Origin of the sequence: Wolbachia endosymbiont (group A) of Cydia splendana, assembly GCF_947179475.1 — a bacterium.
Classification (GTDB): domain Bacteria; phylum Pseudomonadota; class Alphaproteobacteria; order Rickettsiales; family Anaplasmataceae; genus Wolbachia; species Wolbachia pipientis.
Map to the genome: position 1 here is coordinate 1 of NZ_CAMXBP010000002.1, position 230,686 is coordinate 230,686.

Sequence of the window (230,686 nt, forward strand, 5' to 3'; positions counted from 1 at the left end):
TTTATAACTAATGTTCCAGAAAATAAAATTAGTGCTGAGCAAGTATTAACGATTTACAGAGTAAGGTGGCAAATTGAGTTATTATTTAAATTGTATAAAAGCCATATCAGGCTTGATAAGCTAAAAGGAAAGCCATGCAGAGTATTATGTGAACTATATGCTAAATTGTGCGCAATTCTTATATTTCACGGCATAGTTGGTTGCACAGAAGTGAAAAAGAATACAGAACTTAGCTTAACAAAGGCATTTATTGAGCTAAAAAGGCGGGTTAGAGAGTTATTTTTAGTATTAACCAAAATTAATAGTTTAAAAGCATTTCTTAAAAAACTCACTATAACTTGGTCGCGATTTTCATTAAAAGACAAACGTAGAAGGGCTAGAGTATCCACTTTAACCTCTCTAAATTTGCTCACAATCTCTTAACTTGACGCGTATGGGACAATCAAAAAGTGATAGAGAAATTCTGCATAGAAGTGTTAAATATATAACTATCTTTACTTATATCTTAATATAATATTTCTCAGTACCGTCTTTAACACAATTCAATTTTCACACTCATCAGCAGTTAGGCCACTTGCTCGCAAAATAACATCAGTAGAAACACCTGCCTTTGCTAGATTTTTCGCAACTTTGATTTTTTCTATTTTTTTAACCTTTTCTTTACTATCCTTCATACTCCTAGATAAAAATTTTACTAATCCATTCACTAATTCCTGCTCTTCAGTTTTTCTTAGTAAAGTGAGTAGTTCACTATCTTCATTTGTTTTAGGTAGCAGAACTTTAATATTCACTGATAATTGTTCTGCTATTTGATATAATTTGTCAAATGATATGGCAGTGTATCCTATTTCATACTCGTGTATTTCCTTGAGCGTTAAATCAACTTTATTCGCCAAATCTTTCTGAGTATACCTTTTTATCAATCTCCATTCTCTTATTCTTTGCCCTATTCTGTAGTATATAGAATCAGTGCAGACTTCTTTCTCTGTATTATCATACTCGTAAATAGATAAGCCGGTTGCTTGGGAAATTATGTCAACTGAAACCCCTTCTTTCACTAGATTTTTTGCTATTTCCAACCTTGCCTCTTCTTGATTAATTTTTTCGCTAATATGAACAAACCTGACTAATGAAGGTACTATTTTGCCTAACTTTTGATTCTCGTATATTTTCGTTAGATAGAGTATTTCCTCGTCTTCATAGCTGTCTTCCCTTACTATTACTGGTTCAGGTAATAAATCTACAACGTCAACTGATAATACTCTTGCTATTATATATAGTACTTCAATTGGAATAGGAATATACCCATCTTCATAGCTGTTTACTTCTTGGTATGTTAAACCTATTTGACTTGCTAATCCTATTTGAGTATGCCCTCGCATTAACCTACAATTTTCTATTCTTTGCCCTATTCCGTAACTAACATTGCTTGCAGAAACAAACATTTATCCTCCATTTAAGAAAAAAACTTTATTGCTATAATTTTTTTACGAGCTATCCATCTAAAACCATATCAATAGATAAACCTACCGCTTGCAAAATAGTATCAATAGAAATTCCCCCTTTTACTAGATCCTTTGCAACTTTAATCCTTTCTATCTCTCTCACTTTCTCCTCACAAATACGTATCCCTTCAAACAAAGATTTTATTAGTGCATGACGTAGTTCTTGGCTCTCAATTTCTTTGTATTCTTTAATCAAATTCGGTAGCTCATTTTCCACTGTACTACCTTCATCTTTCTCTATTAGTAGATCTGTAATATTAATCGATAACGCTTCTGCCATTTCATATAATTTATCAAGTGGAACAGCAGTCCTTCCTTGTTCATAGTTGCTTATTTCGTCACGTGTTGTATTCATTTTCTCTGCTAAATCCTTTTGAGTATACTCTCTCACGAGCCTCCATTCTTTTATCTTTTTTCCTATTTGGCAGTATATAGAACCAACTTTTTCTTCAATACATTCATCAGCAGGCAGACCAATTGTTTTTGCAACAATATCAACAGAAACTCCTGCTTTAACCAAACCCTTTGCAATTTTTATTTTTTCTGATTTTTTACTACTTTTTTCACTAACTTTGACAAATTTAGTTAATAAACAAAACATCTTACGTAACTCCTGATCATTAATCTTTTTATATTCTCTTACTAGATTTAATATTTCTCCTTCCTCATTTTTAAAGCCGATTTTCTCCTTTGATGCAGTAATGAGATCGGTAATACTTACTGACAATGCACCTGCTATAGCGTACAACCTTTCGATTGAAATTCTACGGTTCCCTTTTTCATATTGAAGTATTACCCAGTACTTTACACCAAGTTTCTCTGCTAAATCTTTCTGAGTGTACCCTCGCTCTAACCTCCAATTTTTTACTTTTTGCCCTACTTCATAGTCTAAACTTCTTTCCACAAAAAGAACCTTGCATATAATATTTTCTATTATAGCTCAAAGGCTCCAGATATAATAGCTAGACTCTGGAACCTTTAAATTGATGAATTAAAGTGCCCTACAAGTTTCTTTACTATTTTCACGTACTTTGTCTGCCCATGAAAACAATTTTTCACTTACTTCCTTCTGCTTTTCACTCCATATGCCACATCTAGTGAAACTACCTTTCTCTACTGCTTCTTTAAGTTTTACTCCCCCGAAAAGGCAATTTTTTCCAATTTCTTCCCCTATTTGTTGTAATTCAGCCCACATTTCCTTGTTTTCTACTCTGACTTGTACTTGATCATATTTTTTTACATCGTGGTACAATATAACATTTAGCTTACCAATGCTTGTAGGAAATTCTAACACAACAGAGCTACCATCTGATACATCAACGTAATTTCTTGCACCTCCTTGCTCCCTTCTAACCCTTACTATTACCCACAAATATAAATGTTTGTTGCATAGCTCTTAATGGCATAACTTTTGCTTGAAATAACTGTTTATATGGTGCAATTTACAGCTTTTAGTTGCTAAAATTATAACTCTTAGTTTAATAATTTTAATCTAATAAGCTTTCAGGTTAATAAAATTAAATTATTTGAGTAAATACAATATTATGTTTTTATTTGTGGGTAATAGTAAGCTTCTAACCTCAACTGCATCATTGCCAATTTTTAAAATATTACTTCCTAACTTTCTGTTTGCTTCCAGTATTTTGGCTACCTCTACCTTACTATTCCCAGAAAATTCTATATACGATGTTGTATTATCTATCTCAACATCTATTAATTCTCCTTCTTGCACAGCATTTTCGCCAGCTTCCTCTAGCTCTTCTAGTTGCTTATCTATCTGTGGCTGAACTTCTGGCTGTAGCTCATTATAGATTTCACCTATCAGTTTATTCTGCAGTAGAGTATCATGAAACTCTGCACCACTTAGCATTAATTTACGTATTAGCTTTTTACGATCAGCCTTATCAAATTTATGAAAATGTGTGCCCAGTATCACATATTCCGCGAAGCTCCATTCTCCATCATTACATGCATTTAGCCTTGCTCCAGAAGCTAGTACTTTGTCTATAACTTTGTGCAATTCATTTACGTTTTTTGCCTCTACTATAGAACTCTTAAACCAGCTCAGCTTCTCTGTATTTGGCTTTATTTTTTGCAAAGCTGAGGCAAATAGATTTTTATCTTCTTGATCACTTACAGGTTTTGTGCCATATATAATCAAGTCCTTTTCCATAGTTGATTTTGTTTTCGCGAACGTTTCTGCTAGGGAAAGGCATTGTATCTTCCAGTTTTATCTCCTTCTGGCTATTAATTTTACTCACAAATTTAGACTGCTCTATATCAACGCTTTCAAGAGCACCAAATATTTTCTTGTGATTAACATTAGTCTTTTTATTCTGATCTTTACTAGTCATATAAACCTCATATTAAAAATACTTTTTAAGTGTACAATAAACTTTGTTATTATACATTATATTACTCATTATAAATTAATATGAGTAGATTTGCAAATACTTTCTGCTATAACAATCCGTTTTCTCTAAAGCTAAAATAACCCCCACTTGTAATGATAATATGATCAAATAATCTAACGCTTACAGTACTACATGCTGCTGCTAAGCTCTTTGTTACTTCTTGATCTTCTTCTGAAGGTTCTAAACTTCCCCCAGGGTGGTTGTGTGACATTATTACTAATGTTGCATTCTTTATTAATGCTTTTCTTGTAATTTCCTTTATGTATACTGGTGCTTTTTCCATTTCACCAATATAGGATTCTTCTCCAATTAGTTGACGCCTTTTATTCAAGTACAGTATTTTTACACATTCCCTTTCTGAGTGGCCTATACTTACGTTTAAGTACTCTACTAGCCCTTGTAAGTCCATTATTGGCTCACTTTTGAGCTTTTCTCTCAGTACCCTTTCTAGTGTTTCCTTAACACACATAATCATTGCTACTGCAGAATCAGTTACTCCTTCTATAACTTTCAGGTCATCCATTTCTCTACCTAAAATCCTTCCTACTCCTGCATAAGTATTCACCAGATTTTTAGCAATTTCTTGAGCTTGCGGCCTTTCATGTACTGCACTTAAAAATGTTTCCATTATTTCACGATCAAGTAGTGCTTTGCCTTTGCTTTCTAATATTCTGAATTCTATTTCTTCTTTATTCTTATTATTATTCATATAATTTACCCTTCACTAACAACAAACTTTTTTTAGATATTTACTGCTGTCTTTTTATCAGCATTGGCATAAAGCCATAGCTTTCGAGTGAAGTCAAATCAATTTTTCAATCTTTTTTGCTTATTTTTTCATTAAGAAGTGAATATATTAATATATGATGATTTTTTTATTTTAAACTTGTTGAATTTCGTCTAAAGAGATTCCTACAGTTTGCAAAATAATGTTGATTGGAATTACTCCTTTCACTAAATCTTTTGCAATTTTCATCTTTTCTGCTCTTTTCACTTTCTCTTCGCAAATTTGTATGCTTTCAAACAGAGATTTTATTAGCGCATAGCGTAATTCTTGACTCCCAATTTTTTTGTATTCTTTTATTAAATCAGGTAGCTCATCTTCTACTATCTCATCAACTATGTTTTTTAAAAAATTTTTTATTGTGTAATTTTGCAACTTGATCCAATCATGTAGGTAATAAAAATCCATTCGTCATAGGAATAGAATTTTATGTCAAACAGCTATTGCCTGCTTAAGCCAATGAATATGTGAATAAGTACTTTAAGTTTGTGTGGACGTACTTATTCACAATATTCATTGTCAGTTGCTACTGTGTGAAGTAATTGCTGCTTTAAGTCTTGCATTAGCAATTACTATAATTTTACGCATAAGAGCTGTTATAGCCACCATCTTCTTCTTACCACTTTCAACAAGCTTAGAATAAAAGGCACCAAGTACAGATTTTGACTTTGTAACAGCTATGGCTGATATGAAGAGCTTTGAACGAACATTACTTCTACCGCCCATAATCCTTCGGTAACCAACAGCTTTACCACTTTCCTTAGGATGAGGTGCTACTCCGGCAAGACTTGCTACTTCTTTTCTACTTAAGTAGCCAAGCTCTGGCATTAAACACAAAAAATCTTGTGATAACTTTTTGCCTATTCCAGGAACTGTTTTAAGGATTTTTTGACGTTGTTGTAGCTCATGGCTTTCATCAATAATTTTTTGTATAGTGTCATTGAGTTCGTTTATTTGATTATTGAAAAATTCAATGGTCTTCTGGCAACTTTCCTTTATATGGTCATTTTCAGGAGCTTCCAGTCTACACTTTTCCTGAGTTCTCATTTGCGTAATGTCATCACGACGTTGACACAGTGCAGCTAGAGTTGATTGTTCTTTTGAAGTAGGTACAAATAGAGAGAGAGTTTTATGGCGTTCACATCCGTATTGAGCAAGAGCCATCGCATCTGATTTATCAGACTTTGCTAAAGTTCCGTGAGACAAGATAAAACTTTTTACTTTTCGAGTATTTGCTTGATGTACTGCAATATTCTTGCCAACAAGAAAATGTGATAAACCAAGCTCATATTTGCCCGTATTTTCTAAAGTTACCAAAGAATTAGGTAAGATATCTGAAAACTTTTTAAACAACAGTTGCCAACCATCAGCATTATTGTCGAACTTGATAATGTTATTTTGGTTGTAAACTGCAGCAACATTTTTAAATTTTCCGATGTCAATGCCAATAAAATTTTGATAAGATGTAACCATAATAAACCTCGATAGTTTTAGTTAATTTAAGATTGTAAACGGGCGTATATATATTTCCCAAACAACTATTCAAACGTATCGAGAGATAGGGCTAGTGTACCTTGATACAAACGGTTGTAATACCAATTGGTTTTCGGTCGCACACGCCCGTGATAACTCTATTCCTATAGTGAGTAGAGTTATCTTCCCTCTTACTTCATTTATATCATGTTTTTAACTTACAATCTTCCTCTATGAGCAGATCTGTAATGCTAATTGATAATGTTTCTGCTATTGCATATAATTTTTCCAGTGGAATGGCCACACGTCCTTGCTCATAGTTGCTTATTTCGTCACGTGTTGTATCCATTTTCTCAGCCAAATCCTTTTGAGTATACTCTCTTCCATTCTTTTATCTTCTTTCCTATTTGGCAGTAAATAGAACCTCCTTTTTCTTCAACACATTCATCAGCAGAGAGACCAATTGTTTTTGCAACAATATCAACAGAAACTCCTCCTTTAACCAGACCCTTTGCAATTTTTATTTTCTCTGCTTTTTTACTACTTTTCTCACTAATTTGAACAAACTTGGTTAGTAAACAAAATATCTTACGTAACTCTTGATCATTAATCTTTTTATATTCTCTTACTAGATTTAGTATTTCTTCTCCCTCATCTTCAAGACAGATTTTTTCATTTGATACAGGAATTAGGTCTACAATACCAATCGACAATATCTCTGCTATAGCATACAACTTTTCAATCGAAATTTTACGTGTTCCTTTTTCATATTGTAGTACTACTTGATACGTTACACTGACTTTCTTCGCTAAATCTTTTTGAGTATATCCTCGCTTTAACCTCCAGTTCCTTACTTTTTGTGCTATCTGATACCTTATTGAGATGTTTGCCATAAATATTATACATGTTAATACTACCAAACAAAGATATACAAAAACTTCTATGTTTGCATTTTAGTTGAATATTTCTTCACAATTGTGTATAATTATTAATGCTTTTTATCTTACTTTCTCATGGCTCTTTCTAAGTTTCTCGATCCAAAGCTGGACCTGACCTTTAAGAAAATTTTTGGTACTGAAAAAAATAAGAATATCCTTATCCATTTTTTGAATGATATTTTGGGATTTACTGAAATAAATACTATACAAGATGTCGAATTCCTTAGCACCATTATGGATCATGAAATTGCCTCTGATAAGCAGAGTATTGTTGATGTCCTGTGCAGAGATTCCACTGGGGCCAGATACGTGATTGAGATGCAACTCGCTCGTGATAGAGGCTTTGAAAAACGCGCTCAACTTTATGCTGCTAAGGCTTACTCGAGGCAAGCTGATAAAGGTGGTAAGTATATTGATTTAAAGAAGGTTTTCTTTATTGCTATTTCTAATTGTAATTTATTTCCTGATAAGCTTGATTATATATCTAGCCATACCATAAGAGATGAAAAAACTAACGAGCATGACTTAAAAGATTTTCAATTTATCTTCATTGAGCTGCCAAAGTTTCCTAAAAGCAGGGAAGAGCAGCTAGAAAATGTAATAGACCGTTGGCTATTTTTCTTTAAATATGCAGAAGAAACAACTGATGAAGATTTGAGAAGAATAGCAGAAAAATCACCAATAATAAAATTAGCATATGATGAGTTAGATAAGTTTCATTGGAATGAGAAGGATCTCCTAGCTTATGAAGAAAGGGTAATGGATTTACAGAAAGAAGCTGCTATCTTGGAACAAAAACTCGATGATGCTACTCACAAAGGTAGACAAGAAGGCATCCAAATCGGCCATGAAAAAGGCAGAGTGGAAGGTCGCAAAGAAAGGGATATTGAAGTAGCCAAAAACTCACTCAAGGCCAGTGTCCCTATAGATGTTATAGCTCAAATTACCGGTCTCTCTCATTCTGAAATTTTACAACTCAGGGAAAAAACATAAATACTACAACTTATTCACTTCAACATTTATGAAAATCTTTCCTCAGTTAAACATATCCTATAATTAAGAGTCTAATGAACTGTCTAAAACAGCTATAAAGATTGCACATAGAATTATATAAATTACTATCATAACGTTACCCAAACTTCTATATCAAAGCTATGTGCTATAAGTTCAATATGGAAAACACATTAACCACTTAGCATTTAATGTCTACTTCATCCATTTTAGTATTAGGACCATCAAACTTGGTCTGGTATCCCTAATTATTTTGGCTACCTTCACTTTAAATTTTCCACTACTTGGCATTTTATAGCTGCACCTCTTATATTATAACCTACCTATTGATATTACCTCCAAGCTTAGTTACTCCTATCTCAGAAAGACAAGTTGATACTTTTGAATGGCTGTGAACTGAAGCATTACTTAAATAACTTTGAGGCTCTAAACTCATTTGCTTTGCACCATCAACTTCTAATGTACCATCTCCATTGTGTAATATCTGCTGTATTGATTGATTTAGTACAACATTTAGCCTGCTATTAAACTCTACCATAAACTTGTCAAGCTTCTTCGAACTTAACTTACCAGGACATCCTGCTTCTCTACCAGGACATGCTTTCTCTAAATACGAACTTAAAACTCCTGAGATCTCATCAAATTTACCACTCATGATTTTCCCTGTAACTTCTTTCTGTATTTCCACAAAATCAATATTCAATCGATGCATTGATACACCACTTTTTAATCCAGCTTGCTCTACTACTTTCTCAAATTCCTTTGTAATATTGAGTGTATATCCCTGTGCCTCTAGTGGGGATATAGACTGACCTACTGTAGAAATATACTTTTGACCTGTAACTTTTCTAATTAATAAATCAAGTAACATTATTGTACCATTTACATCAATTGGTGCACTAATTTGTGAGATTGAACTTTGAGTGAATGTTTTCTCAGGTAAAGCAGCTCTAGAACCTAATAACCCACCTATAGAGCTCTTTACCCAACCAAATAAATCATTTATCCATGAAGATGGCTTATTCCCTACACTTGTAGCTTTTTCCTTGTTATAGCCTGTATCATCACCCTGCAATGAATTCTTTGACACATCTTGCCTAGCTACTATCTCAGGTTGATTACTTAAATCTATAGCAAGAGGTTTATGTGATAAGTGACTATGATGACGATCGTGATCCCCATGATGATGACGGCGTTTACGTTGTACAGGTTTTCCTCTTTCTCTTTCGATCCCTTCTAAATATTGCACAACACTATCATGTCCTTTATCTCTAGCAATATCTAGTGGTGTTCTGCCATATCTATTCTTAATACTAATGTGTGCTCCATTCTCCATGAACTTTTTTACTGTACTCAAGTAGCCTTCCTCAGCAGCCTTATATAGAGGGGTGCTACCATAGTCATTCCGAATATTAATATCAGCATTGTTCTCTATGAGCTTCCCTACTACATCTAAGCGACCTTCTTTAGCAGCCAAATGCAGAGGAGTACGATAAAAATTGCCATCTCGGGCAGCAATATTAGCCCCTCTCCTTATGAGCTCTTTTACTACATCTGAAAAACCTTCTCCAGCAGCGCAGTGTAGAGGAGTTTCATCAAAGCGGTTCTTAACATCAACTCTAGCACCGTTCTCTATGAGCTCTTTTACCATACACAAGTAACCCTTTTTAGCTGCTAGGTGCAGAGGAGTATTACGATCATTATTTCTGATGTTAATATTAGCACCTCGACTTACAAGACTTTTAATTTTACCAGAACAGCTATCTTGTGTCGCATTTGACAATTCTCTATCTAAATCCAATTGTGCTTGTCTTAAAAACTCTACTATGTCTCTACAATTCCTTCGAATAGCCAAGCTTAAAGGCGTTTGGCCATACATATCTGTAGCGTTGACATTAGCACCTTTATTAAAAAGAAGCTTTATTATATCCAAACTGCCTGCTTTAACAGCAAGATGCAAGGGTCTTTCATTGTATGCGTTTCGAGACTCAATATCAGCGCCTTGATCAATAAGAAACTTAGCTATGTCTAATTTACCCTCCTGAATAGCCCAGCGCAGAACATGAATGTCTTTATCTCTGATGCTAAAATACCCTCTATTAAAAAGAGTTATGACTGAGTGCAGTCTACACATTTGAATAGCAATGATAGTTAAGTATAAATACCTTAATTCATCCCCACCTTCAAAATTAGTACTTTTAATTAAATGTTTAGCTTTATTAAAATTATCTTTCGCTATAACATTGAGCACCAGTTTTTTTAATAAAATTACTTTTTCCTTATTAAACTCCACTATAACATCTTCTGGATTACAAATAGAAGTTATACATTTTGAGTTAGAAACCACTGCATCATTAAAAGCAAACATTATTTCTTTTGCTGGCTGATAAGTATTCCAATTTTCTACTTTTACAAGAGTGTTATTTTTATGTGATAGCAATAAGATATCATTCATAACTTTCATATCGAAATTTAATATAGACTTATCTTTTAAATCAACTAAACCAATATCATTTTTGTTAACAGGTTGGTTATGATAAATCTGTAACCCTTGCTCATCTGGTTTATAATATCTGAAAGAACTAAATTTATCAGCTCTTTCTCCAAATTCTCCTGGTTCCACAATTCTATTATTTAGCCTTATGGATAAATCCCAATTTTTATGAACAAAAGAATAATAATTCGATATTGATAATGCCCCTCTATCTGATAACAATAGCAAATCATTATTTAGCTTCAAAAAAAGCACTTTATCTGAATCAAACGTGAAACAATTATGATGATTTAACAGGTCAGTACCATTAACACTGAATCTTCCATCTACTTTAAAGCTATGAGAACAATAATCACGCTCTAGTTCCCCATTTTGAAATTTGTAATATTCTTTTCCGTCAAATGTAACTGTAACATCTTTATAATCTGGTAGCAAAGTTACATGTAAATCATTTTTGTTAACCTTTATTTCTCCTTTATCATTTCCTATAAATTGTATATCGCTTAATGTACAATTTAATTGGCTAAAATCTAGTATACCATTTGCTTGAGCAATCGTAATATTAGCGTTTCTGTTATCGAAGAGATAAAGATGACTTATATTACTTGGAGCTTCCCAGTAAAAATTATGATGCTCTTTATCAGGATAAAAAATATGATTGCTAGAGCCACCTATAGTGCTATGATAATTGGCGCTTGATAATTGCTTTGTAATACTAAAGTTTGAATTGTCTATTTTTCTTAAATTATCCAATTCATCATCTAACACAACGTCATTACCTACGCTTTTTGTTACATGTAAGTTTGTTACTACACCAGTTTTATTGTCTACTTTTGTCGGAGTTACAAACGAACCATCTGCTGTTTTTACCAATATCTGTTTATCTATACTTATAAAAGCTCCACTTTTATTATAGATGGTTGTTATATTATTAGTATGAGTGATATTACCTATATCACTAAGATTTATTGGTAATAATACTAAACCCTTTCCATAAATAGAATCACCAAAATAACCCTTTATTGTAGTAAAGTTCTTTGCTGTTATTACATCATTGCCACCTTTACCGTCTGTATAATCTGCATAAGAAACTTTTATATGATTAGCTTTGTTGCTGCCAACAATAGAATGTATGTTTATTGAATCTGTAGTAAGATTACCTTGTGTTATGACTATGTTCTTTTGCCCATCTGCCCCTAAATCACAAGAAAACTTTCCTGCTATGTAAAAGAAATTTCTACCTGGATTATGTACCTTACAGCTATCCAGCGACTTTTCAAAATAGTACCTATTTTCTATCTTATCTCTCCTATCTCGATCACCATTTAAAATATCCTTTTCTTGAAAAACAACATTAATATTAGCATCTTGAGATAGTATATGATACATGCTCCCATACCCACGGGAATTTGTATTTCTATATATAACCGCATTATAACAGTCGCTAGGATACTCTTGTAAAAACCACTTTTCAAATGTTCTATTCAATAATACGTTGCTATGATCATATAAACTATCACATCCTGAACCAATTCCATTTACAACACAGTCAGTACATGAAGGATTATCAACTTGTACTTTAACATCACTATCACGTGGTCCGCAAACGACACTATAACTCTCAATGTTTGTAGGAACCACCCTAGAATTAATATCACTGATATGAAATGGATGTGTAACATTTGTATTGAATCCAAAACCAAACTTAGTATCAACTATTTTTGTGTTAGTACGACAGTAAACTCTGAAGAGTTGTATTTCCGCATCACCACGCTCCTCCTTTGTAGCCAATATATAAGGCAATGACATAACTATTTTATCATAATTATTTTTATATTGGCTTATAAGCTTTGATACATATTGTTTATATATACTTTCTGCTTCTATGTCATCTTTTATATAATCTGGTACTTTTTTACCAAGAAAGAAATCCCAATAAAGATCATGTCTCTCCTGATCTGTAAGATTCATTTGTTCTGTTAATTTTTCTACTTCAAGTCCTGCTTCTACAAACTGTGCTATAATGATTACAGCAACTGAAACAGCGGCACCAACTGGACCAGCAAATTCTCCTATTATTCCAGCTTCCATACCTATAGCTGACATTGTCTCAGTAACAACCGCAGGTACATCTGCAGCTATAAAAATGGAATTAGTTGCAATGTTTAGGTCAGCAATCTTTATATCTACTGGATCTGTTGCACTCTGATGAGCCTTTATTGACTCCGCTAACCCTAAAAATGCTGCAAAATTACCTATAGCACGTCCCATAACTGGCGCAAACCCCTTTAGCATCTGAGAATCAAGCTTTGTTCCTAACTCTAATATCTTTCCAGAGATTTTTTCGCCAATCTTTGGCATTACCCAGAGATTTAATGCATCATAGCCTAATCCTTCTATGTCTCCATTTACTATATGTTTACCAACTAAAAACATTGTAAAGGCAAAACCTGCACCTTCTGCTACTTTTCCTATTTTTTCTGCTACTCCATATCTTCTCAGGATATTTTCTATTTCTTCTTTATTTTCTACATTGTTCTTCATTTCCTTCACAATATCTCTAATCTCTGGATCTATTGAATTTAGATCTATATTTTTGAGCTTTACTATAAGAGCTTCTTTGATACTTGGATCTATAGTTCCTTCTTTGAACATCTGATCAGATACCTTAAAAAGTTGATCATAAAACTCAATGCTTTTTGCTCTTTCCCTCATCTTATCAGTATTGAATAGTTCTTTCATAAACTCTTCTTTTCTCTCTTTCTCTTCAATGCTCTCTTCATCATTCGAGTCTATGCATAATACATCCACATTTCTCACTCTCCTTCTCTTGGGGCATCCAGCAAGTGGAGATCCTGGTCTTTTCTTTTCAGGAGAGCTACTGGAAGTATGGTCAACTTTAACATCCTGCGCGCTTACCTTGATTACATTATTCTTGTCTCTGGCTCTAATATTGAAAACCATAGCTACATGCTTAGCTGTCTTTTTATCAGTGAAGGACCTGAGAACTTTATATTTCTCACTCAGCTGTTCTTTTGCTTGCTTTAGTTTACTATTTGCATCGTTATCACTATTAGCAAGTTTTAACTCTATGATAATTGGATCATCTTCTATGAAAGAGTCATCATTTTCTGATAGTTGTGTAAAAGATAACGCTAGGTCTATCCTCCCTTGTGGAGATGCATTAGATTCCATATACACTCTAATCTCTTTACCATCTTCAGTTTCTTCATTTATAAATAAGCCTTGTATTATTGCTTGAAAGTCTATTTCTTTTTTGATTAATCCCTTGAAAGGAAACAAGACTTCCGCTAAAGGAGACAATGATTCTCCTAGTTTCCTATCACTTCTTTTTTTGTCACCACTTGTTCTTTCTATGTCAATACTTTTCCGTAGACCTTTAACTAAATTACCAACCTTAACATTCTCTATCTTTTCGAATTGACCCTGAAACTTACCTTGAGAACTACCAGAGACTTTTTCTATATTTATACCCTGATAATAAGATTTATCTTCTTCCCCTTCTACTTCAAATCCATCTGGTTTATGCTGTACTCCCGTGTTTATTGTTACATCAATTTTAACTGCAGAATTGATTCTCAGCCCATCAATTGGGGGAGTCCTTTTACTATCAGATTCCTTTTTCCCCCTAAGTGCTCTCTGCTCACCACTACGTTCTATAATATTTAATATTACTGCCTCACTCTTGGCCTGGTTTGATAGCACAAGTGTGGTAGCTTCTCTTCCTATACTTTCATCTTGATTCGTATAAGTAAAAATATATTTATCTAATTCATCATCGTCTACAGCTAAAACCTGCCCAAATACTAATTTACTCAAATAATGGCGATTATGGCTCTGAATTGAATGATATAAATTCTTCAATTCACCCTTTAAAACATTTTTAATTTCACTTATACGATTCTGATTGAACCTTTTCATCTCTTCTAATAATCGCTGCAGGAAGCCTTGCGATTGAAAAATCTTAGCTTGTTCTGTCTTTACTTCAGCACAACTCATCCCTAATATAACCGCCTCTTCTGCTTTAGTTCTAACGCTTAGGTTATATAGGTAGCCTTTGTTCTTGATCTGTGCTATGGCTTCATCAGCAGTATGACCTTCTCCTTTAAACTCAACAACTACTGGAATAGGTTTTGGGTTCATCCTGTCATTTGTACCTTTTCTCGTACGTGACATAAATATCAGATCTGCACGTCCATTACCTGCGGTACGTTCAGCGTAACAGTTAAGATCATAGCGATATTTAAAGTTTAATGCTAAAGCTCCATAGTGAAACCCATGATACGCTGCTTCTGAATTGCTTAGCGAAAATTTTTCTTGATTATCTCGATATACGCTAGCAAATTCTTTGAAAATTTTTTCCGTACTACCTATTACTTCCTTTATATCTCCATTAGAAAGCTCTTTAAATGAATCTTCTAAGTTTATAGACTGAGCTACACTAATCTCTTTAAATTCGTTATTAACCTGAGATTGAGAAGATGCTGCTATCTTAAATTTTTCTTTTACTCTACCTATCTGCCATTTATGTAGTCTGAATGATTTATTGCCTGGTTCTCCTTCAGTACAAATACGGAACACATGTTCATCTACGTTATCTATATCAGAAATACCCAATTTTCCCGCTATTTCCTTAAGTTCATCGTCACTATAACGATACTTATCTTCTGGATTTCTACCACCTGTAATTCCATCATTCGTAAAAACTCTAAGGGCTACTTGCTTCTTTCCATCTTTTTTAAGAGAAAAACATAGCTTTACAACATTAGCTTTACCTTTTTTTCTACTATCTTGTACACCAACCTCAGTATGCTTAACATATACCTTATCGATACCAAGCTTTTCTACTAGCCCACTTTCAGGAAGTATTAAAACTGAACCTAAAATACCATGAATAAAAAACTCTGGATCAGACGTCGAGCCAATATCTGGAGTCTCACTAAGAAATAAACTAAACTTTTCAGCAAACCCTACGGGCTTTTCTTTATCCACCGCAAGAATTGGATTACCTTTATCGTTACCTAAGTTAATTGGTTCTGTAAGTAACAATTCTATTAATTCAGGCTTATGTTTAATGTGTTTTGTTTTAGCTGTTGCTTTTGGCACTTTTCCACCTATTTTTTCATACTACGTGCTACTTCTTTAAATTCTATACTATGAAGCCTTTTAGCTGGACTACTATCACTTTCTTCCATACTTCTCTTTTTGTTACCTTTGTGAATAAGGTCATCCAGCAACTGAAAAGCCTTATTCCACATATCCTTTTCTTTCTCTAACTTTTCTTCCGAGCGACGGCATATGATACGTTCCTTGAACTTTTCTTTAAACTTAATTATTACTTCTTTGGACAATATACACTCCTGAATAAAGAATTTTAGTAAATCCCATTTATTGTTATAAATTAAACTCTCACAGATATCCTTACCTTCACGGTAAAAAATGATTTTTTCTTTTTCAATAAGAGTTGCATCTTTTAAAATTAGCTTAACATTCTCTTTATCTTCAATCTTAAGTAACTTTGACAATAGAGACCCACTAGAACATTCATCTATAACATACCTTTTATGAGCATCTGGGCTTTGCTGCCAAAATTTCCCAAAAAGCTTTTGATAGTCATAATCTTTGTGGCCCTCTATCACTTTATCGACCATTTCCCTCAAAAAATAATTACAATCCTTTCCAGAAAGAAAATCCCACATACGACTCACCGTTTTCATAAAGAAACTTTGCCAAGGCCAATCTAACAAGCATTTTAACACTTCATAAGGGTAGCTTTTAAATACTTCTGTTTGTTGCTCTTCATTCATTTGTGAGAGTAAAAAACATAAAACATCAGCATAGTGTTCTTTAGGAAGGTCAGTACGATTGCGAGCAGAGTCACAACGTCTATCTGCTACATATCCTGCAGATCTTACTAACGACTCTTCTTTTTCCTTGGAAGTTAGTTTTTGCAAAAAATACTCAGTTGCCGCTTTATTACCACCAACTGCTGCATATTCAAATGCATATTGATAAGGAGAACACTTACTTTGCCATCTTCTTTCAATCATATTATCCAGCTTATTCACTTCTCCTTTTGTATAATATGTCCAAAGAACCACTAATTCCTGCTGCCTAACTTTTCTTGGATCTTCTTCGCTATAAAAAGACTTTCTGCGATTTTCAGGCATCTTGCTCCATAGTTCCCGAATATCATCCTCTAAACAGTAAATACATGCCAGTCTATAGCGTCTGGTAATATCTAAATTCTCATCTTTAATTAACACCACTGCTGTTTCCTTTTTATCTACTGTCCCTTGTGGTGTCCAACAAAGCTCATTTGGCAGATCTATACCAAGATAGGAGTTTTGATCATGATACTCCCTCCACTTTAATATCTCCAGGCCTATTGGTTTGATAAAGTTCAATACTTTCTTTTTTAGGGGTTCTGGTAACAGGAGCTCTGGTATTTTTTCTATTACCTTATCTTCTACTACTTGCCACTCTTTCCGTCTTTCACTGAGAATTAACGATCGAAAATAGAACCTTGCCGTCAAGGCCCTAATGTCGTCCTGGTTCCACAATGTGATAGCTATCTTAACTAGAGTTATATGCTCAAGCGATGGCGTTAAAGTGTAATTCATTATTTGCCTCACTAAAATGCTTAATATATCATGATTTTCTATTTATTAAAGAAAAAAATTATACCAACCTTCGTTACTGAAAAGACAAATAGGACATATTATAAATTCGCCTTAGTTTTTACTCTCAAATGAATTGCTATTAATTTAGTATTGTATTTTGCTAAGAAATTAAGTGATATAACCATTTCCAGCATTAAAAACCAAGGGCCGTGAGAACACTTTTCTTTGGGATGGCATGGTCTTCCAAACGATACATACGAACTTTTTTATATGGTGATTTTATTATACGCTGAAATCACCTATATTGGCTTACTTTCGCTAAATCTACATATGAACTGTTTTGCCTAACTTTGTTGTAAAAATTCCAAGCTTTTACTTTTAAAACGCCGCTTTTGTTTAAATTGTTCTCACAACAGTACGTACTTTTTTATGCTTTTGAGACACAAACAGTAAACAAAAGAATTTGCTTCCACACTGGTTGCCATGGTATTTCTATAGAATATCTAATTTGCTAATAGCTCAAGATTAACCGTATGCAAAACTCTTGAGAAAAGAAAACGCACTAATTATAAGCTGTGGACCTTTTACTATTACAATAAGAGCAAATAATATTCCACACAAGGATACCAACACTCCAAGTATCGAGACAAGCCCGTCTTTATTCATAATACCAAGTGAAATAAGAGTCGTACCGATTGCTGGAATGAAGTGAGTCAACGGAAGCGGATTGGCTATCACCAATACGCAAACCAGCATTATAAATGCCAAAATCTTTTCACCTGGCCCACAGAAGATAAAAGACATTCTCGGTTTCATGAACTTTTCTATTTTTTTTAATGCAGGTAAAGTTTTTTTAACCACAAGGGCTAATGTTGAACGTTTAAAGGATTTCCTTTCCAACCAACGTGGCATCCAGGGAGAATGAAACCCAAGCAGAAGTTGTAATGAAAACAAGATTAAAGGTATAGAAAGAATAGTTGTATAACCAGGTGGAACCGGTATAGGCACCGATAGCGGCAAGGAGAAGATGATTATTAAAATACCAAAACCACGTTCTTGTAAAGCTGTTTTAATGTCAAACAATGTCACTTTATCACTATCAGCAGTACCAGTACCTGCAACCTCTTTTAGAATGTCAGATGCTAATTTTTTATCTTCAGTCAAATTCTTACCCCTTTTCACAATTACCTTTTAACCAAACGACCCAATAATTAGCATAATCACTACTATAACACAACATCTATTCTTGATTTAACTGATTCATTCCTCTTTGAATTTCATACTTATGGTCTTATCTGTTTCGATACAAATTTTCGTTATTAGAAGATAAATGAGGTATATTATGAATTTGCTTAAACTCTTCAATTATAGGCAAAAAGGCCCTTTATACTGTACTAATAATGGTATTAGCTACGTGCTTTAACGTTATTATAATATTTTGCATATAAACCTATTTTATAAAAATTCACAATATGAATTAGTAAATAAATTATGTTTAAATCAGTTGCGTATATAGTAAATATAATGCATTGTGTGCCTTTGTTAATAGAAAGGTATAAGTATGCCTAGTTCAAGGCCTTACTATTACCCACAAATATAAATGTTTGTTGCATAGCTCTTAATGGCATAACTTTTGCTTGAAATAACTGTTTATATGGTGCAATTTACAGCTTTTAGTTGCTAAAATTATAACTCTTAGTTTAATAATTTTAATCTAATAAGCTTTCAGGTTAATAAAATTAAATTATTTGAGTAAATACAATACTATGTTTTTATTTGTGGGTAATAGTAAGGTTCAAGGCAGGTAGTACAATATAACTCATTTGATAGTAATAACCTTGAAGACACTACTTTGCCTTGCGTATTTAAAGATTTTACGATTACTTCTGAAGCTTACTATTACCCACAAATATAAATGTTTGTTGCATAGCTCTTAATGGCATAACTTTTGCTTGAAATAACTGTTTATATGGTGCAATTTACAGCTTTTAGTTGCTAAAATTATAACTCTTAGTTTAATAATTTTAATCTAATAAGCTTTCAGGTTAATAAAATTAAATTATTTGAGTAAATACAATATTATGTTTTTATTTGTGGGTAATAGTAAGCTTCTGAAGAGATATTTGAGATTGGTAGTGAGGGTAACCAAGTAATAGATAATTCAGATGGTGAAATAGAAAGGCTGCAACAAGAAAACTTTGATCTCAAGAAAAATGAAAAGCTCTTGGAATGCTATAAAGGTATAGCGGAAGAGTATGATCAAGAAGTGAGTGAGCTCAGCAAGAAAAATCAGATCCTAGAAAAGAAAATTAAAGAGCTTGAAGCTCAATTACAAAGAAAAACAAGAGAATTAACTAAAAATGGCCAAGAAATTGAACAGCTAAAACAAGAAATAGAAAAAGTATTATTGGACGTGAAGAATAAAAATGACATAATAGGGAACTTGGACAGCAAATTAGAAGATATGAAGAGTGAAATACAGATGATAGACAAAAAAAATGAAGAGTTACAGCAAAGGTTAAATTTGGTTGAATCTAACTCAAGTAGACTAAGAAAAGAAAGTGTAGTGCTGGTAGACAGTATAGAGGATTTGAAGAGTAATTATGAAAACCAGATATTAGAAAAAGATAAGGAACTTAATGATGTAATAGGCCAGCTCTATGTTTATTTATCAGAGCGTGAAGAACTGTTTGCAGAATTTAGTTCATTGCAGAATGAAAATGAGAGTTTAAAACAGAAAAACTTCTATATTAGTAATGAAGTGTCTCTTGAAGATGAATTAAACAAAGAAAACGTAAGAAAAGAAATAGTAAGACCTCAGTCTACAACAAAAGTGGAAATGAGGCGTATCAATGATAATGATGACCAGGAATCAATATGGCTATATAGAGAAGCAGAAGATTATCAAACAGGTGAAGATAAAAAACCTAAAAATACTAACTACGACATTGGAGTATGGAATGAAGATGACGATGAAAGTAGCGATGATCAAAAATCAACCTGGCTGTACGAAAAAGTAGAAAACAATCAAGATTATCGAACAAGTGAAGACAAAAACCTTGAAAACACTGATTACGATATTGAAGTATGGAATAAAGATGACGATGAAAGTAGCAATGATCAGGAATCAACTAGTGAAAGTGACTATAATGTTAGCTATTGCTTTGATTATGATGAAATTGTTGGTAGGACCTACGGTCAACTAGTCTACAATGCAAACATAATACGTAAAAAAGATTCTTTTTCCTTAGCAAAAGTAAAATTAAGAGAAAGAGAAAGAGAAAAATATGAAAGTATTTGGCAAAAAATAGATAATATTCATGATGAATTGGATGCTTTGGGTAACTATGGTAATGAAGAGGATTATGAAGAGTGCAATAAAAGACTTGATAAAATTGTAAGCGAGGCGCTGAAACAAAGAGTAATGTTCACTCTTCCGTATAAAGCTAATATATCTTTAGTGGATCGCATAATTGATACATTGCAAAAGCTATATTTTTCTTACGATACTACCCGAATTTATGGATTTTTAGATGAGAAAAAGATATTGCAAATAGTATCAAGAGGTGCGTCTTTAAATAGATTTAGCGATGAAGAACATGGCGATTTCGTGAACATAATTTGCTCAGATAGATACGCTCTAGATCAACGAGAAAAAATACTTTTAGAACTTAAGGACTTGGTGTACAAAAGTATCGTAGACGTAAGTGTAAAAACTGATGATCATGATTTTGAGTTAGAGATGGACAATGGACACTTTTGTATAAAATATCCAAAAGATAGTGTTGTCGAAGTTGCAAGAATATTCAACAATAAAAAAGCTAAAAATTTAGGTCTGGAAATTGGTATGCTTCAAGTTGGAGAAAGTATAGTTAGAGTTGAAAATGAAGAAGGAGTTAGGAATTACACCGACATTTCGGAGGGTAGAATTGAAATGTCTTTTACTACTTACTTTGGGAAGGTCAGTGTTTATTTATCTCCTAGTGATAGAGATAATAATAAAATAGAAGTAAAGCTCGCCAACGAAGAAAGCATAGCACGTTTTAGTAAGTTGGAGGATAAATCAAGTTTAGGGGGGAGCTGTCTTTTAGGAGGAAAAAATGTTTCTATAGGCATAGAAGATGGTTATTTTGAAATAAACAGTGACGTTTCTGAAGAGTTAGCTAAAACTATGAAACAGTCAGATTGTACAATAGAAAAATCATATGTTCCATCTAGCTTTATGAAAGAAGCTTATTGCAATCAGTTAGTAAATGAAAGGGGAATTTAAAAATCAGGCTCAAATATTTCAAAAATAACCATTCAAAGCAGCATTTTTTATACAACTTCGTTTTCAATCTATCTGGAAAGAAGATATCAAGTATTCAAAGTCCAATTCGACAAATCCATAGTCCATTCTTCCTCTAGCTTTTTTATCACTAATCCAAAATTTAGGTATAATACCAAATATCATAAATAAGTAGGCAAATAACTCACAGAACAAATAGTTTTGATCGAACTTTCCGTAATATTACGAATGAATGCACATATAGTATCCTCCAATAAACTAACAGAGTCATATATTCTATTTTTAATGAGATTGTCTTTCAAATATTGCCATAAATGCTCTACTGGATTTAACTCTGGTGAATATGGAGGTAAGTAGATTAAGGTAATATTTTGTGGTATTTTTAAACCTTTGGATCTATGCCATCCTGCACAATCCACAATAAGAAATGCCTCCCTTGTTCCTAAATATTGTGACATCTGCTCAAGGAATATATTCATACAATCAGTATTGACGTTTGGTGCGAATAAACTAGAAGTCTCTCCATTTCTAGGATTAACTGCACTATAGAGATAAAAGTTTTGCCTACCTAATTTCACCTTAACCTGTGTCCTAATGCCTTTTTTAAACCTTACTATTACCCACAAATAAAAACATAGTATTGTATTTACTCAAATAATTTAATTTTATTAACCTGAAAGCTTATTAGATTAAAATTATTAAACTAAGAGTTATAATTTTAGCAACTAAAAGCTGTAAATTGCACCATATAAACAGTTATTTCAAGCAAAAGTTATGCCATTAAGAGCTATGCAACAAACATTTATATTTGTGGGTAATAGTAAGTTTTTAAACCACCCGTGTCCAATCTTTGAATGTGTGCCAAACCGCGATTCATCGAAGAAAAATAGCTCTTTTTCGGGATACGTGACAATAGTTTCATTAAGATTTTTTTTTAAACTTTTCTTGTTTATTTTTATCCTGTTTATTGTGCACAGGCCTTGGAGTAATATACGAAAAACCTAACTTTTGCATCAGTCCATGTGCTGTAGACTTACTTACCTCAATAGAAAACATTTTCTCAATTATGATTTTTAATTTCTTAGCCGTTAGGTTGGCTCCTTCTTCTGCTATGACATTTTTAATTTCTTCTTGCTGCTTGTAGCTCAACTTCGGCTTTACTCCACGTCCTGGTTGTATTTTAAACGCATCGACTCCTCCTTCCTTAAATCTTGTAATCCACTTCATCAATGTAGTTCTAGTAATTCGGTATATTTGAGCAACTTTTGTTATTCCATATTCTTTTCCAGATATTATTGCCTGTAATCTTCTTCCTATCTCTCCTCTTATTCCGTGCTTCTTTAATTCCAGGTTACACTTATTATATCATTCTTCTCCTATTGCTTTACTTTTTCCTGCCATAACTCCTCACTAATTCTTAAATTGTTCTATTTTAGAAATTTTTCTTTATTTGTCTATTTATTTTTAGGAATTGGTATTAGTTTATTGGAGGATACTATATGTGCATTCATTCGTAATATTACGGAAAGTTCGATCAAAACTATTTGTTCTGTGAGTTATTTGCCTACTTATTTATGATATTTGGTATAAGGTATTGAAACTAACAAGTGGAATGATTACATAATGCACATATTAGTGAAAGGAGGTACAACATGAGTAATATAGTTCATTCAAATAAAAACAATAACCGTGATAACTTTAGTGTAAGAGGGTTACAAAGGGCCGTTGATGACATATTTGATAGCTTCTTTACAGGATGGAATCCAGAGCTTTCCAGAAGAAGCAACAGTCTATTACCAGCTTGTGACTTTTATGAAACAAAGGAAAGCTATTGCCTCTCATTAGAGTTACCAGGTATTTCCAAAGAAAGCATAGATATTAGTATATCTGGCGATAGCTTAATAGTGAAGGGTGAAAAGACATGTGATAACGAGTCAAAAGATAAGCAGTTTTATCATCGAGAAAGGTACTATGGCTCTTTCTATAGGTCTATTCAGCTTCCAGTAAATGTGGAGCGAGATAAAGTATCTGCTAGTTTTTCAGATGGAGTATTACATGTAACCATACCTAAGTCAGAGAAACACATCAAGAAGATTGATGTAAAGTAACCAGTAAGTGGTAGCAGGCTTCTAGTTTGAGGCTTGCTATTTTGAATCATTATAGATAGAATATAATAAAGTTCTATTGTCTTTGCGTATTTGTTGTACAGATGGTGTAAGGCCTTTGTTGCGTTTAGGTGTTGTTAATAATCTATTAATGGTTCTTATGTTATAATCAAGTTTAGGGGCTTTAATAAGTACGGACTATGACAGAAGCAAATCCAATAGTTACGTTGAAGGTTAAAATTAAAGAATTTAGCTTTAGTAAATTAAAGGCTGGCGAGAGCAATAAATCAGCACACTCTGGTGAAACAATGTATTTCGATCTTCCAAGAATGAACTTTGTTATTAATGGAAAGATTATAGATACAGTTTTAACCTCTGTGTTAATGGAAGGAGCGAAATATCGCAAAAGCAACCTTTTTAATAGTTATGATATATATAGCGCTGAAGCCGCAAGCAAAAAACAAAGAGAAATAGATAAAGATCATGGCAGGGCTTTTGTTAATTCAGTCCTTAAGGATCTTGAAAAAGAACTTGCATATAACGCGTTAAGTGAATTGTGGGAAAGTCATTGTGAAAATCCTGAAATTCCTGATTATCAGAAAACCAATTCGTACGGTAGAGATTTTGAGAGATTTTACAATGCTGGAAGAGAGCATATGCATCTATTACTCAAAGTAGGAGATGAGAATAAGAACTACCGACCATTTGTAAAGGAAGTTTTTAAGGAAATGTTTAAATATGCTGAAGCAGAAGTTCCTAGTGCCCCTATCTTAGAAGAACTAGTTACTAATTGTAATCAAGCAGGATACTTAGCAGGTATATTTATTGAATATCACTCTGCACTTAGCAATTATCGATTAACAACGCAAGACCCTGACAAAGTAATGAATATTGATTACACTGACCATAATAACATAAGAGTAAAGTCTGATATGGAAATACCTGTAATCAAATTTGATAATCCAGGGGAAAAAATATGTGGTCTATCCACCTCACTGGAATTTACACTTGAGTCTCAAGATGGAAAAGATGGTGTAACCTATAAAGACGGTAAATTATCACTCACTGTTCCCAAGGAATTAAAAAATTATAAAGAAGGAGATAGAAACTTGCTCTCTATTATTAGAGAATACTTTCAAAAATTCTGTGAAAAATTGGGATTTAAATTTGAGATGGAAACACAAAAAATAGAGCATGATTTAGACGATTTGCCGAAAGTAAACAGTCATCTTCAAGGCCTAAGAACGCCTATTTCCAGCAACGACCATATCATCGGTCATTAAAAGTAAGTATGTGTTGTCAGAACGAATGAAAGTTCAGTTAAGCTTTTTCTAAAGTATAGCATTTCTCCTAATAGTCCGAATAGGGTAAGATATGTGGGTAAGGTTATGTTTGACTTGTGTTGTTTTTTTGCTATTGGTTAATTTAATGTAAGTTAAAGATAAATTAAGTGGATAAGAAAAAGAAAGTATACTTATTTAAAGTTTCTCTAGACAAAAAAATCTACCGTGAGATGGAATTGAAAGCTGTCTTTATAAATTTGCAGAAACTATCATAAAGGTCTTTAGTTTTGAGTTAGATCATTAATTTGGTTTTTATAGTAACATAAACGATATTTATGAAAGTAATGAAGTATACACTTTATTTTATAATACTGATTATAGTTTATGCCTAATGAAAAAAGCGTCAAAAATTCTTATATCTACAAGGTTTTTGAGCCAGATAAAAAAATGATTTTTCTTTTTGATTATGGCGATAATTGGGAATTTTTAGTAGAATGTTGTGGCATTATTGAAGCAGAAGCTGGAACAAGATATCCAAAAGTTACTAAAAAGCAAGGAGAGGCTCCTCCACAATATCCTGACTACGAAGATGAGTAGTGTAAACAATATACCTATTAAGTTGATGGATTGCCTTGAGGAAAATAGCAGCAGGTTTAGTACTTGGTTAGTAAATTAGAAGTATTTCTTAGGAAATTATTTTAATATCTGTGTTTTTTAGGAATGTTCTCTTGCGTTGGATCGGAAGAGCTCTTCTACCTTCTCTAGCTTTGTACTCGGTTCTAGGGTACTGTACAACGCAAAGCTTATGCATGCCAATCCAGCAATCACTCCAACTGTTCCTATAGTAGGCATTTTCATAATATGTGATACAATACCACTTACCAGTAGCACCACCCCAACGGCACCAGTCAGAATCGCTCTCCGTTGCATTGCTTTTGTTGATGATTCTTCATCTGCAATTTTGAAAGATTTATCGTTAACACAAGGGTTAGAAGAAAAGATTCTTAAAGCATTCAGCTCTTTTACCACCGTTCTTCCTGAGTTAGCGAAATTCCCTTGATTTTCTTCATTCCTTTCATAATCTTCACCATTATTAATCTTCTTGCACGGCTGAGTGCCAGTTTCTGCGGTTTCTTCTTGTTGTTCTCCATAAAAATTTTCTTTATTCTTATCCGAAACTTCTTCAATATCTTCTGAAATATTATAAGCCACTGATCCTTCCATAATAGTTTCTATTAACGAGTTTTTTTCTTCTTTGTCACTTGTCATATTTGGATTCATCACTTCCTTATCATCCCAAGGCTCAAAACCTTCTACCCTTACTACACCATCTTTAACAGTACTATATGTACGTATTAATTCTCCATGACTTCCTAAGTAGTCCGAGACTATTTTCGTACGATTAAACTCCTTAAAAAGCCCATGTTTTTTAGCTTCTTCTAAAAGATCATTCTCAGCTTGCTTATTCTTGCAAAATCTAGCATAATGTAATAGTGTGAATACGTCTCTTCTACGTTCATATATATCAACTATTAGTATCCACGGAATCTTTCGTGTATCATGAAAGGATTTACTAATTTTTTCACTGATACTTTTACCCTCTTGTATCCTTTTTAATAGCTTAAAAAGCTCCTTTTTATCTTTGCTTGTTAACTGATCTTGATCAAATGGCAACTCATAGGTTATATCTGCTTCATTAGTTTTTCTGGTAATTAGTTTTCTCATATTATTTTTTTCTTTGTATCTCTTATGTAGCTAATTTGTATTAGTAAAGTATTAATCGTGTGATTTTTAAATCGCTAATTTGCAAAATTTCTTCATCTGCTCACTCCACAGCATTGGTATTTCCCTCAATTCAACTAACTTCAAACCCTTTGGCTGCCTCCCATTTACTATGTCTTCTTTGATCTTTGGTGCTAAATAATTTAACCTTAAAATTTGTTGTATACGTCTTGTACCTATATTAATTTTGGCACTTAGCTCTCCTACGCTTGCATATTTTCCCTCTTCTAGCTGACGTTTCCATAGGTGGGCTCTTACCACTGCTTTCAGTAACGCATTGTTTGTTTTACCTTCCATACGCGTCAAGTTAAGAGATTGTGAGCAAATTTAGAGAGGTTAAAGTGGATACTCTAGCCCTTCTACGTTTGTCTTTTAATGAAAATCGCGACCAAGTTATAGTGAGTTTTTTAAGAAATGCTTTTAAACTATTAATTTTGGTTAATACTAAAAATAACTCTCTAACCCGCCTTTTTAGCTCAATAAATGCCTTTGTTAAGCTAAGTTCTGTATTCTTTTTCACTTCTGTGCAACCAACTATGCCGTGAAATATAAGAATTGCGCACAATTTAGCATATAGTTCACATAATACTCTGCATGGCTTTCCTTTTAGCTTATCAAGCCTGATATGGCTTTTATACAATTTAAATAATAACTCAATTTGCCACCTTACTCTGTAAATCGTTAATACTTGCTCAGCACTAATTTTATTTTCTGGAACATTAGTTATAAATATTGACCAGTTCAACAATTTTTGATTTCTTTTAGAGGATGTATATCCCTGCGATCTTGCTAATCTATTAGCTTTCCTTCTTCTGGCCATAGACTGTTCTTCAGTTAGTTTCTGACATATAATTCTTACTCTAATTTTTGCTTCTTTTCCTAACAATACCTCGTTTTCTAAAAATAACTTATCCTCTAAACATTCTAATAACTCCATTTTTTGATTTGTTTCTACATCATATATGTTGGTATCGGATTTATAACGACTTATGAAATAAGCTCCTATTTCATTGATTTGTTTAAAAGAACTTGGCACAAAATAACCGAGATCAGATATTAGCAAATCATTGCTTAATATATTACTTAAATGTTTCCTATATCCCTGGTCTGATCTTACCCCCTCCGTTAAATTAAGTTGGTCTATTATCTGATTCATGTAGTCGAAAACTAATTGTAACTTTATTCCAGACTTAGTATTGCTTTCATAGCCACTGTAGCTAGTACCATAACCTTTATACATCTCTTCCATACTGTTAGGTAGAGTAATATAGCTACTGTCCAATAATTTAACACTATTAAATTGCTGTAAGATTTTGCAATCAACTTGCAAGATATTTTTAAAGAGAATCACAGATTCATTATACATCCTTTTCATAAATTCCACTGCTTCTTCAGTAAATCTAAAATCCAAACCTTGTTTTGTTATATCTATCGAGTCCTCGTTTAGTAATTGACACATTGTTTCTACGCTACAATTATCAACTCCTATATTACCCAAGACCATGGCTTTTACGAATGATGAACCTTTTAGCTTTCTCTTTCTTTTTATAAACCTTGTTGTAATTGAGATTTTCTCTGCTTTTTCATTAAAAAATTCTTTGAGCTTTTTTGATAAGCAAGTTATTTTATTCATTGGTTCTCTCACTAAAAGTATATCTGGGAGAACTTATACCTTATTATTCTATCTCTTTCATACCTTTATTTCCTTAACTTGACGCGTATGGCTTACTGAACAGGGAAAATCGCAATTAAAAGCCCATCCATTACTGAAATTACTTTATTCTCCTAATCCAATGACATCAAAATCGGAATTTATTGAGGGGATTGTAACTTATCGGTTAGTTAACGGCAATTCTTATATATTGATGATTGAGTCACAGAATAGTAGAAAACCACCAACAGAGCTTTATCTTCTGCGCCCAGATAGGGTTGAAATTGTTCCAGGGAGAAATAACGTTCCTTATATCTATCGTTATACCATAAATAACAACAGTTATGACTTTAAAGTTGATAAACTAACTGGATGTTCAGCAGTGTTGCACTTAAAGACCTTTAATCCTTTGAATGATTGGTATGGGTTATCACCAATTGAGGCAGCTGCATATAGCATAGATCAACATAATCAGGCGGGTGCTTGGAATCAAGCGATGTTGCAAAATGGGGCAAGACCAAGTGGTGCAATAGTTGTAAAATCAGCAAAAGATGGAAGTGGTGGAAGTTTAAGTCAAGAGCAGTACCAACGCTTAAAGGTGCAGATAAATGATCATTATTCAGGTTCTATAAACGCTGGGAGACCGATATTGCTTGAAGGAGGCTTGGAGTGGAAGGAGATGAGTCTTTCGCCGAGGGATATGGATTTCATTGAGTCCAAACACAGTTCAGCTCGTGATATTGCCCTGGCTTTTGGCGTTCCGCCGCAGTTGCTTGGCATACCAGGTGATAACACTTATAGTAATTTAGTCGAAGCACGCTTATCCCTCTGGGAGCAGACGGTTTTACCAACGCTAGAAAATATTATCTGTCACCTGAATTCTTGGCTAACACCAAAATTTGGTGAAGATCTGTGCTTGTCGTATGACAAAGATGCAATAGAAATTCTCATGGAAAAAAGACAAAAGTTGTGGAAATACGTAGAAAACGCAAGCTTCATGACGCTCAACGAAAAGAGAGAAGCATTTGGCTTGCCACCACTGCCAGGTGGTGATGAGTTAGGTTAAGTTTGTATCCGTTCAGATGAGTTCATTGTCCCCTAAACCGTACGCCTAAGTAAATCAACTATTTTTCTTGCCAACCAGAGCGGTGAAGATTTGGTCTACATCAAAACTCATCTTAGGACGCCAAATAGGGCCATCCAAATGCATATCGATATAGATTGGATTACTATAACCTGGTGATATGAAAAAGAACCTGAATATAGAATTTAAAGTGAAGTTAGATAAGGTTAAATTAGAAGAGATTGATCCTGATGCTTGATCAATCCCGAACTGTAAACTAGTTGAACATATACCACTCTTAATACTTGCTTTTCCGCTAATATTTTCAAAAAATGTTTTACCATTATATATATCAATATAAGCAAGTGTGGAAATTTCAGACTTATTCTTACTGCTTAACAAATTAGTGATAAATGAATTAAAATCCACATTAGTAAATTCTATTCCCTGTGCTTGTAAATTTATATCTCCTGATAAGTTACTAGCCCAATCATGAAAACTTTTTCCTTGAGTTTTGATTTCACCATTTAAGCTTACCTGACCATTTACATTGTCAATTCCTATAACCTTACCAATCTTTTTAGTGTCCAAATTTACAATAGAAAACCTTGTATTTATTGAGTCTGATCTTAAATAACCCTGAAAAAACACTTGCCCGCGTTCTAATACGTAACTTGCCTGCCTGATAGTGATAGTGTTGTTTCTCATTACCGCATCCAAATTAAAATCTTTCAAAACATTATGCTCGGTTTTAAATTCTGCAGTATTGATTTGCACATTTGCATCAAAGCCTTCTTTGTCATCCAAAAAATCAAGCTGCTTTGTTGACCATTGAATTTGATCTATCTCATTTCTTGAATTTCTTTTCGTCTCTACTAAATTTGGTAATGTAATAATTTTTCCATTAAATTTACTGCCCGTAAGGTTAACATCTAATAAAGGTTTGGCGTATTTTTGATCTGCTAATATTTTTGCATTACCGGTAATATCGAAATCTTCTCCAGATAGTTTTATTTTATCTGCAACTAGCTTACCTTTTTCCATTTTCAGCAAAAAATCCAAATTTTTAATTTTCGTATCATTCAATGTAAGGTTATTAACACGGGCCTTTATATTTGCATCATACTGAAAATTTTTCAGCCATTGCATTTTAGGTAAACTGCTAAATAATGAATGATCATATTTATCTGCATCAAGATTATGCATGCTAAATTCACCATTGACCACATTGTGTTTTTTTGTATGGCTTACTCTAATTGACCCTTGCAAGGATTCCTTATTATTTAGCAGTCTAATGTCTGAGATAGATAATATTCTTGGTGCAAGGTGCAGTTTAGAACTTAGTGTAAATTGATTTTTCTGGTTTTCTTTCATCTTTATAGAAGGGAAAAAACATGAAATGAATGACCCAAAATCATTTCCTTCGACTAATAAATCGCCGTTGAATTCAGATAGGACATTATTGTTTGAGATCTCTCCTGATAAGTAAGATATATTATTGATTCCAGGAAATTTAAGAAGCGTATTAACTTTTACTTTGCCATCAGTGGATTTTAGTACAGCACGGAAATTGTCCAATATTTTGTTTTGATATTGAATGTTAGAAGCTTCCATATTAAAATTTAAGCTCAAGTTCTTTGGCACAACTGCTCTAAAACATTCCAGAAGATCCTTCATATTCATTGTTCTTTGTGAATCATTTTGTATGGAATCTAAATCAACTTTACTGAAGCTAATATTGAAATTAGTGTGATTGCCTTTTCTATCATTTTGTATTGTACCGCTGGCTTGCATGCTTTTGGAATCAATTTTTAAGTCAGTTGCCGTAAACTCACTTTCATTAAGACTTATATTGGATGATATCTTGATATTTTCGCTAGGAATAAGACAAGAGAGAAAGCTAAGATTAATGATTTTTGCTAAATCACTCACAGAACCGGAACTGTTATTAATTGTTAATGTTAAATTACCCTGGAGTTCTTCTTGATTTCTATTACCTGTAAATAGCAAATTTACAAAATTTGATTCAACACTAATGTGTACATTCCTTTTTGTGATATTAACCTTTCCTGAAAAATCGTAATTATTATCACCTACCTTTACTTTACCAAAAAACTGCTTATTTTTTTTTACAGCAACTTCCTTTATGTTAACAATATCAGCGAAATCATTCTTGAAACTTACTTGGCTGTCTTTTATTACTATATTGACTGTGTTACCACTGGCGTTTGTATTTATAATATTAAGTAAATTTTCTTTGTTGCTTTTCATGCCAAACAATGTGATTGACTTTGGTTGCAACGAAAATAAAAACAACGATAGGAACGATGGCCTTATTTCAATTTTTCTTACACTAATTAAATCTGACAACTTTTGCTCTTTATTTTCGTTGTATTGTACGTATACATTATAAATAGTGAGCTTTGGGGTAATCAACGAAACTTTAATTTTTCCCCCAATATGCACTTTAGCATCATACGTCTTCTCTAACTCTTTTATGATATATTTCCTGTAGCCACTCCAATCCTTAAAAGTTGCAGCAACATGCATGAGAATTAATAGCAGTGAGATTGATAATATAGCATATAAAGAAAGTCTCATAATTTACACATGCTTAAAGTTTCCCTTAAATATTAAATAGAGAATACCAAAATAAACAATAACACTCAAAGCTATTAAAGTCGTTAAATAAACAATACGAGCCAACATTTTATCAAAAAATAATCCTGCCAACAAAGAATTAAAAATATAAAGGGCTATTGACATGACTGCCGTTGCTACAAAAATTTTCATGACATTTAACAATAACGCTTGGCTAACCTTATACATTTTATTTATTGTTAAATAACTAATTAATAGAATAGAGTTTATCCAAGTGGAAACGGAAGTAGCAATAGCAATCCCCGTATGCTGATACTCGTTCATTAACAAAAGGTTTAGCACTACATTAATTCCAAGACACATTAGCGAAAATATGGTTGGTATTTTCAGATTGCCTTTAGCAAAAAATGTAGGTAGCAATACTTTATTTATAATAAATGCAGGTAAAGAAAGAGAAAATGCTATTAAAGTAGGAACAGTTTGCTGCACTGCATAATGATCAAACCGGCCGTAAGAAAAAAGCGTAAGTAAAATTATGTCGGGAATAATGATAAAGGCAGCAGTTGTTGGCATAATTAACATTAATCCTATGTTGAGAGCCTTGTTCTGTATTTTGACTATATTTTCAGTATTATCCACCTGTTTTGAAATTAAAGGAAGAAGCACTGTACCAATTGCAGTACCGATTATTCCCTGCGGTAGTTGATTTAGTCTATCGGCATAATATATATAGGACACCGCATTTGGTATAAAACTCGCCATGATTGTATCAATCCATAAGCTTATTTGAGTTACACAATTGTTGATAATTGCAGGTACCACACGCTTAAAAAACAACCTTACTTCATTGCTTAATTCAAGGCTAAAAGAAAAAGCTGCCTTTAACTTGTATGCACTAAATAGTATCAAAAGTAGCTGGAAAATTCCTCCTATAAGGACAGCTATAGAAAGGTTGTGCGCTGGAGTTTTTACGTAAGGCACAAACAAACTGATGATTAAACAGAGATTCAAAACGATTGGTGCAATAGCTGTTGAAGCAAAATGCTGCTTTACTTGCAGCATTCCACCAATAAGTGATGCAATTGAAACAAAGATTATGTAGGGCATCATAATTCTTGATAAAGTAACAGTAAGGGTAAACTTACTTTGGTCAAATCCAGGAGCAAAAATTTGAATCATATAAGGGGAGAAAGTTTGCATGATAAGGCAAAAAATTACTAAGATGATAAACGTAATGGATATTACACTACTTGCAAAATTAAATGCCTTTTTATTATCATATGATTCTGTCGAATATAACGGTATGAATGAGGTAGTGAACGCTCCTTCTGCAAAAAATGCTCGAAATAGATTGGCAAAGCGAAACGAAGAAAAAAATATGTCTGCAAGAGAGTTTGCACCAATAACCGTAGCAATCAATACATCTCTTATTAACCCTGAGATCCTTGAAATAGCCGTAAAAAAACTAAATGTGAAAATACTTTTAAACATACCACTACTTCATTAGTGTCAATACAATTAACTATAATGGTAAAAGTATCAATGAAAATATTTATTGGCTAAACTTAAAACCCTCTGCAAAAGGAGAGTTAAATAATCAATTGACTATTTGCGCTCTTATGTTAGAAATTTTATACCTTGGCGGGCGTAGCTCAGTTGGTAGAGCGTCAGTTTGTGGTACTGAATGTCGCCAGTTCGATCCTGGTCGCTCGCCCCACTAAAGTTTTCTACTTTACAGAAATATGAACAAATGGTAATATATCAATTTATTATGGAGGTTGTATGGATAAAGGAGATTTAATACTTTTAGGTGCAGTATCAGTAATAGGAGCATTGACAGGTTTGGGATTGAGTTTTACAGCTTTGTCACCTTTGGTTATAGGTGGAATTGTTGCTGCCGTTCCTTCAATATTATTCGCTGCATATTTGATATACAATGATGTAAAAATAGGAGAATTCTCCAAAACAGATCTTTTCATGCTTGCTTGTTTCTGCGTTGCAAGTGCTGCAATTGGAGTTGGCCTTGCTGCAGCCGCAACTGCTATTTTTCCTGGCGCAATGCTTGGAATGGGCTCTGCAGCTTTAGCAGGTGCTGTAATAGGAGCCATAGCACCAATTGCAGGGGTCTTTGCAGCCATAGCTACACTATCTGCTGCTGAAAAAGTAAATGAATACATCATCTCTCCTATAGTTGAGTGTTTTTCTTCAAAAAAGCAGGACGTTTAAGCTAACCAAAAAGGTTTCTGTTATTCCAGTGTGCAACATTGGAATAACAAGATTTGACATTAACCGCTAATAGTTAGAATATTAGTAGAGTAAGAACTACTCAAGAAGGCATGCATAAATATGATGTAGTAGTAGTAGGTGGTGGTCATGCAGGGTGCGAAGCTGCTGCTGCTGCAGCTCGCCTTGGTGCAAACACGCTGCTTATAACTCATAAAATTTCAACTATAGGGGAAATGTCCTGCAATCCAGCAATCGGAGGAGTTGCAAAGGGCGTTGTAGTCAGGGAAGTTGACGCTCTTGATGGAATAATGGGAAGAGCAATCGATCAAGCAAGTATACACTCAGTCATTTTAAATAGCAGCAGAGGTGCGGCGGTGTGGGGACCACGTGCACAGGCAGACCGAAAATTGTACAAGCAAGCAATACAGGAAATTATTCTAAATTACAACAATTTGACGGTAAAAGAAGAGTCGGTTGACGATTTCCTTATAGAGAGTAATAACAATGGAGAATTGTGCATTAAAGCTGTAATAACAAGCTCAGGGGAACATATACTAACAGGTAAAGTTGTTTTAACTACGGGAACTTTCCTGCAAGGTGTAATTCATATAGGAGAGCAGGTAACTCCTTCAGGGAGAATGGGAGATAAGCCTGCAGTAGAACTTGCAAATACGTTGAAGAAATATAATTTTAAATTAGGTAGATTGCGCACCGGAACTCCGCCAAGGCTTGATCGTGGCACTATAAACTGGTCAATATTGCAAGAACAAGTGGGTGATAATCCACCTGTGCCGTTTTCTTATCTCACAGAAAAAATTAACCAACCTCAGGTATCATGCTTTATTACCCATACTAATGAAAACACGCATAAAATAATTAGAGAGAATCTGCACAGGTCAGCTTCTTCGTATTTGGATGATATTATAGCACCAAGATACTGCCCATCCATTGAAACTAAGGTTAAAAAATTCGCAGAAAAAAGTAGTCATCAAATATTTTTAGAACCAGAGGGCTTGAATGATGATACTATATACCCGAACGGAATTTCAAATTCATTGCCTATTGAAGTGCAGTGTGAAATGATAAAGAGTATCAAGGGACTTGAAAATGCAGAAATACTAAGACCTGGATATGCAGTTGAGTATGACTATATTGATCCACGAGAACTAAGCCATACTCTTGAAACTAAGAAAATTAAAGGCCTATATTTTGCTGGCCAAATTAATGGCACTACTGGATATGAAGAAGCAGCAGGGCAAGGAATTATTGCCGGAATTAATGCAGCACTCTCTGCATCTGAAAAAAAAGAAAGCTTTGTTCTTCATCGCACAGACTCATATATCGGCGTAATGATAGATGATCTAGTCACCAAAGGGGTGATCGAACCTTATAGATTATTTACCTCACGTGCAGAATATAGGCTAGCTATCAGGTCAGACAATGCAGATAGAAGATTAACACAAAAAGGTTATGATATTTCCCTTGTTTCGCATGAGAGATACTCTGTTTTACAGAATAAACTTGAATCCATTAAGCAGCTTGAAGAGAAGTTAGGGAGTCTGACGATTACTCCTGAGCAGCTTAGGTCTTATGGTATCAAAATATCTTATGATGGGATAAGAAAAACGGCACTAGATTTACTTAGCTATCCAAACATCGACTGGAATAAATTACAAGAAATATGGCCGGAGTTAAGCAGCATCACGCGCTGGGATGGCACCGCAATGGGTAGCATAACTAAGAATGAAATATGTGAAGCGGTTGAAATTGAAGCAAAATACAAACCTTATCTAATAAGACAAGAAGCGGATATGAAGTTTTTACGAGAGGAAATTAACACTCAAATTCCAATTGATTTTAACTATTCACAAGTTAAAGGCCTGTCAAGTGAAGTAATAGAAAAGTTGCAGACGATAAAACCAGCGACGATTGGCATTGCAAAGCAAATACAAGGCATTACTCCTGCAGCAATAGTGAGCATATTAGTGTATTTGAGAAACAGGAAAACGAAAGTGGCTGCTAATTTTGTATGAGGTGTTCTATGTCAAAAATCGAAGAATTTCGTTCTTTTATGCACGAGATAAACGTTGATGCATTTATGTTGCATACTAAAGATGAATATTTAAATGAGTATTCAGAGGAGCTAACAAAGCTGTGTGGCTTTACAGGAACAAATGGGCTACTTATCGTTACAAAAGACAACAAGTGCCCATTTTTTACGGATGGACGCTATATTACACAAGCTCGCAATCAGCTCGATCGGGGCAATTTTCAAGTATATAATATACAAGAAGAGGATCCACGCGAATGGATAAAAGCAAACTTAACATCGACTGCCTCACTAGGTTATTATTTGCAATATTTTACCATCGAAGATATAAGAAAGTATGAGAATATCTGTAAATTAATACCCTGTTTAGCTGGAAAAAAAAGTGACTATCGAAAACAAGCAGTGGTTTTACATTCTATTAAATATGCTGGTAAAAGTAGTAAGGACAAATGTGAAAAAGTCGCTAAAAGTATAGATAAAGAAGCTGAAGCAGTGCTTTTAACTGATCCAAATTCAATTTCGTGGTTATTAAATTTAAGAAATGAAAATGCTAAATATACTCCATGTATATTGGGCCGTGCTATATTGTATAAAAGCGGTAATGTTGATTTGTTTATTCAAGATAAAGAACATTCAACTATAGAAGCAAATTTAGGCAACCATATAAATATTTTTGATATTAGTGAGCTAGAAAATTCGCTGCACAAGCTAAATTCAATAGTTATAGATCCAAACACAACTCCAATGAGTATCATGGCTGTAATAAAAGATAAACAGGTAGCTGAGAGAGAAGATCCTTGTCTAATTTATAAAGCAGCAAAAAACCAAACTGAAATAGCTGGGGCTATAAATGCGCATATCAGAGATGGAGTGGCAGTTACAAATTTTCTATATTGGCTTGAAAATAATGTTGGTACAGAACTTGAAGCTGAAGAAAAGATTTTAGAATACAGAAAAGAGCAGAATTTGTTTAAACAATTGAGCTTTCCAACAATTTCCGCATTTAATGAAAATGGTGCAATAATTCACTATCGTGCAAGCAGTAAGACGAATAAGGTAATTCAGAAAAATGGACTATATTTGATTGACTCTGGTGGCCAGTACCTTGACGGCACAACTGATGTGACAAGAACTGTAGTAGTTGGTAATCCAACTGATGAACAAATAACCCACTATACAATAGTACTCAAAGCTCACATTGCTATAGCAAGTGTCGTCTTTCCCCCCGGCACTACTGGTGGAGAATTGGATATATTGGCACGTACGCATTTATGGAAATTTGGAATGGACTATATGCATGGTACAGGGCATGGAGTAGGAAGTTACCTATCAGTACACGAAGGACCACAAGCAATATCAAAAAGTAATAAAGTAAAATTAGTACCAGGTATGATACTATCCAACGAACCTGGCTATTACATTCCGGGAGAGTATGGAATAAGAATTGAAAATCTGATGTATGTTGACAGGCAAGAGAATGGCTTCTTAAACTTTAAACAACTGACCTCTATTCCATATGATAGAAGACTAATAAATGTGCAAATGCTTACTAAGGATAAAATTGAATGGATAAATGGCTACCATCAATTTGTCTATAAAAACTTAGAAAATAGCGTAAAAGATAAGGAATGGTTAAAGAAGGTATGTGACCCTTTATAAGCAAAGGAGCATTTTTTATTATTTAAAAAGTATTAATGCAATTGTGACAGGTATTTTGTATTGTTTTTAATTTTAAAATAATATATAATAAAGAACACGTATTTTTAGGTAGGTTATAATTATGATAGACAAAGGGCAAGAAGATGAATTTATGAAGCAGTATATGGATACTTGCAAAGAGCAAATAGAAAAATTAGCCAAGGATCCTGAATTGCTTAATCAGACTTTAAAACCATTTATGCAAATGTCTCAGCAGCTTATGGCTGGCGGTATGTTAGAAGGGGCTATGCCTGGCATGATACCTGATTTGGGCAGTATGGATGTTAACAAGATGATTGCTCAGATGAAGGAAATGATTGACTACATAAGAGGTAACTATAAGGAACTAATGAAAGAGCACAGCTCGCAGATTCAAGAGCTTGATGAATCCAGTAAAAAGCTAAGAGGCTTAGTTAAAAAATTGATAGAAAAGATCGAAAGTAAGTAAATAACATCTGGATTTCTGTCATTCTATATACAACTTTCTAGTTGGACGGTAAGTCGAGGTCAATTATTGATGCCATGCAAGTGGTGTAGCTACTTGCATAGCATTTATACCAGTTTTCGTAAATAAATAAGGTACGTTGCTTAAGGCTGCAGTTATAGTGAGGTATTTTTTCTAGTTTGTTTTCTTATTTCTGAGGTTTATAGCTAAGGTTTTCCCTACGTCATACCGCGATTCATTCGCGGTATCTCAGCCGCTAACGAGTAGCGGAATGACGGTTTTTCAAATCGTCGATGAACCTAAGTTACTTTATCTGTAGTATCGGGAACGTAATTGCACATTGGTTTTACAAATGTGAAAATTAGTGTTAAATAAAAATATAAACGCAAAAGGAAAAGAAATGATTGAACTTAAAGGCCCAGAAATTTGTGCAGGCGGAAATAAGAAAAATTTGATTATTTTTTTACATGGTTGGGGCTCAAGTGGCGATAATTTTATTCACCTTGCCAAAGTTATGAGCAAGTTTTTACTGGGTTCATATTTTGCAGTACCCAATGCTCCGTTTGAGAGAGAAATAGGTGATGGTTATCAGTGGTTCAGTTTGGAAGATCGTAGTGAGGAAGCGCTATATAATGGAGTAAAAAATGCTACATCAATTGTAAATCATTTCATTGATACAAAATTAAAGGAGCTTAATTTAAAAGATACGCAACTTTCTTTAGTTGGATTTTCTCAAGGAGCAATGCTTGCAATACATACAGCTCTCACCCGCTCTCAATCCTGTGCATCAGTTGTTGCATACTCTGGTAGGTTTCTTTTACCTTCAAAAACTGCACCAGAGATCAAATCAAAACCTAACATATGTGTTATCCATGGTGATGCTGACGACGTGGTACCTTTTTCGTCCCTCGACTTAGCGGTTAAAGCTCTGAAAGAAAATGGAGTAAATGTTGAAGGGCACCCAATTCATGGATTAGGGCATATTATCAATGAAGAGGGAATAAAATTAGGAGTAGAATTTATCAAGAAGAACTTTAAAAATTAATTTTCATGCACTTGTTTTGCTTTGGTTATGGATATGTAGCTAAATTTTTATCGAAAAAACTACTGAACTTAGGTTGGAAAGTTAGTGGCACATCAAGAAGTAAAAATATACAAAATGTAATCCTCTGTAATTATGAGAAAGTTAGCCAAGGTCTGCTTAAAAGTGCAACGCACGTTTTAATTTCTATTCCTCCAGATGGCGATGATGTTGTGGAGAGATACGGTGATTGCCTGCAAAATGTTAAATGGCTTGGTTATTTGTCTGCAACTAGCGTCTATGGTGATCACTCTGGTAATTGGGTTGATGAGGAATGTAAAACAAAACCTATAGAAATCAGAGGAGAAAAGCGCCTTAAATCTGAAAGGAAGTGGCTAAATAGCAGATTGCCTGTACATATTTTTCGTTTAGCTGGAATATACGGTCCTGGTAGGAACGTGTTAATTGACTTGCAGCTTGGCAAAGCAAGAAATGTGAAAAAAGAAGGGCATTTTTTTTCTCGTATTCACGTTGAAGATATATCGAATATTTTATTTTCTTCCATGCAAAACATAAAACCTGGTGAAATATACAATTGTGCAGACGATTTACCCACTACACGATCTGAAGTGATAATGTATGCGGCCAAACTTCTCAATGTTAGCCCTCCAGAGCCAATTGAGTTACCAGATTATGCACAGAGTTTTTATTTAGGATCAAAAAAAGTAAGTAATGTTAAAATTAAAAAAGATCTTAATGTCTCTCTAATTTATCCTAACTACAAGGTGGGATTAGAGAGTTTGCACGTAAACAAAACTGAAATCACATCAGAATGATAGATAGGCTTATTGTCACTGCCATTAAGTTAAGGAAAGAATGGTTAAAAACTGAACTAAAAAGTCAGAAATAATTAAGGATTTATGACAAATGCTGAAACAGAATAGAGTAAACTTTAAAGTAGATAAACTCTGAAGTGTAAATTACTTAAGAAATAGTGACCTTACCCAGAAAAAGTGGAGAGAAAGAAAAGAGTTTTTTTGGGTAAAATAAAATTTTGGAGGATTAGAAATGGTAAGAGAATATACAGCAGAATTCAAATTGGAAGCTGTTAAACTGGCAAATGAACAAAGAAAGGTAGGTCAACCAGTTGCAAAAGTAGCAAGAGATCTAGGAATAAGGGATAGTGTATTAGGAAAATGGATGAAGAAATATAACGAAAAAAAGTCAGCGGCAAATGCATTTCCAGATGTAGCACCTTATGACAAAGAGAGGTTTGATTTACAAAGCAAGAGTAACAAGGGAAAGAGACATTTAAAAAAAAGCCCTGGCCAGTCAAAAAGAGTAAAATATTTTTTTATATAGTAACTGCTATAAAGTACAGGAATTATGTAGGATTTTCTGCTAGTGGCTACTATAAGTGGACCACAAGAAAAATAAGCAGTAGAGAATCAGCAAATAAAGAGCTACTCGAAGCTATTCAAAAAATATATCAAGTTTCTAAATGTAGATATGGAGCTCCTAAAATTCATGCTGAATTGAAGGCTTTGGGTAAAAGTTGCAATTTGAAAACGGTGCAAAGTATTATGCAGAAAAATGACATCAGGGCTATACTGAGAAGAAAGTTTAAAATTAAAAAACAACAAACAGATAATAGAGCTGTAGCTCCCAATATATTAGACCAAAACTTTATTGTTGATCAACCAAATAAAGTATGGGATTACTTACATCAAAACCAAGGAGGGATGGCTATATTTGGCAGCAATAATTCTCACGTATGGTAGTTAATCTTACTATTACCCACAAATATAAATGTTTGTTGCATAGCTCTTAATGGCATAACTTTTGCTTGAAATAACTGTTTATATGGTGCAATTTACAGCTTTTAGTTGCTAAAATTATAACTCTTAGTTTAATAATTTTAATCTAATAAGCTTTCAGGTTAATAAAATTAAATTATTTGAGTAAATACAATACTATGTTTTTATTTGTGGGTAATAGTAAGGTAGTTAATGAGTAGTGCAATAAATAAACAATTGGTTATGAACTCTTTATTAATGGCCATTAATAGGCGTAAACCTGTTAAAAATCTACTGCTGCACAGTGACCAAGGTTCACAATATACTGCGCAAGGGTATCAATATCTCTTAGCTGTAAAGAATATAGATGAGTAATAAAGGCTGTTGTTACGACAATTCTGTTGCAGAAAGCTTCTTTAGCTCATTGAAAAGAGAAATACTTATTGATACTTCACAACACTCTGCTCAACAAACTAGAACTGCAATATTTGAATACATAGAAATTTTTTATAACAAACAACGTCACTATTAACTATTGCATTCCTGAGCATTTTGATTCATCATTCTCTTTGTGAAAAACATTCCACACTTTCTCTCCACTTTTTCTGGGTAAGGTCATATGTGTACATCCCCATCATAAATGCTATTTTCGGTAAAATCTCTTACAACGCTCAAAAGCAGAAAAACAAAAACTTGATTTTCTCAGCTAAATAGTGGACCATCAAAAGCACGCATAAATATCTACAATGAAAGAAAAAACTTTCACAATCATCGATGGCTATGGTTTTCTTTTCAGAGCTTACTATGTACTACCTCACTTAATTACCACAACAGGAATGCCAATAGGTGGTGTATATGGCTTTCTGAATATGGTTCTTAAGTACATTGCCCATTCGGACTACTTAACTATAGCACTTGATGCAGGGAAAAAGAATTTTAGGCACAATTTATATCCTGAGTACAAAGCGAACAGAGTAACGCCTCCTGAGGATCTAACTCCACAGTTCACCATACTGAGGGAAGCGGTAGAAGCTTTTAACCTCAGCTATGAAGAGATTGAAGGTTATGAAGCAGATGATATAATCGCAACACTAGCTGCAAAATACGCCAACCACCAAGACTTTAAAGTGGTAGTCGTTTCATCAGATAAAGATTTGTTCCAGCTTTTGAATTACAACATTCTAATATTTGATCCTATTAAAAATATATACATAGATGAAAAACAAGTAATAGAAAAATTTGGTGTAAACTCACACAAGCTTCTTGATTTATTTTCTCTAACTGGTGATGCATCTGACAACATTCCAGGCGTTCCGGGAATAGGTCCGAAGACTGCAGCTAAATTACTGGATGAATTTGATTCATTGAATAATATTATAGAGAACATTGATAATATCGAGCAAACGAGGATTCGTAATATTCTCACCGAACATAAGGAAAAAGCTCTAATTTCAAGAGAACTTTTATCACTATGCAAAAAAGTAGACCTTCAACATGATATTGCAAAATATGAAGTCCATTCTCCAAATATGGAAAAACTATTATCCTTTTTAAAGAAGTATGAATTCAATTCCTTAATAGGGAAAGTGGAAAAGCTTTTTTCCTATAATGGGTCTAGCACAAAAGAGAAAATAGAATATAGTAGTGAAGAGTTAGAGAAATTTTTGGAGCATTGTAGATATGAAGGCAGAATTGCAATTCATTGCCACTTTGAAGACAACTTATTAAATAAAATTTCCTTATCTTATAGCGAAAGTAATATTTTTTATATAGAGCAAGACAGCATACAAGATGCACTCATTATAATTAACTCAACTTTACTCTCAAATGGGGCGCTTAAAATAATACATAACATTAAAGAAATCAGGAAAATCTTCCCTACAGTAGAGAAGATGCTAGATTCAGTTGATGATTTGATGATAATGTCGTATAGCTTGGATACAGGAAAGCATGATCACAGTATTCCAAACATAGTTGCGCATAATTTGAGTGAAAATGCAGAAATTTTCTCGGCAAAAACTTTAATAGCAATTCATGAAAAGCTAAAGCAAAGGTTATTTCAGGAAAAATTGCTCACAATTTACGAGCGCTTCGATAAGCCACTTATGAAAGTAATATTTGATATGGAGAAAAATGGGATATTACTGAACATACAAAAATTACAGGAGCTGTCCGATAAATTTCAGCAGGTAATTGCCGTGCTTGAAGATGAGATATATAATTTGGCAGGAGAAAGATTTAATATTGCTTCGCCAAAACAATTAAGTGATGTTTTGTTTAACAAAATGGGGCTTAATAAAAAGAAAAAGTCAAAAAAATCTGGATCGTATAGCACCAATTATGAAGTTCTAGAGGCACTCGAAGAAGAAGGGGTAGAAATCGCAAGTAAAATCTTAAATTGGCGACATTTAAGTAAATTAAAAGGCACCTACACTGATGCATTAATAAAGCAAGTTGATCCACTTGATGGTAGAATACACACAAGCTTTTCAACGACTGCAACTGCAACTGGAAGGCTGAGCTCCAGCAATCCTAATTTACAGAATATTCCTATCAGAAGCGAAGAGGGAAATCTTATCAGACAAGCATTTATTGCGCCAAAAGGGCATAAGATAATTTCTGCTGACTATTCACAAATAGAGTTAAGACTCCTGGCACACGTTGCAAACGTTGCAGCATTTAAAGAAGCTTTTGCAAACGGACAAGATATTCATGAGATCACCGCTAGGCAAGTTTTTGGAGTGCAAGAAATAGATGAGCAATTAAGACGCAAAGCAAAATCCATCAATTTTGGAATTATATATGGCATTAGCCCATTTGGTCTTGCAAAGCGGCTTGGAATTACCATTGCGGAAGCTGCTGAATACATTAATTACTATTTTTCCTGTTACCCAGAAATAAAGGCCTATATGGAAAAAGCAGCGTCTATCGCAAGATTGCATGGTTATGTAGAAACTTTGTTTGGCAGGAGATGCTTTGTAAGAGACATAAACAATACAATTCCTTATATAAGACAATTTGCAGAAAGGGCAGCAATAAACGCACCACTGCAAGGAACCGCTGCTGATATAATAAAACGTGCGACAATTCAGCTTTTTGACCAATTGAAAGTAGGTAAAATAATCCTCCAGGTTCACGATGAACTACTGGTTGAAGTAGAGGACGAAAAGGTACAAGAAACAGCAAAACTTATGAAAGATATAATGGAAAATGCAATAGAAATTTCTGTACCACTTGAAGTAGAAATAAAAGTTGGCGACAACTGGGGTCTAAATTCCCTTAATTATGACTTAAACATCGTGAATTCTAGGAGTATAAATCATTTGAACTAATACGAAAAATATGTTAGAATAGGGCATAGCAAATGCAAATAGGTCAGCCATGATAGGCCCACAAGTAAAAAGTTCAAAACCTCCAAAGTTACCTACTCAGGTAACTAACAAAGATGAGAAAGTTTTTAAATTTGAAAAAGAGAAACATCAGTTAATCTATCGTACTTTCCTAGATATTTTTAAAAATCCAGAAAAACTAGAAGAGCAAACGAAACAGGAAATAGAAAAGAAGGAACAGGAAATAGAAAAGAAGAAACAGAAATTGAAAGAAAAACAAAAATTACAGAGTGATCTGAAGTCATTAAAGGAACGGTTACCTCGATTACAGGATGAAAATGAAAAGAAAATTTTTACTTTTGTATTTGAGAATAGTGGAAAGATATTCAACAATGTCAATCCAGAAGATATAAAATCACTCAGTGAAGAGAATTTTTCTCAGTTTTTACTTTCCGTATTTGAGAAAATTAGAGAGAAAAAATTAGCTAATGAGGAGAATCTCAAGAATGGTAAAATAAAAGAAGTAGTAGATGACTGTGTAGCTGATATACGCGGTACAGAAGCTAAAGATTCATCCATAAAGTTCGTATTGGAAATGCCGCTGCTGCTAATTGGAGGGATCAAAATAGACCCGAAAAATATTTCTGGCTCCTTTATGGATGGGGTGAAAGAAAAAATACCATTCTTAGGTAAAGACAAAAAAGAGGAAGATGAACCACCACTTAGTGATGAAGAGATGGTAACAACGTTCTTAAGCAAGATCTTTTTTCCTGTCCTTCTTTCCACTATTCCAATGTTAATTTTTGGTCCTACTACACTCGGAGTAGTTGTTGCTGCTATTGGTGCAATATTCGTCATAAAAGGAGGAGTGGAGGTTCTTTTTTCAAATGACAAAAAAGGTACTTTATATAACCCTCATTCGCAAGATGAAAAGAAAAAAGAAGGATGGGATGGGAAAGTTCTTGATGGTATCAATACAATTTTAAAAACTTCAGTCAAAGGAGCTGAGAAATGCACCTCTGTTTCTGAACAAATTTCCCAAGGAAAAGAAAAGAGTGAACAACAGCATGTTCCTGAGAAAGTTTCCCAGAAAAATGAAAAGAGTGAACAACAACCTAACCCTATGCTTGAAAAAATTAGTGTTGGTCAGCAAGCTAAAAACACAGTGCGGCAGACAAGTAAGACTCCTTAGGTTTGCCAAAAAGTGAGTTGTGTAAGAGGTCTACTATTATTCTATAGCACATACAACAGGAGTATGGTCAGACGGATTTTCTAGCTTACGCAATCTATCATCTATGTAGCATGTTTCCAATTTATCTACAGCTTGTGGTGATAACAGCATATAATCTATTCGCATTCCTTGATTATTTCTGAGTGAATTGCCTTGATAATGCCACCAAGTGAATTGTTGCAAATTTGGGTGAGATATTCTAAACGCATCTTTAAACCCAAGATTCAAGATCGCTCTTAACTTCTCACGTTCTCTTATATGAAAGCACACTTGGCCATTCAATAAGTTTGAATCAAAGACATCAATTTCATCCGGTGCAACATTATAATCGCCAGCTACAATAGTTAACTCTTCATTCTTTAACAAAGTGCTCATCCTTTCATATAGATTATCAAAAAACTTGAGTTTATATTCAAATGCTTGAGAGTCCGGGCTTTGACCGTTTGGAACGTATACACTTCCCACCCTTACCTTCTGATTATTGTGCTTTATTATGCACTCTATATAACGCGCTTCTTGATAACCTTCTACGATATCAATCTTAAACTTCTCCAGTATCGGATATTTAGATAAAACACAAACGCCATTTCTTGCAACTTGTCCATAGATAGCATATTCATATCCTAACTTTTCTATCTCCGCATAAGGAAATTGCTCTTCCGTACATTTTATCTCTTGCAGCAAAACTATATCTATCTGACTATCAACTATAAAACTACAAAGTTGGTTAACTCTTTTACGTATGGAGTTTACATTCCAAGTTGCAATCTTTAGCATCAGCAATCCTTATTAATTATATCAATTAAACTCTCCCCAGTAGGCAACCTCGATGTTATAATTTTTTTCCACTTGATTAACTTTAAACTATCAGCAATGTTTTTACTCATGGTATATGCAACTGTATTATTCATCACATGAGATAGCCCACTTTTTAGAACTAATGAACAAAATACCCTTGCTGTCTGTGAGGAAAAAAAAGCAACACTACCAATTTTACCATCCAACAGTAAATTTTTACACCTATTAGTTAGACTCCTTTTAATGATTGTTTTATAGAGTACAACTTCTCTTACGTTAAAATCTTCTTCAGATAATCTCTTTTTTAGGTCACATGATACTTCTTGTCCTCTTATATATAAGAACTTTATTGCACTTGAATAGTGAGCTTTTATGAATGATATCAGACCATCAACGTTGCTGTCTGCTGAGATTATATCAGAAAATCCCAAATTTTTTGCAGCCTGCATGGTTGAATTACCAACTGTAATAATCGGAAAGTCATCCACTTTGCATATTTGACTAAAAGCCTTTACACTGTTTTTACTTGTGGATATTACAACGTCAAATTCGTGTGCAGATATATCAGGATTTAAGTACTTTATTGTGAATACTGGTTCTATATAAACTTTGTATCCATACTTTCTCAATATATTTCTTGTATTGAACGAATCCAATAAAGGCCTCGTTAATAAAATAGACTTCATTCTGATTTATTTTACTACCAGTAAAATAGTACCCTTTATACACAAATTACTGAATAAAAACTTTTATTTTGATAGCTTGAGCAATTATTCAAGTAATTGATGTGGAAGTAGGAGTACTAAGCGCTCCTACCCCAATAAGCCCACAATTTCTGCTTACACTTTTTTGACGCTAATTACATCGAACTCTTTTGAATGGCTTCCTTCAGTGGAATTATATAGCTAATATTCCTGTATAAGTTAAATAAGTTAATACTTAAGCTTGTACTCTTGCAGTATTTGAAGAGAGATTCTCAAGGACGTTTTTTGTCTGTGGTTCACTAATCATAGTTTGAACGATATTAGCTGCCATAATAACACAGCCTAGAATAAAAAAAGGCGTAGAAACAAAATAAATAACAGAAGACTCAAAAAGCGACATAGATGCAATACCTCCTATTAGAAATGAAGCACTGGATGCTATATCAAGATAGATCTTTGTTAACTTTTTTTGTCCTGGAGTGTTTTTTATGCCAGATTTCTTATTAAGATTCTGTTGTCGGGAATGATCATTTAGTGACCATATATTTAAAGCAAACGAAAGTGCACTGAATATAGTGCCGGCAATACTAAAATACAGACTTAAGACAGGAATATTCAAGACCAATGCCGCTATGTATCCAATGAAAGAGATAGTAGATAGTGTAGTAACTAAGCGTTTCGAGTAAGTTCGTACCTTCTTTCTGTAGGCTAACTTATCTTTTTCACCATACATAGCATAAATATTACCTAATATGTTATATTATAACATTAATTAATTCAATAAGCAATATGGAAGCTAAGAGTGCCCGAGAGAAGACTTGAACTTCCACAACTTAAAAAGTTACTAGCACCTGAAGCTAGCGCGTCTACCAATTCCGCCACCCGGGCTTTTTATAGTTTACTATGTTAAAGTTAAATAATATACTTAAACAATTTTTAGTTCAAAGGTAATGCCAAATCTAGATCAAATATTTTTTGCTCAAAACAATGTTAATATTAATAACGTATATAAAATAGTCAATAACGCTTTGAGCAATAGCGATGGTGGTGAGCTGTTTCTAGAATTTTGCCAGTCGGAGTCCCTGGTTTTTGAGGATAACATATTAAAACACATGGACTTGAATACTAGAAGGGGATTTGGTTTAAGGTCTTTTTGTGAAGATAGTACATCTTTCGTTTGTTCTTCTGAGATCAGCGAAAAAGAAATTAGTAATGCTGCTTCTATGGTAAAAAGCTCAGTGTCTTTAAACAAGACAAATTCAATAAATTTAAACGAAGAGACAAAAAGCCTATATTCGAGGATTAACCCTATAAATGAAATGGATCTGAATTCAAAGATTAAGCTACTCAATGAGGTTAATGAGTATGTAAGGTCCAAAAATAACTGCGTGAAGCAAGTAAAAATAACTCTAAGTGGAGAATGGCAAGTTGTACAAATAATAAAGGGTGATCACAGATTAAGCGATATCAGGCCTCTGGTACGTTTTAATGTGCTAGTCATTGTAGAAAAAGATGGCCGTACCGAAAGAGGTTCTGCAGGGCATGGTGGAAGGGACTCTTATAGTAAGTTTATTTCTGAGAAAAAGTGGAAAGAAGTTGCAAACCAAGCGTTAGAACAAGCACTGGTAAATCTTGAAGCAATTCCAACTCCAGCCGGAGAAATGACAGTCGTTTTAGGTCCAGGCTGGCCAGGAATATTGTTACACGAAGCCGTGGGTCATGGACTTGAGGGCGACTTCAATCGCAAAAAAGTCTCAGCATTTTCAAATTCTGTGGGTAAACAAGTAGCAGCTAGTGACATCACAGTAGTTGATGACGGAACTCTGCCCAATTTGCGCGGCTCTATCAGCGTAGACGATGAAGGCACTCCACCCAGTTATAATATATTGATAGAGGATGGGATCCTAAAAGGATACATGCAGGATCATATGAACGCTAAACTCATGGGTGTAAGCCCAACTGGTAATGGTAGAAGAGAAAGTTATAAAGAAGTTATTATGCCGCGCATGACAAACACCTATATGTTGCCCGGAAAGTATACACCGAAGGAAATAATATCTAGCGTAAAGAAAGGTCTATATGCAGTAAATTTCGGTGGTGGGCAGGTTGATATAACGTCAGGAAAATTTGTTTTTTCATCTTCGGAAGCTTACCTAATAGAAAATGGCAAAATTACACAGCCAGTAAAAGGAGCAACACTAATTGGTGACGGTCCAACAGTGTTGAAAAAAGTATCTATGGTTGGTAATGACTTAAAGTTAGATCCTGGTGTTGGCACATGCTCGAAAGATGGACAAAATGTGCCCGTTGGAGTTGGTCAGCCGACACTCAAAGTCGACGCAATAACTGTTGGTGGAACTGAGATATAGATAAGGGCTAAAACGGATTCCAGCGCACGGCGCACAGCTGTACAAACATTATGATTTGGAAGCAATTGCCACCAATAGGGTGTCATCCCAGTGTCTGGGCACTGCCTTTGTGTTTGAGGCAAAACTGGCTATAACATTTAACACACTGCTTTCGCAAATAAATGTTCGTACAGTTATGTGTCAGCTACTTGGATGACACTTTTGTACTTGATGCAAGATTATATCTTGAAAAAATTAAGTTTTAATGCTATAAAATAATTGTAAATTTTGTCTCCGTGGTAGCTTTATGAATGTTGAAAGTAAAAAAATACACGATGCTAAAATAAAATTACCAATATTTCTTGATTATCAATCTACTACTAAAGTAGATCCCCGTGTTTTAGAGGTGATGATACCTTACTTTGGTGAGTTCAGCAATGCACACTCTCGCAGCCATTCATTTGGTTGGACTGCTGAAGAAGCAGTGGAAAAAGCAAGGAAACACATCGCTGATCTGGTGAACGCAGATAGCAAAGAAATTATCTTTACCTCAGGTGCAACTGAGTCAAATAATACAGCAATCAAGGGCGTTGCTCACTTTTATAAAAATAAAGGAAATCATATAATCACTGTCTGCACGGAGCATAAGTGTGTTCTGGATTCTTGTCGGCATCTGGAAAATGAAGGCTTTAAAGTTACATATTTGCCTGTTAAGCAAAACGGAATTATAGATTTATCAAAGCTTGAGGAAGCAATTACTGATCAAACAATCCTGGTTTCAGTGATGATGGTAAATAATGAAATCGGAGTAATTCAGCCTGTAAAGGAGATTGGTAAAATATGCAGAAAGCATAATATATTTTTCCATACAGATGCAGCTCAAAGCTTTGGAAAAGTTCCAATTGATGTTAATGAGATGTGCATTGATCTTATGAGTCTCTCTAGCCACAAAATTTATGGACCTATGGGAATAGGCGCATTATATGTACGTAGAAAGAATCCTCGTGTTAGGCTGATACCACTAATTAGTGGTGGTGGACAGGAAAGAGGCATGCGTTCTGGAACAGTTCCAACACCTCTTGCAGTTGGTTTTGGTGAAGCGGCACGTATTGCTAAAGAAGAAATGAAAAAAGAAACAACTAGAGTGGAAGAATTAAGGGATATTTTGTATAATAAGATAAAAGAAGCGTTTCCTGATATCGTTTTAAATGGTGATTATGAAAATAGAATTCCTGGCAACCTAAACTTGAGCTTTCCCTATGTTGAGGGTGAGTCTCTCATCATGGCAATCAAGGATTTAGCAGTAAGTTCTGGTTCTGCGTGCACGTCTGCGTCTCTTGAGCCTTCCTATGTCGTACGGTCGCTAAATAATGGCCATGACCTTGAGCATTCATCAATTAGATTCGGCCTAGGCCGATTTACAACTAAAGAAGAAGTTTTGTACGCAGCAGATCTTGTTGCTAAAAATATTGGCCGACTGAGAGAAATGAGCCCACTTTGGGAGATGGTACAAGAAGGAGTAGATTTGAACACCGTGAAATGGGACTCTCATTAAATGTATCCATTCCAATTGCAAATGCACTTTGAAATTACTCTGTAACCGTTCACACTTAATTCTTCAATCTCACTAATAGAAAGGCCAGTAAACTTGACAATAGTGTTGACATCAACATTATTAGCCAGCATTGCTTTTGCGACTTCAATTTTCCCTTCCTCTTTACCAATTTTGATGCCTCTTTCTTCGCCAATTTGGATGCCTTTTTCAGTAGCAAGGTCAAGTCTGTATTCAAGAATTGCTTCTTCTTTGCGTAGATCCATTATTCTTTCTTCGTAAGCTACTAAATCTTTTTCATTCCAGCTAAACCTGTCTAATTCATCGTAGGCTAACTTTATTATTGGTGCTTTTTCTGCTATTTTCCTTAAGTCTTCTTCCGTAGTTTCATCTGCATATTTGAAGAAAAATAACCAACGATCCACTATGCTTTCTAGCTGTTCTTCCTTATTCTTAGGAAATTTAGGTAGTTCAATAAATACAAATTGAAAATCTTTTAAGTCATGCTCATTGGTTTTCTCATCTCTTATAGTGTGGCTGGATATATAATCAAGCTTATCAGGAAATAAATTACAATTAGAGATAGCAATAAAGAAAACCTTCTTTAAATCAATGTACTTACCAGATTTATCAGCTTGCCTTGAGTAAGCCTTAGCAGCATATAATTGAGCTCGTTTTTCGAAGCCTTTATCGCGAGTAAGCTGCATTTCAATCACATACCTGGCCCCACTAGAATCCCTGCAAAGAACATCAACTATACTTTGTTTATCAGATGCAATTTCAGGATCCATTATAGTACTGAGGAATTCCACTTCTTGTATAGTATTTATCTCGGTAAACCCTAAAATATCATTCAAAAAATGTATGAGAATATTCTTATTTTTTTCAGTGCCAAAGATTCTTTTAAAGGTTAAATCCAGCTTAGGGTCGAGAAACTTAGATAAAGCCATAGCCAAAGTGCTTAAAAATATTAATAATTATACACTATTATTAACAATTATTCAACCATATTTTTGAAGATAGCTATGCCGCCGCGAACCGTCATACCGCCGCGGTATCTTAGCATAGATCCCGCTAACAAGTAGCGGAATGACGATTGTGTATCGTGTTTTGCTAAAAATCACAGAATGCAGTCTGGTTACATTACTCTAGCTATACGCAACAACTTTACTTTCAACAATTTTGTGAGCAATAATACGACTTTCACAATCAATATTTATTATATCAGATAGTGAATTAATATCGGTATAACTACCAAAACTTTCCATTGTTGATTCCACTACCTCTACTATTTTTAAAAAGCCGATTCGTGACTTCAAAAATTCATTAACAGCTATTTCATTTGCAGCATTGAGCACAATACTGTTTGTTTGTGGAGCAGAAGAGTTTAACACTGCCATGCTAAGCTTTAGCGCAGGAAAACGCTTATGGTCTGGCTCTTGAAAGGTCAATTTTCCTTGCTTTGTTAAATCTAATTTATAATTTAAAACTAATCTTTCTGGCCAAGATAGAGCATACGAAATGGGGATTGCCATGTCAGTTTCTGCAAGCACAGCAAAGTTGAACCCATCTTTATAAGTTACAATTCCATGTACTATTGACTCAGGATGCACTACTGCTTCAATTTTATCCGGGCTGATGTTAAACAAGTTATGTGCTTCTATTATCTCTAGTGCCTTATTCATCATTGTTGCGCTATCAACCGAGATTTTCTTTCCCATATTCCAAGTGGGGTGACTAAGCGCCTTATCTACCATAACATTTTTTAATTGCTCAAGGCTATAATTTAAGAATGGTCCACCAGAAGCAGTAAGTATGATCTTTTCTACGCATTTGTCGTCATTTTGCAAAATTTGAAAAATTGCATTGTGCTCAGAGTCAATAGGGATTATTTGTACATTTTTTTCTTTAGCTTTTTTGAGTAATAACTTTCCACCGCAAACAATGCTTTCTTTGTTTGCCAATGCAATGACTTTGGTACCGCTTTCTATAACTTCCATAACTGGCCCAAGGCCTGCAATGCCAACTATTGCAACAACTGAGAGATCAACAGGTATAGCAGCAACATTTGTAGCACCAATTGCTATTTTTACATCTGTACCAAGTAGACTTTCTTTCAAATCTTTGTAAAGTCTTTCATCGGAGATAGCAACATATTTTGCATTCAGCAGTTTTGCTTGGTGTGCCAGTAGAGCAAAGTTCGAATGGGCACTTAGTGCTTCCACTTGGTATTCTTCTTTTCTCTTTGAGAGCAAATCTACAGTCTTTTTTCCAACACTTCCTGTTGATCCTAAAACTGAAACCTTTTTCACTAAGACAAACTCATAACAATAGCAACTTTTCTTATTAGGCCTTCTTCCAACTATTCAATAGTTTTTAAGCGTTTAACCAAGTTCATGTCCGTGGTCATCGCCAACAGATGGTGAAGGACCAGGTGAAAAAGATTGACCATGGTGATCACCTGCATCATGCATGTCTTGCAAACCATCAGCATTATGAGCTATTTCGTTATTGGCATGAGGGTAATCATCTGAGTGATGTCCATCATCACCATGAGCCATGTCCATTCCTTCTGATGGCATATCTTCCCCACCTCCACCTGAAAAATATTCTGCAAGGCCTTCAAGAAGTTTTATGCCAAACATATTACCTGACTTTCCAAACAGTGTTACTAAACTACTGCCACTCACCAAACCTTCAAACACATTATTATAAGCAGCAATTGCTCCTTCATGAAAGTTGAACAACCATTTCATTCCATCGACAACTGTTGAAACAGAGTCACTGTGACCAAGACCAAAACCACTTTTCTCACCAGCAGCCTCTTGGTGTTGCTGCTGCGCTTGCCATTCTGCAATATTTGGACCTTGAGCTTCACTCATAAATTTTTACTCTCAACCTTAAGCTATTATTTTATCACAAATATTGCAAAATATCAATAGAGCTTTTGAATATAGCTAATACAAACAATTTCTGTCATCCTATATATAGCTAAACTGACTTACGACAATTTGAAAAACGACAAATTCGTCATTCCGCTACTAGTTAGCGGAATCTATGCCGAGATACCGCGAATGAATCGCGGTATGACGTGTTAGCTATAGGATCCAGTTTGAAAAAAATCTGAATTCCAATGTCCACTACCTTTTACAAAGTTAAAACTTAAAAATATGACTGTTAGCAATAGTGTATATATCTTTAGCTATATATAATGAATGAATTTTTTTATATATTCGTTATTGGTATTTTGTATTTCCTGAACAGTTCCATGGGAAATGATCTCCCCTTCATATAATACTGCTATTTTATCAGCTATTTTAAATGCACTATGAATATCATGTGTAATCGTGATAATTGTAGGGTTAAGATCTCTAGATAATTTTATTATTATCTCGTTTACTATATCTGACATAATTGGGTCCAATCCTGAAGTTGGTTCATCCAAAATAATGATTTCTGGATTGTGTGCAATCGCCCTTGCAAGTGCCACTCTTTTTTTCATTCCACCTGATAGCTCTATTGGAAACATATCTGCTATGCTTTCCTCCAGTCCAACATCATTTAACTTCTCGATTGCTAGCTGTTTTGCCTCTTTTTTGCTGATATTAAAGCGCTTTTTATAATTAAAAGATATATTTTCCCACACTGTAACGTAGTCAAATAAAGCGGAATTTTGAAATAAAACCCCAAATTTATTTTTGCTTTTACTATTTATTTTAACAGAGCCTGAGTCTGGAGCAAGCAAGCCGATAATTGTTTTTGTTAATACAGATTTGCCGCTTCCTGAGCCACCAAGTATGACTAATGATTCCCCTTTTAATATATCAAAATTTAGATCTTTTAGTACTGTCCTATCATCAAAAGATAAGCTTAAGTTCAATATTGATATTATGGGGTTACGCATGTATCAAAGTAATCATGTAGTTTGCTAAAATGATCAGTATGGACGATAAAACAACAGTTGATGTTGTAGCAACACCTACTCCTCGTGCACCTTCTTTGCAATGGTAACCGTAATAGCAGCTTGAGACAGAAATTATGGCGCCAAATACAGTTGCTTTTATTAGCCCAGTTATAAAATCATACGTATTAAAGAACTGAGCTGTGTGTTTAATGTATATATTTAAATTGTGGTTAAATTCGAAGACTGCAGTGATACATCCTCCAAATATTCCTATTAAATCTGCACATACTGTAAGTATGGGAAATACTATGATTGACGCTAAAATCCTTGGTGCAATTAAATATTTAAAAGGGTTGATGTTCAAGGTTGTAAGTGCATCTATTTGCTCGGTGATGCGCATTGTACCAATTTCTGCTGCAACTGATGATCCAACCTTTCCTACCATTATTAAGCTGATCAAAACTGGTCCTAACTCTTTAATGATAGTGATCGTAACAAGTTTGGGTATTATCTGTTCTTGGTTAATTAATGGGTCACTCAAGCTACTTTGTAAAACTATTGCCGCTCCTATAAAAACTCCAGTGAGCCCAACAATTGGCAGAGAGAAAAAGCCTATCTCTATAATTTGTCTTGCTATGTTGCTAAAATAATATGGTGGCACAAGGAAGTGGTATAGAGATTGAATAAAAAATATGAATGCACTACCAAGCCTTAACAAAAAATTGATAAAGTACCTACCAATTATTCTAACACTATTTATATCAAAAAAGCTCACTTTGTATTCATTTTAGCTAGAGGTTAGTCTTACTGATTTTATTAAAATTTTTATTAACTTTATCGCAAAGTATAGCTGAGATATGTTTTAAGTTCAACATACTTGATGTTTTAATTTAAAGCTCATATAGCTAACCCAAGAAAGGTTTCCCTACGTCATACCGCCACGGTATCCACAACTGTACGAACGTTGTAGTTTGGGAGCAATTCCCACCAGTGGGCCAGTGCCCAGACACTGGGATGTCTTTGTTGCATCGCTAGCTATGATGGATTAAAGATAAAAAAGATAGGGAATATCAGTAGCTTATTATTCTGGTATTTATAACAAGAACGGTCAGTGAATACCTAAATTTGAGTAAAAGAAATTTCACTACCACTCACCAATCTGGCTAAAATTCAAGAATTTCAATGCTTTAGCTATTTTCAATAGAATTAAATTTATTAATATAAATAACAAATTACTATTCTTAAATTTGATCAGATTGATTGCAAAAAAACAAGATTTTCAATAGGTCGCTTATAATCCTAACTATAGTTAGCCTTTCATAAGTAGCGATGCAACAAAGCCCACTGGGATCCAGCTTCTATGCAACTTAATTAAAAACGTTTGTTTTAGCATAAGACAACTACCTTTAGCTCATCAGCTCAGTTATAAGCAAAATTTCTGGATTCCAGACTGGAATGACATCATCTGTTGTGCAATTTACCTTCAAAAATGAATGTTCGTACAGCTATGGATTCATTCGCGGTATAGATTCCGCTAACGAGTAGTGGAATGACGGTTTTTCAAATTGTAGAGCCACTTTAGCTATAGAACTCAATTACATAAGCAAACCTTACTTATTTTACTATCCCTGTTTACTTCCTGTAAAAAACATGTTACTAATGTATTGTATTTTGTAGTAGAATGGAGGAAATTTTGGCAGTTCCAAAAAGAAAAAAGTCAAAGTCAAGGCGTAATATGCATCGTTCTCATCATGCTATTGAGCCTAAGAATATTGTGGTGTGTTCAACAACTGGGGAATTCATGTTGCCTCATAACGTAGCAGTTGATGGCAGTTACAAAGGAAAACGGGTTTTCATCAAGCAACAGGCGGAGTGACTATTATGATATGTTACCTACGGTCAATAATAATATAGTTATTGCACTTGACGCTATGGGGGGCGATTTTGCGCCTCTTTCCGTAATTCAGGGTGCTGGTTTTTTTTTAGACAACCTTGTTGACCCAGGCATTAAAGTTTTTTTTCATATTTATGGAGATAAGGAAGAAGTATCTCCTTTGCTTTTGAAATATAAAAAAGTAAGTAACAATTCTGAATTTACTCATTGTTCTGACAATGTCCTTGCAAATGATAAGCCATCTTTTGCGCTGAGACATCGTAAAGACTCAAGTATGAAAGCTGCAACTGTTGCAGTGAAAGAAGGTAAAGCTTTCGGAGTGGTATCTTCAGGCAACACCGGAGCGTTGATGGCAATTTCCAGATTTATTTTAGGAACATTACCAAACATTTATCGTCCTGCTATTGCCTCTATCTGTCCAACTAAGACAAAAAGCTTCGCTTTGCTTGACCTTGGTGCAAATGTTGATTGTAATGCCGACTCATTATTTCAATTTGCGTTAATGGGTAGTATATTTGCAAAAATAGCATTAAAAATTGACAATCCTGAAGTTGCTTTGCTAAATATCGGCACAGAAGAAGTTAAAGGTAATGACTCAGTGCGCGGCGCTTTTGAGTTGCTTAAAAACGCTCCAGGCATTAATTTCAAAGGGTATATAGAGGCAAGTGAATTTTTAGAGGGTAATATAGATGTGATTGTTGCTGATGGTTTTGTTGGCAATGTAATGCTCAAAACGGCTGAGGCAACCGCTAGTACCTTTATCAATCTAATAAAGCAGGAAGTATTCAATTCGTGGATAGCGAAAATGCTTGTTGGTATATTGTTAAAATCCAAACTAAATAAAGCTTTAACGCGTTTTAATCCCAAAATTAGAAGTGGAGCTATGTTTTTAGGGCTGAATGGTATCATCATTAAAAGTCATGGAAATTCTGATGCTATTTCTTTTGCCCATGCCATAAAATTTGCAGTAAATGCAATTAGTGAAAATTTAAATCAAAAGATAATTAACGGGGTAAGTCATATTGAATAAAAGTTTCATATTAAGCACTGGATCTTACCTACCAAGAAAAATGTTGAGTAACAACGAAATTGCATCGATAGTTGAGACGAGCGATGAATGGATAAGGCAGAGAACAGGAATAGTTCAAAGGCATATAGCAGATGAAGGAGAACTAACGTCAGATCTAGCTGTAAATGCAGCAAAAAGTGCTATAGAAAAAGCTAAAATTTCAGTAGATGAAATTGACTTGATTATAGTTGCTACAACAACTCCTGATAAAACTTTTCCTAGCTGTGCAACGATTGTACAAAGTAAGTTAAAATGTAAAAACGCATTTGCTTTTGATGTACAAGCAGCATGCTCTGGTTTTATATATGCAGTTACAGTTGCTGATTCGCTCATAAAATCTAACAATAGAATTAAATATGCATTGGTTATAGGTGCTGAAATAATGTCTAGGATTGTTGATTGGGAAAATAGGTCAACTTGTGTACTCTTTGGTGATGGTGCTGGTGCAGTAATAATGAAATCAGCATGTCATTTTAACGTCATTCCAACAAATGATGCTGATACTTGGGTGGCAGAGAAGGGGGTTACAAAAGGTATAATTTCAACTAGCCTATATTCTGATGGCAATGTGGACATACTATGTACGAACGGAGGGATATCCTCAACTGGTGATTCTGGAAAAATATGCATGAATGGAAGAGAAGTGTTTAAACATGCAGTGGATAAGTTAACAGCCTCAGTAGAGGAAACTCTGAAATGCAATAATTTGAAAATCACTGATATTGACTGGTTAATTCCCCATCAAGCAAACATTCGTATTATTGAAGCAGTAGTAAAGAAATTAGATTTTCCTATAGAGAAAGTGATTAATACCGTTGATAAGCATGCAAACACCTCAGCGGCATCAATTCCACTGGCCTTAGACTATGCAATACAAGAATCAAAAATAAAATCAGGAAATCTGGTACTGCTGATTTCAATAGGTGCAGGCCTGACCTGGGGTTCCGTGTTGCTGCACTATTAGACTTCCTGCATTACCTCCTGTCATCCAAGTACCCTCTTTGTCATTCCAGTGCCTCTTTCTCCTGTCATCCCAGTGCCCCCTTTTGTCATCCCAGTAGCCCCTTCGGTGTCATTCCAGTCTGGAATCCAGTTCTTATTGTACATTCACCTAGTGTAAAGTTAAGTTTCCTGGATCCCAGTGTCAGCTACTCGGATGACAAAAAAAGGAGCACTGGAATGACAGCAGTCCTACGTCATACCGCGATTCATTCGCGGTATCTCTAGATCCCGCTAACAAGCAGCGGGATGACGGTTGTCGTTTAGCCACAAATATTTAAGAAATTTACCAAATGAAAAAAAAGGCAAAAGAAGCCCTGGGGTTATTATCCGCTTTAAAATATTGGCGTTTTTTATGTTTTAAACGCTTGACAAGCGAGATTAAGCTGCTTTTAATTGCAACTAACTTACGCTGCAAACGTTTAAGAAATTTACTAAGCAGAAAAAAAGACAAAGAATCCCCGAGTTAGCTAGTCTTTTACTATCTCTGTCGAGTATTGGCATTTTTTGATGTCTTGTAACGCTTTGTAAGCGCGTTCAGCTTATTTAGATAAAAATCTAGATGTAGATGAAGTTTTGTAAAGACATACAGTATCTATATACTGCAAAAAATTGAACATAAGACGCCGATACATTAAGTAATCCTTACCTTTTAATCTGCAGATTGGCGAAAGCAAATACAATAGCTTCAGTTTCATGATAAGGGAGCTGGCAAGGTTTGTCAAGGAAGTTTTTCTTTCCCGTGAATTCCCTTTGAAGTTGAATATTGAAAATTGACTGGAGAGTTGTGGATTACTTTGTATATGTCATAACAAGCCATGGCGCTCTCAGCAAAACCATTTAGTATTAATTTTAGTTTGCCTGAATAAATAGCTATATCTCCGATTGCATATATCCTATCTCTACTGGTTTTAAGTGTAGCTGGGTCGACAACTATGCGGCTATGTTCTAACTGTATACCCCAATTGTTTATTGGACCAAGATTCATTGACAATCCAAAAAATGGCAGCAAAAAATCAGCGGATATTTCTTTTTCTTCCTTAGAGGCAATGTTTTTTACTATCACTGTGCTCAATTGCCCATTACCTCCTGCTAGTTCGTGTAATTGATATGGCACTACCAGTTCTATTTTTCCATCAATTTCAAGTGATTCTAATTTATTTCTAGTTTCAGGAGTGCAGCGAAATTCCTTTCTCCTATGTATCACATAAATTTTCTTTGCAACTTTAGAAAGTTCTACAGTCCAATCAGCTGCAGAATCACCCCCCCCTGCAATGACTATAGTTTTATCCTGAAAATCAGAAATTTTATTTACACTGTAAAATACAGATTTATTTTCATATTCTAATATACCACTTAAGGGTGGACGGTTAGGTTCAAACATTCCATTACCTGCAGCAACAATAACAGCCTTACATTTTACCTCTGTACCTATGCTCGTTATGATAGTAAAGTTTTCACCTTCGTTATTTGAAATCTTTTCTACTTTTTGACTTAAATGGTAAATAGGCTTAAATGGCGCAGCTTGCTCCATTAGCTGCTCAATTAATTTTTGGGCAGTAATTACAGGATAACCAGGTATATCGTATATTGGCTTTTCTGGGTAAAGAGCTGTGCATTGTCCTCCTGCTTGATCCAAAACATCTATTACATGACATCTCATATCAAGCATTCCCGCTTGAAAAGCAGTGAATATTCCAACAGGTCCTGCACCTATTATTACTATATCGGTTTTCATATTCAGATGGTAATCTATTTATAGATATTAGCTTTCTTCGCTAATAAGGTCAATTTACAAAGGGACGTATTTTTAAAAGATGTGGCTAGATTAGATAAGATTTCCAGCGTTATGAACCACATAGTCCAAATAAGCTCTAAAAATCAGCTAGCATAGCGAGATGCTGTGCGGACGGAATGGGATTCGAACCCATGGTACGCTCATCACGTACGTCAGTTTTCAAGACTGGTGCCTTAAACCGCTCGGCCATCCGTCCATTTCTTTTCTATCACAACATTTGATTTTAAGCAATCTATAAAAGCTTTACTTGCCCACGCAAAAGTTGCTAAACACACTACTCAATATTTCCTCAACATTAATAATTCCAATCACCGCACCAAGTTCAAATGCAGCAAGCCTCAAATCTTCAGATATCAACTCAATTGGATTATCGATATTAAAACGTTGTAAATGTTCCAGTGCTTTCTGCATGTGATTCCTATGTCTTTGCCGAGTGATTACAGGAGTGTCTCTATCATGCCCAAATTTTTCCTCTGCCTTCTCTTTTATGAGAGAGATCAATTTGTTTGTACCTATTCCCTTTAAAATAGAAATAGGTAGAAAATCTATGCCATTAATTTTTATATTGTGATTATTGATAACATCGTCAGCTTTGCTCAATACATAAATAGTATCGCTATTTACAACGTTGCAATTGATATTATGACGCTGTTCAAAAGGAAACAGTTCTATTCTTAAATCAGCTTCAAAAGACCTCTTTTTCGCTCGACTTATACCTTCTGATTCTATTGGATCTGAACTCTCACGAATTCCAGCAGTATCAGAGAGAATGATTGGGTATCCGCCAATGTCAATATGAGCTTCAAGTATATCTCTTGTTGTGCCTGCATATTCAGAAACAATAGCAATATCACGCTTGGCTAAGAAATTAAACAGAGTTGATTTACCGACATTTGGTTTACCAGTTATTACAACATGTAAACCCTCACGCAACCTTTCACCCCGTCTATTATCATTTAAATGCTCTTGTATCAACCGCACAAGAGCTCGCACTTCATTATTAATTTTTTCCAATTCATTTTTTTCTGTCCAAACATCCTCTGGAAAGTCTATATATGCTTCGATTTTGGATTGTATCGTTATTAATCTTTGCCTCCAATTGCTGTATAGTCTCTCCAATTCTCCTGATATCTGCTTAATCGCTTGTTTAGCTTGCATTTTCGTCTCAGCATCAATTAAGTCTGCAATTCCTTCTATTTGAGTTAAGTCAAATTTACCATTTAGAAAAGCCCTAAGTGAGAATTCTCCAGGCCTGGCCATAACGAAAATTTTTGATAATTCCTCCAAGATGATTTTTATGACTGCCTTACTTCCATGCACTTGTAACTCTATAACATTCTCGCCAGTGAAACTGTTTGGAGCAGGGAAATAGATGATTATTCCATTATCTATCAATTGATTGAAATCATCATATAGATCAACTAAAGTAGCAAATCTTGGTTTAATTTCTTTCTTAATATGAAAATGATTTAAAGCTTTAAGCGCATAGTTGCCTGAAATTCTAATTACTGCAACTCCTGACTTACCAAATACGGTCGATAAAGCGAAAATAGTTTCATTTGTGTTTGTCATTATTTATATAAACTACTTAGCAATATTACACTTAAGAAACCAAAATACCTAATTTGAAAATATTCAAAATTTTTATCTATCTTGCTAGTTTATATTAATGCAGTACTATCATACTAGTGAATGTATTATATAGAAAAGCTGTAAAAGTCACCCAGGTGAAAATATTTATTTTGAAAACTGATAATATGATTTATAATGACTGACACAAGTTTTAAATATTTTATGCTCAAGAAATTAGCTTGGTATTGGTCTTTTGCAGAGTTAATCAAAGGGTTTGCTATTACATTGAAATATATGTTCAAACCAAAGGTTACGTTAAGATATCCTATGGAGAAGGGCCCTTTAAGTCCAAGGTTTCGTGGTGAGCATGCGTTGCGTAGGTATCCAAACGGTGAAGAACGGTGCATAGCTTGTAAATTATGCGAAGTTATCTGCCCTGCTCAAGCAATAGTTATTGAAGCAGAGGAAAGAGAAGACGGTAGTCGTCGCACCACACGCTATGATATTGACATGACAAAATGCATATACTGCGGGCTTTGCCAAGAGGCATGTCCAGTTGATGCAATTGTGGAGGGTCCTAACTTTGAATTTGCTACTGAAACGAGAGAGGAGCTAATGTACAATAAAGAAAAGTTATTGCGTAATGGTGAAATTTGGGAAGACGCAATTGCACTCAGGTTAAAAAAGAATAGACCTTATTATTAATGTTCAGAGCTTATAACCCTGTTATCCATTATGATTTAAGGGCAGTGCCCACTAGGGGTGGTGTCATCCAAGTAGCTGATACACAACTGTACGAACATTTGTTTGCGAGGGCAGTATGTTAAATGTTATAGCCTGTTTTGCCTCAAACACAAAGGTGTCATCCCAGTGCTTGACACTGGGGTCCAGGTATAAAAATATTTGCAAATTGTGCAATGGACGACAGATTTTAGGAGCATACGTTAAACTAATTTCCATTATAAAAATAAGATGGATCCCAGTGGGCTTTGTTGCATCGCTCTTCGGATAGTAGGTAACGCACAATAAATTTATGAAGCTATCTCAAATTTAGCCATACCAATATCAGTGAACTTATTGAGCAAATAGCATTTAACAAGTAGTTCCTTCTCTCTATTTGTCTCAGATTTATTCCTAAAACTAAACCCGAATGTTTGTTTCAGTCGCGAGAAAAAACTTTCTATATAAGATCTTTTTCCGTAGTTTGTTTGCCTTTTCCACCTCTTCATTCCATCTTCGCTGCATGATTTTATTAGTCTAATTGCAGCATTTCTCTCAGCCATATAGTCTAACTTTGGATGCTCTGCTGCGTTGTTTTTCGGAGGAATTTTCGTTTTTATACCATATTGATTACACAGCTTATAGAGCTTTTCTCTGTCATATGCCCTATCTGCATATAGTACTTTTATGACATACTGAAAATCGACTTCTTTTAGCAAATCACAAGCTCCATAGTGATCAGCCGTTACTGTATTTTACAGCTATGGCTTTTTTGCTGTTTGTATTCAACATTACATGCAATTTTCTTGTCTGTTCATAGCTGCGATACTTTCTATCTTCGCTATTTTCTTTGCTATGACCAGGAGTGTTGTTGTATATACTAATTCCTGTACTGTCTATAGCAATTTCGATATCTTCCATATTATTTTCTGCAATCATTGCTCTTAATATTGAGTTTCTTAAACCTTCTTGATGATTGTGAATAGCTGATAACTTGCAAATTTTTCCCAATTTGCTCAAGGTATCCTGCTATAAACCCAACTGTTTGCCTCAGGCCTATTCTAAATAAACAAGTTATTATGTGCACCAAAATTACAACTTTATCGCTATAAATATTGTTGCCACCTGGTATTTTTGGACCATTCTCGTACCACTTTTCTATGGCTTCGTTGATATAATGAAAAATATTTCCTCTTTTTTCTAGAAATTTGTTATATTCGCTATGGTTACTGACCCTCATTTTTTGTGGCATATTTTTTCTTTCAAGGTTAAATGGCTATTTTATAATGAATTTTGTCAGTAGCCACCAGATTTTTTCAGTTGCTATGCAACAAAGCCCACTGGGATCCAGGAAAAAGAATGATGTCATGAAAGTAGCTTTCCATCCAAGAGAGTGTCATCCCAGTGTCACGCACTGGGATGGCTTTGTTGCATCGCTACTTATGAAAGGCTAACTATAGTTAGGATTATAAGTAACCTATTGAAAATCTTGTTTTTTTGCAATCAATCTGATCAAATTTAAGAATAGTAATTTATTATTTACATTAATAAATTTAATTCTATTGAAAATAGCTAAAGCATTGAAATTCTTGAATTTTAGCCGGATTAGTGAGTGGTAGTGAAATTTCTTTTACTCAAATTTAGGTATTCACTGACCGTTCTTGTTATAAATACCAGAATAATAAACTACTGATATTCTCCATCTTTTTTATCTTTAATCCATCATAGCTAGCGATGCAACAAAGCCATCCCAGTGTCAAGCACTGGGATGACAAAAAAAGGAGCACTGGAATGACATCATCCTTTTTTTGGGATTCCAGCGTCACGCGCTGGAATGACACCTCTCTTGGGCTCTCTTAGCTATAAATATTAAGGAATTTACCAAACGAAAAAAAAGGCAAAAGAAGCCCCGTGGTTGGCTAATTACTTACATTATACTTTCAAGTATGGCGTTTTTTTATTCTAAACGCTTAATAACCGCGATTTAGTTGCTTTTAAGCCGCAACTAATCTAAATTATAAACATTAAGAAATTTACTAAACAGAAAAAAAGGCAAAAGAAACCCTAGGGTAGCTAGTTATTCACTATCCATTTTTTAAATCGGCGTTTTTTAATGTTTTAAATAGCGCATTTCAGCTTATATTAGGTAAAAACCTAGAAATTTTATAAAGACATAAGGTGCACATAGTGCAAAAAATTAAGCATGATTTACGCCAAATACATTAAGTTTTTTGTCATTAATCCACTGCAGAGATTGCGAAGATAAATAAATAGCTTCAGTGTTATAATAAGGGGGCTGGCGAAGCTTGTCAAGGAAGTTTTTATGATTTATCTAACGAACTTTACACTTGCTAAAGTTGTACCATCTTGGTAACTTTAACTGAAAGAAGTTATTTTTTATCCAATATGAAAAAAGCCTTTATATTCACATCCTTAATAGCAATTATATTGATAGTTATTACTTATTTATACAGAAACGACGGAACTAATGACTCACAAGTGGTAAATGTTTATTCATCGCGCAAAGAAGAATTAGTACGTACTTTGTTTGATGAATTCACGAAAAATACAGGTATTAAAGTACGTTACATCATTGATGATTATTCTCAGCTACTTTCACGAATGGAAAACGGTGGTGAAGCTGACTTATTTTTGACTGCTGATGCAATCAACTTAATTCTAGCAAAAAAAAGAGGACTTTTATCTCAAGTAGATTCAGAGGTTTTAAAAAGTGTTATACCTGCAAGATTTAGAGACAGTGAAGATTATTGGTTTGGTCTTACAAAAAGAGCTAGGATATTGGTTTACAATAAAGAGTCAGTAGACCCTAAGGACTTAAGTACTTATGAAGATTTAGCAAATGAAAAATGGAAAGGAAAAATATTAGTGCGTTCTTCTACAAGTCCATATAACAGATCGTTAATTGCTTTTATGATTGCAAATAATGGTTTTGAAAAGACGAAAGAATGGGTAAGCGGAATTGTGAGCAATATGGCAAGAAAACCAAGTGGTGGTGATACTGATCAAATTTACGCCGTAGCAGCGGGTGAGGGAGATGTTGCAATAGTAAACAGCTACTACTTTGCGAGAATTCTTTCATCAGAAAATAAAAAGAATGTTGCAGACAAGCTAGGGGCTTTTTTTCCTAATCGCAACGATCACGGTGTAATGGTAAACATCAGTGGTGCAGCAGTAACAAAAAACGCAAAAAACAGGGAAAATGCTATAGTCTTATTGGAATTTTTAGTAAGCAAGCAGGCTCAAGAGTTATACGCTAAAAAAAACCAAGAATATCCTATTATTGAAGGCGTTGAAACTTCCGATATACTAAAATCTTGGGGAAATTATTCACAAAGTGATTTGCCTCTAAGTGAACTTGAGAAGCATCTTTTTGAGGCTGTTATGATAGCGGATGAGTGTAAGTGGAAGTAATCCCCAGCGCCACTAAACATTGGGATGAAAGATTTATGCTAATATACCTTACTCTTGACTCGCTGAACTTTTTCTTCCTTCTAACTTAATTTTGACTTTACTATCTTTTTCCGTTCTTTCACCAAAACAATTGCTGCACAAGAAGTCTATTGAAAAAAGGTAATAAGAAAGTAGAATAGGTTCAAGTAGTTGAAAAGGAAACTATGAACAAGAGAAGGAATTTGTTAAACATCTCAGACCTTACAGTCGATGATGTAGAAAATATAACTAAGTTGGCCAACCAGTACCTTAAAAAAGAAGTTGCAAATAGTCATATCTTGGAAAATAAGACAGTAATAAATTTATTCTTTGAAGATTCAACGCGTACACTTGCGTCTTTTGAAATAGCAGCAAAAAGCCTTGGAGCAAATGTTGTAACTCTGCCAATAAGATCTTCTTCTATTAACAAGGGAGAAGATCTAAAAGACATGATCAAAACATTAAATGCAATGAATCCTGATTACATAATAATCAGGCATAAAAGTAGTGGTATCATTAATACACTGGCAAAGTATGTTAACTGCTCGCTAATCAATGCAGGCGATGGAAGTAGTGAACATCCAACTCAAGCTCTTGCAGACTATCTTGTAATCAGCAATCACAAAAAGCAAATAAAGGACCTCAAAGTTGTGATATGTGGAGATATTCTGCACAGTAGAGTTGCAAGATCAAATATAAGATTGCTAAAAATGTTTGGAGCAGAGATAAACTTGGTCGCACCACCAACTTTGATTTGTAAGCATTTTCCTGAAGTAGATTCAGTCCATTATTCATTAATTGAAGGTATAAAGGATGCTGACGTAATTATGCTTTTGAGATTGCAGAAAGAGCGCATGAATAATAGTTCTTCAGAGAAAGAATATTTTTATTTGTATGGACTTGATTCACAAAAGCTATCATACGCAAAACCAGATGCGATTGTTATGCACCCAGGGCCAATAAACAGAGGGATTGAGATTAGCAGCGATGTAGCAGATTGTGTTATTTTACAGCAAGTAGAATTTGGATTGGCAATACGTAAGGCAGTGTTGCACTATTATAGGCCTTGCTAATATTAAAAGATGCTACACAACTAATGCAAAAAGGGGGGGCATGAAATGACAAGGCTTGTAAATGGTTTGAGAATGGCCATTAAGATGTTAAGGCCGAGGATATGGTGTGGAAGTTTTTACGAAAGCCTGAAGTCAATCAACAACCTTGCAGAACGGCAAATTAGACGGCTATCGTAAAAACAGCTTTTTCACCTGGTCGGAACATGGAGAAAGATTTGTGGAAAGAATGTTGTCGATATTTTTGACATCACGTCTCAATGGCCAAAATCCCTTCCAAAAGTTACGACTGCTTAGTTCTTTATTCATTCTCACAATCCGTGAACGGTTACAACCTGGATTCCAGTGGGCTTTGTTGCATCGCTAGCTATGATGGATTAAAGATAAAAAAGATAGGGAATATCAGTAGCTTATTATTCTGGTATTTATAACAAGAACGGTCAATGAATACCTAAATTTGAGTAAAAGAAATTTCACTACCATTTACCAATCCGGCTAAAATTCAAGAATTTCAATGCTTTAGCTATTTTCAATAGAATTAAATTTATTAATATAAATAACAAATTACTATTCTTAAATTTGATCAGATTGATTGCAAAAAAACAAGATTTTCAATAGGTTGCTTATAATCCTAACTATAGTTAGCCTTTCATAAGTAGCGATGCAACAAAGCCATTCCAGTGTCAGCTACTTTCATAACACCATATTACCTTAACAAAAGCAAATGTTCGTACAGATGTGCATCAGCTACTTTCATCTGCCACCTGCAAATTGCAATGTTCGTACAGTTATGTGTCACGCTACTTGGATGACACCGTTGAAAGAAATGAACCGCCTTTTCAAAATCGTTTTGAATAGAGGAATAACATTCACAAGTAAAATTTCATATTACCATTTTTTAATTTATGTATTATAATAAGCTTAATCTATAAGAAAAACAAAGTTGGAAGAACTAAGCAAAAACTGGGTGATAAGAACGGGAAGATTTTTATCTTCATTGTTTTTTTTACTGTTGATTGTGCTGTCAATACGTAGTTTTTTATTCGAGCCATTTCATATACCTTCTGGTTCAATGAAAAGCACCCTACTTGAAGGGGATTACATTTTTACTAGTAAATATTCATACGGTTACAGTAAACACTCATTTCCATTTTCTCCAAACATTTTTAGCGGCAGGATTTTTTATACCCCTCCAAAGCGTGGCGACATAGTAGTTTTCAAACCCACAAGAAATGACAGCATCAGGTTTGTTAAGCGAGTAATAGGAACACCAGGTGACAAAGTGCAAATGATAGAGGGAGAATTATACCTAAATGATCAGAAAGTAGAGCGAAGGCAAATTGAAAGTTTTTTTGATTATGAGTCAAATCGTAACATACCAAGATATATAGAAACGCTTTTAAGTGGCAAGGAACATGAGATTTTGGTAGATGACATTTCTAATAAGCTATCATATAACACTCCGGTTTATTATGTACCTAACGATCAATTTTTCGTTATGGGAGACAATAGAAATAATTCTTTAGATAGTAGGTTTCCTGAAGTTGGTTTTGTACCAATGGAAAATATCATTGGGCGTGTAAGCATAGTTGGTTTATCATTTAAATTAGGAAAGGTCGATTGGTTACCATTTAATTTCAGGTTACCTGTTGCTTTGAGATTAAATAGGGTATTGCACAAGGTTGTGTAAGCTTTTTCTACCTATTTGTTAATTCACACAACTCTAAAGAAGAATTTTCTAACTCGGCGATAGTGTTGTTAATTTCATTCAAGTCATTGCCTTGTAAAGCGTTTTTTGCATTTTGTAATAGGTTTTTCAACTTTTGATCAGTGGAAAGGTTATTATTGTTTTCAACCAAGTGTATGAGTTTATTTCCATTAATTTTAGCACCTGCAAGGGAACGAGCCTTCATATCTTCGTCAAAACTGTTTATTGACTGGTTAACCATATTTTGAACATCAGCTTCACTCAAGCCAAAACTTGAATTTACTTTAACTGTCTGCTCAATTCCAGTAGTTTTTTCTCTTGCAGTAACAGTCAAGATTCCGTCAACGTTAACTGTAAATTCTATTTCAACTCTTGCAGAACCTGCAGGCAGTGGCGGTATACCTTTTAGTTCAAACTGCGCTAGAGATTTGTTATCCTCTATCATTTCACGTTCTCCCTGACAAACATGAATTTTCATTGCTGTTTGCCCATCAATATAAGTTGTAAACTCTTTTGTTTCTGAAACTGGCAGTGGCGTATTTCTTGGTATGATTTTTTCAACTATGCCTCCCATAGTTTCTATGCCAAGTGATAGAGGTAAAACATCCAGGAGAATATTCCTATCTTTTGAGCTCGAAGTTAAATCATGAGCCTGCAGAGCTGCCCCAATGGCAACTGCTTTATCTGGATCCACGTCATTTAGTACTTTATTTCCAAAGAGCTTGACTAGTGAATTTTGAACCAATGGTGTTCTAGTTGCACCACCAACTAAAATTACTCCTTTTATATCATCAATTTTAAGATCTATATCACTTATAGTACGAGTGACTATATTGATAGTCTTATTGACCAAAGAACTGATTGCCTGCTCGAATTCTTCTCTGGTAATTTCGCACTCAAATGGCTTGCCGTTAACATTAAATTCGAAGATACCTATAGTGTGATTGCTTAGGTACTCTTTCACAGAGCGTGATTCGATAAGTAAGGAATTTAGTTGCTTAGCCGTCTTTTCTCTATACTTATCAATCACAATTGAACTCAGCAAATGATCAAAATCATCACCGCCGAGGTTGGTGTCACCACCAACCGCAAGGACTTGAAACACTCCTTGGTGCAATTTCAATATCGAAATATCGAACGTTCCGCCACCAAGGTCATACACTGCATATATTCCACTGCTATTGTTCTTTTCAATGGAGTAAGAAAGCGCTGCAGCGGTTGGCTCGTTAACGAGGCGAAGAACTTCTATGCCAGCTAATTTTGCCGCATATTTAGTTGCGTTACGTGCTGAATCGTCAAAGTAAGCTGGCACAGTAATCACTGCTTTTTTTACTTCCAGCCCCTTAGACTTTTTTACCCTCTCACGTAAAGTTTTTAATATCTCAGCAGAAATCTCAACAGGAGTCAGATACTTTTCCTCTGCGCATTTTATTCTAATAACTTTTTCGCTTTCATGATCTATTTCAAAATTGACGCCTTCTTTATTTAATTCTTCAACACTTTTACCCATTAAACGCTTTATTGAGTAGATTGCATTTTGACCGACATCGTAGCCAGTTTTCAATGTATTATTTTCATATGAAAGAGCAGAAGGCAGCAGTTCTCTTCCTTGTTCATCTTTAAATATCTCCACGTTGCCAGCTTTATTCACCATAGCAATCAAAGAATTGGTGGTGCCAAGGTCTATACCAAAAACTACTTCATTTGAATTTGGTTCAGAAATTTGAATTGGTTGCATTTTTCTTCACCTCCTCAAATGACTTATATAAATATTTCAATCTTAAGACTTGTGTAGCAGCTCTATCAAAATTCTTTACAGCAAAAGTGTTAATTAGGTTTTTAACGCAATCTTTTATTTTTTCATCAATCATCCTGCTTGCAAATTGTAGATCGTCGCAGTCTAGTAAGTACTCTCTTATTTCCATTGATTCACTTAATATTTCAGAATTTAAGTGGTCCTTTTGGCTTTTCACATTAAAAAAATCCAGCAAATGCTCAGCACGTTTTAGCGGTGACTTTAGTATCTGATAAGCTCTGTTAATATTTTCCATGTTTTGGGACTGTCTTTCATTTATATCAGTCCTGCTTAGCTCAATATATTTTTTCTCTAACTCATCAAAGCTGATATTGAAAGCTGGTTCAATTTCAAACAATGCAAAATAGTTGCTAGACATGAAAACTCTCTCCACAACCACATTTTCCTTTCTCATTAGGATTTTTGAAAACAAAACCCGATGAAAATTTTTCTTCTACATAATCCATTTCAGAGCCAAGAATAAACATGACGGATTTTGGGTCGATCAACACTTTAACTTTTTGGCCATCACTACAGTTTTCTTCAATTACCGACTCTAAAGGACGAGTATCATATGCATATTCAATATCATATTTTAAACCAGAACATCCTTTTTGCTTAATTAGCACTCTTATTCCTATTGCTTCTTCCGGTTTCTCAAGGTTAGTATGCTTCTTTTGGTCCAATAAATACCTTATCCTTTCTACTGCTTCCGCAGTTATAGTGATAAGTTTTTTATTCTTTTTTACAGTTTCACCTCCGCCTACTTCTTGATATTCACTCATGCTTCTTAATTCTTTTGCTTACTTTGATAATCATGAATAGCGGCTTTTATAGCATCTTCAGCAAGTACCGAACAGTGTATCTTCACTGGAGGTAAAGACAATTCTTCCACTATTTGAGTATTCTTTATCTGTGTAACGTCACTGATGGTTCTTCCCTTTATCATCTCTGTTAACAAGGAACTTGAAGCAATGGCAGAACCGCAGCCAAAAGTTTTAAATTTTGCATCTTCAATAACACCTTTGTCATTGACCTTTATCTGCAATTTCATTACATCACCGCACGATGGTGCACCAACTAAACCAGTGCCAACACTTGGATCATTTTTATCCAGAGAGCCAACATTCCTTGGATTTTCGTAATGATCTAAAATTTTCTCATTATAACTCATAAAATTACCTGTAAACCGCTATTCTACATTATAACATATTTAGGTTAAAAACTAAAGTAAAATACACTAGTATCACGGGAATTTTACTTTCAAAATTCCCGTAAAACGACTATTTAACTTTACAAATACACATAATACGTGTATTTCTTTACAACCAGCGTCTCTATGTTGTCGTTAAGTTTATAATTTAAAAGGAGTATTCCCTTGAGTTTATTTGGTAATCTTTATAAAGGCCTGTTAAAAACTTCTTCTCGCTTTAGCGACGGGGTGAAAAGTATTTTCTCTGACAAAAAAAAATTAGATCAGTCGCTTTTAGATGAGCTAGAAGAATTGCTAATTAGCATGGACATTGGTCATAAAACTTCCAAATTAATTATTGACAGGCTCACAAGCATCAAATTTGACAAGGAAGTTGAACATAACATTATCACACAGCAGTTAATGAACGAAATAGAAGCTATATTGAGCCCAGTTGTACAGCCGTTAATTTTAAATAAAAAACCACATATAATAATGGTATGTGGAGTAAACGGTAACGGTAAAACCACAACTATAGGTAAGCTTGCATATAAATATAAGGAAATGGGAAAATCCGTTATGCTTGTTGCATGCGACACATTTAGAGCTGCTGCTAGTGAGCAATTAAACATTTGGGCAGAACGTTCTGATTGCTTGATTGTTACTGGAGAGTATGGTAGCGACTCTGCAAGTGTGGCATATAGAGCTGTAAGTCAAGCTATAAAAGATAACATTGATGTTGTTCTAATTGACACAGCAGGAAGGCTGCAAAATAATGTGAACCTTATGGAGGAGTTATCAAAAATATATAGAACGATAAAGAAATTGGATGATACTGCCCCTCATGACGTTATTTTAGTTCTTGATGCAACTACCGGCCAAAATGCTTATAGCCAATTAGAAGCATTTAGCAAAATGGTTAATGTTACCGGGCTAATCGTAACAAAGTTAGATGGCACTGCTAAGGGCGGAGTGGTAATTGGACTTGCAGAAGCTTATAAGATAAAGTTACATGCTATAGGAATTGGCGAAAGTATAGAGGACTTAAGGGAGTTTACTAGCAAAGAATTTGCTGAAGCGTTATTTAATTGTAATTAAAAATTTCTCTTAATTCCCTTACGTGACCAAGCTTAATTATCTCAATATCGTGAGAAGAGTAATTACCATTTTTAGGCATAATTGCTTTTTTGAATCCTAACTTTTGTGCTTCTTTTAGTCTGAGATCAGCATGCGAGACATTCCTAATTTCTCCTGAAAGTGCAACTTCACCGCAGATTATTGAAGAAGTTGGCAGCGGTAAATTTACTACACTTGAAATAAGGGAAGCAGCAACAGCAAGATCAGCCGATGGTTCCTGTATTTTGAGTCCCCCTGCAATGTTTAGGTATACCTCTTTATCATGCAAAAACATTTTGCAACGAGCATTTAGCACCGCGATGATCATAGCCAATCTATTAATATCCCACCCAACTACTGCCCTTCTTGGGGTTGCCATATTAGTTCCTGCTATTAACGCTTGAACTTCCATTAAAATTGGTCTTGAACCTTCAATTCCTGCAAATACGGCGCTGCCAACTACTTCTCTGTCATGGGCCATCAGAAACAATGATGATGGGTTATCAACAGGCACAAGTCCTGCTTCAGACATCTCAAAAACACCAATTTCATTTGCAGGGCCAAATCTATTTTTAATAGTGCGTAAAATGCGGTATTGATTGCTATTTTCACCTTCAAAATATAATACCGTATCCACCATATGCTCCAAAGTTTTAGGTCCAGCTATTTGTCCATCCTTAGTTATATGACCAACTATTAAAAGAGAAACACCATATTGTTTCGCAAGAATGGTTAATTCATGAGCGCAAGTGCGGACCTGAGTTACAGTGCCTGGTGCTGATGTAATTCTGCTATCATACATTGTTTGTATAGAGTCAATTACTAAGAATTTAATACTTTTGTTTTCCTTTATTGTTGCTACTACATCAGTTAAAGACACTGTAGACAAAAGCTTAATTTTAGGTTCATTTATCTTAAGACGCTTTGCTCTGAGACTAACTTGCTCTAAAGATTCCTCGCCAGATACATAAAGACATTCAAAAGAGGAAAGTTGCACAACATTAGCTGCAATTCTAAGCAAAAGGGTGGATTTTCCAATACCAGGTTCGCCTCCAATTAAAATGCTAGCACCTTGAACGATACCCCCACCAAAAACTCTATCTAATTCTTCTATTCCTGTTAGAAAACGACTTGGAGTGATAATTTCGCTACCCGATAACGTCTTTATTAAAATTGGCGCAGATATACTTCTTTTGCCCGTTTTTACTGCTATTTCCTCAACAATTGTATCCCAATTGTCACATGCAATGCACTTCCCTACCCACCTACCAGTGCTATGACCACAGAATTGACATACATATACAGTTTTCATCAAAGCCAAAATTATTTTGTTGTAATTGTAATAAAAATTAGCTGAATATGCGAAGTAAATCTATAGCTAACCCAAGAAAGGGTTCCCTATGTCATACCACGATTCATTCGCGGTATCTCAAAGCATAGATCCCGCTAACACGTAGCGGGATGACGAGGTCATGCCACCGCGCGAACCGTCATACCGTCACGGTATCTCTAGATCCCGCTAACACGTAGGGGAATGACGAGGTCATGCCGCCGCAAACCGTCATACCGCCGCGGTATCTCTTAGCCGCTAACACGTAGCGGGATGACGGTTGTCGTTTAGCTACAAACGTTAAGAAATTTACCAAATGAAAAAAAAGGCAAAAGAAGCCCTGGGGTTATTATCCGCTTTAAAATATTGGCGTTTTTTATGTTTTAAACGCTTGACAAGCAAGATTAAGCTGCTTTTAATTGCAACTAACTTACGCTGCAAATGTTTAAGAAGTTTACTAAGCAGAAAAAAAGACAAAGAATCCCCGAGTTAGCTAGTCTTTTACTATCTCTGTCGAGTATTGGCATTTTTTGATGTCTTGTAACGCTTTATAAGCGCGTTCAGCTTATTTAGATAAAAATCTAGATGTAGATGAAGTTTTGTAAAGACATACAGTATCTATGTACTGCAAAAAATTAAACATAAGACGCCGATACATTAAGTAATCCTTACCTTTTAATCTGCAGATTGGCGAAAGCAAATACAATAGCTTCAATTTTATGATAAGGGGGCTGGCGAAGGGTGTCAAGCAAGTTTTTTGTTTCTATTCCCAATGTTATATGGTTATGTAATACCAATTCTCATTACTAGTGAATCAAATAAGCGGCATTGCAGAGTTTTTTAATTGTGGAGTGAGAAAGAGAGGTAATAAATTTGCACAAAGCGCTCTCAAGCAAAGCAATTGTGTCGTAGATTTTGTTACGCAAAATGTTCTGTTTTATATATAACCAAAACCTCTCAACAGGATTGAGGTCAGGTGAGTATGGTGGTAGGTATATAATGTCGATATTTTTAGGTACTTTTAAATTTTTTGACTTATGCCAACTAGCACAATCCATGATAAGAAATGCCTCCCTTGTTCCTAAATATTGTGACATCTGCTCAAGGAATATATTCATACAATCAGTATTGACGTTTGAGCTAGAACTTTCTCCATTTCTGGGATTAACTGCACTATAGAGATAAAAATTTTGCCTACCTAGTTTTACCTTAACCTGTGTCCTAATGCCTTTTTTAAACCACCCGTGTCCAATCTTTGAATGTGTGCCAAACCGCGATTCATCGAAGAAAAATAGCTCTTTTTCAGGATACATGACAATAGTTTCATTAAGATTTTTTTTTAAATTCCTCTTGTTTACTTTTATCTTGTCCGTTATGCACTGGTCTTGGTGTGATATATGAGAATTTCATTCTTTGCATATTACGGTGTACTGTAGATTTGCTGATATTCAAACCAAACTTTTCTTGAATTCTTATTTTCATTTCTTTTATAGTAATATTGGGGTTTTCCTCTATCCACACCTCAACTTGTTCACGTTGACTTTGATTCAATATAGTTTTTCTACGGCGTTGAGGCGGAGCAAATAATTTTTCTTCTCTGCCAAATTTTAGGTCATGCAGTAAGTGCCTTTCTTGAAATGCAGCATATCTTTGCTACGGCTGTTATACTGTGCTTTTTTGCTGCAATTACAGCATTTAGTTTTTTTGCAACATATGCGTTATTTCTTACTTTCTTCAGCATTTCTTTTGCTGATTCCACCACTTTTTCATCCAATAATTTTGATCTTAATGCCATTTAAACCTCGCTACTTTACTTACTTCAGTATGGCTTTTTTTCTATTATTGTCTATCCGTTACTTGTGTAGCGGGAATTGGTATAAGAAGTCTAATAGCAAATTTTTAAGTTCCTCTTTAACTCTTTAACCAGCGGGCTCGCATGAGGAGAGGAGAGTAAAGGTCCTCTTCCATAGATATCTTCACACTTTTTTCTTCTTCTGTAGTTGGCAGACGAGTAAGAAAGTGAATCTTTGGTGCGCCACTAATTATTGCCATTGGTGTTTGCTCCGCCCCTTCTCCCATAACTAAAACAGCAGACGTTGCCAGCGCATCAAGAAGATTGACTTATGTTACTTGCAGTGGTTGATCATAAAGATCTGGCTTGCCTATATAGGAATAAAATGGTTCAAATCCACACCAAACAAGAGCAACGCCCGTAACCCCAAGGCGCATAGGTGTTATGTTACTATCTGTAATCAAAATACCAAGATGTTTTATGCAGTGTTTTGTCTTGAGATAGTTCCATATTGATAGAGCTGTTTTCTGAACATCCTTTGGGTATAAAATATACATTTCATTACCATTTGATTCATCAATACCAGCAGATGGAATTAAGATATTGTCTTTGATTGTTAAATAGATGCCGTAAGAATTATGGTCTACATCAACAATTGCATCAGCTTCTCTTTTGATTAGCTCTTCTTTAGAACAAGCAGTTTTGCAAACCACTTGTTTTTGACAAATAGAAATGATTTTTGATGTGATAGCAAGAACAACTTCCTCTCCTAGCAACTCTGAAACATAGCGATCAAGAACCTGCTCTAATACTTCCCCACATTCAATGCGGTGGGTATAAATTGCTTTAACATGCATATTAACGTATTAGCCTACATATAGTATAATCTTTCGTTTTGGTGAGAATAGTTTTATGCCATCCATCAAGAAGTGTTAAGTTGAAATATACATCACCTTTATAGGGTTTGTGAATTTCTGTTATGATAAATTCTGAGATTAGATCATACTCCAAAAAAAGATGCGCTATTTGTGCTCCACCAATCATGAAGACTTTAGAATTACTTTGGATTGACAAAAACTCTTGCATAGAAGAAATAATAGTGCATTTTACTCCTCTGTTAAAACAAGAATTTAATTTGTCACGAGAAAAAACAACAGGGATACGATTCCCTAATATGTCTTGAGGCATAGTTTCAAATGTCTTTCTCCCCATAACAATAACTTGTTTGTCAGTCACCTGACGAAAATGATCTAACTCACTTGGATAATGCCAGGGCAATCCATTATTTATTCCAATTACCCCCTTGGGATCAACAGCCATAATTCCGATAACTATCATCCCTGTAAAGCAGCTTGAGCTACAAAAAATCGCATGTGATCACGCACATTATGCACTCGAAGGAAATCAACCTTGTTGTGTAATACAGATGATGTAGCAATTGTTTCTAAATCTCGGTTAAAGACAGGTTCTGTAGAAAAAGAAGAAATAAATGACTTTCTAGAATGGCCAACCAGAACTTTGCAGCCAAAATTTTGTAACGTTTCTATACTGCGTAAAATCTGGATATTCTGGTACATAGATTTGCCAAAACCAATACCAGGATCAATAATGATCGAGCTTTGATCAAAACCTAGAGCTAGTAATCTATTAATGTTCCTTTCTGCCCAATTATTTATGGTATCAATTGGATCAATGTCACTTGGGATAATGTTGTCACTATGTGGTGGTATGGAGAGTGAATGCATAATAACGATACTACATCCACTGCTAGCAATCGCTTTTAAGGTATTATCATCTAGATCTCCCTTCTGATCGTTTACCCAGGCAATGTTGTAGTGCTCCAAAACATTCAAAATAACATCTGGCCAGAAACTATCAATGCTGACTTTAATGTCACCAACTTTCATATACTGATTGAGATTATCAAGCACTGGTTTTAAGCGTGCATATTCTGCTTTTGGAGTTTGTATTGAGGAGCCAGGTCTTGTTGATTGAGCACCAAGTTCAACTATGCTTGCACCATCTGATAACAGCCGCAGTGCCTGCTTGGTTGCTTGATCTGCATCATAATAAAGACCACCATCTGAAAATGAATCAGGAGTAATATTGACAATACCTACAAGCTCTGGTGAAAGCGTAAAACTCCTTAAAAAGCAATCCTTAATGTTAGGGTTAACAGTACCAAACGTTTTGTTAACTACTGCCATAGGGTTCAGCATTGTCATCAAGTGAAGCAAAAATGGTCTGTTTATCAATTCTGGGTGAGGAATCTTAAGGTAGGGTGTATCAAGTGTCAGGTCATCCCATAACAAAATATCCAAATCAATAACGCGAGGTGCCCATTTTTCATAGACCTGCAGACGGCCAATGTCACATTCAATTTGTTTAAGGCCCTTTAACAGCTCTTCAGGAGAAGAAGAACAACTTCCATACACAACCATATTTAGAAATGGCCTGTCCCACCCAGGTGAAGCATCATTTGGTAAAATAGCCTTAGTTTCCAGAATAATTGAAGATTTTAAATTTTTAAAATAGCGTTCCTGCAGTAACTGAGCAGCCTTTTGTAAATGGGAAAAGCGATTCCCCATATTTGAGCCAATAGAAATGTAAATCATTCTTGCAACGCATTACGATAAGTAAAGAAAACACCTCCATGCACACTGGGGACAGGTGGTGCAACTTTGTGAATAGTTACGCCTATAGAAGAAATAATAAGCTTTTTTTGCATCACAAGGTTATTAATGGTCCTGTATATATCATGAGTTAAATGCTCGATTAAGTTGAATTGCTTGCTTTGAACGAGAGATTGAATACTCTGAACTACCTCCAAGTAGCATATATTATCCTCAAGCCGGTCAGTTGTAAGTCCTAAAGGGGGGGATTTAAAGGTAAAATCAATATTAACACTAACTAATTGAGAATGATACTTCTCTTCTGCACTATAGCCTAAATGAACCCAAAGCCGTAAGTCAGATATAAGAAGATTACATGCAGACATTGCATTCCAACATCACTGAGTTTAAGCTACTTACAACTACTAACACACGCTAGCATTCATCATTCCATCAAGAAAACCCCACAAGAGCCTTGCTCCCTTTTGAGCACCCTGCATAACTTTATCTTGCTCTTTTTCATCTAGATCTTCAATAAGATTTGCACATTCCTCAGAATGCCATTCATCAGCATGCATATGGACCGTAAAAAATTGAAGAGAACGCTCATCACTTATTGAATAGTGTTTTTTTAAACCTTCAATTTTAGACTTGGAAACCTCTGGAGTTTGACGTTCGTAAGCGTACAAGGCTCCAAGACCTGCCGCAAAACCTGATCTTACAATATCAAAGTAACCATCAACTAACTCCTGTGTCTCTTTAATCTGTGCACTTTCACGAAGATCAGATCGCGCAACGCCAAGCCCTTCAGCAAAACGTTGCCATAATTCTGGATGATTTTCATCACCTTGTTCCTCTTCTATTAAATTACCAAGTAAAACCTGTCGCATTTTTAGATCTGGGCACAAAAAATGTATACCACTGATGTAACGAGGAAACGCAGCAACGTGGTGATAATATTCTTTAGCATAGGTTTGTAAAGCTTGCAAGCTTAAGCTTCCTGTATTCCATGACTGGTAAAATGGATGATTTAGTAAGTGCAATTCATCTAACTTGTTATTTAGAGACTTAGTAAATTCCATCATTTCCCCCATTACATTAATATATAGTTCATATACTATAGTTTTCTCATTGTTACGATCATGCTAAGATTAATACAATGGTGGGATTGGTAGGACTCGAACCTACGGCCAATTCGTTATGAGCGAACTGCTCTAACCGACTGAGCTACAATCCCTTTTATCAATATTTATAATACACACAAAAGCAAATTTGTCTATTAGCTTATTTCACTATCAACCCAACTTGACAAATCATTTGTTGCACCAATTTTGCGTGCAATTTCCTTACCATCTTGAAATATGATTAAAGTGGGTATAGATTGCACTCCATACTTACTTGGCACTTCAGTCCCTTCATCTATGTCGAATTTGCAGATCTTAATCTTGCCTTTTCTATCCTTAGCCAATTGTTCTATACGTGGCATTAGACTTTTGCATGGCCCACACCATTCTGCCCAAAAATCTACCAGCACGAACCCTTTATAGTCAGTGACTTCAGATTTGAAATTTTGATCATTTACCGATGTAATATCATCACTCATAAAATACCTAAATTTTTGTAAAATATAGCGTATCTATTAGCAGTTAATCAACTAAATTCTTACCGCAGAGCTTGAAAAATTGCCCTAAAGTGTTTTGCACAAACAAAAAACTTCTATTACATCTGGTGGTTAAAGATATCCACGTTTTCCCAACCCATTAAGTCTAACTCAATACGAGTAGGAAGAAATTCAAAGCACTTTTGGGCCAATTCTTTTCTATTTTCACGTTCCAGCATTAAGTCTAGCTTTTCCTTTATCCTGTGGAGATACAAAACATCAGATGCAGCATAACTTTTTTGTTTGTCTGTTAAATTTTCATTTCCCCAATCAGAAGATTGCTGCTGCTTATTTAGTTTGGTATCAAGCAGCTCTAAGCACAACTCTTTTAAGCTATGATTATCTGTGTAAGTGCGAACTAAACGTGAAGCTATCTTTGTGCAATAGCACGGAAGTGCCCAAGTTTCCAAGTAATAACGTATTATGCTCACATCAAATCGCGCGAAGTGAAATATTTTAGTTATATTTTTATCCTCTAATATTTTTCTCAAATTTGGCGCTGTATAATCGTTCTTGAGTTGAACTAAGTGAGCGTTGCCATCATTAAAAGAGAGCTGCACAAGGCATAATCTATCTCTGCTATGAAGTAGCCCCATTGCCTCGGTATCAACAGCTATAGACCTTACATCATCTGGTATTGAACTAGCTGGCAAGTCGTCTTTATATAAAAATATTCCCATAAAGCTTTGTGGAATAATTAAAAACTTATGATAATCAAAAATGAGCCTTAAGTATACGAAAAGATCATAGAAGGAACCACGCAAATTTATGGGCTCTCACATTTTTCATGTACACGGGGTTTACAAATCGCTGTACATGCCTATAATTAAGTAAATTTAGGTTAATTTAATTGCGGGAGTAGCTCAGTTGGTAGAGCGCAACCTTGCCAAGGTTGAGGTCGAGGGTTCGAACCCCTTCTCCCGCTCTTTGCTTTCAAAATCATTTCGTCAAAAATCCCTTGACAAACTCCGCTAGCCCCCTTATCATGAAACTGAAGCTATTGTATTTGCTTTCGCCAATCTGCAGATTAAAAGGTAAGGATTACTTAATGTATCGGCGTCTTATGTTCAATTTTTTGCAGTATATAGATACTGTATGTCTTTACAAAACTTCATCTACATCTAGATTTTTATCTAAATAAGCTGAACGCGCTTATAAAGCGTTACAAGACATCAAAAAATGCCAATACTCGACAGAGATAGTAAAAGACTAGCTAACTCGGGGATTCTTTGTCTTTTTTTCTGCTTAGTAAATTTCTTAAACATTTGCAGCGTAAGTTAGTTGCAATTAAAAGCAGCTGAATTTCGCTTGTCAAGCGTTTAAAACATAAAAAACGCCAATATTTTAAAGCGGATAATAACCACGGGGCTTCTTTTGCCTTTTTTTTCATTTGGTAAATTTCTTAATGTTTGTGGCTGAACGACAACCGTCATCCCGCTACGTGTTAGCGGGATCTCTTGTTAGCGGCTGAGATACCGCGAATGAATCGCGGTATGACGTAGGACTGCTGTCATTCCAGCGCGTGACGCTGGAATCCAGTTCTTATTACCTGGTGTAAAGTTAAGTTTCCTGGATCCCAGTGTCTGGGCACTGGGATGACAAGAAAGGAGCACTGGGATGACAAGAAAGAGGCTACTTGGATAACAGAAGAAGGAGGCTACTTGGACAACACCCTGACAACCATCATCCCGCTACGTGTTAGCGGGATCTGGAAATACCGCGGCGGTATGACGTAGGACTGCTGTCATTCCAGTCTGGAATCCAAAAAAGGATGATGTCATCCCAGTGCTTGACACTGGGATGGCTTTGTTGCATCACACTTTATGAGATGGTGATTTATGGTAAATTCATGTAACTATCTCAAATTTAGCCATACCAATATCAGTGAATTTATTAAGCAAATAGCATTTAGTTCTTTTTCTCGATTTATCTCAGATTTATTCCTAAAACTAAATCCGAATATTTGCTTTAATCTTGAGAAAAACCCTTCAATATAAGATCTTTTCCCATAATTTACTTCTTTTTTCCATTCTTTCATGCCATCTTCACCGTATAATTTTATTAACCTAATAGCAGCATTCCTGTTAGACATATAATCTATTTCTGGATGTTCTGCCGCATTGTTTATTGGTGGAATTTTTGTCTTTATATCATATTCGTTACACAACTTATAAAACTTGTGCCTATCACATGCTCTATCTGCATATAGTGCTTTTATGGCATGCTGAAAATCAACTTCTTTTAGCAAATCACAAGCTCCATAGTGATCAGCCGTTACTGTATTTTACAGCTATGGCTTTTTTGTTGTTTATATTCAACATTACGTGCAATTTTCTCGTTTGCTCATAGCCACGATATTTTCTGTCAGTGCTATTTTCCTTGCTGTGTGTTGTTGTATATACTAATTCCTGTACTGTCTATAGCAATTTCGATATCTTCCATATTATAGCTCTTTCCATAAAAGTCCGGATGTGATAGGATAAGGGTAGATGATGATAAGGAGGTTGAATGCCAGCAGCATATAGTTATGATTTAAGAAAAAAAGCAATGGAAGCGCTAGACGAAGGAGAAAGCAGAGAAACAGTGGCAGCAAGATTTAAGATTGGACGAACTACTTTATGGGAGTGGCAGCAAAGAAGAAAAGAAACAGGAGACTTTCAATCAAAAAAACTTGGAAATGGGGGTTACAATCACAAAATTACCGACTGGGATACCTTTGCCAAATTTGCCAGAGAACACGGAGGAAAGACTCTATCGGAAATGGCTAAACTTTGGAACAACGTTAGTATCCAAACGATCTATCGAGCCCTTAAAAAAATTGGATTTACGTGCAAAAAAAGACATATGGATACAAGGAAAGAAACGAAGAAAAACGTGCTGAATTTTTGAAAATTATAGCGACAAAAGAACCTAAAAACTTAGTGTATATAGATGAGTCTGGCATTGATAACACCGAAGACTACCCCTACGGATATTGCCAGAAAGGACAGCGGTTTTATGCCTTAAAATCTGGAAAGAAAACTCAACGAATCAGTATGGTTGCAGCCTTAAGTGGAAGAAAGATAGTTGTTCCGTTAACCTTTGAAGGCCACTGTAATATGGATGTTTTTAATGGATGGTTTGAGCAATTTTTGACACCGATCTTGGAACCATACGCGTCAAGTTAAGGAAATAAAGGTATGAAAGAGATAGAATAATAAGGTATAAGTTCTCCCAGATATACTTTTAGTGAGAGAACCAATGAATAAAATAACTTGCTTATCAAAAAAGCTCAAAGAATTTTTTAATGAAAAAGCAGAGAAAATCTCAATTACAACAAGGTTTATAAAAAGAAAGAGAAAGCTAAAAGGTTCATCATTCGTAAAAGCCATGGTCTTGGGTAATATAGGAGTTGATAATTGTAGCGTAGAAACAATGTGTCAATTACTAAACGAGGACTCGATAGATATAACAAAACAAGGTTTGGATTTTAGATTTACTGAAGAAGCAGTGGAATTTATGAAAAGGATGTATAATGAATCTGTGATTCTCTTTAAAAATATCTTGCAAGTTGATTGCAAAATCTTACAGCAATTTAATAGTGTTAAATTATTGGACAGTAGCTATATTACTCTACCTAACAGTATGGAAGAGATGTATAAAGGTTATGGTACTAGCTACAGTGGCTATGAAAGCAATACTAAGTCTGGAATAAAGTTACAATTAGTTTTCGACTACATGAATCAGATAATAGACCAACTTAATTTAACGGAGGGGGTAAGATCAGACCAGGGATATAGGAAACATTTAAGTAATATATTAAGCAATGATTTGCTAATATCTGATCTCGGTTATTTTGTGCCAAGTTCTTTTAAACAAATCAATGAAATAGGAGCTTATTTCATAAGTCGTTATAAATCCGATACCAACATATATGATGTAGAAACAAATCAAAAAATGGAGTTATTAGAATGTTTAGAGGATAAGTTATTTTTAGAAAACGAGGTATTGTTAGGAAAAGAAGCAAAAATTAGAGTAAGAATTATATGTCAGAAACTAACTGAAGAACAGTCTATGGCCAGAAGAAGGAAAGCTAATAGATTAGCAAGATCGCAGGGATATACATCCTCTAAAAGAAATCAAAAATTGTTGAACTGGTCAATATTTATAACTAATGTTCCAGAAAATAAAATTAGTGCTGAGCAAGTATTAACGATTTACAGAGTAAGGTGGCAAATTGAGTTATTATTTAAATTGTATAAAAGCCATATCAGGCTTGATAAGCTAAAAGGAAAGCCATGCAGAGTATTATGTGAACTATATGCTAAATTGTGCGCAATTCTTATATTTCACGGCATAGTTGGTTGCACAGAAGTGAAAAAGAATACAGAACTTAGCTTAACAAAGGCATTTATTGAGCTAAAAAGGCGGGTTAGAGAGTTATTTTTAGTATTAACCAAAATTAATAGTTTAAAAGCATTTCTTAAAAAACTCACTATAACTTGGTCGCGATTTTCATTAAAAGACAAACGTAGAAGGGCTAGAGTATCCACTTTAACCTCTCTAAATTTGCTCACAATCTCTTAACTTGACGCGTATGGTTCAGTAAGCTGGCAGAGAGTAAAAGGTACCGAAGATGCAGCACTTGCAATCATATTAATTGCTCGAAAGGCAATAACATTTTTTATGTAACCTTCCTCAGCAAAACTTACATAATCACGCTTACTCCAACTTGGCTCCATCATTAGCTGCAAAGCAGAATATTTAGTAAATACTGCGCTTTTTTTTCTTTGAAAAATATTGAGATTCATATATGCCTCCTAAAAAATTGAATTTGTGGTAGAATTATATCAATTGGTGTCACAGGAAGGATATACTAACGTACGAACATTATGTTTGAGAGCAATCTCTACACAGTAGTTAAATGGCAGGCACAATAAGGGGTAGCAAAAAGAATGAGCTTTTTTTTTGAGCTGAGCAAAGCCACCTAAGGTAGAAAATGAATCAGGAAGGAGTAAAAATATATTTAATATTTATATGATGTACTTACTTATAAATATCTTTTCTGTGTCCTATCTCTGTGATAACCACTTCATATTTTATAATATTTACGGAATAGATAACGCGATAATCACCTACCCTTAATCTTCTTTGTCCTTTAAATCTGTAATATAATGGCTCACCAAGGTTAATGGGATCAACTGTAAGGCGCTTATTTATCGCATTTATGATCCTTAATCTTATTGTTTTTGGAAGAGCTGGAAGGTCTTTCTCAAGAACGCTTTCTATGAAGATAATATTGTATTCCAGTCTACATCCTCACTTCTAATTTTCTTTACACCTGAAACATTACGTTTAGCAGCACGCTCAATTAGTATTTTATCTTCCTCATTTTCAATTGCTTCTTGTATTAGCTTCTCTGTTAGTTCTTTAATGGACTTATTTCTTATTTTAGCCAGTCCAGCAAGACACTCTGAAATTTCGTTGTTGAAAGTTATGCTAAATTTTGAGTTTGCCATATATTTTACCTAAAATCTACTAATAATTATACAACATTTTTCTGAATTTTTCAATAAAAAAAGTTGCCTATACGTAAAGAGGACCTGTGTTGACAAATAATTAAACATTTGTCATGTACTATGTTTGTTAAGGAGAAATAGCACAGAAGTTAGTATTAAGTATATTAGGAATAAGAAAGGCTGCGCTCAGTGTCACACACTGGAATAACAGGAAAAAACGAACTGCTATACTAAAAAAAAAGAAATTGAACATGACAGAATGGCTAATATCTAATCAGCTTATTGATTATAACTGTGCCGTAAAATCTATGGAAGAGAAAATTCAACAAATTCACAATAATTCAGCAGACGAATTAGTATGGCTACTCCAGCACCCTCCACTTTACACTGCAGGAATCAGTGCAACAGCTGATGATATTGTTGAAAAACTATTTCCCATATATAAAACAGGAAGGGGTGGTAAACACACATATCATGGTCCAGGACAGCGCATTATATATTTAATGTTAAACCTTAAAAAAAGAAACAAATGCGATATAAAGCTATATATTAGAGATCTAAGTAAGTGGATCATAAATGTTTTAAAGCAATTTAATATACTTGGAGAGTTTAGAGAAGATAGAATAGGCATTTGGGTAAACCATAACGGAGTAGAAAAAAAAATTGCAGCTTTTGGTATCCGTTTAAGAAAATGGGTAACTTATCATGGCATAGCGCTTAACGTCTTTCCAGACCTCTCTCACTATAAGGGTATTATTCCTTGTGGGTTGCAAGGTTATGGCGTCACGTCAATGGAAGAACTAGGAGTGAAAGTTCCACTCTCTGAATTGGATGATATACTAAAAAAAGAGTTTTATAAGATATTTTAATGATTGTTTACCTTTTATATTTCATTCTCACTTTATGTGCTAACACAGGTATTCATGCAATCGACCAAGTTGATATTATTGCTCCTTCTTCGAAGGGAAAAGAATTAGATCTGACTACTATAAAAGAATATGTAGAAGCTTTGGATTTTAATCCCCATATTTCGGAGAAAATATATAGTAATGATAATCCATTTTATTCCAACTCTGATGAATTCAGAGCAAATGATTTGATTAGTGCACTAACCGGTGATAGTAAAATAATCTGGTGTATCAGAGGAGGAGAAGGGGCTTCTCGGTTAATTCCCTATCTAGAAAAGTTACCCAATGATAAAAAAGAAAGGATTGCTCAAAACAAAAAGATCCTCATAGGCTATAGCGATATAACTGCCTTGCACATCTATCTACAAGCTAAATATGATTGGCAAACTCTTCACGGCACCATGTTGGAAATGATAGTAAATAACTCCGTTTCTGAAAGCTCTGTTGAAAAATTGAAAGAGTTAATTCTTAACAAGCGGGATTCTATCAGATTTGATAACCTAAAGACGATAAATAATGGCATTAGACTAAAAGATGGCAGATTAGAGTCTAAAATCATCGGTGGTAATATGACTTTAGTTGAAAACAGTATAGGAACTGTTTGGCAAATAAATGCGAAAGGTAAAATTCTATTTTTAGAGGACATAAGAGTCTACCCATACGCAATAGAGCGCAGTTTAGATCACCTAAAACAAGCTCACATCTTTGATGGAGTACATGCAGTAATCTTTGGGGATTTCGTTAACTGCTATAACGATAACCTTGTTGAAGTTGTAAAAGAAAGGTTTGCAAAAAGTGTTAACTTTCCTGTATTTACTATGAAAGGGGTAGGCCATGGACATACAAATGATCCTTTACCTTTTAACACTCACGCTATTATTAGCGTTCAAGACGAAAAAGAAGGTTTGTTTTTTATGGACGTGCAGAATTTAGCTAATCTTATAGCTAACGCGAGCTCTACGTCATACCGCCGCAGTATCTCTTAGCCGCTAACACGTACTTAACCGTCATACCGCGATTCATTCGCGGTATCTCATCCGCTAACAAGAGATCCCGCTAACATGTAGCGGGATGACGAATTGCTTAACCGTCATGCCGCCGCAGACCGTCATACCGCCGCGGTATCTCTTAGCCGCTAATACATAGCGGAATGACGAAGTTATCGTCATGCCACCGCGAACCGTCATACCGCCACGAACTGTCATACCACCACGAACCGTCATACCGCGATTCATTCGCGGTATCTCTAGATCCCGCTAACACCTTACTATTACCCACAAATAAAAACATAATATTGTATTTACTCAAATAATTTAATTTTATTAACCTGAAAGCTTATTAGATTAAAATTATTAAACTAAGAGTTATAATTTTAGCAACTAAAAGCTGTAAATTGCACCATATAAACAGTTATTTCAAGCAAAAGTTATGCCATTAAGAGCTATGCAACAAACATTTATATTTGTGGGTAATAGTAAGCGCTAACACGTAGCGGGATGACGGTTGTCAGGGTGTCATGCAAGTAGCTGACTACTTGGATCTGGTAGGCTTAAATCACAATGCCCGTAAAGCTGCGACCCTAGAGCTACTATCTCTCACCCACTGCAAATATTGCACGGTACTATCCACTTGATCATCGTGTCGAGTTTCAGGAAACATTAAAATCTCATACTCAAAATCGTTCAGCCATACTGCTTGGTGCGGCAGAAAAACCTTGCCAGACTCTATAATCGGAACAATTTGATAAAATCGAGTGAGTTTGTCATCATGTGGTACTATTTCGATAATTGGTAAATCACTGTTTGTCTTTAGCTCTTGCACCAATTGCTGACCACTTGTTTTTGCTTCGATTAAAATTGCGTGCGGTGTCCATCTTGCAGCTAGTGACAGAACTTGCTCTTTAAGCTTTGGATACTCAAGCTTTGCGCGATATACATCGAGTAAATAGAATTTATTGCCCACTTTTGTCCAGGTGGTGCAGACGCTAAAGTTGCTCATGCTGCTTGTTGAAACTGCAGTGTCCCAGCTCTGAGTGACATATGAGAGACTATCAGAAAAATTTCTATAGCGCTTCAGCCACTCTCGTTTAATTATACCACTTGAAAGTGGCAGAGGGTTTTGTTGATATTGTGCAGCAAAAGCGTAACTTCCAAGTTCAACCTTTATCATCTCAACTTCTTCTTTTCCTCCATCGAGGGGATATAGCAACTGACCTTCTTCTCTTGAGTATAATATTACGGGTGGTGTCATTCTAGCACTTGATGCTGTAATCCAGCTTTTGTACTCATTTGTAGTTACTCGGGTGACAGGAACAAGAAAAGGAGGCGCTGGCTTTTTGATTGAATAGATAATCTCCTTATTTTCAGATATCATCGGTAAACAAGTATGGTTCCATATGTTTTTCGGTTTGGAGAGAAGGTGCCCGGTTAAATCTTCTTGATGTAGCCTATGCATCACAAGAACAATTACTCCTTTTTTTCTATTGTTGAGCCTGGCTACTAAAGTCTGGTCAAACCAATTTGTAGCACGCTTTCTAAACGTTTCACTCAAAGCTTGGGCGGGACTCAGTGGATCATCCACGATGATGAAATCACCACCTTCACCTGTTAACGTCCCTCCAACGGACGTTGCAATTCTGTATCCTCTCTGCACTGTTTGAAATTTGTATTTGGTATTCTGATCTTTGGATAGTCCTACCTCTGGAAACAGCTCTCTATACCAACTAGACTGCATTATGCATCTTGTATCGAGCGAGTGCTTTTCGCTAAGCAGCCGAGAGTAGCTTGCAACTATTATTCTTGCAGTTGGCTGATTTCCCAGTATCCATGCGGGCCACGCAACACTAGCGCACAGGGACTTCATTGAACGCGGAGGCATATTGAATATTATTCGCCTCATTTTGCCAACATTTGCCGCTTCAAGTCTGTCTGCTATGACTTTTATATACTGATAATCATTATACTCACACCCCGGCACTACCGTTTGAAAACACAGTTCAATGAATTTTAGAAAGTTCATGATATAATGTTGAAAGATGTCATCCAAGTAGCCCCTTTCTTGTCATCCCAGTGCTTGACACTGGGATGGCTTTGTTGCATCGCTCTTCGGATAGTAGGTAACGCACAATAAATTTATGAAGCTATCTCAAATTTAGCCATACCAATATCAGTGAACTTATTGAGCAAATAGCATTTAACAAGTAGTTCCTTCTCTCTATTTGTCTCAGATTTATTCCTAAAACTAAACCCGAATGTTTGTTTCAGTCGCGAGAAAAAACTTTCTATATAAGATCTTTTTCCGTAGTTTGTTTGCCTTTTCCACCTCTTCATTCCATCTTCGCTGCATGATTTTATTAGTCTAATTGCAGCATTTCTCTCAGCCATATAGTCTAACTTTGGATGCTCTGCTGCGTTGTTTTTCGGAGGAATTTTCGTTTTTATACCATATTGATTACACAGCTTATAGAGCTTTTCTCTGTCATATGCCCTATCTGCATATAGTACTTTTATGACATACTGAAAATCGACTTCTTTTAGCAAATCACAAGCTCCATAGTGATCAGCCGTTACTGTATTTTACAGCTATGGCTTTTTTGCTGTTTGTATTCAACATTACATGCAATTTTCTTGTCTGTTCATAGCTGCGATACTTTCTATCTTCGCTATTTTCTTTGCTATGACCAGGAGTGTTGTTGTATATACTAATTCCTGTACTGTCTATAGCAATTTCGATATCTTCCATATTATTTTCTGCAATCATTGCTCTTAATATTGAGTTTCTTAAACCTTCTTGATGATTGTGAATAGCTGATAACTTGCAAATTTTTCCCAATTTGCTCAAGGTATCCTGCTATAAACCCAACTGTTTGCCTCAGGCCTATTCTAAATAAACAAGTTATTATGTGCACCAAAATTACAACTTTATCGCTATAAATATTGTTGCCACCTGGTATTTTTGGACCATTCTCGTACCACTTTTCTATGGCTTCGTTGATATAATGAAAAATATTTCCTCTTTTTTCTAGAAATTTGTTATATTCGCTATGGTTACTGACCCTCATTTTTTGTGGCATATTTTTTCTTTCAAGGTTAAATGGCTATTTTATAATGAATTTTGTCAGTAGCCACCAGATTTTTTCAGTTGCTATGCAACAAAGCCATCCCAGTGTCACGCACTGGGATGACAAAGAGAGGGTTAGACAAAAGGGTCGATAAATGATTAGGATTACTTTTTCAGCCGAACAAAAAGTAAAAGAATACAGTGGTAAAGTTACTGGCTTTGATATATTACAACCGGATGTTTTGAAAGAAGCAATTGCCTTTAAGGTAAATGGTGAGTTGCATGATCTCTCACGTGAAATTGAAGCTGATGCAGAGATAGAGGTGATACAACTGAGTGACGAAGTGGGTTTAGATATAATAAGGCATGATGCTGCTCATATAATGGCGCAGGCAGTGAAAGAGCTATTTCCTAATACTCAGATTACTATCGGCCCAACAATTCAGGACGGTTTTTACTATGATTTTGCTACAGATCGTACCTTCACTACGGACGATCTTACCGCAATAGAAAAGAAAATGAAAGAGATTGTAAAAAGTAACCACAGATTTGTTCGAGAAGTTTGGACTCGCAAGCAGTCAGTTGATTTCTTTAGTGGTATAGGCGAAAAATATAAGGTTGATATTATCTCATCCATACTAGAGGGTGAAAACCTAACTGTTTATAGGCAAGGTGATTTTGTTGACCTATGCCGTGGTCCGCACTCACCATCAACCGGTAGAGTTAAAGCGTTTAAACTTATGAAAGTAGCGGGTGCATACTGGCGAGGTGATGCAAAGGGCCCAATGTTGCAGCGAATATATGGCACAGCATGGAGAAATAAGGATGAATTAAACGCTTATCTTGAGTGTCTCAAAGAAGCAGAGAAACGTGATCACCGCAAAATTGCCAAGGATATGGATTTATTTCACATCCAAGAGGAAGCTGTCGGGCAGGTTTTTTGGCATGAACAAGGATATATTTTATATAATGTTCTTGAGTCTTACATCAGAAAGAAGCTAATAAATAATGGCTATTTTGAGGTAAAAACTCCTATTTTAGTAAGCAAAGAGCTGTGGGAAAAATCTGGACATTGGGATAAGTTTCGTGAAAATATGTTTATTGTTGATGAATCTGAAAGCAAAAAGCTAGCAATAAAACCCATGAATTGCCCCTGTCATGTGCAGATTTTTAATTCTCACACCAGAAGCTATCGTGATTTACCGATACGTATGGCAGAATTTGGTACGTGTCATAGGAATGAAAGCTCAGGCTCATTGCACGGACTGATGCGAGTGCGTGGTTTTACGCAAGACGATGCACACATTTTTTGTATGGAAGAACAAGTGAATTCTGAAACTATAAAGTTTTGTGACCTTTTAAAAGAAGTATATTCAGAGCTTGGATTTAATGAAATTTCTGTGAAATTTTCAGACCGTCCAGATATTAGAGCAGGTAATGATGAAGTGTGGGATAGAGCTGAAAAAGCGCTGCTTGAAGCCGTTAAAGAAGCGGGCTTGAGTTATGAACTGAGCCCTGGTGAAGGTGCATTTTATGGTCCAAAGCTAGAGTTTGTTTTGAAAGATGCAATAGGCAGAAGCTGGCAATGTGGAACATTGCAAGTTGATTTCATTTTACCAGAACGTCTGGGAGCTTTTTATATAGGGGCAGATGGGCACAAGCATCACCCTGTCATGTTACATAGGGCAATTCTTGGGACTTTTGAGCGTTTTATCGGAATTTTGATAGAAAATTATGCAGGAAAATTTCCAGTTTGGCTTGCTCCAACGCAACTTGCTATTCTGACCATTACAAATGAAGCTGACGGTTACGCCACAGAAATTAGCAATATTTTAAAAGAACAAGGTGTGAGAGTCAAGACTGATTTGACCAATGAAAAAATTAGTTATAAGATACGTTTGCATAGTTCAAACAAGGTTCCTATATTGTGGATTGTAGGCAAAAATGAAGTTACAAGTAAAACTGTGTCAGTGAGAAATTTAGGATCGGAAAGACAGGAGTCTTTTTCTTTGGAGAAGGCTATTGAATTGTTGTTAAAAAGTATTAATTTGAATTAAGGGAGTTAAAGTTTGCAAGTTAAAAAGAACAATAAAAACAGAATTAATGGATTCATCACAGCTAAGGAGGTACGCTTAGTTGATCACAGTGGTGAAATGATCGGAATCGTGCTAATAGAACGAGCTTTGGAGCTTGCACAGGGTGTTGGTTTAGACTTGGTAGAAATTGCACCTGATTCAACCCCTCCAGTATGTAAAATTCTGGATTATAGCAAGCAAAAGTATGATATAAAAAAGAAAGCAAGTGAAGCAAAAAAGAAACAAAAAACATTAACTATAAAAGAAATTAAACTGGGTCCCAATATTGGTGATCACGATTACGGAACAAAATTGCGTCAAGCAAGAGACTTACTTGCCCACGGACATAAAATTAAAGTCACAATGAGATTTAGAGGGAGAGAGCTTATAAGCACTGAAGTTGGACTGGAAAAATTAGAACGGCTAATTCGAGACACTGAAGATATCGCAAAGGTAGAATTGGCACCTAAAAGAGAAGGGAATCAATATTTTTTAGCTCTGGTTGCTAAGTAGCAAAACGGCTTAAGAAGTATAAGTAAAGTTAAATTATCGCTCTCTCTTTGATAACATGGCGAAAATGTCTTATTAATCCTTGAATCGGCCAAGCTGCAGCATCGCCAAGTGCGCAAATTGTATGTCCTTCTATTTGAGTTGTAAGGTCAAGCAGCTTATCTATTTCATCAGGCTTAATATCTCCTGCCACCATCCTCTTCATAATCCTCCACATCCATCCAGTACCTTCACGGCATGGTGTGCATTGTCCACAGGACTCATGCATATAAAAGTGTGATAACCTCTCTATTGCAGCTATTATATCAGTTGATTTATTCATCACTATTACAGCAGCAGTACCAAGCCCTGATTGTGCAGTTCTTAATGAATCAAAATCCATTTCAATAGTATCACATATAGATTTTGGAATTAATGGCACTGAAGACCCACCAGGTATTACAGCAAGTAAATTATCCCAACCTCCTCGCACTCCACCTGCGTATTTTTCAATTAATTCACGTAATGGAATTCCGAGCTCTTCTTCAACATTACACGGGTTGTTTACGTGCCCTGAAATACAAAAGACCTTGGTACCAGTATTATTTGGTTTACCAAGAGATGCAAACCATTCTCCTCCGCGATTCAGAATATCTGGAACCATGGCTATAGTTTCAACGTTGTTTATTGTGGTTGGGCAGCCAAAAAGTCCAACACCTGCGGGAAATGGAGGCTTCATGCGAGGAAAGCCCTTTTTTCCTTCAATTGATTCGAGTTGAGCTGTTTCTTCCCCACATATGTAAGCTCCTGCGCCCCTATGGATAAACACATCAAGATCATAACCTGATTTGCAGGCATTTTTTCCAATTAAACCTTCTTTATAGGCTTCCTCAAGTGCTTTTTTTAGAACTAAATATTCATTATAAAATTCACCCCTGATATAAATATATGCAACTGATGCGCTGATCGCTTTGCCGGCCAGGAGAATTCCCTCAAGTAACTTATGTGGCTCATATCGCAATATATCTCTATCTTTACATGTACCAGGTTCTGACTCATCTGCATTGACTACTAAATATGCTTTTGGGAGATTTTTGGGCATAAAGCTCCACTTAAGGCCGGTGGAAAATCCTGCACCCCCTCGACCTCTCAAACCAGATTTCTTTACTTCATCAATGATCTTTTCTGATCCTAAATCCAGTAATTCCTTTGTTTTTTGCCAGCTACCACGTTTTTTTGCACCCTCAAGTAGTGGAGTTCCTTTACCATTTAGGTTGGTGAATATTTTGTCTTGTTCTTTTAGCATGTTTTTCAAAATTTGTGAGTGATCCCGACGCGATTCGAACGCGTGACCCACTGATTAAAAGTCAGTTGCTCTACCGGCTGAGCTACGGGATCATTTCATTTTTCAGCTATACTAAACATCAATACAGTTTTTATCCGTTTTAATCAAACTAAAATTTTCATGTGTGGTTAAATAAATTATATAATATACTGCGTTAGTGATAATTTAGTTAAAAAATTTTTAAAGGAAAACTTCTTGTTAATTTTCAGTTCACAGATTTATTTGGATGGTGTGACGTATAACGCTAAGGAGACAAAAAAATAGAGAAGTGTGTACACCCTGCAGAATTTGTACACTATTTAGCAATAGCCTAATAGATAAATATTTCTTGCATTTCAGCCTGAGTGATTTATGCTTTAAGCAAGAATTACCTGGGGGTATAGCTCAGCTGGTAGAGCATCTGTTTTGCACGCAGAAGGTCAGCGGTTCGATCCCGCTTGCCTCCACCAGTCTATACAGCTCTAGCCGCCACAAAACCTGTCAAAACAGCTTATTTTAATCTATGAGTGTTTTATACTAGTTTCCTAAAAATCCCTATTTCTTTTCGTCACTTCTCTCTACACAAGTAATGTTTGTTATTATAATTCTGATATATACCAACTTAACAATAAATTAATCAATAAATGTTAGAATAGCTATAATTAAATTTATTAGGTAATACTCATGAGTGGAAAAAAGCATGTTTTTAAGATGATACCTGGAAAAGAGGTGTTTAGAAAAACCCCGACTACAAGGATAAAGTGGCCTGAAGGTAATGATCCTACAATGCCTATTAAAAAAGTTGAGCTTGTATCGCTGGATGATAAAAACGATGTAGTACTAGGCTTATTGCCTATAAAACTTTGCAGCAGTTCTTGCCTAGACAGTTACATATGTCTGGAGGAAGAAAATGAAGGAAATCTGGTAGCCAAAGATTATAAAAGTGATTCTAACTTAGATTATGTAAAAAGTAACCATACATTTGTATATTACGGTAATGAGTTGGCTAAGTTATCATATACAAGAGAGCTTGTGCAGCCTTTCAAAACTATGTGTAGCAGTTCTATTAAATCAAAAAAATTGGAATACAAATATGTAACATGGGAAGATTCAGGTACTGGCAACAATAAATATTATTTTTCAGACGAGGCAGGAAATATAATCGATTCACCTGACAATAAGGTATTACAAGACATTATGTTATACTACGGTGAGAGACATATAAGAGATGTGCTACTGTTGCTATCAAACGCGTTTACTAAAGTTTTTATTCAGGGCCTAACAGACGACCAACTAAAAACTCTTACCAATACTCTTAGTAACGAGCAACTGCAAAAAATAATTCCTGAACTGAGCTCAAGCCAACTACAGACCTTAGCAAAGAACTTAACAGATGAACAACTCCAAGCTTTAGTGGATCATCTAACCAATCACCAATTACAAACTCTTGCTCAGGAACTAAATCCAGAAAAGTTACAAATAATTGTTCCTATTTTAAATGATGCTCAGCTTGAAGCTCTAGTTAGAAACTTAAATCCAGAGCAAGTAAAAGAAATTTTACCTCACTTAAAAGTGGATCAGTTCAAAGCACTTATTAAAACTTTAAATGACGAGCAATTTACAGTGCTTGCAAAAGACTTGGCTGAGCACCACTTGACAATACTCTCCAAAGAATTAGAAGGTGATCAGTTGAAAGCTTTAGTAAATAGTCTGCAAGAAGAACAACTGAAAGACTTAGTTAATAAGCTTGATCCTGAGAAACTCGAAGCAATTGCTCAGGATTTAACTGATTCTAATAAGATTCAGATTATCATTAAGTCTTTAGTTGACAACCCAGACAAACTTCAAGCTTTTGCTCGCAATATGTCTAATGAGGAGTTTAAAGAACTTTTGGATAACGTAGGCGCAGAAGAGCTTAAAGACATCATTCACAAACTGCCTTATGAGAAAGTGACAGCTGTGATCGGTGATCTCAGCAATCAAGATCAGTCTAAAGCTATTATTGATGCATTAAAAGGGAAACTTGACGAGCAGAGTAAACAGAACAAGGAAATGATTGAGATGCTCAAGCAAATCAAGGACGATATGCCAGGCATTGCAGAAGCTCCAGATTTTACAATAGTAGAAAACAATAACGATTCAATGCTACTTGTATGGTAGCAATTTATGAAAATCAATTTTTTTATAGGAGGTAACTTATTATGAGTAAAAACAATGTAGAATTATATTTTGGTGACGAGCCTTCAGACCAAAGTAAATTACTAAAACTTGAGAGCCCGGTTTTTACAAAACCAGATTTTGTAAAACCAAGTATAGATTCAGTAAAAATTCAGAATAAAGAAAAAGGTGCTAAGGAGTTAGATTTTGATATAAATCAGCCACTGGAAAAAATACCTATAGCGGAAATGAAGCAAACAGCCGCAGCTATAACATACCTTAAAAAGGTTTATGATGGCTTGATAGACAGTATTAATGAGTATAACACAAGTTTAAGCAGTAACATTACAACTGGCATAGTGGAGCCACTGTCAACAACTATATCAAATATAGGGAACAATACAACTGAAATAAAAAGTCAACTTCAAACTCTTCGAGATGAGCTTCAGGAATTTCGTGATGATCAGCCAGGCATTGCAGAAGCTTCCATATTCACTCATGCTACTGGCGAAGAGAACGGGTTGCTTTAATAAAAAAGGTAATAGCTTGCTAGCTGTTACTCTTTCCACATACCACTTCAATGTAGCTGAATTGATTTTAAAATTATAATTTTTTATAGGAGTTAGCATGAATAATAGTAAACAAGAAAGCAAAAACGAACTTAAAGTAATAAGCAAAATAGAAGTTAACACCAAACCTAAAGGTTATGATGAAACAGTTGCGCGAAATCCAGCGCAGCTTGGTTATGTCCACAAAGCTTTAGATAAATTAATCGCAGAGCTGAACACGAAATTCGTTCCTGAATTGGATGATGTATTGCATAACAATAGCAACTCTATCAGTCAATTAAATGACATGCTAACAGAAGAAAGGAGTAAGCTTGACGAGCTAATTACAAAGGTTGGTAATGAAAATAGTGGTTTAGTACAGAGCCTGAATAACTTACAGACAAAAGTAGAGGAATTAGAAAACAATACCATTAATGAACCAGATTGGGGTTAAACTGGAAAGAGTAATAGTCTCTAGGCTGTGACTCTCTCTACATACCGTTTCAATACAGCCAGGTTAAGGAATCTATTTTAAAACTTTCGGCATATAGTTCTCATCATGTTTTGCAAACACTGTATCTGCAAGAAAAGTACTATTATCAAACATTTTACCTTGCACAACAACACCACTTTTTTCTGAAAACATTGGTGGAAGTACTCCCTGATATTTCACCATAACGCTCTTATTAAAATCTGTCATTTGAAAAATCACTTCACTTTCGTTGCGTATCACGCTATTTTCAACAACCATTCCACCAACACGGATTAGTTTTTGACCATTTGGTAAAACTATTGCCTCACTTACTGTATAGAAAAATGAGATATTTTCTTTGAGCGTTGTTAAAATAAAAAAAACTGCACAACTTAAAAAGCAGAAAATTCCTGAAGTTATAAGTAATCGCTTATGTTTCTTCTTCATGATTATCTTTCAGGCTTTCTAGAATTTTTTTACTTTTAGTATAACAAGAAATGGTAAAAATTAGCTCTCCAGCAATCAGCGTGAAACTAATAAGGTAAGCAAAAATTACATATGTATTCATAATGCATTATCAATAAATAACTCACCTGCATCAAAATAAATTAAGCTTCCATCCTTTTGCTGCAACACCAATTTACCACTTTTATCTATATCAGCAAAAATTCCTTCATACAATTTGTCAGCTAACTTTACACTGATTTGCTCATTCATTTTGAATGCTTTTTTTAACCACATTTCTCTTATAGCATAAAACCCATCAAGTAGCCATTGCTTTCTTAGCTTATTAAAATTTATTATTAATTTCTTTAACAGATCTATGTTAGACACAGACTCACCGTAATTGCTAATGCACGTTGTTCCTGGAAGTGGTGCATGACTGACATTAATTCCAATTCCTATAATGAGCCAATTCGAATTGGATCTTTTTTCAAGCAATATTCCACTTATTTTCTTGCCATCGATTAGAATGTCATTTGGCCATTTATACTGGAGATTTAGACCATTTATAAATGACAGTATAGCATTTCCAACAGCAAGAGCAGTAACAAAAGTCAATTCTGTTAATTTGCTAACTTGATTCATTAAACCTCTTTCTATCATCCCAGTATTTTCCCCAGTGCTTGACACATAACTATGCGAACATTGCAATTTGCAGGTGGTATGTGGTGTCATTCCAGTGCGTGACACTGGAATCCAGTTCTTATTACACAGTTGCCTGATGTGCCCATTTGTAATTAAGTTTTCTGGATCCCAGTGCCAGGCTACTCGGATGACATCATCCTTGGTGGGAATACCACAACGTTTGTACAGTTGTGTGCTTGACCATTCTTCTTGATTTCTAGATTCCAGCGTCACGCGCTGGAATGACACCGAAAGCTGGCTTTCATTCAGATAATCGTTAAAGAGGTTTATTACCAAACTTGCATAAAAATTACCCTCTGGAGAAATCCAGTTTTTTCCGGTGCGCCCCCTGCCTTCTGTTTGTTTATCAGCAACAATAATAGTTTCATTTGATATTCCTTTATCAATTAAATCCAACGCTTCTTTATTAGTGCTTGAAACTTTTTTGTAATGATGAATATGAAAACCCTCAGGGGTCACCTTGTCAGCCCTTTAGTTCAATGAGTGAGTAAAACGTACAAGAAAAGAACGAGGTTGATCAGCGAAGCCACCGAAGTGATAATGAATAGGCCCTTAGAATAAGCAACCTTATTACCACTAGCTTTATCGAAATACATAGCTTTTATAATATTTAGATAATAGTAACACGATACAACACTCGCCACCACAAGGGTCAAAGACAGGCTGATAAAGCCAGAATTTATTAAACTTTTGAATATAAAAAATTTAGCGATAAAACCTGCAAGTGGAGGTATTCCCGACATCGAGAGTAACAGTACAGAAAGATGAAATGCTACAATTGGGCGTTTCTTCCCTATACCAGATAAATTTGCAATATCACAATCGTCATCGTCAATTTGTACAAGATATGAGAATAGCCCTATGCTTGTGATGATATATATCACCAGATACATTAAGGCACTATCTGTTCCTGCTTGTGTAAAAATAGAAAGTGAAGCAAATATAAAACCAATGTGACCAATTGAACTGTAAGCAAGCAGCCTTTTTAAGTTTTGCTGACGTAAGGCCCCAAAAGCTGAGATAAGCACAGACAATGCTGAAACGTATAAGAAAATAGGCTGAACATAACTTTTTACATTTACTAACTCTTCATTCATCAATCGAATTAAAAATGTTACAAGTGCAGCTTTTGGAGCTGTAGAAAAAAACGCAGTTACTATGGTAGGTGCACCTTGATAGACATCTGGAGCCCACATATGAAAAGGAGCAATAGCAAGCTTGAAACACAAACCAATAAGGATAAAAACTAACCCAAAAACTATTCCATAAGTTATCTGATGGCTTTGCAAGAATGAACCGAGCTCAGAGAAATTGACTTGTCCTGTATATCCATAAAGCAGCGACATTCCATATAGCATAATGCAGGAAGATAGTGCACTAAGTGTAAAATATTTCACTCCTGCTTCACATGAATAAGCTGAATCTTTATTAAAGCTCGCAAGAACATACAAAGATATACTCATCAACTCAAAAGCTAAATAAAAAGAAATCAGACTATTTGCTGAAACCAAAGTTATCATGCCAAATAGCGCAAAAAGAATCAGTATTGAAAATTCATATTTATAGTCATATTTTGATAAATTCAGCATCAAAAGTATTAAAATTCCTGTGCTGAGAATTAACCCTTGGGCTGACCTGATGTATAAATTGAGTTTTAACAACGAATTAAAGAGAAAAATTTCATTGTTTTCTGCCGAAATAATTAAAATAATCAAAGTTACCACTGTGCAGCCAAGTGCTAATAAGTTGATAGTTCGGCGGTTAAATATAATTCCAAGCAGTAGCAACACTAACGAGGAGATAATAGAGAACGTTTCCGGCAATATCTGTATATAATTCATAGCGCATTATATTTGACTAACAAATTTGCCATACATGGCTTCAAATAATTCAGTGCAAGGGTTGGGTAGAATCCAAGCAAAATAACAAACACTGCAAGCAGAATTAAGACAGAAAATTCTATGCTATCCAAGCGGTTATTTAATAATTTAGAATAGCTAACCCCCCATATTATTTGCTTACATAAATTCAGCATATAAACTGCGCTTAAAATAGTGCCAAGTGCGATAAATCCTGTAAAAAACCCTATGCTCTTAAACATTCCAACCATAGCCAAAAACTCACCTATGAATCCAGATGTTCCAGGTAGCCCTATTGAAGCCATTGAAAATAAAATGAACATAAAACCAAATTTTGGCATTGTGTTTACTATGCCAAAATATTTTGCAATCTCCAAAGTTCCAGTTCGAGTATATAGCATTCCAACACACAAAAATAAAGCAGCAGAAATAAGGCCATGACTAATCATTTGAAATATGCTACCCAGTACTCCTTCCTCACAAAATGAAAAGAGGCCAGCAGTAACGATCCCCATATGTGCTATTGAAGAATAAGCTATTAACTTCTTTATATCATCTTGAGCAAACGCAACTAGCGAAGCATATATCACCGCAATAATGCTCAGCACAACAACGAAATTTGAAAAATATAAACTTGCCTGAGGAAGCATTGGAATAGAAAACCTTAAAAATCCATATCCTCCCATTTTAATAAGCAAGCCAGCTAAAATCACAGATCCAGAAGTTGGTGATTGTACATGCGCATCAGGAAGCCAAGTGTGAAATGGAAACATCGGTACTTTTATTGCAAAAGAAATAAAAAATGCAATCCACAGCAATGACTGCACTTCAAGATCAAGGCTTGGCACTAATGTAGCTAATTTTTGTATATTAAACGTTCCAAAAATGTTATAGATGTAAACCAATCCAAGTAGAAATAATAATGAGCCAGTTAATGTATAAAGAAACAACTTAAACGTTGCATATACCCTGTGTTTTCCTCCCCAGATGCCAATAATAAAGAACATTGGTATTAAAACAGCTTCAAAAAACACATAAAAGCTTATAGCATTCAGTGAAACGAAAAAACCGACTACAAAACTCTCAAGCAGTAGAAACAATGCCATATAGGCTTTTAGGGTCGTATAACTCATTTTGCAGTTGTAGAGTATACAAATTACAAACAAGAAAGTTGTAAGCAGAAGGAAAAGCAACGATATACCATCTATCCCTATTCCAACATTTCTAATTGGGTAGCTGACAAACTGAAAGTCCGCATTGTTATAATCAAATTCTATACAAACTACAATGCTAAGCAAAAATGGAAGTACAGCAAAAAATAGAGCAAGGAATCTTAGGTGTATAGATTGATGATTAATCCTGATTAAGGATAAAATCAACGCTCCTATCAGTGGAAGCAAGAATATACTAAGTAACAGCACCTTCTATTTAATTCCAATAATATATAAAGCACCGATTATTAGAGTAACAAACATAATAAATGCATAATCAAATATATAACCAGTTTGTAACTTTATAGAACTTTTTGAACATTCATTAACCAACCTTACAACACCATTTGGTCCAAATGAATCAATAGCCTTAACATCAAACTTCCATAGAAGCCTAGATATAAACCTTATCGGTGCAATTATAACAAACTCATACACCTCATCAAAGTACCATTTATTCTGCAAAAACTTAAGTAAAAATTTACTCTTAATTTGCCTAATTACTTGATATTGGTAAATTAGGTACGCAAGTGCTATTCCACTTAGGCTTGCTAAGGTTGGCAGTAGTTTTATAAAGAAATTATGAACTCCATGCTCATCAATCATCACTAAACTTGATTTCCAAAACGCATTACTAGTTATGTTCAAAATATTTGCTCCCCATATTCCAGAAAATACTGATCCAAAAGCGAGTATCAGTAATGGTATAAGCATAATCTTTGGTGCCTCATGTATATTAATTTTACTTTGTTTTTGGCTGTGGAACACAAGAAGCAATAACCTCCAAGAGTAAAACGCTGTGAAGAATGCAACAACTAAGCTTATTACAAAAGCAAAGCTATCCGTGCTATAAGCATGTTCAATTATCAAATCCTTTGAATAAAAACCTGCAAATGGGAATATCCCAGAAAGCGCAAGAGATCCAATCCACATGAGAGCGTAAGTGCAAGGGATTTTCTTCCAGCAATTTCCCATTTTCTGAATGTTTTGCTCATGATGCATTGCATGAATCACATTGCCAGCACCAAGAAATAGTAGAGCTTTAAAAAAAGCGTGTGTCATTAAATGAAAAATAGCAACATTGTAAGCAGAAAGCCCACATGCCATGAACATATAACCAAGTTGACTGCAGGTTGAATAAGCAATTATTTTCTTTATATCGTTCTGAGTAATTGCAACGGTGGCTGCAAAAAAAGCAGTGAGTGCTCCAACGATAACTATTAATTCTCGTGCCACATTTGATAACTCAAACAATGGAGAACACTTTGCTACTAAAAATATACCTGCTGTTACCATCGTTGCTGCGTGAATAAGTGCAGAAACAGGAGTTGGCCCTTCCATTGCATCTGGCAACCAAACATGTAAACCAAGCTGTGCAGATTTACCCATACAGCCAATAAAAAGTAATATGCATATTATATGAGTTACTTTGAATTCACAGCAGAATGCCCTAATGTTCTGCGTGCCAAGAAGATCAGTTGTGTCGAAAACTTCAGTAAAATTCAAAGAGTGAAATGTATAATAAATAAGAAAGATTCCAATCAATAGTGCAAAGTCTCCTACCCTATTCACAACAAATGCTTTAATTGCTGCATTATTTGCAGAATATTTTTGGAACCAAAATCCTATGAGTAAATAAGAACATAGGCCAACCCCTTCCCAGCCAAAAAAAAGCTGCACGAAATTATCGCTTACAACCAGCACAATCATGCAAAACGTAAATAGCGATAGGTAAGAAAAAAACCTCGACTTCCCCTTATCATGCTCCATATAACCGATAGAGTAGAGATGTACTACCAGTGAAACGGTGGTAATAACAATAAGCATTAAGGATGAGAGAGCATCCACACTAATTGCCCAATTTACTTTTAAGATGCTCAATGAAAACAAAGGAAATAAACTCAAGTGATAATTTTCAGAGAAGGTGAGAAAAACATACCAAGATAAAACTGCAGATATTCCAATCCCTGCCGTTGTAACTAACTGACTTTTTCTAAAAAGTGCTGCAAATAGCGAACCAAAAAGTGGCAAAAATACTATTAATTTCAGTATATACGTCATACTTTTATTCTTTCATTAAGTTCGCTTGTTCAACGTCTATATTGCCACGGCTTCTATAATATACAACCAATATTGCAAGCCCAACTCCTGACTCTGCTGCCGCAACAGTCAACACAAACATCACAAAAATTTGCCCAACTATATCATTCATAAAGGCAGAAAAAGCAACTAAGTTGATATTAATTGCCAGCAATAATATTTCTATTGATAACAATATATTGATTATGCTCTTACGGTTGATGAAAATACCGCACACTCCAATAGTGAACAAAACAGCAGCAACTATCAGAAAATGATTTAATCCTATTTCCATTCTACTCCTTTTCCAAATTTAGCCTTAATCAATTTTACAGATGAAGATTGCGTCAATTGCTTTAACACATTCTGTTTTTTAACTCCTTTTTTCTTATCCTGCAAAGTAAGAGCAATTGCACCGACAATTGCAACAAGCAGCAAAATTCCAGAAAGATGAAAAGCATACATATAGTCAGTATATAGCAAATTACCAATAGCTTTCACGTTATTAGTATTATAGTTTATAACATTGCTTATATTCGGTGCTGAGCTGCGGATTACAAAGCTGATGATTAGAAAAAACACAACACATAATATAGCACCAAGAGTGAAATGCTTTGCAAAACCCTGGCGCAACCTTATGTAGTCAATATCGAGCATCATAACTACAAAGAGGAATAACACTGCAACTGCACCGATGTATACTATCAGTACCATCATAGCAATGAATTCAGCTCCAAGAAGAATGAAAAGCACTGCAGAGTTAACGAAGGTGAAAATTAAAAATAATACTGCATGCACAGGATTTCTTACGCTAATCACGCATACAGCAGATAAAATGCTTAGAATTGCAAAAAAATAAAAGAAAAAAGGCATTGATACTTTAACTGCAACAATAGTTACTAATTTAAAGTGACTATTGTTGTAAAGTCAATACTAAATGCCTACCTTATGGATGAACTTGCGATTGTGATTTTAAACACTCAGGAGTAAGGACATTCTTAATCACAGTACCTATGCTCATATGGCGATCCTTTTGCCTTTCTTCACTGACCTTTTCACAAGATTTTCCAATACCATAACCCACCAGTGCACCAACAACAGTGGCTGCAATAAATACTGCAACAGCAACAATAGCAGGAGCTAAAGTGGCAGCTCCTGCAAGGTATGCTATAGCTGCTCCAATAATTGCACCACCACTTAAAGCACAACAAGTTCTACAAGCGTTTGGATTGCTTTTAGGATTTGAAATCTCTTCTATTATTTTAAGTTTTTCTGCTACTAAATCACTACCTTGTTGTTTTTCTTCATCATTTAACTTACCAAATTTATATAAAATCTTTGAAGTGCATTCTAAGTATTGTCCAACAGATTGCACATGTTCTTTTAGTGCATCTATTGTTACTCCTTCATTAAAGTGTTCTCTCAAAGTATCATGATCAAGACGATCAAGTTCCCACATAAATGAAGTATGTATCTCATTGATTTGCTTAATAAATTCCTCAAAGGGCTCCTTTATTTGTTCAACATAATAACTTATTATGTCAGTCGTTTTTTTAACTGATTCAACATTATGGATTCTTAAATTTTCCACAGATGTTAAAGACGTAATAACTATCCGTTCTTCAAGTGAAAGTTTTCTTTGCTCATCAGAATTAGTAGGCATATTTTCTCCTATTTACTATACTTAACATACAATAATTTTAACTAATATTTTCACAATTGTCAAATTTAGGCGTCCATTTTTCTCAAAGTTCAAAGTACACAACAAAAACTTTACAGAGTGCAAGTAGTAAAATTCTTGACAACTTTAATTTATTAATGCATAATATATGTATATTAATAATCAGCGGTAGCTCAAAATGTACAACATATTTGGTTATTTCAAAAGCAACAATAGTTCTAATACCAATTCCCGCTACACAAGTAACGGATAGACAATAATAGAAAAAAAGCCATACTGAAGTAAGTAAAGTAGCGAGGTTTAAATGGCATTAAGATCAAAATTATTGGATGAAAAAGTGGTGGAATCAGCAAAAGAAATGCTGAAGAAAGTAAGAAATAACGCATATGTTGCAAAAAAACTAAATGCTGTAATTGCAGCAAAAAAGCACAGTATAACAGCCGTAGCAAAGATATGCTGCATTTCAAGAAAGGCACTTACTGCATGACCTAAAATTTGGCAGAGAAGAAAAATTATTTGCTCCGCCTCAACGCCGTAGAAAAACTATATTGAATCAAAGTCAACGTGAACAAGTTGAGGTGTGGATAGAGGAAAACCCCAATATTACTATAAAAGAAATGAAAATAAGAATTCAAGAAAAGTTTGGTTTGAATATCAGCAAATCTACAGTACACCGTAATATGCAAAGAATGAAATTCTCATATATCACACCAAGACCAGTGCATAACGGACAAGATAAAAGTAAACAAGAGGAATTTAAAAAAAAATCTTAATGAAACTATTGTCATGTATCCTGAAAAAGAGCTATTTTTCTTCGATGAATCGCGGTTTGGCACACATTCAAAGATTGGACACGGGTGGTTTAAAAAAGGCATTAGGACACAGGTTAAGGTAAAACTAGGTAGGCAAAATTTTTATCTCTATAGTGCAGTTAATCCCAGAAATGGAGAAAGTTCTAGCTCAAACGTCAATACTGATTGTATGAATATATTCCTTGAGCAGATGTCACAATATTTAGGAACAAGGGAGGCATTTCTTATCATGGATTGTGCTAGTTGGCATAAGTCAAAAAATTTAAAAGTACCTAAAAATATCGACATTATATACCTACCACCATACTCACCTGACCTCAATCCTGTTGAGAGGTTTTGGTTATATATAAAACAGAACATTTTGCGTAACAAAATCTACGACACAATTGCTTTGCTTGAGAGCGCTTTGTGCAAATTTATTACCTCTCTTTCTCACTCCACAATTAAAAAACTCTGCAATGCCGCTTATTTGATTCACTAGTAATGAGAATTGGTATAACGCACAAAGTAGCAGACTAGATGGAGAAAGTTATCAATACACCACAAGAGACTATATGACAATTTACTTTAATAACACACTAGCAAGTTTCAGTAGATCATTGAGAGAATTTAAAGAAAAAGCGTATGGATTTATGTATGATATCGGAACTTGGTTGAAAGAAACATATGAAAATCTCACTGAACGACCTGCAACGCATAATCGCTATACCCCAAAAGAAAAACCCCTTGTTGAAGTTGAAGAAATAGAAATGAAGGAACTAAACCGTACATATAAGCCATTCCAAACTCCACTTATCCACCCAACAAGCAGAAGTTCTGGTGCCAATACCTCAAATCAAGTTGTTGTTACTCGACATACACCTGAAACTACTAAAACAAAATAGATGTAAAACCTACGTTTAAATATGTAGTACTTGAGTGAAGCATTCTTTAACTGTTCTATTCAATAAAACCTTTACAATATTTCAATCATAGGTTTAACTTTACGAAGTTATAATCTATAGGGCTACGATGAACGATTATCTCTCACTGCTAAATCCAGAACAACAATCAGCTGTAACTAACATAGATGGACCGGTTTTAATATTGGCAGGAGCCGGAACCGGAAAAACAAGAACGATTACTTCAAGAATAGCACACATAATTAGAAATGGTCACGCTTATTCTGATGAAATATTAGCTGTTACATTCACAAATAAAGCAGCAAATGAGATGGTATCAAGGGTACTTGAGCTAACGGGCACAAACATACCATGGCTTGGCACTTTCCATGCAATTGCAGCAAAAATTTTGCGCCTGCACGCAGAAATTGTGGGCTTAAACCCCAATTTTACAATCATTGGTGTGGATGACCAATTACAGGTAATAAAAAATATTATCAATGAAATAAGCCCTGATTACCTATCAGAAAAATGTAAGACCATTATGAATATTATTCAGCAATGGAAAGAGAAGTGCTTATTGCCATCTGAAGTGGAAGATATTCAATCATTTAGGCCAGTGTACGTAACTGCACTCAAAGTCTATCACCAGTATCAGGAAAGGTTGAGATTCCTTAACTCTGTCGATTTTGGTGACTTATTGCTATATAACATACAACTCTTTAATCAAAAGACCGAAGTTCTGTCCTACTACCAAAACAAGTTTAAATATGTCATGGTAGATGAATATCAAGATACAAATGCGATACAATATCTTTGGCTAAAATACCTTGCAAAAGAGCACTCAAATATTTGCTGTGTAGGAGATGATGACCAGTCGATATATAGTTGGCGTGGTGCAGAAGTTGAAAATATTTTGAAGTTTTCTGATGATTTTAAAAATGCAAAAACCGTTAAACTAGAGTGTAACTACAGGTCAACATCCCACATACTTGCAACTGCGTCATATGTTATCAATCACAATAAGACTCGCTTAGAAAAAAAATTGTGGACAACAAACATTGAAGGGGAAAAGGTAAATCTAATAAAATTATGGGACGGAAAAGCTGAAGCAAGGTTCATAAGCGAACAGATATTAAAGCTCAATAAATACAGATTTAGTGACATTGCAGTGCTGGTAAGGGCCACTTTTCAAACTAGAGTTCTCGAAGAGTATTTTATAAAATATTCAATTCCCTACAAGATTATAAGTGGCGTAAAATTCTACGAACGTCAGGAAGTCAGGGATATAATTGCATATTTAAGACTCGTTACAAACAATAACGATGACTTAGCTTTCGAAAGGATCGTAAACCGGCCAAAAAGAAGCATAGGAGCTACAACTCTAAAGAAAATATACACGACTGCTCAGGATAACAAAATTTCTTTTTTTGAGGCAGCAAAAATATTAGTTAATAGTAATCAAGTAACCGAAAGAATTAAACTCTCACTAAATGATTTTTTAAATAAAATTAAAGCTTGGGAAGAAATAGTAAGCGTAAAACCACTGCATGAATTCGTTAAAATCGTAGCAAACCAATCAGGGTATATTGAAATGCTTGAAAATGAGGAGGTAACAGGCTTAGCACGAATAGAAAATGTCAAGGAGCTCATCTCATCTTTAAAAAATTTCGATAATGCCACAACTTTCTTGGAGCACATAAGTTTGGTGATGGAAGTGGATAATATGAATAACGATGACACCGTATATGTTATGACTCTTCATGCAGCCAAAGGACTTGAATTCCCGTGCGTGTTTCTACCTGGTTGGGAAGAGGGATTATTTCCTCATCAAAGATCTTTTGATGACAAAAGTGGTAAAGCTTTAGAAGAAGAAAGGAGACTCGCATATGTTGGCATAACCAGAGCCAAAGAAAGGTTAATCATTTCATGTGCAGATAGGAGGGAAATTAACAACCAGTGGCAACCGATGCGCACTTCTCGGTTCATTAAAGAATTGCCAAGAGAAAATGTTGAGGTAATTAAAAGCAACATTGCCTACTGTTGAAGCTATAATTGCAGATAAACATATCTTACAAATCTGAATTACTTTAACTATATGTTTCTCCTGGCAAAAATTCTGTAACCGTTCACACTTAATTCTTCAATCTCATAACAATTTCTATTACATAACAAACAAATAGACAATAGAAGTGAGAAGGTTATACTAAGGCAGTATAATGATGGAGTTTTGGAATGGCATTGGTATCAGGTTGGAATTTTAGCTTACATTGTGCCAATCTTTCTTCAATTGCTGCTCGCATAAATTCTGCCTGTCTTTTAGTTCTGCAGTGCACTATCGCATCATCCACATATCTTTCAAATGGTACTGTTGGGTGATTTTGTTTCATCCATATATCAAATGCATGGTGCATAAATATGTTTGAAATGATTGGGCTTATTGAACCTCCTTGCGGAACTCCTTTTTTCCCTAACTACCTTACTGCCATCTGCTTGCTGAATAGGGGATTTCATCCACCTTTCAACATACAGTATGACCCATTTGCAGTCTGTGTGCTTCTTGATAGCCTGCAGTGCTAAATTGTGGTCCAGATTGTCGAAAAATCCTGTAACATCAACAGCTTTCTTGGTAATCGTATCCTGTCTCCAATAAACAGCGGTTTTGCTATGTATCCTTGATCAGCAAAAAACTTACGTAAAGTTGGAGCCTTGTATTTAGCTTGAGTGAAAAGATTTAGAGCACCATCACGATCTTGAACACTTGCACTATGAACATCAGCCGCAATAATTAAGCCCACTGTATCTACAACAATATGACGTTTTCTACCCTTTATTTTTTTTTCAGCATCATATCCTCTGGATCCCCTTTTTGAGTGGTTTTTACTGATTGACTGTCAATTATTCCTACTGAAGGTGTTTCATTTTTACCAAACATTTTTCTTACCTCTTTTACTAGCATATTATGTATTTTTTCCAATTTGCCATTACTACGTCACCTGAGAAAATAGTCATACACCGTCTTCCATGGAGGAAAATCTTTCGGCAGCATTCTCCATTGACAACCACCTCTCATTATATACCTTATTGCATTAATAATTGTTCTGATATTGTGCTTTCTTGGCCTCCCTATCTTTCCTTGTGCAACATGTGGCTCCAAAATTTCCCATTCCTTATCACTTATATCACTTGGATACAATTTTCCCTCCTATTTTTTACTTACACTATCATATTTTTTTCCTCATTCCTTTTCAAGACATACTCTTAGACAACTGGACGTCAAGCCTATCCTAGTGCTGCATATCAAGCTCATACTCAGTATGTAAATCTTTGACTAAAGCTACAGCGCATTCTTTTTGAACAATTATACTGATTTTGATTTCAGATGTTGTGATAGCAAGTATTTCTATCTTTTTTTCGCTTAAAACCTTGAGTGTGCGGTGCATCACTTCAGTGTTAGACATAACACCAATACCAATTATTGAAATTTTAGCTACATTATCGTTTATAGCATAATTTTCATTCTTATTCAGTAACTTTTCCATTAAATCAATATCAAATTTGGAGATAACAAAACTTGACCCATGTATCATATCAATTTTAACGTTTGCTCCTGCTATATCTCTTAAAGTACGCAAGTTATTTGCAAGGTTAGTGAAAGTTACAAGAGCTTCATTAGTGCTATAAGTTATTCCAGTAATTAAGTATCTCTCTAGTACATCCCTTTTGTGTAGCACTGTGGTGCCTTCTACTTCCTTAAAAGTGGATAGCACTTGCACTTTAATGTTATGTTTCATTGCAAGTTGTACTGAACGATTATGCAGTATTTTAGCACCAGATGACGACATTTCCAACATTTCATCGTAAGAGATAAATTTGAGCTTGCGTGCCTTTGGAACAATTCTCGGGTCTGCTGTATATATTCCATCAATATCAGTAAAAATTTCGCAAATTCTAACACCAAAGGCTACCGCGAAGGCAACTGCTGATATATCAGAGCCTCCTCTTCCAAAAGTAGTGATTCTATCATCATTTATACCCTGAAAACCAGCAATGATCGCAGCAGTATAACCCTCAGCAAAAGATCTTTTCACACGGTCAATCTTTATTGTTTTTATTTTAGACTCAGAATAAAAATCATCAGTTACAATTGGTAACTGCCAGGCAAGCCACGATTTAGCATTAACTCCGATCGATTGGAGAGTGATAGCTAATAGACCGCAAGAGATTTGTTCTCCTGCTGAAAGCATAACGTCATACTCTGATAACTCTTGTCTGCAACTTAAATTTGAGATTTGCCTAGCCTGAAAAGCCATTTGGTCAGTAAATCCTGCAACAGCAGATACAACAACGATTACATTACAACCTTTCTCAATATCGTTTTTTATCAAATTTGCAACTCGGTTTAAATCAGTTAGCGAAGTCCCACCAAATTTTTTTATGATTATTTTGTCCATAGTTACAATATAACTCTCTTCTGAAGAAAAACATAGTTTTTGTAGAGATAGCAGCTTGCAAGCCATTCAGAAAAGGGAAGATAAAACTATAAAAAACCATAGGCGCCAGTTGGTTTTTAGCTAAAGTCAAGTGTCTGGAATTTTAGGCATAGAATCCCCCATATGAACAAGATTCAGAAAAAATGCAACGCACATTGGGCAGAGATTAAGTATGCGTGTGCACCCACATACACTGAAGAAGATACGCCACATTTTTAACTGAAATTTAAATGAAAAGTCTGCAGACGGAGACAAATTTTGAGCTCGAGAAACATCTCTAATTGTCATTATAATGAGGTTTCAAGTATGCGGAAGTAATTTTTTTAGCTAAAGTCAAAATTTTCTACCATGACATGAGCCCACCACTAAGCAGCAGGAGACCTTGCATGACCTCCAAAAAATGCTTTTACTCTTTCAAGATAAGTAGGTGGTTCTGCAGGGATTTCTATATTATACATTGAATAATACACTGCTTCCTTTATACTATCATCTGTAACTAATTCCCTTAATTTTTGCTTTATGGCACCTCTTTGAATACTTTTTCCATACTCTTCGTAAAATTTTATGTAAAGCTCTTTAAAGACAAATTCTCTTATTTCTATTATTGATTGGTTAATGTTGCTCTTCACCTCATCGCTTATATTATTTTTATCCGCATAATCTTCGGAGTAAAAATCTTCAAACTTGTCTACCAAAATTTTTAATTTTTTATAATTGCAATATTCTTTTAAAAATCTTTCAGTAAATTTAGGTGTTAATACGTTCACTGCTCCATTTATTTGAACCAAGAAATTATTTTTCGCTTCAAGACAACTAAGCGAATAAATAATACGATCGAACATTCCCAGAGTACATAAACCAAGTCCATCCTTTAAATTCATTAGTAATAGTGAATTCACATCTGATTTTTGATTCTTAGCAGCAGTTGAAACTAAGTTTGCAGCTTGTGTGAGAGTTAGTCCAGTTTTTGATTCTTGCCAAGCTGCTTCATTGGAACCATTAAAGTTAAGATAAAGTTTTAATTGCTCTTTTTGCTCAGTTGTAAGCTCATCTGAATTATTTATGTAGTCTTCAAACTCTTTATTGAGTACATTTGGTTGAGTTCCAAATTTCTGTTTTAGTTCTTCAGCGCAGTTTATGACACTTTCCTCAAAACTTCTAGTATGAACACTTTGACTACCAGTGCCCACATCACTTACATTAAACAAAAAGCTTAGCTGCTTTACATTCAAACCCAAAGGTGAAAAGAGTTTTACTGATGGATATTTTATTAACTCAAGAAGTGCTACTGGAATTAGCAGTGCATAATTTAACAATAATAAACCAAAATTAAATATAAGAAACCCACGTAGAGCTGATACCCTTGATGCAATATACAAAAATGGAAGCTGTAGGTAATATATCAAGTGTATACTGAAGAATAAGATTTTGTCCTTTAATTTTATTGTTGGATCTTTATAAACCTCAAACAACATGCTATTGCTATCAATATTGTTGTTTTTAAAGGAGGTATAGTTGTTTATGATCTTCTCTTGCAAGGGAAGAAGCATTTTATTCAGGCAAATAAACGCAGCAATAACAATAAAACCTGTAGCCAAAAATGCTAGTGCAGGGCTAGAAGTGCTTGTAGATAAATAGGCATAAAGACCATCAACAATTAAGTTTTTGTATAATCTTTCAAAGGGACGAACTAGAATCGGGTCAAGGATATAGTTAACAAGAAGATTTAAATAATACACGAGAAACAAAAGTGCAATCAAAAATGCAATAATACTACAAACAACCAAAAATGCTTTTAATCTCGGATTCATAACCCCCTCTTAATAATCTGTTAATATAATCTATTTTAGGAATAAATTGAAAAAAATGCAAGTTTTTATGTTAAAAGATCAATTGAAATTTCTGAGTTTAGGGTATATTGTTAATCTATTTAGATAAGAATTATTGTGTCAAATAAAATAGGTTTTTGGGCTATTTTTGCCTTAGTGATTAGCAGCCAAATTGGCTCTGGAATTTTTATGCTTCCAATTAGCCTTGCTCCATATGGCATGTATAGCCTTATAAGCTGGATAATATCAGGGCTTGGTGCTATATCTCTTGCTTTAGTTTTTGCCTCACTCTGCGCAAAATTTCCGGAAACGGGTGGCCCTCACGTCTATGTAAAGCATGCTTTTGGCCCTGCTGCAGCTTTTTTTGTTGGTTGGACGTATTGGGTGATCTCATGGGTTAGCACAACAGCCGTAATAGTTGTGGGTGTTGGTTATCTTACACCATTTTTCCATGAAGATATTCAAAACGTACATCTGTTTTTAGAGATGTTATTACTTACAATTATTACACTAATAAATTTTAGAGGAGTAGCTACTGCTGGACGTGTTGAGTTTTTATTGACGGTGATAAAAATTTCTGTATTGCTTGTAATACCTATAGCAGCATTGTTTTTTTTTGATAGAAATAACTTCATCATAAGTGAAGAAATATCAAATCTTACAACATCGCAGATTCTTGCCCGTTCTACACTTATTACTCTATGGGGTTTTATTGGAGTTGAATTGGCAACAGCACCTGCAGGGTCAGTTGATAATCCAGCTAGAACAATACCAAGAGCTGTGGTACTTGGAACAATCTCTGTTGCTGTTGTGTATTTTATCAACAATCTTGCAATTATGGGATTAATAAATGGCAATGATTTAGCAAGTTCAAGAGCACCATATGTTGACGCAATAAAAATTATGGCCTCTGGCAATTGGCACTTGATTATTTCTATAACTGCGTTCATTTTTTGTGTTGGTACTTTAAACGCTTGGGTACTAGCTAGTGGACAAGTGGCCCTTGGCCTTGCAAAAGATAAACTGATGCCACAGTTTTTTGCTCAAAGAAACAAGCACGGTTCTCCTTTCTGGGGCATAACAACTAGCTCAGTTGGAACTGCAACTTTACTAATCCTCACTTCAAGCAACAATTTTGCTAAGCAGATCACATCAATTATCGACTTTTCTGTAGTTTCATTTTTATTTGTTTACCTTGCATGCAGTCTTGCTTTTCTCAAAGTTATTGTGCAAGAAAAGAGTTGTTACAAATTTTTAATTGGCAGTATAGCAACAACCTTTTGCTGCTGGGTAATATTTGAAACTTCTGTGAATACCTTGCTGATCGCAAGCTTATTCACTGCAAGTGGCGTACCTCTTTATTTATTTTGGTATCGCAGAGTTTCTGTATAGCAAATGTTATGTATCTGTTCAGCAGAGTGGCAAAATAAGGTAGACGAGAAAAGACAACTATAGGAAGAAATGGGTGTCATGCCAGTGCGTGACACTGGCATCCAGTTCTTTCGCGCAGTTCCATCAAAAACGTTGTAAAGGATTAATCGCTTTCGTGTTTACCAACTTAGTGCCCAATCTGGATCCCAGATACTGTCTCTGCTGTCAAACAAATTATCCAACAAAATTACAATTAAATGGTTGATTATTTTTAAGAATACCAAAAAAGACATGCATTAATTTTCGCATTAACGCAAGAACTATGACTTTTGGACATTTGCCTTTACTTGCTAGACGCTGACAAAACTTTTGAAAATGATTATTATGGTTTTTGACTACTATAGCTGGCATATAAAGAGCTTTTCGAATACGCTCAGATCCTATTTTGCATATGCAACTTCTCTTACTTACTGACGATCCCGATTGATAATGTCCTGGATTTAGACCAGCAAAAGCTGTAAATTGTTTAGCATTGTCAAAGTTATCAACTGATGGCATTTCTGCGACAACAGCAACAGCAGTAAGATATCCTATACCTTTTATAGTCTTAAGGTTTTCCACCATATTTTTTAGATGTGGATAGTTATTTATATGCTCATTAATTTCTTTTTCGAGAACAATAATTTGCTCCTCTATTGCCAAAATTACTTTAGATATAGCTTCTTTGCAACTGGAATGCATATTTTTGTTTTCCAAGCGATTTGTCTGTTGCACCTTATCATCTTTTAGCGATTGCATGCAACGGTAAAGCTCCCTCAAATGCCTCATTTCAGGTGCAATGGGCTTCCAAAGAGCAGGTTTGTTGGCGATACAAAATCTAGCTATCATAGCTACATCTGATTTATCTGTCTTATTTCTGAGCAGCTCACTTTTGCCAAAAGCTTTCTGGGTTTACTATACTGACATTATGTCCTAAATCGTGCATAAAAGTAGCCAAATCTTCTCCATACCAACTAGTTGCTTCAAGACATAAATGAGTAAGATTTGCTCCATGGCCATTGCACCAAACTACAAGTTTTGCAAAACCATCTTGATTATTTTGAAAGACTTTGTGTCGTTTTTTACTGTCCACTAACAAACAAACATCAAATTTCTTTTTTGAAATATCCACACCCAAAATAGCATTTACTTGCATAAAATTGCCTCCAAGACTATAAATAAACTGAGAGTTTAGACTAACCTTGTAATACGGGATATAATTCCAAAAGATACTGTTCAGTCTTTAACTCTATGGGAGGGAAGCAAAATCTGGCTTAATGGCATTAGTGTCGCATCAGCTTCACCCTCCCTGTGAGGTATTTTAGCTCTAATGCCTCACATCATAAAGATACAAGTGTCACGCACTGGGATGACGAGAAAGGAGCACTGGAATTTTTGTTTCAATATTTGTACATGAGCCATGCATCTGAACAGATACAATGTTATAACTAGAGATAATTTTTAAATGATTGATATTTATGAACTACGACTTTTCTTGTTGTCCACTTGTTCAACATTACCCTTCTCAAGTTTACTATCTACTTCTTTTGTGTGTTCATCATCTATACTAGTTTCATCTTTTATCTTACTAGGGTAATCTTCCTGCGATTTTTTATATGCTTCCATGTTGTCATATATAGGGTTACTGATGATTTCTATTTTTTCAGGTGTGAAAATCCTTGCTAAAAATCTCCTTATTATTGGTATTGACCTTAAGAGATCTCTTAGCTTTGAAGATTCTTGTCTTTTGTTTAGAGACTGTTGGTCTATTTTAGAGGTTTTTACACCATACTTTTTATCATCAAAATTTATTGTAGGCTTTCTTTTATTCGAAAGAACACTTTGGGCCTTTGATCCATTGGTTCCTTCAGGCCCTTGAGGTGTAGACATTGCAGGTTTAACCTTAGTTTCATCGTATTCCTTACTCATCTTTCATTTCATTATGTAATATTACTAATATTGCATAATAATAGCTAAATTACAATTAATTGCAAGGTAAAAATATTAAAACAATTGTAAATTTTGTCAGTAAAAATATAATAGAACTTTAAAATTAGAGGTTCATCTATATGAGATACAAAATTGCTGTTATTGGAGCAACCGGAAGAGTAGGGCGTGAGGTATTAAGCACGCTTGCTGAATTTCAAGATGAGGCGATAGATTGCGTTATTGCACTTGCATCGAAAAAATCAGAAGGGAAGAAGGTGAGCTTTGGTGACAAAGAGTTAACAGTTTTATGCCTTGAGGATTATGACTTCGTTGGAACTAATGTAGCCATTTTCTGTGCTGGATCTCATGTTTCTGAAGAGTATGTACCAATTGCAACACAGGCTGGATGCATCGTGATAGATAACAGTTCCCATTTTAGAATGAAAGAGGGTGTGCCACTCATTATTCCAGAGATTAATAAAGAAAAAATTATGGAATATAAAAACCACAACATAATATCCAATCCAAACTGTACTACAATACAGATGCTGCTAGTACTACATCTATTACACCAAAAAGCAAAAATAAAGAGAATCGTTGCTTCAACTTATCAATCAACTTCTGGTGCAGGCAAAGCAGCAATGGATGAGCTCTATGACCAGACAAAAAAAATCTTTATGAACGAAGCTAAAAAACCCAAGATATTCTCTAAGCAAATAGCATTCAATTGCATTCCCCATGTAGGAGAATTCATGGAAAATGGCTCTACAGAAGAGGAATGGAAAATGCAAGAGGAGACAAAAAAAATTTTAGAGGAAGATATAAAAGTTACTGCAACTTGTGTAAGGGTACCCGTCTTTATCGGTCACGCTATGGCAGTAAATGTGGAATTTGATCAACATATCACTGAAGAACAAGCTCGTGAAGTGCTAAGTGAAGCCGAAGATAGTGGAGTTTTAGTGTACAACAGGCGTGAAGATAGTGAATACATAACTCAAATTGATGTTGTACAGGAGAATGCTGTATATGTATCGCGTATTAGAAGAGACAATACTGTTGAGCACGGATTAAATATGTGGATAGTGGCTGACAACCTGCGCAAAGGCGCAGCATTAAATATAGTGCAGATTCTTGAGATTTTGATAAGAGAGCATTTGTCAATCAAGTGCATATAGAGCGCACGTACGTTGTAATTCGAAGGAAATTGTATATCACATGGCAGCGCGTGACGCTGGAATGGCTTTGTTGCATCGCTACTTATGAAAGGCTAACTATAATTAGGATTATAAGCAACTTATTGAAAATCTTGTTTTTTTTGCAATCAATCTGATCAAATTTAAGAATAGTAACTTGTTATTTATATTAATAAATTTAATTCTATTGAAAATAGCTAAAGCATTGAAATTCTTGAATTTTAGCCGGATTAGTGAGTGGTAGTGAAATTTCTTTTACTCAAATTTAGGTATTCACTGACCGTTCTTGTTATAAATACCAGAATAATAAGCTACTGATATTCTCCACCTTTTTTATCTTTAATCCATCATAGCTAGCGATGCAACAAAGCCGGCTGGATTCCAGTGTCAAGCACTGGAATGACACCATTTGCTGTGCAGTTTACCTTCAAAAATGAATGTTCGTACAGCTATGGAATAAATCGCGGTATGACGGTTCGCAGCGGTATAGTAACTCGTCACCCCGCTACTTGTTAGCGGCTGAGATACCGCGGCGGTATGACGTAGAAGCTATACTTTTATACTCACCAACTCAGTATCCAATCTGGATCCAAGTAGTCAAGCTATTCGGATGACACCCTCGTAAAGTGAAATGAGATCCCGCTAACACGTAGCGGGATGACGAGAAAGGGGCTACTCGGATGACACCCTCATAAAGTGAAATGAGATCCCGCTAACACGTAGCGGGATGACGGGAAAAGAGGTACTGGGAGACATCCTTCCTGGTAGACCCAAATCACAATGTTCGCACAGTTGTGCGTCACGCGCTGCCGAACACTGTATGGTTATACAAGAAAAATTAAGGCTTAAAAGGAATTTTAAGTATCAGGACTCAAGGTTTTTATTCCTTCTTAATAAAACATAAAAAGCCCCTTTACCACCATGTTTTTTCGTAGCTTGTTGGTAGTATAGAACCATATGCTGGATTTTAGTGTCATTTAACCATTTATTTAAGTTACTCTTTATAGTGTCTGTTTTGTTTGTTGCACTGCCGTATCCCGTAATTACCAATAAACATCTATTTCCTGCTCGATAATTTTTGATAATAAAATCTATCAATTTACAGTAAGCATCCTCTATATTATAGCCATGCAAATCGAGCTTATCGCTTATAAAATATTTACCCCTATCAACTTTTGATTTTGTGTTTTGGTCAAGACAAAATGATGAGTTACTATTATTGGTATTAAGAAAATTCCCTTGTAAGTCGGAGGTACCTTTATCAACCATAGACTTTATATTTACTTTATGATCAACTTTCAAAGTAACTTTTCCACATTCTATTGGCTTAACATTTTTTTGCCAATCCAACTCATTGTCCGACATAAACGCATTAATCGAATTGTATAATTTTACAACAATATCCAAACATAGTAAAATGTTGCTTATTCTATAAAAACCCGATTTTCAATAATACGATGAAATCGTCAAAAACTAATGAGAATTTTTGGCTGTATGGAAAGCACACCTGCATGTCAGCACTGAAGAATAAAAATAGGCGGTGTATAGAACTGTTAGCAACAGAAAATTTCTATAGAGAGCACAAAAAAGAAATTAGGCAATGTGTAGACAGTAAGGGCATTAAAGTTCGATTAGTAGAAAGCAAAATACTTAATGACGTTTTACCCAAAGGTGCTAACCATCAGGGAATTGCTTTAAATGTTGCCCCTATTCTTTATAACTTAAGCATTGAAGAAATAGCTGAAAGCTCGAACGATAGCTCTACTATAGTCATTTTAGATCAAGTCACTGACACGCACAATATTGGGTCGATTTTAAGAACTTCAGCTTGTTTTAATGTCGACGCATTGGTTTTACCACATAACCATTCACCAAGTGAAAATGCATCTATTGCAAAAGCAGCAAGTGGAGCATTGGATATTGTCCCACTAATATACGTTACAAATATAGTAAAAACTATGCAGTATTTAAAAAAGGTCGGTTACTGGTGTTATGGGTTTGATTGCAATACTAAAGAAAATATAGATGAAATAAAGAGTTTTGAGAAAAAAAGAGTAATTATTTTTGGTTCCGAAGAGAAAGGAATGCGGAGGTTAGTTAAAGAAAACTGTGATTATCTTTTAAAAATACCAATGTCAAATGCAATTAACAGTTTAAATGTTTCAAATGCAGCAGCAATAGGCCTATATTCTATTTATATTAAAACAAATGCCAGCGCATAGCTGTTTATAATAAAAACACTTGATAAAAATATGGTTTTATATTATAATGTGTTAAGTAATGGATAAAAGGAGTTATATTATGTCTTACATGAGAAATGAACAGGATATTCGCTCTCAAGGCGCTTACTACAGTGCTGGGCTTAGAAGTTACCTAACTAAAGTATATAATTATATGGCTTTAGCTTTAGGCGTTACAGGGCTTGTCGCGTTCCTAACGGTGTTTTCAGGTCTTTTTCAGGTAATTCATTCTAATCCAGTCCTGTTGTATACAGTAATATTTTCTCCACTTGTACTAGTGTTTTTTGTATACCCTAAAATTCTACATCTTAGTGTTCAGTCTGCATTCACCATATTTTTTGCGTTTGCAGTATTAATTGGAATGTCTTCATCCTATATTTTCATAATTTATACTGCAGAAAGTATAGCAAGAGCATTTTTCATTACATCAATCATGTTCGGCTCTATCGCTTTGTATGGTAACATCACAAAAAGAGATCTAACAAGTATGGGCTCTTTTTTGAGAATGGGAGTCTGGGGATTAATTATAGCATCTGTAGTGAATTTGTTCCTTGGAAGTGGTCCACTCGATTTTGCAATATCATTCATATCGGTAATAGTGTTTACTTTAAAAACTGCATCTGACGCTCAGAGAATCAAGGATGTTTATTACAAGTATAATGATGGTTCAGAAGCTGCTACTACTAAGCTGGCAATACTTGGTGCAACTAGTCTTTACCTAGACTTTATCAATATATTTCTCAGTTTGCTCAGGTTACTTAATAACAGGGGCTAAATGTTCTCCTTTTTAAGGAGAAATGATAAAAATTCTATAGTCTTCTTTTTAATATCTTTAGTTGTGTCGATGATATGTCTTACATATGCATCGGTGCCTCTATATAGCATTTTTTGTAAAGCTACTGGGTATGGTGGCACAATAAGAAAAGTAACTAACACAACAACAAATATAACTAACCAAAAGATCAGGGTCCATTTCAATGCTGATATAATGTCCGATCTACCTTGGGAATTTAAATCAGAAACTAACTATGTTGATGTAAACATAGGAGAACAAAGTTTAGCTTTTTATTACGCAAAAAATCTATCTGATCAGCCTTCATTTGGAATGGCGGTGTATAATGTTACGCCTTTCAAAGCAGGTAAGTATTTCAATAAAATTGCATGCTTTTGTTTTGAAGAGCAAATGTTGCTACCAAAACAAAAAGCAGCTATGCCCGTATCTTTCTATATAGGTCCTGAGATAATGCTTGATAGTAATACAAAAGATTTAAGTGAAATAACGCTATCATACACGTTTTTTAAGCTTAAGTAACAGAATGTTTGCAAACCGTGTCATTTCAGTAATCAATAGGGTGTCATCCGAGTAGCTGACACTGGGATGACAAGAGGTAACGCAAGAAGTCTATTGATTGTGAAAACAATAACTTTGCAAAATATTAATTGTTAGATAACATAATCAAAGTTTTTGTCTTAATATTCATCATGGTTAGAGCTATACAAATTAAAAAAACTGGGGGACCAGAAGTATTAGAATTTGTAGATAAGAGCATAGGTGAGCCAAAAGGCGAGGAAGTCTTAGTGCGTCACACAACTATCGGCTTAAATCGTTATGATTTAGAGCACAGAAAAGGTACACGCAAAATTAAAAATTTACCATCAGTGCTTGGAGTGGAAGCAGTGGGAGTTATTGAAAAGCTTGGTAAAAAAATCAGTGATGGGTTGAAGGTCGGAGATAGAGTTGGATATTGCACAGCTCCTCCAGGGGCATATTGTGAAAAGCGCATTATACACCAGAAATATCTGATAAAAATTCCAGATGACATATCTGATGAAGTTGCTGCTGCAGTGCTGTTTAAAGGTATGACAGCTCACTATTTAGTTAATCAATCTTATAAAATCAGGCCTGGTGCTTTCGTGCTAGTTCATGGGGCTAATGGTGGCTTAGGACAAATAATATGCCAATGGGCAAAGGATAAAAAAGGTGTAGTGATAGGTTCTGTAAGCTCTGATGAAAAAATGAAGATAGCTTTACAAAGTGGCTGCACATACGCAATAAACTACAATGATAAAGACTTCGTTTCTAAAATTATGGAGATTACGCAAAACAGAGGAGTAGGTGCAGTATATGACCCCATAGGTTACGCTATAAGCAAGCTCTCTTTTGAATCTTTAGGCAGGTTCGGCATATACGTTTCCTATGGGCAGATATCAGGTAACGCTCCTATTAGTTTTTCTTTACTTAGTTCACGTTCGTTATTTGCAACTGGAACCTCAATATACCATTATAAGCATGATAGATTCACATTAGTGCTTACCACAATGGAAATCTTCGAGATGATAAGAAAAAAACTTTTAACTGTACGGATCAATAAAAAATATAAATTTGATGAAATAATTCAAGCACATCGTGATATGGAAAATAGAAAAGCGAGTGGGTTAAATATTATCAAAATCTCTTAAATAAATTAGTAATTTAAACTAACCATTCATTAAGTCATATCAACTAGAACTTCACATATTTAATTCTCCTTTTGGGGGAATTAAAAGCATATAGCTAAACTGACTTAGATTTACCGACAACCGTCATCCCGCTACGTGTTAGCGGAATCTATACCGCGAATAGACTTCTTGCATAACCCAAATTAAGTAGAAAAAGGTATCATCCGAGTAACTGACACTGGTTCCTTTATGACGGTAGTAGCCCTCCTTCTCCTGTCATTCCAGTGCTCTCTTCTTGTCATCCCAGTGCCCAGACACTGGGATGGCTTTGTTGCATCACACTTTATGAGATGGTGATTTATGGTAAATTCATGTAACTATCTCAAATTTAGCCATACCAATATCAGTGAATTTATTAAGCAAATAGCATTTAGTTCTTTTTCTCGATTTATCTCAGATTTATTCCTAAAACTAAATCCGAATATTTGCTTTAATCTTGAGAAAAACCCTTCAATATAAGATCTTTTCCCATAATTTACTTCTTTTTTCCATTCTTTCATGCCATCTTCACCGTATAATTTTATTAACCTAATAGCAGCATTCCTGTTAGACATATAATCTATTTCTGGATGTTCTGCCGCATTGTTTATTGGTGGAATTTTTGTCTTTATATCATATTCGTTACACAACTTATAAAACTTGTGCCTATCACATGCTCTATCTGCATATAGTGCTTTTATGGCATGCTGAAAATCAACTTCTTTTAGCAAATCACAAGCTCCATAGTGATCAGCCGTTACTGTATTTTACAGCTATGGCTTTTTTGTTGTTTATATTCAACATTACGTGCAATTTTCTCGTTTGCTCATAGCCACGATATTTTCTGTCAGTGCTATTTTCCTTGCTGTGTGTTGTTGTATATACTAATTCCTGTACTGTCTATAGCAATTTCGATATCTTCCATATTATAGCTCTTTCCATAAAAGTCCGGATGTGATAGGATAAGGGTAGATGATGATAAGGAGGTTGAATGCCAGCAGCATATAGTTATGATTTAAGAAAAAAAGCAATGGAAGCGCTAGACGAAGGAGAAAGCAGAGAAACAGTGGCAGCAAGATTTAAGATTGGACGAACTACTTTATGGGAGTGGCAGCAAAGAAGAAAAGAAACAGGAGACTTTCAATCAAAAAAACTTGGAAATGGGGGTTACAATCACAAAATTACCGACTGGGATACCTTTGCCAAATTTGCCAGAGAACACGGAGGAAAGACTCTATCGGAAATGGCTAAACTTTGGAACAACGTTAGTATCCAAACGATCTATCGAGCCCTTAAAAAAATTGGATTTACGTGCAAAAAAAGACATATGGATACAAGGAAAGAAACGAAGAAAAACGTGCTGAATTTTTGAAAATTATAGCGACAAAAGAACCTAAAAACTTAGTGTATATAGATGAGTCTGGCATTGATAACACCGAAGACTACCCCTACGGATATTGCCAGAAAGGACAGCGGTTTTATGCCTTAAAATCTGGAAAGAAAACTCAACGAATCAGTATGGTTGCAGCCTTAAGTGGAAGAAAGATAGTTGTTCCGTTAACCTTTGAAGGCCACTGTAATATGGACGTTTTTAATGGATGGTTTGAGCAATTTTTGACACCGATCTTGGAACCTGGACAGACTGTCATTCTTGACAATGCTACTTTTCATAAGTCTGATAAGATTATCGAGCTTGCTAAAGGGGTTGGTGCAGAAATTTTGTATCTGCCGCCTTATTCTCCAGATTTCAACAAAATTGAGCATCATTGGTTTGCTATAAAAAACAGAGCCAGGAAAAACATTCCTCTATTCGAATCCTTTCGTCGTGCTGTTGATTCTGCCTTCCTATGACCTGTTCGGACTATTATGAGAAATGCTATACTACATAAGGCCTAATTTCCGGAAGATCAACTTTTTGGTGAACATAAGGTTTTTCGCATATTACAAGCTTTCCTCCGCATTCGCAAATATTAGGCAACTCTATTTTTACTACTTTATCCGCTTCCATTGTAGCATGAAAATTTCCTTTATGCCCAACCTGATCGCCAACATTCCTTTCGCTTTTTGGCTTGTCCTTTTTTGTTTTGTACAATTCTTTAGAGCTCGGTAGAGATGAATTTTTCGAGTTTAAACCAAGCCTTTCCTTTAATTCAGCGTTCTCTATCTTTAAAGCTTTATTTTCTGCTTTTAAGTTTTCTATCTCTGCTTTCAGTTTTTCTATTTTTTGCTGTAAATTTTTGCAAAGTTCTAAAAGGTTTACCACATTACCTCACTTTTGCTCTATGATTATCTTTTTAGATCACTTTGTCTACCTTATTCTACCACTCCGCTGAACGGATACCTTGGGTTAGCTATAGCTAACACCACAATTGTACTAACATTGTGATTTGAGAACAACCTTCACCAGAAAGGGTGTCATTCCAGTGTTAAGCACTGGAATGACGAGAGGTAACGCAAGAAGTTTACTCTTAATAAAAACCTGATGATGAATCATTATTACCAAATTTCGGCCTATTTCTGTTGCTGAAACCAGAACGAGGACGAGGAGGCCTCTTATGGTGACTTCCTCCAGGTTTTCTACTAAATGAATTATTGTAATAATTATCCCTGTCATTTGGACCATCTTTCCTTTCCTCGTTGTAAAGCTCACCTTCAAAAAACTCTCCCGTCTCTTGGTCAACCCGACGTCTTGACAACTTTGGACACCCACCTTTTTCGAAGTCAATTACTAGTGCTTTGAAAGTATCATCTTGTTTAAGTACGCTCTCTATAGAATCTATATGTTCATTAGCTACTTCACTTATGTGCATTTTTCCTTTTCTGCCATTAAGAAATTCAAGCTCTACAATAGACTTCTCTATTCTTACAACCTTGACATCAACTATAGAACCTTGTTCTAGTTTTGTTATTGAATCAATCATCATACTCTTTGCAATTTCAGCTTCAGTGCCACTCGTAGCAAAAACAGAAACTTTACCATCATCTCCTATTTCAATTTTTGCATTACTTCTTTCACACACACTGCGTATATTTTTCCCCTTAGAACCTATAGCAGCAGAAATTTTGTCTTTATCTATGTAAAATGATAACATCCTTGGTGCATGGTCTTTGACATCATCACTGTGTTCTGAAATCACTGCATTCATTTTTTCTAAAATATGTAATCTTCCAGCTTTTGCCTGTTCTAAAGATTTTTCAACAATTTCAAAGCTTATACCAGAAATTTTCATGTCCATTTGTAGCGCCGTAACCCCTTCACTAGTTCCTGCTACTTTAAAGTCCATATCACCAAGATAATCTTCATCACCAAGTATATCGGAAAGTATTACATACTCGTCTTTATCTTTGATGAGACCCATAGCAATTCCAGCAACAGGGGCCTTTATTGGCACACCCGTATCCATTAAAGCAAGAGAAGTCCCACAAACTGTTGCCATAGAAGAAGAACCATCAGACTCCAAAATTTCGGACACTACTCTTATTGTATAAGGAAATTCAGACTTATCGGGTAAAACAGGATGAATTGCTTTCCAAGCAAGTTTGCCATGACCGATTTCTCTTCTTCCTGGTGCACGCGCAGCAGAAGTTTCTCCAACAGCAAATGAGGGAAAGTTATAATGCAACATGAAATGCTCACGTCTATCCCCTTCAATATCATCCACAATTTGCTCATCTTGAGTGGTGCCAAGAGCAGTAACAACCAGTGCCTGAGTATTGCCTCTTGTAAATAGTGCAGAACCGTGAGTTTTGGACAGAATATCAACTTCAACTTCTATCTGACGTATCTCATCATGCTTACGACCGTCTATCCTTACACTTTTCTTCCTAATTATTTCACGTACTAAAGATCTTTCAAAGTTTTTTACTGCATACATAATTAACTTTTCGTCTTTTCCAGTTTCTTTAAGAGTATTCAATATATTCTCTCTGATCGCTTCTAAAGCTTGAACTCGCTCTTGTTTTACTGTTTGCGAATATGCTTTTTCAAAATCTTTACCGTATTTTTCGAGCTCTTGTGTTATATCTGATGTATCAATAGGAGCAAAGCTCTTAGGTTTATTGCCAATTGTATCAGCAAACTCTTTTATGAGCTTAATGACAGGTTTAAGGTGTTCATGGCCAAATTTTATTGCATTAAAAACATTTTCTTCAGAGAGCTCTTTCACTTCTGATTCAACCATTAAAATTGAATTTTCATCACCGGACAAAAACAGATCCAAGCTGCTTGCTTTCATCTCTTGAACAGAAGGGTTGAGTATATAGTTATTATTTTCATCACAACCAACCATCACTCCAGCTATAGTAAAGTGAAAAGGAACACCAGAAATTGCAAGAGCTGCAACAGCACCAATCAATGCTGGCACTTCAGGAGGATTGACTGTATCATAAGTTAATAGATTGCACACCACACTAACTTCATCATTAAATCCTTCTGGAAATAGTGGTCTTATACTTCTATCTATTACCCTTGAGATTAAAGTTTCTCTATCAGATGGCTTGCCTTCTCTTTTAAAAAAGCCGCCAGGGATCTTACCCATGGCATAGCTTTTTGCGATAAACTGTACATTTAAAGGAAGAAAATCAACATTTTCTTCCTTCTTTTTACTTACAACAGTTACTAAAACAGAAGTATCACCGTAATTTACAACTACTGAACCATGAGCTTGGCGTGCTATTTTTCCTGTTTCTAAAGATAAGGTACGACCACCCCACTCTATAGATTTTTTTATAATTTTAAACATACTAAATTCCTCGATTATTTTCTAATGCCTAACTTCTCTATTAATTCCTGATAGGCTTCATTACCAAATTTACGCTTTATATAATTTAAGTGCTTGCGTCTTCTACCTATCAATATAAGTAAACCACGCTTAGAGTGATGGTCATGCTTGTGCACTTTAAAGTGCTCAGTTAAATTACTGATCCTCTCGGTCAAAATTGCACATTGTACAAAAGATGAACCTGTATCATCTTCTTTAATTGCATATATATTTATCAAACTCTTTTTCTTTTCGGATGTTATCGACATCTAAACCTCATTTTAAATATTAAAAACACGAATAGGTTTCACACAACCATAAATAAAACTGCAGATTGCAATAGGTACACTACCCACCACCGTACAACAAATATCATGATTCTTTAAATTACGCAAGTTATTTAATACAACTTCCTGACCTTTTCTGATTTTCCCCGCATCTTCTAGGGAAATTTCAACTTTGAACATCGATTTTAAAGCCGATTCAATGGGGATGACGAAACTTTTTGTATTACTCCCTGTCACTCCATCATCTTCTGTCATCCCACCCCCCTCTGTCATCCAAGTAGCTGACACTGGGATGGCTTTGTTGCATCGCTCTTCGGATAGTAGGTAACGCACAATAAATTTATGAAGCTATCTCAAATTTAGCCATACCAATATCAGTGAACTTATTGAGCAAATAGCATTTAACAAGTAGTTCCTTCTCTCTATTTGTCTCAGATTTATTCCTAAAACTAAACCCGAATGTTTGTTTCAGTCGCGAGAAAAAACTTTCTATATAAGATCTTTTTCCATAACTCATCTCTTTTTTCCACTTCTTTATACCATCTTCATCATATGACTTTATGAGCTTGACTGCAGAATTTCTCTCAGCCATATAGTCTAACTTTGGATGCTCTGCTGCGTTGTTTTTCGGAGGAATTTTCGTTTTTATACCATATTGATTACACAGCTTATAGAGCTTTTCTCTGTCATATGCCCTATCTGCATATAGTACTTTTATGACATACTGAAAATCGACTTCTTTTAGCAAATCACAAGCTCCATAGTGATCAGCCGTTACTGTATTTTACAGCTATGGCTTTTTTGCTGTTTGTATTCAACATTACATGCAATTTTCTTGTCTGTTCATAGCTGCGATACTTTCTATCTTCGCTATTTTCTTTGCTATGACCAGGAGTGTTGTTGTATATACTAATTCCTGTACTGTCTATAGCAATTTCGATATCTTCCATATTATTTTCTGCAATCATTGCTCTTAATATTGAGTTTCTTAAACCTTCTTGATGATTGTGAATAGCTGATAACTTGCAAATTTTTCCCAATTTGCTCAAGGTATCCTGCTATAAACCCAACTGTTTGCCTCAGGCCTATTCTAAATAAACAAGTTATTATGTGCACCAAAATTACAACTTTATCGCTATAAATATTGTTGCCACCTGGTATTTTTGGACCATTCTCGTACCACTTTTCTATGGCTTCGTTGATATAATGAAAAATATTTCCTCTTTTTTCTAGAAATTTGTTATATTCGCTATGGTTACTGACCCTCATTTTTTGTGGCATATTTTTTCTTTCAAGGTTAAATGGCTATTTTATAATGAATTTTGTCAGTAGCCACCAAATTTTTTCAGTTGCTATGCAACAAAGCCATCCCAGTGTCAAGCACTGGGATGACATCACTTTTGCTTCAATATTCGCACATTAGCGGAGGTAAGCCCATTGCGAAAATCAGTATGTTAAGGCATGATTTTTAATAACCTCAACATCGCTAAATTCAAAAGTTTGGTTGCCTATAATTTGAAATTTCTCATTTCCCTTTCCTGCAACTAGCAGAATCATACCCTCGTTATAGGCAATATCTACGCCTTTCTCTATAGCTTCTCTCCTACCTCCTATCTCCAGTGCATCAGGGCAATGTAGCAAAATATCGTGGCGAATTTTTGCCGGATCTTCATCACGCGAATTATCATCTGTAATTATTACTTTATCTGCATACATTTGTGCTATTTTGCCCATTTCTGAACGTTTCGTCTGATCGCGATTTCCACCGCATCCAAAAACTAGAATTATTTTTTTGTTGATATGCCATTTTAAAGACAATAGGGCTTGTTTAAGCGCACTTGGAGTATGAGCGTAATCCACGAATGCAAAAGGTTTCACTTTTTCCATTCTTCCTGGTGGAGAAACGAGTTTTTCTACGCATATTTCTCTGTAATTTAATCCAGATATACCAATTGCACATAGCAGATTATATGCTTGAAATTTTCCTAAAACTGGGAAAAATGTATTGTAAATTTGGTTATCAATTTTTACTGTAAGATGTTGACCATTAGGGGTTGATGTTTGCTCTAATAAAGTAATATCAGAGCCTTTTTTTCCATAAGTCACAACTTTATTACTGCGTTTTTCAGCTATTTTAAGCAATGCGCCGTATTCATCTATATCCGCATTTAAAATCGCTGTTTTTCCTTCTGGTAATACTTCGTAAAATAACCTTTTTTTAGTTTCTAAATATCCACCAAGACTTTTATGGTAATCTAAATGATCTTGCGAGAAATTAGTAAAAGCTGCAGCACTCAACTTTAATCCATGGATTCTATATTGATCAATCCCATGACTTGATGCTTCTAACACTAAGTGCTCTACGTTTTTATTATCTATATCACGTAATGCTGCGTAAAGGTCATCTGCACCTGGAGTGGTAAGACTGTTGCTATTACCTTTTCTACCATTATTGATGCATGTTCCAAGTGTTCCAATAGACGCAGCATTATAGCCAGCGTTTTGCCAGATCTGGCGGCAAAATTCTACTACTGAAGTCTTGCCATTTGTGCCTGTTACAGCAGCAACATATTTTGGCTGTTTGAATTGATAAAACCTGCTGACTATTTCGCTGTATATTTCTTGAGGGTTTGGGTGGAAGATACAGATTCCAGCATCACGCGTTGGAATGATACCAAGGCTTGAAGCTTCTGTTATGCAATCACTTGCAATTATCGCTTTAGCTCCACAAGATAATATCTGATCTATGTAAATCCTATCCCTTTCTGACACACAAACAAAAAGATAACCTTCCTTGATTTTCTTGGGATTACATGTGACGCCTTTGATTTCAATATCAAAGTTAACATCAATAATGTTATGCAGTAATTCTCTCAGTTTCATGTCCTACTTCATCGTTTTGAAAGTCTAAACATGGTAACCTTTTTAGTGCGTCATTAAGGTCAAAGATCAAATCTTCAGGATCTTCCAGTCCACAAAATATCCGTATAAAACTTCCACCATAATCTGAATTCATTACAGATCTTGACATAGATCTACGATCTATTGGTAATATCAAACTGTCGCACCCTCCCCAAGAAGCACCGATACCAAAAATTTTCATGTGATCAACCATGCAGCTTAGTTCTTCACATGAATATTCTCTACCCAATACTATACTGAATACGCCGCTTGCTCCTTTAAAGTAACTTTTCCATAATTCGTGTTGAGGATGGGAGGGAAGTGCTGGGTACAAAACTTTTTTGATTTTTAAATGTTTTTCTAGCCACTTTGCCACTTCCATTGCTGTATTTTGGTGCCTTTTTATACGTGTGTGCAGTGTTCTTAGTCCCCTATGTGCAAGGTAGCAGTCGTGCGATTGAATGGTTACCCCATAATTTTTATGGCTCTCATAAAGCAATTTAAAAGTTTCACCTTCAGCAACCATAGCTCCCATCACTAAATCTGAGTGACCGGCTAGATACTTTGTTACCGCATATAGTGCAACATCAATTCCATAATCAAGGGGCTTAAATAACAAAGGAGTGGCCCATGAATTGTCGCAAACGGTTACGATTCCACGTTCTTTAGCAACTTTTACTATATGCTCTATATTCGAAATCTCAAACGTTACAGAACCAGGAGTCTCGATCATTATCAATGAAGTATTACTCTGAATTAAATCAGTTATATCCTGTGTTGGATCATAAAAAGTTACTTCTATTCCCCTGTTTGGTAACTCATTTTCGGCAAATCTCTTGAGTCGGTAATAACTGTTATCCTGAATTAAAACATGAGAACCTGCTTTAGTGAAAGTCAAAATAGCAAAAGTAAGTGCAAATAGTCCGGAAGGAAAAATAAGCGCTTGTCCACTCCCTTCAATTTCAGCCAGTGCATTTGAAAAATAATGAACAGTGGGAGTACCAACATTACTATAGCTGTAATCTCTTGCAACATCATCGTTGATTACATCGTATATACTTTCTCCATTTGCTGCATTTAAGTAGTCCTTGTAAGTAGGGAATAATATGGTAGAAGAATGATAAACTGGCGGGTTCATAGAACCTTTATAGTCATTAAATTTTCTTCCTGCTTTAACTAATATAGACTCTTCCTTCACATTTTTATTATTTATTTTTTAAATTGTACTCATCTTGCGTATACAAGTGAAGAGAAATTGCATGTATTAGCTCTATCTCACCCTTCAATAACTCATAAATCAACTTGTGTCTTTTTAGAACGCTCATTCCAATAAAGCCGTCAGATATTAATATTAATTTAATGTGCGAAGGTAATGTTGAAGATGAAGCAAAATAATGATCAGCATGCTTTGCTGATTCATCGATAATGTTGATATCAATTACATCTATCGAATCGCGTATCTTTTCTTCTATTGTTTTAATAATATCCATAATGGTTTCTTTAAGCAACAATATGCTCCTCTTGTCATCCCAGTATCAGCTACTTGGATGACAATCGCAATTACTTATTCTCTTCTTTATTATCTATGTCTTGATAATCAGAATCTACTACTTTTTCCTCTTTATCATTTGGATTTCCTTCTGATGAAAAGCCATTTTCAGCACTATTTTGTTGAGATGCTTGATACATAGCTTCTCCAAGTTTCATAGATAATTGAGAAAGATTAGTGACTTTCTGCTGTATTGAATCAGCGTCATCAATGTTATCAGATTTACTAACTTCTTTTAATTCGTTAACTGCATTTTCAATAGCAGATCTATCTTCTGGTGAAACTTTATCACCATACTCTGTCAGAGACTTTTCTGTAGAATGGACTAAGCTATCCGCTTGATTCTTCACTTCAATAAACTTTTTGCGCTTTTCATCTTCTTGCGCTTTTTCTTCAGCTTCTTTTACCATGCGATTTATTTCATCATCAGATAAACCACCTGAAGATTGAATGCGTATTTTTTGCTCTTTTCCAGTAGCTTTATCTTTTGCAGAAACGTGTGCTATTCCATTTGCATCTATATCAAATGTCACTTCAATTTGTGGCCTTCCGCGCGGAGCAGGAGGTATCCCTTCCAAACTAAACTGACCGAGTAGCTTATTATCAACTGCCAGTTTTCTTTCACCCTGATGCACCTTAATTGTAACAGCTGTTTGGTTATCTTCTGCAGTTGAAAACACCTGAGATTTTTTAGTAGGAATTGTAGTATTACGCTCAATAAGTGGAGTGAATACTCCTCCTAGAGTTTCAATACCAAGAGAAAGTGGGGTCACATCAAGTAGTAACACATCTCTTACATCACCTTGAATGATCCCCGCCTGTATTGCAGCTCCAATTGCTACAACTTCATCAGGGTTAACTCCTCTATGTGGATCTTTGCCAAAGAATTCTTTAACTTTCTCTATGACTTTTGGCATACGAGTCATGCCACCAACAAGAACCACTTCGCCAATTTGACTAGCAGATAAACCAGCATCCTCAAGAGCTTTTTTACAAGGAGCCATAGTTCTTTCGATTAAATCATTCACTAAGCTTTCAAGTTTTGCTCTCGTTAATTTCATATTTAAGTGTTTTGGACCACTTGCATCAGCTGTAATAAACGGTAGATTTATTTCCGTTTCCATTGCACTTGATAATTCAATTTTCGCTTTTTCAGCAGCTTCTTTGATTCTTTGCATAGCCATTGGATCATTTTTCAAATCAATGCCATTACTTTTCTTGAATTCATCTAGTAAATAACTCACTACTCCATTATCAAAGTCTTCACCTCCAAGATAGGTATCACCGTTTGTTGCTTTCACTTCGAAAACTCCATCACCTATTTCAAGTATTGAAACGTCAAATGTACCACCACCAAGGTCATATACTACTATTGTGTGCCCATGTTTCTTATCAAGACCATAAGCAAGTGCTGCAGCAGTCGGTTCATTTACTATTCTGAGTACATTTAATCCGGCAATTTTTCCTGCATCTTTTGTTGCTTGACGTTGAGAGTCGTTGAAGTATGCTGGCACTGTTATCACAGCATCTTTTACTTCCTCTCCAAGATAAGCTTCTGCTGCCTCTTTCATGTTTTGTAGTATAAATGCACCAATTTGACTAGGAGAATATTCTTTATTATCAGTTGTTTTAACCCATGCATCACCACTTTTTGCTGCAAATACTTTGTATGGTACACTTAGATTTTTCATCTCAGGATCACTATATTGACGGCCTATTAATCTCTTAGTAGCAAAAAAGGTATTACTTGCATTGGTGGTTGCTTGCCTTTTTGCTGGAGCACCAATCAACCTTTCTCCTGAAGAAGTCAATGCAACTATAGATGGAGTAGTTCTTGCCCCTTCTTTATTTTCTATTACCTTTGTATCCTTGCCCTGCATTATTGCAACACAAGAATTTGTTGTTCCGAGATCTATGCCTATTGCTCTTCCCATAATGAGTACCCCATTGTAAATATTATCTGATATAAGAATATATAAGTATAGGGCTCATTAATTACAAGCCCAATTTAGGTTTCTAATTAGTTATTAGAACTTAAAAGGCGCGAAAGCCACTTAGTCAGCCAAAAATTGCCTCGTAGTTTATTTGAATTATCAGCTTCTTCATTGCTGCTATCCCCAATTTGGTATCCAGAGTTCTGTAATGGCTTATAACCGTTTAAATTAACATCATCTCCTTGTTTTAAAACAAATGTATTTACATCTAAACTGTTATCAATACTAACGTTCAATGTAATATTAAACTCTTTTTCGATTGTAGAAACTGTATTGCGTTTGTTATTAAAAATGTGCGCTATAACTGCACTGTGTGCTACTAAATCAAAAGACTTATTTCGATTCTTGTTAGCAATATGTTGTAAATCCCTTAGTATTGATGAAACAATTACTTCGTTTGATTTTACTCTTCCAGTACCTTTGCAGTGTAAACACTCTGTAGTATTAATTTCTTGTATGTTTGGTTTAATTCTTTGTCTTGAAAATACCATTAAACCAAAGTCATTTATGTAGCTAAATTGAACTTTAGCTTTATCATCTTTAAACGCTTGCTTTATAGCAGACTCAACAGCTCTGCAATACTGATATTTCAACATATCAATAAAATCGACTACTATTAATCCTGATAGGCCCCTAAGATTCACCTGTCTTGATATTTCAGGTACTGCTTCCATGTTGGTTCTATAAGCTGTTTCTTCTATGCTATCTTCTCCTGTCATCTTTCCTGAATTTACGTCTATTGAAACAAACGCCTCAGTTAAAGTTATTATCAAAGACCCACCAGATGGCAATTCTACTCTATTGCTATATAACTCAGAAATTTGATCTTCGATTCCGTAGTAAGTAAAGATCGGAGCATAACCTCTATACAATCTATAGCGCAACTTACTACCTTTTAGTGCATTGTTAGCATATTGCCTAACTGCCTCAAAAGCTTCCTTTCCAGACACTATAACTTCTATACCATCGCTACAAAAATCACGAACAGATCTCATAATTACATCTGCTTCATTGTAAATTAATGATGGAACGTTTACAGAGAAGGCATTTTTTTGAATGCTCTGCCATAATGAGGATAAGTAATTGTAATCCTGCTCAATTTCTTTCTTATTTTTTCCTGAACCAACAGTTCTTACTATTAAACCTGATCTTTTTGGCAAGTTTATTGAACTCAGTATCTCCTTTAACTGCTTTCTGACATTAGCATCTTCAATTCTGCGAGACACTCCACCTTTACTCATGGAATTTGGCATGAAAACACAGTATCTACCCACTAAAGTTATGTATGTTGTAAATGAAGCTCCTTTATTGCCTCGTTCCTCTTTAGTTAGCTGGACCAATACTTTTTGATTTACTGAAATAACATCTTGTAATTTGTATTTTTTATATAAAGGTACCTCTCTTACAAAACCACTACCTGATCCGTTGACATTCTTACTAGCTGCAGAATCTGAAGAAACATTTGCTGAGGCTTCTTCTATACAATCGTCATTTGAGTAGCCCTCAAAGATAGTTTCCTTTTCTTTTTCTGGAATGTTGAAGTAATCTAGAGATATCTCGGAAAAAGACAAAAAACCTTGCTTATTTTTCCCATATTCAATAAATACGGCTTGCAAAGAAGGCTCTATACGCTTTATATAAGCAACGTATATATTACCTCTTAATTGTTTTTTTTCCTTGAATTCTTGTTCAAATTCTACAACCTTGTTATTAATTGACAAGGCAACTCTTACCTCATTAGAACAGATAGAATTTTCTATCAACAATACCCTTTTACCACTATTTGTCACTTATTTACCGTTTGCTTTTTATTCTGAAGTTAACTTTATGCTACTTAATGCACTGTTGATTGTCAAGGATTTTGCAATCTGCATTATTCGATTGACTTTTAGTATTTTGCGTAATAAACTCGCATAGAATTTATTATATCATTATAAGTATGGCGAAAAAAAATGCTTCTTTGCTCGTTAAGTTAGTCAGCACTGCAATCAAGATAACAAAAACTGGTGAAGAAAAATCAACTGGCTATTTTTATGTAAAAAAGCGTAATCCAAAAAAGCTCACCAAAAAACTGGAGTTTAGGAAGTATGACCCAGTAGTCAGAAGGCATGTGTTATTTAAAGAAGAAAAACTAAAGTAATTTTTTTATAAGGAATTTTATTATTATGCAAAATTTACAATTAAGTTATCCTATAATAGTAGAGTTGGGGGATGTGAAAGATACAAAACTGAAATTAATAAAGGTCATTGCACAATTAATAAGTAAGAAGTACACAACACAGAAAAAAGCAGCAAACGCTCTAAAGATTGATCAACCTAAAGTATCTCAAATCAATAGGTCAAAAATCGAAGGGTTCTCCTTAGAATACTTGCTTAACTTATTGATTGTATTGGGCCAAGACATAAACGTAAGAATAAAGCATAATTCTAAACCTGCATAATATGGTATCCGTTCAGCGGAGTGGCAAAATAAGGTAGACAAGATAAATCAACCCCGGTGTCAAGCACTGGGATGACAAGGTATAAACCTTATCGTCATGCCGCCGCGAACCGTCATACCGCGATTCATTCGCGGTATCTCTAGATCCCGCTAACAAGTAGCGGGATGACGGTTATCAGGCCAGCACCCCTACGATGTCATCCCAGTCTGGGATCCAGGAATTTTATTAAGTTAGTAAGCATAAAAGTAGCCGTTTTATGTTAAAATACAACGTTTTGATGATTATGAAAAAGCTGGATTCCAGACTGGAATGACACCATTTGTTGTAAACTCACTTCTTCTTGATTTGTAGAACAATAAAACAGTAAGCTAAAAGGGAACTTATTACTCAACAAAACAAGACTTAAAATTTTGTGCAATGCTATTGATTATAGCTAGATATGCATCTTTTCCAGGCTCTATGTCTGATCCAATAGGATCAAGAACTACCATTTTTGCGTCATTAGAAAGGGCGTTAGGCTTTATGCTATCTTCCTGTGAATGAGCAAATATACATTTAACGTTTTCTTCCTTCATTATCTTTTTTAGCTTCATTAAACTCTTCATACCTATGTAAGAATCCTCTTCTATGGAAAGAATAGCGCTTGGATGATTTAGACCGAAATATTTTTCAAAATATTGATAAGCATCATGAGTAACGATGTATTTTTGATTTTTAAAATCATTCAGTTCTTTCATGATTTCTTTTACTTCTTGGTCTATTTTTTTTATAGCTTTTGTTGCATTAGAACTGTATCGATGGGAATTTCCTTTATCTATGTCAGACAATGTTGCACTTATAGAAAGTATCATGCTCTTTGCATTTTCGGGACTCAGCCACATGTGTAAATCTTTTTCATCTTGAATGTGAGTGATTTTTCTAGAAAATGAATGTGGCCGAGTAGGAAGTAGGTTGATTGCCTTTGACAATTGCACTAGTTCTTTATTATTTTTGGCGAAAGTTTGAACAAACGTCTCTAAGTTATCGTCAACATAAAATATAACGTCACTTGATTCTAAATTACTCGCATCAGATGGCTTTAATATATAATTATGTGCAGATGTTGCATAGCCAAGCAATTCCGGTTCTAAAATCCCTTCTGTAACAGAAGCTACAAGTGAGTGGATAGGTTTGATTGTAGCTACAACTTTTAAATTGGATGAAAAGGCAATATTATAGTATAGTGTAAGTGAAAGTAATAGAAAAAAAGCCAGTAAATGTCTCATATAAACGTTGAGAAGAAGTTAAATTTTGTCAATAAATTGAATAATGTCAATAATCGTGTTCTAAAAATAGAAAATCTTGCTCTCGCATATGATGGTAAAAGAATCCTTGACAATATCAATATGTTCATGGAAAGAGGAGACATAATTACAATACTTGGTCCAAATGGTGGAGGTAAAACCTCTTTAGTGAAAGCAATTGCTGGTATAAATAAAAATTATACTGGAAATATTGTGTTAGCTGAGAACACAAAAATTAGCTACATGCCGCAAAATTTTAGTATTAGTAATTTGATGCCAATAACAGTTGAATATTTTCTTTTAAATAGCTCCTTGAAAAGACTAAAGAAAAATCAATCCATTATTACAGAAACGATAGAGTTGGCTGGTATCGGTAACATTTTGAAAAATCAAGTATTAGAAATTTCTGCAGGGCAAACACAATTATTACTGCTTGCACGTTGTTTAATTGCAGAGCCTGACTTGATCATTCTAGATGAGCCAGTTAGTGCAATGGATATTAACGCACGGGCTAAATTTTATGATATTATAAATAAAATAGCAAAAAAACGATTGGTATCGATTCTTATGACTTCTCATGATCTTAACTCTGCTCTACCATCCTCAGATTACATAATTTGTATAAATAATACTATCTATTGCCAAGGCAAGCCTGATGAGATTATGAAAAATAGAACCCTAAATGAAATATTTAGCAGTTACGCAGCGAAATGATTCAAAATATTTTGCGTCTTCTGCACATAACTACGGTGCTGACGCGTTACAATATATTACCTTATTTACTTCCACCATCAAAAAAATCAATAAATAAAATACAAGGCCACAAGCTAAAGTGTGCTCTTGAAAAATTAGGTCCGGTGTTCATTAAGTTTGGGCAGTCTATCTCATCACGTACTGATGTTTTAAATGAAGATATAACAAATAACTTGTTATTGATATGTGATAGATTGCCATCGTTTTCACATAAAATAGCAGTTAAAACTATAGAAAGTGAGTTTAATTGTAAATTGAGCGACATTTTTTCAAGCTTTTCTGAAAAGCCAATTGCAGCAGCATCGATTTCTCAGGTGCATAGAGCGGTTACAACTGAGGGTAAGGAAGTTGCTGTGAAGGTTTTAAGGCCAAATATTGAGAAAACATTCTCAAGGGATATAAAAATGCTTTCTTGGCTCGCAGAAATTGCAGAAAAATTTAGCGAACAATCAAAAAGGCTGAGGCCAATTGAATTAGTTAAAACTTTTGCTGAAATTTGCCGATTAGAGTTAGATCTACGTTTTGAAGCTGCTCACTCTTCGGAACTAAAGGAAAACACAAAAAATGACAGAGGTTTTTACGTACCTGAAGTAGATTGGAATAGAACTTCGAAAAAGGTTTTAACATTAGAATGGATAGAAGCAACGCCAATATACGAAGTTGAAAAACTGAATAATCATAAGCAAATAGCTATCAATCTTATAGAATCGTTTTGTAATCAGGTATACAGGGATTGTTTTTTTCATGCTGATATGCATCCTGGAAATCTAATGGTTGATAGTAATAACAATATTATTGCTCTGGATTGTGGAATCATGGGTAGAATAGATCGTGAGACATGCTATTACGTTATAGAGATACTCAAAGGCTTTTTAAATCGGGATTATGATCACGTTGCAAAAATGCACTTTAAAGCTGGTTACGTTTCATCACAGCATAGAAATTTTGTCACAGCTTGCAGGGCAATAGGTGAACCCATTATTGGGCAGCCTATACAGAAGATTTCATTTGCTAGTTTACTTGCTCAGCTATTAAAAATAACTGGTGATTTTGATATGAAAGTTCAAACACAATTGTTATTGCTGCAGAAAACTATGATTTTACTGGAAGGGACATGTAGAAAGATCTACCCAGAAATCAATATGTGGAAAGTAGTTGAAGCGTGGATAAGCAGTCAACATGAAAATAAAATAGGGTATAGGGAAAAAATTAGAAGTTCTTATCCCATAAAAACAATCCAAGGAATATTTAGCCTTATAGAAAAATTGAACCTAATAGCTGATAAAAAATTAGAAAACATCCAAATTAAAAATAAATCAAATGGAAAAGTCTATTTTTTGCTGTGGTTTGTAATTATAATTCTAATCGTTAAACTTTTAATTTCTTAAACTATGGGAAAAAACTGCGTCAAATCCAATTTTTATTCAACTTAATTTTTAATCTGCAGGAGCCGAGTTGAGAATGTCCAATTTTCCACTTTCTTTATGTATCTGTTCAGCAGAGTGGCAAAATAAGGTAGACGAGAAAAGACAACTATAGGAACAAATGGGTGTCATGCCAGTGCGTGACACTGGCCTCTTGTTTCAATGTTAAACAAAATACCATAGAATTCAAAAAGACAATTCCTAGAAAATTTCTACATCCAAAAAAGGCATAAGTTATGTTAATGCTGTTTGAATGAGATGATATAAAGATAAGCCAAATTTTTACAAAGAAAACATTTCAAGCAGCAAGACACCTTTGATTGAAAGAGAGCACCAAATTTATGGGGTGAGTAACTGCGCTATTTCAACTATAGTATTTTCTAAAACGAATGATAAACGTCTAAAATGGTATTACCAACTAAAAGGTGTAAGTCTGTACATTGATGCATTAGAGGTCTGAGGCAACTTTTGATGGTGTGCCAACAATGCTCTATCGGATTTAGATCAGGTGAATATGTTGGAAGATAAAGCAAATGACAGCCAAAAGACTCTATTAATGACTTTGTTTTGGGAGTTTTATGGAATGTAGCATTATCCATAACTATGGTTGTATCACGCTGTAATTGTGGAAGTAATCTTCGCTCTAACCATACATTAAATATATCTTTATTACACCCTCCTGTGAAGGTCATTGGTGCAATAAACTTCTCATCCACCTATTATACTCACTCTTTCCCGCTTTTTTCCTGGAACATCAGCATATATTTTTTCTCCTCTTGGAGCTCGTGCATATTCTCGGTATAGTCACTCCTGCTTCATCTATATATAAAATGCTACAGTGGTCTATTTTTGAGACTTTATCGATAAATTGCTGCCTATCTTCTTGATTGCGCTCTTGATAGAATGTGACTTTTTTTAAAGGTTATTTTTAGCTGTCTTAATCTATACCAAATTGCACTTATCCCAAAGCCAAGGTTTTGTTTCATTTCTGCTAGTGTGTGATCTGGGTGTTTTTTGACATATTCTTTGAGTATTTCTGGATCTATTTTTCGAATAAAACCAGTACTTTTTACCGCTTTGAGACCTTGGCCAGTAGCTTTCTTTTTTAGCCATCTATATAGTGTCTATCTCAAAAACCTCTGCAACTTCAACCTTTGACTTTCCTTTTTCTACCAAAGACACTGCTTTTTCCCTTAAATCTACACTATATACCATCGCTTTCCCTACTTTAAAAAAACATATTATACCTTTATCATTCGCTTTTGAAAATACTATAGTTAGCGGAATGACGGTTTTTCAAATTGTCGGTAAATCTAAGTCAGTTTAGCTATAATTTCCTAAATTTGCTCACAATCTCTTGACTTGACACATATGTTTTTTTCCCAAATGTTACTATCTTCCTCCTTTTCCTTTCTCAATTTGTGCAACCATTTCCTTTACATTTGCATGCGTGAGAAGGGAATTTTTGCTGATATGAGATTTTGGATCAGATTTTGCTGTTACGTGTTTCGTTGCAGATCTTTTATTCTCTGTTAGAAATGAATGAGATTGTTTTTTCTTCACACCGATATCCGCTTGTGCTGCTGGAGTGGTTTTGCTTTCAGCAAGCTGTACATTAGCATTTCCTTTTGCTTGATTTTGCTCAAATTTTTCTTTTAATGCCTTTACTTTACTGCCCATCTCGCGATTAGCTCCTCCTTTCATAGTAGCTGCTGCTACTTTTGGTATCGCCTTACCAGCAGCTTTTTGTGCTGATTTCCTATTGTCTTGATTTTCAGATTTTAGTGGTACTCTTTCAGCTGATTTTTTAAGAATTACTCCTACTACTTTTGGCTCTGTGCTTACTTTTTGATTAGCACGGCTTAGATTTTTAGGCTTTGGCGGTACTGCAGGTTTATCTTTGATTACCACTTTCGATTCTTGTCTAACTTCTTGACCAGTAGTAAACATTTTTTTTGGCACTTGCGGTGGTTTTGGTGGTACGAGGGATTGAGGTTGTTGTTTCTGCTTACGTTCTCTTTTTGCTTCTATATGTTCTTTAGGAACTGTTGCATAAATCATACGCGTCAAGTTAAGAGATTGTGAGCAAATTTAGAGAGGTTAAAGTGGATACTCTAGCCCTTCTACGTTTGTCTTTTAATGAAAATCGCGACCAAGTTATAGTGAGTTTTTTAAGAAATGCTTTTAAACTATTAATTTTGGTTAATACTAAAAATAACTCTCTAACCCGCCTTTTTAGCTCAATAAATGCCTTTGTTAAGCTAAGTTCTGTATTCTTTTTCACTTCTGTGCAACCAACTATGCCGTGAAATATAAGAATTGCGCACAATTTAGCATATAGTTCACATAATACTCTGCATGGCTTTCCTTTTAGCTTATCAAGCCTGATATGGCTTTTATACAATTTAAATAATAACTCAATTTGCCACCTTACTCTGTAAATCGTTAATACTTGCTCAGCACTAATTTTATTTTCTGGAACATTAGTTATAAATATTGACCAGTTCAACAATTTTTGATTTCTTTTAGAGGATGTATATCCCTGCGATCTTGCTAATCTATTAGCTTTCCTTCTTCTGGCCATAGACTGTTCTTCAGTTAGTTTCTGACATATAATTCTTACTCTAATTTTTGCTTCTTTTCCTAACAATACCTCGTTTTCTAAAAATAACTTATCCTCTAAACATTCTAATAACTCCATTTTTTGATTTGTTTCTACATCATATATGTTGGTATCGGATTTATAACGACTTATGAAATAAGCTCCTATTTCATTGATTTGTTTAAAAGAACTTGGCACAAAATAACCGAGATCAGATATTAGCAAATCATTGCTTAATATATTACTTAAATGTTTCCTATATCCCTGGTCTGATCTTACCCCCTCCGTTAAATTAAGTTGGTCTATTATCTGATTCATGTAGTCGAAAACTAATTGTAACTTTATTCCAGACTTAGTATTGCTTTCATAGCCACTGTAGCTAGTACCATAACCTTTATACATCTCTTCCATACTGTTAGGTAGAGTAATATAGCTACTGTCCAATAATTTAACACTATTAAATTGCTGTAAGATTTTGCAATCAACTTGCAAGATATTTTTAAAGAGAATCACAGATTCATTATACATCCTTTTCATAAATTCCACTGCTTCTTCAGTAAATCTAAAATCCAAACCTTGTTTTGTTATATCTATCGAGTCCTCGTTTAGTAATTGACACATTGTTTCTACGCTACAATTATCAACTCCTATATTACCCAAGACCATGGCTTTTACGAATGATGAACCTTTTAGCTTTCTCTTTCTTTTTATAAACCTTGTTGTAATTGAGATTTTCTCTGCTTTTTCATTAAAAAATTCTTTGAGCTTTTTTGATAAGCAAGTTATTTTATTCATTGGTTCTCTCACTAAAAGTATATCTGGGAGAACTTATACCTTATTATTCTATCTCTTTCATACCTTTATTTCCTTAACTTGACGCGTATGGTTGCATAAATTGGCTCTTCTTTGGGCGATTTTGAACTCTGCGAATTTTCTATTAAAATTTTACTCTTCTTCTCTTGATAATTTGATATCTCTTTGTATACAGACTCTTCATTTAATGAACTTCCATAGCCTGAATCTTCTCTCTGCTCATATAAAGGATTTTCCTTTTGCTTTTTCTCTTGATAATTTGATATGTCTTCATATTCAGACCCCTGATCTAATGAACTTTCATAGCCTGAATCCTCAGAAGGATTTTCCTTAGCATCAGGCATACTAAAACTATTAGCTCCTTTTAGTAAAGAAGATGTAGACTTTGCCTTGCTTTCTCCATCTGAGGATATTTCTGATTTAAAGCGTACCTTCCTCGAATCTGGAGCAGCCGGAGGTGCTGTTGTTGGTCGCTTTATTTGCCTCATGCGATTACCACCTAATTTTTCTTTCGGCTGTTCTTCTTTTCGCAGCTCAAAAGTACCTTCCTTTTGCTTTCTACCTTCCAAACTCACTTCGTGTGATCTATCTTTTCCTTGACTCTTTTCACTTTGTTCTAAATTTAAAGAATCTTTTAAAATATTATTTTTTCTGAAATCTTTTTCTAATTGTTCCAAGAGATCAATTTTTTTTAAAATTCTTGTATACTTAGCTGCTGTTTCTAAAGTGAAACTTGACAACTCATCATTTACAAAATTACTTATACTACTGTTCTTGGTTGGAAAATTTTTTCCCAAAATTCTATTCATTAATGTTTTAAAAAGACCTAATGGCTGTTCTACATAATTGTTCAAGTCAGTATATATAACAAACTCAGCTATACCTTTTGCCTCACCTGTAAAACCTTCTAATGCATGAGATAAATCCCTTAACGTTTTGTTATATTGTTTCTCTGCATTTCCTAGCTTTACAGCTTTGATCAGAGAATCGAGATTTTTTTTATAGTTCTCACTTTTAAATGGATTATTCATACTAATTACAGCTCATTATTTATTAAAATATAGATCTAAAATATTAAGATCTAGTAAATATTACTTTTGTAATTCATGTAGAACTATAGCTATAATAAGTAAGATTCCCTACGTCATACCGCCGCGGTATCTCCAGATCCCGCTAACAACTTACTATTACCCACAAATATGAGGTTCGTGAGCAAGTCGCCATCCTTCTGCTAAATCAAAGAGACGTTTATATCCTTTCCAAAGAACATAAGGTCCTGGTTCTGGGTCATTTTTTCTTGCTAAATGGCCTCCAAGTTCATGAAACAGCTTCTTTTATGTTGGGAACTACACTTGGACATGGTTTTCTGTGTATTTTAACGTATAAAACTTTCCATTCCTCTTCAGCTAATAAGGTAGTACATGGTAATGTTGGGTTAGCTCTTGCAATTGATGTAATAAAGAAGATCCTCCAAGCAATAATACTCATAACTGTTAGATATCTCATTAGTCTTTCTGCTATTCCAAGCCTACATTCTTCAACTTTGAGACCGAATTTAAAATTTTATGTAATATCTCTATTTTCCATCTAAGGCAATTGTAAGTTAAAAACGTGATATAAAAGAGATAAGAGAGAAAGATAACCCTGTTCACTAGGAATAGCGGGCGTGCGCGACCGAAAGGAAATTGGTATTACAACCGTTGGTATCAAGGTACGCTAGCCCTATCTCTCGATACGTTTGAATAGTTGCTTGGGACATATATATGCACCCGTTTACAATCTTAAATTAACTAAAACTATCGAGGTTTATTATGGTTACATCTTATCAAAATTTTATTGGCATTGACATCGGAAAATTTAAAAATGTCGTTGCAATTCACAAACAGAAGAATGCTGTCGAATTTGATAATAATGCTTCTGGTTGGCAACAATTATTTCAAGAGTTTTCAGATATTCTACCTAATGCTTTAGTGACTTTAGAAAATACAGGGAAATATGAGCTTGGCTTATCACATTTTCTTACCGACAAAAATATTGCCGTGCATCGAGCTAATACTCGTAAAGTAAAAAGCTTTATTTTATCTCACGGAACTTTAGCAAAGTCTGATAGATCAGATGCAAGAGCTCTTGCTCAATATGGATTTGAACGCCATAGAACTATCTCTCTATTTGTACCTACCTCTACAGAACAATCAACTTTGGCTGCACTTTGTCAACGTCGTGATGATATTACGCAAATGAGAACTCAAGAAAAATGCAGACTTGAAGCACCGGAAAATGATCATATAAAAGAAAGCTGTCAAAAGACCATTGAGTTTTTCGATAGTCAAATAAACGAACTCAATGATACTATACAAAAGATTATTGATGAAAGCCGCGAATTACAACAACGCCAAAAAATTCTTAAAACAGTTCCTGGAATAGGTAAAAAGTTATCACAAGATTTTTTGTGTTTAATGCCAGAGCTTGGTTACTTAAACAGAAAAGAAGTAGCAAGTCTTGCCGGAGTTGCACCGCATCCAAAAGAAAGTGGTAAAGCTGTTGGTTACCGAAGGATTACAGGTAGTAGAAGCAACGTTCGTTCAAAGCTCTTTACAGCCGCTATGGCTGCTACAAGGTCAAAATCTATACTTGGCGCCTTTTATTCTAAGCTTGTTGAAAGTGGTAAGAAGAAGATGGTGGCTATAACAGCCCTAATGCGTAAAATTATAGTAATTGCTAATACAAGACTTAAAGAAGCAATTAATTTGCATACTTAAAAATCTTCACAACGGTAACTGAAATTGGCTAATGAATATGTGCGTCCACACAGACTTAAAGCACATATTCATTAGCTTAAGCAGAAATTGCTGTGGTAGCTGTTTGATATAAAATTCTATTTCTATGACAAACGGGTTTTTATTGCCCATATAATTTGCAAAATTACACAAATAAAAAAATTTTTAAAAAACATAGTTGATACCAACTAATTTTTTCAACAGCTTCATCGAAAGTATTAACTGAAAGATTCGTTAATAGCATCCATTCTAGCGGTTTTTTTTTAAGGGAAGGGGAGTTTTCTCAACAACATAAACTGCATAAAGTGGTAATTTAGGTAGTTCTTCCGTCTTATGCCTAATATTATTCTTAGATGGATTCATCATAAACTTTCCAAATCTAACTTCCAAACGTGCTGTTCTTTTTGGCTTATTATCTTTTACAGGAACTTCAACTTCTACCGTACCTGTACAATGAGAGGATTTAATAAATGCCCATAACTTCTGCTCACCTTTTTCAGGATATCGAGATTTTCTATTTACTGCTCTATCTCTGCATGCTCTAACTAGCACTGCCGAATTAAGATTATGTGCAAGCTCAAAAAAGTCATATATATCTGCTTCTCTATCGCATACAGTTATAGTCTCAGTTTGAGTTGGATCAATAATATTATTTGTTTTTCTTAAAGTTTCCAACCACTTTACGCTTTCTTTATCTTCAATGCGATCGCTCTTTTTTTTAAGGTTCTCAGTTTCTTCAGGTCTTGAATAAACTTTTTGATCTAGTATCCCTAGTACCAAACCTTCTATACTAACGGCAAGAGCTGTATGCATTATAATACCTTTTGCAGTATCATAACTGGACAAATTTGCTAATCCGCTTGTTTTTTTATGGTTATTATATACAATGTAACTGGTATCTTGAATGACAAGAACCCTCTTGTGAGCTTTTGTTCTCTCAACCGTCTTATTAATATGTGTAGCTAAAATATCACTTTCTTTTACATTCTCATTTTGAAAAAAACGGTATGCTGCTTTTGCTTCTGACCAACTTCCGCATGCCTCATTAATTGAGCTTTCAGGTAAACTTATCAAACTATCAGCAATCTTTACTAATCGGTCAGTTAATCTTTTATCTCCAAATTCATTTTTAGCCCATTCACTACTTTTACTTGCCATTTTACACCCTCAATATTTGCAAACTTTAATATTGTAATATTTTACTTTTTAGTCCATTTATATTTGTGGGTAATAGTAAGGAATGACACCGTCTTGGATGGAAACCAGTGTCAGCTACTTTCATGACACCATCACAAGGTGAAACTGGATCCCAGTGGGCTTTGTTGCATCGCTCAAGTGAAAAGAACTGGCAATTACTGACAAAATTCATTATAAATAGCCATTTAACTGTTGAAGAAAAAATATGCCACAAAAAATGAGAGTCAGTAACTGCCATGAATATAACAAATTTCTCCAAGAAAGAGGAAGCATTTTTTGTTATATCAATGACGCCATAGAAAATTGGTACGAGAATTGTCCAAAAATGCAGGGCGGCAACTATATTTATAGTGATAAAGTTGTGATTTTGGTGCATATAATCGTCAGTTTCTTTAGAATTGGTTTAAGACAAACAGTCGGGTTTATAAAAGGGTATTTGTAACAAATAGGAAGAGATTTGGCAGTTATCAGCTATTCACAATCATCAAGAAGGTTTAAGAAACTCAATATTAAGATCAATGATTGCAGAAAATAATATGGAAGATATCGAAATTGCTATAGACAGTACAGGAATTAGTATATACAACAACACACAGCAAGGAAAATAGCACTGACAGAAAATATCGTGGCTATGAGCAAACGAGAAAATTGCACGTAATGTTGAATATAAACAACAAAAAAGCCGTAGCTGTAAAATACAGTAACGGTGTCTACTCTGATCACTATGGAGCTTGTGATTTGCTAAAAGAAGTTGATTTTCAGCATGCCATAAAAGCACTATATGCAGATAGAGCATGTGATAGGCACAAGTTTTATAAGTTGTGTAACGAATATGATATAAAGACAAAAATTCCACCAATAAACAATGCGGCAGAACATCCAGAAATAGATTATATGTCTAACAGGAATGCTGCTATTAGGTTAATAAAATTATACGGTGAAGATGGCATGAAAGAATGGAAAAAAGAAGTAAATTATGGGAAAAGATCTTATATTGAAGGGTTTTTCTCAAGATTAAAGCAAATATTCGGATTTAGTTTTAGGAATAAATCTGAGATAAATCGAGAAAAAGAACTAAATGCTATTTGCTTAATAAATTCACTGATATTGGTATGGCTAAATTTGAGATAGTTACATGAATTTACCATAAATCACCATCTCATAAAGTGTGATGCAACAAAGCCATCCCAGTGTCTGGGCACTGGGATGACACCCTTTTGGATGGAAACCAGTGTCAGGTACTCGGATGACACCATTTACAACCACTCTCCTACCCTTTCTAGCTGTTTATAGCTGTTAAATCTCAGGAATTTATCAAAATATGGAGAGGCAATAAAGGGTGTGGAATTACTTAAATAGTTAGATAAAAAACCAGGCAGATCATTTTTTAATTCTTGCATTTTGTATCTATAATTTTGTATAGAAATAACTTTTATTTTATCATAATCAAGTTTCCAATAAGCAAGTTCTGAGACTTCTCTTTTTGTTATATGTTCTACCGCTAAGGCTTGTAAAATTAATTGCGGAAAAAATCCCGACATTACTTCTTCATTGGAAGGTGGTGTACCAAGCTTATAGTCTATAATTGCCACTTGCCCACTTGGTAGATACTCAACTCTATCACATCTTGCTATCAGTGAAATTTCTTGTGGCTTATTTGTCATCCAAGCAGTTTCATACTGATCACAAGAACCAGTGTCACGCGCTGGAATATGAAATATCGGACAGGAAAAGTTCTTTTCCAACTCAACATAATTGCTTCGAGTTTCATCAAATTCGACAAAAGATTGAATTATCTTTTGTAGTCTTACCCACCACATATTTGAAAAATTAAACTGACTAGTCGAGAATGCTTCTCGTGCAATGCTCATTGGAGATTTTTTGTTGCGTAAATATCTTGCAAGAATGTTGTGTACCATAGTGCCAAATTCCAATATCGATGGCTTAAAATTCAAGTCTCTTAATTGTTTAAGGCCCAGTATATATTCAACGTAAAATGAATAAGGATTACGAATTAGCTTTTCTATTGCACTGCAAGACATCACCTGCATTTTTTCTTTTCTAACTTCGGTTTGAGGTTTTGGCATAGGCTGAGTACATGGAACAGTACATTCAGGCGTATTTAATATCCTTAGCCAATCACGATACGGCTGCTTCCCCTCCTTGAGTAGAATTTCCAAACGCTGCAATAGAATTGGTTTTCTATGGCTTAGCGATCTTGTAATATAAACCTTACTTGCACAAAACAAATTGTGTAAAGTATAAAAAAAATACCCCTGCTCTTCTTGCACGGAAGGAAGATTAAATTTTTCTCTCGTAAATGCATTCAAAAGCGGATTTTGAAAGCTTGGCGCTTCATTAAATCCAGCAAGTATTACAACTTTGTTGTGATATAAGCTGAATTTATTCAAGTCACTTGCTACAGAGAAAAACTCTTTCTCTAAAAATAAGGTCAGAATTTGGCTATATAACTCTAAGGAGCATTTAATTCCTACACCCTCACATGCATTTGAGAAATTACAGGTAAAATTACCTATTTCACTATTTAGCTCTGAAAAATTTATACCAGATAATATATTAATACACTGCAAATGAGTTGCTACCACATCAAAAATAGAGCAATTTATAGAACGAAGTAAAGGATTAAATATAACCTCTAACTTACTGATAATAAGTAATATATCTTCTTTGTATTTTAGCTTTTTATGGGCATTGATAGCATTTATAATATCGCTCAGGCCATTTGTACTAAAGTTGCGTAATATCTCTATTTCAAATTCAGATAAAATCCGAGTGTACTCTTCTTGAGTGTAACCAAAAGTCACTAGCCTATGTTTAAGGAGCGAAAGTAATGACACACTGCTCCAATTTGAGGTCAAAACTTCGATACTATAAAGCAGAAGCGTTATATAAGGGTAATTTTCCGGTATGGCACTGTGTTGCCTTGATAAACATGCTATACGAGCTGCAAGTAATTTATCAAAGACGACCAAAGAAATGTTTTCATAACCTTCATTTTCTATAATTAATGATGTCACTTGTGCTTCTTCCTCTCTGGAATCACAAGTGATGACTTCAATATTGCCAACATGTCCACTACTAACTTTGCTTAGATCGGCAGTTGTATCAAAGACGTAATCTAGATATTCCTCAGGACTTCCTGTTATCCCAGCCCTTTCTTCTGTCATCCCAGTGCTTGACACTGGGATCCAGTTTTCATTATACAGCCACCTGGTGCGCTCATTTAAAGTTAAGTTTTCTGGATCCCAGTGTCTGGGCACTGGAGAACACGCTTCTGGCAGAAAACTTACATCCTCTCTGCCTATACTTAAATAACCTAGCAGATCTTTCAGACAATATTGATAGTGTTTTTTATCAAGCAATTTCCAGTCTTTCTCTTTAATTTTCAAATTCAGGTTAGGCAAAATTATTTTTCCAAATGGCAGATCATATATAGCCTTAATTAACGACTTATCCTTTCCAATTCCAACAAAGATTATATATTGGTCTTTTTGTAAAGAGGTTATCATACTGTTTATGTAATCACTCTTATGTTCTAATATATCTACTACTCCTAAATCTTTTAAAATTTTATTCCATGTTTCAATAAGTAAATTTATGAAACTTTCTATTTTTTTTGAATGTTCATCGAACTCTGCCATTTGGGTATACTGAATTTTATCAAGCAATGATGGCAGGCTATAAGCTAAATCAATTGGAAAATTATCATTATTTTTTCTATTCCACTCCAATATGAATTGAATGAGTAGCAGCGTCCTTTTTGTTGGCTTGATAACTTTGACTCTATCAAGATTTAATATTAAATCCTCCTCATCGATGTTCTCTAGCGAAACTATCTCTGGCAAAATTATGCATTTTTTAGCGTTATAATTCTTGAATGCACTCAGCAGCGCTATCACATCCCTCTTGCAAGGAAGTATGATCTTTACTTCAGGGATTTTTTCTCTTTCATATTCAGAAAATATATGCTGAACCAGCACATCAAAAAGAGATTCATCCACATTAACGGTAAAAACTCTTCCCACTAACAGTAACAATTAATACAATACTTTTATTGTATAGAAATTATTCAAAATATAAACGTGCTTGTATGCTATTATATATTAAAATCTTTTATAACATTACATGACAAACATCAGAATAGAAATTTTAAATAAATGTGAGCAAGTTGGCCGCAGATGGTTAGTCAACGTTTACTCGATTTATATACACAAAGAATTACCACCAAAATTATATGAAGAAATTTGTGGGCTATTTTATAATAAAGTCATACAAGACTGCCGTTATTATTCCTACAACGAAAACCTTGAAGAAGTTCAATATGACTTCATAGAACCACAAGCTGAGTGGGGCTTGGAGATAAGCTTCTTACCTGGCATGACCGATAATGTAGGCAACACAGCAAAACAAATTGTTAGAGAGTATTTAATTAGCAAGGGCCACATTGATGAAGGCGTTCATATCAAAGCAAGAAGTTCAAAACTTATTTTGGGTAAAGGAAGCATGCCAACCGAAGATTATATAAAGCAAGAATTCAACCCTATCACTGAGTATTGCACGCTTGTTTATAAAAAAAACGGCAATTGCTATTGGAGGCATTACGGTAAATATAAAAAGTTTACTCAGTATCAGTCCGTGAAAAAGGATGCTAAGCCTGTTAACCTAAATGTAAGTGACCAAGAGCTTGAAAAGATCAGCAGAGATGGAATCAATGGTAACGGCACTTTAGGGCTCTCTCTGGCAGCAATGAAAGCTATAAAGGATTACTTTAAAAAACTTAATAGAAATCCATATGATATTGAACTTGAGTCCCTAGCACAAACTTGGTCTGAACATTGTAAGCACAATATCTTTTGCTCTCCTATTGATGAAATAAAAGATGGCCTATACGCACATTATATTAAGCGTGCAACGCGTGAGATAAATTCTGACATATGTGTGTCAGTTTTCTCCGACAATGCCGGAGGAATAATTTTTAATGACGATTACTTAATCGTAGATAAAGTTGAAACTCACAATAGCCCTTCGGCGCTTGATCCGTTTGGTGGAGCAATGACCGGAGTGCTTGGAGTTAATCGCGATATAGTGGGTTTCGGGAAAGGCGCGGAGCCTATAATGAATACCTATTACTTTTGCTTTGCCAAAGAAGCAAAAGGCAAGTTTTATAGGGACAAAGAGCGCACTGATGAGATCTTACCGCCAAAATATATAATGAAAGAAGTGATCCACGGTGTTAATGTTGCTGGTAATTGCTCTGGTATTCCAACGCAACTTGGATCGGTATATTTTGACGATAGATTTTGTGGCAAGCCGTTAGTTTTTGTTGGCAGTGTCGGAATTATTCCGCGCAACATAAATAACGCACCTTCACACATCAAAGGGCCTAAAAACAGCGATAAAATCGTAATTATTGGCGGAAGAGTTGGAAGAGACGGAATTCACGGTGCAACGTTTTCTTCAGAGGCTTTGTCGGGAAACAGCCCTTCAACGATTGTGCAAATTGGTGACCCTATAACACAAAAAAAACTATCCAATGCCGTCATAAAAGCAAGAGATCTTGGTCTTTATAATGCAATAACGGACAATGGAGCAGGTGGGCTGTCGTCGTCTATTGGTGAAATGGGAAAAGACGGATTTGAAGTTGATTTGAGCAAGGTTCTCCTTAAAAACGATGGTATGGCTCCGTGGGAAATATGGATATCAGAATCACAAGAGAGAATGACCTTAGCAGTGCCAGAAGAAAATCTCCCTATGTTTAAGCAAATCATGAAAAAACATGATGTGGAGGTTTGTGTGATTGGAGAGTTTAATGAGAGTGGTAAAGCCGTTGTTAAATGTCCTAAAGGGACAGTAATAATGGATATCGGAACTGAATTTCTGCATGATGGTAATCCTAAAATGCATTTACAGACAAAGCCGTGGTCTAAGGGGCTTCCAGCGCCACGCGCTGGAATGACAACAAGTTCGCCTTCTTTAGAAATTGAATTAAAAGAAATGTTAAGCAGACCAAACATTTGCAGTAAAGAGTTCATAGTGGTGCAATATGATCATGAGGTTCAAGGGTCGTCAGTGCTGAAACCACTGCAGGGCAAGGGAAGAGTGTGCAGTGAAGCTATTGTTTCAAGACCAATCCTTTCTTCAAATAAAGGTGTTGTAAAATCGCAAGGATTTGGCTCAAGTTATGGAGAAATTGACACCTACCACATGGCAGCATGTGCAATTGACACCGCGATACGCAACTATGTAGCCGCAGGAGGAAATATAAATCATCTAGCGTTGCTCGACAATTTTTGTTGGTGTGATGCTTATAATCCAGAAAGGTTGTGGCAACTAAAGAGAGCTGCAGAGGCTTGTTACGACTTTGCAACTGCATTTAAAACACCATTCATATCCGGAAAAGATAGTATGTTTAACGACTTTAAGGGATATGATGAAAATGGCGAGAAAGTGATGATATCTGCACCACCTTCATTACTCATCTCAGCAATTGGAATTATAGAAGATATTGAAAATGCGGTATCGCTTGATGTAAAAATGCCAGGAGACTTAATATACGTGCTTGGAGAAACACTTGATGAACTTGGTAGATCTGAATATCAGTTATATAGTGGAATAGGTAATAACAACGTACCAAAAGTTGATGCAAAGAGCGCTAGGAAGTTGTATGAGCGTTACAACCAGGCAATAAAAGATGGCATAATTGCCTCTGCAATTGCACCAAACTTAGGCGGATTAGTTATTGCTCTGGCAAAATCGCTAATTGCAGGAGATCTCGGTGCTGAAATCGATCTTTCACTAGTGCCAATAGGAAAAATACAAAATACAGACATAATAAACAAGATAATAATGTTTTCTGAATCGCAAAGTAGAATTTTGGTTACTATTGCACCACACAATCAGAAGAGGTTTGAAGAATTGTTTGAAGGTGCAGTTTATTCATGTATTGGCAAAGTAACAGAGAAAAAGGTGCTAAACATAAAGGATGTTTTAAAAGTAGATCTGAAAGATGTGGCATGCTAATATAAAATATTTTTCTTATTATGCTAAATAACTCTTTTACTATATGTAATGTTTATTTAGAATGAATGTATGTTATTAATTTTGGGTAGGTAATTATGTCTATTTTATCGATACTCCTGTTTATCAGTCTTTCTTTACTCAACACTTCAAATAAATTGATGATATGTGCTGCCTTATTTGTGGGAGCTGCTTTAGTTGTAAATTCAATGGTTGAATTTTATGGCAGAAGCAAAGCTACGTACAACTTAATAGTGTGTACAGCGCTATGTTGTGTTTTTAAATGGCAAAGTTTTAATTTGATGATATTGATTTCATATACTGCAATTTTAGTATCTCTTCTCTCAAGCATAATTATTTTTGAAAAATTGAAGTCCAAGTTGAATTTTCATATGGCAAATTTCATTACTTTAATTATAGCATCAGTGGTTGATAGTGCCGTTGTATGTGTTGGATTACTATACAAATTTTCTGCAGGTAAATGCTTATCAATATACATTAGAGATTTAATTTTTAAGTTTTCTTATGTGTCAGTATTGAGCATCTGCTTGTTTGTAGGAATGTATTTATTTTGCTTGGCGAACAAGAAGTATTTTAAGATTTCCACATAACCTGTTTTCTGATATAGCTAAACTGACTTTGGGTCCTGGGGGTGTATTTGGTGGTCCTAATACGTAACAACAGTTTAGAATTTATAGGTAGCCTAAACCCACAACTGTACAAACACTATGATTTGAGCCTATCAGGGGGGTGTCATTCCAGTGCCCAGACACTGGAATCCAGAAAAAAGAATGGTGTCATCCCAGTGCTTGACACATAGCTGTACGAACATTCATTTTTGAAGGTAAATTGCACAGCAAATGGTGTCATTCCAGTCTGGAATCCAGAAATTTTGCTTATAACTGAGCTGATGAGCTAAAGGTAGTTGTCTTACGCTAAAACAAACGTTTTTAATTAAGTTGCATAGAACCAGTGTCTGGGCACTGGCCCACTGGTGGGAATTGCTCCTAAACTACAACGTTCGTACAGCTATGTGCTTGACACTGGGATGACATCATAGGGGCACTGGCCTACTTAACCGTCATACCGTCGCGGTATCTCAGCCGCTAACAAGTAGCGGAATGACGATTTATCAAACGCTGCTTAATTTTCCGTAACAGTTGAAAAAATCAATAGAAAATCAATATATCACTATAAATTCACGTATTTTGAGGCTATAATGGTTAATACGCTATATGGTATAATATGGACGATTTTATCAGAGTTAAGGGCGCAAGGGAACATAATCTGCAAGGTGTAGACGTCAATATACCGAAAAATAAGCTAGTTGTTATAACTGGGCTAAGTGGTTCTGGCAAGTCTAGCCTTGCATTTGATACGATTTATGCAGAAGGCCAACGCCGGTACGTTGAAAGCCTGTCAGCTTACGCGCGTCAATTTCTCAACATTCAGGATAAACCAGATGTTGAGTCGATTACAGGTCTCTCTCCTGCAATATCTATCAACCAGAAATCGATCTCAAAAAATCCAAGGTCAACAGTTGGAACTGTTACCGAAATTTACGATTACTTGCGCTTAGTATATGCACGAATAGGAGTTCCTTATTCACCTGCAACTGGATTACCAATAACAAAACAAACGGTGTCTCAAATTGTAGATACTATAATTGCGTTACCTTTAGAAACTAAGATATATATACTTGCCCCTGTTGTGCGTGGTAGAAAGGGAGAACATCTTAAAGAGATATTGGAAATTAAAAGACAAGGTTACGTAAGGTTCAAAATAGATGGTGAAGTGTACAATGTAGATGACTTGCCTAAACTCGATAAGAACAAGAAACACGACATTTTTGTGGTTGCAGATAGAATATCAATATTGGGCGATATAGGAAATCGACTGCCAAGTAGTATAGAATCCGCACTAAAACTTGGTAATGGTCTAATGTATGTAGAAATAGTAAACCTACCTGACAACCATAATTCCGAGTATAAAAATGGTCAAATTCTGACTTTTTCAGAGAATTTTGCATGCCCCGAGTCTGGTTTCACTCTTGAGGAAATAGAACCAAGATTATTTTCTTTTAACAGCCCTTACGGTGCATGTGGTTCGTGTAATGGGCTTGGTAAAAAGCTGGCTATTGATGTGAAGCTGATAGTGCCAGATGAAACTCTTTCAATATCTGAAGGCGCTTTAAAGCCAGTGGGATCAATGTTCCGTCAAGTGCACACAGGTTATGGATTTTTAAAAAGTGCAATTCTATCACTGGCTGAAAATTGTAAATTTAGCCTTGATGTTCCGTGGAAGAACATAGATCAAGAAGTAAAAGATATGATACTCTTTGGCTTCGGTAAATTTCAAGGTTTGGTCAGTATCTTAGAAAACCAGATGGATTATGATGAAACGCTTGTTGAGCGATATTGCTCTGTTACTCACTGCAGAGAATGCACTGGCTATAGATTGAGAAAAGAAGCGCTTACAGTAAAAATTGATAGCAAACATATAGGTGAAATATCAGGGCTCAGCATCGATGAATCCCTTAAATGGTTTGAAAATTTGCCAGACAAGCTCACAGAACAACAGAAGCAAATCTCAAGTAAAATATTAAATGAAATAATCAAGAGGCTAGCATTTTTAAAGAATGTAGGGTTGAATTACCTAACGCTTGATCGAGAATCTAGCACTCTCTCTGGCGGTGAGAGTCAGAGGATCAGACTTGCTTCACAAATTGGCTCTGGTTTAACAGGAGTGCTGTACGTGCTTGATGAACCCTCGATAGGCCTTCATCAATGTGATAATGATCGGTTAATTGCCACACTAAAAAACTTAAGAGACATGGGTAACACTGTAATCGTTGTTGAGCATGATGAAGATACAATAATGGCTGCTGATTATGCGATTGATATTGGTCCTGGAGCTGGCGTAAATGGTGGAAAAGTTGTTGCAGAAGGAACACCAGACCAGGTGCAAAGAAATTCGGGGAGCATAACAGGGCAATATTTGAGTGGAGAGAAAAAAATTTTAATTCCAAGGAGAAGAAAGCAAGCAACTCAGTTCATAAAAGTAATAAATGCATGTGAAAATAACTTAAAAAATGTGAACGTTAAATTTCCTATAGGGAATCTTATTTGTGTTACTGGAATATCAGGAGGGGGAAAATCAAGTTTAGTCATAGAAACGTTATATAAATATTCAGCACATAAGATACATCATTCGTCTGCAAGGTATGGTCAGTGTGATAGAATAGAAGGCCTTGAATATATAGATAAAGTTATAGAAGTTGATCAGTCGCCAATTGGTAGAACTCCTGCGTCAAATCCAGCAACATATGTTGGTATGTTCACTCATATAAGAAATTGGTTTGCAGGTCTTTCGGAGTCAAAAGCAAGGGGATATAATATAGGCCGGTTTTCATTTAATACCAGAGGGGGAAGGTGTGAGGCTTGTAAAGGTGATGGGCACTTAAAGATAGAGATGCATTTTCTACCGGACGTTTATGTGAAGTGTGAGCAATGTAAAGGGCGAAGGTATAATCGGGAAACATTGGAAGTTACTTATAAAGAAAAATCAATCTCTGATGTCCTTGATATGACGATAGATCAAGCTTGTGATTTTTTTGAAAACCTTCCAATGGTAAAAGAAAAGTTGATTTCTTTGCAGGAAGTGGGGCTTGGCTATATAAAACTCGGACAGTCGTCAACAACGTTGTCTGGGGGTGAAGCACAACGAATAAAGCTGTCCAAGGAGCTATCAAAACGATTTACCGGAAGAACATTGTATATTCTTGATGAGCCAACAACTGGATTACACTTTGAAGATATAAATAACTTACTAAAAATACTCCATAGATTAGTCGATCTGGGAAACACTGTTATAGTTATCGAGCACAATTTGCACGTTATAAAAACTGCAGATTATATAATAGACATCGGACCAGAGGGCGGAATAAAAGGCGGAGAAGTGATTGCTACTGGAACTCCAGAAGAAGTGGTAAAAATTCCAGAAAGTGTTACAGGCAGGTATCTTAAAACGTATTTATTATAAACTATTTCTTAATTATATTAGGCTAGGTTGCATATTTATGATTTGGAGATAAGAATGTCAGTATATCGATACTTTAGAAGGTACGTTGAATATGGAGTTGTACCTGCTAAGAAAGCAGAAGATAACACACTAGTTCCAGAAAATAGTTTCTATAAATCTGTACGTTACGTTGATAATGTGCTAGGACCTGTAAAAGATGTAATTTGTGGAGTTGAGAGTAAAGACAATTATAACAAGTATTATCAAGATAATGATAAATGTGAATACGTGGGCCACAGAGCAGAGGGAGTGTATTCATTGTGTACACTGGGTGCTGTTTTAGCAGCCAACATAATATTGCAACCTTTATTTTTGATAGTGGCATGTTTGTCATACTTTCCAGTCAAGTTATTGTCAAAAATAACAGGGGACTATTGTTTTAAAACAGATACAAAATCATTCGTTAATTATTCAAACATATTTTTAGAAATGGGGCAAGATTGTGCTAATGCAGTAGCTAGAGTATTTAACAAGATTGTAAGTTATGCTTGCGCTGCTATCATTTGGGCTGCCGCGTCAATCATAACGCCACTTGTGTGGGCTTGTGACAAAGTGCAAAGTAAGTTGAGTGAAGTACAGAAGCCAGAAAAACATCAATTTTTATCTAAGGATAATTCAAAGACTACTTCAGTCAATGGTATACCACAAACTGAGTTATAAGTTCTGCTTTTCAGCAGCATGAACTATATTGAAATGGAATAAAAAGTGAAAGAGTGTAAGCTTAAGTTACTTTAGCTATACTATATAAATTATTTTATAATATATTTAATGAGTTGTGAACCTTCTCTTACTAAAAAAAGCTACAAATCTCATATTTCCAAGCGTATGCGTAAGTTGCGAATGTATCATTGATGAAAATCTTAATCTGTGTAGTGAATGCAACAAAAAAATCAATTTTCTAACTAAGCATTACTGCAATGTTTGTGGCGTAGTAATCTCAGACAATATTTATACGTGTGGTAAGTGCATCATCAATCCTCCACCGTTTAAAGTATTAAGATCAGTTTTTGCTTATGATCAACATAGTAGAAACATGATTATAAATTTCAAATTTTTTGATAATTTGAATTACGTAAAAATCTATGCAAAGTGGATACACCAAGCTAATCAGGATACATTTCAGAACGCAGAGATCATAATTCCTATACCGTTACATAAAATGCGCTTGTTTAAACGTAAATATAATCAAGCAGCACTGCTTGCAAAAGAATTGAGTAAGTTGTCCAATTTATCCTATACGCCATTTGCAATAAAACGCCTTCGCCATACTGCGCCTCAAGCTGGTCTTTCACTTAAACAGCGTGAAAAAAATTTAAAGAAGGCTTTTAAAACAAGCAACAAGAAAATTATCGAAAATAAAATCGTGATATTAGTTGATGATGTGGTAACAACCTTACTATTACCCACAAATAAAAACATAGTATTGTATTTACTCAAATAATTTAATTTTATTAACCTGAAAGCTTATTAGATTAAAATTATTAAACTAAGAGTTATAATTTTAGCAACTAAAAGCTGTAAATTGCACCATATAAACAGTTATTTCAAGCAAAAGTTATGCCATTAAGAGCTATGCAACAAACATTTATATTTGTGGGTAATAGTAAGGGTAACAACCGGAGCAACTGTAAGATCTTGCTCTCAGGAAATTTTAAACTCCGGTGCAAAAGAAGTGAGAGTGCTATCACTTGCAAGAACGGTGAATGATTGGACCTCTTGCATAAAAAATTAGCAGTCAGTATCATCCAAGTAGCTTGACTACTTGGATCTATTTTTTTCTAGATTCCAGCGCCAGCGTCACGCACATAGCTGTACGAACATTGTTTGCCAAGGAGGGTGTCATCCCAGTGCTTGACACTGGGATGGCTTTGTTGCATCGCTCTTCGGATAGTAGGTAACGCACAATAAATTTATGAAGCTATCTCAAATTTAGCCATACCAATATCAGTGAACTTATTGAGCAAATAGCATTTAACAAGTAGTTCCTTCTCTCTATTTGTCTCAGATTTATTCCTAAAACTAAACCCGAATGTTTGTTTCAGTCGCGAGAAAAAACTTTCTATATAAGATCTTTTTCCATAACTCATCTCTTTTTTCCACTTCTTTATACCATCTTCATCATATGACTTTATGAGCTTGACTGCAGAATTTCTCTCAGCCATATAGTCTAACTTTGGATGCTCTGCTGCGTTGTTTTTCGGAGGAATTTTCGTTTTTATACCATATTGATTACACAGCTTATAGAGCTTTTCTCTGTCATATGCCCTATCTGCATATAGTACTTTTATGGCATGCTGAAAATCAACTTCTTTTAGCAAATCACAAGCTCCATAGTGATCAGCCGTTACTGTATTTTACAGCTATGGCTTTTTTGCTGTTTGTATTCAACATTACATGCAATTTTCTTGTCTGTTCATAGCTGCGATACTTTCTATCTTCGCTATTTTCTTTGCTATGACCAGGAGTGTTGTTGTATATACTAATTCCTGTACTGTCTATAGCAATTTCGATATCTTCCATATTATTTTCTGCAATCATTGATCTTAATATTGAGTTTCTTAAACCTTCTTGATGATTGTGAATAGCTGATAACTTGCAAATTTTTCCCAATTTGCTCAAGGTATCCTGCTATAAACCCAACTGTTTGCCTCAGGCCTATTCTAAATAAACAAGTTATTATGTGCACCAAAATTACAACTTTATCGCTATAAATATTGTTGCCACCTGGTATTTTTGGACCATTCTCGTACCACTTTTCTATGGCTTCGTTGATATAATGAAAAATATTTCCTCTTTTTTCTAGAAATTTGTTATATTCGCTATGGTTACTGACCCTCATTTTTTGTGGCATATTTTTTCTTCAACAGTTAAATCGCTATTTATAATGAATTTTGTCAGTAATCACTAATTTTTCTGCTGCTATGCAACAAAGCCCACTGGGATCCAGGAAAGTTTGCTTGTGAGCAAGCAAACTAGTATAGAAAGTGGTTACAACATTTTCGATGAGATTATATGGAAAACTGGATCCCAGTGTCAGCTACTCGGATGACAGGAGAGGGGACTGGGATAGCAAGAGAAGAATTCTGAAACGACAAACCTCAAAAAAAACTTATGTAAAATCTAGCATTAACGAAAATTATACTTTTTTCATGCATGCTATGGTTTTTATAATTAACGGAGAGTGTGATATGGCGTTAGGTGATCAATTGAATGCTAAGACAGAACAAGAGCTCATAGACGACGGTGCTTTTATAAATGCTTTAGTAGAAAAGCTCGCAGCAGGTGTTGGTAATAGTGGTGTTTATACTAAAACTGCTGCAAATACTGCATTTGTTAAAACTGATGGTTCCAATGCAACTGAAGCTGGTGTAACTGCTATGCTAGGCACACTTAGAGGAAATAACCAAGTTGTTAAAGCTAACGGTGACAATGCAACTGAAGCTGGTGTAACTGCTATGCTAGGCACACTTAAAGGAAATAACCAAGTTGTTAAAGCTAACGGTGACAATGCAACTGAAGATGGCGTAAATGCTATGCTAGACAGACTTACTGGAGATAACGTAGTTGCTAAAGTCAATGGTTCCAATGCAACTGATCCTGGTGTAACTACTATGTTAAGCAAACTTACTGGAGCTAACGTAGTTGCTAAAATTGATGGTTCTAATGTAGAGGAAGCTGGTGTAAATGCTATGTTAGGCAAACTCACTGATAAAGTTGTTAAAGTTCCAGATCTCATTACTAAAGTTAACGTTCTTGGTGATAATGCAACTGAAGCTGGTGTGAAAGCTATGTTAGATAAGCTCTCAGCAAACGAGAAAGTTGCTAAAGTTTCTGATCTCACTACCAAAGTTAATGTTGCTGGTGACAACGTAACTGATGCTGGTGTAAATGCTATGTTAGACAAACTCACTGATAAAGTTGTTAAAGCTACAGAGCTTAAAACAAAAGCTGCAGAAAAAGAGGTCGTGGATGCTATAACTGCTTCTTCTGATTTTACAAATAAGGTATATATTAAAGCTGCTCCAGCTGATGAAGTTTATACTAAAACTGTTACAGATACTACGTTTGCTAAAATCGATGCTTCTAACCTTACAGATGCAGCAAACAAGAAAGCTTTCGCGGAAGCTATACTTCCTGCACAAGACGGCGACAAATCAATTTTAGTGGATAAATTGGGGGACGCCATAGCTAGCACAGATAAAGCAGAGTATAATGTTGGAACTGAACAAACAGCAAAACAGTTCTTAAACAGTAGAGGGCTAACTCCATCAGAGGATGCAATATTTACTAGACTCACAAGCAATGACAATTTCAAAACAAGCGTTGCAATGAATGTCAATGCTAGTGATACAGGATTTCAAAATGCTGTAAGGGAAGTAATGTCACAACCGCGATTTGAGATTCCAGGCGAAGCAGATGTTCCAATTTCTGCGGATTGGTAATTCAGCGCTAGATCCAAGTAGTCACGCTACTTGGATGACGTCATACGGTCCTCGGATGACGAAAAAAAGGACTCGGATAACACCCTACAATGTCATTCCAGCGCGTGACGCTGGAATCCAGGTCTTTTTAGCTATCATAGGATGACAGAAGCAGACCCTCCACTTTGTCATTCCAGTACCCTCTTCTTGTCATGAAAGTAGCTGACACTGGTCTCCATCCAAGAGGGTGTCATCCGAGTAGCTGACACTGGTTTACTTTATGATGATGTCATGCAAGTAGCTTTCCATCCAAAAGGGTGTCATCCCAGTGCCTTGACTACTTGGATCCAGAAAAAAGAATGGTGTCATGAAAGTAGCCTCCTTCTCCTGTCATCCCAGTGCCTTGACTACTTGGATCCAGGAAAGTTTGCTTGTGAGCAAGCAAACTAGCATAGAAAGTGGTTACAACATTTTCGATGAGATTATATGGAAAACTGGATCCCAGTGTCAAGCACTGGGATGATATCATCCTTCTACGTCATACCGCGATTCATTCGCGGTATCTCTAGATCCCGCTAACACGTAGCGGGATGACGGTTGTCAGGGTGTCATGCAAGTAGCTGACTACTTGGATCTGGTAGGCTTAAATCACAATGCCCGTAAAGCTGCGACCCTAGAGCTACTATCTCTCACCCACTGCAAATATTGCACGGTACTATCCACTTGATCATCGTGTCGAGTTTCAGGAAACATTAAAATCTCATACTCAAAATCGTTCAGCCATACTGCTTGGTGCGGCAGAAAAACCTTGCCAGACTCTATAATCGGAACAATTTGATAAAATCGAGTGAGTTTGTCATCATGTGGTACTATTTCGATAATTGGTAAATCACTGTTTGTCTTTAGCTCTTGCACCAATTGCTGACCACTTGTTTTTGCTTCGATTAAAATTGCGTGCGGTGTCCATCTTGCAGCTAGTGACAGAACTTGCTCTTTAAGCTTTGGATACTCAAGCTTTGCGCGATATACATCGAGTAAATAGAATTTATTGCCCACTTTTGTCCAGGTGGTGCAGACGCTAAAGTTGCTCATGCTGCTTGTTGAAACTGCCATACGCGTCAAGTTAAGGAAATAAAGGTATGAAAGAGATAGAATAATAAGGTATAAGTTCTCCCAGATATACTTTTAGTGAGAGAACCAATGAATAAAATAACTTGCTTATCAAAAAAGCTCAAAGAATTTTTTAATGAAAAAGCAGAGAAAATCTCAATTACAACAAGGTTTATAAAAAGAAAGAGAAAGCTAAAAGGTTCATCATTCGTAAAAGCCATGGTCTTGGGTAATATAGGAGTTGATAATTGTAGCGTAGAAACAATGTGTCAATTACTAAACGAGGACTCGATAGATATAACAAAACAAGGTTTGGATTTTAGATTTACTGAAGAAGCAGTGGAATTTATGAAAAGGATGTATAATGAATCTGTGATTCTCTTTAAAAATATCTTGCAAGTTGATTGCAAAATCTTACAGCAATTTAATAGTGTTAAATTATTGGACAGTAGCTATATTACTCTACCTAACAGTATGGAAGAGATGTATAAAGGTTATGGTACTAGCTACAGTGGCTATGAAAGCAATACTAAGTCTGGAATAAAGTTACAATTAGTTTTCGACTACATGAATCAGATAATAGACCAACTTAATTTAACGGAGGGGGTAAGATCAGACCAGGGATATAGGAAACATTTAAGTAATATATTAAGCAATGATTTGCTAATATCTGATCTCGGTTATTTTGTGCCAAGTTCTTTTAAACAAATCAATGAAATAGGAGCTTATTTCATAAGTCGTTATAAATCCGATACCAACATATATGATGTAGAAACAAATCAAAAAATGGAGTTATTAGAATGTTTAGAGGATAAGTTATTTTTAGAAAACGAGGTATTGTTAGGAAAAGAAGCAAAAATTAGAGTAAGAATTATATGTCAGAAACTAACTGAAGAACAGTCTATGGCCAGAAGAAGGAAAGCTAATAGATTAGCAAGATCGCAGGGATATACATCCTCTAAAAGAAATCAAAAATTGTTGAACTGGTCAATATTTATAACTAATGTTCCAGAAAATAAAATTAGTGCTGAGCAAGTATTAACGATTTACAGAGTAAGGTGGCAAATTGAGTTATTATTTAAATTGTATAAAAGCCATATCAGGCTTGATAAGCTAAAAGGAAAGCCATGCAGAGTATTATGTGAACTATATGCTAAATTGTGCGCAATTCTTATATTTCACGGCATAGTTGGTTGCACAGAAGTGAAAAAGAATACAGAACTTAGCTTAACAAAGGCATTTATTGAGCTAAAAAGGCGGGTTAGAGAGTTATTTTTAGTATTAACCAAAATTAATAGTTTAAAAGCATTTCTTAAAAAACTCACTATAACTTGGTCGCGATTTTCATTAAAAGACAAACGTAGAAGGGCTAGAGTATCCACTTTAACCTCTCTAAATTTGCTCACAATCTCTTAACTTGACGCGTATGGTATTCTTGAGAGACATAGTCTTTGAAAAGAATTTTCTAAAACTATTTAATGCATCATAGAGAATTAGAGTCAGTTTAACACCTTTTATGTCATTGTTTTTGACAGATTTAATTAAAAAATTATCTATTATGCCCATGATTATACCCCCTATATAAAAGCTCACTACCATGGTACAATTTTAAACTATGATGATTTATTTTCTACTAATAGCAGCTCTCTATAACCACTTAACAAGTGGTGGCATTGACATCATAATTGCATCTGGATTGCCGTCAGTCATTAAACCAAACCTTGTGCCACGATCGTATAACAGATTGAATTCTACATATCTGCCACGTTTTATTAATTGATTTTCTCGTTGTTCTTTTGTCCAAGATTTTTGCATATGTTTACGTATGACGTGCGAATAAATTTCCAAAAAGGCTTCACCTACTGCTTTTGTGAACTCAAAATCATTTTCCCAATTACCAGAACTCAGATTATCATAGAAAATACCACCAATGCCACGTGGCTCTTTTCTGTGTTGTAAGAAAAAATAATTGTCACATTGCTCTTTAAATTTTGGATAATATCCGGTGTCAAATCTATCACATGTCATTTTGATTGATTCATGAATATACTTGCAATCTTCTTCATTTCTATATATTGGCGTAAAATCCATTCCTCCACCAAACCATTGTTTTGAAGTATATATCAGCCTTGTGTTCATATGTGCTGCAGGGATAAGGGGCGATTGCATATGAGACACTAAAGATATACCGCTTGCCCAGAACTCTCCGTTACTTTCACTTGCACCAGGAATTTCATTAATGGCTGAATCTGCAAATTTTCCGTGTACTTTTGAAACGTTTACTCCAACTTTTTCAAAAACATTACCAAAAATAATTGTAGATTCACCACCTCCACCACCTGGGCGATCCCACTTTCTCTTTTCGATCTTTGGCTCTGCGGATGATTGTTTTTCAATTAATAAGAAAGATTCTATGATCTTATCTCTTAGTGCACAGAACCATTTAAATGCTTGTGTTTTTTGTTTTTCCATAATATCCTCTTGCTAGCTTATTAACATTGTTATATCTGATATTTAAGGAACTTAATTAGATTTGGATGATAATTATCTATCAAAGACGTTAATAAATCTATAATAATTAAATCAATATAATAGAACATTTTCGTATGTACAACAATGCCAAGTAACAATAATGAATAAAAGATACATAGATAACAAAAAAGAGAACAGGGTTGACTTCATACTAAGAAATTATGGAATGTCAATTGTTGTGATGGCAGTTATTATGCTCTTACCTCCAGTAGCAATATCGATACTCTACTTTTTTGATATATATAGTCAGCATATTAATATAGAGATTAATTTATTAGTTAGCATTCTAACAACTCTCTTTATGATTTATAATGTAAAACGCTACAGATACCTACTTAATACTATAGAATTTCAAAATGCAATATTTGCAAATGCACTAAATCATAATACAGAATTTTGCCTTATTTTACATAAAGATGAAGGTATTATTTATGCTGATGCAAGGTTCTACGAAAGGTTTAAAGATCATATAGATGATGACATTACGTTAGACAAGATTCTTGAAATAGGAGATGTTTCAGAAGCAGACAAAAAAGTACTCTATCATGCACTAAAAAATAACTCTTCTGTACAGGTATGCATTTCCTTAAACAAGAAGAATAGAGTATCTAACTTTCTTTTGCTCTTTGAGCCGATACCAGATAATCCCCAAATTGCTATAAATAGTAATAAGATTTTAAATTTATCATTAGTGCCAATAGCAAGGCCAGATGGGTATTTTGTATTAAAAGCAACACAGATAAACAAGGAGCAGATATATGAAGAGTTAATAGAAAAACACAGCATAGGAACTTACATTGCAAATGCCAAAGGGGTGATTTTATCTGTAAATAAAAGATTTTTAGACATATTTGAACTAAAAAAACTGGAAAAAGGTAGCTCAATCAGTGATTTTATATCTCAATCTAAATATAACAATACAACAACCGATAATGAAATTTTGTTTTTTACTATAAGTGGTATTCCATTCAAGGCTTATATGAGCACTGCTATATTTTGTGATAAATACAACCATAGCTATATATATGGCTTTATAACACCAACCGAATCAAATATTGTTGATTATCAATTACACCCTTGTTTTGCAAATTCATCAATTGCTATTGCACAATGTGACATAAACGGCAACTTTGTAAAGAAAAATACGGCACTAATAAAGCTTGCAGGGTCAGATAATAATTCAATCTTTACGTTGATATTGGATAGTTATCATGTGAAAATACGTGAATATTTTTCGAGTAATAGAATAAATAATGCGTCTTTTGATGTACAGCTCAACGGCGGTAATAACATAAAAATATATTTCAATAAGTTTCTTCATAATAAAATGATCTTCATACTTTGTTATTTTATTGACAATACTGAACACAAAAACCTAGAGATAAAGCTTGAGCATTATCAAAAGATGCAAGCTATAGGGCAGTTAGCAGGTGGTATTGCGCATGATTTCAACAATATATTGACTGGGATAATAGGATTTTGCGATTTGCTTTTACTCCAACACTCAGCTGGTGACCCATCTTTTGGAGATATAATACAGATACAGCAAAATGCAAAGCGTGGATCAAATTTAGTAAGACAATTGCTTGCTTTCTCAAGAAGACAGACCTTGCAGCCAAAAATTATTGATGTAAATAATACTATAGCTAATCTTTATGAAATGATAAAAAGATTAATAGGTGAAAATATAAAATTTAATATTTATTATGGTAGAGACTTGGGTGCTGTTAGGGCTGATCAAGGGCAATTAGAGCAAGTTATACTTAACTTAGCAGTCAATGCTAGTGCTGCTATGGAAAAGGGCGGAGAATTAACTATACGAACCTTTAATCAAAAGATTGACTCATTAAATTCTACACCTCAGGATATGTTTTCTCCAGACAAGGAAACGATCGAACATGGAAATTATGTTGTGATTGAAGTAATTGATACTGGATGTGGAATGACAAGTGATACAATTGGAAAGGTATTTGACCCATTTTTTTCTACCAAAGATATTACCTCTGGTACAGGTCTTGGCCTCTCTACTGTATATGGCATTATTAAACAAACTGAAGGATACATCTATGTTGCTAGCAAAGTAAATCATGGAACTAAATTTAGCATATTTTTGCCCATGGTTTACATATCAGATGAAAATCTGAGAGAGGAAGATAGTGAAGAAATAGAAAGACCGGTAGTAAGTGAAATTAAAGGTAATGGTATAATTTTATTGATTGAAGATGAAGATTCAGTAAGGGAATTCATTGCTAAAGCACTAAAAAGGAAAGGATTTGATGTAATAGAAGCAAGCATAGGCAGCGAGGCGCTAGAAATAATCAGTAAAAAAAGTCAACACATAGATCTTATAATCACTGATGTAATCATGCCAGAGGTGAGCGGCCCAGAAATAGTTAAAGAAGCATTGATCCATAGGCCAAATATCAACGTTATTTTTATTTCTGGGTATGCAGAAGATGCTTTTTTAAAGAGTGATGACATCAATATAGAAGATTTTCACTTTTTGCCAAAACCATTCACTCTGAATGAATTAGGAAACAAGGTTCAAAGTGTGTTACACAAAGCAAAAAAGACAGTCTAATTTTAGTGTGGTTAACAACAAAAAAATTTTCTAATGCAAAAGTTTCTTGCATATATACAATAGAATTATTTTATACATAAGATAAAAGGCGTGAGCAAGATTATTGCAATAGTAAATCAAAAGGGTGGAGTTGGCAAAACCACAACTAGTATAAATTTATCGACAGCCTTTGCTGCTGTGGGAAAAAGCACTTTATTGGTAGATCTTGATCCTCAAGGAAATGCTAGCACCGGGCTCGGGATTTCTTATCGTAGTAGGGAAGAAAAAAATATATACAAAATACTACTAAGCAGCGAAAATAAATTGATAGAATCGGCAATTTTCAATATAAAGGAAATTCCAAATTTATCACTAATTTCGTCAGTAGTTGATTTATCAGCTGCAGAAATTGAATTATCGCAACTTGAGCGAGGAAAATTTGTGCTAAAAAGCGCATTAGAGAAGATACGCGATAATTATGAGTATATAATCATCGATTGCCCTCCATCACTTGGGCTTCTAACCATAAATGCTTTGACTGCTGCTAATTCTATTATTGTCCCTCTTCAGTGTGAATTTTTTGCTTTGGAGGGATTAAGCCATTTAGTTAAAACTGTAGAGCTGATAAAAAGAAATAACCTAAACCCTTTTTTGGCAATAGAAGGGATAGTGTTAACAATGTATGACAGGCGCAACAAACTCAGTGAACAGATTAAAAACGATATTTGCCAGTATTTAAATGATAAAGTATACAAAACTATCATCCCATTGTATGAGACTGTTATTCCACGTAACGTACGGTTATCAGAAGCGCCTTCTCATGGAAAACCCGCTATTGTGTATGATCTTAAGTGTCCTGGTGCACAAGCATATATAAGTTTGGCAAGGGAAATTTTAAAAAAGCACGCGAGCAGTTGTAAGGAGAAGAAACTAGTAAGCGAGGGCGTAGTATGAAGGATGATAGACGCCTCGGCAGAGGTCTTGCCGGCCTCATAGGCGATAATTATGATAATAAAGAAGATCGACAAGGGCATTTGCCTATTTCATTACTGCACCCAAGCAAATTTCAACCGAGGAAACATTTTGACGAGGAGTCATTAAGAGAACTTGCAAATTCGATAAAGAAAAGTGGCATTATACAGCCTATCGTGGTACGCAAAGATTCAAATGATGATGGTTATGAAATAATAGCTGGAGAACGTCGTTGGCGAGCAAGCAAGATTGCAAATCTTGATAGTGCACCGGTTATCATAAAAGATCTGAGCGACAAGGAATGCTTGGAAGTATCCATTATTGAAAACATACAAAGGCAAGATATTAATCCAATAGAGGAAGGTGAAGCTTACAGAAAACTGATAGATGAGTTTTTCTATACACATGAGGAATTAGCTTCAGCTATAGGCAAAAGCCGCAGCCACATAACCAATATGATTCGGATGTTGTTGCTCCCTGATAGGGTGAAAACAATGATCAATGAGAAAAAATTGTCTATGGGTCATGCAAGAGCGTTGATTAATGTTGAAAATGCGGAAAGTATTGCAGAAAAAATAGTTTCTCAGGGCTTAAGCGTTAGACAAACTGAAAAACTGATAAAGGACCTACATCAAAACAACAATCAAAAAGAGCAGAGATATACTAGAAATCAAGATATGACAGTAATAGAAGGCGCTATATCTTCTCAACTTGGTTTAAAGATCAAAATTAATGACAACAATTCTAAGGGTAAAGTTATGATACGGTATGATAATCCAAATGAATTGGATTTGATATTGAAAATTTTGAATAGGAAACTTGAGGCATAGCTAGTAGTTGGCTAGCAAAGCAACAAACCAATATCAACTGTTGGTGTCATGAAAGTAGCTGACACTGGAATCCAGGAATTTTATTAAGTTGGTAAGCATAAAAGTATAACTTCTACGTCATACCGCCGCGGTATCCGCTAACAAGCAGCGGGGTGACGATTGTCAGGGTAGCTGTCATCCCAGTGCCCTGACTACTTGGATCCAGGAAAAAGAATGGTGTCATCCCAGTGCGTGATACCCTAGTAGAAATCGTTTTTGTAATTGCAACATTCGTGCAATCTTTAGCCATAAATATTTAAAAAATTTACCAAATGAAAAAAAAGGCAAAAGAAACCCTGGGGTTATTATCCGCTTTAAAATATTGGCGTTTTTTATGTTTTAAACGCTTGACAAGCAAGATTAAGCTGCTTTTAATTGCAACTAACTTACGCTGCAAATGTTTAAGAAGTTTACTAAGCAGAAAAAAAGACAAAGAATCCCCGAGTTAGCTAGTCTTTTACTATCTCTGTCGAGTATTGGCATTTTTTGATGTCTTGTAACGCTTTATAAGCGCGTTCAGCTTATTTAGATAAAAATCTAGATGTAGATGAAGTTTTGTAAAGACATACAGTATCTATATACTGCAAAAAATTGAACATAAGACGCCGATACATTAAGTAATCCTTACCTTTTAATCTGCAGATTGGCGAAAGCAAATACAATAGCTTCACTATCATGATAAGGGGGCTGGCGAAGGGTGTCAAGTAAGTTTTTTCGTTTCATCCGATGCGCTGCCAAAAGCTATGCAAAAAGTCCAATGAGTTAACTCCCATATATCCTGAGTAATTCTTGTGCATTAGCTTTGATTAGGATAGGGCATTTTCTATCATTTAATAGGGAACGCAATATTTCAGTTGCACCCTTAACGTCGTTATTGTGTATCTTTACTACAGCAATAGCTTCTTGGCTTGAATAAGGATACACTGTGCTTGATTCTAAATTATCAATTTTGTCTTTATTTATTTTTTCACCGTTGGAGTGAAGTAAGCTCATTACTTCTAAATATTGTGCTAACTCACGCAAAACACCAGGAGCATCTTTATCATCTGCCAAATCATTATAAATAGATGCTGTGTCTGTTGGCATTGAATCTGAGATATGATTGAATGCGCGTTCAAAATTTGCTAAATACTCCCAATTTGAATCTATTTCTTCTAGCAGCGGCTTATTATCTTTTTTTAAGAATAATACTTCGTAAAACTTGTCACCTGCAGTTATAGATTGTTTTGTGTTATCAATGTTGCGCAATAAGTATAATGTGATGCCAACTAACATTGGCGCGAGTGCAAGCAGAAAGATGTATTTTTTCATGGTAATATTCCAAATAGTTATATATTTATACATTAATGCTTTTGATTTGCAAAAACATATTGACATAGTGATTATATCACATAATAATATTCTTAAAGTTGTTTGAATAGTTGGAGATTAAAATATTTCTAAAGTAGAAATAAAGACAGCAGTATTAAGCTAAATTATTTTTTGTCGGATTTATCCGATGTACCCTCAACCTTTTATAGGTTGAAGTCTAAATTTGAGAGTTTGATCCTGGCTCAGAATGAACGCTGGCGGCAGGCCTAACACATGCAAGTCGAACGGAGTTATATTGTAGCTTGCTATGGTATAACTTAGTGGCAGACGGGTGAGTAATGTATAGGAATCTACCTAGTAGTACGGAATAATTGTTGGAAACGGCAACTAATACCGTATACGCCCTACGGGGGAAAAATTTATTGCTATTAGATGAGCCTATATTAGATTAGCTAGTTGGTGGAGTAATAGCCTACCAAGGCAATGATCTATAGCTGATCTGAGAGGATGATCAGCCACACTGGAACTGAGATACGGTCCAGACTCCTACGGGAGGCAGCAGTGGGGAATATTGGACAATGGGCGAAAGCCTGATCCAGCCATGCCGCATGAGTGAAGAAGGCCTTTGGGTTGTAAAGCTCTTTTAGTGAGGAAGATAATGACGGTACTCACAGAAGAAGTCCTGGCTAACTCCGTGCCAGCAGCCGCGGTAATACGGAGAGGGCTAGCGTTATTCGGAATTATTGGGCGTAAAGGGCGCGTAGGCGGATTAGTAAGTTAAAAGTGAAATCCCAAGGCTCAACCTTGGAATTGCTTTTAAAACTGCTAATCTAGAGATTGAAAGAGGATAGAGGAATTCCTAGTGTAGAGGTGAAATTCGTAAATATTAGGAGGAACACCAGTGGCGAAGGCGTCTATCTGGTTCAAATCTGACGCTGAGGCGCGAAGGCGTGGGGAGCAAACAGGATTAGATACCCTGGTAGTCCACGCTGTAAACGATGAATGTTAAATATGGGAAGTTTTACTTTCTGTATTACAGCTAACGCGTTAAACATTCCGCCTGGGGACTACGGTCGCAAGATTAAAACTCAAAGGAATTGACGGGGACCCGCACAAGCGGTGGAGCATGTGGTTTAATTCGATGCAACGCGAAAAACCTTACCACTCCTTGACATGGAAATTATACCTATTCGAAGGGATAGGGTCGGTTCGGCCGGGTTTCACACAGGTGTTGCATGGCTGTCGTCAGCTCGTGTCGTGAGATGTTGGGTTAAGTCCCGCAACGAGCGCAACCCTCATCCTTAGTTACCATCAGGTAATGCTGGGGACTTTAAGGAAACTGCCAGTGATAAACTGGAGGAAGGTGGGGATGATGTCAAGTCATCATGGCCCTTATGGAGTGGGCTACACACGTGCTACAATGGTGGCTACAATGGGCTGCAAAGTCGCGAGGCTAAGCTAATCCCTTAAAAGCCATCTCAGTTCGGATTGTACTCTGCAACTCGAGTGCATGAAGTTGGAATCGCTAGTAATCGTGGATCAGCACGCCACGGTGAATACGTTCTCGGGTCTTGTACACACTGCCCGTCACGCCATGGGAATTGGTTTCACTCGAAGCTAACGACCTAACCGCAAGGAGGGAGTTATTTAAAGTGGGATCGGTGACTGGGGTGAAGTCGTAACAAGGTAGCAGTAGGGGAATCTGCAGCTGGATTACCTCCTTAGGCTTTGCACATAATTTACCATTTTTAATGATGGTGTTGTTATGTGCTATACTGCTGTCTTTACTTCTACTTTATTTTAATTTCCCGATAACGGATTTTATGAGTGATAGACCTCTTTCTCCACATTTACAAATATATAAAGTACAAGTTACTAGTTTTTTCTCTATTATGCATAGATTGACTGGTATCTTGCTATTCCTTTTATTAATGATACTTTCTTGGTATTTCATATTACATGTTTACTTTCCTGAGTTACTTATAGTAAGGTACTTAAATGCATTATTATTCACTCCTGTTGCTAAATTAGCTTATGTCTTATATTTTATAAGTTTTGTATATCATTTTCTTAATGGTATTCGTCATTTATTGTGGGATGCTGGGCTTAATTTAGAAATTACTGGCGTTTCAAGGAGTGCTATACTGCTGACAGTAACGCTACTTCTTTCTACTATGGCTTTTTTATTTATGTTTATATGAGTCAGTCTGGAAATTCAGTACATCATTGGTGGGTTCAGCGTGTTTCTGCGGTAATTTTACTGTTCCTGTTTCCTTGGTTTATCTATTCATTTTCTTGCACATTTTATACTGATAGCTCTTTGTCTTTTAGTGAAAAATTTATTAATCACCCTCTAGAGCTTTTATTTTTTGTTGTATTGTTGTTTTGCATTTTTTGGCACGCAGTTCTTGGAATGCAGGTAGTATGCGAAGATTATATACACAGCGTACCTTTGAGGATTTTTACAATTACATGCATAAAGTACTTATCAAGCATTACTTATATAACCCTCGCTTTTACAATCTTTATCTTCTACAGGCATATTTTCTTGTAAAATCACCGGTGCTGTGTTAATATATTATTAGTGTACTAGTTTTATTATTGAACTATAGCATTATAGCGATTTTGGTTTGACAATATGTTTGAAGCATTAAAAAAGGGAGCAATAGATCTTACACTTAAAGCAAAAGGTCTGCTTACTTCACCTGAATCTCAAGTTTACGTCGAAGACCTTAGAAAGGTAATGATGTATGATGGAAGGAAATGCCAGTATCCAAAAAATTATGATCAAATTGTACAGTCTGCTAAAATCATAGAAAACAGGGATATGCATGGAAATGCTATACTAGATAAAGATAAAAATCCAACCTATAAACTTTTGTATGGTCAAAAAGATGAGAATGGAGAACAACCAAGTTTCAGATTATCTTTAGTTACCAAAGATAAAGATAATGATAGATCTTATTTTACTATCAATTATATAGACAATCAGGGTAAGCAAATTCCGATAAATGAGTTGCATAAGTCATATTTTGAGCCATTAGGCTTTTCGAGAATGGATTTGAAAAAACACGTGCCAATTTTTGAAGCTGAAAAAACTAAAGATCCTCAATATCCGTTTGAATTAACTAACTCTTCTGTGCTAACTAAAGAGGTAAAAAATAAAGAAGGTAAAGTTCAGGAAGTTGTTGATGAAAAAGGAAGAAATGGAGAATTATTATACACTAGTGATTACAAAAAGCTAAGCACCCATTTTTCAGAAATTAGAGATCAGAATGGTAATTTAGAGCTAGATAAAAGTCTTATATCTGTTCCTATCGTTTTTGCTACAAGCTTGGCTAAAGTTTGTACTAAATTGTTGACTTCTCTTCCTATAAAGTTAGGGGAGCATTTAATAAGCAAACAAAACCCAATTGCAAAGTCTTTTGGTTATCTTTTATTCACTCCTGCAGCGGCAGTAAAAAATTTAGTGGATATGGGAGCTACCATACTTAAGGCTCCAATTTTATTGTTTGTAGCAAATGAGAAAAAATATGGTGATGCTTACTACACCATGTGGAAACACCAACTGAAAGGATGTTTGGAAGAAGCAAAAAGTGACTTTAATGTTATTAAAGGTGAAGAAAGGCTAAAGCCGGATCATGGGAATCGTGATTCACTAGTGGGCACATGGGATGAGCTTAACGCTAGAAGGCCAAAGAAACAAGGGGATGATAAAGAAGTTAGCAAGAGTAATGAAATACTAAAGAGTCCTGAGGAAGAACAAAATAAGGGTAATGAAATATTAAGTGATAAAAGAAAAGGTCATGTTGAGGAATTACAAAATAGAAGAAATTCACAGCAAGGGCAAGGCGCTACACATGATCACTCTCATTAGCAATTACTTTAAATCAACATTTACTTTCTTTATTAACTATTCCACAACAAAAACTTGCATGTATTTTGCCCTCAGTATAAGATATTAATTATTTAATTAATATCTTAACTAAATGCGCCCTGTAATATTGTGTGGTGGTAGTGGTAGCAGACTTTGGCCTTTATCTAAGCCAAAGCAATTTCAGAAAATATTTAGTCAGAACACTATGTTTCACAACACTTTGTTGAGGCTAAAAAGCGATTATATGCCGCCCATAATTGCTACAAATATACAGTACGAGTCATTAGTGATGGAGGAATTGCATGCACTGCAAGAATATAAAGTGATTTTCGAACCAGTGAAAATTGGAACAGCAGCGGCAATATTAATTGCTGCACTTCTCTGCAATGAAAACGAGACAATGTTAATTCTGCCTTCAGACCATTTTATAGGTGATTTGAATAGTTTTTATGCTTCTACTCAAAAAGCGTCTAAGTTAGCCTCTGAAACTAACTCTATAGTCACTTTTGGGGTTAAGCCTCATGAATTCAATTCTGAATACGGCTATATAAATGCAGTATATGATCAGAAAGAAAAATGTCATATAGTGAAAGATTTTACAGAAAAGCCCGAGCGTAAGTTAAGTAACGATCATTATTGGAACTCTGGAATATTTGTGTTTAAAGCAAAACGCTACATAGATGAGATTAAAAAATCTGCCCCGAATCTTTACAATTTATGTTTTAAATATTTCACACCGCAAGAGAGATTTCTGTATTTAAAACAACGAGATTTTGCAGGAATTGAAGGCATATCCATTGATTACTTGGTGATGGAGAAAGCAAAAAACGTTGCAATGATAGAAGCTAATTTCGATTGGTTGGATGTTGGAACTTGGAATTCAGTTTTAGAATTGAGTGAGAAGTTTAGTAAAGAACCGGTGTCATTTCAGCATGTGATTAGAGAAAAAGAACCAGTTTCAACGACAAAAAGTAATAAAAATTTATTGGGTGGAGCTTGTAAGCAACCAAACAAAAGTCTAATTTCATTTATTCATAAAGTTAAGAAAGTAAAGGTGATAAGGAAAGAAGTTAAACCATGGGGATTTTGTAGTATAATTTTAATGAGCGAAAATTTTCTTATAAAATATCTTTTTATAAATCCATTAAGCTGCACTTCTAAGCAATTCCATCACTATAGAGATGAATACCATATAGTGCTATCAGGAGTTGGGTATGTTAGTTTAGAAGACAAAGAATATGCTATAGCAAAAGACCATATGATAGAAATCCCAAGGGAAGTTTCCCATAGGATTGAAAATAGAAGCATAAGCTCTCCACTTGAAATAGTTGAATTTCAGATAGGAGAGCATTTATCTGATAATGATATAGTGAGGTTAGATGATGTATATGGAAGATTTTGAAATTCTAATGTTAAAGATACTCTATAAGCCTGCTAAATTTAAGGAAGCAAAAATCTCTAGTTTTCAAATAAAGAAAAGTCTACAATTATACGAAGTTTCAAAAATATAATGTTTAACCTCAAAATATTTTGTAATGTCCATTGCCTTTGAAATTACTATGGCTGCTTGCTATTTGCGAGCGAAAAATGCCAGATTTTGCTCTATAATGACTTTGTTCTCTATTATCGGCATTGCCCTTGGAGTTGCAACACTAATAGTGGTGATGTCTGTGATGAACGGATTCAGAGCAAAGTTGCTTGACTCAATACTTGGCATTGATGGCCATATTAATGTTTATTTTGATAGGAACATAAATTCAGATTACTACGCAGTTTCAAAATCTATTGAGAGAATTCCTGGTATATTAAAAGCTACTCCTATGACCAATGATCAAGTTATTATTGTAGCAAACGGTAAAATTGCAGGTAGCGTAGTGCGAGGTGTATCAACTAAAGACTTGCTTGATAGTACTGCCGTTACAAATAATGTAATTATAGGTGATGTAAAAAAATTTGATGAAGGAATAATAATAGGAGCACGCTTAGCAGAAGCTTTGAACGTTGACTATGGCGACGAAATTACGTTTATATCATCTGAAGAATTTGATGCATTACTTGGTGAAATGCCGCGAATGAAAAAATATAAAGTTATAGCAATATTTGATATGGGTATGTTTGAGTATGATAATACCTTGATATATATGCCTCTAAAATCAGCACAAGCCTTTTTTAATTATAAAAATAGCATAAAAAATATAGAAGTACTTGTAGACGACGTTACTAGAGCTGATAAGCTGGCAGATGCTATAGAAAAAGAAATAGGAATGGAAGCTGAAAGTTGGCAATCACAGCAAAGCCATTATTTTAGTGCTTTAAAAACTGAAAGAAATGTGATGTTTTTAATTCTCACTTTGATTATAGTTGTAGCAGCGTTTAATATTATCTCAAATTTAATGATGATAGTGCAAGAAAAGAAATCCGCGATTGCAATTATGCGTACATTTGGTGCAACAAGTGGAAGCATTATGCGTATATTTTGCGCTTGTGGTCTATTAATCGGTTTTACGGGAACTTGTCTTGGCTGTATTATAGGTGTCGTTTTTTCTCTCAATATCGAAAGCATTAGAGTGTTTTTAGAAAACATTACTAACGTCAAGCTGTTTGATCCTATGATATACTTTTTTTCAAGTTTGCCAGTGATATTAGTACCCCAAGACGTAGTAAATATTTCTGCACTTGCGTTACTCTTATCATTTTTAGCGACAATTGCTCCTGCGTTGCAGGCAGCTGCACAAGATCCTGCGGAGATACTACGTTATGAATGATACTCAGCAAAAGTACATAGGTTGGTTCTTAATTGTATTGTTATTTACCGGTTACATCACAATAAATAACATAATCTTTTTAAAAATAAATCAGCAAGAGAGTGAAAACAATGTGAAAGCTTTAACGGAAAACATGGATGAATTTAGAATGTTGCTTGAAGTTAATCAATCTAGAATAGAAAAAAAGATATTTGACCTCAAGAGAAGTCAGCATACTCAATGTGAGCAAGGTGATAATAACTCAAGATGTAAGAACCTTGCAAAATTGCTATTACTTATGGTTAAAATGAAGAATTCGTTATTGCGAGAAGCAAAATTTGATAACCATATAAATTCAATAAAGCCTTTGATATCAGAGCTTGACGATCCAGAGATAGAAAATGCAGTAGATGAATTAGAAAATTTGAAAGAGATAAATACCTTACACGAATTGAAGTTATCTTTTGAAAAAACTATTGATACTATCGATTACAACAAAAGTACATTGTCTAAAAAAATCATTTCAAACTGGATAAAGGTAGACGACCGAAATGATCCATTAAGAGTAAAATTCGCAGAAATTGAGGAGTCAATAAATGATAATGATTGGCAAAATATAACTGTTACAGTAAGCAATTTAACGCATTCAGAATTCAAGCCATGGCTGAATAAATTGAATGGTTTTATTGTAGCTTCTAAGAATATTTCAACAATATATCATCACTTATTACAATATATCTCATGATTTATTTTATAATTTTCGCTTTTTCGTTTTTATTTGGTATATGGGTCAAGGTAAGTGGTGAAGTAATAAAATTGGAATTAGGCAATTACACTATAAGTATTGATCTATATTTCATTATTTTTACTTGTGTAGTTTTATTATTTTTATTAATTACACTTGTACGCTTTTTTTCCTCCATTTCATCAACATTTGCCAACATAAGAAATAGAAGAAGGGATAGGGAAGAATTGCTTCTCTTTGAAGCTTTCTTTAGCATAGACTTAGACAATATAGAGAATGCCCAAAAGCTAGTTAAAAGTCTGAGTGAGGAGAGCGATAGGTTGTCTTTAATAAAGCTCTTTAACTCAGGTAAGACGGGAAATTACAGCTTTTTCAGTAACGGTTTAACAAATATTGCAAATAAAAATCGTAACTTAGCTCTACTTCTAGCCAATAAGCTGATTGTCCACCTCAAACAAGAAAAAGTAGTCTTTCAAAAATTTATAGAATATTGCTCTAGTTCAATTAACGATAAAATGCTATCTATTCCCTTTCAAATAGAGCATTGCATATTGAAAGAAGATTGGATTAATGCAATTTTGAGGTTGAAGGAAGCAGTTAAGTCCAATATTTTTCTCCCCTTTGATCATAAAGAAATGTTTGCAGTGTTTTATTGCGCTTTAGCAAAGCAATATGAAAGTAAAGGAAATTTTAAGGAGGCTATAAAGTCTTTATTTAGAGCACAACGTTATAGTGCAATTTTTCAGCCCATCAATTATTTAAAGGCAGAATTATATATTAAACTTGGAAAAATCAGAAAAGCTTCTGCAGTGCTAGAGGCAGAGTATACAGTAAATCCTACTCCTCAGTCAGCTAAAATGTACATCAATTTAAATAGTAAAGGTGCTGAAAGACTATACAACTTACGCCCTGATTATTATTTTAGTTACTGTTTACTTGCTTTGTCCTCAATGAGTTCAGGTAAATATGATCTTGCAAGTCAATATTTAGACACTGCTATGAAAAAAGCTAATTACATGTCAATCTACTTTATTGTAATACAACTCAAGGTTACATTGCAAGAACACGACAAGGTAATTTATTGGCTAAACAAGATGGGCTCAGAAGCTTTGCCTGATCCAAGCTGGAAATGTAAAAATTGTAACAGGGAACTAGAACAATGGGATCATAAGTGTTCAAGTTGTAATAGTTTTAATTGTGTTTATTATATATTATAAAATTCCACAAAGTGTAGAAATTACCATTAGACTACTTTCACATTGATATTGCTGAAGTTAGAGCACTTTCTTAATATAATCCTTATCTCCAAACAATAAACCTGCAAGTTTCTTAGCTAGACTTGGTTTTAATGTCAAAAAAACTTGCTTTTAGACACTAACAGTTATATATTTTAATAAATCAGGGTTGTATACAAAATGAAGAGCTTAAAGGAATTATCCTTAAGAATTAAGAATATTAGGTCTGTACAGAAAACCACGAAAATAATGCAAATGGTTTCTGCAGCAAAGTTGTTACAAAGCCAAAAGAAGTTATTAAATTCAAAATTATATGTATCTAAGCTGCATAACATTATTTTTTCATTAATGCTATCAGTTGATCAAGAATTACTGGCAAAAATTCTAAATGTCAGTAACGACGGTTCTTACCTAGTATTCATTATTGCGTCTGATCGTGGCTTGTGCGGCAACTTTAACTCTTCTATTGTCAAATTTAGTCAAGAGCGTGTAAATAAGTCAATCGCAAATGGCAAAAAAGTAGATATTGTATTTCTTGGTAAAAAAGCTTTTGATGTAGGTAAAAATAGATTTGACTCTAAAAGTATCTTAAAAATTGAAAATAGTAAGGGAATCACGTTAAAGCACGTAGAAGCTTTGGTTGATGGTATAGATTTAAGTAAATACGATAAAGTTAAAGTTTTTTATAGTAAATTCTATAATACCTTCACGCAAAAACCAATGTTGGAAACAATAAAACCATGGAGTAAAGACTCATCCTTGATTGATAGCTCTCTGGCTGGTCCAACAACAGATTACGGCTATGAGTATGAACCACAAAATATTGAATTTATTTTAAAATCTTTAGTTCAAGATTACGTTGTAATTGCTCTTTACTCTGCTTTACTTGAAAGTGCAACGAGTGAGAATAGTGCTAGAATGGTTGCTATGGAATCAGCAAACAGAAACACTAAAGAGATACTGAACAAATTAGCATTGCTTTATAATCGTTCTCGTCAAGCAGCGATTACGACTGATTTAATTGAAGTTATAGGTGGTGCAGAATCTTTATAGAAATCTAAGGAATAGAAAATGAATATATTAAATATTGCAGCAGATATTACTAAACTAATAAAAAAGCAAAATCAAGATGCGGAAGTTACAATATATGAAACTAATAAGACTTCAGTTTCTCAGCGTCTATCAAAAATTGAGCAAATATCACAATCTAAAAATTGCACTGTAGGAATCAGAGCTATAGCAGGTAAAAACAAAGCTGCGTATATTTCTACAAACGATTTGAATAATCTGAGTGATACAGTAAGCCAAGTGGTAGAAATGGCAAAGAATGCGCCAGAAGATCCTTGCATTAATTTTGCTGTAAATGGTAGTAATTATATCTCTTCTGCAGATTTAAGTATCTCAGATAATAATGTTGTAACCGTTGATAACCTAAAAGAAATTGCTGAAGCTGCAGAAAATTCAGCCCTTGCACATAAGAGTATCACTAATTCTGAAGGAGCCTCTTCTTCATACGCTTTAGTGAATACAGTATTATCGACTGTTTCTGGTTTTATTGGCTCGTTTAGTAAATCAACCTTTGCTAATCAGGTCTCTGTTGTTGCTGGAAGAGAAAGTGAAATGAAGGTTGGTTACGATTATGATATAGCATGTAATTTTAGTGATTTAAAGTTGCCAGAGTTAATGGGAAAAGAAGCAGCAAAAAGAGCAGTTGATCAATTGAATTCACGTACAATGAAAACTGGTAAATTTCCAGTTATTTTTGAAAAAAGAGCAGCAAAAGGGCTAGTAAAAAGTTTTGCTTCTGCTATAAATGGGAGCAGTATTATAAGCAACAGTTCTTTCTTGAGGGGTAGTTTAAACGCTCAGATTTTCAACGATAGAATTAATATTATCGATGATCCATTGTTGCCAAGAGGCATAGCATCGAGACCATTTGATGGAGAAGGGATAACTAGCAAGAAAAATATATTTGTAAAAAACGGAATATTACAAAATTGGATTTTAGACTTATACTCGGCTAGAAAATTAGACTCAGAAACAACCGGAAGTGCAACTCGTGCAAGTAATGCTGCAGTTATTCCTGCAGCTAGTAACCTCTACATTGAGAATGGTGATGTATCGTTTGAAGAATTAATTCAGGAAGTGAAAGAGGGAATATATGTAACTGATTTATTTGGTTTTGGTGTCAATTTAATCAATGGCGATTACAGCCAAGGCGCTTCCGGATTTTTTATAGAAAATGGAAAAATAACGTATCCAATACATGAGATTACCATTGCTAGCAATTTGAAGGATATGTTTAGCAATTTAGTCGTTGCAGATGATCTAACTTTTTGTGGGCAATTTAATTCACCAACGATTAAAGTTAGCGAAATGACGGTTGCAGGTTCGCTTAACGATTAAAAAATTTATTTGCATCAAGTACAACAATTGTGTATTATTGTCATGTAATGTTAAGAATAGACTATGGAGTATAAAGGTTTAGTTTCAATAGCTAAGCTTAAAGCATTCTCAATCGTAATTTCAAAGTTTTTCATCACATTAGTAATGTTAGTTAATAATTTAGGAGTTGTTTAAATGGAATTTGGTAATGTAAAATGGTTTAATGCCGAAAAAGGCTATGGTTTCATCAAGCCAGAAGGTAAAGGGGGTGACGTTTTTGTACATATTAGCACATTGGAACGTTCGGGAATAAGACCTGAGGCACTTAAAGGAGAGAATAAAGAGAAGGGAATAAAAGGAGAAAGGGTGAGTTATGAGGTTAAAGAGGAGCGCGGTAGAAACGGAGAAGATAAAAAATCTGCAATAAATTTAAGATTGGAAGATTAATCTATTATGAAGTCTTTTAACAGGATTAACGTATTGTGAATAATTTTCATGAGATGGGTCTCCCAACTTCGCTTAGACAAGCTCTAGATAAAAATAATCTTTTCGTCCCAACTCCGATTCAAATACAAGCGATTCCCTTAGCGCTACAAGGTAAAGATATTCTCGGATCTGCTCAAACGGGGACTGGAAAAACTTTAGCATTTGCTATTCCGTTGGTTGCTAAGTTGCTGAATGAGCCTAACACTGGTTCAGCTTTAGTCATCGTGCCAACCAGAGAGCTTGCGCATCAGGTAACAAATGAGATAAGAAAACTCTTATCTCAAAATTCTGCACTAAGGGTCGCTTTGTTGATTGGTGGTGGGCCTATTTTTAGGCAGCTAAATCAGCTTCAGAAAAAACCACAAATTGTAATAGGTACTCCTGGTCGTATTATAGACCATATTGAGCGTAAAACTTTGATTACTCGCAATGTTAGCGTTCTTGTGCTTGATGAAACGGATCGTATGTTTGATATGGGCTTTGGAGTTCAGATTGAAGAAATTATGAAGCATTTGCCTAAAATAAGGCAAACTCTTATGTTTTCTGCAACTCTTCCTGGAGATATAGTAAAACTTGCTGAGAAGTACCTTAATCGACCAGAACGTATTTCTGTTGATTGTGAGGTTACAACTTCTGTAAAAATTAAGCAAGAAATTGTTTATGCATCAGAATCAGAAAAATATGAAAAGCTTGTTACACAACTATGTCAGCGCGAAGGATCAATCATTATCTTTGTCAAAACAAAGCGAGGAGCGGATCAGCTAGCTAACAGATTGCACAAAGATGACTATAGCGCTTTAGCAATTCATGGTGATTTAAGGCAGCACAAGCGCGAAAGGGTCATTAATTCTTTTCGTCATGGCCGTAATCAAATCATGGTTGCAACAGATGTTGCTTCTCGCGGCCTTGATATTCCCCACATTCAACATGTTATCAATTATGATGCACCACAATCGCAAGCTGACTATATTCATCGTATAGGTAGAACTGCACGCGCTGGAGCTGAAGGGTATGCGCTATCTTTTGTTACACCTCAAGATAAGAGAAGACTGCCTGCACTGGCAGACAAAGAAGGAGAGCTAAATTTTGATTGTAGTGTGCAATTTAAAAAACGTAACAGCAAAAAGGTCTTTAAAAGGCCAAGTACGTTAAAGACTAAATACGGTAGAAAAAAGATCAATGCATTTAAGAAGAAAAGCAGAGTACTAGAAAAAGCGTATTAAATAGGATTTACCTACAATTTGATAAGCGTAAAACTCGTCATTCCGCTACTCATTAGCGGAATCTATGCTGAGATATTGCGGTGCTATGACGTAGATCCAGAGTGGGATTCAAATTGGCTACAGCGAACTGCTGGATTTCAATTTTTTTAATAATTGTGTGCTATTCATTATATATGAGTTCCCACTTTTAAAGAGAATAGGAGATGATTTCCAAAAACTTAGAGGCAAGTTTGAATAGAGCACTATTCATTGCTTCTAATTTTAATCTTAAATATGCGAAAGTAGAACATTTATTGCTGGCGTTAACTAAAGACGTGGATGTAAATTACGTTTTATCAAGATGTAATATCAGAGCCGATGAAATCATCAGTATGGATAACATTCTATCAAGATGCAATATTAAGGCTAATGATTATAATAATAATATAAAAGGGTTTTTACAAAGCAGTTCTGAATTGATTATCAGTGGAGTTAAACCTAGCTCAATGTTTCAATGCATAATACACAGAGCAATAATACGGGCTCATAGCTTGGGGAAAAAAGAAATAAATGGAGCAAGTGTTCTAGTAGAAATTTTGTCTGGGCAAGATTTATACGTTGAAGATCTATTGCAGAAACAAAGTGCGAAAGATTCCAATTTGATTTACCACATATCTAACATGAAATACTCTAACGATATAGATGAATACACCACTAATCATAAAGTAAAACTTGATAAAAATAATGATGCTCCTACTACAGTAAATAAAGGTGAGCTACTAAAAGATGAGGAAATTCTACAAAGTTATTGTAAAAATTTAAATGACTATGCAAGAAGCAAAAAAATAGATTATGTTATTGGTCGTGATTATGAATTAAATCGCACTATAGAAATATTATTGAGGCGTAGAAAAAACAACCCTTTATATGTTGGAGATCCAGGTGTTGGCAAAACCACAATAGTTGAGGGTTTGGTACTCAAAATCATTGAAAACAGTGTTCCAAGTGCGCTCAGGTCCAGTATAATTTATGCTTTGGATTTAGGGTCACTCCTTGCAGGGACACGCTATAGAGGTGATTTTGAAGAGAGAATAAAATCTATAATAAAAGCGATTGAGGCAAAACCAGGTGCTATCCTTTTTATTGACGAAATACACACTATCATTGGAGCAGGTTCTACAAGTGGTAGCTTTCTTGATGCAGGTAACCTACTCAAACCTGCGCTTGCAAGAGGTACACTGCGTTGTATAGGTGCAACTACATATAGAGAATACAGCAATAGTTTTGAAAAAGATAAAGCATTAGCGAGGAGGTTTCAAAAAATTAATGTTAAGGAATCTTCTGTTAACGAAACGATAAAGATACTAGATGGTATAAAGCACTACTATGAAGGGTATCATGGAGTATATTATACAAAGAATGCCATTAGGTCTGCGGCTGAACTTTCGCATAAGTATATTACTGGGCGAATATTACCTGATAAAGCGGTTGATGTTATTGATGAGGCAGGGGCATATTGTAAATTGCTAAGAAACAGGGGTAAAATTGTAAATAGTAGAGATATTAAGAATACCATTACTAGAATTACAAATGTGCCTTGCGGATCTGAATCTGATGATTTGCAGAAAGTAAAGTCTTTAAAAGCTAATCTAGAGAAGGTGATTTTTGGCCAAGAGCAGGCAATAGAATCTCTTGTTAATTCTATTAAAATTGCTAAATCTGGGTTGAGAAATTACAATAAGCCTTTAGCAAATTATCTTTTTGCAGGGCCAACCGGTGTTGGTAAAACCGAGCTAGCAAAACAATTATCAGAAAGCATGGGCATGAATCTTATACGCTTTGATATGTCCGAATATATTGAGTCTCATACGATATCAAGGATGATTGGTTCTCCTCCTGGATATGTAGGTTATGATCAGGGTGGATTACTCACAGAGTCTGTATCTAATAATCAATATAGTGTTGTGCTGCTTGATGAAATTGAAAAGGCTCATAGCGATATCTATAATATATTGCTACAAATTATGGATTATGGTTGCGTTACAGACACTTACGGACGTAAAGTTAACTTTTCCAATATAATCTTAATTATGACAACTAATGCAGGAGCAGCTGAACGCAGCAAAAGTTTTGTTGGCTTTGGGCATAAAAAATTTAACACTGGTGATAGTGAAAAAGCGATAGAACAGGTTTTTAGCCCTGAATTTCGTAATCGTCTTGATGCGATTATTTCTTTTTCTGACTTAAATGCGGATATAATTCTGCATATTGTAGATAAATTTATTCAGGAACTGAAAAAGCAGCTGACGCAAAAAGGCATAAACTGCTTGGTAGAGGATGAAGTGAAATCTTATCTTGTACAAATGGGTTATAGTAAGGAAATGGGAGCACGTCCGATAGAGAGACTTATTGAAAAAGAGATAAAAAGTTACTTAGCGGAAGAAATACTGAATCGTAAATTAATAAAAGGAAAGAAATTAAGAATCTATATGAATAAAGTAGAAAATAAAATTGCTTTTGATATAGTTTAAAATCCTTGTATTGAACTTCATCTTTGTTACAATCTATAACTTAAATTCAATTTGAATTATAGTGATAAGTGATAAAGTAAAACAAGTCCTAAGCTACTACGAAAGTGAAAACCCTGGGGTAAAAGCAAATCTTACTCGTATTCTCATGCATGGAAAGCCTGGCGGCACTGGCAAGTTAGTGATTCTGCCAGTAGATCAAGGATTTGAGCATGGTCCAATTAAAAGTTTTGAAGTTAACCCTGATGCTTATGACCCACATTATCATTTTCAGCTTGCGGTTGATTCGGGAGTAAGTGCATATGCTGCTCCACTTGGTATGATTGAAGCTGGTGCTGCAACTTATGCTGGAATGCTCCCACTTATTTTGAAACTTAATAGTTCCAACTCTTTACATTCAAAGGATCTAACCTCTGATCAGGCAATAACCTCTTCTGTGAAAGATGCGCTGCGTTTGGGATGCTTAGCTGTCGGATTTACTATATATCCTGGTTCTGCTAAGTGTTTCGATATGATGGAGGAAGCCCGTGGAATCATAGCTGAAGCCAAATCTTATGGGCTTGCAGTAGTGCTATGGTCTTATCCACGCGGTGAAGGGATTTCCAAAGAAGGTGAAACAGCAGTTGATGTTATTGCCTATGCTGCGCACATGGCAGCTTTGCTTAGCGCTAATATAATAAAAGTAAAACTTCCAACTAAATATTTGGAAAGGGAGAAAATAGAAACAGAAAATATTGAATCATTATCTAAAAGAATTGAATATGTTAAAAGGTCTTGTTTTGCAGGGAAAAGAATAGTAGTTTTTTCTGGTGGTGAATCGAAGGAAGTAGATAACATATACAATGAAGCGAAAGAAATTAAGCAGGGTGGCGGTAATGGTTCAATCATTGGACGTAACACTTTTCAACGCAAAAGGGAGGAGGCTTTATCTATGCTAAAAGATATAATGGATATCTACACATAAAAAACGGCTGGGTGGCAGAATGGCTTATGCGGAGGACTGCAAATCCTTTTATACCGGTTCAATTCCGGTCCCGGCCTCTTTCATTCTCTATATCTTGTAAAAGTTGCTCAATTCAACAGTAGCTTTAAGTGTGTAACCTATAGAGAAAGCTTATCCATAGTAAAATCAATTTCTTTTCAAGTTATGGTTATACTCTTATAGCGTTTCATGGTAAAAAATAAACTAAAAATAAGCAAAGTGTTTTACAAACGTAATTTACTATTTTTACTACCGCCCGAAGTTGCTCACTCTTTGGCAATTATGGCATTAAAGAAAATACCTTATAAGAATCCTATAGAGCTACCAGAATCTTTGAGTGTGAATTTTTTTGGTAATAAGCTCAGAAGCCCCGTAGGTCTGGCTGCAGGTTTTGACAAGAATGCAGAAGTTATAAGGCCTATGCTCTCATTTGGTTTTGGGTTTATTGAAACTGGTACTGTAACTCGTAATCCACAATATGGAAACAAAAAGCCAAGAATTTTTCGGTTAATTAAAGATCAAGGGGTAATTAACAGATTGGGATTTAACAATAAAGGAATAGACTACTTTCTTAAACAAATAGATAAAACCAAGCTTGATGATTGCATTTTTGGCATCAACATAGGAAAAAACAGTACATCAAAGGACCAAATCAGCGATTATGTTGACTTAATAAAGATAGTATATGGAAAAAGCAATTATATAGTGCTGAACATCTCATCCCCAAACACGCCTAATTTACGCAATCTGCACAATAAGCAAGAATTATCGGAATTGTTGAAATCCGTAACTCTAACCCGGAAATCAATTGATAATTCTAAATCCATACCAATAATATTAAAAATCTCACCAGATATAGATCAGCAAACGAAAGAAAATATCGCTGAGCTTGCGTTGGAATATAAGATTGACGGATTAACAGTGAGCAACACTACGATCAGTCGGAATAACTTACATTCCCACCACAACGAGAGTGGTGGGTTGAGTGGCAAACCGCTGTTTAAACTTTCAACCGAGTTATTGAGCGATATGTACAAACTTACTAAGGGCAAAATATTGTTGGTAGGATGCGGAGGAATCTCAAGTGGTGCTGATGCATATAAAAAAATAAATGCAGGAGCTTCTTTGGTGCAGTTGTACACTGCTCTCATATACCACGGACCTCAAGTTGTAAACAAAATTAATCTAGAACTTGCAGAACTAATAAGGAGAGATGGATTTAGTAACATTAGTGAGGTGGTGGGTTGTATACATTAAACATCTTCTCTGTCACCTAAGTAGCCGACACTGGAATAACATCGATGAATCATTATTCAAATAATGGTTATGCAAGAAGTCTATTAAACTGTATATTTTGGAAGTTGTTGGTATTATTTTAATAAAACAAAACTAATTCTTTGGTATAAAGGTGTGGTAGGAAGTGTTATTCTTTTAAATAATGGGTATGAAGAGTTTGAATGATGCAATATCTAAGATCATTGATTATAAATTTACAAATTATGCAATATTAGAAGAGGCACTAACTCACCCAAGCGTAAATAAAAGGAATAGCAAAAACCAGATTGTAAGCTACGAAAGACTAGAGTTTTTGGGCGATAGTGTTTTGAATATGGTTGTATCTGCCACACTGTTTAAACTATTTCCTGAAGAAAAAGAAGGAGCATTGGCAAAAAGAAAGACGGATTTAGTTTGTGGCAACACCATTGCTAATGTTGCTAAAGAAATAAAATTAGGCAGCTTTATCATCATGAATAATAGTGAACGCTGCAATGGAGGGAGATGTAACTTAAAAAATTTAGAAAACTCGCTTGAAGCACTAATAGGTGCAATTTATATTGATGGCGGGCTTGAAAATGTTGAAAAATTTATTATCCAATATTGGGAAAAGCTAGCTAAAGGCATGCTTGACCCCCCTCAAGATCCTAAAACCTCACTGCAAGAGTGGACTCAGAAAAACAAATTGCCTTTACCAGAGTATGAGCTTGTAAAACAAACTGGACCAGCGCACAATCCTGAATTTACTATATCAGTTTGCATAGAAGATTATGGTAAAGTTTCTGCATGCGCTTCTAGTAAAAAGATTGCTGAACAAAAAGCTGCTGAGTTGATGCTAGAAAAAATTGGAAAAGACGCTTCAGTTTAGGCAAAATAGGCATTAATGTAAATTTTAAGGAAGCTAATAGCGTTTAGGGTAAATGGTCAATTTAAGGAGAAGCATAGTATTATTCATAAAAAAGTTGATCTACCAAAAATCAAGCCTTATGTAGTGGAATATCAATGGCTGTTGTCGGAGATGCGGAAAAAAAGAAGTAGCAAGTTACCAAAAGGTGTTATGCCAGATACATTTGGTCCAAGAGTTGTTTTGTGAAGTTGACAGAGTCAAGGAGAATGAAAGTTTTAAAAAATAGCATATTTTTTAATTATAAAAATTTGATATTAACTGTTGTTGGTTGATTGAGTAAAAACCAGTGAATGGTCACATTAAAACATATTTTTAAATTTCTGCCAAAATCCTGGTTTATTATCATTAACCTTTGTAAATGTTATATTTAAACTGTATTTCGGATCATTTGGCACGTCGTATTTTATGCTAAATGTTGAAACTTTATCGTTATTGTAAATATGTACATCATCATATGATAGCTTTGTTGTGTAACACTTTACATACTTTTGCTTATCATGCACTAAATCACCTGACTCCCTTTCTAGTTCCACAAATTTCGTTTTTTTCTGACATTCCTTCATTTTTATTAAATCCTTATCTAGTGATATTGAAACTGGCAACGTATTTCCAGCATATTCTTTAGCTAAAAGTTCACTTTGAGGATACATTTTTATTTCCCTGCCAAAATGTGAGTCTATGAAATTATTACTCCAAAATTTATCGCCAGAATGCACGTACTCATCAGTAGCATACGGCACCCCACCATGATTGCATTGAACTTTGTAATCTCCAACACCGTTGTTTTGAAAAAAATCATGAATAGCAGTGTAGCTACCGGCAGCATCATTTATATAATCCATTACTTTATTCCTTAAATTTTTAGTTCATTATATCATAATCATTATGCCAATCAATCAAAAAAGCTCTCCCTTGCTGTTTTTAAAACTGATTTTGAGCAAGCGCTCTCGATTAGTTGGGAGCGTATTTGTAAGATTGTGACATTCGTGCCTCCCAGTTTTTCACATACTGCTGAATCAATTCAGGATAATCTGTAATAATTAATAAATTTTCAGCATTTCCTTTTTTAGCTGTCTTACTAAGGTTAAATGACCCTGTGATGACTTTTTGATTGTCAACAATCATTATCTTATTATGAGCAATCTTTGGCTTATCATCGATCCAAATTGGTACTCCACCTGAAAATAATTCATTTATAACACTATATTTTGAGTAGAGTTGCGATTTATCTAAGATGACTTTAACATCAACACCGCGTTCTTTAGCATTAATCAAAGATTTTGCAACTGTTCCAAGAGTAAATGTATATTCTTGAACTAAGATAGATTTTTTAGACTGATCTATTACGTTGATTATCGGTACAGCACAATCTTCTCCAGGTGAAAAGCAAACCGTAGCTTTTGGGCAGGGCGAAAATATAAAACCCGCATAGTAATACAGAGAAAAACACATTAACAAGAATAAAAAGTGAAAAAGCCTCACAACAACCCACCCCCGGATATACGGCGATAGGCTACATTATAATTTAATCACCTGTCAATAGACTTCTTGCATAGTTTTTGGCAACAACCGTTAGAAACGAAAAAACTTACTTGACAAACTCCGCCAGCCCCCTTATCATGAAACTGAAGGTATTCAGTTATCTTCATCTGTGCAGATTAAACAGCAAGAAAACAACGTAGTTGGCGTCTTATTTTTAATTTTTTGCACTATGTGCACCTTATGTCTTCACAATATTTCTAGGTTTTTACCTACACAAGCTGAAACGTGCTTATAAGTCGTTTAAGACAGTATAGTACGCCAATTTGCAGGATTAGGGAGTGACAACTAGCTAACACGGGGTTTCTTTTGCCTTTTTTTCTGCTTAGTAAATTTCTTAAACATTTAAACTAAGGTGAGTTGCATTTAAAAGCAGCTAAATTGCAGTGTTTAAGACTTAAAAAACGCCAATGTTCTAAAATAGATATTAGCTGGGGCTTCTTTTGCCTTTTTTTTCGCTTGGTAAATTTCTTAATGTTTATAGCTAACATGAAGCTAAGTACGAACTTTGTTAAATACAACAAATGGTGTCATCCCAGTGCTCCTTTTTTTGTCATCCGAGTAGCTGACACTGGGATCTATTTTGCATGTAACTCCAATTGTGTTTTGGCATAAAACGCGACGCGTATTAGACTTATTTGCAAGCAAAGCTTGCTAGATCCAAGTAGTCAGGGCACTGGTATGACATCATAGGGACACTGGGATGACACCCTGACAATCGTCATCCCGCTACTTGTTAGCGGATGAGATACCGCGGCGGTATGACGGTTCGTGGCGGTATAATGAAGCTTGAAAGCGGATCACCTTTCACGACCCGTGTTTACTTCATTCACTTTAGGAGTATTAACAGGCGTTATTGCCGGGTTCTCAAGCTTTGTTGCCTGCTTCAAACCCTCGCTTACACTTTTGTCCTTTAAAATTTCATCAAGCTGCTTACTCTTTTGTTGCTCTTCGTTATTTGACGTATCTCTTTGAGCATCTTCTTTCATGCCACGAGCATTCTCTACATCCTTTTCACCTTCACCTAAAAATTTTTCTAATATTTTCTTAACAAAGCGCTTCAGAAGACTCAAAAACCCTTCTTCTTTTTGATTTTCTTGTGGTTGAGGCGTGTTATCTTTTTTGTCCGGCTCAGTGTTGAGCTTCTCTTTTACAGAACTCTTGCTCACTGAGGGATTAACGGTTTGTGAATCGTGCTCTGATGCTGTTTGCACAGAAGCTTCAGTAGTCTTTTTTTGTGTATTATGTTCAAGGTCTTTAACTGCTGTTGTAGTTTTTCTCGGAGTGTCTTGGAGTTTTTTGTCACTTTTTGGCTCTGCAACTTTTTCACTTGTGAAGATGCCCTTCCCTTTCTATTGTTGGTCAAGCTCAGCAATTCTTTCAAAATCTTGACGTACTTTTTCATCTGCACGTCCTTTTTGACTTTCAAATTTCTGACTCAATTCTGCAACGTTTTTCATTTTGTTCTCAAGCTCCTTACTTTTCACAGCTTTTAGAGCCTCTGTTCCTTTTGCGATATAATTAACCTTCTTTTCTAATGAGGTACCTTCTGGAAAAGCACCTGGAGAACGTTCAAAAACATCTTTAAACTTTTTTTCAACACTTTCTTTAGATGTCTGGGCCATACCTGTTACCTATTAAAACATATCATATAACCAGTATGTTAGCTAATTATATAAAAAACAGTTAACATAACTTGTGGTAAAGAGTAAGAGCGTCCTATTTATATTTTTTTTATTAAAATGTTATTTACTTATTAATTTAAAATATATAACAATATAGAAATGAAAAACAGCCCATTAGCAGTAGTATTCGATTGGGATAATACCTTAGTTGACACTCAAGATAACATTTTTAATGCTATTAAGCATACCATAAACTCAATGGGGTATAGTAATAAAGCTGCTGATAGAAATTCCCACGAGTCAAGAAAGAGCTATATGGTCAATTTATTTGGCGATCAGTGGAAAAAAGCGAACCAGATATATCAACAATACTTAGATAATGCGCTATTACAAAACATTGCTCTGAATCAAGGAGTAGAGAAAATGTTGCAGACACTGAAAAGCCACAATATTTATCTAGCAATAGTAAGTAATAAGAAAAATACTAATTTACGTAAAGAAGTTGCCTATTTTAAACTAGATTCCTACTTTGAAAGAGTGGTTGGGTCATGCGATACTGCAGAAGATAAACCATCTGTAACCCCACTGCTATTTGCATTAGAAGAGAGTACGTTGCCTATAAATAGAGAAAATGTGTTTTTCGTTGGTGATAGCATCACAGATGTTCTGTGTGCACAAAATGCCAATTGTTTACCTATTATATACGGTCAATCAATAAGCGGTTATGAAGATTTGTTATGTTTTCAACATTTTGATAAACTTACAGATTTTGTAATAAAGTATTTAGAAGATAGGTAATGACCGCTGTTACAGAGATTGCCAGTATAACAAGACGCTTTTGCGCGTATTTAATAGATGTAGCAATTTTATTAATTCCAACTTTATTAATTATACTGCTATTAGAGGATTCTCCGTTGATCTTACATCTATCATACATGTGTGTAAATTGTAGTTACTTCACATATTTTATATCTTCAAAGGCCCAAGCAACTCCCGGTCAACAGTTAATGAATATGTATACTATCAATTTAGATAATTCTAAAATAGACTTGAATTTAGCGTTTGACAGAAGCTCTTCCCAGTTTTTTCTTCCTTTGTTAAACAGTGTAGTAGTTGTCCTTACTGAATTTTTGCGAGATCAGGAAGTATTAGTGAATGTCTTGAGTGCATTGAAAGTAATTATAGTGCTACTCACTCTCTGCTGGTATCTAGTTGCTTGCTTCTCTAAGAAAAAACAGACATACCACGACATGCTATTTAATACGGTTGTTATCAAAGGAACTATTAAATGAGTTGCTATAACTATCGTTATCATATAAATTATGCTGATGAATTGAACTAAGGGAAGATTATGAATGAAGAGATAGTAAAACATTTGAACAAATTATTGACCAATGAGCTGACTTCTGTACGCCAGTATCTTTTGCATTTTGCGATTCTCAAAAACAATGGAATTAATAGACTTGCAGAAAAGGTAAAAAATGAGCTTAACGAAGAACTTGAACATGCAAACAAGTTGGCAGAAAGAATTTTGTTATTTAAAGGAGTCCCAAATTTTCAGGATACAAACGAAATATCAAAGTATGATGGAAAGTTTACAAAAGACACAATACGGAAAATCTTAGAAGCTAATTTGAAATTAGAGGGAAAAGGTATTAAGGATATCAAAGAAACGATTTCTATCGCTGAGAAAGAAAAGGATTTTGTTAGTGTAATGTTATTAGAAGAGATGTTAAAAAATGAAGAAGAGCACTTTCATTGGATTGAGAAACAGATCGATCTTACTGAACTAATGGGTGTTGAAAACTATTTAAGAACACAAATATAGAGTGTTAAAAAAGATAGTATTTATTTTAATTATACCTTGCTCACTTCTTTTTTTATTAGGGTTATGGCAAATATTCAGATTGAACTGGAAGAATAATATTATTAAAAGTATGAGTCTTCCAGTGGTTCATCTATTGCCCAATAACGACCTTGAAAAATTTAACTATAGGCATGTCAAGATTGATGGGATTCTAAGTGACATAGAACTATATGTTTTTGCAGGGCAACACGGCTATCACGTGCTGTCTCCTATGTTGCTCACCACTGGACGTTACATGTTGGTGAATAAAGGAATAGTCGGAGAAAAAAAGGAGAAAAAAGTAAAAATTGAAAAAGTAGTTGCAGATGGAATTTTATATTGCGATAGCAATAAAAGTAAAAATTGGTTTATCAAGAACGATACTGCTTCGAATACATGGTTTACCCTGAGTACAGAAGAAATTTCCAATGAGTTAGGTATTAAGCTAGAGAAGTGTGTATTGTGGCCGAACAATTTTGGCAGCAAAGTAGCTATACAGCCAATGAAGCATTTGGAATATGCAATCACTTGGTTTGCACTTTCCTTAATTTGGTTGATTATGTGCGTAATTTACTATAGGCAAAACCTCAATAAAGCTTGAAGCTTTCTGTACATAAAATTAGAGAAGTAGTTATTCATCTTTATCACTACCAAGGTCTTTTAACATACTGTAATTGCCTTTTCTGAATCTACTTTTTAAAGACGTAACTCCACTTTCGCTAATACCACTAAGGCTCAGTGCAGCTCCACCTAGCTGCAATCCTATCTCAGATGTTTCAGGAATAATTTTACTAGCTCCTAGATCTCTATAAACCTCCACATTACTCAGATCTGGTAAGCGTATTACAATATTTACATGCGGAAAATTTGCTGCAACTAAAGAAACAACTTTTTTTATAGTAACTTCATTCTTTATTGAAATAACGAGAGCTTGAGCTCTTTCTATTCCTACCGATTTTAAAATTTCACATCTTGTAACATCTCCAAGATATATAGGAAAACTATCACTTTTTCCTTCTTTGACTATTTTCGATTGAATATCTACAACAACGTAACTTAAATGCTCTGCCGTAAGCATTTTTGTTACCATATATCCCACTCTACCAAATCCAGCAACTATCACATGGTTATAAAGATCTTGTGTATCTGTTTCAACAGCTTCATCATCTAATATTGTTTTCTCAGTGCTAAATGAGTTTGCTATCCAATCTCCAAGCCCCGATAAAAGAGGAGTGAAAGCCATGGTTACTGTAGTTACCATCATAAGTACTTGAGCGATTTCACTTGGTAGCACATTTAGCTCATCTGCTAAGCGAAACAAAATAAACGCAAATTCACCGCCTTGTGAAAGCAGTAACCCAGCTTGTATAGCAGGTGCACTCTTAAACCCAAAAAATCTACACAATATATATATAATAGATGTTTTTAAAACGATAAGGATAATCGATAATAAAGTAATTAGTGGTAACTTATTGAGTAAAAGTTCGGTATTGATGGACATACCAACAGTCATGAAAAATAAGCCAAGAAACAAATCTTTAAATGGCAATACTGCGTGTTCTACTGAGTGTCTATATTCTGTTTCTGCAACTAACAATCCAGCAACAAATGCACCTAATGCTAACGATAAATGGAATTGCTCAGTAATAAATGCTGCTCCTAATACTATTAAAAGCGTTGTTGATATAAAGATCTCATTACTTTCCATTTTAGCAATAACCGAAAATAAAGGTCTAAGCAATAATCTACCAGTTATAAATATCAGCACTAATGCAATAGCTGCTTGCACCAATGAACCTGCCAATGAGCTTATCAGGCTGTGCTCAGAATTGCCAGTAAGTAAAGGTACCAATACTATTAATGGTACCACTGCAAAATCTTGCATTAATAGCACTGCTATCGACAATCTACCAACCTGACTTGCTTGAGAACCTTTTTCTTGCAGAACCTGCAACACTATTGCTGTTGAGGATAGCGCAAGCCCACCACCAATAACTGTTGCTATATTCGTATTCACTCCGAAAGCAAGAGCGATGCACCATATTGCTACCATGGTAACTATAACTTGAAGAGAACCGAACCCAAATACATGAATACGCATAGCGATCAGGCGTTCAAATGTCAATTCAAGGCCTATAATGAATAATAGAAAAACTACACCAAATTCTGCAAGATTATCCATTGCTTCAGCTGAGTGTATCAGATTAAATCCGTGAGAACCAATAACTGCACCTGCAACGAAGTAACCAAGCACTGGACTAATATTCATTTTCCAAAATGCTATGACTATAAACACAGCAGCAGAAAGCAAAATTATAATATCAAACAAATGCTGAGAGCCACTGTGCATGATATTTAACCTGTAGAATTAGACCATTTAATTGAGCAGCCAATACTTAATTTTTGGTCAATTGGAGAATTACCAGTTTCTGCAATAAATTTCATAGCTTGAAATAAGTCACTACTTCCTACTTCATAGCTTTGAACCTTTTCTTTTTTTGTGTCGTTAAAACGTCCACGATAGCAAAGGTTTAAATTGGAATTAAAGCCGAAAAAGTCAGGAGTGCAAACAGCCCCGTATTCTTTAGCTATTTTCTGTGTACTATCAATTAAATATGGAAATGTAAACTTATTTTCCTTGGCAAAATTAATCATATTTTCAAAGGAATCTTCTGGATATTCATTTACATCATTTGGCATTATTGCAATGGTGTTTACCTGATAATCTTTTTTCAATTGATCAACATCGCTTACCAGATTGCTAATAATTGACTGAACGTAAGGACAGTGATTGCATATAAACATTATAATAAGACCATTTTTTCCACAACAGTCACTTAATGCATAATATTTATTGTCTACTCCCAAAAGATTAAAATCTTTTGCAGTAAAACTAAAATCGACTTTAGGAGTATTCAGAGCAACCATAGACTATTATTATACCATATGTAATTTACGGTCTTATTATTTAAATGTCAAACGGTTTCTATGTATACTGTTTGCATATTCTTTTTTAGTATTATAATTATAAAACTTATGTTCATAACTTTCGAAGGAATAGACGGCTCTGGTAAAACAACACAATCTAAGCTACTTGCAAATCATTTTAAGCAAATTCACGGCGAAAATAATGTGGTATTGACTCGAGAACCAGGTGGTACTGATTTTGCAGAAAAGATAAGAGGAGTGTTGTTAACAAATAATATTGATCCTATTTCTGAACTCTTGCTACTTATCTCGATGAGGCACGAACATATGAAAAAATTAATATTACCAGCTCTTGCAGAAGGAAAAATAGTGATTTGTGATCGGTTTATTGATTCAACTATTGCATATCAAGGATATGGGTTTGGAGTTGACTTAGGGCTAATAAGGGACTTACATAAGCTAGTGGAAATTAAATATCCAGATATTACATTCATTCTAGATATTGATGTTAAAGTTGGGTTAAATAGAGCAAAAGACAAGAATAAATATGAAGAAATGGATGTTAATTTTTACAATAAGGTCAGAAAAGGATTTCAGGAAATAGCCATAAAAGAGCCCGTTAGGTGCAGTGTTATCACTGGAATTGAAACAAAAAATGATAATCACGTACACAATGAAATTATTGATAAAATCACCTAGCTTGTGATAGAAAATTATCAATTTCAGGTAACATTATTTCATATGAATAACTTTTTGTTTGAGTAGCTAAAAAATCCTGTATTTTGTCTGGATCTTCTTCACTTATCATCTTATATGCCCTTGCGAGGTTCATTAATTCACTTCTATTTTTTTTATTGCTTACTTCAGTAATAGTAAAAAATTGATCAAAATGGTCTAAGAGGTCTTTATTTTTTATTGAAGACACAATATCGTCAATTTCTTTCACATATAATGCAAGTTTGTGTGCTTTACTACGATCTTCAAAACAAAGATTAACAAGCACGTTACGAAACCTATCTTTCGTAGTACTTCTCACTTCTGCTAATAAGGACTTAATATTTTCTTGGCAATGCACTCTCTTTACCGATTCAGCCGGTTCAACCATACCAAGAACATTCTTTACCAAAGATTTTTCTTCACAACTAAATATGAACATGTAATAACCCATCGATAAAGTGAAGAGCAAGAACATAGCCGGAAGTAAAAACGGAGCTAATACATTTTGTGACGCAGGGAAAATAAACCAGGTAACAGTTGCTATTGACACAGTTACAAATAATCCTGATAAACATAATTGTGCTTTTCTTCTATAATTCTGATCAATAACTGTACTTACACCAATAGAAGCTATATCAATCATTACTCACACCTCATTAAACATTAATACTAACTGAATGATAGCATTATTGTGATGAAAATGCAATATTATGAATATTTTAATACAATTTATATTGACAGTTACAATTCTGAATGTTTTATTGCAGCGTTAGCTGATTAGCATTTTTAAGATGAGGTCAACTCTCATAGAGAGAGGATTTTTTTATTTTCTCATTCTTCTCATTTTCCTCTCTAACAATTTTTTTTCCATTTAATATGTCCTTTATTTCATCTCCTGTTAAAGTTTCAAACTCCAGTAGATTTTCGGCAATGAGATCTAAGCCTTTCTTATGCTTGGTCAAAATGTCTTTTGCTTTTTCATAGCAAGAAGATACAACTTTCTTCACTTCTTCATCTATAAGTTTTAACGTATCTTCAGAAATTATCTCAGAACCATGTATGGTTTGTTCGCGATTGTGATAGATCGGGCCTATTTTGTCACTCATTCCCCATTTTGTTACCATAGCGCGTGATAAATCAGATGCTTGTTTTATATCCGAAGATGCACCGCTTGTGACTTTATCGTAGCCAAAAATTAGCTCTTCTGCCACTCTTCCACCCATTGCAACAGTTATATCTGCTAGCATCTTTTCTCTTGTGAGGGACACTCTATCTGTTTCTGGTAGTCTCATAACTAAACCGAGTACCCTACCGCGTGGAATAATTGTTGCCTTGTGTATAGGATCAGAAGCAGGCATATTAACAGCAATCATCGCATGACCAGCTTCATGGTATGCAGTCAGTCTCTTTTCCTCTTCTGTCATAATGAGAGATCGCCTTTCTACGCCCATCATCACTTTATCACGTGCATATTCGAAATCATCCATGGTAACAATCTTCTTGTTTCTTCTTGCAGCGATAAGTGCAGATTCATTCACCAAATTTGCTAGATCAGCCCCTGAAAAACCTGGTGTTCCTCTTGCAACTGTTTTCACGTTTACATCTGGTGCTATTGATATTTTCTTTATATGAGTATTTAATATCTTTTCACGCCCATTTATATCGGGTAAAGAAATAGTAATCTGTCGGTCAAAACGACCAGGTCTAAGCAGTGCTGGATCTAAGACATCCGGACGGTTAGTCGCAGCAATTATTATTACACCTTCATTAGACTCAAAGCCATCCATCTCAACTAATAACTGATTTAATGTTTGTTCTCTTTCATCATTGCCGCCACCAAGACCAATGCCACGATGTCTACCCACCGCATCTATTTCATCTATAAAAATTATACAAGGAGCATTTTTCTTGCCTTGATCAAACATATCACGAACACGACTTGCACCAACACCCACAAACATTTCAACAAAATCAGATCCAGAAATACTAAAGAATGGCACATTAGCTTCTCCTGCAATTGCACGAGCAAGTAAAGTTTTACCAGTTCCAGGAGAGCCAATCAAAAGGCACCCTTTTGGTATTTTTCCACCTAATATTTGAAATTTTTGCCTTTGTTTAAGAAAATCAACGATCTCTACTAGCTCTTCTTTTGCTTCATCAATTCCGGCAACATCATCAAATGTTACTTTTTTTCCACTAGTCATGAGTCTAGCCCTTGACTTGCCAAAGCTTATAGTTCTGTTGCCCCCCGCTTGTGTTTGTTTAAGAAAGAATAGCAAGAAGCCAATAAAGATAAATGTTGGGACCCATGAGATAAGTAATCCACCAATTACGTTCATGGCAGAATCTCCAGTTGAAAAGGAGAATCTCACTTTTCTATCATGTAAATTTTTTATTAGGTCGCTATATATGACACCGCTTGAATTGAAACTTGAACCGTCCCTGAACTTGCCTTCAATGCTCTGGTTTTTTATGACAATATTTTCTACATCATTGTCTTCTAGTCTAGTTAAAAATTCCGAAAAAGGTATAATTGTTTTACTTTTACCTACATTTCCGCTGAACTGAATATAAGCAACTGAAATAAGAACAATAATTACTAACCAGATCAATAAGCCTTCTAAAAATTTTTTCATTTCTATTTCTAACTAAATACTAATCAAGCTTACCAAATTTTGTTTTATCGTGCTATTAATAATGCATTGAACCTTATCGTCATTGGTATTTTTTCCGTTATAATTTACATCAGGATAAGCAAGCACCTTTCCATCTTTTAGCACTACAGGCAAAGAATAGAAAACTTCAGGGCAGCAGTTGTAATCCTTCAGAAATTCAGGAACTTTTTGTGTTTTTTTTAATGGAGCGATGATAACTGAACACTCTTGATTTCCGAGTATTGTGCAGCTAAATCTGTTATCCCATTGAGTAGGTTCATTTAAAGGTAGGTTTAAGGTAATTTCTTGTATCTTTGACGATTCTCTAATTATCAAGATATTTTCTCCATGTTTTCTTATTTTACACCCAGAAAGTGTACAGTTAACATTACTATCCTTTTGCAATATTTTATTAAATATTACGATAAGGCTGTTGTACCTTGGTTTATAATGTTTACTGGCAATTGCCATTATGGAGTAAAGAAGAAGCCTCAAGGCTATTTCCTCTGGCAATTGATAAAACTCACTTAGTTTAATTTCAATATAACCAAGATCATGCACATTAACGCAGTCATTAAACGCAAGGCGTGTGTAGTGCATCAACGCTTTTGCAGCTCTTTTCATATGAAGGGCTGTGAGGCATATTCGCTCTGTTAAAATCTCTTGATTATCACTTGCTTTAAGTAAGTTACGGTATAAAGTTCGCCTGTATTTTAAGTCATAGTTGCTTCTATCTTCGATCCATTTTAACCGATGAAGCTTAGCGTACTTTTCTATTTCACTACGACTAAAATTTAACAATGGCCTAAATATATAAATACCATTTAGGAAAGACTTGTAGTCCATTGATGATAATCCATCTACGCCACTACCTCGCTCTAATCTTAACAAGAACGTTTCTGCTTGATCATCTTTGTGATGAGCAACAAGTAAATATTTAACATTATTATTTTTACACCACTCTGCTAGTAACTTATACCGTGCTTTTCGTGCCTGTAACTGAATATTGCCTTTAATATTTTGCTTCTCCCAATTTAATATGAACGATTCCTTTGCTCCAAGTTCCTTTGCATAACTTACAACAAAATCAGCTTCTTTTTGAGACTCTGGACGTAACCCATGATTTACTGTTAATGCTGTAGGAAGTGAAAGCTTGTTTTTTTTTGCCCAGTTAGTCATTAAGTGCAGTAAGACTATACTATCTACACCACCTGATACTGCAACTGCAACTTGATTGTTATAGAAAGCAAAACTATTAACCACATTTTGAAATAATAACTCTAATTCCATTATGTCTCTTGATGGCCAGACAGGTCAGATCTCTTACGTCATACCGCGACTTATTTGTGGTATATATAGATCCCGCTAACAAGCAACGAAATATGACAAGTTTGTCCTTTTTTGTCTACCCCAGTGCCCTTTCTTTATGTCATCCCAGTGTTTGACACTGGGATCCAGGTTTTAATGCAAGAAACTATTTCTTTATTCCAGAAAATGAAAATTCCACTCTACGATTTTTAGCATGCTCTTTTTCATATTTAGAATTTCTAGAATCATCTTTTACATTAACCAAAGGCTCAGTTTCACCTTTAGAAGCAGTTTTTATTCTGTTTTCTATGTAGGGTGTACAACTAACCATAAATTTTTTAGCTGCATCTGCCCTTCTAGCGCCTAGCGCAAGATTATATTCATGAGAACCACGGTTGTCAGTGTGACCAGTTAAAGTAACCTTCGCGTTAGGGTTATCTTGTAACACCTCCATTACGTCAAGTAATGCATCTGCACTTACTTCAGCAATACTAGATTCATCATAACCAAAGAAAACTCTTTTATCACCTATCTGCTTAACAACAGAATTTATTTTATTTGTTGTATTTGCTCCTTTTTTTGGGCAAGAACTTACACCAGTAAGTAATAAACAAAAACAGCACATTATAACCAGTCTACTCCACATTACTAAACCTCCATAAATTTTAAATAGTGCGTAACTTTAATTTCAGTAGCTAATATCTCTCCATATTGTAATATAGTCAAGAGAAATAAAATACTAAATACTTTTTCTACAACCTTACAATTAATTTTCCTATAATATGCTGGACTCTGAGTAGAAAAATCCAATAAAAGAATAAAAAGTACAATTTTTTATTGTACTTTAAGCAAATATACTTTTAACTTTATTATTAATCTATTACGGTATTAAACAGATGTTTTCTAAAATAATGAACAAATATGCAATCTTATAAGTTTTTAGAGGAAGTATTATATAGGGTAAAGAATATCGAAAATACGCTAAAAGTACTAAACCAAAGCCAATTGAATATAGAGGACAAAGTTGAACAAATGAGTCTTCTAGAAGAAATCAGACATGAAATTATCTCTCATGACGCAATAAAGGAATCATTAGCAGATGCTCTTGGTAACAAAAAAAGTGCAAATACTCAGCAGCTAAAGTTAATAGAGAGAATACATAAAAGCAACAGTGCTGTTCCTATTGATTTAGTAAAGTCTTTATCCAAAGCTAAGGTTGAATGCCAAAATTTATGGAAGCTATCTCATTCTGAAACCAGTAACTTAGAAAAACTAAAAGAACGTTTTACTGATTTAATCACACTCATTCGCGAAGTAGCTTCTATAAAATCGCAGCAATTAAAATGCTCAAAATACGACTCACTGCTTGCTGACTATGACTCTGATATCACAGAAAAGAATATAAGGGAAGTATTCCCCAAGGTAGGCAAATTTTTTAGCGAAAATGTAGATAAAATAATTGAAAAGCAGAAAAAGGATAAGGATAAGGTTACTAATATACAAAAAGTTGCTACTCAGAAACAGATTGAACTTGGCTCATTATGTTTACAGCAAATGGGTATTGCACTAAATGAGATTCGTACTTCTTATTACTACCCTATAGATTATGATGAATCTGATTTTTGTTATGGTTTATTTTCACTTTTACGGCATAGTGGTTATGCAATTTATCAAAAATGTTTAGCGCAAAATTCTATAAGTAGTCCAATTACGAGACATGTTATGTATGAAACTCAAGGGTTATTCATGGAAAGGATGATTGGAACATCCAGAGAATTTATTGAGTTTATTCAACCACACATAAAAGAGAAATTTGCTATAAAAGGCAAAACTAACGAGAAAGTTAGCAGTGTTGAAAATTTGTACTTGATTTTCAATGAAATAAACCTTTCTTCTTTTTTAAAAAATGCAGATGAATTTAGTCTGTTAGCTCATATTATGTTGAGAACTAGGTTAGAACAAGATATAATAAATGGTACATTGGAAGTCAAAGACCTGCATGATGCGTGGCTGGAAGGTATGAAGCACTATAAAATTCCAGTAAAAGCTGAAAATGAGCTAAACACTTATTTTCAAGATGAATATTGGGCAAGCGGTGTTATGGGCTACTTTCCTATAAAAATTATTGCTTTAATTGCTGCTGTGCAGATTTTCTCTTGCGTTAAAAAGAATCATTACGAATCATTAAGTGCTATAATAAAAGGAGATTTTAGTTTACTTATCAGTTGGTTATCTCAAAATATATACAGTGCAAAGTGTGGCCTGGAACTGCTAAAAAAAGTAACAGGTAAGGGTTTAGACGTTGAGTGTGTTACTTACTACTTATCTGAAAAGTATAATTTGTCTTAATAAATGGTTTTCTTGAGTTATGTATGAATTTTGTTCGAAAATTAACCGGAAAGTTTTATAGCCTTTTCACTTTCAAAGGTTTATTCGCTAGCGATATTGCTATAGATCTTGGCACTGCAAACACTTTAGTTTATCAGAAAAATCAGGGAATAGTGCTTGATGAGCCTTCAGTTGTAGCAAGAATAAAAGAAAAAGGAAGTTACGTTCCTTATGCTTTTGGTAAAAAAGCTAAAATGATGCTTGGGAAAACGCCTGGAGAAATAGAGGCGATAAGGCCCTTAAAGGATGGAGTTATTGCTGATTTTAAAAGTGCGGAAGAAATGCTAAAATATTTCATACGCAGTGCAAACACAAAATTCACTGTTAATAAACCTAATATTATCATATGCGTTCCATCTGGATCCACGCCAGTTGAAAGGCGTGCTATACAAGATGCAGCAGAAAGTGCTGGTGCAAATGAAGTATTTTTAATTGAAGAACCAATGGCTGCAGCAATCGGAGCTGGGCTCCCGGTTACTGAACCTGAGGGTTCTATGATTGTTGATATAGGAGGCGGTACAACTGAAGTTGCAATTATTTCTTTAGGTGGAATTGTTTATTCACGTTCTGCCAGAGTAGGTGGCGATATTATGGATGAAGCAATAAAATCATATATTCGTGAAAATCATAAGTTATTAATCGGTGAAACAACCGCTGAGAAAATTAAGAAAAGCATAGGTTCAGCCAGTCTGCCAGGTGAAAATAACAAAGAGGGAATGATAATTAAGGGCAGGGATTTAGTGAGTGGCATGCCAAAAGAAATGCTTTTATCAGAATACCAAGTTGCAGAGAGTTTAATAGAGCCTGTACATCAGATAATTTCTGCTATTAAGACTGCGCTGGAGAGCACTCCACCTGAACTTTCTTCTGATATAGTCGATAGAGGAATAGTTTTATCCGGTGGTGGTGGATTATTACGTAATCTAGGTAAAGTTATCAGTGAAACAACAAAATTACCGGTTCGTGTTGCAGATGACCCACTTTGTTGTGTTGCCTTAGGTAGTGGAAAAGTGCTTGAAAACATGGATTATTTTGGCCATGTTTTATTCAAGCAAGATTAAATTATTTTTGAAGGTAGTTTATCGAATTGTTTTGATGGAATTATGTAATATAAATGAGATCCCAGTGTCATGCACCAAGTAATTTGAAGGCAACTTCTAGCAGAAAAGGGTGTCATCCGAGTAGCTAACACTGGGATCCAGGAAACTTGATTACAAATAAATATGCTGTTTTAATGAATTTGTGTAATAGAAGCTAGATTCCAGTGTCAGCTACTTTCATGACATCATCTACTATGTAAATTGCCCCCAAATCAAAACGTTTGCACAGTTGTATGTTGGAATGACACAAGATTTGCGTTTATAAATTAAGGCGATTATGCTAAAAGAATTTGAAATTGAACCTCTGCTAAAAGATAAAGCTCCGCACCAGACCAAGGCTATTGTTGCAATGTCCGGGGGAGTTGATAGCTCGGTTGCTGCAGCACTGCTACATAACCTTGGGTACCAGGTGATAGGTGTAACTCTTCAGCTATATGGCACTGATGGCAATGCTAACGCAAGAAAGGGTGCATGCTGCGCTGGACAGGATATTTATGACGCTAAGCGTGTAGCTGAAAGTGTTGGCTTTCCTCACTATATTTTAAACTACGAGGAAATATTCAAAAAGGAAGTAATAGAGGATTTTGCGAGTACCTATATGCGTGGGGAAACTCCCATACCATGCGTGAGATGTAACCAAACGGTAAAATTTCGTGATCTATTGCAAGTTACAAAAAATCTTGGTGCGGATGTGCTCGTAACAGGACATTACGTGAGAAGGTTAGAAAAAAATGGTGAGGTAAAGTTGTGTAGAAGCATTGATAAGAGTAAAGATCAAAGCTATTTTCTGTTTGCTACAACAAAGGAGCAGTTAAAGCTTTTGCGATTTCCACTAGGTGGGTTCTATAAAAGTGATATAAGAAAATTAGCAGAATATTTCAGCTTACAAATTTCTGAAAAGCCAGACAGTCAAGATATATGCTTTGTTTCCGAAAGCTATAGTAAAACAATAGCTAAATTAGCTCCACAATCCGTACAGAAAGGCAGAATTGTGGATGTGAATGGAAAAGTGCTAGGTGAGCACAGTGGCATAGTAAATTTTACAGTGGGGCAAAGAAAGGGCTTGGGTATCGCACACAATGAACCTCTTTATGTGATAAAAATTAATACAGAAAATAATGAGGTTATAGTAGGTCCGATCAACGTATTAATGCAAAAAAAAATATTGATCAAGGAGTTAAATTGGTTAGAACAACCAAAGGAAGGTATGGAAGTAACTGTGAAGCTGAGATCATCACATGCGGGAAGTTTAGCAACAATACATTCAATTGACGAAAAAAATAAAGCCTGTGTCATTTTAAACGACGATTACTTTGGCATCAGTCCAGGTCAAGCCTGTGTAGCGTATAAAGATGAGCAAGTAATTGGCGGTGGATGGATATGCTCTTAACTAAAAGCTTTAATGCAGAGTGTAAACATACAATAGACTTCTTGCATAACCATATAACATTGGGAATAGAAACAAAAAAACTTGCTTGACAAACTCCGCCAGCCCCCTTATCATGAAACTGAAGCTATTTATTTATCTTCTCTGTACAGATTAAATGACAAAAAAACTCACGTATCTGGCGTCTCATGTTTAATTTTTTGCACTATGTGCACTCTATGTCTTTATCAAATTTCTGGGTTTTTACCTACACAAGCTGAAATACGCTTATAAAGCATTTAAAACATTAAAAAACGCCAACTTAAAAAATGGATAGTGAATAACTAGCTACCCTAGGGTTTCTTTTGCCTTTTTTTCTGTTTAGTAAATTTCTTAACGTTTATAATTTAGATTAGTTGCGGCTTAAAAGCAGCTAAATCGCGGTTATTAAGTGTTTAGAATAAAAAAACGCCATACTTGAAAGTATAATGTAAGTAATTAGCCAACCACGGGGCCTCTTTTGCCTTTTTTTTCATTTGGTAAATTTCTTAATGTTTGTAGCTAAACGACAACCTTCATCCCGCTGCTTGTTAGCGGCTAAGAGATACCGCGAATGAATCGCGGTATGACGGTTCGCGGCGGCATAAAGATAAGTCTCGTCATCCCGCTGCGTGTTAGCGCTTACTATTACCCACAAATATAAATGTTTGTTGCATAGCTCTTAATGGCATAACTTTTGCTTGAAATAACTGTTTATATGGTGCAATTTACAGCTTTTAGTTGCTAAAATTATAACTCTTAGTTTAATAATTTTAATCTAATAAGCTTTCAGGTTAATAAAATTAAATTATTTGAGTAAATACAATACTATGTTTTTATTTGTGGGTAATAGTAAGGTTTTGAAGCTTACTATTACCCATAAGTATATAAATAGTAAAAAAGCTGATATTTTACTAATTCAACTTTCTATTATAAATGGATCTATGGTCTAAAAATGGAATATATGATGAAAAGAACTATAAATACTTCAACTGGCGAATGGGCAGAAAGTGAATTTGGAATTGTTAATTTTGGTGATATAAGATTAAGTAAAAGGCTTCTAAAAATAGTTAATAGTTTTGCTGAATCGCCTGAGCGTTCAATAAATCAAGCTTGTGAAGATTGGCATCAAAGTAAAGCAGCTTATAGATTTTTCCAAAACGATGCCATTTCTGAGAGAAAGATATTAGAAAGTCATATAATTAAAACTGTTGAAAGAGCTAAAGAATACTCAACTATCTTAGCTATCCAAGACACGAGTTATATCTCATATAAAAATCATAAAAAGACCGAAGGATTAGGGATTATAGCAGCAAGATTAACATCTAAAACAACTAATTTTAAAACACATGGATTAGTGATGCATACAACGTTTGCAGTTACAACAGAAGGACTGCCTATAGGATTATTGGATCAAAAAATTAGTACTAGACCCTCCTTAGCTGAAGACCTAAAAGAGTTGAAAAGAAGAAGCCATAATACTGCTGTTCCCATAGAAGAGAAAGAAAGCATACGGTGGATAGAATCACTTAAATATTCTACTAATCATCCTGGATTAAAGGATATCAAGGTAGTTACCGTCTGTGACAGAGAAGCAGATATGTATGATTTATTTGAAGTTGCTTCCACTAATCAATCTCTTTTTGTAGTAAGAGGAAATCAAAACAGAACAATAAATAAGAAGTCGACTTATTCTGAAAAAGGTGGTGAAAGGTTGTGGGATCTGATGAATCGCATGTCTTGTCAAGGAGAAATACAAGTGAATATTCCTGCTCGCAATGATAAACCTCAAAGAACAACAGTTTTAGAAGTAAAGTTTAGCAACTTTGTGATGAATGCATCAAAAAATAACGCTAGACGTAAAACCCAAAAACTTCCTAATTTAAGTTTAAATGCTGTCTATGCTATAGAAAAATACCCCCCATTTGGCGAAGAGCCTGTGAACTGGATTTTGTTGACAAATATAAATATTAATAATTTTGAAGAAGCAGTAGAAAAAATACAATGGTATTGCTTAAGATGGAGAATAGAGGTTTTTCATAAAATTTTGAAATCTGGTCTTAAAGTTGAAGAATGTAGGCTCCAAGCAGCAGATAGATTAATCCGCTTTCTTACAATAATGAGTATAATTGCATGGAGAATATTTTTTATCACACTAGTAGCTAGAACAAATCCAAATCTTTCTTGCACTTTCATACTGACTGACGACGAATGGAAGGTTTTATATACCAAAATGCTTAAGACAAAAAACTATCCTGAGACACCACCACCTATAAGAGAAATTGTGAGGTGGGTGGCCAAGTTAGGAGGGTTTTTAGCTCGCAAAAATGACTTAGAACCAGGCCCTATAGCTTTGTGGAAGGGATGGAAACGTCTCTTTGATTTAGCAGAAGGATGGAAACTTGCTCATGAATTTTATACTTGTGGGTAATAGTAAGGTTTTGAAGCTTACTATTACCCACAAATAAAAACATAATATTGTATTTACTCAAATAATTTAATTTTATTAACCTGAAAGCTTATTAGATTAAAATTATTAAACTAAGAGTTATAATTTTAGCAACTAAAAGCTGTAAATTGCACCATATAAACAGTTATTTCAAGCAAAAGTTATGCCATTAAGAGCTATGCAACAAACATTTATATTTGTGGGTAATAGTAAGCGCTAACAAGCAGCGGGATGACGTTTGTCGTTTAGCTATAAATATTAAGAAATTTACCAAATAAAAAAAAGGCAAAAGAAGCCCCGTGGTTGGCTAATTACTTACATTATACTTTCAAGTATGGCGTTTTTTTATTCTAAACGCTTAATAACCGCGATTTAGCTGCTTTTTAATGCAACTAACCTTTAGTCATAAATGTTTAAGAAATTTACTAAACAGAAAAAAAGGCAAAAGAAACCCTAGGGTAGCTAATTATTCACTATCCATTTTTTAAGTTGGCGTTTTTTGATATTTTAAATGCTTTATAAGCGCATTTCAGCTTATATTAGGTAAAAACCTAGAATTTTATAAAGACATAAGATGCACATAGTGCAAAAAATTAAACATGGGACGCCAGATACGTGAGTTTTTTTGTCATTTAATCTGTACAGAGAAGATAAATAAATAGCTTCAGTTTCATGATAAGGGGACTGGCAAGGCTTGTCAAGCAAGTTTTTTGCAATATCAGGGGATAATTTCGACCATAAATCCCTATCAATAAATTTTAACAAAAATACTTCAGTGCATTTTCAAATATAAGCATTCCATCGCCATATTTTGGCACAGCAACACCTAAACGCTTGCTCTTTTCTTTTTCAAGGGGCCAATTATCTTGCTGAGTAAAAAATATTCCCCTTTCTGGATGGGGCATTAAAGCTAGCACTCTTCCACTTTTATCTGATAAAGCTGCTAGGTCGTATGTAGATCCATTCGGATTGTAAGGAAATTGTAGGTTAGCATAGTTGCCATTTTTATCAATGTAACGTAATGCGGTGGAATTGCTCTCAATCAATTGGTTCAAAATATCTTGATCCATAAAAAATTTGCCTTCCCCATGAGCAATAGGGAGATATAGTTCACTCAGACCCCGTAGCCAAACAGAATTACTCTGCGGATTAACTCTCACTCTAATCCAGCGGCATTGGTAATTGCCTATATCATTATGGATTAAAGCTAGATTAGAGAACTCTGGAATTAATTTTACTAATATCTGACAACCATTACATATTCCTATAATCAGCTTGTCCTGAGATAAAAACTCTTGAAACTCATCCAACAAGTTGTTTTTAATACGTAAAGCAAACGCATTACCAGCACCAGTGTCATCACCATAGGAAAAACCCCCTGGAATTGCAAGTATATTGCTTAATTTCAGTTCACCTGGATTATCTATGATATCGTTAATGTGAACGATTTTTACTTCAATATTACCAATACCAAGTTTTCTGCTGCATTCCATAAATGCAAATGCAGTTTCTTTTTCGCAATTTAAGCCATAACCAGATAGGACTGTGATTTTCATGAATTGCTAAAAATTAAAAAATTCGAATTTCCTTTTTACAAAATTTGCTACTAAATTTAACGCAAATAACACCAATAATAAAGCTATAATTGCGATAGCAGCAAGTTCAACAAATGCAATTTCAGGACTGCTTGACCATATGTATATTTGCACAGGTAGAACAGTTGCCGGATCGAAGAAGGACATAGGTGTATCAGCAATAAATGCTACCATACCTATCATAAGTAAAGGGGAAGATTCACCTAAAATCCTTGCAATTGCAAGCACAGTACCATGTATTATTCTTGGTAATGCAATCGGCAAAGAGTGATCTAATATCACCTTGATGTGAGGTGCACCGAGCGCAAACGCTGCATCTTTTATCGTAATAGGAACATTCGCAAAGGCATTTTTTGTTGCAATTATAATATTAGGTAACATCATAAATGAAAGAGTCATTCCACCAACAAGTGGTGAAGAGCGTGGTAGCCCAAATATGCCAAGATAGAGAGTTAAGCCTACTACACCAAATATTATTGAAGGCACTGCAGCAAGATTATTTATGCTAATTTCTACAATATTGGTCATGAGCCTATTTTTAGGCATAAATTCGTAAAGACAGATGCCCGACATAATTCCTATTGGTAATGCTAATGCTAGGCACACTATAATTGTCATCAATGAGCCGATAAATGCACCTAAAATCCCTGCATTCTCAGGTTCACGAGAGTCAGATTTAAGGAATAAAGACTTATTAAAAAATTTTTTCACTCTCCCTTTTTCTTTTAGCCAATCAAGTAATTTAGCATAATGATCATTCAAATGTTTATCTTTATTTATTGAATTAATTATACTTGACGCGGTAAACCAGATCTCATATTCACCACTACCTTTCACTTTCTTACGAAAAAATTTTTCTAGTTCTTTGTAAGAATTACGACTTAAAATTTCGTCACTGTCTTTAAAATCAGTTCCTTTAAACACCTTACGTAAAGAATCGTTGAGTAAGCCAATGGACTTATATCGCAAATCACTAGGATTACTCGCCAAAGTAAGATCAGCATTTATTTTAACTGGCAATAAAATTTTCGTTACTGTTAAGGCACTGTAAGAGTTAACTAATATACTCAACAATATACACACAGGACAGCCAAGTGAGATAACTAGTGCCGTGAAAGAACAAAAGCGTAGCGCTCTGTTCTTTTTATTTTTCCTTTTTATACGAGCATGTACACGCCTTGAATGAAGTAATTTAAGGAATTTTTTCTTTATACTCATTTACTTTTCTTTACACGAGGATTTGAAAAAACTTTCCCCTTTTTTGTCATGCAAGTAGCTGACACTGGGATCCAGCAGGCTTTGCCTGCAAATAATTTTTACATTTTCCATGAAAGCACAAACCAAAAGGAGAATAATGAATGCTGGATCCCAGTGTCGGAGCACTGGGATGACACCACAGCGGGAGGCAAACACAATGTTCGTACAGTTGTGTGTCACGCACTGGGATGACAAGAGAGAGTTCTGAGATGACACAATTGACATCACTCCCTATTGTATCTACTTAGATTTCTTTTTAACATAAGTAGTACGCTCTTTGATCCTTGCAGCTTTTCCAAATAGTTTGCACAGATAATACAGTTTTGCTCTACGAACCTTTCCTTTTCTTGTCACTTGCACTGAAACCAGTGCAGGAGAATAAACAAAAAACTGAGACACTATACTTTCTCCATGGCTCACTTTTCTGACTGCAAAAGAAGAATGTAACCCGCGGTTCCTTTTTGATATACATACACCTTCAAATATCTGTATACGTTCACTTGTACCGTCAACTACTTTAAAAGTGACCTTCAAATCATCGCCAGGACGAAATTCTGGTATTTCTTTAGCTAACACTTGCATTTGCTGTTCGTTAAATTTTTTAAGTAAATTTGTCATTTATCTCTCCACTCAATAATTCAGGCCTACGCTTTTTTGTTATAACATGAGACTGCTTCTGCCTCCAATCACTTATTTTTTTGTGATTGCCAGATAACAAAACCTCAGGTACTTTATATCCCTTCCACTGCTCAGGTCTAGTATATTGAGGATATTCAAGTACACCACCACCATAATTAAAACTTTCTTCAGTAATACTATCGGTATTATTTACTACACCTGGAAGAAGTCTAATGCATGCATCAAGAACCACCATTGCAGCTGGCTCACCTCCTGAAAGTATATAATCTCCAATACTTAACTCATAAGGAGTATACGCATCAATTATCCTTTGGTCAATACCTTCAAATCGACCACACAATATTGTTATATGAGGAAACTCTAATAATTCTCTGGCAATATTCTGATTAAACTTAGTTCCAGATGGAGTCATGTAAATAAACTTAGTGTTTTTATGAACAGAGAGCATACTATCTACTGCATCACCAACTACATCAGAACGCATAACCATTCCTGCTCCACCTCCATATGGAACATCATCCACAGTTGAATGTTTATCTTTCGCAAAAGAACGAATATTTATTACTTCAAGGTTCCATATTTTTTTTTCTAACGCTTTTCCGGCAAGAGAATAGTTCAAAAACCCCGGGAACATTTCTGGGAATATGGTTAATATTGTAACATTGAATGCCATTAAGGTTTATTTTAAGTTATTTGGGGCTATACTCTAAGAATAGTAAATTGATATAATATATAGTTAAATTAAACATGTCACTGAATAAAACGATATACGAAGGTAAAGCGAAAGCCATTATTGAAACTGAAGACTTATCAATTGTCATACAGCACTTTAAAGATGATATTACAGCATTCAATAAGGAAAAATATGAAATAATCGATGGTAAAGGAATAATTAATAATCATATTAGTGCTTTTATCATGGAAAAGCTTGAGAAAGCAGAAATTAGCACACACTTTATAAAAACTCTAAACGAAAGAGAACAGCTAGTCAAAAAACTCAAGATAATACCTCTTGAGGTAGTAGTTAGAAATGTCGCAGCTGGCAGCTTTTGCAAACGTTTTAATATCAAAGAAGGTGAGAGGCTTGCATCTCCTATAATCGATTTTTTTTACAAAAATGATGACCTAGCCGACCCAATGGTAAGTGAAAATCACATACTGTATTTTGATTGGCTATCTAGCAAAGAAATGGATGAAGTTAAAACTACAACTTTAAAAATCAACGAAATATTAGTTCACCTATTTTCAAATGCAAGTATATATTTAGTTGATCTCAAGTTAGAATTTGGCAGATTAATAAATGACAGTACTAAAATCGTTTTAGCTGATGAAATTAGCCCTGATAACTGCAGATTATGGGATAAAAATACTTATAAAAAGCTAGACAAAGATGTCTTTCGTTTGAATTTAGGAGATTTAAAGGAAGCATACCTAGAAGTTGCAAAAAGACTGTCAGTAAAGTTAGGTTAACTAAATACTACTCTATCAAGTGGAGGGTTACATGCCTCATCAAGTTTTCCAATAATTTCAATTTTTTCTCCACGTTTTTGGAAATGATTTTTCACGTTTTGCATATTCTCAGAACTTACGATCAATACCATACCAATACCACAATTAAATGTTTTTAGCATTTCTTTCTTCTCTATTTTACCCTCCTTTGTTAGCCATAAAAATATATCTGGCCATTTCCAGGAATTAATGTCTATGTTTGCAAATAAGTTTTTTGGAAGAATTCGCGGAATATTGTCTACCAAACCACCACCCGTGATGTGCGCAATACCTTTTACTTGTGACATGATAGGCAGCAAAGAATCAACATATATTTTTGTTGGTTCAAGTAGTATTTCACTCCAAGATTTATTATTCCATAGAGATGTATCGTTATAATTTATACCTAAGCTTTTGAAAACATGGCGCACTAAAGAAAACCCATTTGAGTGAATTCCACTTGACTCTAAGCCAACTATATAATCACCTGCTTTCATCATACTACAGTTTGGAAGAATTTGCTTTCGATCAACTACACCAACCACAAACCCTGCAAGGTCATAGTGATTATTACCATACATTCCAGGCATTTCTGCAGTTTCCCCACCAACCAATGCTATTTTAGCTTGCTTGCACCCCTCTGCAATGCCCTTAACCACAGATAATAAAACATCTTTGGTCAAAACGCCTGTTGCAAAGTAATCAAGGAAAAACAAAGGCGTTGCTCCTTGTGCAAGTAAGTCATTTACACACATTGCAACTAAATCTATACCTATAGTATCATGTTTATTCACTTCTTGAGCTATCAACAGTTTCGTACCTACTCCATCAGTTGAGGAAACGAGTACTGGATGGTCATACTTCTTACTTAGTGCAGCAAAATCAAATAACGCAGAAAATGAACCTATTTCGCTGATTACTTCTTCTCTAGTAGTTTCTTGAGCAATAGGCTTGACTTCTTTTATTAACTTATTATATAGTTCAATATCTATTCCTGATCTGGTATAAGTATTCATAATCCTTTTATAAATTTTAAAATTGTTAATACTATATTAATGCCTTGATATAAAAAGTGCAACGAAACTTTCTCTTAATTGACTATTATATACTTACCAATATAGGGTAACTTAAATCATTTATAATTATCCAATGAACGAAAATACCAAAAACATACTGTTAATAACGGAACTGCTATCAGGACGGCTGCTTCATGACTTTGCTAACTCTATGAATGGAATAACGTTTGGCGTAGAAGAGCTTGAAGTAATAGATAAGAATGATGCTGATGCGCAGAAGGAAGCGTTGTTGTTTCTTAAAGAAAGCTCCGATGATTTAATATATAAACATAAAGTTATGAAGCAGGCATATTCTTCTTCAATGGATAATTATAGCTTTGATAAGACCAAATCTAATATCGAAAATTATTTATTAAAAAAAAAGTAAAGCTTACGTGGAAAATAGACGCATACTCTGCAAAAAATAAGGAAGATTTAATTGAAAAGATAAATAAGATAATTTCTAATATGGTGCTAACTATAGCCAGTGCAGTGGCGGAAGTTGAACTAGTATCTGTTTTACTGAGTCAAACAGAAGATAAAATGCTATTAACTATAAAAATTCTAAATGAACACAAACCAATAAGCAAATCATTAGTAGACAAATTAATCAAAAAAAATGACACTAATTTAAATACAAAAGATATTAATATCTATATGACCTCTTTATTATTAGAGTACTATAACACTGAAATGCATTATACTTGCGAAAATAATTTGCTGGAAATAGGTTTAACTATAACTTGAGTTGCATATTTGGTTATTACAACTTTTTCTTCGTGTCAAGGCATTCCCCGACAAGGGGTACCAAATCTAATTTTTGTAATCACTTAAGTCTAGTACTATTTTATTAATGTAGCGCTCATTTGCATCTTTGATGATAAACTTCATACCATTTTTATATTTAATGACTTCATCTACAGAAGGTACTTTACCAGCAATCGAAAGAATCAAACCACCAAGTGTAACATAGTCTTCTTCAGGGTCACGTAATTCTATTTTTAGATCCTCTTCTATATCTTTTATAAGAGCCCTTGCTGATACTTCAAACTTATTTTGAGACAATTCAGTAATGGTATATTCTGAATTTATTTCGTTTTCACTATCAATGTTTGGTACTAGTTCCTCTATAAGATCAGTCATTGAAATTAAACCATCAGTTCCACCATATTCATCCAATACGATAGCTAAGCATGATTTAGAAGAGTTCATCCTAACAAAAAGATTAGTTGTCTTCATCGAGGGTGGAACAAATATTACGCTTTGTATAATATGTTTCAGATTAAAATTTTTATCCCTATTAAAAATAACATCTTTTACATAAAAAAAGCCTATTACGTTATCAAAGTTATTTTTATAAATTGGTATTTTAGTGTGGCAAGTGTTTTTTATCTTCTTTATTATTTCACGCTCGCTTGACTCAATGTCTACTGCGCATATCTCTGTACGTGGAGTCATTATATCCATTATACCACAATCGCGGAATTTTAATAGACCATTAAATATATTAAGGTCTGGCAGATCTTTCATTAATGCCTCAGTCGCACACTTTTTCAACACAGAAGCTTTTTTGAAAAGGAAGAGAAAAATTCTATATGCTATTTTTTCTACTAAGGTTCTTTTTTTACTCAATTTATTCCCTGTAATGGCAAAAACGTTTTCAGATTAGATTTATCAAGAAAACTGTTATTAAATGTTTAATAAGCATGTGAATAATGTCAAATTAATTTGTGAATTATTTGTTGATATAAAATACCAACAATTGATCAACAACTTTTTCAACAACATATACATAGTTGTGTAACAATGCATGATGGTAAAGTATTTTCCATAAAAGAAAATTACTAACACTCTAAACACCTTACTTATACACATAAATCATAACAGAAAATCAATAATATACGAAAGTTACTCACATATTTATCCACAAGTTGAACAACGCCAATTTTTACTGAATTTTAAGTTAGTAACAAGTTATTGATAGAACTATTATTATTACTATACTTTAATATACAAAAGAATAAATAGAATAGATTGGAAAGCGGCAAAACAACAATAGCGAAAATTATTAAGAGAAATGAACCGGGTGGAAGAGTGCCTATCTGGCTAATGCGTCAGGCTGGCAGGTCTCTTCCTGAGTACCGCAAAGCAGTAGAAAATATGAATAATTTTATGGAGATATGCTACAACACAGATTTAGTGACAGAATTGACGTTACAGCCGGTGACAAGATTTGACATGGATGCGGCGATAATTTTTTCAGACATTTTAATAATAGCTGATGTTTTGGGTTGTGACGTGAATTTCGTACGCGGTGTAGGTCCAATAATAAAACCCGTGGAAAGTCCTAAGGAATTGAAGGGTCTACAAGAAATTGAAACTAAAACCTTACCAATTCTAAACGCTATAAAAAAAGTCAGAAGCCAATTACCAAAAGAAAAATCTCTCATAGGATTTGCTGGTGGACCATGGACAGTAGCCTCATACATCATAGAAGGTGGGAGCAGCAAAACTTTTTCCAAAGTATTAAATTTTTATCCTTCGTGTTTGAAGGAAATAATTGAACGAATAACGGAAGTAACGATTATTTATCTAATTAAACAGATAGAATTTGGAGCAGATGTTATTCAGCTATTTGACAGTAATGCTGGTGCGTTATCGGAACCATTGTTTAAAGAATATGTTATCGAACCAACAAAGAGAATTATCTTGGCAATAAAGGATAGATTTTCTGATTTTCCAATAATAGGTTTTCCAAGGTCTGCTGGAAATCTTTATAAAGATTACTGCGAACAAACAGGTGTATCTGCAGTAAGTATAGATTATAATGTTCCAATAAAATGGGCGAAAGCGAATCTAAACATCCCTCTACAAGGAAACCTTGATCCTAATCTTTTAGCCTATAATAAAACGGAAGCAATCAAAGAAGCAAAACGTATAATAGATTGCTTTAGAGATTTACCCTTCATATTTAATCTCGGACATGGAGTACTCCCTGATACTCCAGTTGAAAATATTGCTGCGTTGGTAAACCTGGTAAAAAGCTACTAATACAATACACAAAATTCTAGCTTTTTTGTTGTACGGGGTTTATCATTTGAATTTAGCTTCAGTAAGATATGTCAGACCTTGCAAAAAGAATGTCCCTAATAAAACCATCACCTACGATTGCTGTAACTGATAAGGCAAATAAGTTGAAAAATGAAGGAAAAAAGATCTGTGTTTTAGCTGCAGGAGAACCGGATTTTGATACTCCAGATCATATAAAAAAAGCAGCTATTCAAGCAATAAGTGAAGGTAAGACTAAATATACTGCTGTTGATGGAACGCGTGAGCTGAAAGAAGCAATAATTAATAAGTTAAGAAAGGATAATAACCTCGAGTACACGCTTAACCAAATCTGTGTTGGTACAGGTGCTAAGCAGGTGTTATTCAATTTGTTCATGGCAACAATTAACTCTGGAGATGAAGTTATTATTCCAGCTCCTTATTGGGTTTCATATGTTGATATGGTAAGTCTTTTTGGCGGCTTGCCAGTTGTAGTAGAATGCAAACAAAATTTTAAACTGACAGCGGAATTATTGAAAAGCAGGATAACTAAAAAAACTAAATGGTTAATTCTTAACTCACCGAACAACCCTGCAGGAGCTGTGTACACATGTGATGAATTGAAAGACATAGCACAAATATTGCTTGAATATCCACATATGAATGTCGTTACAGATGATATTTATGAGCATATAATATACGACGAAAAGTTTTTTACTATCGCTCAGGTTGAGCCGAAGCTTTATGATAGAGTTTTTGTAGTCAATGGAGTATCAAAAGCCTATGCAATGACAGGCTGGAGAATAGGGTATATTGCAGGTAGAAGTGATGTGGTAAAAGCTATCTCTACGCTGCAGTCTCAAAGCACTTCTAATCCAAATTCGATAGCACAAGCAGCAGCAGCAGCAGCATTAAACGGTGATCATAGTTTTTTGAAAGAAAGAACAAGGATTTTTAAGAGTCGTAGAGATTTTATGGTGAAAGAGCTAAATTCTGCCCCGGGATTATCAGCGTCTGTTCCACAAGGTGCGTTTTATTTATTTGTCTCATGTGAAGGATTGCTCAGTAAAAGCACAAAAAGTGGTAAGATAATAAATAATGATTTAGATTTTACTGAATACTTACTGGGAGATCATTTGGTTGCTGTGGTTCCAGGAATTGCATTTGGTCTAGAAAATTTTATCAGAATTTCTTATGCAACCTCTCAGGAACAATTAGAAATTGGATGTGATAGTATTACTAAAGCGTGCCAGGAGTTAAAATGAAATAGACTATCCATAAGTTGTATATTTTGCCATACTTCGCCAAGGTTATTTTGAATGTTCTAACTTGTGTTTTTCTATGGAAGGCATTTTTATTGATTGAGCAAGTGTCTTTCTAATATTGAATTCCTCATTTTTTTCATTTTGTTGCAGTAAGTTAATGTTATTTATTTTATTTACTAAATCTTTCCCCTTTTCCAGAGTCTTTAAATCACTTTCGTTAATGTGATGTTCATTGTAAAATTCTGCAACAATTTCTTTTCTTTTCGGATAAGTATTTAAAAATTCCGACACCTGATGTTTAGCAACAGCTTGAATAAATTTCTTATTAAATCTTGAATCGTTATATAGATCTTCTAAATTTTCATCGTAGTGTTTTGCTTCATTTACAGCAAGCTTTATTATCTCTTCTATACCACTTAGAAGTTTCCTATACAATTTGTCGTATCTATTGCCTAGCACGTGTGTAGCGAATGTTTGTTCAATGTATTTTGTTATGTAATTTTGCAGCGTATTATCTATCGTGCTTATATTCATCAGCCTGCTTTAATATTATATTAACTATTTTACACATAAAAAGGTTAATATTGAATTAATAGAATACTTCTGAAGTCAAATTTTACTGAAAATTATGGTATTTAAGATATAATTGTCAGCATGAAATAAAAACATAAATAAAATGGATCTTGTAACAAAAGTGAAGCTCAAGATAAAGATGAATAAGGGTAAAATCATAAATATACTTATCATTTGTGGTGTAATTTTTTTCATATACCTTATTCATGAGCCAGTTGTAGATATGGTAGAAAAAATTATAAGTAAAATAAAAGGTCTCTTTTAAAAATAGAAAAAGTGAACTTTTTCCATCATCCAAACTTGAACCTGGAAAATTTAGTTAATGCATAAACTACTTATGTTGGCTATGAGTTCAACTGTATAAAATTCCGGTAAATTAAAATAAGTATTCATAGAAATATTGTTTTCTATAAACAGAGTATCTATAATGCTAGCTTTGGGGTAAAGTATTGCAGAGGAATTTTTTAATCTGGTTGTTGGCGTCACTGTTTTATGCATACCAATATATATTACGCGTAATTCCAAATATTATAATTCCTGAATTGGTAGTAAGGTTTAATATAGGAACAACAGAAATAGGACAATTTTGTGGACTGTATTATGTAGGTTATGTGTTAGCACATATTCCTGTAGGTATTCTTTTAGATAGATTTGGTTCTAAAGTTGTTATACCGATTTGTATTGCATTAACATCTTTAGGTGCTTTACCTTTAGTCAGTTCTAATGATTGGAGTTATTCTATTATTGGAAGAATAATTACTGGTATTGGATCCTCTGCTTCAGTACTTGGACTCTTTAAAATAATAAGAATCTATTACCATAGAGAAAAATTTGCCATGATGTTCAGCATATCGGTTATTATTGGCATTTCAGGTGGTGTATTTGCCACCAAACCATTACATGTCTTACTTGATAAGTTTGGGTGGGATTATTTATTTACTGTGTGTATAATGCTTGGATTATTGCTTGCTTTAACTACCTTTATATCTATACCTAAAGTTGGCACCTCAGACGAAGAATTAAATATTAAAAATTTAAGCAAAGTTATATTTAATAAAGATATTTTATTGATAGGTTTGTTTGGCGGTTTTATGGTTGGACCATTAGAAGGCTTTGCAGATGCGTGGTCCGCAACATTCTTGCATGAGATGTACGCTATAGATAGACACATTGCATATAGCATTTCAAAATGGATACTAATAGGCTTTGGCTTTGGGCATTTATTACTTCCTTACATATTAGCAAAAAATCCAACCAAGCACTATGAAATAATAATTTCTTGTGCTATGGCCATGATAATTGTGTTCTTATTACTTTTTATATGCAATATTAGTGAACTCCTGGCATGTATATTACTATTCATTATTGGTCTTGCTTCTGCATACCAAATTGTTTTTACTGCTAAAGTTGTAAGTTGTGTAAAAAACGAAGCAGTAGCAAGTGCAGGATCTGTAGGTAATTCCATAGTTATGAGTTTTGGTTATTTTTTTCACGTCATTATTGCAAATATAATGAATTTTTATTGGAACGGTGAAATTATCGATGGAAAGCCATTTTATGGAACTGATGTAATGGTTAAGTCTATGTTAATAATACCTATATGCCTACTAATAGGAATGATAGGCTTTTGGTTACTTAAAGTTATAAGCTGTAAAAAGAGCTAAGCAGATTTAGATGATTAATATAGTATTGTTTTTTATAACTAAAGTATCTATAATCCTAAATTTTAGCTGAGATTCATGTTGCAGAGGAATTTTTTAATCTGGTTGTTGACGTCACTGTTTTATGCATACCAATATATATTACGCGTAATTCCAAACATAATTGCGCCTGAATTAATAACAAAATTTAACATAAGTATTGCAGATGTTGGCCAGTTTGGTGGGTTATACTATGTAGGCTATACGCTAGCTCATATACCTATTGGTCTTTTCCTTGATAGATTTGGACCAAAGTTTGTTTTACCTGCTTGTACCGTTTTGACATTTACCGGAACACTACCGCTTATATGCTTTGATGAGTGGAGTTATTCAATAATTGGAAGAATAATTGTGGGAATTGGGTCATCCGCTTCGGCAATTGGAATCTTTAAAGTTGCAAGCATGTATTTTGCGCAAGAAAAATCAGCAAGAATGGCCAGCTTATCTATAATTATAGGAATTTTGGGAGGGATATGTGGCGGGTTACCTTTAGACTTCTTACTCGATAAATTTGGCTGGAATTATGTTATCTATACATTCTCAGCATTTGGGTGTTTACTTGCTCTGTTGCTGTTCTTAGTAACGCCTGAAAGCAATGCTCAACAGGAAAAAGTTAGCATTAGAGACTTAAAAAACATACTTTTCAACAAGCATATTATTCTAATTAGCTTTTTTGGTGGACTCATGGTCGGTCCAATGCAAGGTTTTGCCGATGGTTGGGTAAAAGCATTCTTTTTTGAAGTATATAAAATGAATGAAGACTTGGCATCTTCTCTCTCTTCCGTAATATTGATAGGAATGTTAACAGGATCATTCTCTTTGGCTTATTTATTGGAAAAATATAAAAATAAGCATTATGAAGTAATAATTGCATGCTCATTTGCAATGATCGCTAGTTTTCTTTTGCTTTTTACTCAGATTGGTGGCTTGTATGTTGTATTACCTACGCTTTTTATTATTGGCTTCACATCTGGATATCAGGTGGTTACCATTTACAAAGCGATAAGTTATGTAAATAATAACTTAGTAGGCCTGGCTACAGCTGTGTCAAACATGATAGTTATGGTTTTTGGCTATTTTTTTCACACTGGGATCGCAAAAATAGTAGATTTGTGTTGGGATAGAACAATAATACAAGGAAATCCTGTGTATGGTGCTGAATTGCTGATAAAAGCAACATCAGTTATTCCTGTATGTTTGCTGGTGGCTGTTTTTGGGCTCTTATGGTTAAAAAATAAAGATTTTAGAGAAGTTGATTGTAATAAGTAGATAATTTATCGAAGGCTCGTATGATAAAATCGTTAGATGTACTAATTTAAGGCTCTTGTTATTATGAAATATAATACTTTATTTTACTTTGATATTTTTGTTTTAATTGTAATAGGGTTTTATTAGGTGGTAGGTATGTCGAAAAGTAATTTTTTTGTATGGCTGATAGTATCTCTTTTCTATGCATACCAGTATGTGTTACGTGTCATGCCAAACATAATTGCGCCTGTATTAATAACAAAATTTAATATAAGCATTGCAGATTTAGGGCAATTTAATGGTCTCTACTATGTGGGATTTACACTAGTTCATATCCCTGTTGGTCTTTGTTTTGATAGATTCGGTCCAAAAATTGTTTTACCTATTTGTGCTGTCTTGGTATCTATTGGAACATTACCTCTTGTGTGCTTTGATGAGTGGTATTATTCAGTATTAGGTAGAATAATTGTTGGGATTGGCTCGTCTGCGTCAGTAATAGGAGTATTTAAAGTTGCCAGTATGTATTTTCCGCGAGAAAAATCAGCAAAAATGGCAAGCATATCTGTTATTATAGGGCTATTAGGGGCAATATATGGTGGTCTACCAATAGAACTTTTGCTTGATGAGTTTGGTTGGAATTACGTAATTTATATTCTTTCAGGGTTTGGTTTCTTACTCGCTTTATCTTTATTTTTAGTTATTCCTTACAATGCTTACGACTTTCGAAAAGAAAAAATTAGCATGAAGGATCTAAAAACTGTGCTTTTCAATAAATATATCATTCTAATTAGTTTTTTTGGTGGCTTAATGGTAGGTCCACTAGAAGGTTTTGCTGATGCTTGGACAAAAGCTTTTTTATGTGAGGTATATCAAATGGCCGGTGATCTAGCGTCTTCAATTTCTTCTGTTATATATGTAGGATTTGCAGCTGGATTGCTCTCTTTTGCTCACATATTAGAAAAATATCCAAATAGACATTATGAAGTTATTATTGTCTGTTCCTTTGCAATGATTGCTAGTTTCCTTTTACTTTTTACACAGGCTGGCGGATTGTATATTGTATTGCCTGCACTTCTTGTTATAGGTTTCGCTTCTGGATATCAAATAGTAACACTGTACAAAGCATTAAGTTATGTAAATAATAACTTAATAGGATTAACTACAGCTGTGTCAAATATGATAGTCATGGTTTTTGGCTATTTTTTTCACACTGGGATCGCAAAAATAATAGATTTGTGTTGGGATAGGACAGTGATACAAGGAAATCCTGTGTATAGTGCTGAATTGCTGATAAAAGCAACATCTATTATTCCTGTATGTTTGCTGATAGCTGTTTTTGGGCTCTTATGGTTAAAAAAGCAGGATAAGCAGTCTTAAAATTGCTTGTGCATCTTAAAATTAAAGCGAGGTTTGATCTATGATGAGTGTTTTAAAAAAAATCTGTGGCTCTAAAAATAGTTTAAAGTCTTTTGATAACGAGGTTTATCAGTCTATAGAAAAAGAATTACAACGCCAAAAATCACAATTGCAATTAATTGCATCAGAAAATTTTGCAAGCAAAGCGGTAATGGAGGCACAAGGCTCTTTTCTGACTAATAAATACGCAGAAGGTTATCCAGGTAAAAGATATTACTGTGGTTGTGAGCATGTGGACAAAATTGAAAGTCTGGCTATAGAGAGACTTTGTAAGTTGTTTGGTGTAAAATTTGCAAACGTTCAACCTCACTCTGGTTCTCAGGCGAATCAAGCAGTGTTTGCTTCACTACTTGCTCCAGGTGATACGATACTTGGATTGTCACTGAATTGCGGTGGGCATCTAACTCATGGTGCGGCACCAAGCCTTTCTGGTAAATGGTTTAAGTCAATTCAATATACAGTGAATAAAGACACTTACTTGCTGGATATGGATGAGATAGAAAAGCTGGCGCTGGAGCATAAACCAAAATTGATCATAGCTGGTGCTTCTGCTTATCCAAGAAAAATGGACTTCAAACGCTTTCGCGAAATTGCAGATAAAGTTGGTGCTTATTTACTTGCAGACATTGCTCACTATGCAGGGCTTATTGCAGCGGGCGAATATCCATCCCCTGCTGAATATGCACATGTTATGACTTCCACAACTCACAAAACTTTGCGTGGTCCTCGTGGTGGAATAGTGATGACCAATGATGAAGCATTACACAAAAAAATTCAATCTGCAGTTTTTCCAGGATTGCAGGGCGGGCCACTTATGCATGTGATAGCTGCAAAAGCTGTTGCATTTAAAGAAGCGTTAGCGCCAGAGTTTAAAACTTATAGCAAGAAAGTCGTGGAAAATGCGAAAGTACTAGCTCAAGAATTGCAAAAGCATGGACTCGACATTATAACCGGTGGCACTGACTCTCATATAGTGCTAGTTGACTTAAGATCGCAGAAATTAACTGGAAAAGACGTTGTAGATAGCCTTGAGAGAGCCGGTATTACCTGCAATAAAAACTCTGTACCATTTGACACAGAAAAGCCAACCATCACCTCAGGGCTCCGTTTTGGCACCGCTGCTGAGACAACACGCGGGCTTGAGGCAGAAAATTTTAAAGAAATAGCCGGCCTAATAAATGAAGTGGTTCAGGGATTAATCAGCGAAAATAGCTCAGATGTTGAAAAAGCAGTAAAAACTAAAGTTGAAAGGATTTGTAGTAATTTTCCTATTTATTAATTTATGTGGAAGTAGCCCGCAGAAACGAAAAACTTGCTTGACAAACTCCGCCAGCGCCCTTATCATGAAACTGAAGCTATTTATTTATCTTCGCAATCTGCAGATTAAAACGACAAAGGGAACTTTGTATTTGGCGTAAATCATGCTTAATTTTTTGCACTATCTGCACCTTATGTCTTTATAAAACTTCTGGGTTTCTACCTATACAAGCCGAAACGCGCTTATAAAGCGTTTAAGACATCAAAAGACGTCAAATAGAACAAGGGAGAATTTGAATACTAGCTACCCTAGGTTTTCTTTGCCTTTCTTTCTGCTTAGTAAATTTCTTAAACATTTAAACTAAGGTGAGTTGCACTTAAAAGCAGCTAAACTGCAGTGTTTAAGACTTAAAAAACGCCAATACTGAAGATAAACAATGACTGGGGCTTCTTTTGCCTTTTTTTTCGTTTGGTAAATTTCTTAATGTTTGTAGCTAACATGAACAAACATTTGAGAGTAACTTCTGCTAGTAGGGTGTCATCCCAGTGCTTGACACTGCTCTCCTTTGTCATCCCAGTGCTTGACACTGCTCTCCTTTGTCATCCCAGTGCCCAGACACTGGGATCCAGGAATTTTATTAAGTTGGTAAGCATAAAAGTAGCCGTTTTATGTTAAAATACAACATTTTAATGATTATGAAAAGGCTGGATTCCAGCGTCACGCGCTGGAATGACATTGTAGGGTGTTATCCGAGTCCTTTTTCCGTCATCAGAGGACCATATGACGTCATCCAAGTAGCGTGACTACTTGGATCTAAGCTGTATTACCAAGTCCAATTAAGTGCAGCATCATCACTTGTTGGAGGCTCAAAATACGGTTGTGACATTTCCTCTTGCACAGCTCTTTTAAATTCTGGACTTTGTATGCTTATCTTTGTTACATGCTCTTGTAAGGCTTTCTCAGCAGCTATTTCAGCAGCTATTGGACTTTTACCATCTGCTCCTGTCTCCCCTGTCTCTCCTTGTGGGCCTTGAGCTCCATCTTTACCATCTGCTCCTTTAGGACCAGTGGCTCCTGTCTCCCCTTTTAGCCCTTTACCTCCTAAGAACACCTTTGCTGTTTGATCATTTTTGTCACCATACGCTGTGTCAGTAGCATCAAGAAATCCTCCTAATTTATCCACTAAAATTGATTTGTCGCCGTCTTTTGCATCAAATATAGCATTCACGACATCTTTCGCTGCAGCTTTTGTTTTAAGCTCTGTAGCTTTAACAAAAGCAGTCTCTGCAGCAGTTTTAGTGTAAACTTCATCGGCTGGAGCAGCTTTAATATATACCTTATTTGTAAAATCAGGAGAAGCAGTTATAGCAATGCATGTACCTAAACAACAAACCAGTTTTTATCAAGAAGATAAACAGTTTTTATCACGTTCTTACACATCAAAAGAGGAGTTTATTAGAGAATATAAAAAGCTCTACCGCAGAAAAGCAAAAGCTGAAGAACTTTATCTCCTGGTTTTAACTGAACTCGAAGAGGCAATATCAGATGGTAATGTCGACAGCTTAAAAAAATTAAGCAATTTTATTGATTACATAAGTGATGCAGAAGATCAAGTAACTTTGAGAGACTATTATGATAATGCTAACAATCCTGTTAAGAGTACTAACTTAGTTATCTTAGCTTGTAAACACAATAAGGTAAAGATTTTAGAATACCTACTTGGCAATAATAGTAAAATTCTCAGTAATTTATCTGTTGGCATCAGAGAAACTACTATATTACCAGATGATGAGGATGAAACATGCCATAATGCGTTTTATTATGCTATACGTTCAGGTAATGTTGAACTTCTTGATACACTCATTAATAAATGGCTAGGTAATTATTTTGCTGTTCATTTCAGGGAATTAGATGAAATTCTTTCACGAGCTTATGAGGAATTAAAACTAAAGAACGTATTCTTGTCAGAAGAGATAGAAATTTTTGTTGAAAATAAGTTGATAAACCTCCGTTTTTTCTCTAGTGCTTCTGGACAAGATCAGAATGTGAAGAGTTATCTTAATAACATAAGAGAGCGGATTGAGTTAGTACTTCAAAATATTAGCCTGTTAAAGGCAGAGTATTCAAACACAGAAAAAGTAGATGAAAAGTTTTTATTCATAGCAAAATTTATTGCACAAAATATTCATATATTAAAGCGGCAGTTGAAATCAACCTACGATAGACTACCTTGGGAAGAAATGGAATTTTGTTTGATCAGTTTTGTTTCTTCTCACATAAAACGACAGGAAATGAATCTATTCTATAATGCCACATTGAATAAAAGTAAAATACTAGACCACTTGGAAAATTTTGCAAAGAAACTTAAAGAAGAAAAAGATATTATAGAAGGTGTGGACATTGGTAAATTTGCTGATCTCCCGAAGTTAAAACGTGAGAGGGTTGTTGCAGAGATC

Annotated in this window: 195 protein-coding genes, 8 tRNA genes, 1 rRNA gene and 26 pseudogenes (1 of these 230 cut by a window edge); 112 read left to right on the plus strand and 118 right to left on the minus strand. The window is 34.9% G+C overall.

Annotated features, from left to right (window positions below; genetic code table 11):
- A partial coding sequence (locus OM961_RS05695; protein WP_264339607.1) for a transposase occupies positions 1-423 on the plus strand: 423 nt, incomplete at its 5' end.
- Between the two features lie 119 nt (positions 424-542).
- Here OM961_RS05695 and wmk (OM961_RS05700) read toward each other — a convergent pair.
- From wmk (OM961_RS05700) to wmk (OM961_RS05735), 8 genes and pseudogenes are all read right to left on the minus strand, one after another.
- On the minus strand, positions 543-1,445 hold the full coding sequence (wmk, locus tag OM961_RS05700) for a WO male-killing family protein Wmk (RefSeq protein WP_264339074.1): 903 nt from the start codon (positions 1,443-1,445) through the stop codon (positions 543-545).
- Positions 1,446-1,494: 49 nt separating this feature from the next.
- Complete coding sequence (gene wmk / locus OM961_RS05705; protein ID WP_264339073.1) at positions 1,495-2,409, minus strand: WO male-killing family protein Wmk; 915 nt, start codon at positions 2,407-2,409, stop codon at positions 1,495-1,497.
- An 87-nt stretch (positions 2,410-2,496) separates the two neighbouring features.
- Complete coding sequence (locus OM961_RS05710) at positions 2,497-2,877, minus strand: hypothetical protein (RefSeq protein WP_405196803.1); 381 nt, start codon at positions 2,875-2,877, stop codon at positions 2,497-2,499.
- A gap of 198 nt (positions 2,878-3,075) precedes the next feature.
- Positions 3,076-3,859: pseudogene (locus tag OM961_RS05715) on the minus strand (hypothetical protein); the annotation flags it as partial.
- Between the two features lie 106 nt (positions 3,860-3,965).
- Entirely contained in the window at positions 3,966-4,628 is a 663-nt protein-coding gene (locus OM961_RS05720) for a JAB domain-containing protein (RefSeq protein WP_230609182.1), read from the minus strand.
- A gap of 171 nt (positions 4,629-4,799) precedes the next feature.
- Positions 4,800-5,027, minus strand: a pseudogene (locus tag OM961_RS05725) (WO male-killing family protein Wmk); the annotation flags it as partial.
- Between the two features lie 195 nt (positions 5,028-5,222).
- Positions 5,223-6,176, minus strand: a complete 954-nt coding sequence (locus OM961_RS05730; RefSeq protein WP_264339072.1) for an IS110 family RNA-guided transposase — start codon at positions 6,174-6,176, stop codon at positions 5,223-5,225.
- A gap of 211 nt (positions 6,177-6,387) precedes the next feature.
- A pseudogene (gene wmk / locus OM961_RS05735) lies at positions 6,388-7,069 on the minus strand (WO male-killing family protein Wmk); the annotation flags it as partial.
- 120 nt (positions 7,070-7,189) lie between these two features.
- On the opposite strand from wmk (OM961_RS05735), the gene OM961_RS05740 reads away from it, so the two are divergent.
- The gene (locus OM961_RS05740; protein ID WP_264339071.1) at positions 7,190-8,107 is read left to right on the plus strand and encodes an Rpn family recombination-promoting nuclease/putative transposase; all 918 of its coding nucleotides are present in this window, start codon (positions 7,190-7,192) and stop codon (positions 8,105-8,107) included.
- 337 nt (positions 8,108-8,444) lie between these two features.
- On the opposite strand, the gene OM961_RS05745 is transcribed toward OM961_RS05740, so the two are convergent.
- The 3 genes from OM961_RS05745 to OM961_RS05755 all read right to left on the minus strand — a co-directional run bounded on the left by OM961_RS05745 (position 8,445) and on the right by OM961_RS05755 (position 18,445).
- A complete protein-coding gene (locus OM961_RS05745) occupies positions 8,445-15,746 on the minus strand; it encodes an ankyrin repeat domain-containing protein (RefSeq protein WP_264339070.1) in 7,302 nt (2,433 codons plus the stop codon).
- 8 nt (positions 15,747-15,754) lie between these two features.
- Positions 15,755-17,263, minus strand: coding sequence for a hypothetical protein (locus OM961_RS05750; protein WP_264339069.1), 1,509 nt, complete (start codon positions 17,261-17,263; stop codon positions 15,755-15,757).
- Between the two features lie 525 nt (positions 17,264-17,788).
- Positions 17,789-18,445: an exopolysaccharide biosynthesis protein gene (locus OM961_RS05755; protein ID WP_264339068.1), complete on the minus strand. Its 657-nt coding sequence runs from the start codon at positions 18,443-18,445 to the stop codon at positions 17,789-17,791.
- 1,042 nt (positions 18,446-19,487) lie between these two features.
- On the opposite strand from OM961_RS05755, the gene OM961_RS05760 reads away from it, so the two are divergent.
- Positions 19,488-21,533: a hypothetical protein gene (locus OM961_RS05760; RefSeq protein ID WP_264339067.1), complete on the plus strand. Its 2,046-nt coding sequence runs from the start codon at positions 19,488-19,490 to the stop codon at positions 21,531-21,533.
- Between the two features lie 179 nt (positions 21,534-21,712).
- Here the strand turns inward: OM961_RS05760 and OM961_RS05765 are convergent.
- A pseudogene (locus tag OM961_RS05765) lies at positions 21,713-22,159 on the minus strand (IS630 family transposase); the annotation flags it as partial.
- A 313-nt stretch (positions 22,160-22,472) separates the two neighbouring features.
- A complete protein-coding gene (locus OM961_RS05770; protein ID WP_319606717.1) occupies positions 22,473-22,901 on the minus strand; it encodes a helix-turn-helix domain-containing protein in 429 nt (142 codons plus the stop codon).
- Positions 22,902-23,203: 302 nt separating this feature from the next.
- Between OM961_RS05770 and OM961_RS05775 the strand changes: the two genes are divergently transcribed.
- From OM961_RS05775 to OM961_RS05785, 3 genes are all read left to right on the plus strand, one after another.
- Entirely contained in the window at positions 23,204-23,659 is a 456-nt protein-coding gene (locus OM961_RS05775; protein WP_141456730.1) for an Hsp20/alpha crystallin family protein, read from the plus strand.
- Positions 23,660-23,856: 197 nt separating this feature from the next.
- Complete coding sequence (locus OM961_RS05780) at positions 23,857-24,939, plus strand: hypothetical protein (protein WP_264339566.1); 1,083 nt, start codon at positions 23,857-23,859, stop codon at positions 24,937-24,939.
- 384 nt (positions 24,940-25,323) lie between these two features.
- Positions 25,324-25,536: a plasmid pRiA4b ORF-3 family protein gene (locus OM961_RS05785; RefSeq protein ID WP_141456728.1), complete on the plus strand. Its 213-nt coding sequence runs from the start codon at positions 25,324-25,326 to the stop codon at positions 25,534-25,536.
- Positions 25,537-25,653: 117 nt separating this feature from the next.
- Here OM961_RS05785 and OM961_RS05790 read toward each other — a convergent pair whose 3' ends face one another.
- From OM961_RS05790 to OM961_RS05800, 3 genes and pseudogenes are all read right to left on the minus strand, one after another.
- Positions 25,654-26,664, minus strand: coding sequence for a hypothetical protein (locus tag OM961_RS05790; RefSeq protein WP_264339565.1), 1,011 nt, complete (start codon positions 26,662-26,664; stop codon positions 25,654-25,656).
- A gap of 66 nt (positions 26,665-26,730) precedes the next feature.
- Positions 26,731-27,015, minus strand: a pseudogene (locus OM961_RS05795) (recombinase family protein); the annotation flags it as partial.
- A gap of 13 nt (positions 27,016-27,028) precedes the next feature.
- Positions 27,029-28,354, minus strand: coding sequence for an IS4 family transposase (locus OM961_RS05800; protein ID WP_264339118.1), 1,326 nt, complete (start codon positions 28,352-28,354; stop codon positions 27,029-27,031).
- Between the two features lie 91 nt (positions 28,355-28,445).
- Here OM961_RS05800 and OM961_RS05805 point away from each other — a divergent pair.
- A pseudogene (locus tag OM961_RS05805) lies at positions 28,446-29,438 on the plus strand (phage portal protein); the annotation flags it as partial.
- Positions 29,439-29,492: 54 nt separating this feature from the next.
- Here OM961_RS05805 and OM961_RS05810 read toward each other — a convergent pair.
- Positions 29,493-32,036 carry an AsmA-like C-terminal region-containing protein gene (locus tag OM961_RS05810; protein ID WP_264339608.1) on the minus strand — a complete coding sequence of 848 codons (2,544 nt, stop codon included), beginning with the start codon at positions 32,034-32,036 and terminating at the stop codon, positions 29,493-29,495.
- A 3-nt stretch (positions 32,037-32,039) separates the two neighbouring features.
- The gene (gene murJ / locus OM961_RS05815) at positions 32,040-33,527 is read right to left on the minus strand and encodes a murein biosynthesis integral membrane protein MurJ (RefSeq protein ID WP_264339609.1); all 1,488 of its coding nucleotides are present in this window, start codon (positions 33,525-33,527) and stop codon (positions 32,040-32,042) included.
- A gap of 150 nt (positions 33,528-33,677) precedes the next feature.
- Between murJ and OM961_RS05820 the strand changes: the two genes are divergently transcribed.
- The 12 genes and pseudogenes from OM961_RS05820 (at position 33,678) to OM961_RS05880 (ending at position 45,793) form a co-directional block, all read left to right on the plus strand.
- Positions 33,678-33,753: transfer RNA gene (locus OM961_RS05820), tRNA-His, on the plus strand.
- A 65-nt stretch (positions 33,754-33,818) separates the two neighbouring features.
- Positions 33,819-34,262, plus strand: a complete 444-nt coding sequence (locus OM961_RS05825; RefSeq protein WP_264339610.1) for a hypothetical protein — start codon at positions 33,819-33,821, stop codon at positions 34,260-34,262.
- A 110-nt stretch (positions 34,263-34,372) separates the two neighbouring features.
- Entirely contained in the window at positions 34,373-36,295 is a 1,923-nt protein-coding gene (mnmG, locus tag OM961_RS05830) for a tRNA uridine-5-carboxymethylaminomethyl(34) synthesis enzyme MnmG (protein ID WP_264339611.1), read from the plus strand.
- 8 nt (positions 36,296-36,303) lie between these two features.
- The gene (locus OM961_RS05835; RefSeq protein ID WP_264339612.1) at positions 36,304-37,971 is read left to right on the plus strand and encodes an aminopeptidase P family protein; all 1,668 of its coding nucleotides are present in this window, start codon (positions 36,304-36,306) and stop codon (positions 37,969-37,971) included.
- 121 nt (positions 37,972-38,092) lie between these two features.
- Positions 38,093-38,458: a hypothetical protein gene (locus OM961_RS05840; protein WP_064125381.1), complete on the plus strand. Its 366-nt coding sequence runs from the start codon at positions 38,093-38,095 to the stop codon at positions 38,456-38,458.
- A gap of 397 nt (positions 38,459-38,855) precedes the next feature.
- The gene (locus tag OM961_RS05845) at positions 38,856-39,500 is read left to right on the plus strand and encodes an alpha/beta hydrolase (protein WP_319606718.1); all 645 of its coding nucleotides are present in this window, start codon (positions 38,856-38,858) and stop codon (positions 39,498-39,500) included.
- Positions 39,501-39,505: 5 nt separating this feature from the next.
- Positions 39,506-40,312, plus strand: coding sequence for an SDR family oxidoreductase (locus OM961_RS05850; RefSeq protein WP_264339614.1), 807 nt, complete (start codon positions 39,506-39,508; stop codon positions 40,310-40,312).
- Between the two features lie 232 nt (positions 40,313-40,544).
- Positions 40,545-41,252 (plus strand): annotated as a pseudogene (locus OM961_RS07720) (IS3 family transposase); the annotation flags it as partial.
- 233 nt (positions 41,253-41,485) lie between these two features.
- Positions 41,486-41,647, plus strand: coding sequence for a DDE-type integrase/transposase/recombinase (locus OM961_RS05865; protein WP_010082071.1), 162 nt, complete (start codon positions 41,486-41,488; stop codon positions 41,645-41,647).
- Positions 41,640-41,804 carry an IS3 family transposase gene (locus OM961_RS05870; RefSeq protein WP_010082072.1) on the plus strand — a complete coding sequence of 55 codons (165 nt, stop codon included), beginning with the start codon at positions 41,640-41,642 and terminating at the stop codon, positions 41,802-41,804. The genes OM961_RS05865 and OM961_RS05870 overlap by 8 nt, the downstream gene beginning before the upstream one ends.
- A gap of 214 nt (positions 41,805-42,018) precedes the next feature.
- The gene (gene polA / locus OM961_RS05875) at positions 42,019-44,604 is read left to right on the plus strand and encodes a DNA polymerase I (RefSeq protein WP_264339615.1); all 2,586 of its coding nucleotides are present in this window, start codon (positions 42,019-42,021) and stop codon (positions 44,602-44,604) included.
- A 49-nt stretch (positions 44,605-44,653) separates the two neighbouring features.
- Positions 44,654-45,793: a hypothetical protein gene (locus OM961_RS05880; RefSeq protein WP_264339616.1), complete on the plus strand. Its 1,140-nt coding sequence runs from the start codon at positions 44,654-44,656 to the stop codon at positions 45,791-45,793.
- Positions 45,794-45,829: 36 nt separating this feature from the next.
- On the opposite strand, the gene OM961_RS05885 is transcribed toward OM961_RS05880, so the two are convergent.
- The 4 genes from OM961_RS05885 to OM961_RS05900 all read right to left on the minus strand — a co-directional run bounded on the left by OM961_RS05885 (position 45,830) and on the right by OM961_RS05900 (position 48,222).
- Positions 45,830-46,609 (minus strand): exodeoxyribonuclease III, encoded by a 780-nt coding sequence (locus OM961_RS05885; RefSeq protein ID WP_264339617.1) that lies wholly within the window; start codon positions 46,607-46,609, stop codon positions 45,830-45,832.
- Positions 46,609-47,316: a uroporphyrinogen-III synthase gene (locus OM961_RS05890; protein WP_010962976.1), complete on the minus strand. Its 708-nt coding sequence runs from the start codon at positions 47,314-47,316 to the stop codon at positions 46,609-46,611. Before OM961_RS05890 ends, OM961_RS05885 begins: the two co-directional genes overlap by 1 nt.
- 253 nt (positions 47,317-47,569) lie before the next feature.
- The gene (locus OM961_RS05895) at positions 47,570-48,067 is read right to left on the minus strand and encodes a hypothetical protein (protein ID WP_010962975.1); all 498 of its coding nucleotides are present in this window, start codon (positions 48,065-48,067) and stop codon (positions 47,570-47,572) included.
- Positions 48,068-48,137: 70 nt separating this feature from the next.
- A tRNA-Leu gene (locus OM961_RS05900) sits at positions 48,138-48,222 on the minus strand.
- A 62-nt stretch (positions 48,223-48,284) separates the two neighbouring features.
- Here OM961_RS05900 and tldD point away from each other — a divergent pair.
- From tldD to OM961_RS05915, 3 genes are all read left to right on the plus strand, one after another.
- Positions 48,285-49,703, plus strand: a complete 1,419-nt coding sequence (gene tldD, locus OM961_RS05905; RefSeq protein WP_010962974.1) for a metalloprotease TldD — start codon at positions 48,285-48,287, stop codon at positions 49,701-49,703.
- A 55-nt stretch (positions 49,704-49,758) separates the two neighbouring features.
- Positions 49,759-49,899: a hypothetical protein gene (locus OM961_RS05910; protein WP_153296798.1), complete on the plus strand. Its 141-nt coding sequence runs from the start codon at positions 49,759-49,761 to the stop codon at positions 49,897-49,899.
- A gap of 90 nt (positions 49,900-49,989) precedes the next feature.
- Positions 49,990-51,237 (plus strand): IscS subfamily cysteine desulfurase, encoded by a 1,248-nt coding sequence (locus OM961_RS05915; RefSeq protein ID WP_264339618.1) that lies wholly within the window; start codon positions 49,990-49,992, stop codon positions 51,235-51,237.
- Here OM961_RS05915 and OM961_RS05920 read toward each other — a convergent pair.
- The 5 genes from OM961_RS05920 to OM961_RS05940 form a co-directional block, all read right to left on the minus strand.
- A complete protein-coding gene (locus tag OM961_RS05920) occupies positions 51,234-52,184 on the minus strand; it encodes an Rpn family recombination-promoting nuclease/putative transposase (protein WP_264339619.1) in 951 nt (316 codons plus the stop codon). The genes OM961_RS05915 and OM961_RS05920 overlap by 4 nt on opposite strands.
- A gap of 198 nt (positions 52,185-52,382) precedes the next feature.
- Complete coding sequence (dxr, locus tag OM961_RS05925) at positions 52,383-53,546, minus strand: 1-deoxy-D-xylulose-5-phosphate reductoisomerase (RefSeq protein WP_264339620.1); 1,164 nt, start codon at positions 53,544-53,546, stop codon at positions 52,383-52,385.
- A gap of 72 nt (positions 53,547-53,618) precedes the next feature.
- Positions 53,619-54,116 carry a hypothetical protein gene (locus tag OM961_RS05930; protein WP_264339621.1) on the minus strand — a complete coding sequence of 166 codons (498 nt, stop codon included), beginning with the start codon at positions 54,114-54,116 and terminating at the stop codon, positions 53,619-53,621.
- A 320-nt stretch (positions 54,117-54,436) separates the two neighbouring features.
- Positions 54,437-55,138: an ABC transporter ATP-binding protein gene (locus OM961_RS05935; protein WP_006279859.1), complete on the minus strand. Its 702-nt coding sequence runs from the start codon at positions 55,136-55,138 to the stop codon at positions 54,437-54,439.
- Positions 55,131-55,913: an MlaE family ABC transporter permease gene (locus tag OM961_RS05940; RefSeq protein WP_264339622.1), complete on the minus strand. Its 783-nt coding sequence runs from the start codon at positions 55,911-55,913 to the stop codon at positions 55,131-55,133. Before OM961_RS05940 ends, OM961_RS05935 begins: the two co-directional genes overlap by 8 nt.
- Before the next feature lie 918 nt (positions 55,914-56,831).
- On the opposite strand from OM961_RS05940, the gene rpmF reads away from it, so the two are divergent.
- Genes rpmF through OM961_RS05955 form a run of 3 tightly spaced genes read left to right on the plus strand, consistent with a single transcriptional unit; the run spans position 56,832 to position 59,065 of the window.
- Complete coding sequence (gene rpmF / locus OM961_RS05945) at positions 56,832-57,014, plus strand: 50S ribosomal protein L32 (protein ID WP_041573607.1); 183 nt, start codon at positions 56,832-56,834, stop codon at positions 57,012-57,014.
- Positions 57,015-57,024: 10 nt separating this feature from the next.
- On the plus strand, positions 57,025-58,062 hold the full coding sequence (gene plsX / locus OM961_RS05950) for a phosphate acyltransferase PlsX (protein ID WP_182309753.1): 1,038 nt from the start codon (positions 57,025-57,027) through the stop codon (positions 58,060-58,062).
- Positions 58,055-59,065, plus strand: a complete 1,011-nt coding sequence (locus OM961_RS05955; RefSeq protein WP_182321005.1) for a beta-ketoacyl-ACP synthase III — start codon at positions 58,055-58,057, stop codon at positions 59,063-59,065. The genes plsX and OM961_RS05955 overlap by 8 nt, the downstream gene beginning before the upstream one ends.
- Positions 59,066-59,085: 20 nt before the next feature.
- On the opposite strand, the gene OM961_RS05960 is transcribed toward OM961_RS05955, so the two are convergent.
- The 4 genes from OM961_RS05960 to mnmE form a co-directional block, all read right to left on the minus strand.
- On the minus strand, positions 59,086-59,208 hold the full coding sequence (locus OM961_RS05960) for a hypothetical protein (RefSeq protein ID WP_255317430.1): 123 nt from the start codon (positions 59,206-59,208) through the stop codon (positions 59,086-59,088).
- Positions 59,209-59,821: 613 nt separating this feature from the next.
- Entirely contained in the window at positions 59,822-60,838 is a 1,017-nt protein-coding gene (locus tag OM961_RS05965) for an NAD(P)/FAD-dependent oxidoreductase (protein WP_264339623.1), read from the minus strand.
- A gap of 168 nt (positions 60,839-61,006) precedes the next feature.
- Positions 61,007-61,094 (minus strand) — tRNA-Ser (locus OM961_RS05970).
- 47 nt (positions 61,095-61,141) lie between these two features.
- On the minus strand, positions 61,142-62,470 hold the full coding sequence (mnmE, locus tag OM961_RS05975) for a tRNA uridine-5-carboxymethylaminomethyl(34) synthesis GTPase MnmE (RefSeq protein WP_264339624.1): 1,329 nt from the start codon (positions 62,468-62,470) through the stop codon (positions 61,142-61,144).
- Positions 62,471-62,692: 222 nt separating this feature from the next.
- On the opposite strand from mnmE, the gene nuoI reads away from it, so the two are divergent.
- Positions 62,693-63,175: an NADH-quinone oxidoreductase subunit NuoI gene (gene nuoI / locus OM961_RS05980; RefSeq protein WP_041573606.1), complete on the plus strand. Its 483-nt coding sequence runs from the start codon at positions 62,693-62,695 to the stop codon at positions 63,173-63,175.
- A 115-nt stretch (positions 63,176-63,290) separates the two neighbouring features.
- Positions 63,291-63,482, plus strand: a complete 192-nt coding sequence (locus tag OM961_RS05985) for a hypothetical protein (RefSeq protein ID WP_264339625.1) — start codon at positions 63,291-63,293, stop codon at positions 63,480-63,482.
- A 19-nt stretch (positions 63,483-63,501) separates the two neighbouring features.
- On the opposite strand, the pseudogene OM961_RS07725 reads toward OM961_RS05985, so the two are convergent.
- Positions 63,502-64,442 (minus strand): annotated as a pseudogene (locus OM961_RS07725) (IS5 family transposase).
- Positions 64,443-64,515: 73 nt separating this feature from the next.
- Here OM961_RS07725 and OM961_RS06005 point away from each other — a divergent pair.
- From OM961_RS06005 to lepB, 5 genes are all read left to right on the plus strand, one after another.
- Positions 64,516-64,644, plus strand: a complete 129-nt coding sequence (locus OM961_RS06005; RefSeq protein ID WP_264339626.1) for a hypothetical protein — start codon at positions 64,516-64,518, stop codon at positions 64,642-64,644.
- 280 nt (positions 64,645-64,924) lie between these two features.
- On the plus strand, positions 64,925-65,050 hold the full coding sequence (locus OM961_RS06010) for a hypothetical protein (protein WP_264339627.1): 126 nt from the start codon (positions 64,925-64,927) through the stop codon (positions 65,048-65,050).
- Positions 65,051-65,596: 546 nt separating this feature from the next.
- Positions 65,597-66,622 (plus strand): Fe(3+) ABC transporter substrate-binding protein, encoded by a 1,026-nt coding sequence (locus OM961_RS06015; protein WP_010082338.1) that lies wholly within the window; start codon positions 65,597-65,599, stop codon positions 66,620-66,622.
- A 203-nt stretch (positions 66,623-66,825) separates the two neighbouring features.
- Positions 66,826-67,713, plus strand: a complete 888-nt coding sequence (locus tag OM961_RS06020) for an aspartate carbamoyltransferase catalytic subunit (protein ID WP_006280416.1) — start codon at positions 66,826-66,828, stop codon at positions 67,711-67,713.
- Between the two features lie 940 nt (positions 67,714-68,653).
- Positions 68,654-69,400: a signal peptidase I gene (lepB, locus tag OM961_RS06025; RefSeq protein ID WP_319606715.1), complete on the plus strand. Its 747-nt coding sequence runs from the start codon at positions 68,654-68,656 to the stop codon at positions 69,398-69,400.
- Between the two features lie 7 nt (positions 69,401-69,407).
- On the opposite strand, the gene hscA is transcribed toward lepB, so the two are convergent.
- The 4 genes from hscA to iscU are packed head-to-tail and all read right to left on the minus strand — an operon-like array spanning position 69,408 to position 72,387.
- A complete protein-coding gene (gene hscA, locus OM961_RS06030; protein ID WP_264339628.1) occupies positions 69,408-71,156 on the minus strand; it encodes a Fe-S protein assembly chaperone HscA in 1,749 nt (582 codons plus the stop codon).
- Positions 71,134-71,592 (minus strand): iron-sulfur cluster co-chaperone HscB C-terminal domain-containing protein, encoded by a 459-nt coding sequence (locus tag OM961_RS06035; RefSeq protein ID WP_182309602.1) that lies wholly within the window; start codon positions 71,590-71,592, stop codon positions 71,134-71,136. The genes hscA and OM961_RS06035 overlap by 23 nt, the downstream gene beginning before the upstream one ends.
- Positions 71,585-71,998, minus strand: a complete 414-nt coding sequence (locus OM961_RS06040; protein WP_182309603.1) for a HesB/IscA family protein — start codon at positions 71,996-71,998, stop codon at positions 71,585-71,587. The genes OM961_RS06035 and OM961_RS06040 overlap by 8 nt, the downstream gene beginning before the upstream one ends.
- Positions 71,999-72,003: 5 nt before the next feature.
- Complete coding sequence (gene iscU / locus OM961_RS06045; protein ID WP_151808025.1) at positions 72,004-72,387, minus strand: Fe-S cluster assembly scaffold IscU; 384 nt, start codon at positions 72,385-72,387, stop codon at positions 72,004-72,006.
- Between the two features lie 204 nt (positions 72,388-72,591).
- Between iscU and ftsY the strand changes: the two genes are divergently transcribed.
- Positions 72,592-73,503: a signal recognition particle-docking protein FtsY gene (gene ftsY, locus OM961_RS06050; RefSeq protein ID WP_264339630.1), complete on the plus strand. Its 912-nt coding sequence runs from the start codon at positions 72,592-72,594 to the stop codon at positions 73,501-73,503.
- On the opposite strand, the gene radA is transcribed toward ftsY, so the two are convergent.
- The 10 genes and pseudogenes from radA to OM961_RS06100 all read right to left on the minus strand — a co-directional run bounded on the left by radA (position 73,490) and on the right by OM961_RS06100 (position 81,595).
- Complete coding sequence (gene radA, locus OM961_RS06055) at positions 73,490-74,833, minus strand: DNA repair protein RadA (RefSeq protein ID WP_264339631.1); 1,344 nt, start codon at positions 74,831-74,833, stop codon at positions 73,490-73,492. The genes ftsY and radA overlap by 14 nt on opposite strands.
- A gap of 824 nt (positions 74,834-75,657) precedes the next feature.
- A pseudogene (locus tag OM961_RS06060) lies at positions 75,658-76,646 on the minus strand (IS630 family transposase).
- Between the two features lie 326 nt (positions 76,647-76,972).
- Positions 76,973-77,500 (minus strand): coenzyme F420-0:L-glutamate ligase, encoded by a 528-nt coding sequence (locus OM961_RS06065; RefSeq protein ID WP_264339632.1) that lies wholly within the window; start codon positions 77,498-77,500, stop codon positions 76,973-76,975.
- A 1-nt stretch (position 77,501) separates the two neighbouring features.
- Complete coding sequence (locus OM961_RS06070) at positions 77,502-77,981, minus strand: dihydrofolate reductase (RefSeq protein WP_264339633.1); 480 nt, start codon at positions 77,979-77,981, stop codon at positions 77,502-77,504.
- Positions 77,978-79,258, minus strand: coding sequence for a dihydropteroate synthase (gene folP, locus OM961_RS06075; RefSeq protein ID WP_264339634.1), 1,281 nt, complete (start codon positions 79,256-79,258; stop codon positions 77,978-77,980). The genes OM961_RS06070 and folP overlap by 4 nt, the downstream gene beginning before the upstream one ends.
- Positions 79,255-79,641 (minus strand): dihydroneopterin aldolase, encoded by a 387-nt coding sequence (locus OM961_RS06080; protein ID WP_264339635.1) that lies wholly within the window; start codon positions 79,639-79,641, stop codon positions 79,255-79,257. Before OM961_RS06080 ends, folP begins: the two co-directional genes overlap by 4 nt.
- Positions 79,642-79,680: 39 nt before the next feature.
- Positions 79,681-80,337, minus strand: coding sequence for a CADD family putative folate metabolism protein (locus OM961_RS06085; protein WP_155969607.1), 657 nt, complete (start codon positions 80,335-80,337; stop codon positions 79,681-79,683).
- A 78-nt stretch (positions 80,338-80,415) separates the two neighbouring features.
- Positions 80,416-80,492, minus strand: a tRNA-Ile gene (locus OM961_RS06090).
- Positions 80,493-80,534: 42 nt separating this feature from the next.
- A complete protein-coding gene (trxA, locus tag OM961_RS06095) occupies positions 80,535-80,858 on the minus strand; it encodes a thioredoxin (RefSeq protein WP_007548839.1) in 324 nt (107 codons plus the stop codon).
- A gap of 116 nt (positions 80,859-80,974) precedes the next feature.
- Positions 80,975-81,595 (minus strand): ribonuclease D, encoded by a 621-nt coding sequence (locus OM961_RS06100; RefSeq protein ID WP_015589270.1) that lies wholly within the window; start codon positions 81,593-81,595, stop codon positions 80,975-80,977.
- Positions 81,596-81,767: 172 nt separating this feature from the next.
- Between OM961_RS06100 and OM961_RS06105 the strand changes: the two genes are divergently transcribed.
- Positions 81,768-81,840, plus strand: a tRNA-Gly gene (locus OM961_RS06105).
- A gap of 922 nt (positions 81,841-82,762) precedes the next feature.
- On the opposite strand, the pseudogene OM961_RS06110 reads toward OM961_RS06105, so the two are convergent.
- Positions 82,763-83,360: pseudogene (locus OM961_RS06110) on the minus strand (transposase); the annotation flags it as partial.
- A 63-nt stretch (positions 83,361-83,423) separates the two neighbouring features.
- On the opposite strand from OM961_RS06110, the pseudogene OM961_RS06115 reads away from it, so the two are divergent.
- Positions 83,424-84,067, plus strand: a pseudogene (locus OM961_RS06115) (IS630 family transposase); the annotation flags it as partial.
- A gap of 88 nt (positions 84,068-84,155) precedes the next feature.
- Positions 84,156-85,481: an IS4 family transposase gene (locus OM961_RS06120; protein ID WP_264339118.1), complete on the plus strand. Its 1,326-nt coding sequence runs from the start codon at positions 84,156-84,158 to the stop codon at positions 85,479-85,481.
- Positions 85,482-85,495: 14 nt separating this feature from the next.
- Here the strand turns inward: OM961_RS06120 and OM961_RS06125 are convergent.
- The 3 genes and pseudogenes from OM961_RS06125 to OM961_RS06135 all read right to left on the minus strand — a co-directional run.
- Positions 85,496-85,705: pseudogene (locus OM961_RS06125) on the minus strand (phage portal protein); the annotation flags it as partial.
- A gap of 235 nt (positions 85,706-85,940) precedes the next feature.
- The gene (locus OM961_RS06130) at positions 85,941-86,204 is read right to left on the minus strand and encodes a type II toxin-antitoxin system RelE family toxin (RefSeq protein ID WP_080717643.1); all 264 of its coding nucleotides are present in this window, start codon (positions 86,202-86,204) and stop codon (positions 85,941-85,943) included.
- The gene (locus OM961_RS06135) at positions 86,180-86,413 is read right to left on the minus strand and encodes a DUF6290 family protein (protein WP_010081986.1); all 234 of its coding nucleotides are present in this window, start codon (positions 86,411-86,413) and stop codon (positions 86,180-86,182) included. Before OM961_RS06135 ends, OM961_RS06130 begins: the two co-directional genes overlap by 25 nt.
- Before the next feature lie 227 nt (positions 86,414-86,640).
- Between OM961_RS06135 and lipB the strand changes: the two genes are divergently transcribed.
- Positions 86,641-87,282, plus strand: a complete 642-nt coding sequence (gene lipB / locus OM961_RS06140; RefSeq protein ID WP_264339731.1) for a lipoyl(octanoyl) transferase LipB — start codon at positions 86,641-86,643, stop codon at positions 87,280-87,282.
- Entirely contained in the window at positions 87,282-88,307 is a 1,026-nt protein-coding gene (locus OM961_RS06145; RefSeq protein WP_182309597.1) for an LD-carboxypeptidase, read from the plus strand. The genes lipB and OM961_RS06145 overlap by 1 nt, the downstream gene beginning before the upstream one ends.
- 568 nt (positions 88,308-88,875) lie before the next feature.
- On the opposite strand, the gene terL (OM961_RS06150) is transcribed toward OM961_RS06145, so the two are convergent.
- Positions 88,876-90,339, minus strand: a complete 1,464-nt coding sequence (gene terL, locus OM961_RS06150) for a phage terminase large subunit (protein WP_253303711.1) — start codon at positions 90,337-90,339, stop codon at positions 88,876-88,878.
- Between the two features lie 113 nt (positions 90,340-90,452).
- A pseudogene (locus tag OM961_RS07730) lies at positions 90,453-91,393 on the minus strand (IS5 family transposase).
- A gap of 142 nt (positions 91,394-91,535) precedes the next feature.
- On the opposite strand from OM961_RS07730, the gene thrS reads away from it, so the two are divergent.
- A complete protein-coding gene (thrS, locus tag OM961_RS06170; protein WP_264339636.1) occupies positions 91,536-93,437 on the plus strand; it encodes a threonine--tRNA ligase in 1,902 nt (633 codons plus the stop codon).
- 12 nt (positions 93,438-93,449) lie between these two features.
- The gene (infC, locus tag OM961_RS06175) at positions 93,450-93,968 is read left to right on the plus strand and encodes a translation initiation factor IF-3 (RefSeq protein ID WP_264339637.1); all 519 of its coding nucleotides are present in this window, start codon (positions 93,450-93,452) and stop codon (positions 93,966-93,968) included.
- 28 nt (positions 93,969-93,996) lie between these two features.
- Here the strand turns inward: infC and nuoF are convergent, their stop codons facing one another.
- Both nuoF and OM961_RS06185 read right to left on the minus strand, forming a co-directional pair.
- Complete coding sequence (gene nuoF, locus OM961_RS06180; RefSeq protein ID WP_010962959.1) at positions 93,997-95,250, minus strand: NADH-quinone oxidoreductase subunit NuoF; 1,254 nt, start codon at positions 95,248-95,250, stop codon at positions 93,997-93,999.
- A gap of 19 nt (positions 95,251-95,269) precedes the next feature.
- A tRNA-Lys gene (locus tag OM961_RS06185) sits at positions 95,270-95,342 on the minus strand.
- Positions 95,343-95,662: 320 nt separating this feature from the next.
- Here OM961_RS06185 and OM961_RS06190 point away from each other — a divergent pair.
- From OM961_RS06190 to OM961_RS06205, 4 genes are all read left to right on the plus strand, one after another.
- A tRNA-Ala gene (locus OM961_RS06190) sits at positions 95,663-95,738 on the plus strand.
- A gap of 214 nt (positions 95,739-95,952) precedes the next feature.
- Positions 95,953-97,428 carry a magnesium transporter MgtE N-terminal domain-containing protein gene (locus OM961_RS06195; protein ID WP_264339638.1) on the plus strand — a complete coding sequence of 492 codons (1,476 nt, stop codon included), beginning with the start codon at positions 95,953-95,955 and terminating at the stop codon, positions 97,426-97,428.
- Positions 97,429-97,469: 41 nt separating this feature from the next.
- Entirely contained in the window at positions 97,470-97,955 is a 486-nt protein-coding gene (locus OM961_RS06200) for a hypothetical protein (RefSeq protein ID WP_264339639.1), read from the plus strand.
- A gap of 97 nt (positions 97,956-98,052) precedes the next feature.
- On the plus strand, positions 98,053-98,427 hold the full coding sequence (locus OM961_RS06205; protein ID WP_010082372.1) for a hypothetical protein: 375 nt from the start codon (positions 98,053-98,055) through the stop codon (positions 98,425-98,427).
- A gap of 72 nt (positions 98,428-98,499) precedes the next feature.
- Here the strand turns inward: OM961_RS06205 and ccmE are convergent, their stop codons facing one another.
- The 9 genes from ccmE to OM961_RS06250 form a co-directional block, all read right to left on the minus strand.
- Positions 98,500-98,892, minus strand: coding sequence for a cytochrome c maturation protein CcmE (gene ccmE / locus OM961_RS06210; protein ID WP_264339640.1), 393 nt, complete (start codon positions 98,890-98,892; stop codon positions 98,500-98,502).
- Positions 98,876-99,013 (minus strand): CcmD-like small membrane protein, encoded by a 138-nt coding sequence (locus tag OM961_RS06215; protein ID WP_010962957.1) that lies wholly within the window; start codon positions 99,011-99,013, stop codon positions 98,876-98,878. Before OM961_RS06215 ends, ccmE begins: the two co-directional genes overlap by 17 nt.
- Complete coding sequence (locus tag OM961_RS06220) at positions 99,010-100,053, minus strand: biotin--[acetyl-CoA-carboxylase] ligase (RefSeq protein ID WP_010082374.1); 1,044 nt, start codon at positions 100,051-100,053, stop codon at positions 99,010-99,012. The genes OM961_RS06215 and OM961_RS06220 overlap by 4 nt, the downstream gene beginning before the upstream one ends.
- A gap of 17 nt (positions 100,054-100,070) precedes the next feature.
- Positions 100,071-101,435 (minus strand): NADH-quinone oxidoreductase subunit N, encoded by a 1,365-nt coding sequence (locus OM961_RS06225; RefSeq protein WP_264339641.1) that lies wholly within the window; start codon positions 101,433-101,435, stop codon positions 100,071-100,073.
- Positions 101,432-102,874, minus strand: coding sequence for a complex I subunit 4 family protein (locus OM961_RS06230; RefSeq protein WP_264339642.1), 1,443 nt, complete (start codon positions 102,872-102,874; stop codon positions 101,432-101,434). The genes OM961_RS06225 and OM961_RS06230 overlap by 4 nt, the downstream gene beginning before the upstream one ends.
- A gap of 3 nt (positions 102,875-102,877) precedes the next feature.
- The gene (gene nuoL / locus OM961_RS06235; RefSeq protein WP_182309334.1) at positions 102,878-104,725 is read right to left on the minus strand and encodes an NADH-quinone oxidoreductase subunit L; all 1,848 of its coding nucleotides are present in this window, start codon (positions 104,723-104,725) and stop codon (positions 102,878-102,880) included.
- 4 nt (positions 104,726-104,729) lie between these two features.
- Complete coding sequence (gene nuoK, locus OM961_RS06240) at positions 104,730-105,038, minus strand: NADH-quinone oxidoreductase subunit NuoK (RefSeq protein ID WP_006012916.1); 309 nt, start codon at positions 105,036-105,038, stop codon at positions 104,730-104,732.
- Positions 105,029-105,616 (minus strand): NADH-quinone oxidoreductase subunit J, encoded by a 588-nt coding sequence (locus tag OM961_RS06245; protein ID WP_264339643.1) that lies wholly within the window; start codon positions 105,614-105,616, stop codon positions 105,029-105,031. The genes nuoK and OM961_RS06245 overlap by 10 nt, the downstream gene beginning before the upstream one ends.
- Positions 105,617-105,689: 73 nt before the next feature.
- Positions 105,690-106,406: a hypothetical protein gene (locus OM961_RS06250; RefSeq protein WP_264339644.1), complete on the minus strand. Its 717-nt coding sequence runs from the start codon at positions 106,404-106,406 to the stop codon at positions 105,690-105,692.
- Between the two features lie 322 nt (positions 106,407-106,728).
- Between OM961_RS06250 and OM961_RS06255 the strand changes: the two are divergent.
- The 3 genes and pseudogenes from OM961_RS06255 (at position 106,729) to OM961_RS06265 (ending at position 110,164) form a co-directional block, all read left to right on the plus strand.
- A pseudogene (locus OM961_RS06255) lies at positions 106,729-107,717 on the plus strand (IS630 family transposase).
- Positions 107,718-107,778: 61 nt separating this feature from the next.
- Positions 107,779-108,120 (plus strand): annotated as a pseudogene (locus OM961_RS06260) (WD_0964 family protein); the annotation flags it as partial.
- Between the two features lie 127 nt (positions 108,121-108,247).
- Positions 108,248-110,164 carry an ATP-dependent helicase gene (locus tag OM961_RS06265; protein WP_155969319.1) on the plus strand — a complete coding sequence of 639 codons (1,917 nt, stop codon included), beginning with the start codon at positions 108,248-108,250 and terminating at the stop codon, positions 110,162-110,164.
- A 154-nt stretch (positions 110,165-110,318) separates the two neighbouring features.
- Here OM961_RS06265 and OM961_RS06270 read toward each other — a convergent pair whose 3' ends face one another.
- From OM961_RS06270 to OM961_RS06285, 5 genes are all read right to left on the minus strand, one after another.
- On the minus strand, positions 110,319-110,531 hold the full coding sequence (locus OM961_RS06270) for a hypothetical protein (RefSeq protein ID WP_264339645.1): 213 nt from the start codon (positions 110,529-110,531) through the stop codon (positions 110,319-110,321).
- Between the two features lie 162 nt (positions 110,532-110,693).
- Positions 110,694-110,951 (minus strand): transposase, encoded by a 258-nt coding sequence (locus OM961_RS07405; RefSeq protein ID WP_138264905.1) that lies wholly within the window; start codon positions 110,949-110,951, stop codon positions 110,694-110,696.
- Between the two features lie 158 nt (positions 110,952-111,109).
- Positions 111,110-111,313 (minus strand): IS5 family transposase, encoded by a 204-nt coding sequence (locus OM961_RS06275; protein ID WP_007549940.1) that lies wholly within the window; start codon positions 111,311-111,313, stop codon positions 111,110-111,112.
- A gap of 91 nt (positions 111,314-111,404) precedes the next feature.
- Positions 111,405-112,571, minus strand: coding sequence for an aspartate kinase (locus OM961_RS06280; RefSeq protein WP_155969028.1), 1,167 nt, complete (start codon positions 112,569-112,571; stop codon positions 111,405-111,407).
- Positions 112,572-112,975: 404 nt separating this feature from the next.
- Positions 112,976-114,421 (minus strand): hypothetical protein, encoded by a 1,446-nt coding sequence (locus OM961_RS06285; RefSeq protein WP_264339646.1) that lies wholly within the window; start codon positions 114,419-114,421, stop codon positions 112,976-112,978.
- Positions 114,422-114,556: 135 nt separating this feature from the next.
- On the opposite strand from OM961_RS06285, the gene OM961_RS06290 reads away from it, so the two are divergent.
- Positions 114,557-115,831 (plus strand): APC family permease, encoded by a 1,275-nt coding sequence (locus OM961_RS06290; RefSeq protein WP_010082345.1) that lies wholly within the window; start codon positions 114,557-114,559, stop codon positions 115,829-115,831.
- A 213-nt stretch (positions 115,832-116,044) separates the two neighbouring features.
- Here the strand turns inward: OM961_RS06290 and OM961_RS06295 are convergent.
- Positions 116,045-117,005 (minus strand): annotated as a pseudogene (locus OM961_RS06295) (IS110 family transposase).
- A gap of 320 nt (positions 117,006-117,325) precedes the next feature.
- Complete coding sequence (locus tag OM961_RS06305; protein ID WP_015589289.1) at positions 117,326-117,778, minus strand: hypothetical protein; 453 nt, start codon at positions 117,776-117,778, stop codon at positions 117,326-117,328.
- Between the two features lie 140 nt (positions 117,779-117,918).
- Here OM961_RS06305 and OM961_RS06310 point away from each other — a divergent pair, with 140 nt between their 5' ends.
- Positions 117,919-118,953 (plus strand): aspartate-semialdehyde dehydrogenase, encoded by a 1,035-nt coding sequence (locus tag OM961_RS06310; protein ID WP_010962945.1) that lies wholly within the window; start codon positions 117,919-117,921, stop codon positions 118,951-118,953.
- A gap of 402 nt (positions 118,954-119,355) precedes the next feature.
- Complete coding sequence (locus OM961_RS06315) at positions 119,356-119,487, plus strand: hypothetical protein (RefSeq protein WP_255356250.1); 132 nt, start codon at positions 119,356-119,358, stop codon at positions 119,485-119,487.
- A gap of 348 nt (positions 119,488-119,835) precedes the next feature.
- On the opposite strand, the gene OM961_RS06320 is transcribed toward OM961_RS06315, so the two are convergent.
- On the minus strand, positions 119,836-120,336 hold the full coding sequence (locus OM961_RS06320; RefSeq protein WP_319606719.1) for a Smr/MutS family protein: 501 nt from the start codon (positions 120,334-120,336) through the stop codon (positions 119,836-119,838).
- A gap of 92 nt (positions 120,337-120,428) precedes the next feature.
- Here OM961_RS06320 and rlmB point away from each other — a divergent pair, with 92 nt between their 5' ends.
- From rlmB to OM961_RS06340, 4 genes are all read left to right on the plus strand, one after another.
- Positions 120,429-121,193, plus strand: coding sequence for a 23S rRNA (guanosine(2251)-2'-O)-methyltransferase RlmB (gene rlmB / locus OM961_RS06325; protein WP_213863167.1), 765 nt, complete (start codon positions 120,429-120,431; stop codon positions 121,191-121,193).
- 79 nt (positions 121,194-121,272) lie between these two features.
- Entirely contained in the window at positions 121,273-121,986 is a 714-nt protein-coding gene (locus OM961_RS06330; RefSeq protein ID WP_264339648.1) for a Bax inhibitor-1/YccA family protein, read from the plus strand.
- Positions 121,987-122,523 carry a cytochrome c oxidase assembly protein gene (locus tag OM961_RS06335; protein WP_264339649.1) on the plus strand — a complete coding sequence of 179 codons (537 nt, stop codon included), beginning with the start codon at positions 121,987-121,989 and terminating at the stop codon, positions 122,521-122,523.
- 170 nt (positions 122,524-122,693) lie between these two features.
- Positions 122,694-123,671: a quinone oxidoreductase family protein gene (locus tag OM961_RS06340; protein WP_264339650.1), complete on the plus strand. Its 978-nt coding sequence runs from the start codon at positions 122,694-122,696 to the stop codon at positions 123,669-123,671.
- A 348-nt stretch (positions 123,672-124,019) separates the two neighbouring features.
- Here OM961_RS06340 and OM961_RS06345 read toward each other — a convergent pair.
- A pseudogene (locus tag OM961_RS06345) lies at positions 124,020-124,617 on the minus strand (transposase); the annotation flags it as partial.
- A gap of 63 nt (positions 124,618-124,680) precedes the next feature.
- Here OM961_RS06345 and OM961_RS06350 point away from each other — a divergent pair.
- Positions 124,681-125,540, plus strand: a protein-coding gene (locus tag OM961_RS06350; RefSeq protein ID WP_264339517.1) for an IS630 family transposase whose coding sequence is annotated in 2 segments (ribosomal slippage) — positions 124,681-125,002 and positions 125,002-125,540 — 861 coding nt in all. Because the reading frame shifts where the segments join, the coding sequence is not laid out codon by codon here.
- A gap of 28 nt (positions 125,541-125,568) precedes the next feature.
- Here the strand turns inward: OM961_RS06350 and OM961_RS06355 are convergent.
- The 10 genes and pseudogenes from OM961_RS06355 to OM961_RS06410 all read right to left on the minus strand — a co-directional run.
- A pseudogene (locus OM961_RS06355) lies at positions 125,569-125,952 on the minus strand (DUF6444 domain-containing protein); the annotation flags it as partial.
- Between the two features lie 205 nt (positions 125,953-126,157).
- Entirely contained in the window at positions 126,158-128,431 is a 2,274-nt protein-coding gene (pnp, locus tag OM961_RS06360) for a polyribonucleotide nucleotidyltransferase (protein WP_264339651.1), read from the minus strand.
- 14 nt (positions 128,432-128,445) lie between these two features.
- Positions 128,446-128,718 carry a 30S ribosomal protein S15 gene (gene rpsO, locus OM961_RS06365; protein ID WP_006279944.1) on the minus strand — a complete coding sequence of 91 codons (273 nt, stop codon included), beginning with the start codon at positions 128,716-128,718 and terminating at the stop codon, positions 128,446-128,448.
- Between the two features lie 12 nt (positions 128,719-128,730).
- Positions 128,731-129,069, minus strand: a complete 339-nt coding sequence (locus OM961_RS06370) for a hypothetical protein (RefSeq protein ID WP_231115842.1) — start codon at positions 129,067-129,069, stop codon at positions 128,731-128,733.
- Between the two features lie 7 nt (positions 129,070-129,076).
- Positions 129,077-130,017, minus strand: a pseudogene (locus tag OM961_RS07735) (IS5 family transposase).
- A 165-nt stretch (positions 130,018-130,182) separates the two neighbouring features.
- Positions 130,183-131,619: a Mur ligase family protein gene (locus OM961_RS06390; RefSeq protein ID WP_264339652.1), complete on the minus strand. Its 1,437-nt coding sequence runs from the start codon at positions 131,617-131,619 to the stop codon at positions 130,183-130,185.
- Positions 131,594-132,835, minus strand: a complete 1,242-nt coding sequence (gene metC, locus OM961_RS06395) for a cystathionine beta-lyase (RefSeq protein WP_264339653.1) — start codon at positions 132,833-132,835, stop codon at positions 131,594-131,596. The genes OM961_RS06390 and metC overlap by 26 nt, the downstream gene beginning before the upstream one ends.
- Before the next feature lie 7 nt (positions 132,836-132,842).
- A complete protein-coding gene (locus OM961_RS06400; protein WP_077188332.1) occupies positions 132,843-133,127 on the minus strand; it encodes a BolA family protein in 285 nt (94 codons plus the stop codon).
- Between the two features lie 70 nt (positions 133,128-133,197).
- Positions 133,198-135,120, minus strand: a complete 1,923-nt coding sequence (gene dnaK, locus OM961_RS06405; protein ID WP_264339654.1) for a molecular chaperone DnaK — start codon at positions 135,118-135,120, stop codon at positions 133,198-133,200.
- An 86-nt stretch (positions 135,121-135,206) separates the two neighbouring features.
- On the minus strand, positions 135,207-136,970 hold the full coding sequence (locus OM961_RS06410; RefSeq protein WP_095742804.1) for an Rne/Rng family ribonuclease: 1,764 nt from the start codon (positions 136,968-136,970) through the stop codon (positions 135,207-135,209).
- A gap of 149 nt (positions 136,971-137,119) precedes the next feature.
- Between OM961_RS06410 and rpmG the strand changes: the two genes are divergently transcribed.
- Both rpmG and OM961_RS06420 read left to right on the plus strand, forming a co-directional pair.
- Positions 137,120-137,320, plus strand: coding sequence for a 50S ribosomal protein L33 (gene rpmG / locus OM961_RS06415; protein WP_010082633.1), 201 nt, complete (start codon positions 137,120-137,122; stop codon positions 137,318-137,320).
- 73 nt (positions 137,321-137,393) lie between these two features.
- Positions 137,394-137,621, plus strand: coding sequence for a helix-turn-helix domain-containing protein (locus OM961_RS06420; protein WP_264339655.1), 228 nt, complete (start codon positions 137,394-137,396; stop codon positions 137,619-137,621).
- Positions 137,622-138,004: 383 nt separating this feature from the next.
- On the opposite strand, the gene OM961_RS06425 is transcribed toward OM961_RS06420, so the two are convergent.
- Positions 138,005-138,886, minus strand: coding sequence for a zinc ABC transporter substrate-binding protein (locus OM961_RS06425; RefSeq protein WP_010962934.1), 882 nt, complete (start codon positions 138,884-138,886; stop codon positions 138,005-138,007).
- On the opposite strand from OM961_RS06425, the gene OM961_RS06430 reads away from it, so the two are divergent.
- Positions 138,878-139,618, plus strand: coding sequence for a metal ABC transporter ATP-binding protein (locus OM961_RS06430; RefSeq protein ID WP_038199232.1), 741 nt, complete (start codon positions 138,878-138,880; stop codon positions 139,616-139,618). The genes OM961_RS06425 and OM961_RS06430 overlap by 9 nt on opposite strands.
- A complete protein-coding gene (ubiB, locus tag OM961_RS06435) occupies positions 139,615-141,045 on the plus strand; it encodes a 2-polyprenylphenol 6-hydroxylase (protein ID WP_264339656.1) in 1,431 nt (476 codons plus the stop codon). Before OM961_RS06430 ends, ubiB begins: the two co-directional genes overlap by 4 nt.
- A gap of 416 nt (positions 141,046-141,461) precedes the next feature.
- Here ubiB and OM961_RS07410 read toward each other — a convergent pair whose 3' ends face one another.
- The 7 genes and pseudogenes from OM961_RS07410 to OM961_RS06460 all read right to left on the minus strand — a co-directional run.
- Positions 141,462-141,797 carry a transposase gene (locus OM961_RS07410; protein WP_049973597.1) on the minus strand — a complete coding sequence of 112 codons (336 nt, stop codon included), beginning with the start codon at positions 141,795-141,797 and terminating at the stop codon, positions 141,462-141,464.
- Positions 141,798-141,956: 159 nt separating this feature from the next.
- Positions 141,957-142,145 (minus strand): annotated as a pseudogene (locus OM961_RS07415) (IS630 transposase-related protein); the annotation flags it as partial.
- 49 nt (positions 142,146-142,194) lie between these two features.
- A complete protein-coding gene (locus tag OM961_RS06440) occupies positions 142,195-142,296 on the minus strand; it encodes an IS630 transposase-related protein (protein WP_213863610.1) in 102 nt (33 codons plus the stop codon).
- Positions 142,297-142,473: 177 nt separating this feature from the next.
- The gene (locus tag OM961_RS06445; protein WP_264339657.1) at positions 142,474-143,142 is read right to left on the minus strand and encodes a hypothetical protein; all 669 of its coding nucleotides are present in this window, start codon (positions 143,140-143,142) and stop codon (positions 142,474-142,476) included.
- Between the two features lie 10 nt (positions 143,143-143,152).
- Positions 143,153-144,478: an IS4 family transposase gene (locus tag OM961_RS06450; protein ID WP_264339118.1), complete on the minus strand. Its 1,326-nt coding sequence runs from the start codon at positions 144,476-144,478 to the stop codon at positions 143,153-143,155.
- A 65-nt stretch (positions 144,479-144,543) separates the two neighbouring features.
- Entirely contained in the window at positions 144,544-145,527 is a 984-nt protein-coding gene (locus tag OM961_RS06455; RefSeq protein ID WP_264339658.1) for a hypothetical protein, read from the minus strand.
- 156 nt (positions 145,528-145,683) lie between these two features.
- Positions 145,684-146,091: pseudogene (locus OM961_RS06460) on the minus strand (IS4 family transposase); the annotation flags it as partial.
- Positions 146,092-146,307: 216 nt separating this feature from the next.
- Here OM961_RS06460 and OM961_RS06465 point away from each other — a divergent pair.
- Positions 146,308-147,255 (plus strand): IS110 family RNA-guided transposase, encoded by a 948-nt coding sequence (locus OM961_RS06465; RefSeq protein WP_264339659.1) that lies wholly within the window; start codon positions 146,308-146,310, stop codon positions 147,253-147,255.
- 193 nt (positions 147,256-147,448) lie between these two features.
- Here the strand turns inward: OM961_RS06465 and OM961_RS06470 are convergent.
- A pseudogene (locus tag OM961_RS06470) lies at positions 147,449-148,431 on the minus strand (IS4 family transposase); the annotation flags it as partial.
- Between the two features lie 107 nt (positions 148,432-148,538).
- Here OM961_RS06470 and OM961_RS06475 point away from each other — a divergent pair.
- Both OM961_RS06475 and OM961_RS07740 read left to right on the plus strand, forming a co-directional pair.
- Positions 148,539-148,691 carry a hypothetical protein gene (locus tag OM961_RS06475; protein WP_155975182.1) on the plus strand — a complete coding sequence of 51 codons (153 nt, stop codon included), beginning with the start codon at positions 148,539-148,541 and terminating at the stop codon, positions 148,689-148,691.
- Positions 148,676-149,609, plus strand: a pseudogene (locus OM961_RS07740) (IS5 family transposase). Before OM961_RS06475 ends, OM961_RS07740 begins: the two are co-directional and overlap by 16 nt.
- A gap of 117 nt (positions 149,610-149,726) precedes the next feature.
- Here OM961_RS07740 and OM961_RS06490 read toward each other — a convergent pair.
- Entirely contained in the window at positions 149,727-152,516 is a 2,790-nt protein-coding gene (locus OM961_RS06490; protein ID WP_264339661.1) for a WPE palindromic element domain-containing protein, read from the minus strand.
- Between the two features lie 100 nt (positions 152,517-152,616).
- On the opposite strand from OM961_RS06490, the gene OM961_RS06495 reads away from it, so the two are divergent.
- The 6 genes and pseudogenes from OM961_RS06495 (at position 152,617) to OM961_RS06525 (ending at position 161,320) form a co-directional block, all read left to right on the plus strand.
- Positions 152,617-155,511, plus strand: a complete 2,895-nt coding sequence (locus OM961_RS06495; RefSeq protein ID WP_264339662.1) for a phosphoribosylformylglycinamidine synthase subunit PurL — start codon at positions 152,617-152,619, stop codon at positions 155,509-155,511.
- Between the two features lie 95 nt (positions 155,512-155,606).
- Entirely contained in the window at positions 155,607-156,119 is a 513-nt protein-coding gene (locus tag OM961_RS06500; protein ID WP_006279733.1) for a hypothetical protein, read from the plus strand.
- A gap of 634 nt (positions 156,120-156,753) precedes the next feature.
- A complete protein-coding gene (uvrA, locus tag OM961_RS06505) occupies positions 156,754-159,549 on the plus strand; it encodes an excinuclease ABC subunit UvrA (protein ID WP_155969437.1) in 2,796 nt (931 codons plus the stop codon).
- 54 nt (positions 159,550-159,603) lie between these two features.
- Entirely contained in the window at positions 159,604-160,248 is a 645-nt protein-coding gene (locus OM961_RS06510; protein ID WP_174515954.1) for a hypothetical protein, read from the plus strand.
- A gap of 115 nt (positions 160,249-160,363) precedes the next feature.
- Positions 160,364-160,981, plus strand: a pseudogene (locus tag OM961_RS07335) (ComF family protein); the annotation flags it as partial.
- A gap of 198 nt (positions 160,982-161,179) precedes the next feature.
- Positions 161,180-161,320 carry a hypothetical protein gene (locus tag OM961_RS06525; protein WP_264339663.1) on the plus strand — a complete coding sequence of 47 codons (141 nt, stop codon included), beginning with the start codon at positions 161,180-161,182 and terminating at the stop codon, positions 161,318-161,320.
- A gap of 36 nt (positions 161,321-161,356) precedes the next feature.
- Here OM961_RS06525 and OM961_RS06530 read toward each other — a convergent pair whose 3' ends face one another.
- Together OM961_RS06530 and OM961_RS07745 are read right to left on the minus strand one after the other, a co-directional pair.
- Entirely contained in the window at positions 161,357-161,491 is a 135-nt protein-coding gene (locus OM961_RS06530; RefSeq protein WP_256437791.1) for a hypothetical protein, read from the minus strand.
- Positions 161,492-161,498: 7 nt separating this feature from the next.
- Positions 161,499-162,439, minus strand: a pseudogene (locus tag OM961_RS07745) (IS5 family transposase).
- A gap of 337 nt (positions 162,440-162,776) precedes the next feature.
- Between OM961_RS07745 and OM961_RS07460 the strand changes: the two are divergent.
- Both OM961_RS07460 and OM961_RS06555 read left to right on the plus strand, forming a co-directional pair.
- Positions 162,777-164,030: a leucine-rich repeat domain-containing protein gene (locus tag OM961_RS07460; RefSeq protein ID WP_458694292.1), complete on the plus strand. Its 1,254-nt coding sequence runs from the start codon at positions 162,777-162,779 to the stop codon at positions 164,028-164,030.
- A 270-nt stretch (positions 164,031-164,300) separates the two neighbouring features.
- The gene (locus OM961_RS06555) at positions 164,301-164,459 is read left to right on the plus strand and encodes a hypothetical protein (protein ID WP_237357361.1); all 159 of its coding nucleotides are present in this window, start codon (positions 164,301-164,303) and stop codon (positions 164,457-164,459) included.
- A 198-nt stretch (positions 164,460-164,657) separates the two neighbouring features.
- Here OM961_RS06555 and terL (OM961_RS06560) read toward each other — a convergent pair.
- A pseudogene (gene terL / locus OM961_RS06560) lies at positions 164,658-165,119 on the minus strand (phage terminase large subunit); the annotation flags it as partial.
- Positions 165,120-165,209: 90 nt separating this feature from the next.
- On the opposite strand from terL (OM961_RS06560), the gene OM961_RS06565 reads away from it, so the two are divergent.
- The gene (locus tag OM961_RS06565; RefSeq protein ID WP_264339118.1) at positions 165,210-166,535 is read left to right on the plus strand and encodes an IS4 family transposase; all 1,326 of its coding nucleotides are present in this window, start codon (positions 165,210-165,212) and stop codon (positions 166,533-166,535) included.
- Here OM961_RS06565 and OM961_RS06570 read toward each other — a convergent pair.
- Positions 166,512-166,685, minus strand: coding sequence for a hypothetical protein (locus tag OM961_RS06570; RefSeq protein ID WP_264339667.1), 174 nt, complete (start codon positions 166,683-166,685; stop codon positions 166,512-166,514). The genes OM961_RS06565 and OM961_RS06570 overlap by 24 nt on opposite strands.
- 81 nt (positions 166,686-166,766) lie before the next feature.
- The gene (gene hemF / locus OM961_RS06575; RefSeq protein ID WP_155969192.1) at positions 166,767-167,591 is read right to left on the minus strand and encodes an oxygen-dependent coproporphyrinogen oxidase; all 825 of its coding nucleotides are present in this window, start codon (positions 167,589-167,591) and stop codon (positions 166,767-166,769) included.
- Between the two features lie 160 nt (positions 167,592-167,751).
- On the opposite strand from hemF, the gene OM961_RS06580 reads away from it, so the two are divergent.
- The 3 genes from OM961_RS06580 (at position 167,752) to OM961_RS06590 (ending at position 172,013) form a co-directional block, all read left to right on the plus strand.
- Positions 167,752-170,232, plus strand: a complete 2,481-nt coding sequence (locus OM961_RS06580; RefSeq protein WP_264339669.1) for a response regulator — start codon at positions 167,752-167,754, stop codon at positions 170,230-170,232.
- Between the two features lie 90 nt (positions 170,233-170,322).
- Positions 170,323-171,165, plus strand: a complete 843-nt coding sequence (locus tag OM961_RS06585; protein ID WP_006280226.1) for a ParA family protein — start codon at positions 170,323-170,325, stop codon at positions 171,163-171,165.
- On the plus strand, positions 171,162-172,013 hold the full coding sequence (locus OM961_RS06590; RefSeq protein WP_264339670.1) for a ParB/RepB/Spo0J family partition protein: 852 nt from the start codon (positions 171,162-171,164) through the stop codon (positions 172,011-172,013). The genes OM961_RS06585 and OM961_RS06590 overlap by 4 nt, the downstream gene beginning before the upstream one ends.
- Before the next feature lie 112 nt (positions 172,014-172,125).
- Here OM961_RS06590 and OM961_RS06595 read toward each other — a convergent pair whose 3' ends face one another.
- Both OM961_RS06595 and OM961_RS06600 read right to left on the minus strand, forming a co-directional pair.
- Positions 172,126-172,302 carry a hypothetical protein gene (locus OM961_RS06595; protein ID WP_179943664.1) on the minus strand — a complete coding sequence of 59 codons (177 nt, stop codon included), beginning with the start codon at positions 172,300-172,302 and terminating at the stop codon, positions 172,126-172,128.
- 512 nt (positions 172,303-172,814) lie between these two features.
- The gene (locus tag OM961_RS06600; RefSeq protein ID WP_264339671.1) at positions 172,815-173,429 is read right to left on the minus strand and encodes a hypothetical protein; all 615 of its coding nucleotides are present in this window, start codon (positions 173,427-173,429) and stop codon (positions 172,815-172,817) included.
- Between the two features lie 153 nt (positions 173,430-173,582).
- Here OM961_RS06600 and OM961_RS06605 point away from each other — a divergent pair.
- The 17 genes from OM961_RS06605 to rnc all read left to right on the plus strand — a co-directional run bounded on the left by OM961_RS06605 (position 173,583) and on the right by rnc (position 191,690).
- A 16S ribosomal RNA gene (locus OM961_RS06605) occupies positions 173,583-175,087 on the plus strand.
- Positions 175,088-175,186: 99 nt separating this feature from the next.
- Complete coding sequence (gene sdhC / locus OM961_RS06610; RefSeq protein ID WP_264339672.1) at positions 175,187-175,564, plus strand: succinate dehydrogenase, cytochrome b556 subunit; 378 nt, start codon at positions 175,187-175,189, stop codon at positions 175,562-175,564.
- Entirely contained in the window at positions 175,561-175,917 is a 357-nt protein-coding gene (gene sdhD / locus OM961_RS06615; RefSeq protein WP_010963113.1) for a succinate dehydrogenase, hydrophobic membrane anchor protein, read from the plus strand. The genes sdhC and sdhD overlap by 4 nt, the downstream gene beginning before the upstream one ends.
- Before the next feature lie 84 nt (positions 175,918-176,001).
- Positions 176,002-177,240, plus strand: a complete 1,239-nt coding sequence (locus OM961_RS06620; protein ID WP_264339673.1) for a hypothetical protein — start codon at positions 176,002-176,004, stop codon at positions 177,238-177,240.
- Positions 177,241-177,352: 112 nt separating this feature from the next.
- Complete coding sequence (locus OM961_RS06625) at positions 177,353-178,642, plus strand: sugar phosphate nucleotidyltransferase (RefSeq protein ID WP_006280310.1); 1,290 nt, start codon at positions 177,353-177,355, stop codon at positions 178,640-178,642.
- 133 nt (positions 178,643-178,775) lie between these two features.
- Positions 178,776-180,005 carry a lipoprotein-releasing ABC transporter permease subunit gene (locus OM961_RS06630; RefSeq protein WP_012673387.1) on the plus strand — a complete coding sequence of 410 codons (1,230 nt, stop codon included), beginning with the start codon at positions 178,776-178,778 and terminating at the stop codon, positions 180,003-180,005.
- Positions 179,998-180,729 (plus strand): hypothetical protein, encoded by a 732-nt coding sequence (locus OM961_RS06635; protein ID WP_264339674.1) that lies wholly within the window; start codon positions 179,998-180,000, stop codon positions 180,727-180,729. The genes OM961_RS06630 and OM961_RS06635 overlap by 8 nt, the downstream gene beginning before the upstream one ends.
- Positions 180,726-181,946 (plus strand): heme biosynthesis protein HemY, encoded by a 1,221-nt coding sequence (locus OM961_RS06640; protein WP_264339675.1) that lies wholly within the window; start codon positions 180,726-180,728, stop codon positions 181,944-181,946. Before OM961_RS06635 ends, OM961_RS06640 begins: the two co-directional genes overlap by 4 nt.
- A gap of 198 nt (positions 181,947-182,144) precedes the next feature.
- Positions 182,145-183,017, plus strand: coding sequence for an ATP synthase F1 subunit gamma (gene atpG, locus OM961_RS06645; RefSeq protein ID WP_010081973.1), 873 nt, complete (start codon positions 182,145-182,147; stop codon positions 183,015-183,017).
- An 18-nt stretch (positions 183,018-183,035) separates the two neighbouring features.
- A complete protein-coding gene (locus OM961_RS06650; RefSeq protein ID WP_010081974.1) occupies positions 183,036-184,370 on the plus strand; it encodes a TldD/PmbA family protein in 1,335 nt (444 codons plus the stop codon).
- 174 nt (positions 184,371-184,544) lie between these two features.
- Positions 184,545-184,796: a cold-shock protein gene (locus OM961_RS06655; RefSeq protein ID WP_006279919.1), complete on the plus strand. Its 252-nt coding sequence runs from the start codon at positions 184,545-184,547 to the stop codon at positions 184,794-184,796.
- A 35-nt stretch (positions 184,797-184,831) separates the two neighbouring features.
- Positions 184,832-186,058, plus strand: a complete 1,227-nt coding sequence (locus OM961_RS06660) for a DEAD/DEAH box helicase (RefSeq protein ID WP_458694291.1) — start codon at positions 184,832-184,834, stop codon at positions 186,056-186,058.
- 203 nt (positions 186,059-186,261) lie between these two features.
- Complete coding sequence (locus OM961_RS06665; protein WP_264339678.1) at positions 186,262-188,568, plus strand: AAA family ATPase; 2,307 nt, start codon at positions 186,262-186,264, stop codon at positions 188,566-188,568.
- Positions 188,569-188,632: 64 nt separating this feature from the next.
- Positions 188,633-189,529 carry a class I fructose-bisphosphate aldolase gene (locus OM961_RS06670; protein WP_264339732.1) on the plus strand — a complete coding sequence of 299 codons (897 nt, stop codon included), beginning with the start codon at positions 188,633-188,635 and terminating at the stop codon, positions 189,527-189,529.
- A gap of 5 nt (positions 189,530-189,534) precedes the next feature.
- Positions 189,535-189,606 (plus strand) — tRNA-Cys (locus tag OM961_RS06675).
- Between the two features lie 130 nt (positions 189,607-189,736).
- Positions 189,737-190,804: a quinone-dependent dihydroorotate dehydrogenase gene (locus tag OM961_RS06680; RefSeq protein WP_264339679.1), complete on the plus strand. Its 1,068-nt coding sequence runs from the start codon at positions 189,737-189,739 to the stop codon at positions 190,802-190,804.
- 187 nt (positions 190,805-190,991) lie between these two features.
- Complete coding sequence (gene rnc / locus OM961_RS06685) at positions 190,992-191,690, plus strand: ribonuclease III (RefSeq protein ID WP_006279914.1); 699 nt, start codon at positions 190,992-190,994, stop codon at positions 191,688-191,690.
- Positions 191,691-192,028: 338 nt separating this feature from the next.
- Here rnc and OM961_RS06695 read toward each other — a convergent pair whose 3' ends face one another.
- The 5 genes from OM961_RS06695 to OM961_RS06715 form a co-directional block, all read right to left on the minus strand.
- Positions 192,029-192,571, minus strand: a complete 543-nt coding sequence (locus OM961_RS06695) for a hypothetical protein (protein WP_264339681.1) — start codon at positions 192,569-192,571, stop codon at positions 192,029-192,031.
- A gap of 109 nt (positions 192,572-192,680) precedes the next feature.
- Positions 192,681-193,211, minus strand: a complete 531-nt coding sequence (locus OM961_RS06700) for a phospholipase D family nuclease (protein WP_015589462.1) — start codon at positions 193,209-193,211, stop codon at positions 192,681-192,683.
- A gap of 552 nt (positions 193,212-193,763) precedes the next feature.
- Positions 193,764-193,916 (minus strand): hypothetical protein, encoded by a 153-nt coding sequence (locus OM961_RS06705; protein ID WP_010963126.1) that lies wholly within the window; start codon positions 193,914-193,916, stop codon positions 193,764-193,766.
- Positions 193,917-194,068: 152 nt separating this feature from the next.
- Positions 194,069-194,482: a hypothetical protein gene (locus OM961_RS06710; protein ID WP_264339682.1), complete on the minus strand. Its 414-nt coding sequence runs from the start codon at positions 194,480-194,482 to the stop codon at positions 194,069-194,071.
- Between the two features lie 138 nt (positions 194,483-194,620).
- Positions 194,621-194,893, minus strand: a complete 273-nt coding sequence (locus OM961_RS06715; RefSeq protein ID WP_264339683.1) for a hypothetical protein — start codon at positions 194,891-194,893, stop codon at positions 194,621-194,623.
- A gap of 159 nt (positions 194,894-195,052) precedes the next feature.
- Between OM961_RS06715 and OM961_RS06720 the strand changes: the two genes are divergently transcribed.
- The 4 genes from OM961_RS06720 to OM961_RS06735 are packed head-to-tail and all read left to right on the plus strand — an operon-like array spanning position 195,053 to position 197,340.
- On the plus strand, positions 195,053-195,691 hold the full coding sequence (locus tag OM961_RS06720) for an HAD family hydrolase (RefSeq protein ID WP_264339684.1): 639 nt from the start codon (positions 195,053-195,055) through the stop codon (positions 195,689-195,691).
- Positions 195,691-196,185 (plus strand): RDD family protein, encoded by a 495-nt coding sequence (locus OM961_RS06725; protein ID WP_077188432.1) that lies wholly within the window; start codon positions 195,691-195,693, stop codon positions 196,183-196,185. The genes OM961_RS06720 and OM961_RS06725 overlap by 1 nt, the downstream gene beginning before the upstream one ends.
- Positions 196,186-196,244: 59 nt before the next feature.
- Entirely contained in the window at positions 196,245-196,721 is a 477-nt protein-coding gene (gene bfr / locus OM961_RS06730) for a bacterioferritin (RefSeq protein WP_264339685.1), read from the plus strand.
- Position 196,722: 1 nt separating this feature from the next.
- Positions 196,723-197,340 (plus strand): SURF1 family protein, encoded by a 618-nt coding sequence (locus OM961_RS06735; protein ID WP_213863315.1) that lies wholly within the window; start codon positions 196,723-196,725, stop codon positions 197,338-197,340.
- A gap of 30 nt (positions 197,341-197,370) precedes the next feature.
- On the opposite strand, the gene OM961_RS06740 is transcribed toward OM961_RS06735, so the two are convergent.
- Positions 197,371-199,089 (minus strand): monovalent cation:proton antiporter-2 (CPA2) family protein, encoded by a 1,719-nt coding sequence (locus OM961_RS06740; RefSeq protein WP_010963130.1) that lies wholly within the window; start codon positions 199,087-199,089, stop codon positions 197,371-197,373.
- A gap of 5 nt (positions 199,090-199,094) precedes the next feature.
- Entirely contained in the window at positions 199,095-199,667 is a 573-nt protein-coding gene (locus OM961_RS06745) for a thioredoxin family protein (protein WP_264339687.1), read from the minus strand.
- A 108-nt stretch (positions 199,668-199,775) separates the two neighbouring features.
- Here OM961_RS06745 and tmk point away from each other — a divergent pair, with 108 nt between their 5' ends.
- Positions 199,776-200,366, plus strand: a complete 591-nt coding sequence (gene tmk, locus OM961_RS06750) for a dTMP kinase (protein WP_182309943.1) — start codon at positions 199,776-199,778, stop codon at positions 200,364-200,366.
- On the opposite strand, the gene OM961_RS06755 is transcribed toward tmk, so the two are convergent.
- From OM961_RS06755 to OM961_RS06770, 4 genes are all read right to left on the minus strand, one after another.
- A complete protein-coding gene (locus OM961_RS06755; RefSeq protein WP_010081999.1) occupies positions 200,359-201,027 on the minus strand; it encodes a hypothetical protein in 669 nt (222 codons plus the stop codon). The genes tmk and OM961_RS06755 overlap by 8 nt on opposite strands.
- A 154-nt stretch (positions 201,028-201,181) precedes the next feature.
- A complete protein-coding gene (gene ftsH / locus OM961_RS06760; RefSeq protein WP_264339688.1) occupies positions 201,182-203,020 on the minus strand; it encodes an ATP-dependent zinc metalloprotease FtsH in 1,839 nt (612 codons plus the stop codon).
- 12 nt (positions 203,021-203,032) lie between these two features.
- On the minus strand, positions 203,033-204,328 hold the full coding sequence (gene tilS, locus OM961_RS06765; RefSeq protein WP_007548788.1) for a tRNA lysidine(34) synthetase TilS: 1,296 nt from the start codon (positions 204,326-204,328) through the stop codon (positions 203,033-203,035).
- Positions 204,329-204,512: 184 nt separating this feature from the next.
- Complete coding sequence (locus tag OM961_RS06770) at positions 204,513-204,992, minus strand: OmpA family protein (protein WP_182309861.1); 480 nt, start codon at positions 204,990-204,992, stop codon at positions 204,513-204,515.
- Positions 204,993-205,267: 275 nt separating this feature from the next.
- Here OM961_RS06770 and OM961_RS06775 point away from each other — a divergent pair, with 275 nt between their 5' ends.
- From OM961_RS06775 to OM961_RS06790, 4 genes are all read left to right on the plus strand, one after another.
- Entirely contained in the window at positions 205,268-206,695 is a 1,428-nt protein-coding gene (locus tag OM961_RS06775; RefSeq protein WP_264339690.1) for a gluzincin family metallopeptidase, read from the plus strand.
- Between the two features lie 23 nt (positions 206,696-206,718).
- Complete coding sequence (locus OM961_RS06780; protein WP_007548791.1) at positions 206,719-207,795, plus strand: rod shape-determining protein; 1,077 nt, start codon at positions 206,719-206,721, stop codon at positions 207,793-207,795.
- 316 nt (positions 207,796-208,111) lie between these two features.
- Positions 208,112-209,224 carry a tRNA 2-thiouridine(34) synthase MnmA gene (gene mnmA / locus OM961_RS06785; protein ID WP_182309863.1) on the plus strand — a complete coding sequence of 371 codons (1,113 nt, stop codon included), beginning with the start codon at positions 208,112-208,114 and terminating at the stop codon, positions 209,222-209,224.
- Positions 209,225-210,203: 979 nt separating this feature from the next.
- Complete coding sequence (locus OM961_RS06790; protein WP_264339584.1) at positions 210,204-211,670, plus strand: IS4 family transposase; 1,467 nt, start codon at positions 210,204-210,206, stop codon at positions 211,668-211,670.
- 776 nt (positions 211,671-212,446) lie between these two features.
- Here the strand turns inward: OM961_RS06790 and OM961_RS06795 are convergent.
- Together OM961_RS06795 and pstA are read right to left on the minus strand one after the other, a co-directional pair.
- Complete coding sequence (locus OM961_RS06795; protein WP_044471287.1) at positions 212,447-213,244, minus strand: phosphoribosylformylglycinamidine synthase subunit PurQ; 798 nt, start codon at positions 213,242-213,244, stop codon at positions 212,447-212,449.
- 6 nt (positions 213,245-213,250) lie between these two features.
- Positions 213,251-214,501 carry a phosphate ABC transporter permease PstA gene (gene pstA / locus OM961_RS06800; protein WP_264339691.1) on the minus strand — a complete coding sequence of 417 codons (1,251 nt, stop codon included), beginning with the start codon at positions 214,499-214,501 and terminating at the stop codon, positions 213,251-213,253.
- A 48-nt stretch (positions 214,502-214,549) separates the two neighbouring features.
- On the opposite strand from pstA, the gene OM961_RS06805 reads away from it, so the two are divergent.
- The gene (locus tag OM961_RS06805) at positions 214,550-214,732 is read left to right on the plus strand and encodes a hypothetical protein (RefSeq protein WP_010962989.1); all 183 of its coding nucleotides are present in this window, start codon (positions 214,550-214,552) and stop codon (positions 214,730-214,732) included.
- A 48-nt stretch (positions 214,733-214,780) separates the two neighbouring features.
- Here the strand turns inward: OM961_RS06805 and rplS are convergent, their stop codons facing one another.
- Positions 214,781-215,158 (minus strand): 50S ribosomal protein L19, encoded by a 378-nt coding sequence (gene rplS, locus OM961_RS06810; RefSeq protein ID WP_006279489.1) that lies wholly within the window; start codon positions 215,156-215,158, stop codon positions 214,781-214,783.
- Complete coding sequence (gene trmD, locus OM961_RS06815; protein WP_007549279.1) at positions 215,142-215,852, minus strand: tRNA (guanosine(37)-N1)-methyltransferase TrmD; 711 nt, start codon at positions 215,850-215,852, stop codon at positions 215,142-215,144. Before trmD ends, rplS begins: the two co-directional genes overlap by 17 nt.
- 74 nt (positions 215,853-215,926) lie before the next feature.
- Here trmD and purC point away from each other — a divergent pair, with 74 nt between their 5' ends.
- The gene (gene purC, locus OM961_RS06820; RefSeq protein WP_155969369.1) at positions 215,927-216,649 is read left to right on the plus strand and encodes a phosphoribosylaminoimidazolesuccinocarboxamide synthase; all 723 of its coding nucleotides are present in this window, start codon (positions 215,927-215,929) and stop codon (positions 216,647-216,649) included.
- Here the strand turns inward: purC and purM are convergent.
- Complete coding sequence (gene purM, locus OM961_RS06825) at positions 216,646-217,683, minus strand: phosphoribosylformylglycinamidine cyclo-ligase (RefSeq protein WP_007549277.1); 1,038 nt, start codon at positions 217,681-217,683, stop codon at positions 216,646-216,648. The genes purC and purM overlap by 4 nt on opposite strands.
- A gap of 133 nt (positions 217,684-217,816) precedes the next feature.
- Here purM and OM961_RS06830 point away from each other — a divergent pair, with 133 nt between their 5' ends.
- Positions 217,817-218,110 (plus strand): hypothetical protein, encoded by a 294-nt coding sequence (locus OM961_RS06830; RefSeq protein ID WP_006280049.1) that lies wholly within the window; start codon positions 217,817-217,819, stop codon positions 218,108-218,110.
- Positions 218,111-218,124: 14 nt separating this feature from the next.
- On the plus strand, positions 218,125-218,469 hold the full coding sequence (locus tag OM961_RS06835; RefSeq protein WP_233395610.1) for a hypothetical protein: 345 nt from the start codon (positions 218,125-218,127) through the stop codon (positions 218,467-218,469).
- A 66-nt stretch (positions 218,470-218,535) separates the two neighbouring features.
- Here the strand turns inward: OM961_RS06835 and OM961_RS06840 are convergent, their stop codons facing one another.
- Positions 218,536-219,354 carry a transporter associated domain-containing protein gene (locus OM961_RS06840; protein ID WP_264339692.1) on the minus strand — a complete coding sequence of 273 codons (819 nt, stop codon included), beginning with the start codon at positions 219,352-219,354 and terminating at the stop codon, positions 218,536-218,538.
- A gap of 402 nt (positions 219,355-219,756) precedes the next feature.
- On the opposite strand from OM961_RS06840, the gene hemE reads away from it, so the two are divergent.
- Positions 219,757-220,773: a uroporphyrinogen decarboxylase gene (gene hemE / locus OM961_RS06845; RefSeq protein ID WP_264339693.1), complete on the plus strand. Its 1,017-nt coding sequence runs from the start codon at positions 219,757-219,759 to the stop codon at positions 220,771-220,773.
- A gap of 68 nt (positions 220,774-220,841) precedes the next feature.
- Positions 220,842-222,035: a pyridoxal phosphate-dependent aminotransferase gene (locus tag OM961_RS06850; protein WP_010082012.1), complete on the plus strand. Its 1,194-nt coding sequence runs from the start codon at positions 220,842-220,844 to the stop codon at positions 222,033-222,035.
- A gap of 45 nt (positions 222,036-222,080) precedes the next feature.
- On the opposite strand, the gene OM961_RS06855 is transcribed toward OM961_RS06850, so the two are convergent.
- Positions 222,081-222,569 carry a hypothetical protein gene (locus OM961_RS06855; RefSeq protein ID WP_006280043.1) on the minus strand — a complete coding sequence of 163 codons (489 nt, stop codon included), beginning with the start codon at positions 222,567-222,569 and terminating at the stop codon, positions 222,081-222,083.
- 488 nt (positions 222,570-223,057) lie between these two features.
- Here OM961_RS06855 and OM961_RS06860 point away from each other — a divergent pair, with 488 nt between their 5' ends.
- The 5 genes from OM961_RS06860 to OM961_RS06880 all read left to right on the plus strand — a co-directional run bounded on the left by OM961_RS06860 (position 223,058) and on the right by OM961_RS06880 (position 228,905).
- Positions 223,058-224,272: an MFS transporter gene (locus OM961_RS06860; RefSeq protein WP_174515889.1), complete on the plus strand. Its 1,215-nt coding sequence runs from the start codon at positions 223,058-223,060 to the stop codon at positions 224,270-224,272.
- 75 nt (positions 224,273-224,347) lie between these two features.
- A complete protein-coding gene (locus OM961_RS06865) occupies positions 224,348-225,577 on the plus strand; it encodes an MFS transporter (RefSeq protein ID WP_010962993.1) in 1,230 nt (409 codons plus the stop codon).
- 135 nt (positions 225,578-225,712) lie between these two features.
- Positions 225,713-226,933, plus strand: coding sequence for an MFS transporter (locus OM961_RS06870; protein ID WP_010081954.1), 1,221 nt, complete (start codon positions 225,713-225,715; stop codon positions 226,931-226,933).
- 40 nt (positions 226,934-226,973) lie between these two features.
- The gene (gene glyA, locus OM961_RS06875; RefSeq protein ID WP_264339694.1) at positions 226,974-228,251 is read left to right on the plus strand and encodes a serine hydroxymethyltransferase; all 1,278 of its coding nucleotides are present in this window, start codon (positions 226,974-226,976) and stop codon (positions 228,249-228,251) included.
- Positions 228,252-228,728: 477 nt separating this feature from the next.
- Positions 228,729-228,905: a hypothetical protein gene (locus OM961_RS06880; protein WP_264339695.1), complete on the plus strand. Its 177-nt coding sequence runs from the start codon at positions 228,729-228,731 to the stop codon at positions 228,903-228,905.
- 148 nt (positions 228,906-229,053) lie between these two features.
- Here the strand turns inward: OM961_RS06880 and OM961_RS06885 are convergent, their stop codons facing one another.
- Positions 229,054-229,458 (minus strand): collagen-like protein, encoded by a 405-nt coding sequence (locus OM961_RS06885; RefSeq protein WP_264339696.1) that lies wholly within the window; start codon positions 229,456-229,458, stop codon positions 229,054-229,056.
- A gap of 142 nt (positions 229,459-229,600) precedes the next feature.
- Here OM961_RS06885 and OM961_RS06890 point away from each other — a divergent pair, with 142 nt between their 5' ends.
- Positions 229,601-230,686 carry the 5' portion of a hypothetical protein gene (locus tag OM961_RS06890; RefSeq protein ID WP_264339697.1) on the plus strand. The gene runs 207 nt beyond the window's last position, so only the first 1,086 of its 1,293 coding nucleotides appear in the window; its start codon is at positions 229,601-229,603; the stop codon falls past the right edge of the window.

Excerpts from the sequence above, each read along its gene's own strand:
- rpsO (WP_006279944.1), bottom strand. The coding sequence starts at position 128,718 with ATGTCGATAACATCCGAAAAGAAAAAGAGTTTGATAAATATATATGCA.
- OM961_RS06465 (WP_264339659.1), top strand. The coding sequence starts at position 146,308 with ATGGTTACATCTTATCAAAATTTTATTGGCATTGACATCGGAAAATTT.
- OM961_RS05810 (WP_264339608.1), bottom strand. The coding sequence starts at position 32,036 with ATGAGACTTTCTTTATATGCTATATTATCAATCTCACTGCTATTAATT.
- OM961_RS05740 (WP_264339071.1), top strand. The coding sequence starts at position 7,190 with ATGGCTCTTTCTAAGTTTCTCGATCCAAAGCTGGACCTGACCTTTAAG.
- OM961_RS06870 (WP_010081954.1), top strand. The coding sequence starts at position 225,713 with ATGTCGAAAAGTAATTTTTTTGTATGGCTGATAGTATCTCTTTTCTAT.
- OM961_RS06340 (WP_264339650.1), top strand. The coding sequence starts at position 122,694 with ATGGTTAGAGCTATACAAATTAAAAAAACTGGGGGACCAGAAGTATTA.
- OM961_RS06100 (WP_015589270.1), bottom strand. The coding sequence starts at position 81,595 with ATGGGAATATTTTTATATAAAGACGACTTGCCAGCTAGTTCAATACCA.
- OM961_RS06555 (WP_237357361.1), top strand. The coding sequence starts at position 164,301 with ATGCAAGTAGCTTTCCATCCAAAAGGGTGTCATCCCAGTGCCTTGACT.
- pstA (WP_264339691.1), bottom strand. The coding sequence starts at position 214,501 with ATGAGTATAAAGAAAAAATTCCTTAAATTACTTCATTCAAGGCGTGTA.
- terL (WP_253303711.1), bottom strand. The coding sequence starts at position 90,339 with ATGAACTTTCTAAAATTCATTGAACTGTGTTTTCAAACGGTAGTGCCG.
- uvrA (WP_155969437.1), top strand. The coding sequence starts at position 156,754 with ATGGACGATTTTATCAGAGTTAAGGGCGCAAGGGAACATAATCTGCAA.
- OM961_RS06425 (WP_010962934.1), bottom strand. The coding sequence starts at position 138,886 with ATGAGACATTTACTGGCTTTTTTTCTATTACTTTCACTTACACTATAC.
- nuoL (WP_182309334.1), bottom strand. The coding sequence starts at position 104,725 with ATGACGTATATACTGAAATTAATAGTATTTTTGCCACTTTTTGGTTCG.
- mnmE (WP_264339624.1), bottom strand. The coding sequence starts at position 62,470 with ATGACAAACACAAATGAAACTATTTTCGCTTTATCGACCGTATTTGGT.
- OM961_RS05870 (WP_010082072.1), top strand. The coding sequence starts at position 41,640 with ATGAGTAATAAAGGCTGTTGTTACGACAATTCTGTTGCAGAAAGCTTC.
- OM961_RS06440 (WP_213863610.1), bottom strand. The coding sequence starts at position 142,296 with ATGGTATATAGTGTAGATTTAAGGGAAAAAGCAGTGTCTTTGGTAGAA.
- OM961_RS05865 (WP_010082071.1), top strand. The coding sequence starts at position 41,486 with ATGAGTAGTGCAATAAATAAACAATTGGTTATGAACTCTTTATTAATG.
- OM961_RS06305 (WP_015589289.1), bottom strand. The coding sequence starts at position 117,778 with ATGAGTAAGGAATACGATGAAACTAAGGTTAAACCTGCAATGTCTACA.
- OM961_RS06830 (WP_006280049.1), top strand. The coding sequence starts at position 217,817 with ATGAACGAAAATACCAAAAACATACTGTTAATAACGGAACTGCTATCA.
- sdhD (WP_010963113.1), top strand. The coding sequence starts at position 175,561 with ATGAGTCAGTCTGGAAATTCAGTACATCATTGGTGGGTTCAGCGTGTT.
- OM961_RS05885 (WP_264339617.1), bottom strand. The coding sequence starts at position 46,609 with ATGCTAAAGATTGCAACTTGGAATGTAAACTCCATACGTAAAAGAGTT.
- glyA (WP_264339694.1), top strand. The coding sequence starts at position 226,974 with ATGATGAGTGTTTTAAAAAAAATCTGTGGCTCTAAAAATAGTTTAAAG.
- OM961_RS06495 (WP_264339662.1), top strand. The coding sequence starts at position 152,617 with ATGACAAACATCAGAATAGAAATTTTAAATAAATGTGAGCAAGTTGGC.
- ccmE (WP_264339640.1), bottom strand. The coding sequence starts at position 98,892 with ATGAAGAAGAAACATAAGCGATTACTTATAACTTCAGGAATTTTCTGC.
- tilS (WP_007548788.1), bottom strand. The coding sequence starts at position 204,328 with ATGGAATTAGAGTTATTATTTCAAAATGTGGTTAATAGTTTTGCTTTC.
- murJ (WP_264339609.1), bottom strand. The coding sequence starts at position 33,527 with ATGTTTAAAAGTATTTTCACATTTAGTTTTTTTACGGCTATTTCAAGG.
- rnc (WP_006279914.1), top strand. The coding sequence starts at position 190,992 with ATGAAGAGTTTGAATGATGCAATATCTAAGATCATTGATTATAAATTT.
- OM961_RS06035 (WP_182309602.1), bottom strand. The coding sequence starts at position 71,592 with ATGTCTAGCAACTATTTTGCATTGTTTGAAATTGAACCAGCTTTCAAT.
- OM961_RS06570 (WP_264339667.1), bottom strand. The coding sequence starts at position 166,685 with ATGGGCATAATAGATAATTTTTTAATTAAATCTGTCAAAAACAATGAC.
- thrS (WP_264339636.1), top strand. The coding sequence starts at position 91,536 with ATGATTAGGATTACTTTTTCAGCCGAACAAAAAGTAAAAGAATACAGT.
- OM961_RS06065 (WP_264339632.1), bottom strand. The coding sequence starts at position 77,500 with ATGCATGTTAAAGCAATTTATACCCACCGCATTGAATGTGGGGAAGTA.
- OM961_RS06740 (WP_010963130.1), bottom strand. The coding sequence starts at position 199,089 with ATGCACAGTGGCTCTCAGCATTTGTTTGATATTATAATTTTGCTTTCT.
- radA (WP_264339631.1), bottom strand. The coding sequence starts at position 74,833 with ATGAAAACTGTATATGTATGTCAATTCTGTGGTCATAGCACTGGTAGG.
- OM961_RS06330 (WP_264339648.1), top strand. The coding sequence starts at position 121,273 with ATGTCTTACATGAGAAATGAACAGGATATTCGCTCTCAAGGCGCTTAC.
- OM961_RS05985 (WP_264339625.1), top strand. The coding sequence starts at position 63,291 with ATGTTAAATGTTATAGCCTGTTTTGCCTCAAACACAAAGGTGTCATCC.
- OM961_RS06135 (WP_010081986.1), bottom strand. The coding sequence starts at position 86,413 with ATGGCAAACTCAAAATTTAGCATAACTTTCAACAACGAAATTTCAGAG.
- OM961_RS05935 (WP_006279859.1), bottom strand. The coding sequence starts at position 55,138 with ATGCGTAACCCCATAATATCAATATTGAACTTAAGCTTATCTTTTGAT.
- OM961_RS07460 (WP_458694292.1), top strand. The coding sequence starts at position 162,777 with ATGGCGTTAGGTGATCAATTGAATGCTAAGACAGAACAAGAGCTCATA.
- iscU (WP_151808025.1), bottom strand. The coding sequence starts at position 72,387 with ATGAGTTATAATGAGAAAATTTTAGATCATTACGAAAATCCAAGGAAT.
- OM961_RS05840 (WP_064125381.1), top strand. The coding sequence starts at position 38,093 with ATGATAGACAAAGGGCAAGAAGATGAATTTATGAAGCAGTATATGGAT.
- OM961_RS06010 (WP_264339627.1), top strand. The coding sequence starts at position 64,925 with ATGCAACAAAGCCATCCCAGTGTCAAGCACTGGGATGACAAAAAAAGG.
- OM961_RS05730 (WP_264339072.1), bottom strand. The coding sequence starts at position 6,176 with ATGGTTACATCTTATCAAAATTTTATTGGCATTGACATCGGAAAATTT.
- dnaK (WP_264339654.1), bottom strand. The coding sequence starts at position 135,120 with ATGGGAAGAGCAATAGGCATAGATCTCGGAACAACAAATTCTTGTGTT.
- folP (WP_264339634.1), bottom strand. The coding sequence starts at position 79,258 with ATGATTTACATTTCTATTGGCTCAAATATGGGGAATCGCTTTTCCCAT.
- hemF (WP_155969192.1), bottom strand. The coding sequence starts at position 167,591 with ATGGAAAAACAAAAAACACAAGCATTTAAATGGTTCTGTGCACTAAGA.
- OM961_RS06250 (WP_264339644.1), bottom strand. The coding sequence starts at position 106,406 with ATGCCTACTAATTCTGATGAGCAAAGAAAACTTTCACTTGAAGAACGG.
- OM961_RS06335 (WP_264339649.1), top strand. The coding sequence starts at position 121,987 with ATGTTCTCCTTTTTAAGGAGAAATGATAAAAATTCTATAGTCTTCTTT.
- OM961_RS06285 (WP_264339646.1), bottom strand. The coding sequence starts at position 114,421 with ATGAATCCGAGATTAAAAGCATTTTTGGTTGTTTGTAGTATTATTGCA.
- sdhC (WP_264339672.1), top strand. The coding sequence starts at position 175,187 with ATGAGTGATAGACCTCTTTCTCCACATTTACAAATATATAAAGTACAA.
- OM961_RS06390 (WP_264339652.1), bottom strand. The coding sequence starts at position 131,619 with ATGAAACTGAGAGAATTACTGCATAACATTATTGATGTTAACTTTGAT.
- nuoI (WP_041573606.1), top strand. The coding sequence starts at position 62,693 with ATGCTCAAGAAATTAGCTTGGTATTGGTCTTTTGCAGAGTTAATCAAA.
- OM961_RS06745 (WP_264339687.1), bottom strand. The coding sequence starts at position 199,667 with ATGGTTGCTCTGAATACTCCTAAAGTCGATTTTAGTTTTACTGCAAAA.
- OM961_RS06225 (WP_264339641.1), bottom strand. The coding sequence starts at position 101,435 with ATGAATTATATACAGATATTGCCGGAAACGTTCTCTATTATCTCCTCG.
- OM961_RS05920 (WP_264339619.1), bottom strand. The coding sequence starts at position 52,184 with ATGGCTTTATCTAAGTTTCTCGACCCTAAGCTGGATTTAACCTTTAAA.
- hscA (WP_264339628.1), bottom strand. The coding sequence starts at position 71,156 with ATGCAACCAATTCAAATTTCTGAACCAAATTCAAATGAAGTAGTTTTT.
- pnp (WP_264339651.1), bottom strand. The coding sequence starts at position 128,431 with ATGTTTAAAATTATAAAAAAATCTATAGAGTGGGGTGGTCGTACCTTA.
- OM961_RS06850 (WP_010082012.1), top strand. The coding sequence starts at position 220,842 with ATGTCAGACCTTGCAAAAAGAATGTCCCTAATAAAACCATCACCTACG.
- OM961_RS06500 (WP_006279733.1), top strand. The coding sequence starts at position 155,607 with ATGTCTATTTTATCGATACTCCTGTTTATCAGTCTTTCTTTACTCAAC.
- OM961_RS06310 (WP_010962945.1), top strand. The coding sequence starts at position 117,919 with ATGAGATACAAAATTGCTGTTATTGGAGCAACCGGAAGAGTAGGGCGT.
- OM961_RS05720 (WP_230609182.1), bottom strand. The coding sequence starts at position 4,628 with ATGAATAATAATAAGAATAAAGAAGAAATAGAATTCAGAATATTAGAA.
- purM (WP_007549277.1), bottom strand. The coding sequence starts at position 217,683 with ATGAATACTTATACCAGATCAGGAATAGATATTGAACTATATAATAAG.
- polA (WP_264339615.1), top strand. The coding sequence starts at position 42,019 with ATGAAAGAAAAAACTTTCACAATCATCGATGGCTATGGTTTTCTTTTC.
- OM961_RS06320 (WP_319606719.1), bottom strand. The coding sequence starts at position 120,336 with ATGTCGGACAATGAGTTGGATTGGCAAAAAAATGTTAAGCCAATAGAA.
- OM961_RS06590 (WP_264339670.1), top strand. The coding sequence starts at position 171,162 with ATGAAGGATGATAGACGCCTCGGCAGAGGTCTTGCCGGCCTCATAGGC.
- OM961_RS05785 (WP_141456728.1), top strand. The coding sequence starts at position 25,324 with ATGCCTAATGAAAAAAGCGTCAAAAATTCTTATATCTACAAGGTTTTT.
- OM961_RS06805 (WP_010962989.1), top strand. The coding sequence starts at position 214,550 with ATGCAAGTAGCTGACACTGGGATCCAGCAGGCTTTGCCTGCAAATAAT.
- OM961_RS06015 (WP_010082338.1), top strand. The coding sequence starts at position 65,597 with ATGAAAAAAGCCTTTATATTCACATCCTTAATAGCAATTATATTGATA.
- OM961_RS05915 (WP_264339618.1), top strand. The coding sequence starts at position 49,990 with ATGAATGTTGAAAGTAAAAAAATACACGATGCTAAAATAAAATTACCA.
- ftsH (WP_264339688.1), bottom strand. The coding sequence starts at position 203,020 with ATGAAAAAATTTTTAGAAGGCTTATTGATCTGGTTAGTAATTATTGTT.
- OM961_RS06215 (WP_010962957.1), bottom strand. The coding sequence starts at position 99,013 with ATGAATACATATGTAATTTTTGCTTACCTTATTAGTTTCACGCTGATT.
- OM961_RS06280 (WP_155969028.1), bottom strand. The coding sequence starts at position 112,571 with ATGGACAAAATAATCATAAAAAAATTTGGTGGGACTTCGCTAACTGAT.
- OM961_RS06650 (WP_010081974.1), top strand. The coding sequence starts at position 183,036 with ATGAATATATTAAATATTGCAGCAGATATTACTAAACTAATAAAAAAG.
- OM961_RS06770 (WP_182309861.1), bottom strand. The coding sequence starts at position 204,992 with ATGTGGAGTAGACTGGTTATAATGTGCTGTTTTTGTTTATTACTTACT.
- tmk (WP_182309943.1), top strand. The coding sequence starts at position 199,776 with ATGTTCATAACTTTCGAAGGAATAGACGGCTCTGGTAAAACAACACAA.
- OM961_RS06565 (WP_264339118.1), top strand. The coding sequence starts at position 165,210 with ATGAATAAAATAACTTGCTTATCAAAAAAGCTCAAAGAATTTTTTAAT.
- OM961_RS06020 (WP_006280416.1), top strand. The coding sequence starts at position 66,826 with ATGAACAAGAGAAGGAATTTGTTAAACATCTCAGACCTTACAGTCGAT.
- OM961_RS06755 (WP_010081999.1), bottom strand. The coding sequence starts at position 201,027 with ATGATTGATATAGCTTCTATTGGTGTAAGTACAGTTATTGATCAGAAT.
- OM961_RS05930 (WP_264339621.1), bottom strand. The coding sequence starts at position 54,116 with ATGAGTGAAGCTCAAGGTCCAAATATTGCAGAATGGCAAGCGCAGCAG.
- OM961_RS06635 (WP_264339674.1), top strand. The coding sequence starts at position 179,998 with ATGAATGATACTCAGCAAAAGTACATAGGTTGGTTCTTAATTGTATTG.
- OM961_RS06040 (WP_182309603.1), bottom strand. The coding sequence starts at position 71,998 with ATGAGTGAATATCAAGAAGTAGGCGGAGGTGAAACTGTAAAAAAGAAT.
- OM961_RS05965 (WP_264339623.1), bottom strand. The coding sequence starts at position 60,838 with ATGAAAACCGATATAGTAATAATAGGTGCAGGACCTGTTGGAATATTC.
- OM961_RS06450 (WP_264339118.1), bottom strand. The coding sequence starts at position 144,478 with ATGAATAAAATAACTTGCTTATCAAAAAAGCTCAAAGAATTTTTTAAT.
- OM961_RS05880 (WP_264339616.1), top strand. The coding sequence starts at position 44,654 with ATGATAGGCCCACAAGTAAAAAGTTCAAAACCTCCAAAGTTACCTACT.
- OM961_RS06510 (WP_174515954.1), top strand. The coding sequence starts at position 159,604 with ATGTCAGTATATCGATACTTTAGAAGGTACGTTGAATATGGAGTTGTA.
- OM961_RS05800 (WP_264339118.1), bottom strand. The coding sequence starts at position 28,354 with ATGAATAAAATAACTTGCTTATCAAAAAAGCTCAAAGAATTTTTTAAT.
- OM961_RS06085 (WP_155969607.1), bottom strand. The coding sequence starts at position 80,337 with ATGGAATTTACTAAGTCTCTAAATAACAAGTTAGATGAATTGCACTTA.
- OM961_RS05850 (WP_264339614.1), top strand. The coding sequence starts at position 39,506 with ATGCACTTGTTTTGCTTTGGTTATGGATATGTAGCTAAATTTTTATCG.
- OM961_RS06455 (WP_264339658.1), bottom strand. The coding sequence starts at position 145,527 with ATGAATAATCCATTTAAAAGTGAGAACTATAAAAAAAATCTCGATTCT.
- purC (WP_155969369.1), top strand. The coding sequence starts at position 215,927 with ATGTCACTGAATAAAACGATATACGAAGGTAAAGCGAAAGCCATTATT.
- OM961_RS06595 (WP_179943664.1), bottom strand. The coding sequence starts at position 172,302 with ATGGCTAAAGATTGCACGAATGTTGCAATTACAAAAACGATTTCTACT.
- OM961_RS05895 (WP_010962975.1), bottom strand. The coding sequence starts at position 48,067 with ATGTATGGTGAAAAAGATAAGTTAGCCTACAGAAAGAAGGTACGAACT.
- OM961_RS06780 (WP_007548791.1), top strand. The coding sequence starts at position 206,719 with ATGAATTTTGTTCGAAAATTAACCGGAAAGTTTTATAGCCTTTTCACT.
- OM961_RS06580 (WP_264339669.1), top strand. The coding sequence starts at position 167,752 with ATGAATAAAAGATACATAGATAACAAAAAAGAGAACAGGGTTGACTTC.
- OM961_RS05790 (WP_264339565.1), bottom strand. The coding sequence starts at position 26,664 with ATGAGAAAACTAATTACCAGAAAAACTAATGAAGCAGATATAACCTAT.
- trxA (WP_007548839.1), bottom strand. The coding sequence starts at position 80,858 with ATGAGTGATGATATTACATCGGTAAATGATCAAAATTTCAAATCTGAA.
- OM961_RS06245 (WP_264339643.1), bottom strand. The coding sequence starts at position 105,616 with ATGCCTTTTTTCTTTTATTTTTTTGCAATTCTAAGCATTTTATCTGCT.
- nuoF (WP_010962959.1), bottom strand. The coding sequence starts at position 95,250 with ATGCTAAAAGAACAAGACAAAATATTCACCAACCTAAATGGTAAAGGA.
- OM961_RS06145 (WP_182309597.1), top strand. The coding sequence starts at position 87,282 with ATGATTGTTTACCTTTTATATTTCATTCTCACTTTATGTGCTAACACA.
- OM961_RS06600 (WP_264339671.1), bottom strand. The coding sequence starts at position 173,429 with ATGTCAATATGTTTTTGCAAATCAAAAGCATTAATGTATAAATATATA.
- OM961_RS05825 (WP_264339610.1), top strand. The coding sequence starts at position 33,819 with ATGGATAAAGGAGATTTAATACTTTTAGGTGCAGTATCAGTAATAGGA.
- OM961_RS06790 (WP_264339584.1), top strand. The coding sequence starts at position 210,204 with ATGATGAAAAGAACTATAAATACTTCAACTGGCGAATGGGCAGAAAGT.
- OM961_RS06655 (WP_006279919.1), top strand. The coding sequence starts at position 184,545 with ATGGAATTTGGTAATGTAAAATGGTTTAATGCCGAAAAAGGCTATGGT.
- OM961_RS06695 (WP_264339681.1), bottom strand. The coding sequence starts at position 192,571 with ATGGATTATATAAATGATGCTGCCGGTAGCTACACTGCTATTCATGAT.
- OM961_RS06120 (WP_264339118.1), top strand. The coding sequence starts at position 84,156 with ATGAATAAAATAACTTGCTTATCAAAAAAGCTCAAAGAATTTTTTAAT.
- OM961_RS06725 (WP_077188432.1), top strand. The coding sequence starts at position 195,691 with ATGACCGCTGTTACAGAGATTGCCAGTATAACAAGACGCTTTTGCGCG.
- plsX (WP_182309753.1), top strand. The coding sequence starts at position 57,025 with ATGTTACCTACGGTCAATAATAATATAGTTATTGCACTTGACGCTATG.
- OM961_RS06880 (WP_264339695.1), top strand. The coding sequence starts at position 228,729 with ATGAACAAACATTTGAGAGTAACTTCTGCTAGTAGGGTGTCATCCCAG.
- atpG (WP_010081973.1), top strand. The coding sequence starts at position 182,145 with ATGAAGAGCTTAAAGGAATTATCCTTAAGAATTAAGAATATTAGGTCT.
- nuoK (WP_006012916.1), bottom strand. The coding sequence starts at position 105,038 with ATGGAAATAGGATTAAATCATTTTCTGATAGTTGCTGCTGTTTTGTTC.
- OM961_RS05890 (WP_010962976.1), bottom strand. The coding sequence starts at position 47,316 with ATGAAGTCTATTTTATTAACGAGGCCTTTATTGGATTCGTTCAATACA.
- OM961_RS06625 (WP_006280310.1), top strand. The coding sequence starts at position 177,353 with ATGCGCCCTGTAATATTGTGTGGTGGTAGTGGTAGCAGACTTTGGCCT.
- OM961_RS06005 (WP_264339626.1), top strand. The coding sequence starts at position 64,516 with ATGCAACAAAGCCCACTGGGATCCAGGAAAAAGAATGATGTCATGAAA.
- mnmA (WP_182309863.1), top strand. The coding sequence starts at position 208,112 with ATGCTAAAAGAATTTGAAATTGAACCTCTGCTAAAAGATAAAGCTCCG.
- OM961_RS05845 (WP_319606718.1), top strand. The coding sequence starts at position 38,856 with ATGATTGAACTTAAAGGCCCAGAAATTTGTGCAGGCGGAAATAAGAAA.
- OM961_RS06630 (WP_012673387.1), top strand. The coding sequence starts at position 178,776 with ATGTCCATTGCCTTTGAAATTACTATGGCTGCTTGCTATTTGCGAGCG.
- OM961_RS06195 (WP_264339638.1), top strand. The coding sequence starts at position 95,953 with ATGAGTGGAAAAAAGCATGTTTTTAAGATGATACCTGGAAAAGAGGTG.
- OM961_RS06795 (WP_044471287.1), bottom strand. The coding sequence starts at position 213,244 with ATGAAAATCACAGTCCTATCTGGTTATGGCTTAAATTGCGAAAAAGAA.
- wmk (WP_264339074.1), bottom strand. The coding sequence starts at position 1,445 with ATGTTTGTTTCTGCAAGCAATGTTAGTTACGGAATAGGGCAAAGAATA.
- OM961_RS06265 (WP_155969319.1), top strand. The coding sequence starts at position 108,248 with ATGAACGATTATCTCTCACTGCTAAATCCAGAACAACAATCAGCTGTA.
- OM961_RS06205 (WP_010082372.1), top strand. The coding sequence starts at position 98,053 with ATGAATAATAGTAAACAAGAAAGCAAAAACGAACTTAAAGTAATAAGC.
- OM961_RS06270 (WP_264339645.1), bottom strand. The coding sequence starts at position 110,531 with ATGCACCATGCATTTGATATATGGATGAAACAAAATCACCCAACAGTA.
- mnmG (WP_264339611.1), top strand. The coding sequence starts at position 34,373 with ATGCATAAATATGATGTAGTAGTAGTAGGTGGTGGTCATGCAGGGTGC.
- bfr (WP_264339685.1), top strand. The coding sequence starts at position 196,245 with ATGAATGAAGAGATAGTAAAACATTTGAACAAATTATTGACCAATGAG.
- OM961_RS06640 (WP_264339675.1), top strand. The coding sequence starts at position 180,726 with ATGATTTATTTTATAATTTTCGCTTTTTCGTTTTTATTTGGTATATGG.
- trmD (WP_007549279.1), bottom strand. The coding sequence starts at position 215,852 with ATGGCATTCAATGTTACAATATTAACCATATTCCCAGAAATGTTCCCG.
- ubiB (WP_264339656.1), top strand. The coding sequence starts at position 139,615 with ATGATTCAAAATATTTTGCGTCTTCTGCACATAACTACGGTGCTGACG.
- OM961_RS06775 (WP_264339690.1), top strand. The coding sequence starts at position 205,268 with ATGCAATCTTATAAGTTTTTAGAGGAAGTATTATATAGGGTAAAGAAT.
- tldD (WP_010962974.1), top strand. The coding sequence starts at position 48,285 with ATGCCAAATCTAGATCAAATATTTTTTGCTCAAAACAATGTTAATATT.
- OM961_RS06400 (WP_077188332.1), bottom strand. The coding sequence starts at position 133,127 with ATGGATATTATTAAAACAATAGAAGAAAAGATACGCGATTCGATAGAT.
- OM961_RS05835 (WP_264339612.1), top strand. The coding sequence starts at position 36,304 with ATGTCAAAAATCGAAGAATTTCGTTCTTTTATGCACGAGATAAACGTT.
- OM961_RS06620 (WP_264339673.1), top strand. The coding sequence starts at position 176,002 with ATGTTTGAAGCATTAAAAAAGGGAGCAATAGATCTTACACTTAAAGCA.
- OM961_RS05775 (WP_141456730.1), top strand. The coding sequence starts at position 23,204 with ATGAGTAATATAGTTCATTCAAATAAAAACAATAACCGTGATAACTTT.
- OM961_RS05960 (WP_255317430.1), bottom strand. The coding sequence starts at position 59,208 with ATGTACAATAAGAACTGGATTCCAGACTGGAATGACACCGAAGGGGCT.
- OM961_RS06665 (WP_264339678.1), top strand. The coding sequence starts at position 186,262 with ATGATTTCCAAAAACTTAGAGGCAAGTTTGAATAGAGCACTATTCATT.
- OM961_RS06070 (WP_264339633.1), bottom strand. The coding sequence starts at position 77,981 with ATGATAGTTATCGGAATTATGGCTGTTGATCCCAAGGGGGTAATTGGA.
- OM961_RS06855 (WP_006280043.1), bottom strand. The coding sequence starts at position 222,569 with ATGAATATAAGCACGATAGATAATACGCTGCAAAATTACATAACAAAA.
- rplS (WP_006279489.1), bottom strand. The coding sequence starts at position 215,158 with ATGACAAATTTACTTAAAAAATTTAACGAACAGCAAATGCAAGTGTTA.
- OM961_RS06430 (WP_038199232.1), top strand. The coding sequence starts at position 138,878 with ATGTCTCATATAAACGTTGAGAAGAAGTTAAATTTTGTCAATAAATTG.
- OM961_RS06445 (WP_264339657.1), bottom strand. The coding sequence starts at position 143,142 with ATGATTTATGCAACAGTTCCTAAAGAACATATAGAAGCAAAAAGAGAA.
- OM961_RS06720 (WP_264339684.1), top strand. The coding sequence starts at position 195,053 with ATGAAAAACAGCCCATTAGCAGTAGTATTCGATTGGGATAATACCTTA.
- rlmB (WP_213863167.1), top strand. The coding sequence starts at position 120,429 with ATGAAATCGTCAAAAACTAATGAGAATTTTTGGCTGTATGGAAAGCAC.
- OM961_RS06080 (WP_264339635.1), bottom strand. The coding sequence starts at position 79,641 with ATGTCTGCATGTAATCTTCTTATATCTGACTTACGGCTTTGGGTTCAT.
- OM961_RS06200 (WP_264339639.1), top strand. The coding sequence starts at position 97,470 with ATGAGTAAAAACAATGTAGAATTATATTTTGGTGACGAGCCTTCAGAC.
- OM961_RS05780 (WP_264339566.1), top strand. The coding sequence starts at position 23,857 with ATGACAGAAGCAAATCCAATAGTTACGTTGAAGGTTAAAATTAAAGAA.
- OM961_RS06680 (WP_264339679.1), top strand. The coding sequence starts at position 189,737 with ATGGTAAAAAATAAACTAAAAATAAGCAAAGTGTTTTACAAACGTAAT.
- rpmG (WP_010082633.1), top strand. The coding sequence starts at position 137,120 with ATGGCGAAAAAAAATGCTTCTTTGCTCGTTAAGTTAGTCAGCACTGCA.
- OM961_RS06715 (WP_264339683.1), bottom strand. The coding sequence starts at position 194,893 with ATGGCCCAGACATCTAAAGAAAGTGTTGAAAAAAAGTTTAAAGATGTT.
- OM961_RS06865 (WP_010962993.1), top strand. The coding sequence starts at position 224,348 with ATGTTGCAGAGGAATTTTTTAATCTGGTTGTTGACGTCACTGTTTTAT.
- OM961_RS05750 (WP_264339069.1), bottom strand. The coding sequence starts at position 17,263 with ATGAATTACACTTTAACGCCATCGCTTGAGCATATAACTCTAGTTAAG.